Source organism: Pseudomonas sp. W3I7, assembly GCF_030816095.1.
GTDB classification, from domain to species: Bacteria; Pseudomonadota; Gammaproteobacteria; order Pseudomonadales; family Pseudomonadaceae; genus Aquipseudomonas; species Aquipseudomonas salomonii.
This window is the reverse complement of sequence record NZ_JAUSXP010000001.1, coordinates 3,484,329-3,715,014: the sequence shown is the minus strand read 5'-3', so window position 1 is coordinate 3,715,014 and position 230,686 is coordinate 3,484,329. Positions and strand designations below refer to the sequence as shown.

Genomic DNA, 230,686 nt, shown 5'->3' with positions numbered 1-230,686 from the left:
GAAGCGCTAACCCAAAAAACCATCTGCAATCCCTCGCACTGTGTGATCAGGCGAAGGACTTTGCAGAGGTTTTCAGGACAACTCTGTAGAGTTTATCCGGCGTTTACGTGGGAAGTTTCAACGACCTTCGTGCGCTCCCGGCCAATCACCAGGCTGCACAGCGCCGGTAGGAACAGCAGCGTCAACACGGTGCCTACCAGCACCCCGCCAATCAGCACGTAGGCCAGGGACGACCAGAACACCGACAGCGTCAACGGAATAAACGCCAGCGCCGCCGCCAATGCGGTCAGGATCACCGGCCGCGCCCGGCGCACGGTGGCCTCGATAATCGCCTCGCGCACCGCCATGCCATGGTCCTGGTTCTGGCGAATCTGGTCGGTAAAGATCAGCGTGTTGCGCATCAAAATACCGCCAATCCCGATCAGGCCCAGAATCGCGTTAAAGCCGAACGGCTGGTTGAACAGCAGCAAGGTCGGCACCGCGCCAATCAAACCCAGCGGCGCCGTGGCGAAGACCATGAACATCACGCCGAACGAGCGCACCTGGAACATGATCACCGTGAGGGTCAGCAAAATCATGATCGGGAACAGCGCCGCCAGCGCCACGTTGGCCTTGGCGCTTTCTTCCACCGGGCCGCCGATCTCGATCTGGTAACCGGCGGGCAGCTTGGCGATCAGGGGTTGCAGGTCTTTGTACACGGCCATTTCCACGTCGGGCGGTTGCACGCCGTCGATGATGTCGGCGCGCACTTCCACGGTGCTTGCACGGTTGCGCCGCTTGAGGATCGGCTCTTCCATCACCGCCTGGAAGTGCCCGACCTGGGCCAGCGGCACCGAGGTGCCGGCACTGTTGGTGAGGGTCATGTTGTTGAGGTTGCCGAGGTTTTCGCGCTGGTGGCCCTGGGCGCGCGCGACCACCGACACGGTGCGGTTGCCTTCGCGCACTTCGGTGATCGGGTTGCCGCTGAGCAGGGCGTTGAGCTGGGATTTGACCTCGTTGGGCGTGAAGCCCAGCAGGCGCAGGCGGTCCTGGTCCAGCACCAGCCGATAGCCGCTGGTGCGCTCGCCCCAGTCGAGGAACGCGTCCTTGGTCAGCGTGTTGGCCGCCACGACGCGGCGCACGTCTTCGGACACCCCGCGCAGCACATCCAGGTTCGGCCCGGACACACGAAACACCACCGGGAACGGCACCGGCGGGCCAAACAGCAATTGCGTGACGCGCACCCGCGCTGCCGGGAATTCACCGGCGGCAATGCGTTCACGCATGCGCAGTTTCAGCGCGTCACGGGCATGGGAGTCCGGTGTTTGCACAATCAGTTTGGCAAACGCCGGGTCGGGCAGTTCGGGGTTCAGCGACAGGAAAAAGCGTGGCGCACCGCCGCCCACATAGGTGTCGACCAGGCTGGTTTGCGGCTCTTGCAGCAACGCTTTTTCCAGCTGCGCCGCCACCGCTTCGGTGCTTTTGAAGGCGCTGCCGGGCGGCATGTACACCTCAAGAATCAGCTCGGAACGGTCGGAGTTGGGGAAAAACTGCTTCTTCACCACGCCCATGCCCAGCACGCACAGCACAAAAGCACCGACCACCAGGCCAGTGACCAGCCAGCGTTGGCGCACGCAGGTTTCAACCAGGCTGCGCAGTTTCTGGTAATAACGGCCGGCGTAAATCGCGTCATGCCCGCCTGGCACCGGTTTGATCTGCGGCAGCAACTTCACGCCCAGGTACGGCGTGAACACCACGGCCACCAGCCAGGACGAGATCAGCGCAAAACCGACGATCCAGAAGATATTGCCGGCATATTCGCCGGCGCCGGAGCGCGCAAAACCCACCGGCAGAAAGCCGATGATGGTCACCAAGGTGCCGGTGAGCATCGGCGCCGCAGTGGAGCTCCAGGCAAACGTGGCGGCGTGAATCCGGTCAAACCCTTCTTCGAGTTTTACCACCATCATCTCGATGGCGATGATCGCGTCGTCCACCAGCAAACCCAGGGAAATAATCAGCGCGCCCAAGGTAATGCGGTCAAATTCACGCCCGGTGAGCAGCATGATCACAAACACTACGGATAAGGTCAGCGGCACCGCGGCAGCCACCACCAGCCCCACGCGAAAGCCCAGGGCCAACAGGCTGATCACCATCACCACGGCCAGGGCAACAAAGAACTTGAGCATGAATTCATTCACCGCCAGGCTGATGTTTTTCGCCTGGTCGGAGACCTTGGCGAAGTTCACCCCCAGCGGCAGGTCCGCCTGGATTCTGGCTTCCTGGGCCTTGAGGCTTTTGTCCAGTTCCAGGCCGTTCCAGTGTTTCTCCATGATCACGCCCAGCATCAGCGCCGGGTCGCCCTGATGGCGGATGCGGTAGCTGGGCGGGTCTTCATAACCACGGCTCACGGTCGCCACATCGGCAATGCGCAGCACGCGGCCGTTGACTTCCAGCGGTACGTTTTCGATCAGCGCCAGGCTGTCGAAGGCGCCGTCGATGCGGATATAGGCACGCGCGCCGGCGGTTTCGACAAAACCCGACGGCGCCACCGCGTTTTGCGCGGCGAGGGCGGCGAAGATCTGGTCGGGCTTGATGCCCAACGTGGCCAGCCGCTCATAAGAGAACTCGACAAAGATCCGCTGCGCCTGCTCGCCGAGGATATTGACCTTCTTCACGCCCGGCAGGTTGAGCAAGCCCTGGCGCAAGTCTTCGGCCATCTGCACTTGCTGGCGATGGGGCAGGTGTTCGGCTTCCAGCGCATACAGGGCGAAATACACGTCGGAATATTCATCGTTGAAGAACGGCCCGATCACGCCTTTGGGCAGTTTCGCCGCTTCGTCGCTGAGCTTTTTGCGGGTCTGGTAGAACAGGCCCTGGATCTCGCTGGGGCGCGTGGACTCCTTGTAGGTCATGCGCATCGACACGAAACCCGGCTGGGCGATAGTCTCGACGCGGTCGTAGTAGTCCAGTTCCTGCAGGCGTTTTTCCAGGCGGTCGGCGACCTGTTCCTGCATCTCCTGGGCGGTGGCGCCGGGCCAGGCGGCGGTGATGGTCATGACCTTGACGGTAAACGACGGGTCTTCGGCGCGCCCCAGCTTGCCGAACGAGAAGATTCCGGCGGCGAGGATCGCAATGATCAGAAACAGCGTGACGGCGCGGTGCTTGACCGCCAGTTCGGAGAGGTTGATGCCGCGCATGCTCAGTGGTCCTGTTTACGGTTGAGGGCCAGTGTCTGGGCCGGCAGCAGGCGTACCGTGTCGCCGCTGTGCAGCAAGTGCGCGCCAAGGGCGACGACGATCTGGCCGGGCGTTACGCCACTCTCCAGCAGCGCGTCTTCCTGGCCGAGGCTGGCCACGTTGACGGGGGCGAAGCTGACCTTGTCGTCCGCGCCGATCACCCACACGCCGGTGCCTTGCCCCGCATCCTGCAACGCGCCGATGGGCACGCGGGTTTGCTGGGCCTGGCCGTTGCCTTGCAGGCGCACGGTGATGGTGGAGCCGAGGGCAAAACGGTCGACGGCGCCATGCAGCACGTAGCGTGCGCGGTAGGTGCGGGTGGTGGGGTCGGCGCTGGCCGACAGCTCGCGCAGCGTGGCTGTCACGGCCTGGTCCTGTGCGCCGAACGGGAAGGCCAGGGCTTTTTGCGCGGCTTGGTCACGCTGGTTTTCCGGCAGGTTGACGATGGCTTCGCGGGCGCCGTCATGGGCCAGGCGCGCCACGATCTGGCCTTCGGCGACCACTTGGCCGCGATCCACGCGCACATCGGTGATGATGCCGTCGCCGTCGGCCTTGAGCACCGAGTAGGTGCGGCGGTTTTCGATCTGGCTGGCATCCGATTGCGCCGCGGCCAGTTCGGCTTCGGCCACGCGCAGGTTGGTCGCCGACTGGTCGAAGATCTGCCGCGACACAGCGCCGGTACTGGCCAGGCGCTGGTAGCGGTTTTCGTCATCACGGCGCTGGCGCAATTGCGCTTGGGCCGCGTTGACGCGGTTTTTGGCCGAACGCAGGGCCAGTTCGAAGTCGCCGATGTCCAGCACCAATAAGGTGTCACCACGGGCGACGTGCTGGCCGGGGTCGACCTTGCGTTCGATGACTTTACCGCTGACCCGGAAGCCCAAATCGCTTTCGGTGCGCGCCGCGACCACACCGGTGTAGGCGCTTTGCTGGGTGCCGGCGGCTTCTACCTTGGCGGCCAGAACGGGACCCGGCAGGGGCACTTCGGCGGCGGTGTCGGCCTTGCTGTTGCAGCCGCTGAGGATAATCAACAGGCCCAGGGGCGTGAGAAGACGCAGGGGAAGAGGGTGCATGACGGGCTCCAGGGGTGGCCAATGGGTAAAAAATTATGGACATAATTTTTTGCTCATATTATGGTCGAAATATAAATTAATCCAGCCCCCGGATATTCCTTATGTCGAACGCCCCGGCCCCGTCGCGAAGCCTGTTGTTTTTACTGGTGGCGCTCACCGCACTCGGTGAAGTCTCGACCCAATTGCTGATCCCCGGCCTCGGCGCTATCGAGCAGGCACTGGCGGCGCCAGCGGGTTCGGCGTTGCTGGCGTTGTCGGCATTTGTCGCCGCCTTTGGCCTTGGGCAGTTGCTGTTCGGGCCACTGTCGGACCGCATCGGCCGCCGCCCCGTGCTGCTCGGCGGGTTGGCGCTGTATGTGCTGGCGACCCTGTCGATGCTGCTGGTCAGCGACATTCAACAGTTCATTGCCGCCCGCGTGCTGCAAGGCCTGGGCGCCTGCGCCGCGTTGGTGCTGGCGCGCACAGTGGTGCGCGATGTGTGGAAGGTTGAAGCGGGGCCGGCCCTGGCGTTGACCATGATTGGCATGCTCTACGCCATCGTGGTGGCGCCGATGATCGGTGGCCTGCTGATCAAACTGCTGGGCTGGCAAGCGCCGATCGTGCTGGCGCTGGTGATCGGCAGCGTGGTGCTGGTGTTGGCGCTGCTGTTTTTTCGCGAGAGCAATCACTTTCTCGACCCCAAGGCCGGGCATTGGCGCACGCTCGGCGGGCAATACCTGGATTTGCTCAAGGGCCGTCAGTATCGGGCGTACGCGGCGGCGTTGGCCTGCACCTACGGCGCGATGTTCGCGGTGATTGCGGGTTCATCGGCGGTGTTTATCAACTTGCTGGGGTTCAGCAGCCTGGAGTACGGGCTTAATTTTGGCCTGATCGTGTCGATGCTGATCGTGGGTTCTACCTACACCCGGCGCAATATCCTGCGTCTGGGGCCGCAACGCATTGTGTCAATGGGCGTGACGCTGGTGGCCATCGGCGGGATTCTGGCGGTGGTGATTTACGAGCTGTTCGGCCTGTCGGCGCTGGGCCTGGATATTCCGGTGGCATTGGTCACCCTCGGCGGCGGCCTGGTGTTGCCGGGCTCGGTGACGGGCGGGGTGATGCCCAACGCCCATCGTGCGGGGTTGGCGGCGGGGTTGATGGGCTTTTCGCAGATGTTTGGCGCAACGTGCAGTGGGCTGTTGCTGAGCCATTTGCGTGATGGCAGCGCCACGCCGATGATCATGATCCAGGCGAGCTTTGCGGTGTCGGCGTTTGTGGCGTTCTACCTGTTGCGCCAGCGCCAAGCGGTGCTCGCAGCGGCGTAGCCTTGCTTTTATGTGGGAGCGGGCTTGTCGGGTCGCCGCATCGCTGCGATAGCATCACCGCGTTTTTACTGAAAGACCGAGGTGTCTGCATCGCAGGCAAGCCAGCTCCCACAGTTGAACCGTGGTTGAATCAGGCCATGTCGTTCTCCAGATAGAACGCTACGTGCTGTTTTTGCCGTCTAGCGCTGTAAAGGTAGCGGATTTAAGCTGTGTTCATGCACTGCTTTCACGCCTTTGGAGACACACCATGAAAAATATCATCGGTATCTACACCAGCCCTCGCGGCCATTGGGTAGGCGACGGCTTTCCGGTTCGCACGCTGTTTTCCTACGACACCATGGGCAAACACATCAGCCCGTTCCTGTTGCTGGACCACGCCGGGCCGGCTGATTTCACCCCGACTCAAACCCGTCGCGGCGTCGGCCAGCACCCGCATCGCGGCTTCGAGACCGTGACCATCGTCTACAAGGGCGAAGTCGAGCACCGCGATTCCACCGGCGCTGGCGGCACCATCGGCCCTGGCGATGTGCAATGGATGACCGCGGCCAAAGGCATCCTGCATGAGGAGTTCCACTCCGAGGCGTTTGCCCAAAAGGGCGGCGCGCTGGAAATGGTGCAGTTGTGGGTCAACCTGCCCGCCAAGGACAAAATGACCGATGCCGGCTACCAGACCATTCTCGACGGCGATATCCCGGCGCTGCCCCTGGCCGATAACGCCGGCAGCCTGCGCCTGATTGCCGGCGAGTTTGCCGGTACAAAAGGCCCGGCCCGCACCTTCACGCCGATCGACGTGTGGGATGTGCGCCTCAATGCCGGCAAGTCGGTGACCCTCGACCTGCACGCCGGGCGCAATACCGCGCTGGTGGTGCTCAAAGGCACGGTGCAGGTCAATGGCCAGGAACTGGTGCGCGAAGGGCAACTGGCGTTGTTCGAACGCGACGGCGATCAACTCGCGCTCGAGTCCAACAACGACGCGATGTTTCTGTTGCTCAGCGGTGAACCCATCGACGAGCCCATCGTCGGCCACGGGCCGTTCGTGATGAACACCGAGCAAGAGATTCACCAGGCCTTTGCCGACTTCCAGTCCGGCCAGTTCGGCCAGATGCACGCCTGATTCACCCCGGACTATCGCAACCTGTTCACCAGCGATAACGCGTTGACTGGCGGCAAGTAAGCCCAAGACCCAAGCGTTGCCACATACCCCCTGTGTGGAGCGGGCTCTGTGTGGGAGCCCGCTCCCACACAAAACCAGCTCCCACCTTAAGCCCACACACATTTTGTGCTGCGCTATACCCGCTAACTTCAATTCATGCGATCTTCTCGCCACACACCCTGGAGTCGCCTGGATGCCCTCATTTATCGCTGATCACCCGATGCTGTGCGCCGTGGCGCTGATCTTTATCGACATCGCCGTGTGGCGGCTTATTTCCGCCGACCTGGCCAACTGGAAACTGGCCGCGCGCCTGGCGATCTTTGCGGTGTTCAGCGCCGTGCTGTTCAACGACGGCATGAACCCCATGCAACTCGCGCCCTATGGCGACAACACCGCGCTGCACCTGGCGGCCACGGCGTTGCAGATCGGCTGGTGGCTGTTTGCCGCGCGGACCCTCACGGTCTTGCTCGGCACGGTCATGATGAATCGCGTCGGGCACGGCGGGCGCTTGCTGCAAGACCTGCTGGGCGCGGTGATCTTTTTGATCGCGATCATCGCCGCCATGGCCTATGTGCTCGACCTGCCGGTCAAGGGCGTGCTCGCCACCTCCGGCGCGGTGGCGATCATCGTCGGCCTGGCGTTGCAAAGCACCTTGAGCGACGTGTTTTCCGGAATCGTGCTCAACACCACCAAGCCGTATCAGGTGGATGACTGGATCTCCATCGACGGCACCGAGGGGCGCGTCACCGACATCGACTGGCGCGCCACGCGCCTGCAAACCTCCCAGGGCAGCATGGCGGTGATCCCCAACTCCCTGGCGGCCAAGGCCAAGATCATCAACTTCTCACGCCCGGCGGACATGTTCGGCCTGGCGGTCAGCCTGCAAGTCAGCCCGCATGCGCGCCCGCAAACCGTGATCGAAGCGCTGGAGCGTGCGATGCAAGGTTGCCGGCCTTTGCTGGCCAAACCCGCGCCCAGCGTGGCGTTCAAGACCTCCGCCAGTGGCGGCGTGGAATACGAGATCAGCGGGTTCGTGCCGGCCATGGGCCAAAAGCGTGAAGTGCGTAACCAGCTTTACGACCTGGCGTTCCGTCACCTGCAAGCGGCGGGTGTGGGTGTGCTGTCGGCCACCGAAAGCAGCGCGCCACCGCTGATGTCGCCTGCACGGGCGCTGCTGGAGCGTTCGTCGATTTTTTCCACGTTGCGCCAGGAAGAAAAAGACACCTTCAGCCAGAACATGACCCTGCACACCTACCGCGCCGGCGAGATGATCCTGCCGGCCGGGGAGGTCAGCGACCATTTGTTTATCGTCGAGTCCGGCGTGGTTTCGGTGATGTTGATCAAGGGCGGCCACACGTTCGAAGCCGGGCGCATGGGGCCGGGCGAAGTGATTGGCGAGTCGGGGATTTTGTCCGAGCAAGCGGCGTTGGCGGACTTTACCGCCAAGACCTTCTGCACGCTGTATCGCATCGAAAATGAATACCTCAAACCTTGCCTGGACGCGCGCCACGACATCAGCGAGGCGATGAAAGCGCTGCTGGATTTCCGCCTGCACGCCGCGCAAGTCCTGACCCAGGATGCGCCGGTGGTGCCGGTCAAGAAAGGCTTTTTGCAATGGCTGCGTAATCGCGGGTTGTAAGCCCATAGCGCCATATCTTCTGGATGTAACGCGATCTAAATGTGGGAGCGGGCTTGCTCGCGAATACGGTGGGTCAGCCACCTTTGCATCGACTGACACTACGCTTTCGCGAGCAAGCCCGCTCCCACATTCAGACTGAGTTGTTTCAGTTGGAGAGTGCGCACCGGGTTCGGCGCGCACTGCTGGTTGCTCAATGGCTCAAATACACCGGACTATCGGTGGACAGCGAGGCTTTTACCGCGTGGGTCATGTCGGTGATCAGCGCTTCTTCGCGGTCTTCACTCAATGCCTTCAAGGTAATGGCCACCACTTCCTGCGGCGTGCTTTTCGGCGCCTGCACATCCGCCACCATGTCGGTGTCGATATAGGCCGGGTGTACGCCGATCACCAAGGTGTTCTGCTCGCGCAATTCACCGCGCAGGCCATTGGTAAGGCCCCACTGCGCCGACTTGGAGGTGCTGTAGCCGCCGGAGCCGGGCGGGCTCAGCCAGCTCAGTACCGAGAGGATATTGATCAACGCGCCGCCACCGTGCTGGGCCAGGATCGGCGCAAACGCGCGGCTCAGGCGCAAGGTGCCGAAGGTGTTCACCTCAAAGTGCTGCTGCAGGTTTTCGATACTGTCTTCGGCCAGCAACGAACCGTACTTGAGCCAGCCTGCGTTGTTGATCAACACACTCACATCGCCGCACTGCTCGGCGGCGCGCTGCACGCTGGCCGGGTCGGTAATGTCCAGGGCAATCGGCGTGCTGCCGGGGATATCCACACTGGCCGGGTCACGTGCACCGGCATACACCTTGGCCGCACCGGCTGCCAGCAGCGCGGTGACAAACGCTTTGCCCAGGCCACGATTGGCACCGGTAACCAACACCACTTTTCCACGAATATCCATGATGCACTCCAGGCAACGAATTAGGTTTAATAATGAAACCGTTTTTATCTTGAGCCTGTTGGTCCTATAATGCAACCTAATGTTTCAGCATGCCCGGAGGTCCGACGATGAAACGCAAATGCCTGGAAGGCGACTGTTGCCCGGTCGCCCGCGCGCTCGACGTGGTGGGGGATTGGTGGACGCTGTTGATCATCCGCGACGCCTACGCCGGGGTGACGCGCTTCGGTGACTTCCAAAAACACCTGGGCGTGGCGAAAAACATCCTCGCCACGCGCCTCAAGGACATGGTCGAACAAGGCTTGCTGCAAACCAGCGAAGTGGGTGCGCGCAGCGAATATCAACTCACCGACAAAGGCCGCGCACTGATGCCGGTGCTGGTAACCCTGGCGCAATGGGGCGAAACCTTCACGCAGCCGGCCGATGGCGCCACCCACTTGCTGGATGCGCGCTTGCTCAAGCCGCTGCGCAAGGTTGAGATCGTTTCCGAGGATGGCCGGGTGCTGGGCCTGGAAGACATCATCACGCAGATGCCAGCGGCATAACGACTGGGCTATTGTGGCGAGCAGGCTTGCCCTGCGCTGGGTGGCGAAGCCACCCCAATCCAGGCGGCGCGGTGAGTCAGGCAGAAAGAGCTGGGGCTGCTTCGCAGCCTAACGCAGGGCAAGCCTGCTCGCCACAAAGGGTGCATGGCGACCTGAAACGCTCTCGGGCAAAGTCTCCAATACATCAGGGGCATTTTCTTCAATACCACCGCCGTTAAGCCCTTTACCGTGAAGCCATCGTCACTCGGCATCACCAAAAGGAACTGCAATGAGCTTGATCATCTCCATGGCCGCCTTCGCTTTGGCCACGTCCATCACCCCCGGCCCGGTCAATGTGGTGGCGCTCAGTTCGGGCGCACGCTTTGGCTTTGCCGCCAGCCAGAAACACGTGTTCGGCGCCGCCGTGGGCTTTACCTTGCTGCTGGTGCTGATCGGCCTGGGCCTGCATGAAGTGCTGGTGCGCTGGCCGATCCTCACCCAGTTGATCCAGTGGGGCGGGGTCGCGTTTTTGCTGTACATGGCCTGGAAACTCGCGGTCGACGATGGCCGGCTTGACGCCGAAGGCACCGCCACCGCGCCGTCGATGCTCTACGGCGCGATCATGCAATGGCTCAACCCCAAGGCCTGGCTGGCCTGCGTGGCGGGCATGGGGTTGTTCGTGGCCGATGGCGATGCGCGCCAAGTCTGGCTGTTCGCGGGTTTGTACCTGGTGATCTGCTACCTGTCGGTAGCGTGCTGGGCCTACGCCGGCACGTTTTTGCGGCGCTACCTGAACAACCCCCAGGGTGTGCGCCTGTTCAACCGCTCAATGGCCGCGTTGCTGGTGGCCAGTGTGGGTTATTTGCTGATGGCTTGAGCAAGTCGCGGTATTGCCCCGGCGTGGCGGCGAAATGCAGTTTGAAGGTGCGCTGAAAATGCGCCTGGTCGGCGAACCCGGCGGCCAGGGCCACATCGGCGATCAGCTCGCCATTGCGCAATTGCGTGCGGGCAAACTGAATGCGCCGGTTCACCAGAAACGCATGGGGCGTGAGCCCGTAATACTGTTTGAACGCGCGGATCAGGTACGACGGCGACAGCTCGGCCGCCAGGCAAATATCTTCCAGCTTCAAGGCCTCAGTGCAATGCGCGCGGATGTACTCGGCGGCGCGCTCCAGCTTGTGGTTGACCTCACGCAGCGGCGTCAACGACGGGTTCAGGCGCTGCTGCACCTCGGTGAAATAACTCACCAGCGCACTCTCTTTCTGCAGCAGCTCGGCCTGCTCATCCAGCAGCATTGCGTACAGCTCGATCAGGCCGTTATACAAAACAGTGTCGCGGGTATGCGGGGTATTGAACGGCCGATAACCCTGCTCGGTACTGAAACCCAGCTGGTATTGCAGGTCCGTGAGCCACGGTGTGTCGAGGTAAATCATGTGATACGACCAATGCTGGTCGTGGATCGGGTTGCACGCGTGCACATCGCCGGGGTTCATCAACACCACCGTGCCGGCGCTGATCTCGAAGGTCTGCGCGCCATAGTGGTAATAACTGCGCCCGCGGGTGATGGCGCCGATGGAAAAATGCTCGTGGGCGTGACGGGTGTAAGTGACCTTGCGCCCGTCAGCAATGGTGCGCGCCTCGATAAACGGCAAGCGCTCGTCACGCCAGAAGCGTGGCGCGTGCGCGGGGTGAGGCGGGGTGTTCAGCGACATGGCGGTGGCTCCATCCCTTGAGACGAGTGGCGATCATTGCACAGAGCGCCGGGGTCGTCAGCTTCAAAGCTGCTTGGACAAAAACACCCGGCTGCTGCCTTCGGGCTGGCAGGGTATTTCACCCAACCGCACCCACCCCTGTTTCTCGTAAAACCCCGGTGCCTGAAAACTCAGGGTGTACAGCACCGCATGCTGGCAGCCCCGGCGTCGCGCCTCGTCTTCGAAGGCCTGCAGCAACTGGCTGCCCAGGCCCGAACCGCGCAGGGCGTCGGGCAAGTGGAACAGGTCGAGGAAGGCCATGCCCAAGGTGGTTTTGCCCGTGATGCCACCGAGCAGCTGCTGAGTGTCCGGGTCTTTGAGCAACACCATCAACGGCCGACGATCATTGCCGCCGGTGACGGCCTCATTGAACGCGGCAAGGCCATCGCCCAGCAGGCGCTCGGCCTCGGGGTTGGATTGGTCGCTGATTTCAACACGTGGTGGCTGCATCGTGGGAAGCTCCAGAAGGTGAGCCGACCACTGAACATTTGGCCGGGCTTTTGCGGGTTTTCTTTACCTGCCTGGCGGTCGGGGCCGCTGCTGGCGTCTCTCTTTTCGGCACGCGAATGGCGTTGCTGCTTTGGGTCAGCACACAGTAAACCGATGCTTGCGGCCAGTCCTTGCGCTGCTTGTCGACCAGGCTGGTTGGGCACAACAACAGCACATCGCCGAAGGAAAACAGCGGGAACCCTGACACCACGGGCTGGCCGCGCCTTTTTTCGACACTGCCCCACACCTTGCTGTCGAAATCTTCTGCGGCATAGGTTTTTGTCAGCATGAAATTGGCCGATACAGGGTCTCGAACCTTCATGAGTTGCGCTGCCGAGTAAACGATTGCCCCCGGGCTGCCTGGCGACATATTAATAATCGCCAAGCCAATGACCACGATTACCAGCAAGGTTAAAACCACGCGGTTGAACAGATCAGCCTTACTGAAATAGAAAATGATCACCGGCAGCAAGGCGATGCAGGCGGCGAACATTGACAGCGTCATCAACCGCCCGACAGCCTCTGGCGTGTCTTCCCCGGTATACGCCTTGATGATCAGGAGGGCGGGGAATATGGCGGATATCACCGTACTGATCAGCAGCAGAACCACCCCCAGCATGAACCAGCACCTTAGCGGCCAGCTCGCTGTGCGGGGCGGCCCGGCATTGTCTGCGCAGGTGCACACCGCACGCCTGAACGGGGACATCAACAGCGTCCAGCAGACTGTGAAGACCAGCCATATCGCGGTCCAGCCGCCTTTACAGCAGTTACTCAGTGACGGCTCTTGAAAAATCAGCCATAGCAAACCGAGAATGCCGACCACCACAGGCACCAGAATGATGGCTGTGAGCGTGGACTGCAGGGGCGCAGCGTCATTGAACATAGACACCGTAAGCCCGAATAACACCGTCGTGGCTAACAGGATGAGCATGTACGCGGCGAGCAGCCCGATCACGGTGGCGAGCCAGGGAAGCAGGGCTGACTTTGCCTCCAGCGCAGCCGCGATCAGGTCCGGGCGCCCAATCGCAGTGGCATAGGTCGACAGCGTATAAAACCCCAGCAACGCCCCTAGGCCGGTCAAGATGACGCTGAGCGGTGCCCAGAAGGTCAGCAGGCGTTTAAGGTTTTTTTTCAAGGCTTGTTGAAAGGTGAGCGGTGTCGCGCTGGTCACGAGGGGAAGTTCCTTCCATGGTTCAAAAGTGCGGGGTGAGAAGCGTGGCTGGCCGAGTCAATTTGGCAAGCCTGGTAAGACGCAGGGTTAGCTTTATGGGTGGCTACTATAATGCGATTAGCTTCTCATGCCACGCCATCGCGCCATGCCAGTGACAAACACACATCAAACTGTGGGAGCGCTCGAGCCCCGGCGAGGCAGCGAAGGCGGCGGCACAGCCTCCACCAACGCTGGATCAAACCCCCTTAAACATTGCTGCTCCTCAAAGCCGCTGGCGCACCATGTGCATCAGCCGTTCACCCACCTGATCAAATCCTTTGTTCTGCGCCACTACCTGCGCGCCTTCCATCAACAGTGACAGCTCCTGCGCCAATGCCTGCGGCGCTTGCGCGCCCATCTGCTCACACAGCGTAGCGACCCGCGCAAACTGGCGCTGTTTGTGCGCCTCGATCAATTGGCGTGCCGGGTGATCCGACTCAGGAATCTCGGCCAGGCTGTTGGTAAACGGGCAGCCGCGATAACCGGCGCGTTGCAGGTCATCCACGATAAACCCGGTAAAGCCCAGCAACTGCTCGCGCGGCGCGTCGGGGTATTGCTGGGCCAGGCTGTCGAGCGCTTCGCTGTAGCTTTCGGTCAGGCGTTGCAGCCATTCCAGCACCAGCGCGTCTTTGTTTTCGAAATGCCGGTACACCGTCATCTTGGTCGAGGCGGCCAGTGCGGCAATCGCATCCACGCTCACGCGGGTGATGCCCTGCTGCGCAAACAGGCTTTGCGCGGCCTCGACAATACGCTCGCGGGGCGGCAGTTGAGGGGCTTGTTGCACACGCATGCAGAATCTCCGCTTGACAGCGATACCCTTGAGTATCGCATGATACTAATTGGTATCGTGCGATACCGAAGAGTATCCATCATACCCGTTTGGAGCCAACCATGTACCTGTCCGAATACGCTGCCCAGGACGCCACTGGCCTGGCGCGCCTGATTCACGCCAAAGCCGTCAGCGCCGATGAAGTGCGCCGCGCCGCACTGCACGCCATGGCCACCCTCAACCCGCAGATTAATGCCCTGGTGGACACCTGGGACGACGAACCACCCGCAGCGCCCGGCGTCTTTCACGGCGTGCCGATGTTGCTCAAGGACGTGGGCATCAGCGCCGCCGGGCGCCGCAACGAACTGGGCAGCGCCCTGGCCCTGGGCTGCACCGCCGAGGCGGACTCCGAATTGATGACACGCTTTCGCCGCGCCGGCCTGCTGCCGCTGGGCCGCACCACCACGCCGGAATTCGCCACCAGCACCACCACCGAAAGCCGCCTGTGCGGCCCCACGCGCAACCCCTGGCACCTGCAACGCAGCGCCGGTGGCTCCAGCGGTGGTTCGGCCGCTGCCGTGGCGGCCGGGATGGTGCCGGTGGCCCACGCCACTGACGGCGGCGGCTCGATCCGCGTACCGGCGTCACTCTGCGGCCTGTTCGGCCTCAAACCCAGCCGCGGCCGCGTGCCCATGGGGCCGGACGTCGATGAAGTGTGGAGCGGCCTCGCCGTACACGGCGTGCTGACCCGCTCGGTACGCGACAGTGCGGCCATGCTGGACGCCATCCACGGCGCCGCACCGGGCGACCCGTTCCAGATTGCGCCACCGCAGCACAGTTTTGCGGCGCTGTGCCAACGTGAACCCAACGCCCTGCGCATCGCCCTGCAAGCCCGCCCGCTCAATGGGCAGGCGCTGCACCCGGCGGTGCAACAGACCCTGCTGAGCACGGCGCGGCAGTTGGAAACACTCGGCCACCACGTCGAAGAAATACAGCCGGATATCGGCTTGAGCTGGGACGCCTTCGTCGAACTCAACGCGCGCTTCTGGTCCACCAACACCGCCGCCTGGATCGACGCCATCGCCGCCGCCACCGGGCGCGAGGCCAGCGCCCACTACCTGGAACCCGCGACCCTGAGCCTGTATGCATTGGGCAAATCGCTGCACGCCACCGACCTGCTCGGCGCCCTGTGGGAACGCAACCTCGTCGCCCGCCGCATGGGGCAACTGTTCCAGCGCTACGACGTGCTGCTGTCGCCCACATTGCCTGGCTTGGCGCCCGAAATAGGCGACTACAACCAAGGCCAGGAACAGCTCGATGGCCGAGGCTGGATGCAACGGGTGTTTGCCCATTCACCCTTCACCGCGCTGGCCAACGTGACCGGCAGCCCGGCGATGTCCGTGCCCTTGGGCATGCACGATGGTATGCCGCTCGGCATGCAGTTCATGGGCGCGTTTGGTTGTGAAGGGGTGTTGTTGGCGTTAGGCGCGCAATTGGAGCAAGCGGCCCCGTGGGCGGACCGACGGCCCAAAGTGTGGGCCGGCGAAATACACATTAATTAAGGGCCGACACCACCCCCGTGGCGAGCAGGCTTATTGTGGCGAGCAGGCTTGCCCTGCGTTGGGCTGCGCAGCAGCCCCAGTTCTTTCTGCCGGACTCACCGCGCCGTCTGGATTGGGGCGGCTTCGCCACCCAACGCAGGGCAAGCCTGCTCGCCACAGATCGTATACACGCGATACCCTTTTCCTGGGGTGTTGAAGGGCATCATTGCCGAGGCAGTTGCAGCATCAGGCTGGCAAAGTCATTACCATCTCATGCCACGCCATCCCGCCATGCTCCGACGGCGACGGCTGCACATAGCGGTACCCCATGCGCGTGTACAACGGCACATGCTGCTCCTTGCACATCAAATGAATCGTCTGCTTGCCCATCGCCTGCATGCGCTGCACAAACTCAGTCATCAACAGCCGGGAATAACCCTTACCTTGCTGCGCCGGATCAACCACCACCGACATAATCACCACATTCGGCGCCTCGGCCGCATGCCCCACCAACTCCTTGAACGCCTCATCCGACATCACCACCTGATGGGCACAGCCACCATTGATAAACCCTACCACTGCGCCATCCGCCTCCAACATCAAAAAGCCCTCGGGGTACTGCGCAATACGCGTGGCGATCTTCTCCAGCGTCGCGGCTTCGTCGCCTTCATAGGCGCTGGTTTCGATTTCAAAGCAACGCGCGGCGTCGGCGGGCAGGGCGTTGCGGAAGGTGAGGGCGGGCATGGGAGGTTCCTGGGGCATTGAGCGAAGGGCCACATCATAGCGGTGTGCCCAACCCCTCGCCATCTCACGCTAACCCGCTGACAAGCACACCTCAACTGTGGGAGCTCTCGAGCCCCAGCGAGGCAGCGAAGGCGGCTGCGCAGTCGGCATTGATAGGCGGGTAGTCATTTGATCGTAACGACGACCTTACCTTTGGCTCGTCCCTGTTCGACGTATTCAAGAGCCTCTGCCGTTGATTCAAAGGAAAACGTTCGATCAATCACCGGATTGATGATGCCCGCCTCAACCAATGCGCTGATTTGTTGCAATTGGGTACCGTTGGCGCGCATGAACACGAACGTGTACGTGATGCCCTGCTTGCGTGCCCTGCGCCGAATGCCGAGGCTCAGCAGACGCATAACCTGCTGCAATGGCCAGGATAACCCTTGCTCCTGTGCGAACAGCGCAGTGGGCGGCCCTGAGATGGAAATCAGTTGGCCGCCGGGTTTGAGGACCTTCAGTGACTTGTCCAACACATCGGTGCCGAGGCTGTTCAACACCACGTCGTAGCCGTGTAAGACATTTTCGAAATTCTGCTTTTTGTAGTCGATGACCACGTCAGCCCCCAGCGCCTTGACCCATTCGACATTCGCGGTGCTGGTGGTTGTGGCGACAAAGGCACCCAGGTGTTTGGCAAGCTGGATGGCAATGGTGCCGACGCCGCCGGAGCCTGCGTGAATCAACACCTTCTGGCCTTTTTGTAGCCGGGCGGTGTCGACCAGCACTTGCCAGGCAGTCAGTGCCACCAAGGGCAGGGACGCGGCTTGCGCCATGCTGGTATTGGCTGGTTTCAGGGCGATCGCGTTCTCGTCCACGGCAATCCTTTCGGCGAACGTGCCGATCCGTGTTTGCGGCGGGCGAGCGTACACTTCGTCACCTGGTTTGAAACGTGTCACATGCGAGCCGACCGTCACCACTACCCCCGCCAGGTCGTTGCCCAGAATCAGCGGCAACGAGTAGGCCAGGATCAGCTTGAACTCGCCTGTGCTGATCTTCGAATCCAGCACGTTGACACTGCTGGCATGGACCTCGATCAAGACGTCGTGGGCACCCACTTCAGGGGCTGACGCTTCGCCGAGGCGTCCGGGTTGCTTGCCGTAGCGATCAATAAGAAATGCTTTCATCGAGGTGCGGCTCTTGTCGGTTGCAGGGAGGGTAGCCGGTGCGTGGTCAGGCATCGAGGAACGCCTGCGCCTTGGCCACAAAATCAACGTGGTGCTGGAAAATCCCGCCGTGACCGGCATCCTGATAAATCACCAGCTCTGCGTTGGGGATACGCTTGGCCAGTTCAAACGAATTGATGCTGGGCACCATGATATCGGTGTCGCCGTTGACGACCAGCGCGGGTGCCTGCAAGCGTTCGAGGTCTTGCGGCGGCTGTTTGCCCCACGCAGTGATCGCTTTCAACTGGCGCAGGAAAGCACGGGGCGTCGGGCCTTGGTCACGATTGTTCTTGCGGGCTTGCAGGCGCTGCAAATACTGCGCGGCAGATCGACGGCCGTTGGCCGTAGAAGTGAAGAACAGGTAGAACTTCGGATCGCGCAGGGTCAGCAAGCCTTTGAGAATCAATGGCCACGACACTGCGCCAACTTTGCCGATACCGCTGCCGCCGGCCGGCCCGGTGCCGGTCAGAATCAACCGCCGCACCCGATCAGGCGCCTTCAGAGCGATGTCCTGAGCGACGAAGCCGCCGAGGGAGAATCCAAGCACATCAACGGTTTCCAGCCCCAGCGCACGGATCAACTGAATGGCATCGTCGGCCATCTCGCCAACGGTCAGTGGCGCGGTTCCACCCGAGCCGCCGATGCCACGATAGTCAGTGGTAATGACGCGTCGGGTTTGCGCCAGGCCATCGATGATTGCGGGATCGAAGTTATCGAGCACCGCGCCCCAATGGTTGAACATGACAAGGGGCACACCGGTAGTGGGGCCGATATCGCGGTAGGCGAATGGAATACCGTTGACCGTGATCGATTGGTTCGCCGCGTTGATGAACGACGTTGGCGAACCCGAAGGGGGATTTGTCTGGGCTGAATTCATTACCACTCCCGATTTCTGGACGGATTCGATGCAGCGCCTTGCACTTGCATCGAATCCGCCCCAAATGCTCACTGCCTGAAGATCACTCTGGAGTCTGGTAACGCTGAGCCACCGCGGACTGACGGATTTGCCCGATCAGGCCCAGTCGTGCGCCCTGCAGGGCATCCCAACGCTCCGCTTCGTGCAGCGGCGGAATGGTCACGGGTTCGCGACGATCAAAGCCGACGAGAGCGGCATCCACCAGATCGCCCACTTCCATGATTTCACTCAGGGTGTTGATGTCGACGCCGGAGCGATCCCATATTTCCGTACGCGTGGCGGCCGGCAGCACGGCCTGCACGTAGACGCCTTGAGGCGACAGTTCCAGGCTCAAACCCTGGGACAGGAACAGCACAAAGGCCTTGGTCGCACCGTAGACCGTCATGCCGAATTCCGGCGCGAGGCCTACAACCGAACCGATGTTGATAATCGAACCTTCACCGGCCTTGGCCAGGCGTGGAGCGATGGCGCTGGCGAGCCGAACCAGCGCCGTGGTGTTGAGGGCGATCAGTTGCGCCACTTTATCGGTGCTTTGCTCGACAAAATGACCGGACAGTGCAGCGCCGGCGTTATTGACGAGGATCCCGATGTGGGCGTCGTCGCGCAGACGGTTTTCAACCTTGCTCAGGTCGCCGGGTTGAGTCAGGTCCGCCGGGATCACCTCGACGGTGACGTTGTGTTCGCTGCGCAAGCGCGCGGCCAGTGCATCCAGGCGCGCCTGATCGCGGGCAACCACCACCAGATCGTGGCCGCGTTGTGCAAAGCGTTCGGCGTAGACGGCGCCAATCCCGGTGGAGGCGCCAGTGATCAAAACAGTCGGGCGAGTGCTCATGGGGTATCTCTCTTTCAGGATATGAGAAACAGAACGAGCTCAGCGTGCGCTGACGCTCGATTCAGCCAGTGTCGGGTAATCGATGTAGCCTGCCGCGCCGCCGCCATAGAGGGTGGCGGGATTGAACGCGGACAACGGCGCGCCACGTTTCAGGCGTTCCACCAGGTCCGGGTTGCCAATGAAGGGGCGACCGAAGGCGATCAGGTCTGCCTGGTCTTCAGCGAGCCGCGAGGTGGCCAGATCGAGGTCATAGCCGTTGTTGGCGATGTAGGTGTTTTTGAAGCGCTGGCGCAGGGCGGCGAAATCGAAGGGCGCCACGTCACGCGGGCCGCCGGTCGCGCCTTCGACCACATGCAGGTAAACCACGCCGAGGGCGTCGAGTTGTTCTACGACGTAATCGAATTGCGCCTGCGGATCGCTGCTGGATACACCATTGGCCGGCGACACGGGTGACAGGCGTACACCGGTGCGGTCGGCACCGATCTCACTAACCACAGCCTGCGTCACTTCGAGCAACAGACGAGCACGATTTTCAATCGAGCCGCCGTAAGCATCGGTGCGCAGATTGGCGTTGTCCTTGAGGAATTGATCGAGCAGGTAGCCGTTGGCACCGTGAATTTCCACGCCATCGAAGCCAGCGGCGATCGCATTGGCCGCCGCCTGACGGAAGTCGCTGACGACTCCCGGCAGTTCACTGATGTCCAGGGCGCGTGGCTCGGAGACGTCTTCGAAGCGGTTGTTGACGAACACTTTGGTGGCGGCGCGCAGCGCAGAAGGGGCCACGGGGGCAGCGCCGTTTTCCTGCAGGTCGACGTGCGAGACGCGGCCGACATGCCACAGTTGCAGAAAGATTTTCCCTCCCTTGGCATGCACGGCATCAGTCACGGCGCGCCAGCCGTCGATTTGTGCCGGCGTGTAGATTCCCGGGGTGTCTTGGTAACCCTGCCCCTGCCGGGAAATCTGCGTGGCCTCGCTGATCAGCAAGCCGGCGCTGGCGCGCTGGCTGTAATAGGTCGCCGCGAATTCGCTAGGGACCAAGCCTTGACCGGCGCGGTTGCGTGTCAGTGGCGCGAGAACGACGCGGTTTGATAGCGTGAGGCTGCCGAGTAGGTAAGGCGTGAACAGAGTCTGCTTGGTCATCTGATGAATCTTCCGTGCCCGTTGATGAAGATCAGTGGTGCTTGCAATTAGGATGATGATCGAAATCTAAACTGTCAACAATTTTGATTATGGGTGACATCTATGTATCATCCGACTGAGGATTTCCCGGGAAACACGAGGTATTGCAAATGAGAGTAACCAAGGCCCAGGCGCAGGCAAATCGAGAGCACATCGTTGAAACCGCCTCTGAGCTGTTCCGTGAGCGGGGCTTTGACGGCGTCGGCGTTGCTGATCTCATGGCGGCCGCTGGTTTCACTCATGGTGGTTTCTACAAACATTTCGGGTCGAAGGCCGACCTGATGGCCGAAGCCTCGGCGTGCAGTCTGGCCAAATCGCTGACAGCCGCCCAAGCTCTGGATGTTCCGGGCTTCATCAATGTCTACGTGAATAGAGAACATCGCGACGCACGCGGCAGTGGTTGCACGATGGCCGCGCTGTGTGGCGACGCGGCGCGTCAGGCGGACGATGTGAAAGCGACGTTCGCCGAAGGCATAGAGCACACCTTGCAGACGCTGGAAGAGAAATACCCGACAGCAACGGATCCCGAGTCGGGTGAGGGCAGAAAGAAAATAATCGACCTGCTTTCACGTGCCGTCGGCGCGATTATCTTGTCGCGCGCCTGCCCGGATGACTCCGCACTTGCTGATGAAATACTTGAAGTGTGCCGGGCAGAAATGGTTGCTTCATTGCCGGTCGATGCGGTGGAGCCGGTGTAGAGACGGCGCTCATTCAAAGAGTCGCTTCAGTAAAAATGCGATGATTATGCTCGGAGCAGAACGTTAATTTGAGTCCAAAACGATGGGCCGCGAATGACGGGCTTTTGGCCGATTGCTGACTGTAACGAAGGTCAGCAAGCGGCTATCAGCGACATTACCGTTTCTTGCCTTACGCTCACTGCCCGCTGCCAAGCTCATCGGCGTTAACCCTATTTTTAGCTTGCTGAAACGTTTCATCAAGTTTATAAAAATGGCACAACTCCAAGAAAGGCTGTCGCCATGACCCCGCTTAAACTCTTCGTTGCCCTCAGCGCACTGTCCGCTGCCTCCCACGCCATGGCCTGGGATTACGTTCTGCTCGACACCGACAAAGCCGCCCAGAGCTGGCAGATCACCAGCCAGCAACTCGGAATAAAAACCGACAAGCCCTTCAGCGTTACCCTGCGCACCTTGCACGGCGGTCGCCAGGAGGGCGTCAGCATCGTCGACATTGATAACGGCACCATGAAACTCTCGGTAGTGCCGACTCGCGGCATGAACGTCTTGCAGGCCTCGGTCGGCAGTGTGCGCATGGGCTGGGATTCTCCGGTCAAGGAAGTGGTCAATCCGTCCTTCATCGAACTCAATGGTCGTGGTGGTCTGGGCTGGTTGGAAGGTTTCAATGAACTGGTCGCACGCTGCGGCTACGAATGGGTCGGTCACCCCGGCGTCGACAACGGCGAACTGCTGACCCTGCACGGTCGGGCCGCCAACATTCCTGCGAACAAAGTCACGCTGCATATCGATGAAAAACCACCGTACGCCATCACCCTGCGCGGCGAATTGAAAGAGCAGGCGTTCAAGAAGGTCGACTTCTCGGTCGCCACCGAACTGGTGACCGAACCCGGCAGCGTCGTGTTCGCCCTCAACGACACCCTGACCAACAACGGCGACTACCCGAAGGAATACCAGGCGCTGTATCACAGCAACTTCAGCACCCCGTTCCTGGAGCAGGGCGCTCGTTTCGCCGCGCCGGTGAAACAGGTGTCGCCGTTCAACGACAAGGCCAAGGGCGACCTGCCCGACTGGCAAACCTACCGCGCACCGACCAAGGACTACGACGAAACAGTTTACAACGTAGTGCCGTATGCCGATGCCAAGGGCGATACGTTGACCGTGTTGCATAACAAGGCCGGCAGCCTGGGTGTTGCGGTCGGCTTCAATACCCAGACACTGCCGGTGTTTTCCCTGTGGAAAAACACCGATACCCAAGGCCAGGGCTATGTCACGGGGCTGGAGCCAGGGACAAGTTTTTCCTACAACCGCCGTTACCAGCGGCCACTGAACCTGGTACCGACAATTGGGCCCAAGGAACACAAGCAGTTCCGCATCAGCTACAGCTTGTTAGCGGATAAGGTAGCGGTGGATAAGGCCTTGAAGCAGGTGAGCGAGATTCAGGATGGGCGGGAGACTGAAGTGCGGCAGACCCCGTTGGTTGATCTGACCAAGGAGTGACTCCGGCTGGAGCATTGTCGGCCAATATTGCAGCTCCTCGGCCGAAGTGTTCGCGTCTGATTCCGTCGGCTTGTTCAAGGTCCGCCACCGAGCGCGCGACCTTGGGCATTTGATGGGCTGCTCGCAACGATTCGGGCACTGCCCGCTGTAGGCCGAAAGTTGCTTTTCGGGACATACAATCATCAGCACGCATCGGATGGCGAAGCTGAGCCCTCAAAATTACGCCAAACCGGTGACGAGCACACTTCAAACTGTGGGAGCTCTCGAGCCCCAGCGAGGCAGCGAAAGCGGCGGCACAGCCACCAACAAGGCGAGATCAACCCCCCATTTTCAGCCCCACAAAAACCAGAAAACCCGCCAAAGCGGGTTTCCTCACAGCTCACATCACATCAACTCACAGCAGGCACATCAAACCCGCGTCGCTCCATCACCGTAAACACATCCGACACATCCTGGATCATGATCCGCGCGGTATTGGCGACGGTATTAACGTCATGCTCGGCGTAGTCGGACACATTGGAACAGGCCATCAGGTGCAGGTAGGCGAGGGCAGCATTGAGACGCTCGCTGGCGCAGGCGTGCAGCTCGCTGAGCGGGGCGTCGCTGTCGATGAGCAGGACAGGGTATTCGGTTGCGGTTTGGGACATGGGGGTGAAGCGGCGGGGCGGGTGTTGAGTTGTCATGGTAATAGTCCTTAAAAAAGAAAAATTGCCACCTTTTGCTGCGAAACAAACGGGTGGCAGCTGTGCGCGGGTTCGCAGACCGGAGGACTATTACCAGACCCGGCAGACCCGAAGGTCTCCCACGCACAACCGCCATAAAACGAGAGACAGCTGTGAATCGGCTGCGTCGGGTTTGACGGTACTGGTAATAGTTTTTAGGGCTGCGAAACCCTGTCGCTGGCCATGGCTGGCGACGGGGCGAACTATAAGGTGTGGTTAGCCAGGGTGCAACTGAGAGGATGTATCAACCTCAGTCATTAACTTTTCCATCCCTAGGTCAGGAAGATTTGGCTAGGTTCACAGGCCTGCGCAGCCATGCGCGTTCGGCCTGCTCAGTCGTTTGCAGCGGGAGCCCCTAGCAGGGCTACGTGCATAGCTGGTAGAAATTGGTCGACTTGCTTCTAGTGTAACCGGACGCCAATAGCTGAGAGCCGTCGAACGTGAACGGCAGCAAACGGCCAGAAGCTGCCGTTCACTACTCATGAGTCGGTTGAGCTGGCTTCGAACTCTGGACGACCGATCATTGAGTCGTTTACTCACGAAAAGATTTAAAGACTTACCGCCACGGAGTTACAGTACCGTAAGCGCGCCCTGGTAAAGCACCGGACCTGTCGGCTGTCCTGTCGGCGATCCGCCATCGGGTTCAAGACTGACGGCCAAAGTGCTTGACTCACCCATGAGAGCTTTCTGCGCGCTGGCCAACTTAATCTCCCCATCTCCACCTGGCGGTATCACCCCAAGGGACACGGGTTTGCCACTTAGCGGAATAAGCCACATTTGCAGGCTACGACCCTTTTCAACTTTCGCTAACGCCTGCGGTTTGATTCTCAGGTAGTCCTCTCGCGTTTCAATGCTCATCCAAGACTGTGCGTCAGCGCTATACAACGTGGCACCGTAGCGTACATCGTCACGGCTGTAGATAACGCTTAGCGATACTGCTGCTACGAGTGAACATGCTGCGATCGTCATTCGGAGCCAGTTCCAGAGAGGCCGTTTCATAGGCAGCTGCATTGTTTGCGGATCTATGCGAGCCGTAACTTTGCGCCAAACACGATCCGGTACAGGTTGTTCAGGCAGAGCCTCAGTGAGGCTCATGAGGCATTCCTGCCATTGCGCAAGTTCCGCGCGAAGTTCCGAGTCTTTTAGTAAAAGTTGCTCAAAGCGCCGGCGTGCGGTGTGCGGCATCAACCCGATGGCATAGTCGGCGGCAAGTGCGCGACGCATACTTGGAGTTTGGTAGTTCATGACTCAAGGCACCTGCGCAGATGCTCCATGCCCCGGCGTATCCAAGACTTCACCGACCCTAGCGGTGCTGAAAGGTGTTCGGCCAACTCTGAACAGGAGAGTCCCCCAAAGTAGGCAATGGTGATCGACTGGCGTTGCATCCCTTCTAGCTTATCCAGGCACCGATGTAATGTGCTGGCCTCACGGGAACTGTTCAGTTGCTCATGTGCCGAGGGGCTGTCATCGACCAACATCTGCGCGTCGAGATCATTCAGCGGACGGTCGCGATATTTTCGCAATTGGTCGATGGCCTGGTTTCGCGTTATGCTGATCATCCAGGTCATCGGCGCGGACAGGTGGGATTGGTAGCGTGAAGCATTGTTCCAAATGCGCACAAAACTTTCCTGCAGCACCTCTTCAGCGAGATCCGAACGTCCCATGAGCCGCAAAGCCACGCCGTGCAAGCGCGGACTCACGCTACGATACAGCGTTTCAAATGCGCGTCGATCACCCAGGGAGCACTGGGCTAAAAGGTGTTTGAGTTGGTCGATGTCGGCGATTGGAATAGCCTTTCTCCAAACGATTAAGTCGTGAGGTGCTAAATGTCGATTGCAGCCAGAGGTTAGCCCACAGCGCGCTGTTGTTCCATTCACGGGTGGGCTCCTCGGAAAACTCGCCAATCCTGCGGATGGCGACCGGCGATGTCAGTCAACTTTTCGGCATCAGCACCTTATCGATGACCTGTATCACACCGTTCGACTGGTACACGTCATAGGTGGTGATGTCGGCGACGTTACCCTTCTCGTCTTTGATGGTGATGTTGTGCGGGCCATTCATCATTGCCCACAGCTTGCCTCCTGAGACAGTGGTAAGTTCGGCCTTACCGCCACCGGCCTTGATCTTTTCGGCAAGGGTGGCCATGTCCAGTTTGCCGCTCACAACGTGGTAAGTGAGGATCTTGCTGAGGGTTGCCTTGTTTTCCGGCTTCAGCAACGTATCGACGGTTCCGGCGGGCAAAGCAGTAAAGGCTGAATTGACCGGTGCGAACACGGTAAAGGGACCTTTGCCCTTGAGAGTGTCGACTAGACCGGCAGCTTTGACAGCGGCGACCAGGGTCGTGTGATCTGCGGAATTTACTGCGTTATCAACGATGTCCTTGCTCGGCAACATGCTTTGCCCGCCTACCATTACGCTGTCGTGGCTCATCGTCGCTGCCTGTGCCGCGTTGAACACTAAGCCGCTACCTGCCGCCAAGGTCAGGAGGCCGACTATCAATGGCGTTTTGATCGAAATGCTTTTCATCGCGATGATCCTTTATGAGGAGATTCGGCCAGGAAGGTCTGTCCGTGTTTGATATACGTGGCGGCGTTCGGAATGGATGCAATACCTCAGTTTTTTTGTGATCTGGAAATTACGCGATCCAGTGACCACTGCTTCTTAAGCAAGGTGGCCATATTCCAGCTAGAAGGTGTTTTTTGTGCACGGCTGCTTTTGGCCGTTTTCTGCCCCTCGTGACAGGCAGAAATCGGCAAGAAGTGGCCATTCTCCTCAAAATCGGCGGCATCTCGATCTACGCTAAACAAGGCAATAATGCCGTCGTACTTATTAAGCCGCGATCGGCAACAATTCATTTTTTTGCGCCAGCGATCTTGATAAACGCTCTAGCCATCGATGTTCTTCAGTGCCTGAACTAACTAAAAATCATGCTTTTCATCAAATAGTTTGCTCATAAAGCTTTCAGGGTTAGCAAAGTAACTTTTCATAATTAGGTAGTTTTCAGTTTCTGAATATTCCTTCTCTACCAATCCACTATTGGTAAACTCCCAAATTCTGGCGCCCGGGTAAGCAATTAAAATTGGTGAGTGAGTTGCAATTATGAACTGCGAATTTTGTTTTGCGAGTTCCGCTATACGTACCAGCAGAGATAATTGGCGTTGGGGAGATAGCGCAGATTCAGGCTCGTCTAGTAAATACAATCCGTTTCCTCCGAATCGATGTAAAATCAGATCCATAAAAGCCTCCCCATGAGACCTCGTATGAAGATCGTTTCCCCCGTATGAGTCCTTAATAGCTGGCCCGCCAGGTCCGCAATCCAACTTATTCATCTCTGTAATTACATTATAAAAACTTTCTGCGCGATAAAAATAGCCATCTCGAGGTCGCTTTGCTGTGCGTGACAAGCGCAATGCCTTGGACAGTAGGGATTTTTCATCGCTGGAAGAAAACTTGAAATTCTTACTGCCTCCCTCATGATTAAAGCCACATGAAACTGCAATAGCCTCTAAGAGGGTTGACTTACCGCTACCGTTTTCTCCAACGAAAAAATTTATCACGGGATGAAGCTCGATTTTGCTAATTGATTGAATTGAAGGCAAATAGAAGGGGAAATTATTCTCTTCTCTATAGTTCTCTAAGATTTCAATTTTCTTAATGTAAGGCATTAACTTCCTGGCTTTATTTATCTTATTTGATGGTTATAGTTATATGTGTGATACTTAGGGTAATTATAAATAGTCTTTCTGTAGTTTGGCTCTTCTTTATAAGCACTAGATATGTCCGACATAAAAATAAACCATTCTTGGCTCGCGCCGCAGTTGCGGCGCTGTTTCGGCCAAACTTCTAACTTGCAATTTATCGTCTATTGACGGCGTTTGCTCAACGGTCTCCGTATATTTTATTCAATTTCAGATTATGGTTCTTATTGCAGAGTTCGGCTTTAGCGATCCAATCATTGATGCTCCAGTTTTACGCTGCGTTCGGGGAAATTATCGAGTCAGGTGGGCACCAATGCGTTCGGCTAGCATGATAGTAGTAAGATTTGTCGCCACCGATGGGATATCCGGGATGATAGAGGCATCCACAACACGCAGTGCCGCGATACCTCGCACCGCGCCCCAATTGTTGACTACGGCGGCCTTGTCACCGTCCGCGCCCATCGGCACGCTCGACGTGGGGTGCTGATAGCCGGCGACATTGTTTACGATGTTTTGTCGCAAAGCCTTGCCTTCAAGTACGCTGCTACCCGGTGTCATTTCATGGTCAACCAAGTCAGCAAACGGTGCACTGCGGCCAATCTTGCGAGACAGTTCTACAGCTTCGACCATGCGATCCAAGTCATTTTCCTGTTCAAAAAAGTTGTACCGAATGTTCGGCGCAACTCGGGGGTCACGGCTGGTCAAGCGTACGCTACCGTTGGATTTAGGTAATGTGACGGCGCATGCCAACACTATCGCACCGCCGGTAGGGCTTGCCTTTGGGTCGATCAGGTGTGTACCGGAGATATGTAAGTCCAGATCGTCCGGTGCGGCGTGTTGCGAGCGAGTCCAGGCGATAGCGCCGCCGGCTGGGGTCATAGCAATTGCGGAGGTCTTCAGCGCGTAGACGTTGAAGAAAAACGGATGTTCTTGCAACCGTTCACCTACCGGTAGATCAGCGACGGTGGCGATTCCCATCTCGCGAAGATGGCCTTGTGGGCCGATACCGGAGCGCAGCAGGATAGCGGGGCTGCCTATGGCACCGGCCGACAGGATCACTTCGCCGGCTGGAACTATCTCGCCGTCTACTAGCAATACACCTATGGCGCGTTCTCGTTCTATCAGGACGCGGTCGGCTTCAGCGTGGCCGCGGATAGTGAGGTTGGCGCGAGCCCGCACGTCTGCACTCAGGTAAGCCATGCCGGTATTGATTCGGGTGCCGTTGATGACATTCAACGGGTAGGGACCTACGCCGTGCTGACGTGCGCCGTTGAAGTCATCCACGTGCGGCAGTCCAACTGACTCGGCAGCCGCCACGAAAGCACGCATTGAGACAGTATTCTGCGCAGCAGTGCGCTGACGCACTGGAAATGGGCCGGTACGGCCATGCCATGCATCTTCGCCAGTGGGCGTGTTTTCCATCGCTCGGTAGGCGGACAGCACTTCCGGCCAAGCCCAACCTTCGATTCCGCGTCCGGCCCAGCGCGCAAAATCGGCAGGGCGCGCACGCATCGCCACAGCAGCATTGACCGCGGAGCTACCACCGATCACTCGGCCGCGTGGGATGGCTATGTCGTGACCTATCCGAGCTGAGTCGTCACTATGGTAATGCCAGTCGTATTCGGGAGAAGCGGCAACTAGGTCGGCGTTCGTCAGCACTGCTGGATACCGGTCGGGCGCAAAGTCGGGACCTGCGTCGAGCAGCAGCACACTGCGCAGCGGGTCGGCACTGAGACGTGCTGCAAGGACGGCACCGGCAGATCCACCACCGACGATCACCACATCAAACTGCTTGCCAGTCCGAGGCGTCTCTTTAGTTTTACTGGAGCTGCGCGTTGCACCAGAGGCAAACGTAGCAGCGCCTGCCGTCATTGCAACCAGCACTGCCTGTGCTCCCAAAGCTATCGCGCCGCGTCGTGTGATTGTCAAAGTCATAGATTCCAGATCAGGTATCGTTAGTGCCGTCGAGGATGAGAGGCAAGAAACCATGGTAGGAACGCGTACCTGACCCAGCAAGACGGGGTTTCTGGAATCTGTGTCCGGTGGAATGGACGTCGAGAACTCACCCTATCTTCGGCGCCTACCCGCTCGGTAGTGCGGCCGTAGTTGCTGTATTCGGTAAAAAATGTGCTGTATTCGTGGAGAAGCCGCTGAAACGATCTGCCCAGCGTATTAAGGATGGCTTTACAGCAAGAGGATCTTGGGAAACTCCGAAGCCAAGTGATCCAAGAAAACACGTACTGACGGCAGCAATCCTTTGCGGGAAGGTACCAGTGCAGTGATCCTGGCATCGCCAGCTATCCATTCGGGCAGAACTCGATGAAGCTCACCACGCGCAACGGCCGCCCGCGCGATGTAACTCGGCAGGGCCACAATCCCAAGCCCGCTGATGGCTGCATGTTGCAGGCTGAGCATGTCCTCGCTTTGCAGCCGCGGCAGGATGGGCACAGCAATTTCTTCGATCGATAGAGTGACATGGCGCAACCGCCAGTTCATGGGGGCATTAGCTCGCGCAAAGAAAATCGAGGCGTGGTTGCTTAGCTCCGCTGGCGTGGCCGGTGCGCCATGTTCGGCCAGATAGCTTGATCCGGCGAACAGAAACCAGGGCGCGACCCCGAGCATGCGCTGGACAAGATCGGAGTCCGGCAATGGAGCCTCATGCGCCCGGATGGCGACGTCGTAATTTTCGCCAACAATATCGATGGTTCGATCGGCCGCATGAGCGACCATATTGATCTTGGGATAGACACGAAGGAAGTCAGCGATCATGCCCGCCATGGCGAAATTCATGGTCGCGACTCCAGCGGTACACCGGATGGTCCCGACGGGCTCCAACAACCGCTGACGCACTGACATTTCTGCCATCTCTGCTTCTCGCAGCGCGGCCAGCGCGTGCTGGTAAAACTCTTCTCCTGCCTCGGTCATACCGAAGCGACGCGACGTTCGGCTGAGCAAACGCACACCTAATTCGCCCTCCAATTGTTGCATGCGGTGGCTAAGCGTTGACTTGGGCATACCGGTACTTGCAACTGCGGCAGTAAACCCACCGCGATCGACCACATTGACAAAAATAAACAGATCGTTCAGGTCCAGCCGATTCACGTATGGCCCAATCATAGGAAGGCAATTTTTAATCTTGAAGAGTTCCAAGGGTACCGTCTAGAACTATGTGGTTATTTGGCAATGTTTCGCTGGGAAGGAGCGTCCAATGAGCGGGAAGTTGCATCTGGCCAAACCGGCTTGTTGGGGGGAGGCCCAATACCTAACATCCGGTAAATAGCCAAACCCCGGAGCAGAGAATGAAATCAATAAATGGCAAAGTCGTCCTCGTTACTGGTGCCTCATCGGGATTGGGGCGCGAGTTAGTGCATCAACTGCTGGAAAAAGGTGCGCTAGTCGCAGCCACCTTTCGCAAGCAAGAAGAAGTGGATTTCTATAACGGTAAACATGCCGCGCAGGGCATGGGCGTTTTGGTAGACGTGACAGACGATATGGCGGTCAAAACGGGTGTGGCCCAGGTGCTGGCTCACTTTGGCCGTATCGACATTGTCGCTAACTGTGCGGGTGCTGGCACAGTGGGTGCGGTTGAAGAAATGACGGATCGAGAAGCGCGGCGTGTATTCGATCTGAATTTTTTTGGCGGCCTGAACATCATTCGCGCTGTGACCCCTGCGATGCGCAAGCAGCGCAGCGGGCACATCATTCAATTCTCCGCAATCGGTGGCTTCATTGGCTACCCGGGCATGGGCGTGTACTCGGCCGCGAAGGGCGCTACTGACATCCTGGGTGAAGCACTGGCAGGTGAACTTGCACCCTTTAACATCGCCACGACTGTGTTGACCATCGGTGTATTCGAGACCCAATTTGCGGGGCGCTCACTGGCTTACGTCGAGCAAAAAATCGATGACTATGAAGGCACACCCGTCGGTAAGTTCCGTGTAGCTATAGGTGGTCTGCAAGGTAAGCAGCCGAATGTTCCAGGAAAAGGGGCTTTGGCGATTATCAACCTGATGGAGGCGGATCATCCACCCGTACACGCGGCCTTGGGTGCCGATGCGATGGGCGGAATGCGTGCAAAAATGGCCAAAGTTGAGCAGGAACTTGTCCAGTGGCAGGGCAACGCAACCTCTACAGAACGCAGCATCAACGGAATCTGATCATGCGAATGACCAACAAAGTTGTACTGATTACCGGCGCATCGCGCGGGCTCGGATTATCCCTGGCACGTCGTTTTGCCAGAGAGGGGGCTTGCGTTGCGTTGACGTACAACACTGACGCTGCCGCGGCCGACCGAAATGTCGAGGCGCTCGTTGCTGAGGGCGCTCAAGCAATGGCCATCGGGGGAGACATCAGCGACCCGGACGCTGTCAAAGCCATATTCGCGGCAGTGCTGGCTCGATTTGGGCGCATCGATATTGTCGTGGCCAATGCCGGGCGGGAGCTTATCGACACACCGATCACGGAAATCGATAACGCGATGTTCGAGGCTGTCACCAAAACCAATGTGTTTGGCACCTTCTATACGCTTCGCGAAAGTGCGCGCCTTGTTACCGATGGTGGACGCATCATCGTGATTTCGTCCACGACGACGATCGTACCAAACGCAGGCTTCACCGCGTATGCCGGAAGCAAAGCCGCCGGCCGGCTTTACGTTGAATGTCTCGCGCAGGAAATGGGCAAGCGTAACGTCACGGTGAACGGTGTGGTACCGGGGCCGCTACGCGACGCAGGTGTCATCGCTAACCTTCAGGAAAATGACTATCAGGCATTGGCACAGTTGTCGCCATTTGCGCGCTTGGGCTCTGTCGCCGATGTCGAAGGCGCCGTGCTTTTCCTGGCAAGTGACGATGCAGCTTGGATTTCCGGTCATCACCTAGTTGTCAATGGCGCCGCCAAAGTATAGGGCAGACCCGCATGACCAGGCGGTGGGGCAGTCCTCATCCTTCGGCCACCGCTCAACGTCCGTTTACGTGTTCTTTTCAAATTGATTACCCCTTTAAAGCCACTTAAATCAAGGTCCCATCATGTCGCCTAAAAAGATTGCCGTCATTGTCGGCAGCCTGCGCAAAGAATCGTTGAACCGTCTATTTGCTCAAGAAGTAATCGCGCTTGCGCCACCCAGCCTTTTATTAGAAATAGTCGAGATCAATGAACTGAATCTGTTTAACCAAGACTTGGAAGAAAACGGTGAGAGTGCCCCTGAAGCCTGGACTCGTTTTCGCCAGAACATGGCGTCGAAAGATGGAGTACTGTTTTTCACTCCCGAATACAACAGGTCAGTTCCTGGTGTATTGAAGAACGCCATTGATATTGGTTCTCGCCCTTACGGCGAGTCTGTGTGGGCAGGCAAACCCGCAGCTATCGTAAGCGTATCGCCCGGTGCCAGCGGCGGCTTCGGTGCTAACCATCATTTACGTCAGTCTATGGTATTTCTGGACATGCCACTTTTGCAGCAGCCGGAAGCGTATATCGGTGGGGCGACAAGGCTACTGGGGCCAGGCGGAAATTTGAATGACGACGGAACTACTCAGTTCTTGAAAAAATTCATTGACGCCTTTGCTGCATGGGTCGAAATCAATACCGCCAAGTCAACGGGTTTAATCTAGGGTGCTAGAAACTCTCTGCTTTGGCTGATCTAAGGCGTTGTATGAGTCGTCTCAGGTTTCACGTACGGCCTTAGTGTCCGCTAATGGCCGGGAGCTGCGGTACGCAACTGAAAGCTTCCGGCCCAAAAAAGCGGCTCCGAATCGCCGAATGAAGGCTAAGAAACCTGATCACCTATCACTATGATGGGTGCTCCGAAGGTTACATCAGATAGCCGAGTAGCCTCAGCTAATGCCCGTAAAGGGGCAGGCAAATCGAAAAGTGTCAGTGGATTCAGTGGGCGGCATTGCAGCTCATACCCCCTCAAGGCCTGGCGTGAATCGCGATGAACGTCTGACCAGTCGTACGCGAAGAACCCACGTTTGGCAAATTCAACGAAAGCGTTTACGCCAGCCCTGGCAGTGACCCGATCTACATCGGACACCTCCGGCAATGAAAGGACAAATTCTTCGGAGTTTTCGACGGAGGGCATTGCGGAATCAGGAACCGGCCCCGGCCCCCCCGTAGTGAAGAGCGCAACCTGCCCGACGGCGTCGGTGGCGACCCATCCAACATCAAAGTCCTGGAGAACGAAGGGAGCCACCATTTGCACCTACTTTATAAAAAGGGACGAGTTGATTTCCTAACTCTACTTGCCAGCCCAGAGTGTGTAAAAGCGCGTCGGCAAACTCTTAAAGCGGGAAGAAATTCGACGAGTTCATTGCCCCAGCTTTAAACATCCGGTTCTGGCCGATTACTGCCCGCTACGACAGGCAGAAATCGGCCAATAGCGGAAAGTTGGTGACTAGAAAATTCGAAAGCGGAACGAGCCATCGAGACTGCGGCGACTACGCCCTATCTATTCGCCCGGAGTAGCAACCCTGCTTGGCATTGTGAACGTGAATGTAACTAACCCCTGGATCAGCAAACATCCGAGTAACAACAGGTTCTATCGCTATTCCATCTACGACGTCGGCATTGAGCATCATCCCATCATCAGTGAATGCACGAAGTGATAGCAGACGGATTCGCATAGACTCGGGTATCTGATCGACTGCGTCATAAGCTTGCGTAGCCCACTCCCTTATGAAGATCGCATGTGAGGCACGGTATGGCGTCTCGGCTGGCTGAGAGAGATGGTTGAGTAAAAGCACACTCTGACCTAGCTCTGCATCCTTTATTTCGATACGGTCAGGAAAGCCTGGGTTGCTGTCGACCATGTAACGCTTTATCCCGAGAGATGCTAGCTCTTGGTCGGGCAATCCAAACAGTGACTGGAATGGCTCGGGGGAAAGGCCAGTTATACGAAACGCCATGGTTAAACTCCTATTAGTTGGAGTCGTATCAGGCTGGAATTCGTCCAGCACTTACTATCCGTTTCTTGCTGCCTTATTCAAGCTGACCGAGACCGACTGCTTAGGGTCGATTGCTGCCACACGTAGACTGAGTAGATATCAACCCTGACCCTATTCGCCGTCATCGAGCCGCTGGGGTAAGCTTCGCGCCAGAAGCTTCACCCACCAAGGAGAACAAACGGCGATGGGCTTGTTCAGTCGATTGTTCGGCGATCGCTTCACACAACCCCCACCAGATGAACCACGGTTGAGCGATGCCGCGATTATGCGTGAGCTTTATCCATTCGGTGCGCAACTGAGAACGTTCACCCAGGCCCTGTTGGCGCGGCAGCCTGAAAAGGAACGTGCTCGTCTCGTGAGAAGGGTGTCGCGCTATTACAACCTAGGTGAAGACCCGGTCACCGCGTTGGTCAGTGGTCTTTTGGACGCTGAGAAAGGCCAGTTACTCAATAATATGGTTCTCATGGCCGTGGACGTGGACGGCTTCGATGATTTCAAGTACCTGGCACCGAAACTGGTTGAAGCCAGCGGTATTGACCAGATTTATGCCTACACGCTGGAAGAGACGCCAGCACTGATGCAAGTGCTGATCGATTTCGATCAATGGCTGACCGGGTTCGGGAAGCGCTTTCTGCATGTGGATACAGGCGGCGCCGATTATGTGGGTTGCATCATTGAGCAAGATTGCGTCGAAAACCTGATCGAGCTGGCTAAGCAGGCTGGCATCGACGCAGGGCTCGATCCCTATTGAGACAAGTTGGCTGATCGCTATCGGCTACAAGCGGGCATTCGTGTTTTCACGCATGGCCCGACAACGGTTACTTTGCCCATTGCTATTCAATGGTACATACCGGCCACATGGCCACGGTCGACCAAGTAGGCTGCGGTATTACATCCCCTTTCGTAGCTGTTTCGTAACCGTCCGGGCAATACATCCGTCGTTCGTTATTTGAGCTTCCTGATCAAGGTAGCCACCATCAATTCCAGGGTCCGAGTGTAAGCATCAACCCTTTCGTTCAAGGCCGTGATGACAGGGCTCACGTTCCGTATGTAACCGGCTAAAAAGAGCGCATCGATTGACTCAAGCGCATGAATGACCACCGATTCCTCTTTCGCTTCAAGCAGCCTTAACAGTATCTGCAACGCGTGTACATCATTGCAATCGGTGAGCGATTCGGCACATCGGCCCAGCCACACATCAGGCTTCACGCCAATGGCGGATTCAAGTTCGTACCAGTCAGACGCGGTGAATTCAGAGACCTGAGCACCGGCAACATCTATGCCTTCATCCGACCAGTAGTCTTCAGAGCCGCATGAATGCAGAAACAACTCATATTCTTTGAACATCGCTCACCTATCAGAATTTTGAATGCGTCCGGCAAAGTCATCTAGCATAAGTTTGCTGCCTAGGGTTTGTCTGAAAAGTCGCTTTGGCTAAGATGACGTGCTCTGGTTGCTGGGAGGGCCGTTATGGCAGGCCGATATGAAATCTCATCTGCACGTTGGGCGATGATCGAATCCATCGTTCCCCTCCTCAACGCATGGGACGCCCAAGGCGCGATGACCGTCAGATGCTTAACGGTATCTTCTGGATATTGTGCTCGGGCGCCAAATGGCGGGATCTTCCAGAGCGCTTTGGGCCTTGGAAGACTGTTTGTGACCGCTGATGACGGATTGCCCCTGTTGCGGACGGGACGCTTACCCGGTCAGCTCGCGAATTACCCAGAGCCAATGATCGTTTACGTCACAACAGCCCGGGTCAGCTAAATATTAGCAACTGGATCAATCTCGCTCCAGCGCCAACAATGGTCTTTCAGCATGGCCACGCCTACCGACACTTGGCCAATCGGTCACCATTATTCAGAGCTTATTGCGATCAAGCTTTACGGCTCCGTCCGATACCCTGATGCATTCAAACACCCAACCATAGAATGCTACCTACATTTAGGCCCACTACTCCTAAGCGACAAGTCGGCTCCTCGCTGCATCGACTCTATGCAGGCGACTGGCAAACGGCTCATTGCATATGTCGCCGTTGACCTATAAAAGCAGATTGAACAATTATGCGGGATTTTTCCAATAGTACTTGGAGTACTCACGGCATGAACTAGAGTTCGTTAGCGCAATTTATATCGCCGTCAGCCCAGCGCTTGATATCACTTATCTTCGGCGATCTAGCACCGACACTCAAGATGTTCTTTGTTGTGTACAACCTGACCTGTGCTTTGTTCGCATCATGTCTTTCTATTTCAATTAGGGCGTTGTTAATCAACAGTCCTTCCGAAAGGAGCTTTTGATTGATCTCACCTTCACTGCGCTCATCGCTAAACTCGCTTAATACGATGACCGGCTTTCCTGTATATGTCTCATGTTCCAGGCATTGTCTTGCCATTAGTCTTAAGTTTCGATAAGTATCGGAGGGCGTCTTCTCGCTAGTGAAGCTGCCGTCATAAGATGAATGACTACTTTTTAATTCGCTGACGGTTATAGCGCACCCGCTGATTGAGATAGAAAAGAATAGTATAGGCAAGGATAAATATTTCAATTTCAACTCCATTGTTCTGGTATGGGCCCTCCGCCGGGCAGGCATCAAATCATGCTTTTTCAGTCGGAATTGTGTTTTGGAAAATCAACAGTCGCCAGGAGTCCACCCTCTGCAGATGTACTTAGCCATACGTTGCTGTTGTGCTGCAGTGCAACCGCTTTGACTATTGCGAGCCCCAGTCCGCTGCCGCTTTGCATTTGATTGGGCTCGCGAAAAAACCTATCGAAGACTCGCGCCCTTAATTCAAATGGAATGCCAGGGCCTGCATCTGAGACACGTAGCTGAGTAGATTTATCAAGTGATCGCACATCTACCTCAACGCGTCCGCCCTCAGGGCTGTACTTCACGGCATTTTCAATTAAGTTATCAATCAGCGACATAAGGCGTTCCCTGATGCCATTGATCCAGCTTTCACCATCAGAGTAGAATTCAAGTTCAATCCTACGCTCAGCCGCTAGGGGGGCCAGCGCAGCCATTTGCTCTTGTATGAGGGTCGTCAGCGGCACAGCCTCCATAACAGTGTCGATGCTTGCTTCGCTATGCATCAGCAGCAATAACTGATTGACGAGACGCGCAGCACGGCTATTGCTGCGAATAATCCCTGCAAGCAGCTCCTGTTGATTAGTGCTGCTTACATAGGACTGCAAAGCCTCAACATTGATTCGCATTGCAGCCAGGGGAGTACGCAGCTCATGAGCGGCATCTGCAATGAAAACCCGTTCCCTCTCAGAACTTGCTCGCACTCTGGCAAGAAATAGATTAGTCGCGTCCACCATTTGGCGAAGCTCTATCTGCTTTGGTCCTTCTTTTAAGGGGGAGAGATCTTCTAAAGTTCGCAAAGAAATACCATTTATCACCTTGCTCCAAGGGCGCATTGCAATACGGACTGATAGCCATGCGGGAAAAAAAAGAAAAGGAATGCACACCAGCAGCGGCAATATGTAGTATCCACGAGAGTTCAGGTATATGAAGAAGTTCCAGCCTCCGGCAGGGGTAATAAGTGTTACCTCCGCGTCGGAGTTCCCTGATTTGAGAGTACGGCTATTCCAGCTGCGCCCCTCACTCTGAATGCTCTGAATTTCTCCATACCTGCTATTTGTTACTCCTGTCGGAGCACCATCAGATGAATAAATTATCTTTCTATTCTTACGAACAATGAGGCTGATTGACAGTTTGGGATCTTCACCTCCGCCATAACCTTCCTGCAATGCTTCGCTGAACTTTTCCAGCACGGTAGTGAGGTCCTGCGGGCGATCATCCATGCGCTTAACTAATGTAAGAATGGTTTCGTAAGTATTGCTACCCGTGAGCATAGAGGGGCTTCGCAAGTTCTCCCACAAAATGTAGGTCAGAAAAAGACACCAAAGCAGTGTAAGTAGTAGCATCTGGGCGAGTATAATTCGTCTTACAAGCGTTGGAGTTTTCAAGTTGAGCCAAAAATTTCGCATCAACCAATCCCTTTCTGAATTGTAGCGGTATCAATGACATACCCCACACCCCGCACCGTTCGCACATAGCCTTCGCCGATTTTGCGACGCAAATTTCCCATATGCACATCCAGCGGATTACTCATATTTTCTTTCGCGCCGAATAGCCTTTCCTCCAGAAAACGTCGTGTAAGCACGCGGTCAGCGCGCATCATTAAAATTTCAAGCAGGGCGTATTCACTTGCCGTTAAATCAACATTACGTCCACTAACTGTCACGCGACGAGTCGGCATATGAAGAAATAATCCTCGAATTTCTATCACCTCATTTTGAAAACCGTAACTGCGTCGGGCCAGTGCTCTCACCCTAGCCAACAACTCGGCGAGAACAAATGGTTTTACCAGATAGTCGTCTGCACCCGCATCGAGCCCACACAGGCGATCTTGCAGAGTGCCTCTTGCAGTCAGGATGATGACGGGGATCCCCCTGAACTGCTGACGTAAGCATGCTACCAGGCTCATGCCGTCACCGTCGGGCAGTCCGAGGTCGAGTAGCACAAGTTCTGGCACGCAGACATCGAGCTGATGCAACGCATCTACTTTTCGGCGAACCCATATGACATCTAACCCTTGATCTGCAAGTGCGATACGAACGCCATTGCCGAGATCCAGGTCGTCTTCGATTAGGAGAATTTTCACAATAGTTACGTTATCAAAAGTGAATGAAGAACGTCTGAAGAAAAAATATATTAGGAAATCTATTATGATTTGTCTGAAAAGTCTCTTTGGCTAAAATGATGCCCTCTGATTGCCAAGAGGGCCGTCATGACAGGCCGCTATGAAATTTCATCTGAGCGTTGGGCGATGATCGAAGCCATCGTTTCTCCTCCTCAACACATGGGGCGGCCAAGGCGCGATGACCGCCAGATGCTTAACGGAATCTTCTGGATTTTGTGCTCTGGTGCCAAATGGCGAGATCTTCCAGAGCGCTTTGGGCCTTGGAAGACCGTTTACCAGCGTTTCCGACAATGGCGTGACAACGGCACTTTTGAGCAGGTTCTGCGCCATTTACACCTTCGTTTGTGCGAAGATGGCTTTATCGATCTGAATACCTGGATGGTCGATTCGACATCGATTCGAGCTACCCGAGCGGCCAGCGGTGCTGGAAAAAAAGGGGCCCGCAAGAACCGCAACACCACTGCCTAGGCCGTAGCCGAGGCGGATTGACCACCAAAATACATCTCGCCTGCGACAGCCATGGCTTCCCCCTGGCTGTCATGTTGTCGCCCGGTCAAGAAGCCGACTCGCGCTATTTCATGCCGCTACTGGAGCAGATCAGCCTGCCAGGCAGCAAGGGTCGTCCGCGTAAGCGTTGCCGATGTGTACTGGCGGACAAGGGCTATGACAGCCAGATACTGCGTCAGTACTGTGACCGCTACGGCATGCAGCCGATCATTCCCTTGCGCAAGATGCATCGCAAGCCTCGACCAGGCCTGCCTCGACTGTTCGACAGGCCACAATATAAAAAGCGCAACGTGATCGAACGGCTGTTCAGTTGGCTCAAAGAAAAACGTCGGCTCTGTACGCGATACGAAAAACTGGCGAGCAGCTTCAAAGCCATGGTTACACTGGCCTGTATCGAGAAATGCTTGCGGGCTGACTTTTCAGACAAACCCTAGGCGAAACCTCAGGAACTCAGTCCCAAAGATGCTGCATGCTAGGTCTGGTATAACCCCAAACGCGTGGCACCCCATCCTCTAGAGAGAAGGGAAGGTTGTGCTTTCTTAGCGTGGAAAGTAACCAATCGAGTGAGACCGCTCTGAGTTCGATCCACTCAATTTCTGCTACCGGATGGATGTGGTAATGCCATTCTCGATCCCAATCTGTGCAGTAATCGCTTGGAGCTAAGACACTGTGCAATCTGAACTCTGGCTTCATTTGCGGGGTGTTAATCATTGCTTTGATCAGCTCAGCCCATTTGGTGTAGTTCATGACGGGATAAATCATGCCCGCAGTCAGCAGCCTGCGAATTTTCGCTTTTGTAACCTCGTCGAGTTCAGGCAGTTGATGCATAAGATTCGCGTAATTGTATGAAGTGAGTACAGTCTAACCCAACACACCTTCCGCGATTAAACAGGCGCCCACCTGTGTGGCAGCAACTCAGTAATCTCGCTCGCCCGCTACGTCGGTAGGCGTGTAAGAACGTCCTTCAAGTACGCAAACGGATTACGCATTTTCAATTATGTCGCAACCGTAAAACGAAATGCCTGTTCCTGCAGGCCTGCTTCGATCAAACCAGCCAATTGCTGGGCCGCCGCAGTGGGCTCGCCGTCACCGCTGTGCAGCACATAACCAAGACTAGGCACGGCAGGTAAACCAGAAACAACACTAAGATGGCTCGGCAGCCCAATACGGGTACGCAGCGTCACGCCCAACCCCGCAGCGACGGCCGCCCAGATACCCGCCACGCTGGGGCTGGTGAGGGCGATGCGCCAGGGTATTTGCGCGGCGTCCAGCGCCTGGGTGGCGGCGCTGCGGAGTACGCAAGGTGCGTCGAACATTATCAAGGGCAGCGGTGAGTCGTCGGCGGCGGTCGGCAATGGCGTATCGCGCGGCCCGATCCAGTGCATCGGTGTTTCGCCCAGGCGCGTGGCATAGGGCGACATAGGCCCGGTGTCCCAAGTCAGGGCCAGGTCCAGGGCTGCACTTTCGACCAGCGTCAGCAGTTCGGCATTACGGGCGATCCTGACTTCGAGGCTCACCCTCGGGTAAGTCTGTACGAAGCGTCGCAGGATATCGCTCAGGAAATGTTCCCCAAAGTCCTCTTGAAGCCCCAGGCGCAGGGTCCCGGCGGTCTGGCTTTGATGCACGCTGTGGAAAATGCTGTCGTTCAACTCCAGTAACCGGCGGGCATGGCTCAGCAGTGATTCTCCTGTGGGGGTCAAGACCAGCCCGCGACCGGATTTAGCCAGTACCGGCGTGCCTATCTGCTCCTCAAGTTTCTTTAACTGGGCACTCACGGCAGACGTCGACCGACCGAGACGATCCGCAGCTTTGGCAAAGCTGTTGAATTCCACACCCGTGACGAAGGTGCGCAATACATCAAGGTCGAAGGTTGGGCGGCGCATTCAATAGTCCACTAATTCCGGATGGTCGACGCTATTAAATCTGATATTCGGAAGGGTTGCGACTTGATAATTTTCATCCTTCAGATCGGGACATCGGAGGGGAAAACATCATGAATACAGCTATGGCCACTGGGGGAGAGTCCCAGGGCAATTATCCGCAGAAGTTTGCCGAGTTGACCGACAACGTATTGTTCGGCGACATGTGGACGCGTACGCAACTCAAGCCCCGTGAACGCAGTTTGGTGACGGTGGCTGCGCTGGTGGCGATGTACCGTCTTGAGCAACTGCCGTTTCATTTGCAACGAGCGCTGGATAACGGCGTGAGTGCTGACGAACTGGCCGAAGTCATCACCCATCTGGCGTTTTATTCAGGTTGGCCGACGGCCGCTTCGGCGCTGAAGGTGCTGAGCGAACTACAGCTTTGCCTTTCAGAACGCCCGGAGTAACCGCTGATGCCGTTTGCACGAATTTCGCTGCACCGAGGCAAGTCGGCCGAGTATTTACAGGCGTTGTCTCAGGGGTTGCACGACGCCTTGGTCGAGAGCTTCGAAGTGCCGAAGACTGATCGCTTCCAGGTCATTCACCAACATGAGGTCGGCGAGCTGATATTCGATCCCCACTACCTGGGTGGGCCGCGTAGCCATGACTTTGTGCTGATCGCGATTACTGCCGGCCGTGCTCGAAGTGTTACGACCAAACAGCATTTTTACCGTGATCTGGTCGAGAAACTGGGACGGGCGACGGGGCTGAACGCAGAAGATGTGATGGTGGTGATCACCACCACGGCCGGTGATGAGTGGTCGTTTGGGGGAGGGCGGGGCAACTAGGCTTTAAGTAAAACGGGGTCATAACCCCGCTTTTACGCTAGAACGTCGGCAGCCGATCCAACGCACAAGTACGTTTATTTTCGGTTCATCTGCCGTGGGCACGCGCTCGCCCGTATCGACATTGAATATGTCGATGTAACAACGGCTCAACGAGCCCGGGACGTCGACAATCCTCCCTTGATCACATAGCGTGTGCCTGAACCTATGCTCGTCCAGATTGTTGGCGTAATGCCAAGGCCGCTACACCACACACGATCAGTGCGATACAGGACACATAGAACGCATCGCTGTAGGCCATCAGGTACGCCTCACGACGCACGGTATGGGCCAGGCTTTCAAGAACCTGCTGTTGCGCGGGTAACAGTTGGTTGAATAGGAAGTCTTCGCTGTCTGCCATGCTGGCGCGCAGGCGCTCCTGCAAGGGAAAGGAAAACAGCGTAATCGACTCTCCCACCCGCTCTGAGTGAAAGCGCTCGCGCATGGCGACGATTTGCGTCAGCCCTGCAGTACCCACGGCCCCGCCAAGGTTGCGCAGCATGGAAAACAACGCGGATGCGGAACCGGCTTCGGCTTTGGCCAGCCCGGAAACCGCCAGAACAGAAAGCGCCACCATGATCAGCGGCTGTCCGATACCCCGTACCACGGTGGAAGGGATGATCACGTTGGCGGCACTGTCGACGTCCAGGTGCGCGCCAAGGTAGCAGCCCAGCGCCATGATGAAAAAGCCGCTGGCGACCATCAGTTTCGGGCTGAGGCACTTCATCAAGCGCGGCATGAACGGTGCCAGCACCAATTGCACCATGCCGTAGGCGATCAGGCTGACGCCGATTTCCCGGGCGTTGTACCCCTGCAGTTGGGAAAGGTAATTGGGCACCAGGAACACCAGGCCGAAGGTCGCCCCGCCGAAAATGAACATCGCCGCACTGGCCACTCCAAAGTTGTAGCTTTTGAGCAGGCGCAGGTTGATGAAGGAACGGCTGCCGTACAACTGCGACAGCACGAAGTACACCAGGGCGACGCCGGCGATCAGCGACACCCAAACAATGAAATCGGAACCGAACCAGTCCTTGCGACCACCTTCCTCCAGCACGATCTGCAAGCCCCCCAGGCCGACGATCATGGCCAGGATGCCGCCCCAGTCACCATTTTTGAGCAGGCTCAATTGCATGGGCTTGGCATCGATGGACCATGCCACCGCCAGCAACAAGAGAATGCCTGGCGCCAGTTGCAGGTAAAAAATCCAGCGCCACGAATAAGCATCGGTCAACCAGCCACCAATGGATGGCCCGGCGGCCTGGGCAACGCTGTTGGACAAGGCGAACAAGGCCATGCCCATCGCGATCTTGCTGGGCGGGAGCTCGGTGATGATCAGCTGGAATGACAAAGGGATCAGCACCGCGCCGGCGGCACCCTGGATCACCCGAATGATGATCATCACTTCCAGGTTGGGCGCCCAGGAGCAAGCAATGGACGCCACCAGGAACACAAAGGACCCCGCCAGCATCACCCGCCGCAGCGAGAACACCTGGACCAGCCAGGCCGTCAGAGGAATCATCACGATTTCCGCGACCAGGTACGCCGTGGAAATCCACGAGCCCTCCTCGAAGGTCGCCCCCAGGGAACCCTCGATTTCCGGCAGCGCGGCGCTGGTTACATGCACGTTCATACCGGCCATGAAACAGCCGAAAAGCCCGCCGATCACCGCGACCCAGGCGCGAAAGGAGACGGTTTTTTCAACGGACTCAGTCATGGGTCGCGCCCTGGGTGCCGGACCGGGTGTCAACGGTGGTGATCACCGACATGCCAGGCAGAATGGGCCCGCCCTCGTCATGTTCATCGATGACGATCTTCACCGGAAAGCGCTGCACGATCTTGGTGAAGTTGCCGGTGGCGTTATCCGACGGCAACAGCGCGAACACGGCCCCGGAACCTGGCGAAAAGCTCACCACATGGCCCTTGAGCTTGCGTCCCGAATAGCTGTCGACGCTGATATCCACCGGTTGACCGGCGCGCATGTCGCGCAACTGGGTTTCCTTGTAGTTGGCCACCACATAGGCCTGCTGCAGGGGCACCACCGCCAGCAACGGCAAGCCCGGCGCGACGTATTGGCGAATACGCACTTTGCGCTGCCCCACGACCCCGTCGATGGGCGAGCGGATCAAGGTGTCCTCCAGCGCATGAGACGCCAGGCTCAACTGCGCCTCGGCCTGGCTGCGCCGGGCAATCTGTTGTTGGAGCGAGGCTTCGGCCAGCTGGCGTCGGGCAATGGCGACGGTCAACCTGGTTTCCTGTTGACGCTGCATGGCCCTGGCGATTTCCACCGCGGCGTTGGCCTGGGTGTAGCTGGCAGCCGCCGTTTCCAGTCGCTGGGCACTGGCAGCGTGTTCGCGCACCAGGCTCTGGTAGCGGCGCTGGTCAAGGCTCGCGCGGCGCAACTCGGCCGCCACGCTGCGGGTGTGGGCCTCAGCCTGGTTTACCCCGGCCTTTTGCTGGGCGATCAGGCTGTCGGTCACGTGCAGGTTTGCTTGTTGGGCCGCGACCGAGGCCTGGGTTTGCGCCAGTTGTGCACGCGCCTGCGCCAACCGCGCCTGGTAATCGCGGGCCTCGATGCGCACCAGCACATCCCCGGCCTTGACGGGCTGGTCATCCTCCACCAGCACCTGGGCCACATACCCGGAAACCTTCGGGCTGATGGGGATCCAGTCGGTACGCACATAGGCATCATCGGTCTGTTCCAGGTAACGTCCAAGCGTCATCCAGTACACCCCGAACCCTACCGCCGCGATCGACAGCACAACGCATCCCAGCAGGATCAGGTTACGTTTGCGCCGTTGCTTGCGCGCATGCATGAGCTGCTCGTCCTGGACAGCGGTTTTTTCATCGACAGCAATATTCATGGCTGGGTACCGGAAAAATTGACGGAAGTGCGGCGCAGGGCAGCGGTAGCAGAGGCAGAAGACTGCCAACCGCCGCCAAGCGCGCGGAACAGGTCGATCTGGCGCTGCAACAGCTGGCCATCGGCATCGGCGAGCGTGGCCTGCAGGCGGATCAGCTCACGCTCGCTGTCCAGCACGTCGAGAAAGTCGATAGACCCGGCGTCGTAATTGAACTGGGCCAATGTGTAGGCTTGACGACTGCTGACTAGGGCCTGGTTCAACGCGGCGTGGCGCCGGCGCTCGCCGTCGTAGAGCGCAAGCGCCTGGCGTACCTCCTTGAGGGCCTTGAGAACACTGGCTTCGAATTGCGCCACTTGCATGCGCTCCAACGCCCTGGCCTGGTTGACCCGCGCGCGATTGACCCGCCAGTTGGGGAATTGCCAAGTAATCAGCGGCCCGACGCCAAACATCACCGCGCTACTGTCTCCCAACTCATGGGGTGTGTTGGCGGATGAGGACACTGAAGCGCCAAAGGTCACCTTCGGATACAGGTCCGACTGGACGATATCCACTTGCAGCGTGGCCGCTTGCAGCGCTCGCTCGGCCTGACGGATATCGGGGCGGCGCGCGAGTAATTGCCAGCCATCACCCACCGGCAGCTCGGCATTGAGTTGCGGCACGACCTCACAGGTCGCCGCGCCACTGCCTTGTTCCAGGTCCGCCACGCCGGTCAGCATCGCCAGCTCGTACAGGGCAGCTTGCCGGCGTGCTTCCAACATCGGCAGCAGCGCCAGGGTTTCACCCTGTAGCGCCTGCATCCGGGTGTATTCGAGATCGGTCACCACACCGGCCTGACGCTGCCGGTCGATCAACGCCAAGCTGTGCCCGACCACATCCATCGAATGGCGCTGAATCCTGGCGCGTGCGCCCATGGCGCAGGCATTGACATAAGCGCGAGTGGTTTGCGCCACCACCGTGATGCGCAACAAGTCTTCGGCGTCCTGCGCCGCAGCCGCCTGGACCTGAGCCCGCTCGATACTGCGCTGAACCTGGCCCCAGATATCCACCTGATAAGCCAGCTCGAAGCCTGGGTTGAACGCCCACTGTGACGGAGCATGGCTATTCGTGGCTTTGGCCAGGGTCTGATCATCGGCTGTCTTGCCGTACTCGGCGCCCAGTGAGGCCTGGGTCGACGGCCAGCGCCCGGCATCGGCCTGCATGATCCCGGCCAACATCGCCTGCACATGGGACTGAGCTGCCGCCAGGTCGCGGTTATGCATCAATGCCTGCTGCACCAGCGCGTCAAGTTTCGGATCGTTATACAACTGCCACCAATGGTCGGGTAACGCTTGGGCCGAAACACCCGGCGGCAGGCGGCTCAGGGCGTTAAAGCGCTCCGGCTGCGGCTGCACGGGTATATGGGTGACCCAAGAGGAACAACCCGCCAACAAAACGACCGCCACACCCAGGAGTGAAAGACGACCATGCCATGCACAGAAAAAAGGCGGACCCATCGAAAAAACCCAGAATGCCAAGAAGACGCACAGGTTAAGAGAGCGCTGGGCCGCGCATCTCCCGAGTTCCAGACAACCATCGTTTCGATTTGGACAATGTGCCTGTAGACCGCCTTATCGCAGGCGCTCACGGGCCAGGCACGCGCAAAGACCTGGCCCTGCCTGGAGGCGGGGCCATGGACGGTTGGGGGTTGCGCGCTCGACGGGGGTATCAGACCAGGCGGCAGGTGCTCGGGGTGTAGCCCATGGTGCGCTTGAACATTGCAGTAAACGCGCTCGGGCTCTGGTAACCGTGCTCCAATGCCACTTCCAGGATCGATACGCCGCAGGCCAGCCGTTGCATGCTGAGTAGCAGCCGAGTGCGCTTGCGCCACTCCCCGTAACTCATGCCCAACTCTTTCTGGAACAGCCGCGCCAGGGTGCGCGAACTCATATTGAGCTGCACCGCCCAACTCTCCAGTGTCGACTCCTGTGAAGGGTTGTCGATGAACTCGGCACACAGCGACTTGAGCCTTGGCTCATCAGGAATCGGCACATGCGCCAGCACCCGCTGCGCAATGTCGAGCTCCGAGAAAATCAGGTCGACAATCTGCACATGGCGCAACAGAGTGGGTTCAGTGTCATGTTCATCGGCCGCTGCGATGATCAATTCCCGCAGCAACGGCGAAACCTTGAGAACGTGGCATTCCTCCGTCAACGCTCGGTGTGCGCCCGGCGAGATCAACAGAGTGCGCATGCGCACCTCGCCGGTCATGCGGATCTGGTGCTCCACTCCCGAAGGAACCCAGAGCGCATGCCCGGAAGGTACCACCCAAGTGGTCCCGACGACCGATACCAGCATCACGCCGTTAATGGCATACACCAGTTGACCTTCTTCATGCCGATGCGAAGCCACTATGTCACCATGACCATAGTCACCGGCGAGCGCCGCCAATGCGGTGTGCGCAATCATCGCAGGAAGGTACCGCGGTCAGGCAATTGCACGGTACTAAAATGGCGATAGGTGCTGGACGGATCCTTGAGCATCATGACGTTTTCTCCTTTTTTCGACAGTTACGACAATTACGACAGTGCGCAGCCGAAGCTGCCGTTAACGCTCGCTCGCTGGATCAAACACTAAACGAAACAGACAAACACCAATTGCAAAGCGTCTCAAAAAAATCATAATTTACAGCATAAAAACCTAATAATTATGATTTTATTGGTTATTTAACTACTCTCTATGACATTAACTGCAATCAAGGGCGCCAACAAAGCCCGCGCAAAAAGGCGCTTTACGAGCGAGGCCTCGGCCCGACTGTTCAGGAGTTGCCGGACTCGACCCGCACCGCCGCCGACGCCGCCCAAACCTTGGGATGCGAGACGGCCCCAATCGTCAAGTCGCTGATTTTTTCACCAGCGACCAGGTGGGTTACGGCAGGTTATATGACTGCTTCCTTGGCGTCGGCTCAGCACAGCCTCTCGCGCACAGCCCTCAACACCGCTTCGATGTGCCAGGTCTCGACGCCGATGGCGACTGCTTCGCCGGCATCAAACACCAGCTCGATTTGGGTGGCTATGCCTTGTTCGAAAAGCAGTCGCTGCGCGTCTTCAAGAAGCCTGCGTTTACCTGTGAGCCAATGTCGTTTGCCCGTCAGCAACGCAAGGGTTTGCGGGTAGGTACACTGCAGTTTTCGACGCAAATTGACCAGCGCCGCTTTGTCGCTTCGGTCACTTGCCGGGGTCAGTACATACGTGTTGCCCGATGCTGCTTCCAGGTCGTATTTGTCTTGCAGATGTTCATCGACGCTCCAGCTGACGACCGTCTCATGCTCGCCCGTCATGACGTTGATCAAGTGCGCGTTAACACCTACGTAGCAGAACTGCGTCATGCCGTGGATGACGTAATCCTCACTGTTACTGCGAATAACCCAGTAATCACCGTTGGCGGAAAGCTCACATGACTGGATAACAAAACGCTCAGGTTTGCCATCTCTCATGACGCCGTCAAACAGGCCAAGCACGATTTCACAAGCCTGCTCTGCGGTTATCAAGGCGTTGATCTCTGTCACGCTTTGCCCAAGCCAAGCAATGAACGCACCCAGCCTGCCGACTTCCGTTCATAGAAGGGTGCGGTTTGCTTGAGGAAGTAATCGCTAAGGCCTGATTCCCCTTCGTGAACGCGATAGAGGTCAACGGGTTCGCCATCCGGAGCGCTATCCCCGGCAACGTTACCGGCTTCGCGCATGACCCGTTCAATATCACCATCCGCTTCAATACCAATGATCAGATGAGGCTTTTGATCGGACGATGCGTCATGCATCAACGCCAGAAATGCACGCTTTACGTTGCGATGTTTGGCGAGTAATTGCGTGAGCGAGTTGACCATCTTCGACGGATAGTGCGACGGCTGCCCGAGCAGCACATTGGTGTCTTTTTCTACTGTGCGCTGCACCGGCTGTTGGCCGATCCCGTCAGAGAGCAGATGGCGCACTTCCTCCGGGAAAAACTCTTTCCCGTAAGGAGACTTTGGGTTGAGGAAAAGAGCGGTGCCCAAGGTGATTTCAAACAGCGATCTGGCCGGGATCGCTATGTAGGATTCTTGGCTATCTATGGATTTTTGGAGGGTTTGCAACGAAGAAAAAAACGGGATGACAGCGCTGCCGTCAGGTTTTTGCCAATTCGCGATGCTGATGTTGCTACCAGACTCTATGTTCACTTGACCTTCGCCAGTGCCGGCAGTGCCGAGGACGTAGACAGTGGAGTTCAACAGCGTCTTGAAAAAGTCTGGACGATGGGCCGGTTCATCCGCCGCCAGTTTGAGTGATTTTTCGAGGTCGTTTTCTTGCTGGGTATCCATGATGTCCATTGGCAGTTCCATCAAAACAGACAAAAAGTGAGCGGCAAAGAGCGCGCAGTTTTTTACGTCACTGTGAAAACAGGAAGCACAGGAGACTAACAAGTTTGAAGCATACGTAGAGAAACCCGAGGCGGTTTTTCAAGGAGAATTCCTCCGTATCAGCGTTGGATGAAGAAAAACGCAGTTGGCCTCGAACGGCTGCTTCTGGCCGATAGCTGCCTGTCGTGAAGGGCAGCTATCGACCCAAAGCGGACATTCCGTCTATTACAAACCGAGACCAGAACGCCTAGGGCGTGCGTTCGTTAGGACTTTTAGTGGATGGTTCAGTGGCAGGATCTGCGCGATGGCAAATCCGACTTCGAAACAGGTGAAGCCGAGGATCAGAAAACTGGCTCCATGGGCTACCGCGAATAGTTGCCAGACAGTGAACAGTATTCTCGCCAGTGCGTCATATAAACCAATGCTGCGGCTCGGCTGTCGTAGCCGCCAGAGCGACCAGACCACCACCACACTGCCCGGCAGGTTGGCAAATAGCATGGCGGTAATGTCCAGTGTCGGGACTGGTCAGCCCAATGCAAGCACGCCGGATACATTCGCTTGTAATGGAATGACTGGTGGCCGGTGCAAGTTGGATATACCTCACGATCAATGTCATGGAGGAGTTAATCCGATAGAGGTGCTCCCTCATGCAGAAACTCACTCACGAAATCGATGAAGGCTCTGACCTTGGCAGGGGGTAAATGTCGAGATGGATACAGGGCGTAAAGATCAAACTTCTCACCTCTCCAGCCTTGAAGTAATTCAACAAGATGACCTTGGGCGATAAGATCCTTCACCCCGCTGGCTTTGATGCGTGCAATACCTACGCCCGCCAAGCATGCACCTATCAGAGTACCTGATTCATTGACCAATAATCTGCTGGTGGTCTTGACCGGCATCGTCGTTTTTCCCAGTGTGTACTCCCACTCCATAGGCAACCCGGTCATGGTGCTTTTCATCTGAATACAGAAATGGTGAATCAGATCAGAGGGTGTTTTAGGAGACCCGTATTTACTCAAGTAGTCCGGCGAAGCGACAGTGACCGTACTGGTTTCCAGCAATTTGCGTGCGATCAAGGTAGACGACGGTGGTTGGCCGAACCGGATCGCAATGTCGAATCCTTCTCCGACCAGATCACCCAGTTGATCGCGGACGAGGAGTTCAAGGGAGATCTCTGGGTACAGCGTTAAAAACCTGGACAAGTGGGGCGCCATCATCCGACGGGAAAAGTACGTATCGACATTGACTCTCAGTCGGCCCCGCACGGCAGTGGATGCGCCGGAGGTCAAGTTGACCGCATCACCTATCCCTGCCAACAACGGACTGATTTCTCCGTAGAGCATGCGTCCTTCGTCCGTTAGCGTCACTGACCGTGTTGTTCTATCGAACAGTCGTACGCCGATGCTTGTCTCTAGACGTCCAACAGCGCGGCTGATGCCAGAGGGCGACATGCTCAATGCTTCAGCCGCCCGCGCGAAACTGCCACTGTGAACGATAGCGGCCAGGACACTGATGTTTGAAAGCAGGCGACCGTCAAAACTCATCTCGCTATCCACTCGTGCGTAAAGGTCACTAAAGATGTGACTAATTGGGCATTCTGTCAATTATAAAAGGTAGTTACTCTGGCCCTGTCTTCAAATTCAGGTCCTTCTCCATGCCATACGATCTCACTCGCCGGAACATGCTCAAAGGTGCATCAGGTCTTCTGGTTGCTTCAGCCTTTGCGGGGTTGCCCGAGGCCAAGGCGTCCACTCAAACGGTTTGGTCCACACCCAAGCCAGATGCTTCATTCAGGTCCATCGACCAGGCACTTGACGCCGCTGTTCGAAATGGCACGGTGGCGGGTGTCGTAGCAATAGGTGCGACAAAACGAGGCGTGGTGTACGAAAAAGCATACGGCACCGGTAATTTGGAGTCGGGAACGGCGATTTCATCGCAATCGGTGTTCTGGTTGCTGTCGATGACTAAAGCGATCACTGCAACTGCGTGCATGCAGTTGATCGAGCAAGGGAAACTGTCGCTTGACCAACCAGCGAGCGAAATTCTTCCGGAATTAGCGTCACCTCACGTGCTTGAAGGGTTTGACGCATCAGGACAGCCTCGTTTGCGCGCGGCTGCTCGGCCCATCACCGTGCGACACCTTTTGACCCATACCTCTGGATTTACCTACAGCGTATGGAGCGAGGCGTTGGGCGAATATGAAAAAGTTACGGGTATGCCTGATATCGCCACATCCAAAAATGGCGCGTTCACGGCTCCTCTGGAGTTTGATCCGGGAGACCGCTGGGAGTACGGCATCAGTCTGGACTGGGTGGGGAAACTGGTCGAGGCGGTGAGTGGCCAGTCATTGGAGATCTACTTCAAGGAAAACATTTTTTCACCACTGGGCATGACCGATACAGGCTTTCTTATAAGTAGCGCTCAAAAGCAACGGGTTCCCACTCTTCATATGCGCCAGCAGGATGGATCGTTGAAGACGGGCCCGTTCGAGATGCCTCAGCGTCCTGAGTTTTTCAGCGGCGGCGGCGGTTTGTTCAGCACACCTCGAGACTATTTGAAGTTCCTTCAAATGCTCCTGCACGGTGGCGTGTTCAACGGTTCGACCCTTTTGAAACCAGAAACTGTCGCGACGATGTTCCGCAACCATATCGGCGACCTAAACGTCGTCGAGATGAAGTCAGCACAACCTGCCTATTCAGAAAGCTTTAACCAATTTCCTGATACCCCGCACAAATGGGGGCTGTCGTTTGACATCAACAGCCAACCGGGGCCCAACGGGCGAAGTGCGGGTAGCGGGAGTTGGGCCGGGTTGCTTAATTGTTATTTCTGGCTAGACCCGGTCAAGCAGGTGACCGGTGCGATCTTTACCCAGACGCTGCCGTTTTATGACCCAGCAGTAGTAAAGCTTTATGGACAGTTCGAGCATGGGCTTTACGCTGGATTGAATAAGGCTTGATGTACTTCTAACACCTAAGGAAACAGAACTATGTATGTCATCACGGGTATCACCGGAAAAGTCGGCGGCGCAGTGGCACGTGCGCTTCTCAATAATCGCCAAGCTGTTCGCGCGGTAGTAAGAGACCCGGTAAAAGGCGCGTACTGGGGAACTCTGGGGTGTGAAATCGTCATTGCCAATATGGATGATGCCTCGGCACTTACCCGCGCATTTGAGGGCGCGAGTGGTGTTTTCATTCTTCCGCCCTCCGAGTTCGATCCAGCCCCAGGTTTTCCGGAAGCGCGTGCTGTCATTGATGCCGTGTCACAAGCAATCGATGCTGCCAGGCCAGAGAAAGTAGTGTGCATCTCCACCATCGGTGCCCAGGCGGCTCAGATCAATTTGTTGACCCAGCGTACGTTGATGGAAAAGGCGCTGAGCGCACTTCCAGTGCCGGTTACCTTCCTGCGTCCGGGCTGGTTCATGGACAATGCAGCGTTTGATATCACATCAGTTCTTGAGCAAGGCATGATCAACAGTTTTCTTCAGCCGCTTGATAAACAGGTGCCGATGATCGCGTCGGCTGACGTCGGTGAAGTCGCTGCTGGATTGCTCCAAGAGCAATGGACGGGTGCGCAAATAGTCGAACTGGAAGGCCAATGGGTCTCGCCTAACGAGATGGCGAAGGTCTTCGGTGAGATCTTGGGCAAGCCTATTTCCGTGGAAGCGGTCCCACGCGAAAGCTGGGAGCCAATGTTTCGCGACCAAGGTGCTCTCAATCCGTTACCGAGGATGCAGATGCTAGACGGTTTCAATGAAGGGTGGATTGAATTCGAGCGCAGCGCTGATGTTCGGATGAAAGGGAAAACGACGCTTGAAACGGTTCTTAAAGGTCTTCTCTTTCAGTCGAAATAAGCTCACGTGGCTTGCCGTTTATCGGGCACGGCGCGGCGAACGAATTGGGTGGAAGTCAGATGGATTTGGATTTTTCGTTGGTACTATGCGCTGTGCTGGCGGTGACCGGCATTGCGAAGATTCTTGATTTCGCAATCATTGGTAAAAGGCCCGGTATTGAGGCGCCTGCCGTCATATCAGGTGCGGCTAATAACGGGGTCGGCCGTGTTTTAAGTTGGGCAGTGTACGGTGTGCGATTTTTATCCAGTCTGTTTGCAGTCATTCTGGTGGTCTTCATTATCCGGTCGTTCATTGTCGAGCCATTCATGATTCCGTCTGACTCCATGCTGCCGACACTGGAATCGGGCGACTTCATTCTGGTGAACAAGTTTGCTTACGGACTCCATATTCCTGTCATGGGAACAAAAATATTGAGTTATGGCATTCCTGAACGGGGCGACGTCATTGTTTTCCGCTACCCACAGGATCCCCGTATACACTATATAAAACGCATCGTGGGTCTGCCGGGTGACACCGTCGCGTATAGGGATAACCAACTTTTTGTAAATGGCGTGAAGATCGCCATCGATTTGGTGCCTGGCCGGATGGATACGCCAGTGGGTCTATCCGCCAACAGATACAGTGAAACGTTGGGAATTCACCCCCATGATATTTACGTAAATCTAAGAGGCGACCATAACATTTATCCAGTCTGGAAATTTCCTCATATAGAAAACTGCGTATATGGGGCATCAGAGGTCAGCTGTCAGGTTCCCGCAGGCTACTACTTTGGAATGGGTGATAACCGCGACAATAGCGCCGATAGCCGCTATTGGGGATTTGTGCCGAAAGCTAATATCGAAGGCAACGCTTTTGCTGTCTGGCTGAACTTTCGGAAACTTGGAAGAATTGGCCTTATTGATTAATTCGCTACGGTCTTCATCGCTGGATTATATAGATTAAAGGTGATTTGATGAAACGCTTGATCTCTAAAAGTTTGACTATACCCCGTTTAGGTTTTGGTACGTTCCGTATGCCCGGTGACGGCTGCCAAGCGGTAGTCGAAAGTGCTATCGACGTGGGTTATCGGCATATTGATACTGCGGCCATGTACGACAATGAGGAGTCGGTAGGTCGTGCACTAGCCGCATCAGGTATAGCGCGCAGCGAGCTATTTGTTACGACAAAAGTGTGGCACGACCAGCTCGAGCCAACCGCGTTGTTGAAATCATTCGATACGAGCCTGTCAAAGCTTGGGTTGGAATACGTCGATCTTTACATGGTTCATTGGCCTTCGGCATCCATGGACATGGCAGCCCTGATGAAGACCCTCGGCTCTTTGCGTGATAGCGGACGAATTCGGGAACTGGGGGTGTGTAATTTCAATATGCCGATGCTTCGTAGCGCGATCGATGAGTTGGGTGCATCCGTTGCAGCGGTTCAGGTCGAATACCATCCATTCCTTGATCAGACTCGTCTTTTAACCTTCCTAAGGGAAAGAAATATTCCATTGGTCGCGTACGCGCCTCTGGCTCAGGGTAGAGCGGCGACTGATCCGACGTTGATGCAAATAGGCGCTAAGCATGACGTCTCGGCAGCTCAGGTCGCCATCGCGTGGCTACTTGATCAAGACGGTGTGATCGCAATTCCGAAAGCTCAGCGCGCCGAAAGTCAGAAAGCGAACCTGGAAGCCATTGCGGTGAAACTGGACGACGAGGATCGGCAGGCGATCACATCTCTCGCTAAAGATCAGCGCTTTGTCCAGCCTCCGTTTGCGCCTGATTGGGATGCAAAGTGATCCGGTAATTAATCGATTAGGAAAATTATTCAGACGCTTCTATAAATGTCTCTGTATCGATTGCAGCCCGTTGCAATCGACTCGTTCTGTAGGTCCTGGATCGTAGTTTTAGCAAAAGAGGCAACCACAATGAAACTGGATGATTGCATTGCATTGGTCACAGGCGCCATCAGGTACATGAGACGAAAAACAGCATTCCCATACGCCATCCCTTCTAAACGTATATTCGATAGGCGATGAACATGAATCAGTAGCAGACCAGGCTCATACCGCACTATCACGTGTCGATGCGCTCTTGAAGGAAGCAGGGTCGTCATGTGAACACCTGCTGCAAGTGACCATTTGGCTGGCTGACATGGCTGACTTTGAAGCCATGAACGAAGTCTGGGACGCTTGGGTACCAGAAGGACATTCACCAGCACGAGCGTGCGGTGAGAAAAGTTGGCTGTTTCGCGATTGCTGGTCGAATTCCTTGTCAGCGCTGCTAAAGCCTAAAACAGGGCAAAAACTGTAATTATGGCGAGCGATTTACGCTTAACCGCGCTCGTCTGAGCCTACGCAAGCGATGAGCGCGTCAGTCCATAATGTCCGCTCTTGGCCGATAGCCGCCTGTCGCGAAGGGCTGCTATCGGACCCATACCGGACGTTTACACAACCGGTCCAATGATCGCTACGGTTCCAGCCAGTCAGAATAAAGCTGCGGAAAACGCTCTTGCAGCCACTCAATAAACACTTGAACCTGTGGCGCCAGATGCGTCCGGCTTGGGTACAGCAACGACACCAGGCGAGGGGCTGGCCGATAGGACCTTAGAATTTCGACTAAACCGCGACTGTCCAAATGCTCCGCTACGGCGATCCCCGGCGCCTGGATTATTCCGAAACCCGATACGCCGCACTGAACGTACGCATTCGACTCGGTGACGGTGATGCCGGCATTACTGACAAACGCTCGATCCTGACCCTTTACCGAGAAATGCCAAGGTAATGTCCTGTTGCTCTGACCGGACAAGAAGTTGACGCCTCGATGACCGGCCAGGTCGTCGAGTGTCTTTGGTTCGCCATGCTCGCGCAGATATTCGGGCGCAGCGCAGGTGACCATGGTCGCCATCGCGATAGGGCGAGCGATCAACGTTGAATCCGGTAAATCGCCAATACGCAACGCACAGTCAATGCCTTCACCGACCAAATCGACAGCCCGGTCCGTCACGCCAAGAATCATGTTGATACCAGGGTAGGCGCCAGTAAATTCTTTAAGGCTCTTGATGAATTCCATTTGTGCGAAAGCGGTCGGGATATCGATGCGAAGTCGGCCTGCAAGCGTTGCCCCGGAGCGGTCGAACATCGACGTCGCAGCAGAAATACCCGCCAGAATTTCCTGTACCCGCTCATAAAACCGCTCACCCTCGGCGGTGAGTGCCACCTTTCTGGTGGTGCGCTGGAACAGGCGCACGCCCAATGACGCCTCCAACTCCTGGATAGACCGAGTGACCTGAGGTCGCCCGATGTCCAGCGATTCGGCGGCTTTGGTAAAGCTGCCGAGTTCGGCAAGCCTGGCGAACAGTCGCATCGATTGAAGCAATTCCATGACGCTTTCCCATGAGCCCCGGCTGAATAACCCAGTTGAATATGATTGTTGTCCAAGGATAGAACAATCATGTCTTTTTCCACGCATTTATTGCTCGCCCTCAAAAGCCAAAAATGCACGCAAGGCCGAACCGATCCTGGTGGGTGGCCATTGACGTGTATTGGGAGATTCGCAATGAAAGCTTGGTTATTGAAAGATTTCGGCCTCGACAACCTGCAGTTGGGAGAGGTGGCGACCCCGCACCCCAAGGCTGGCGAGTTACTGGTCAAGGTCGGTGCTGTCTCGCTCAACTTTCGCGACAAGGCTATCGTCGACGGCATTTATGAGCCGCACAAGGTGCCCAAACCACTGATCCCGGTGAGCGATGCCTCCGGCACCGTGGTAGCGGTCGGTGATAACGTCACACGTTTTAAAGTCGGTGACCGCGTCAACTCGCACCTTTATTCGCGTTGGCTGGAGGGCGAGCCAGGGCCGAACGAACCCGATTACTGCTTCGGTTCGCCGTTGCCCGGCGGTTTAGCCGAATACATGATCATCCATGAAGACAGCGCCGTCGGCGCACCTGACAACATGAGCGACGAAGAGGCGGCAACGCTTCCGATTGCTGCGCTCACGGCCTGGTATTCGCTGGTGGACTTCGGACACATCCAGCCGGGCCAGACCGTGTTGGTCCAGGGCACTGGAGGTGTGTCCATATTTGCCGTGCAAATCGCAACTGCACTTGGCGCAAAGGTCATTGCGACGTCGAGCAGCGACCAGAATTTGCAAGCCGTGAAGGCGCTGGGGGCCGTGGCGGGTATCAACTACAAAACGACCCCGAACTGGGCGGACGAAGTGCTGAAACTGACCGAAGGCAAGGGCGTGGATCTGCTGCTCGATGTAGCCGGCGGCAGCGGCATCAATCAATCGGTCGCAGCGACCAAGGCGTCAGGGCGTATTGCGCAGATCGGCTTTCTGACAGGGCAAACCGTTGAACTCAATCTGATGCCGCTGATTTTCCGCCAGACGACTATTCGCGGCATCGCCGTGGCGCCACGCTCATCCTTCGACCGCATGAACGCATTCCTCAACGAACACAAGATCCATCCCGTAATCGATCAGGTATACCCGTTCGAGAAAGCGCGGGAAGCTTATGAGCATCTGGCGAGGGGAGCATTTGGAAAGGTGGTGATTAAAATCGCTTGATTAGGTTAAGGCGCCAAAATGGCGCCTTTTTTCGGCTATCGCAGCAGATTCAACTCCGGAGTTGAGCCGGTCCAGGCTCAAGCGTCCACTTTTGGCCGCTAGCCTTCACACATAATTGACGACCCCTCACACCACCGCCGCCACGCTCCTCGACCGCCAAGCAAACCCCACCACCATCAACAACCCCAACCCCGCCATCCCAGCCCCCGCCAGCGAAATCGCCGGATAGCCCCACCCCGCATTAATCACCACACCGCCCAGCGCCGCCCCAATTGCATTGCCAAAATTAAACGCCCCGATATTCACCGCCGACGCCAGGTTAGGCGCGTCCTTGGCCGCCTCCATCACCCGCATCTGCAATGGCGGCACCAAGGCAAAACTGGCCACACCCCATATCAAAATGGCCACCGCCGCCGGCAGCGGCCAACGCATCAGCACGGTGAACGCCAGCAACACCACAATCAGCACGCTCAGCGACACGATCAAGGTGCGGTCTATCGAGCGGTCGGCCGCCTTGCCACCCCACAGGTTGCCGAGTGTCAGGCCCACACCGAACAGTACGAGCATGGCGGTGATGTAGGCAGTGGAGGCGTGGGTTTCGCTGCTGAGGATGGGCGCGATGTAGGTGAAGACGGTGAACATGGCGCCCGAGCCGATGACGGTAAGGGCCAATGCGCCCAGCACCGGGCCGCGGCCCAGTACGCGGATTTCGGCCATTACGCTCACGTGTGGCGGCGCCTTGAGGTTGGGCAGGGCGAACCACAGCGCGGCCATGGCGATGACGCCGAGGCCGGTAATGCCCCAGAAGGCGGTGCGCCAGCCGAACAGTTCGCCGAACCAGGCGGCCAGTGGTACGCCGCCGATGGTCGCGAGGGTGAGGCCCATAAACATCGCGGCCACCGCGCCGGCGCGTTTCTCCGGGGCGACCACGCTGGCGGCGACCACGGAGCCCACGCCAAAGAACGCGCCGTGGTTCAGTGAGGTCACGACTCTGGCGATCATCAGGCTGTAGTAGTCGGTGGCCAGGGCGGACATCAGGTTGCCCAGGGTGAAAATCGCCATCAGCCCGATCAGCAGGTAGCGCCGGGGGATCTTGCCGGTGGTCAGGGTCATCAGTGGCGCGCCGAGCAGTACGCCCATGGCATAAGCACTGACCAACAAGCCTGCTGCGGGAATCGAGACGCCGAGGTCGGCAGCGATGCCCGGCAACATGCCCATGGGGGCGAATTCGGTGACGCCGATGCCAAAGGCACCCATGGCGAGTGCAACGAGAGGTGGATTGATACGCATGGAAAGCTCCTTATCTATGCCGCCAATGCTACGATCCAACGTTTTAAGGCGGTAGATGGCGTTTTTGGCAATCACCTTTGCGTAAGGGGCACAAATGGACTTCAACGGCAGGTCGGGTGAGATGTTGGTGTTCGCCAGCGTGGCGCAGGAAGGCAGCTTATCGGCGGCGGCGCGGGCGTTGGGGCTCACGCCGTCGGCGGTCAGCCGGATCATCGCGCGCGCCGAACAGCGCCTTGGCACGCGGCTGCTGTTGCGCACTACCCGCGCGCTCACCTTTACCGCCGAGGGTGAGGCGTTCCTGCGTGGGGCGCGGCGTATCCTGGCCGACATGGACGAGGTGGAAGAGGCGATTGCCGACCAGGGCGTGCCGAGGGGCCGGTTGCGGGTCAGCGCCGCCCTGGGCCACGGGCGTATGACGATCGTGCCCTTGGTGGCCGCCTTCAGTGCGCGCTACCCGAACATCGTGGTCGACCTGACCCTGGGCGACGAGGTGGTCGATATCCTCGGCGGCCAGGCCGATGTGGCGATACGGTTTGGCCTTCTGCCCGACAGCCCACTGACCGCGCGCAGGCTCGGCGAAACCGGCCAGGTGGTGGTGGCCTCGCCCGAGTACCTGCAACGCCACGGCACCCCGCAGCAACCCGAAGACCTGCTGCGGCACAATTGCCTGCGCTTCAACTTTCGGCGTGCCGAACCCAACTGGCCGTTTATGCGCGACGGCCAGGGGTTTTCCCTCAAGGTCAGCGGCAACATCGAATGCAGCAGTGGTGAAGCGCTGGCACAGCTTGCGCGTGTGGGCGCCGGTATTGCGCGTATCGGTGAGTTCACCGTCAGCGAAGACCTGCGTCGCGGCGAGCTGATACCGCTGCTGCAAGCCTGGAACCCCGGCGACGTTGAGCCGATTCACGCGGTGTTCGTCGGCGGCGCGGCGATGCCGGCGCGGGTGCGCTTGTTTGTGGACTTTTTGCTCGAACATCATCAGCTGTAAGCGTCTGCGTGGGGCCACCGTGAGGCGCGGCAATATGAACCGTTCTCGTGCGCATAATCTGTTGCTGCGGCGGCTTGTAACTGCTTGTATCCTTGCCCGCGAATAAGGGCGAATGGCTGCCGCCGGTGCCCAGGTGTCCACTGTCCGCTGTTACGGAAAACCGTAGGTCCCAAAGGTAGCAATGTGAAGCGTGATACCCACCTGGTTGTGCTTTTGCTGGCTGTTATCGGTTGCTCCCTGGGGTCATTGACGATCTGGAAGGTGTTTGCCTCTCGAGATCGCGCCCTGCAGGAGGTGGACGTCCATGGCCTGAACCTTACCCAGGCGCTGTCGACTTATTCCGAAGGCATCGTGCGCCAAAGTGCGCTGCTGTTGCTCGGGCTGGTTGAGCGTCTGGAAACCGAAGGCAGCGGGCCGGCGCAGATTCAGCGGCTGAGTATCTTGGTCAACCGCCAGCAGCCGCTGATGCCGCAGCTCAGTGGTATCACAATCTACGATAGTCATGGGCACTGGTTGATGTCCTCCAACCGGCCGATTCCTGCGGGCGCCAACAGCACAGACCGTGCCTATTTCATCCATCACCGTGACGATCCTTCCCGCGAGATCTTTATCGGCCCGCCGATTGTGAGTCGGTCGAATCGGGAATGGGTGATGACCATCAGCCGGCGTTTCAATGATTCGCAGGGTGATTTTGCCGGTGTGGTGGCGGTGACCTTAGGCATCGAAAACTTCCTGCGCTTGTTTGGCAAGATCGATGTCGGGCAGGACGGCGCAATTGGCTTGTCGCATACCGACGGTACGTTGCTGGCGCGTTATCCGTTTCGCGAGCAAGACATGGGGCGCAACGTTTCCACGTCGCCCATCTATGCCAAGTACCTGGTTGACCAGTCGGTCGGCACTGCCTCGTTTACCTCCAGCCTGGACGGCGTGGAGCGACTCTACGCGTTCCGCCAGAGCGACCGGCTGCCGCTGATCACCACGGTGGCGCTGGGCAAGCGCGAAGCCCTCGCCGCGTGGCGCACCGAGGCACTGCTGTCGGCGGTGGTGGTGGCGGGGCTGCTGGGGCTTACTGGCCTTATCGGCTGGTTTTTGATCCTGGATATCCGTCGGCGCACCGAGGCGGAAGATCAGTTGCGTGAGACCCAGCAGCAGTTGCTCACCTCCAACGGGCAGCTTGAGTTGCTGGCGATGAAGGATGCCCTCACGGGTCTGGCAAACCGCCGCTGCTTTGATGAGAGCCTCGCCAGGGAGGCGCTGCGCGCCAAGCGGGAGGGCACGACGCTGGCCTTGCTGATGATCGATATCGACTACTTCAAGCGCTTTAACGACGCCTACGGGCATGTGGCGGGGGACGCCTGCCTGCAGACGGTGGGCAGACTCTTCGAGGCGTGCGTAAGGCGGCCGTCAGACCTGGTGGCGCGCTATGGTGGCGAGGAGATGGGCATCATCATGCCGGACACCGACAGTGACGGCGCCGCCGTGGTGGCCCAGCTGATTCTCGATCGGTTGGAGCAAGAGCACATCGTGCACAACACCAGCCCGTTCGAGCGGCTGACAGCAAGCATCGGCATCGCGACGGCCATAGGGGCTCAGCTGGAGGATTTGCAAGGCTTGGTTGAAGTGGCGGATCAGGCGTTGTACAGCGCCAAGGCGGCGGGTCGTAACCAGTGTGTGACGGGAGCCTGGTGATAGGGATTTACGCGGCGTCGATAAAATCTCTGACGGCATTGATCGACTTTACGTTTCCAGATATGTAGCCATCAGAAGCCGATCAACGATCCCCCCGACTTTTAATCGGCAAAAAGCTTGGATCTGCCTGCGATTATGGCCACCACAACCGCGTTCAATCACACGGTTCAGGATTACACCTACAGTCACGCGAGCCACGCTGTGAGCGCAGAGCGCGTAGGTTAAAATCGCTTACATCTAGCCCTAAGTCACTGATTGAATGGCTTTATTTGGGCGCTGTAATCTGCAAGACGACCCAGCAGGATTTTATCCTGCGACGGGTTCTCTCCAGCTATTTACGAGGTGTATTGATGTCTTCGATCAACGGTTTCAGCTCATCCATAAACTTGCCTCAGTTTGACGCAAGGAGCGTCGAAAGCGACAAGCTGAAGAAGGGGGCAGAGCAGTTGGACCCTGGGTTCAACTCAGGTTTCGGTATGCCGGCCGCAGGCAACGGGATTGGCGCCACCGGCGGTAATGAAAAAGTCGGGCATGGCGCAGAAGATCTGGATCCTGGCTTCTACTCAGGTTTCGGTACTCGGGCCGCAGGCAACGGGATTGGCGCCACCGGCGGTAATGAAAAAGTCGGGCATGGCGCAGAAGATCTGGATCCTGGCTTCTACTCAGGTTTCGGTACTCGGGCCGCAGGCAACGGGATTGGCGCCACCGGCGGTAATGAAAAAGTCGGGCATGGCGCAGAAGATCTGGATCCTGGCTTCTACTCAGGTTTCGGTACTCGTGCCGCAGGCAACGGGATTGGCGCCACCGGCGGTAATGAAAAAACTGGGCATGGCGAAAAAGATCTGGATTCTGGGTTCAACGCAGGTTTTTCACGCCAAAGCAGGTTGTCGTAAACCTAATACTGCCCTCATCTGAGTGCCTTTGAAGGTGCCAATACCGCCGTAATCGAGGCGGTATTGGCACACCGTCAGACTGTGGTCCCTGGCCTACGGCGAGGAGCAATCGAGGGGAGGTATCAAACCCCACTCACCAGTTTTCCCCCATCCATGCGGCGCTTGTAAGCACTGTCCCGACTCGCCAACCAGAAATACAACGGCGACGTCACCACCAACCCCACCACCCAGGACAAATCCGCCCCGTTGATGTGCTCGGAAATCGGCCCCACATACAGCGGCGTGTTCATAAACGGAATCTGCACTGCAATCCCGATCGCATACGCCAGCAGCGCCTGTGGGTTGTATTTGCCGTAGATGCCGCCATCCACGCGGAAGATCGAGGCAATGTCGTACTTGCCTTTGTGAATCGCGTAGAAGTCGATCAGGTTGATTGCCGTCCACGGCACCAGCACCACCAGCAGCACCAGCACCATGTCGACGAAATGGCCGATAAAGTCTTTGGAGGCGAACACGGCAGCAATGGCGCAGGCGGCCAGTACCAGCGTGGAGATCACCGCACGGCTTTTGGCGGTGGGGATCCAGCGGTAGGCGAAGGTCTGGATCAGCGTGATGATCGACAGCACGGCGCCGTAGAGGTTGAGGGCGTTGTGGCTGATCACGCTGAGCAAAAACAGCACCAGCATCAGCGGGCCGATGGCACCGGTGGCGAGTTTGACCGCCTCCATGGTGTCCATGCCGACCGGGGTGGCGAGCACGGCGACGGCGCCGAAGATAAAGGCCAGGCTGGAGCCGAGGGCCGAGCCCAGGTAGGTGGTCCAGAAGGTCGACGCCACAGGCACGTCGGCCGGCAGGTAGCGGGAGTAGTCCGACACGTAGGGCGCGAACGCGATCTGCCACAGCGCAGCCAGGGACACAGTTGCCAGCCAGCCAGAGATATTGAAGCTGCCACGGGTCAGAAAATCAGTGGTCTGCACGTGGGTGAAGATGTAGCCGAAGCCCAGCACGATACCGGCGCCGAGCACCCAGGTGCCGATGCGGTTGAGCACGTGGATAAAGCGGTAGCCGATGATGCCGATGATGCCGGAGCCGATGGCGCCGATCACGATGCCCACGGGCACGGGCACGCTGTCGACCACACCGTGCAGGGATTTACCCGCCAGCACGATGTTGGAGGCGAAAAAGCCGATGTACATGACGCCGGCGATCACCACCACCAACAGGGCGCCGAGGGAGCCGAACTGCGCCCGGCTCTGGATCATTTGCGGGATGCCCATTTGCGGGCCCTGGGCCGAGTGCAGCGCCATCAGCACGCCGCCGACCAGGTGGCCCACCAGGATGGCGACGATGCCCCATACCAGGTTCAAGTGGAACAATTGCACACCCAGTGCGCCGGTCACGATCGGCAACGGCGCGATGTTGCCGCCGAACCACAGGGTGAACAGGTCTCTTACCTTTCCATGGCGGTCTTCGGGGGGCACGTATCCGATCGTGTGTTTTTCGATAAGCGGGGCGGAGGATGTTGCAGTGGTGACCATGACGAGCTCCAAGGCAAGGTGAGTACGTTGACGTACTTCGCTGTGCGCAGCCAAGGCGGCGCTTTGTTGTTGGAGTGATCATCAGCAATGGGCGCAGGGAGGTAAATTAGTAAGTTTGTTGCTATAGACCTTAAAAAATATAGCTCACCGGTTTTTTTGCTCCGGTATGTTGCATGGTCTTGAATCAGTGTGAAAAAGCCGATTTTTACGCACTTGTTTGGGGCGAAGTCCCACGTTTCTGGAGGTCCCGATGGCTGCCTATAACCTGCGCCAGCTCAGATATTTTGTCACCACGGCCGAGTGCGGCAGCGTCGCCGAGGCATCGCGCAAGCTGTATATCGCCCAGCCGTCGGTGTCTACCGCGATCAAACAGCTCGAAGACAGTTTTGGCGTGCAGCTGTTTATCCGCCATCACGCCCAGGGCGTTTCACTCACCCCCAGCGGCGCGCGCTTTTATCGCAAGGCGCTGGAGTTGCTGCGGGTGGCCCATGAGTTCGAGCAAAACGCCCTGGCCGACAATGACGTGGTGGCGGGGCAGATCGATATCGGCTGCTTTGAGACGGTGGCGCCCTTGTATTTGCCGCGTTTGATCGCGGGGTTCAAGGCGCTGTGGCCGGGGGTGGAAATCCGCATTCGCGACGGCGAGCAGCAAGAGCTGGTGCAGGCGCTGACGGCCGGCAGCATTGATGTGGCGATGCTGTTTGAGCACGACCTGGGCGGCACCATCGAAACCACGCCGCTGATGCCGCCGCAGCAGCCGTATGCGCTGCTGCCGGCCGATCATCGTTTTGCGCAACAGGCCAAGGTATCGCTGGCGGACCTGGTGCTGGAGCCGATGATTTTGCTGGATGTGCTGCCGAGTCGGACGTACTTCGTGAGCATTTTTGAAGAGCGCGGGTTGACGCCGAATATCGTGTTCAGTTCGCCGTCCATCGAGATGGTGCGCGGCATGGTCGGGCGTGGGTTTGGCTTTTCGATTCTGGTGACCAAGCCGTTTACCGAGTACACCTACGACGGGCAGAAAGTGGTGTGTGTGCCGTTGGCGGAAACGGTCACCGGTTCAGGATTATCCGCCGTCTGGTTACGGCGGGCGCCGTTGACCAAGCCGGTGCAGTTGTTTGTGGATTACTGCCGCGAAGAACTCGCAAGACTCCTTGGCTGAACCTGAAATACCGTCTGATAAACACTGAAAATCACCTGTGGGAGCTGGCTTGCCTGCGATAGCGGTGAGTCAGCTGCAAATGTGCCAACGGATACACCGCCATCGCGGGCAAGCCCGGCTCCCACAGGTTTGGCGGTGTTTGGACTGGAGCACAGGGCAAAAAATGTGGGAGCTGGCTTGCCTGCGATAGCGGTGAGTCAGCTGCAAATGTGCCACCTGATACACCGCCATCGCGGGCAAGCCCGGCTCCCACAGGTTGTGCGGTGTTTGGACTGGAGCACAGGGCAAAAAATGTGGGAGCTGGCTTGCCTGCGATAGCGGTGAGTCAGCTGCAAATGTGCCAACGGATACACCGCCATCGCGGGCAAGCCCGGCTCCCACAGGTTGTGCGGTGTTTGGACTGGAGCACAGGGCAAAAAATGTGGGAGCTGGCTTGCCTGCGATAGCGGTGGGTCAGCTGCAAGTGTGCCAACGGATACACCGCCATCGCGGGCAAGCCCGCTCCCACAGTTGAACTGTGGTGTTTGGTAGAGAGGTGACTCAGGCGCGAATCGAATCGAGCATGCGCGCCAGCATGGCATCACAGCCGGCCAACTGTTCAATACTCACAAACTCATCCGGCTTATGCCCCTGGTCCATGCTCCCCGGCCCGCACACCACCGTGGGAATGCCCACCGCATCAAACAACCCGCCTTCGGTGCCAAACGCCACAGTACCGAAATCCCGCGAGCCACTGAACGCGGTAATCAACTCCGCCGCCTGGCTGCGTTCATCCGTCACCAACCCCGGATACGCTGACAGCTCGGTAAACCGAATCGCGCTGTGTTTACTCACGGCCTGCATGCGCGGCAACACCTGTTGCCTGGCATAAGCCTGCAGCGCCTCAGCCACTTCACCCGGGTCCATCGACGGCAATGCGCGCACTTCAAAATCAAAGCGGCAGTCGGCCGGCACGATATTCAACGCCTTGCCGCCTGTAATCACGCCGGTCTGCACCGTGCTGAACGGCGGATCAAACCGCGGGTCCTGTTGCTCGCGCAGGCGCTGGCCAATGCGCCCCAGCTCGCCAATCAACTCGGCGGCATGCTCAATCGCATTCACGCCATAGGGCGCATACGCCGAATGGCAGGCCTCGCCATGCACATCGCAACGCATCGCCAGCTTGCCCTTATGGCCGAGCACCGGTTTGAGCTCGGTTGGCTCACCGATAATGCACAGCATCGGTTTCACCGGCCGCTGCTCCAGCACCGCGAGCAGCGAGCGCACACCGAGGCAGCCGACTTCTTCGTCGTACGACAGGGCGATATGCACCGGGATACGCAGGTTGGCTTTCACTAAAGCAGGCACCAACGCCAGCACACACGCGATATAACCCTTCATATCCGCCGTGCCGCGGCCAAACAGCTTGCCGTCGCGCTCGGTCAATTCAAATGGCGGCACCGTCCACGGCTGGCCGTCCACCGGCACCACGTCGGTGTGCCCCGACAGCACAATGCCCGGCAATTGCGCCGGGCCGATACTGGCGAACAGGTTGGCCTTGGTGCGTTCCTCGTTGTACACCAACTCGCAAGCCAGGCCGAAGCCTGCGAGGTAATCGCGCACGAATTCGATTAACTGCAAGTTTGACTCGCGACTGGTGGTATCGAACCCCACCAGCGTCTGCAGCAGTTCGCGGCTGCGGCTTATCGCTCGGCTGCAGCTCATCGCTCGTCCCCGGCCACGCCGTAGCCCGGTGAGCGGTCGGGGGCGAGGGCGCGGTCGATGTAGTCCTGCACTTGCGGGCGGTAGGCGTCCCAGAGCTTTTGCAGCTCGGCAATGGGCTGCTCATCGGCCCAGTCCACGCGCAGGTTGATGATCGGCCAAGTCAGTTCGCCCACCACCACCAGCGCGGCGGAATGCACCGGCCCGGCTTCGCCACCGGCGTTGATGGCGGCGTGCATCGCCGCCAGCAAGCGATCGGCAAGTTGGCCTTCGCCGTGTTCGAAGGCGTGCACCATCGCCTCGATCACCACGCGGTCGGCAAGCATATTGCCCGCCGCCACACACTGTTCGCCCGACACGGCATGGTGGGTGCCAAGGGTTTCGCTGCCGCTGAAATGCACGCTGCGGCCCAGGTGATCAATCGCCGTCAGTTGCCGGTATTGGCTGTAGCCGTTGCTGGTCAGGGCTTTGTCGACGGCGGCCGCAGGGTCCAGGCCTTGCTCCAGTAAATCGAGCACGTCGGGGCCGAGGGCCGGCAACGTGATGTTCTGGGTCGACACTGCGCCCACACCGGGCCGCAGCCATGGGCAGCGGGCGCCCACGGCGATGCTCGAGGAGCTGATGGCGATGCCGAGCTGGCCGGTGTCCGCGCAACGGGCGACGATTGAAAAGGTCATGGGCAGCTCCTTATTCGGGGATCACGGCAATCACATCAATTTCCATCAGCCACTGTGGCTGGCCCAGGGCTGACACCACCAGCCCGGTGGAGATCGGGAACACGCCTTTGAGCCACTTGCCGACTTCCTGGTACACCGGCTCACGGTAGCGCGGGTCGATCAGGTAAGTGGTGGTTTTTACAATATGGCTCAGGTCCGAACCGGCCTCTTCGAGCAGTTGCTTGACGTTTTTCATCGCTTGCTCAGCCTGGGCACGCGGGTCGCCAAGGCCAATCAGGTTGCCGTCGAAATCGGTGCCCACCTGGCCGCGCACATACACGGTGTTGCCGGCACGCACGGCCTGGCACAGGTCGTTGTCCAGGCTCTGGTTAGGGTAGGTTTCCTTGGTGTTGAACATGCGGATGCGAGTGTGAGTAGGCATCAAAAAACTCCGAAAAAGTGCTCAGGCAATGACAGGCGATGGGTGTGCAACCGGTGCGGGCTCACGGTATTCAAGGTATTGGCGCTGGATGGCGATGTGGTCGGCCACATACTTGGCGTCATGCCACACGCCCCAGATAAACGACGAGCCCCGGCGCGACTGCCACGGCAAACCCAGGAAGTAGATGCCCGACTCGCTGGCCACACCGCGCTGGTGCTGCGGCTTGCCGGCGGCGTCAAACGCATCGACTTTCAGCCAGCTGTAATTCACGGCAAACCCGGTGGCCCAGATGATGGAAGTGATACCGGCCTTGGCCAGGTCCAGTTCCAGGATCGGGTTTTTGATGCACTCGGCATCCGGGAATACGCGCCGCGCTTCGGGTTCCAGTGGCAGGTCGAGGCCGTTGCGCTCGATGTAGGCGTCCGCCGCATCCAGCAAGGCCAGGTAGTTCTCGTCGCCACGGGCCAGGTTTTCAACCAGGTTGGCTTGGAAGCGCGCGACGTTGCCGTCGAAGGCTTGGGTGAGGCCGACCAGGGTCATGCCTTGCTGGGCCAGCTCACGAAAATCGATGGTCTTGCCGCCGTGGGCGCCGCTCACGGCAATGGTCACGTGCTCACGGCCGGGCTTCATCGCCGCCTGGTCCCACTCGCCCAACACGCCCAGCCACCAGCAGAAATCACGATTGCGATAGGCACGCGGCGGGCGGTCGTGGGCGCCGACCGACAGGTACACCTGGCGCCCGGAACGCTGCAGCTCATCGGCAATTTGCACGCCGGATGAACCGGCGCCCACTACCAGTACGGCGCCGGCGGGCAGTTGTGCGGGGTTGCGGTAGTCGGCGGAGTGGATCTGGTGCAGCGCGCTGTCTTTGGGCGCGATGGCCGGAATCACCGGCTTCTGGAACGGCCCGGTGGCGGCGACCACACGGTTGGCTTCGATCACGCCTTCGCTGGTGTGCACGGTAAAGCCTGGGCGGCCCACGTTGCGCACCACTGAGGTCACGTCCACGCCGGTGCGGATCGGCGCGTTGAACTTGCGGGCATAGGCTTCGAAGTAATCGGCCACGCGCTCTTTTGGCGCAAAACCGTCGGCGGCGACATCATTAAATTCCAGGCCAGGAAAGCGGTCATGCCAGGCCGGGCCGTTGGCGACCAGCGAATCCCAGCGCCCGGTGCGCCAGCGTTCGGCAATACGGCTGCGCTCCAGCACCAGGTGCGGCACGCCTTGCTTGCTCAGGTGCTCGCTCATGGCCACACCGGCCTGACCGGCTCCCACTACCAGCGTGTCTGTTTTTGTTATGGCTTGAGTCATGTGTCTGTCCTTGCGTAATGCAGTTGGATTCAGCTTGGGCATGGCTTCAAGGCTAGGGGGAGGGCGATTTTTAATAAAATATTATTAAGCTTTGGAGTGAGCATAAATATCGGATGCAAGCTCACAGCGGCGACCCGTACACGCTGCTGCAAAGCACCTGGTTTGCGCTGCGACAGCTGAAGCGGTGATCCGCTCGTGTATTCATGGGTGCACGGCGGGTACTGATGCAGGCAAACTTGTGCGCAACTCAGAGGGTTTATCACCATGGTCAACCTCCGCGTCATGCAGGCTGGCGACTACGACGCCGTACTCGAACTGATGCAAAACACCCCCGGCATTTCCCTGCGCGATGCCGACTCCCGCGAGGCCACCGAGCGTTACCTGGCCCGCAACCCGCAAATGAGTTTTGTCGCCCAAGCCCAAGGCCGCGTGATCGCTTGCGTGATGTGCGGCCATGACGGCCGGCGCGGCTACCTGCAACACCTGCTGGTGCTGCCGGACTATCGCCGCCAGGGCATCGCCCAGGCGCTGGTCGAGCGTTGCCTCAATGCGCTTGAGCCACTGGGCATCCACAAATGCCACCTCGACGTGTTCAAGACCAACACCCATGCCGCCGCGTATTGGCAAGGGCAGGGGTGGGCATTACGCACGGATATCGACCGTTATTCATTCACCCGCCCAGGCCATGAAAACGCCTAGAACTCCCCGGAATACTTGACCGCTGCCGCCGCGCGCGAGGGCACTTTCAAACTGCGCAGCAGCGACGACACATGGATGCGCACGGTGAACGGCGAGATCGCCAGGGCCTTGGCGATTTCCTTGTTGGTCTTGCCTTGGGCGATCAGGCGCAGCACTTCCTGCTGGCGCGCGGTGAGGGTGTGGGTGCCCAGTGGCAACAGGCCAGAGGGAGAAAACTTGACCAGCACTTCGCCTTCGCGGATCGCCAACAAGGCCTGGCCGATTTCATCGGGGCTGATGTTCTTGCCGATAAAACCATCGGCGCCCAGGGCCATGACCTGATCGATCAGCGCCGGGTCATCGACCATCGACACCACGATCAAGGTGGTGCGTCGCAGTTGCTGGCGCAGGTCGGCCAGTTGGCTCATGCAAGTAAGGCCGGGGAAGCGCAGGTCGAGGATCAGCGTGTCGATGTCGCCACCTTCGCGGATCAGCGCCTGCACCGCGTCGAGGTCGCCGGCCTCGTGTACCACGGCCTCGGGTAACAGACGCTGCACGGTGCGCAGCATGCCTTCGCGAAACATCGGGTGGTCGTCGGCTATGATGATTCGGCCGGTCATGGTGTGCTCCTTCCTGGGGCATGGGTGTGCGTTGGCATGCTACTTTAGCCTCTGGCGCGTAAAGGATAGACCGAATGCCGCACAAGGACGTCACCCATGAGTCATGAGACCAATTCCGAACTCGACCAGGCCAACCTGCGCATCGTGGTGGCCGCCATCGCCATTGTTTACATTGGCGCGCTGGGCTTTTTGCCGGGCCAGTCGGTCGACACCTACTTGCCGGTGATCCTGTATATCGTCGCGTTCCTGCTGGTCTCCATTGCGTTGCGCCAGGTGATCGCGCGCTGGCCCGGGCATTACCCGGCGCGGCGGATTTTCGGCATGCTCCACGACTACACCGGCACCTCCTTCGGGCTGGTGGTGGGCGGCGAACCGGCGTTGCCACTGTATGCGGTGATGGTGTGGGTCAACCTGGGCAACGGCATGCGCTACGGTTCGCGCTACCTGGCGATTGCCACCGGCCTGGCCTTGCTTGCACTGCTGATCGTGTACCGGCTGACGCCACTGTGGCAGGCGCAGCCGTTTATGGTGCTGATGCTGATGATCACCAGCACGGTGATCCCGGTGTACGCGCATATTTTGCTTGAGCGCACGCGCAAGGCTTCCGAAGAAGCCATCGCCGCCAACCTGGAAAAATCGCGCTTCCTGGCTCAGGCCAGCCACGACCTGCGCCAGCCCATTCACTCCATCGGTCTGTTCACCGCCTGTTTGCGTGAAGCGCAGTTGGGCGAGGCTGAGCAGCGTTTGGTGGACAATATCGACCGCTCGCTGCTCAACGTGTCGCAGCTGTTCCGTTCGATTCTTGACCTTTACACCCTCGACAACGGCAGGCTGTTGCCCAAGTACCAGGTGGTTCACTTGGGCGAATTCCTCGCCGACCTGGTGCGCCAACATGCCGAGGCGGCGCATTGGGCCGGGGTGGAACTGCGCCTGCGCCCGTGTGCGCATTGGGTGCAGGTCGACCCCGCGATGCTGGCGACGATGGTGCAGAACCTGCTCTCCAATTGCTTTAAATACGGCGCACAGCGGCCCGTGCTGATCGGCGTGCGCGTGCGCGACGGCGGCTTGTCGGTGGAGGTGCATGACCAGGGGCGCGGTATTGCCGAGGAGCATCAGGTGAAGGTCTTTGAAGAGTTTTATCGGGTCCGCCAACTGCGCGACAAGGACGTCGAAGGCGTGGGCCTGGGGCTGTCCATCGTCAAGCGCCTGGGGCAATTGATGGGGGTGCAGGTGAGCCTGCGATCACGGGTGGGCCATGGCACCTCCGTGAGCCTGCATGGCCTGGCATTGGCGACAGCGCCACGCCAACCGGCTGCGCGCGACGACGCGCGCCAGGCCGGCCTGCTGACGGGTTTGAAAGTCTGCCTGGTGGAAGATGACCACAACGTGCTGCTGGCCACCCAGGCCTTGCTGGAGCGCTGGGGCTGCGAGGTGCAGGCCGAATCCAGCGGGCAGGGCCTGGCCAGCGACTGCGACATCATCGTCGCCGACTACGACCTGGGCAACCACGCCACCGGCATCGAATGCATCGACGCCCTGCGCCAGCAACGCGGCTGGGCAGTGCCGGCGCTGATCCTCACCGGCCACGACGTGGAGAAAATCCAGGCGGCCTTGCACGACCGCCAGATCGCGATTCTCTCCAAACCGGTGCGGCCTGCAGAGCTGCGCGGCACGCTGCGTGACCTCAGCCAATCGGGGGTTACTGGTTAAACGGCGTCAAGCCATTGCCCCGCGCGCCCTTGGGCTGGCAGTAGGCGGCAGGCTTCATCAGGCCAAAGCTGGCCACGGCAAACATGCCACCGCTGGCACCGCTGGGCACGGAGCAGTTGTAATCGCCGGAGGCGGCGCTGGCGATGTAGTAGGTGGTCATGGAGTCGCTGCGTACATTGGAGATACGCTTGACCGGTTCACCGAGGTTGGTTTCCGACAGCGTCTTGAGATGGTCTTCGCTGGGTTTGACGTTGCTGCAACCGGCGACGCCGATGATCAGGGCGCCGAGCAGGGTGAGACGGGTAACGGGGGCATGCAGGTTCATGATGCTTCTTCCTTGGGATTATTAGGTTTTTCCAACGCGCAATGCACCCTCACGCAACAGGTGTGCGGTGCCGGCGGAACGTTGGAAGTGCCGGGGAATATAGCGCCGCCGGGTAAAGGGGTCGATTAGCACAAGTGTGCTAATGGCACGATGAGGTCATGGACGGAGACAGCAATGCTAGAGATAAAACGCGCCACCCCAGCGGACACCCAAGCGGCGTTCGCCATTCGCCTGTTGGCCATCCGCAGCCAATGCATCGGCGCCTACACCGCCGAGCAAATGGCGCTGCGGACAGAGATCTAACCCACACAGCCGATACCCTGTGGGAGCTGTCGAGCTTTAGCGAGGCTGCGAAAGCGGTGGGTCGGGCAGCTTGTGTTTCGCCAGTGCCGCCGCCTTCGCAGCCTCGCCGGGGCTCGACAGCTCCCACATTGGATCTTTGTTGCTGGGGGGATTTGTGTATGGCGCGACAGCCCTGCGAACGGAGATCTAACCAACACAGCCGATCCCCTGTGGGAGCTGTCGAGCTTTAGCGAGGCTGCGAAAGCGGTGGGTCAGGCAGCTAATATTTCGCCAGTGCCGCCGCCTTCGCAGCCTCGCCGGGGCTCGACAGCTCCCACAGTTGAACTGCTTCGCTGGGGGGATTTGTGTATGGCGCGATAGCCCTGCGAACTGCGATCTAACCAACACAGCCAATCCCCTGTGGGAGCTGTCGAGCTTTAGCGAGGCTGCGAAAGCGGTGGGTCGGGCAGCTTGTGTTTCGCCAGTGCCGCCGCTTTCGCAGCCTCGCTGGGGCTCGACAGCTCCCACATTGGATCTTTGTTGCTGGGGGATATGTGTGTATGGCGCGATGGCCCTGCGAACCGAGATCTAACCAACACAGCCAATCCCCTGTGGGAGCTGTCGAGCTTTAGCGAGGCTGCGAAAGCGGTGGGTCAGGCAGCTAATATTTCGCCAGTGCCGCCGCCTTCGCAGCCTCGCCGGGGCTCGACAGCTCCCACATTGGATCTTTGTTGCTGGGGGGATTTGTGTATGGCGCGATGGCCCTGTGAATTGAGATCTAACCAACACAGCCGATTCCCTGTGGGAGCTGTCGAGCTTTAGCGAGGCTGCGAAAGCGGTGGGTCAGGCAGCTTATGTGTCGCCAGTGCCGCCGCCTTCGCAGCCTCGCTGGGGCTCGACAGCTCCCACAGTTGAACGGTTGCGCTGGTGGGATTTGTGTATGGCGCGATGGCCCTGTGAATTGAGATCTAACCAACACAGCCGATTCCCTGTGGGAGCTGTCGAGCTTTAGCGAGGCTGCGAAAGCGGTGGGTCAGGCAACTTGTGTATCGCCAGTGCCGCCGCCTTCGCAGCCTCGCTGGGGCTCGACAGCTCCCACAGTTGAACTGCTGCGCTGGTGGGATTTGTGTATGGCGCGATGGCCCTGCGGACTGAGACCTAACCAACAAAGCCAATCCCCTGTGGGAGCTGTCGAGCTTCAGCGAGGCTGCGAAAGCGGTGGGGCAGGCAGCTTGTGTATCGCCAGTGCCGCCGCCTTCGCAGCCTCGCTGGGGCTCGACAGCTCCCACAGTTGAACTGCTGCGCTGGTGGGATTTGTGTATGGCGCGATGGCCCTGCGAACTGAGATCTAACCAACACAGCCGATCCCCTGTGGGAGCTGTCGAGCTTTAGCGAGGCTGCGAAAGCGGTGGGTCGGGCAGCTTGTGTTTCGCCAGTGCCGCCGCCTTCGCAGCCTCGCTGGGGCTCGACAGCTCCCACAGTTGAACTGCTGCGCTGGTGGGATTTGTGTATGGCGCGATGGCCCTGCGAACTGAGACCTAACCAACACAGCCGATCCCCTGTGGGAGCTGTCGAGCTTTAGCGAGGCTGCGAAAGCGGTGGGTCAGGCAGCTAATATTTCGCCTGTACCGCCGCCTTCGCAGCCTCGCCGGGGCTCGAGAGCTTCCACCGTTGATTTCATCCGGCGCCGAAGGCTGTGCGCAGTGTTTGAATAACCTGTTCCACGGTGGGACCTTGGATGGACGGCGGCGTGAGGCTCTCGCCAAATTCGCGCCATACGAACAACGTCAGCTCAGCCCCATCGGTCAGCCCTTGGTCCTTTGAGCCAAAACCTTGCAGCACCCGATAGCGCTCATCCCGCCAAAACGCCTGCTCCACCCAGTCATGCACCGGGATGAAGTGAAAGTGCAGCGGGAAGCCCGGCATGTGTCCGTAGCGGCTGATATACAGCCACTTCGGTCGCAGCTGCGTTTCCATCACCCGTTGGGTTCTGGCGAGCAGGCCACCCAACTCGGCCAGCGCAGCCTCGGGCATAGCAGCCAGGGAGTCGATCGGGGCTTTGGCGCCCAGCATCAGGTAGCCCGGCAGCTTTGAGGTCAGATGATGGTTGAGCAACCAGTGCTCGGTTTCATGAAGGATGAAGGCGGGGTCGATCTGCATGCGCATGCGTCCATGAGAGCCGGGCGGGCAGGATAACAAGCATGGGCGGCTGTATTTCACAAAAGCTGGTGATCTGTGTCTGTCGCTGCGTGTGCCAGGGGGATAGTGTCGTGCCACGTTAACTGACGACCGAGCCCCCCATGGAACTGACCGCTGTCCCGTTTGGCACCACCGACTGGTCCACTGTCGAGCCCGAACTTCACCCAGGCATTACCGGCAGTGCCCTGTGGCGTAGCTGCAACTTCGGCACCACCCGCGTGCGCATGGTCGAGTACACCCCCGGTTACCTGGCCGATCACTGGTGTTGGCGCGGGCATATTCTGCTGTGCCTGGAAGGGGAATTGCACACCGAATTGGAAGACGGCCGCCAGTTCACGCTGACGGCCGGGATGAGTTACCAGGTGGGCAATGACATGGAAGGCCATCGCTCATCCACCCACAGTGGCGCGAAGCTGTTTATTGTGGATTGAGGCGCACGATCAGCTTGCCGAAATTGCGTCCCTCCAGCAACCCGATGAACGCTTCAGGTGCCTGGGCCAAGCCGTCGATGATGTCCTCGCGATATTTCAGTTTGCCCTCGGCGATCCACTGCGCAGCTTCCTGCAAGAACCTGTCTTGTTGTTGGTCGACAAATTCGGTCTGGATAAACCCGCGCACCGTCAGGCTCTTGGCGAGGATGTCATGCATCGTCGCCGGCAGTCGGTCGGCCTCTGCGTGCTGGATCGCGCCGTCGTTGTAGTGGGCGATCAGCCCGCACACCGGAACCCGTGCGAAGTCGTTGAGCAGCGGGCGTACCGCGTCCCACACCGGCCCGGCGACGTTTTCGAAGTACACATCAATGCCGTCCGGGCAGGCCTTGGCCAGTTGTTCGGCAAAGTCCGGGGCGTGGTGGTCGATGACCGCATCAAAACCCAGTTCATCCTTCACGAAAGCGCACTTGTCGGCGCCGCCGGCAATCCCCACGGCGCGGGCACCCTGCAGCCTAGCGATCTGGCCGACCACCGAGCCGACTGCGCCACTGGCCGCTGCCACCACGACGGTATCGCCCGGTTTTGGCTTACCGATATTCAGCAGCCCGGCGTAGGCGGTAAACCCCGGCATGCCGAGTACACCGAGAGCCGTGGTGGGATGCGCGATGCTGGGGTCGAGGCGGCGCAAATCCTGGCCGTTGGATAAGGCGAAACGCTGCCAACCGGCGTAGGCCAGCACTGTATCGCCTTCATGCCAATCGCTGTGGCGCGACTGTTTGATGCGCGCGACGGTGCCACCCACCATCACTTCGCCAATGCCCACCGGCTCGGCGTAGGATTTGGCCGCGCTCATGCGCCAGCGCATATAGGGGTCGAGGGACAGGTAGAGATTTTCCAGCAACACTTCGCCGTCGGCGGGCTCGGGGATAGCTGAATGTTCCAGGCGGAAGTCGCTGGTTTTCGGGCGCCCGTCGGGGCGTGCGGCCAAAACGATGCGTGTGTTTTCGATGTGGTTCATGGCGTATCACTCACTGATTGAACAGGCTGAGCAGCGTAGCCATCGGCAAGCTATCAAGGTAGGCTCATAGCAGTTGATTCAGAGTTATGCCAAACATGATATCCGATGCCTTCGAACCGTATTTGCTGCGCACTTTCGTCGCGGTGTGCCACCACGGCAGCCTGAGTGGCGCCGCCCTGCAGGCGGGCAGGGCGCAATCGGCCCTGAGTGCGCAGATTCGCCGTCTGGAGGAGGTGCTTGGGCAACGCCTGCTGCGCCGCACCGGGCGTGGCGTGGTGCCCACCACCGAGGGCGAGTTGTTGCTCAGCTACGCCACACGCATCCTGGCCCTGGGTGAAGCGGTCGCCACACGCCTTAAGGAGCGTACGGTGATCGGCACTGTGCGCGTGGGCTTGTCCGAAGACGTGGCGGTCACTACCTTGCCGGCGGCGTTGGGCCGTTTGCGCCGCACCTGCCCGCATATGCACATGGATATCACCGTGGATCACGGCGATGCGTTAGCGCAGCGCTGGCACGACGGCCTGCTGGATGTGGCCATCGGCGTCAGCTCGGTATTCGCCGCCGACCCGGTGCGCACCTGGAATGTGCCGCTTTATTGGGTGTGCGCGATTGACGATGAAGTCGATCCGGCGCTGCCTCTGGACGTGATTGTGTACGCCGAGCCTTGCGCATGGCGGCGCTTGATGTTCGACGCATTACTGGCGGCGGGTCGCGACTTTCGTGTGACAGTCACCAGCCCGAACGTCGGCGTAATCAGCGCGGCTGTCGAAAACGGTCTGGGCGTTGCGCTGTTGCCCGCCGACAATATCAACCCGCACACCATGCGCGTGATTGCGCTGGCACCCGCTGGCAACGCCACATTGAGCGTCAACTACGGGTTGTTCGCAGTGCCGCGCCAGACCGAAAGCATCCGTGCCACGGTCGAATTGCTCAGCGAGGGGTTTCATTTGATGACGCAACCGAGGGTGAAGGGTCTCAGCCTTTGCGATACAGCGCCCCCAACTCGCGCGCCAGCCCAATAAAATTCTGCAACGGCGCCGACGGATTAAACGTGCGCCGCACCAAAGTAATCGGCGCCAGCAGCTTGGGCCTGGCGTCTTTGATTCGGCAATACACCACGCTGTCACGGTGCACATCGCGCATCGACGCGGGCACCACGGAGATGCCTTCACCCGCCGCTACCAGGCTGACGTTGGTCAGCATGCGTTCCACTTCAAAGGCGATTTTGGGTTCGAAACCGGCGTTCTGGCAAGCGGTGATCAGGTTGGCGTACATGCCCGGCGCGCCGGGGCGGCGTACCAGGATAAAACGTTCGTCCTTGAGGGCAATGAGTGGGATGGCGCTGCCGGCGGCGTCCAGCAACGGATGGCCGGTGGGCAGGACCAGCAGCATTTCTTCGTTGAGCAGGCGGTGGAAGCTCAGGCTTTGATGGGTGCTGACCGGGGCGCGCAGGATGCCGACGTCGATGCGTTTTTCGATGGCGTTTTCGGTCAATTCCCGGGCGCTGCCTTCATTGATCGAAAGCTCTACGGCCGGGTAGCGCTCGCGGTAGGCGCGGATGATGCGTGGGATCAGCGCGTGGGCGGCGGCCGAACTGGTGAACCCGATGGCCAGGGTGCCTTCGATGCCCTGGGCCACGCGAGAGGCCTTGACTGCGCCATGCTCGACACGCGCCAGAATGGCTTGGGCTTCTTCAAGAAACACCCGGCCGCCGGCCGTCAGGTCCACGCCCTTGGGGTGGCGTTTGAACAACTCGAACCCCAGCTCCTGCTCCAGGGCGCGAATCTGCTGGCTCAGGGGCGGTTGTTGCATGTTCAGGCGTGCGGCGGCGCGGGTGAAATGTCGTTCTTCGGCCACCATGATGAAATAGCGTAAATGGCGTAGTTCCATGGTGGCCTATCCCGTGACAAGACGCAGTGGTGGGCGGCCGCAAGCGGCCCGGCCGTCAATATGCCCAAAGCCTGCGACCACCACAATCCGTTCAGCGTTTGCTGTCGGCCAGCTTATCGAAGGCCTGGTCGAGATGGGTTTCGGCGCCTTTGAGCTTTTCACGCCGCTCGTTGAGCCACTGCTGATCAGCCTGCAGCGTCTTGCGCGCCTCCACCAGCATGCGCTTGACCTCTTGCGGCTGCGGGCCGCCGGTGCCCTTGCGGGTCTGCACCATGTTGGTGGGCGACAGCGCCGCTCTAAAACCCGCTTCATCCAGCGGCAGGGTGTTGGGCGTCCATTTGTACTTGTCCGCCGCCTGGCTATACAGCTTCTGCGCGTCGGCATAGGCGAAGGTCTTCGGCGTGGCGCCGTTGCTGCGCGCTTGGGTAACGATCAGCGAGGCAAAGCTGTGGCCGATGCGGAACGGCACTTTGTACTGGCGCTCCAGCGTGTCGGCCAGCTCCATCGAGGTGGTCCATTCCGACTCCAGTTCTTCGAGCGCGCGCTGCGGGTTGATCTGCAGCGCGTCGAGCACCGCGTCGAGGCTGTGGAACATTTCCTGGGTCGAGCGGAACACGCCCAGCGAGTCGAAGGCGAACTTGTAGTCGGTCATGCCGGTGGTGACGTTATGCGCGCGCAAGGTCACGGCCTGGGCCAGCCCCACCACGTCCGAGGCACTCTCACGTGCCCGCATCAGCAAGCCCGGGTTGCGCTTTTGCGGCATGGCGCTGCTGGTGTAGGTGGCTTCCTCATCGAGCAACAGCCAGGGGCGGATCTGATGGTACTGGGTGTGGATATCGCCAATCATCGCGCCCACACGGATGGCGGACGAAGACGCCATATTGGCCGCTTCGATGGGAATGTCATAGGTCGAGACCTGGCTGGAATCCAGCGAGTTTTCGCGCACGCCATCAAAACCCAGCAGTTCGGCCAGGCGCTCACGGTTCAGCGGGTACGCCGAGTTCGCCAGCACGGCGGTGCCCATCGGGCTCTGGTTCAAGCGCGTGTACAGCTCGCGGATGCGCTGGCCGTCGCGGTCGAAAGCGGCTTCAAACGCCAGCAGGTAATGCGCATAGCTGATGGGCATGGCCTGCACGCCGTTGGTGTAGGCGGGCACCAGGGTGTCGACGTTTTTGTCGGCAATGTTCAGCAAGCGCTGGCGCGTGGCGTTGAGCGCTTCGCTGTAGGCCAGCACCTGGCTGCGCAGGGCGGCCAGGCGGTAGGTGGCAAGCATGTCCTGGCGGCTGCGGCCGGAGTGGATCAAGGAGGCTTCGGGACCGATCTTGTCGGTCATGATTTTTTCCAGTTGCAGCACATCGCTGGGGCGCGTGCCGCCGGGCTGCTCGGCCTGGGCGATGGCGTAGCGCACACCGCCGGCGATCTTCTGGCCCATCTCGGGTTTGACGATGCCTGCTTCGGTGAGCATCACGATCGAGGCTTTGTTGATGCGGTTGAGCCAGGCGAACTGGGTCTGGGTGTGGTCGCCCTTGGCTTTGTGCTCGGTTTGCGAGCTGTCGGGCGTGGCGCCGACCTTGGCCGCCTGGGCCGCGCATTGTTCGGTGGTGGTGCAGGGCAACTCGCCGGTGTTGGCGGCATAGGCGCTGAGGCTGTTGCACAGGGCAAAGGTCACGGCGAGGGAAAGCAGGCTTTTCACCGCACGTTGGGGAGATGTGTTGTTCACGGGGGCACCTGATTTATTGTTGGCATTATGGGCCGTCGTTGCGGCGCAATCAGGCTAGCGGGTGTGCGGGTAGATTGAAAATATATAGAAAGTGTTGATGGCAGAGGTTTTGGATATGGCTGATGGTGCTTGCCAGATCAAGGTCAGAAGCAGATTCGTGCGCGCCGCGAACTGCTTTCTGTGGGAGCTGGCTTGCCTGCGATGGCATCAACGCGGTCTACCTGACACACCGAGGTGTTTGCATCGCAGCGGTGCGACGATTCGACAAGCCAGCTCCCACCTTCATCAGCGGTTCTCAGTGCATCTTGCTGTGGTCCATGTCACCCATGTCGGTCAGCGCGCGGGCCGGGGCTTTGACTTCAATCGTCTGCTTCTCGCCCTTGGCGTTTTCCATGGTCAAGGTCAGCGGCACCACGTCGCCTTGCTTGATCTGGCCGGTGAGGCCCATGAGCATCACGTGGTAGCCCTCCGGGTCGAGCTTGATCGCTTTGCCGGCAGGCAGGGCCACCGAATCCACCGGGCCCATGCGCATCACGTCGTCCTTCATGCTCATCTCATGAATCTGCACGTCCTTGGCCACAGGCGACTTCACGCTCAGCAGTTTGCTGTCGCTGTCGGCGGTGACGGTCATGAACGCGCCGCTGGAGGTCTGGCCCGCCACGGTTGCGCGTACCCACGCGTCGCTGACCTGTACCTGAGCGCTGGCGTGCGCCGCGAGGCCCAGCAGGGTGAGGCCGAATGTCAGGCGCTTGAGGGTTTGAACGGCAGTCATTAGCAGACCTCCATGACGGTGAGCAGGTCTTCTGCGCACTCTTTAGCGGTAAGGGATGCCGACAGGCCCAGGCGCAGGTTGCCACGGGTGTCGAACACGAAACTGGTGGAGGTGTGGGACAGGGTGTAGGTGTCTCCGGCCGGGATCTTTTCATAAAAGATGCCGAACTCCTTGGCGGCCACGGCGATTTCTTCCGGGGTGCCGTACAGCGCTTCGAAGCTGGGGTCGAAGGCCTTGACGTAGCGGTCGAGCAATTCGGGCGTGTCGCGCTCGGGGTCGAGGGTGATAAACACCACCTGCATGATCTTGCCATCGCGGCCCATCAGCTTCTTGGCCTGGGCGGCGCGGGCGAGGGTGGTGGGGCATACGGCCGGGCATTGGGTGAAGCCGAAGAACACCACCGGCATCAGGCCACGGTACGAGCTCAGGGTGACGGTTTCGCCGTCGGTGTTCTTGAGCTTGAAGGTGCGGCCCATGATCTTGTCACTGAGGTCCTTGCCGTACTTGAAGTTCAGCTTGGGGCTGTAGTCACAGCCGCCCAGCAGGCTGCCCAGGCCCAGCAGGCCCATACCGGTCAGCACTTTGCGGCGGGTGAATAACGTACTCATCAACTGTGCATCCTGTGAAACGCCTGCATTGCTCTGGATCGACAGTTCAGGCTTTGAAAAGGAGTAATGATGCGGGCGCACAGTCTACCAACCCCGGCCAGCCCACGTAATCTGCGACGTTCTGCCACAGGGGCGCGTGGCGCTTCATCCTTTTGCGGCTTCGGTGGTAGAGTCGCCGCCATGAAATTGAGCCACCCCGACCGTTCACTGATCGCCTGGGCCCTGTACTTCTGCGTGCTGATGAACCTGTTCGTCTGCGGTTTGGGGCATGGGCAGATGATGGGCCTGCAGCTCAATGGTATCGGCGGGGCGTTCTGTTCGGTGGACGGCAGCCAGGCGCCGCTTTCCGACAAAGGGTTGGCAAATACGGCCTCCAGCAACATCTCGAACTACTTTGCCTGCCCGGTGTGCGCGGCCGTGACCGTGGCCATCGTGTTCATGATCGGCCTGGCCTGGCTGCTCGGCCTTGGGCAAACCCCACGCCCGGCCCATGAACGGCGCAACAAAGCCCCACCCCGCTATTCGTGGCCGTCGGCCAACCCTCGCGCTTCCCCCACTTTCTGACGTGTGCCTTGGGCTTCCTGTGATCAGGAGGCGTTCTATCGTCACGACTGTGAGTACGTTTCATGAACCCACCATTGCCAGCAGGCGCCAGCCGCCTGGTCAGCAAGGCATCCCGGCGTTTGCACGCCGACCCCTTGCGCCCTGAATACCCCAGCAACTCGCGCTGCTTCGTGCACCTGGATGCGCGCCTGCTGCCGTATTGGCACACCTTGTTCGATATCTGCCCGGCGCTGCTCAAACTCGACCCGCCAGAGGGCCTGAACCTGTTCCGCAGCTTCATGACCTGGGCCTATCGCAACCAGGTCGCCCAGGATTGGACCTACCACCTGAATGTGTGCCGCTGGCTGTTGGCGTCTTCGTATCGGGCGCGCATCGATGAGGAACCGATCGAGGCCTTTATGGCGGCCGCGGCGGCACGTTGGATCAGTGCCGATAAAAGCCAGGCCCAAGGCGTGGTCCTGGCCTGGCGAAATGCAAGGGTATTCGACTGGAAGGGCGACGTCTTGACGGGCCTTGAGCATCAGCTACTGCCCAACCCGTCAGGCGACTTTGCCTGGTGCCCGCTGGCCAAAAACGGTTTCAGCGGCTGGTTGCCGGTGCCGTAAGACCCTAAGAGCGTCCCAAAATCTCGTAGGAAACGGCCTGATGTTTCGTGCGGGCATCCTCATCAATTCTATTTTTTTGCCGGGAATGCCATCTTTACGGTCTATGTAATGCACAGACTAATAAGAGGCTGAGATGACGAAAACTTCTGATGAGATGCCCCATTCCTTCTGCGCGAGCGACCGCTACGATCCGGTCAGCCGGGCCTTGCATTGGCTGATGGCAATCGTGTTTACCTGGAGTTATTGCTCGGCGGTTGTCCACTATTTGTCCTCCGATTCCGCGCTGGACAAGTGGCTATGGCCGTATCACAAATCGGCGGGCCTGCTGTTGCTGGTGCTGCTGATACTGCGAGCCGGCTGGAACCTGCTGAACCGGCACAACCGCCCGCCGAGTATCAACCGTGCGGCGGCTGTCGGGCATGCTGTGCTGTATGCGCTGATGTTCCTGATCCCCTTTATCGGGCTGGTACGCCAGTACGGCTCCGGTCGTGAGTTTTCGGCGTTTGGCATGCCGATAATGGCGGGGTTCGAGGGCGAAAAAATCCAGTGGATGATTGACCTGGGGCGCGACTTTCATAGTTTGCTGGGCTGGACAATGCTGGTGTTGATTGTGGGGCATATCGGCATGGTGATCGTGCATTACCTGTGCGGTAACCCACAGGTGTTGCGACGCATGGCAGGAGGCGCCCGTCGGTTATGGCGCTAGATCAACGGTCTTTTTTGGGGGCTTTTTTCTGGGTTTTCTTCCCGCCTTGCTGCTGAGTTGACGAGCCGCTGGAGGAGGTCTTTTCCTTCGGCGGCGTTTGAGCTTTTTTGTTGCTGTCCGACGGAGTGCTGGGGTAGGTGCCCGGAGGCAGGGCCGAGCCGGGTATGGCATCGCCAAAGGCTGCGTAGGCGGGGGTTGCCAACCATCCGGTCAGGCAAATGACTAACACGATCCTGTAGGAAATACCGGTCTTCATCACGAGAATCCTTTTCCATGCTGCACCTGTCAAAAGCGTCCCTTCCTTTGAAGCCAAAGGGGGCATTAATTGGGAGTGCAGGGGATCAGGCAAAGTTTGGATTTTTTTTCGCCGCCACGACGAAAGGCCATGCACCGATAATTTTAATGAACCCTCACGCCGATCCCTTGACCTAATGCATACGACCTCAGGAGGTGATGCATGCAAATAGACTATATCTGGATCGTGCTGGCGGTGATTTTGCTGGTGTTGGAACTCTGGGCGATCAACATCGTGTTGCGCAGCACCGGCGGCTGGGAGACCAAGGGGTTGTGGTTGATCATTCTGATTTTTGTGCCGCTGTTCGGGCTGATTGCCTGGGCCATGTTCGGGCCAAAACGTGAGATGGCCCAGCACCATAAATAACTAGCACCGTAAATAGCACCGTAAACACTGAACACACGCCACACAGCAAACAGGCGCCCACGGGCGCCTGTTTGCATTCAAGCCTGCCCGTTAACCTGCGACCGCCTTGGCAATCGCCTCGTTGAACGCCGGCAAGTCATCCGGTGTGCGCGAGGTGATCAAGGTCCAGCCATTGGCCTTGCACTCCTTGACCTGGGCATCCACCACGCCGGCAGCGCCGGCGTTTTCCAGGTCGATGCGCACGCTCTTGTACGCGGTGAGCGTCTTGCCCTTGATCACGCCGGCATCGATCAGCGTCCATGGCCCGTGGCAGATGGCGGCGACGGTTTTGCCCGCCTTGACGAAGTCGTTGATCAGCTTCAGCGCAGCCGCGTCCTGGCGCAGGGTGTCGGCATTCACGGTGCCACCGGGAATCACCAGCGCGTCGAAGTCGCTGCTCAGCACCTGCGACAGCTTGACCTCGGATTCCACGGTCTGGTCCTTCTCGGTGTCGCCGACGAACGTCTGCACGGTGCCGCCTTCGCTGGAACCGTGTGTCACCGTCGCGCCATAGCCACGCAGTGCTTGCAGAGGCTTGAGCAGCTCGTCGCGCTCGATGCCGGTGTTGGAGGTGATGATGAGGATGTTCTTGCCGTTGAGTTGTGAGCTCATGGTCGAGTCTCTCCTGCTGGATGGATTAATCATGCTGTGTGGGAGAGTGGATCGAACGTGGGCGGCAAAGGTTTAAATTAATTTGGACTTTTTTCGTGGATGGTTTTCGAGAAAGCCCGGCTTGCAAAAATCCTGAACTATCGAAAAGCGCCGGCCTCTGCTGCATAGGTGCCTGCTGCTTTTTGCGGGCGTTCAATAGCCAGGAGATTGACCATGACCGACCCCAAGACTGTCGACAAAACCCCGGAACCCATCAGCTCTGAAGACGCCCAGAAAGGTCGTCAACAACCTGCCAAGGGGCAGACGCTGGAACAGCCCAACCCGAAGACCAAAACCGTGGACAAGGTGCTCACGCCCACCTCGATCAAGGACACCGAACGCCAGACTGACGCCATCAACGAGCAGGCCGCCAAGGCCGAGCGCAAGCTGGGCCACTGAGCATGGCCCGGTCGATCACGGCGGCTGAACTGGGGATTGAACTGGCGCCCGACGATGACGCCAGCCTGTTCAAATGGTTTATCGCCAGCTTCCTGATGGGCAAGCGTATTCAGTCGCCCATCGCCGCACAGGCTTATAAGGTGATCGTGGAGGAGGAGGGCCGCGACACTGCACGCAAGTTGCAACATTGCACGTCGCGTGAACTGGTTTCGATGCTCGGGCGTGCCCATTACGTGCGTTACGACGAAAGCACGGCGCAGCGTCTGCTCGACCTCAGTGCTAAGTTGAATGCCGAGTACGCGGGCAAGATCAGCCATATCCGCAGCGTCAGCCCTGACCGCCAGGCATTCGAAAAGCGCCTGGCCGAATTCGACGGCGTGGGCCCCAAGACCGTTGAAATTTTCATGCGTGACGCGGCCAAGGTCCTGTTTTGATAGCGCCGCTCTACGTGGGCTGTGCCGGCTGGAGTTTGCCGCGTGCGCACTGGCCGGACTTTACGGGCGAGGGCACGCATTTACAGCGCTATGCATCGCGTTTCAATGCGGTGGAAATCAACAGCTCCTTTTACCGGCCGCACCAGCCCAACACCTACAAGCGCTGGGCGCAATCGGTGCCGCCGGCGTTTCGGTTTTCGGTCAAGGCGCCCAAGGTCATCACCCATGAACTGCACTTGCAGCACTGTGAGACGGCCCTGGACGAGTTCCTTGAGCAGTGCTTGCACCTGGGTGAAAAACTCGGTTGCCTGCTGATTCAATTGCCGCCTTCGCTGCGTTATGAACCCAGCGTGGCGTTGGCTTTTTTCAGCGCATTGCGCCAGCGGTTTGCCGGTGCGGTGGTGCTTGAACCACGGCACGCCAGTTGGCTTGAGGCGCAGGCGCTGCTGGTGGACCTGCAGATAGGCCGCGTGACTGCCGACCCAGCGGTGCTCGATGCCGGCGCAGGTTGGCAGGGCGTGCAGTACTGGCGCCTGCATGGCTCGCCGCGTATCTACCACAGCGCCTATGGCCCGCAACGGTTGCAGGCGCTGGCGGAACAGCTGCGTCAATGTGCCGAATCAGGCCTGCCTGCCTGGTGCATCTTCGACAACACCGCCAGCGGCCACGCCGTGACCGATGGCTTGTTGCTACTCGACCTCTACCCGCAGCACTTCCAACCCTAACTGCTCATACGCCTCGACATGGGGCACATGCCACTCGGTAATCAGCGTATGAATGCGGTTACACGGCGCCACCACAAAGGGCTCCACTGCGCCGAGCTTGTCCGCCAGGGTCACGGCCACCACGTGGGAGGCGCTGTCGAGCAAGGCTTGCTTGACCGCCACTTCATCGAAATGCAGCGAGCTGATGCCCACTTGCGGGTGCAGCGCGCATACGCCGGTAAACAGCAAATCGGCCTTGATGCTTTGGATCAGGCGCACGGCCTCCTGGCCGCTGGTGGACAAGGTGGCGGGGTTGAGTTGGCCGCCGGCGAGAATCACCTTGACCTCGGGATGATCGGCCAAGGCGATGGCGATCATCGGCGATGGGGTGACGACGGTCAGGCGGATCGAACGTGGCAAAGATTGGGCAATCTGCAGCGTGGTCGAGCCGGAATCGAACAGCACGATCTGGCCGTCCTGCACCCGGTCGGCGGCCAGTCGGGCAAGGTGACGCTTGATCTCGTTGGTTTCGCCGACGCGGGTGAAAAAGTCTTTGCCGGTGTCTTTGGGCCTGGGCAGCGCGCCGCCGTGCACGCGTTGCAGCAGGCCGGCGGCGGCGAGTTCGCCGAGGTCGCGGCGGATGGTGTCCTGGGACACGGCAAAGTGTTCGACCAATTCGGATGCGGTGACTTTGCCGTCACGTTCCAGCAGCAGCAAAATCTTCTGTTTGCGCAACGAGGGCAGGTCAATGGCTTGGTGAGTGTTATGCATGTTTATGCGTCTTTTTGCGGTTTTGTGCGAGATTAGTCGCCCGCCACTGCAAACGCAATGGCTGGCTGCCAAGCCGATGGGCGGTTACTCTCCAGGCTCAGTTCAGGGAGAGGTGACCTAGATGCCGTTGATCACAACCATCGAAGATTTACGCAGGCTCGCGCAAAAACGTGTCCCACGGATGTTCTACGATTACGCCGACTCCGGCTCCTGGACTGAAAGCACCTACCGCGCCAATCAAAGCGATTTCGCGCGCATCCAGTTTCGCCAACGGGTGGCGCGCAATATCGATGAGCGTTCAATCCGCGCCACTATGATCGGCCAGGACATGGCCATGCCCGTGGCCCTGGCGCCCACCGGGCTGGCGGGCATGCAGCATGCCGACGGCGAGATCCTCACCGCCCGCGCCGCCGCCGCGTTCGGCCTGCGTTATACCTTGTCGACCATGAGCATTTGTTCGCTGGAAGACATTGCCGCCCACGTTGGCAAACCGTTCTGGTTCCAGTTGTATGTGATGCGTGATCGCGCGTTTATGCAGCGGTTGATCGAGCGCGCCAAGGCTGCCGGTGTGGACGCGCTGGTGCTGACCCTGGATTTGCAGATCCTGGGCCAACGCCACAAGGACTTGATCAACGGCTTGTCGGCGCCGCCCAAGCTGACCGTGCCGAATATCCTCAATATGCTGACCAAGCCACGTTGGGTAGCAGGCATGCTCGGCACCAAGCGCCATGGCTTCGGCAATATCGTCGGGCATGTCAAAGGTGTGGCCGATATCACTTCGCTGTCATCCTGGATCGGCCAGCAATTCGACCCGCGCCTGAGCTGGGACGATGTGGAATGGATCAAGCAATGCTGGGGCGGCAAGCTGATTATCAAGGGCATCCTGGATGTGGAAGACGCGCGGCTGGCCGCCAATTGCGGTGCGGATGCGCTGGTGGTGAGCAACCACGGTGGCCGCCAGCTCGATGGCGCACCGTCGAGCATCAGCCAATTGGCGGCGATTGCAGAGGCTGTGGGCGAGCAGATTGAAGTGTGGCTTGATGGCGGCATTCGCTCCGGCCAGGACGTGCTCAAGGCCATGGCACTCGGCGCCAAAGGCACCATGATCGGCCGCGCGCATTTGTATGGGTTGGGCGCGCTGGGTGAAGTCGGTGTGACCAAGGCCCTTGACATCATCGCCCGCGAGTTGGATGTGTCGATGGCACTGTGTGGCTATAACGATATACGCGATGTGAATCGCGAGATTTTGCTGCCGGGTAGCTTTCCCACAGGGGTTTGCTGAGCAAAAAAATCGTAAAAAAGTAAAAAGAGTTGTCCACGAAAACCGTGGGTATCTCTGTGGATAACTTTGCGAAGGCCCGGCAGGGTTGGCGATTTAACCTTCGGTTAATATTTGATCAGAATTGGTTTTGGGCCAGTATGGGCAGGGTTGGCGCTTGACAGCCAAGCGCGAACCCAGTGCCGAAAAGTGCGGTTACGACTCGCCGTCTCGACCTGTGGAGTGCGTGGCGATGGTTGCTGGCTTCTTCGCCTGCAGCAGTTTTTCCAATGCCTGGCCATAACTGCGACCTGCCAGGCTCATGCTGTTGTTATGGGTGGCGCCGGGTACGAGCAACAACCGCTTGGGTTCCTGGGCGGCTTCAAACAACTGCTGGCTGAAACGCGGTGGCACGTACTGGTCGGCCAGGCCGTGTACCACCAGCAACGGCATGTGCACATCGGCAATCTTGTCGATGGAATCGAATTTCTGCGACAGCAGCCAACGCACCGGCAACGAGGTATTGGCCACGGCGGTGGCCGCATCCCCCAGGGAAGTAAAGGTGGATTCGATCACCAGCCCGCGCACCGGCACAGGCGTTTGCCTGCTCAGCTCAGCGGCGAGGTCGATGGCCACTGCGCCGCCCAGCGAATGCCCATAGAGCAGGCGTTTGGCGGGGTCAGGCTGCAATACCTGGAAACGTTCCCAGGCAATGCGCGCGTCCTCATACACACTGGTTTCCGACGGCAAATCACCGTGGCTCTGGCCAAACCCGCGATAGTCGATGGCCAGCACCGAGAAGCCCAGCGCGTGCAGCTGTTCAATGCGAAACAACTGCCCGGTGAGGTTCCAGCGCACGCCGTGCAGGTAGAGGATGGCCGGCGCATCCTTGTGGTCGGCCGGGTACCACCAGCCGTGCAGGTTCTGCCCCGATTTGAAACTGGCCGGCTTGATATCGAATTCCTGCACCGCCTTGGGCAGGCCGGTGTACCAGCCGGCGGTGCCCGGCTCGATGCGAAACACCAGCTCGCGCTCCTTGTGTTGCAGCACGGCGCACCCCACCGGCAGGCCGACAATCAGGATGGCCATGCACAGCAGGGGAAACCAGCGCAGGCCCAGGCGGGACAGAAAACGAGCGGACATGAAGGTTCCAGAACAAAGGCGAAGCAGGCGTTTTACCAGATGGCGTGGGCAGGCAGGCATTAATTCGACGGCCGTAGACGGGGATTGCTTGCAAAGTGTTGCAGCCTTGAACAACTCCTGCTCGGGTTGTTAGGGTGGGCGGCCGAACAGGAGAGCACAGACATGGATTTTACCGGCAAAACGGCAATCATCACCGGCGGCGCGCGCGGGCTGGGTCTCAGTTATGCACGGGCGCTCGCCCAAGGCGGCGCGCAGGTGGTGATCAGTGATATCGGCGCCGACAAGCTGGGCGCCGGCACCGATGCGTCGGTGGTGCACGCGGCGTCCGCAGCTTTGCAGACCGAAGGGCTGGCGGTACTCGGGCATGGCGGCGACCTGTCTACGGACGAGGGTTGCCGACAACTGATCAGCTTCACCCTCAAGGCTTACGGCCAGCTCGATATCCTGATCCATAACGCCGGCTGGGTCGGTTACCAGAACATCGCCGACCTCGACGCCGCGTTCCTCCAGCGCGCCATGGACATCAACCTCTACGCGCCGCTCTGGCTGTGCAAGCACGCCTGGCCACACCTGCTGCGCTCGGCGGCGCCGCGCATCATCCTGACCACCTCTGACCGCGCCATGTACGTGCAATACGAGCAAACCGGGCTGGTGGCCTACAGCGCCGGCAAGATGGCGCAATTGGGCATCATGAACGCACTGAGCCATGAAGGCGCCGAGGCCGGTATCAAGGTCAACGCGATCTCGCCGGTGGCCAAGACGCGCATGTGGGGCGTGACCGACGAACCGGATGAACTCAAGCCTGAGTGGGTGACGCCGGGCGTAGTGTTCCTGGCCTCTGAGCAGTGCCAGGACACCGGCTATATCCTGCGCGCCAGCAATGGTCAATTCACCGCCACGCGCTTTACGGAAAACCCCGGAGTGGAGTACCCGCGCAATCTCGCACGCATCAAGGCGGCCAATGCGCAAGAGGTCGCCGCCGCGTGGTCGCGTATCAAGCAGCCGCTGGCTCAGGCCGGCGTGCCCCGTTGAACCCGGTTGCGTCCCTGCGTCCTTGGGGGGCGAGTGTGCCGTCAGCGGGCCGCTTGACGCTGACATTGCTGGCGCGACATGCTCCCGGCTTCTATGAGCAAAGGCCCGACCATGGACAACAGCCCTATTCGCATCACCGCTGAAGAAACCCTTTCAGACAGCTGGTACAACTTGAAAAAGTACAGCTTCGACCTGCGTCGCCAGGATGGCAGCTGGCAGGCCCAGACCCGTGAGGTGTATGACCGGGGCAATGGCGCGACCATTTTGTTGTACAACCGTGGGCAGCGCACGGTGCTGTTGATCCGGCAGTTTCGCATGCCTACGTTTGTCAACGATTACCCCGGCTACTTGATCGAAACGGCTGCCGGGTTGCTGGACAATGCTAGCCCTGAAGAACGTATTCGCCTGGAGGCTGAGGAAGAGACCGGGTATCGCGTGGGTCATGTGGAAAAAATCTATGCGGCGTTTATGAGTCCGGGGTCGGTGACTGAGCGGATTCACTTTTTTATCGGTGAGTATACGCAGGCGGATCAGATTGGTACGGGGGGCGGGCTGGAGGAGGAGGGTGAGGATATCGAAGTGCTGGAGCTGGGGTTTGAGCAGGCGTTGGCGATGGTGCGCAGTGGGGAGATTGTTGATGGCAAGACCATCATGCTGTTGCAGCATCTGGAATTGCGGATGCTTAAAGAGGGTTGGTGATTGAGTACATATCCGTTGCTGCGGTAACGGCGGCCTATGGTTCCGCTCTTACAGCGGGTCACTTTTGGCAAACGCCCCAAAAGTAACCAAAAGGTCTGTGCCCCACCACTCGGCACCTCGCTCTGGCTCGGTGCGCCCTCACTCCGGCTTGAATCCGTGGGCCGCCGCGCTGGGCCATCCTTGGCCCAGCGCGGCTAACCCGGCGTCCTGCCGGGTTACCCACGGATTCAAGCCTGCGTTCGGCCATCGTGGTTAACGGGGCGCCTCAGATCAAAAGCAAGATCAAAAGCAGAGCACGGCGGCCTGAAAGCCGACCTGAGTGGTTGAAGCAAAAGCCAGATCAAGTGCAAAGCAACAGCCTGTCTACCTGATGCAACACAGTCTAAATGTGGGAGCGGGCTTGCTCGCGAAGGCGGTGTGCCAGTCAATTCATCTGTCACTGACCCACCGCATTCGCGAGCAAGCCCGCTCCCACAGTTGACCGCATACAGTTCTGGATATGAGGTCGGCTGCGGATTTGCATCCACTGAAGAACTGCTTTTCTGTGGGAGCTGGCTTGCCTGCGATGCAGACACCTCGGTGTGTCAGGTACACCGAGTTGATGCCATCGCAGCGGTGCGACGGTTCGACAAGCCAGCTCCCACCTTTGACCGAGTATGGCTTTGCTGTTGCTGTTGCTGTTGCTGTTGCTGTTGCTGTTGCTGTTGCTGTTGCTGTTGCTGTTGCTGTTGCTGTTGCTGTGGCCCTTACATCCTTTTCGATGACGAAGTCAGCGGTCTTTTGATCTGCGCTTTTGATCTTGATCTTGATCTGAAATCGCCCCGTCAAACACGATGGCCGGAATCTGACAGTGATTTGGGGGGTAAACCGGCAGGGATGCCGGTTTAGCCGCCCCGCGCCATGGATGGCGCGTGGCGGCGGCCCCCCAAATCACTGTCGGATTGCGGGCATGCCGAGCCACAGCGAGGCACCGAGTGTTGGGGCGAGGACCTTTTGGTGGACTTGTTCCCTCGCAGCGGACGCCAAGAAGCGATATTTTAATCGCAACCTTGGAGGCACCTATGTCACAACAACCCCGCCGCAGTTACACCGATGATTTCAAAGCTCAGGCAGTGACACTCGCTGAAAGCATTGGTCGAGGAGAAGCAGCCCGACAGTTGGATATCTCGGTCAAAACCCTAGGTAATTGGCTGGACGCCGCACGCAACGGGCGTCCTCTCAGTTCTCCCGCCCGGCATCCGGTTTCTGACCTGGAAAGCGAGCTGGCCCGGCTTCGAGCTGAAAATGCCACGCTTAAAATGGAACGGGAAATCCTAAAAAAAGCGACGGCGTTCTTTGCCAGAGAGTCCAACTGAGATACGCCTTTGTCGCCCGTGAACGGATTCGCTTTCCAGTCAGGTTGTTATGTCGAGTGATGGAAGTCTCGGTGTCGGGCTTTCACGGCTATTTGAAACGCCGGCAACGTCCTGATCCAGACGCTGAGATTCGCCTGGAAATTCGTGCGATTCATCATGCCAGTCGCGGCACTTATGGGCGCCCGCGGATGGTCAAGGCACTTCATAACCGGTCTTTTTCAGTTGGGCATAAGCGAGTGGCCCGGTTGATGCGAGAAGAAATGTTGCGAGGGAAAATCAAGGCTCGGTTCAAACACTCGATGGATAATCGGTATATCCAGCCAATTTCCGACAACGTGTTGAAACGACGTTTTTCTGTGACAAGCCCAACTCCCGCGTGGGTGGGCGATATCACCTATATTTCGACGCGTCAGGGGTGGCTATATTTGGCCGTAGTGCTGAGCATCCAAACACGCCAGGTACTCGGTTACAGCCTGTCGGAACGGATGCCTGAGGGTCTAGTGCAGCAGGCTTTTTTGAACGCCTGGACGAATACACCAGTTGATCAGGGTGTAATTTTTCACTCTGATAGAGGTCGGCAATACACGGGCAGCGGTTTTCGCAGCATGATCTTGGACAGGGGTTTTGTGCAAAGCATGAGCCGTAAGGGCAACTGCTGGGATAACGCTGTAGCAGAGAGCTTTTTTGCCACACTCAAGAAGGAAGAAGCTACCGGTGTGTATCCCAGCAAAGCACAGGCTCACGCATCTATCGCGAGCTACATCCATGGTTTTTACAACCCGACACGGCTGCACTCGGCGCTGGGATACAGCTCACCTAATGACTACGCAAAGCAACTGAAGCAAACTGCTTAACGCTCGCTTTATGGCGTACGTTTTGAGGGAGCAAGTCCATGGTTACTTTTGCGTCCTTGCAAAAGTGACCCGCTGTAAGAGCGGAACCATAAGCCGCCGTTACCGCAGCAACGGATATGTACTCAGCAACCCCGCGACAACCCCAACCCCATCCCGACTACCGGCTATTGTCAGAAATTTCCCACAAGAGTACAAATGTACTCCATGACAACCCTGACCCCCCGCCGTACCGCCATCCTGACCTTTATCCGCGACCGCATCGCGCAACAAGGCCAGCCTCCAAGCCTCGCCGAGATCGCCGAGGCGTTCGGTTTTGCCTCGCGCAGCGTCGCACGCAAACATGTGGTCGCCTTGACCGAAGCCGGCTTTATCGAGGTCAACCCCAACCAGGCCCGTGGCATCCGGCTGCTCAACCAGCCGGCGCGTCCTGAGTGGCTGGACGTGCCGGTACTCGGCCGTGTTGCCGCCGGTCTGCCCATCGGCGCCGATGCCGAAGTGCACAACCGTCTGCAACTGGACCCTGCCACTTTCGCCAAAACCCCGGATTACCTGCTGCGTGTGCAGGGCGATTCGATGATCGAAGACGGCATCCTCGACGGTGACCTGGTGGGCGTACGCCGCAGCGTCGAAGCCTTGAACGGGCAGATTGTGGTGGCGCGCCTGGACGGCGAAGTCACCATCAAACGCTTTGAGCGCCACGGCGAGCAGGTGCGCCTGCTGCCGCGCAACCCCGCGTATCAACCGATTGTGGTCGGGCCGGATCAGGACCTGGCCATCGAAGGGGTGTTTTGCGGCCTGGTGAGGCAAGGTTGATGGGCGCCGTCGTTGCTCTGGACACGCTGTTCAATGGCGGCCGCGTCTGGAAAGGCCGGCCCGCCGCGCCACCCGCCAGCGTGCACCCCACTGGGCTGGCGGCGCTGGACGCGGTGTTGCCCACTGGCGGCTGGCCGGAGTCGGCGCTGAGTGAAATCCTGATGGCAAAGGAGGGCGTTGGCGAGCTGCAATTGGTGTTGCCCACCCTGGCACGCTTATCAACGGCGGGCGAGCGCATTGTGCTGGTGGCGCCGCCTTACACGCCGTATCCCCACGCCTGGCAGAATGCCGGGGTGGATCTGCGTCAGCTTTCGGTGATCCAGGCCGAGGCGCATGACGTGTTGTGGGCGGTGGAGCAGTGCCTGCGTTCCGGCAGTTGCGGCGCGGTGTTGTGCTGGCCGCGCAAGGCCGATGACCGTGCCTTGCGGCGCTTGCAGGTGGCGGCCGAGACCGGCCAGACCCTGGCGTTTGCCTGGCGCGCTTTGAGCGAGGCGGTCAATTCATCGCCCGCCGCTTTGCGCCTGGCCGTCGAGGCAAAACCTGCGCAAGTGCGGGTGCTCAAGTGCCGGGGCGGCTTGGCCCACCCGGCGCCGATTGCACTGGCGGGGCACTGAGGTTGCCATGCGCTGGGTGTGTATTGTCTTCCCGCAATTGGCGCTGGACGGGGTGCAGCGTGTGCACCCCGAGCCGGACCAACCCTTGGTACTGCTGGCCGGCACGCCGCAGCGTCGCGTGCTGCAAACCGTCAATGCCGCTGCCCGGGCCTTGGGGCTGCGACCAGGTCAATCGCTGACGGCCGCGCATGCCCTGGCCAAAACCTTTGCCAGCGCCGAATACGACCCTGCCGAAATCGAGCGCTGGCAGCAGTTCCTCGCCGCCTGGGCCTACCGTTTCAGCTCCCAGGTCAGCGTGTATTACCCGCGTGCGTTGCTGTTTGAGATCGAGTCGAGCCTGGGCCTGTTCGGGCCGTGGCCGCAGTTCGAGGCGCGCTTGCGCCAGGAGTTGAGCGAATTGGGTTTTCGCCACCGTATCGTCGCCGCGCCCAACCCGGCGGCGGCGCGGGTGCTGGCGAATATCTATGATGGCCTGGCGATCGGTGAGGACGCCTTGCAGCAGGCGCTGGCGCCACTGCCCATCGACCGCGCCGGCCTTGACCCGCAGGCGGCCACGGCCTTGTCACGTATGGGCTTGCGCACTTTGGCCCAGGTGCAGGCGTTGCCTCGGCATACCCTGGCGCGGCGCTTTGACGCCGGCTTGCTCAAGCACCTGGATGCCCTGAGCGGGCAGCGCCCACTGGCCCTGGCGTTTTACCAGCCGCCGGATCAGTTCGATGTGCGCATCGAGCTGAATTTCGACGTGCAATCCCATCAGGCGTTGTTGTTCCCGTTACGGCGCCTGACCGGTGACTTGTCCGCCTTTCTCTGTGGACGCGACAGTGGCGTGCAGCGCTTTGACTTGCACCTGGAACACGCCCAGGCGCCCGACAGCGTGATCAAGGTCGGCCTGCTCAGCGCCGAGCGTGAACCGTCGATGCTGTTCGAGCTGGCCCGTGGCCGCCTGGAACAAGTGCAAGTCACCTCACCGGTGCGCGGTTTTCGCCTGGTGGCCCAGGACCTGCCGGTGTTTGTGCCGCAACGCCAGGACCTGTTCGACGATCGCCCACAACAAACCTTGCCTTGGGAGCAACTGCGCGAACGCCTGCGCGCACGGCTTGGCGATGAGGCCGTACAAAGCCTGCGCTTTCACGCCGACCACCGCCCCGAATTTGCCTGGCAAGCGGCCGCCGACCCTCGCGCGTGCCCGACTTTGAACAAGGTGCAGCGCCCCGGCTGGTTGCTGGCTGAACCGACCTTGCTGGCCGAGCAGGGCGTGCAGATCCTGATGGGGCCGGAACGTATCGAATCCGGCTGGTGGGACGGCGCCGATATCCGCCGCGACTATTACCTGATCCGCACCCGTGCCGGCCAGCAAGGCTGGGCCTATCGTTGTGTGGGGCAAAACGACGGGCTGTGGCTGCAAGGCTGGTTCGCATGAGCTACGCCGAGCTGCATTGCCTGTCCAATTTCAGTTTCCAGCGCGGCGCGTCCAGTGCGCTGGAGTTGTTCGAACGTGCCAAGCGCCAAGGCTACAGCGCCCTGGCGATCACCGACGAATGCACCTTGGCGGGCATCGTGCGGGCCTGGCAGGCGGCGAAGGCGGTGGATTTGCCGCTGATTATCGGCAGCGAGATGCGCATCGAAAACGGCCCGAAACTGGTGTTGTTGGTCGAAGACCTCAGCGGCTATCAACACCTGTGCCGGCTGATTACCCTGGCTCGTCGCCGCGCCGAAAAAGGCCGTTACCGCCTGCTGCACGCCGACTTCGAACAACCGATGCCCGGCCTGCTGGCGCTGTGGGTGGCCGAAGACAGCGACACCCAGGCCACCCTCCAATGGCTGCAACACACCTTCGCCGAACGCCTGTGGCTGGCGGTGCACCTGCACTGCGGCCAGGACGATGCGCGCCATTTGCAACAGCGCCTGGCCCTGGCCGCCAGCTTGCAGATCCCGGCGGTGGCTTGCGGCGATGTACACATGCACGCGCGGGGTCGCCGCGCCTTGCAAGACACCATGACCGCGATCCGCCATCACGTGCCGGTGGCCGAAGCCGGCACGCGCCTGCACCCCAATGGCGAGCGGCATTTACGCAGCCTCGAGGCGTTGGCCGCGCTGTACCCACAAGCCTTGCGCGACGAAACCCTGGCCATCGCGAAACGTTGCACCTTTGACCTCAGCCAGCTGCGCTATCACTACCCACGCGAGCTGGTGCCCGCCGGCCATGATGCGCAATCCTGGCTGCGCGCGGTGACTGAAGAAGGCATTGCCCAACGCTGGCCACACGGTGTCGACGCCAAGACCTTGCAGCAGATCAACAAGGAATTGGGCTTGATCAGCGAACTGGGCTACGAAAGCTACTTTTTGACGGTGCACGACATCGTGCGCTTTGCCCGCAGCCGTTCAATCCTGTGCCAGGGCCGGGGTTCGGCGGCCAACTCGGCGGTGTGTTTTGCCTTGGGCATCACCGAAATCGACCCGAGCCTGACGAGCATGCTGTTCGAGCGTTTCCTGTCCAAGGAGCGCAATGAACCGCCGGATATCGACGTGGACTTCGAACATGAACGCCGTGAAGAGGTGCTGCAGTATGTGTTCCAACGCTACGGCCGCACCCGTGCGGCGTTGACGGCGGTGGTCAGCAGTTATCACGCGTCCGGCGCGGTGCGTGATGTGGCCAAGGCCCTCGGTTTGCCACCGGACCAGATCAACGCGCTGGCCGACTGTTGCGGACGCTGGAGTGAAGATGCGCCGCCGCTGGAACGCCTGCGCGAAGGCGGCTTCGACCCGCAAAGCCCGATCCTGCGGCGCGTGCTGACATTGACTCAACAACTGATCGGCTTCCCCCGGCACTTGTCCCAGCACCCTGGCGGCTTTGTGATTTCCGAATACCCGCTGGACACCCTGGTGCCGGTGGAAAATGCCGCCATGGCCGAGCGCACCATTATCCAGTGGGACAAGGACGACCTCGACGCCGTCGGCCTGCTCAAAGTGGATATCCTCGCGTTGGGCATGCTCAGCGCGATCCGCCGCTGCTTCGACTTGCTGCGCCGCCATCGCAACCGCGATCTGGCGTTGGCGACGATTCCCAAGGAAGACCCGGCAACCTACGCAATGATCAGCAAGGCCGACACCATCGGCGTGTTCCAGATCGAGTCGCGGGCACAGATGTCGATGCTGCCCAGGCTCAAACCGAAGAATTTCTACGACCTGGTGATTGAGGTGGCGATTGTGCGGCCTGGGCCGATCCAGGGCGGCATGGTGCATCCGTACCTGCGGCGCCGGAATAACGAAGAGCCCACCACTTATCCATCGCCGGAACTTGAGGCGGTGCTGAAGCGCACCTTGGGCGTGCCGCTGTTCCAGGAACAGGTGATGCAGATCGCCATGGTCGCCGCCGACTATGGCCCAGGCGAAGCCGACCAGTTGCGCCGCTCCATGGCCGCCTGGAAACGCCATGGCGGCCTCGAACCGCATCAGCAGCGCTTGCGCACCGGCATGCTCAAGAACGGCTACAGCGAGGAGTTTGCCGCGCACATCTTCGAGCAGATCAAAGGCTTTGGCAGCTATGGTTTCCCCGAGTCCCACGCCGCCAGTTTTGCCTTGCTGACCTACGCCAGTTGCTGGCTCAAGTGCCATGAACCGGCGGCGTTCGCCTGTGCCTTGATCAACAGCTGGCCCATGGGCTTCTACAGCCCGGACCAGATCCTGCAGGATGCGCGGCGCCATCGCTTGCAGATCCGCCCGGTGGATGTGCTGGCCAGTGATTGGGATTGCAGCCTGGAGCCTGTCGACGGCCAGCAACCGGCGATTCGCATGGGCTTGCGCATGATCTCGGGGTTTCGTGAGGAGGATGGGCGGCGCATCGAGGCGGCGCGCCAGCGTCGTGTGTTCAGCGACATTGCCGACCTGGACGACCGCGCCGGCCTGGATGCGCGGGCCCAGGCGTTGCTGGCGGATGCCGGAGCCTTGCGTGCGTTGGCGGGCAACCGGCACAGGGCTCGCTGGGAAGTGGCGGGCGTGCATAAACAGTTGGGGTTGTTCGCGGGCCTGCCGAGCCCCGACGAAGCGGCGGTGCAATTGCCGGCGCCGACGGTTGGCGAAGACCTGCAGGCCGACTACGCCACGGTTGGCACCACCCTGGGCCCGCATCCGCTGGCGTTGCTGCGTGATGAGTTGCGCAAACGCCGCTGCCGCAGCTCTTTGGAGCTGATGGCGGTGGAGCATGGGCGCAATGTTAGCGTCGCCGGTCTGGTGACCGGGCGTCAGCGCCCTGGCACCGCCAGTGGCGTGACCTTTGTGACGTTGGAGGATGAATTCGGCAACCTCAATGTGGTGGTGTGGCGCGACCTGGCAGAACGCCAGCGCCCAGCATTAGTGGGTTCGCGGTTGCTCAAAGTCGACGGGCGCTGGGAGGCGGTGGGTGAGGTGCGGCACCTGATCGCCGGGCGTCTTACCGACCTGACGCCACTGCTGGAAGGCATCCATGTGCGCAGCCGGGATTTTCATTGAGGGCAGTGGTTTTTGCCGCCATTACCTCCTAACTTATAACAAGTGAAACCATCTGCCGCTGACGCGCTCCAAAACGTTGCAAATACCCTCTCTTTGCACAGAGCCAACCGATGCAATTTTTATCCAACCCCTATGGCTGTGAAGGCTGGTCCGGTGAAATGGCCCAGCGTATCCGTGCTTTCGATTGGTCCGCCACGGATCTTGGCCCGATTGACACCTGGAGTGCCAGCCTGGCCTGCAACGTGCAAATGATGCTGGCCTCGCCCGTGCCGATGGTGATGCTGTGGGGGCGGGCGGGCTACATGATCTACAACGACAGCTATTCGGTGTTTGCCGGCGGCCGGCATCCGTACTTGCTCGGCACGCCGGTGGAGCTGGGCTGGCCGGAGGTGGCCGAGTTCAATCGCCACGTGGTCGACACCTGCCTGGCGGGCGGCACCTTGACGTTTAACAACAAAGACCTGGTGTTGTTGCGTAATGGCAAGCCGGAAACCGTCTGGCTGGACCTCTATTACAGCCCCGTCGCCGGGGACAATCAGCAGCCGGCCGGGGTGTTGGCGATTGTGGTAGAAACCACCGAGCATGTGCATTCCGAGCGCCTGCGCCAGGAACTCACCCATAACCTGGAGCAACGCGTCGCCGCCGAAGTGCAAGCGCGTTCCGCCGCCGAAGACCAGTTGCGCCAATCCCAGAAGCTTGAAGCCATCGGCGGCCTGACCGGCGGCGTGGCCCATGACTTCAATAACCTGCTGCAAGTGATCGCCGGCAACCTGCACCTGCTGGCCCGCAACGAGCCGGACAACCCCCAGGTGCAGCGTCGGGTCACGGCGGCCATCGCGGCGGTGGAGCGCGGCGCCAAGCTGTCCTCGCAACTGTTGGCGTTTGCGCGTCGCCAGCCGTTGTCGCCGGCGGTGTACAACCCACAACGTATCTACGCCGGTTTAGGCGAACTGCTGCAACGGGCGTTGGGTGAGACCATTCATATCGACGTGCAACTGCCCCAGGATTCCTGGTGCATCAATGTCGACCGCAACCAATTGGAAAACGCGCTGCTCAACCTGGCGATCAATGCCCGTGATGCCATGCAAGGCGAGGGCGTGATTCGCATCAGTGGGGAAAACATCATCCTCAACCCGGGCGATTGCATCGGTAAAAGCATCAAACCCGGTGAATACGTGCGTTTGGCGGTGACCGACACCGGTGTCGGCATGCCCCAGGAGGTGCTCAAGCGTGCGTTCGAGCCGTTCTTCACCACCAAGCGCGAAGGGCACGGCACCGGCCTGGGCTTGAGCATGGTGTTTGGTTTTGTGCGCCAAAGCGGCGGGCATGTGGAGGTGTGGAGCGAGGAGGGCAAAGGCTCGGTGGTGCAGATGTATTTCCCCCACAGCCTGGAACCCGAATGTGGTGAGGTCGACACCGAGCAGGCGACTCACAGCGGCGGCCAGGAAACCATCCTGGTGGTGGAGGACAACGAAGGCGTGCGCCTGACCGTGGTCGAGTTGCTGCAGCAATCGGGCTACACCGTACTGACCGCCGAAGACGGCGACCGGGCCATGCAGGCCCTGCAAAACGACGTGCGCCCGGACCTGATCTTTACTGACGTTGTAATGCCCGGCCGGGTCAAAAGCACCGACCTGGCCGACTGGGCCCGCGTGCAGCACCCGCCGGTGGCGGTGCTGTTCACTTCCGGCCACACCCGCGACATTCTTTCCAGCACGCATTTGCTGAGCCCTGACATTCATCTGCTGAGCAAGCCCTACAGCCCCGAAGCCCTCACGCAACGGGTGCGCAGCGTGCTCACCGCCAGACAAGGTTGCCCATGACGTCACAGCGCGACATCCCCCCGATCACTGCCCAGCGCCCAGGCTTTGTGCGTGTGCGCGGCGCCCGCGAACACAACCTGCGTAACGTCGATGTGGACATTCCCCGGGATGCCCTGGTGGTGTTTACCGGCGTATCGGGTTCGGGCAAATCATCCCTGGCGTTTTCCACGGTGTATGCCGAGGCTCAGCGCCGTTATTTTGAATCGGTGGCGCCCTATGCGCGGCGCCTGATTGACCAGGTCGGCGTGCCCGATGTGGATGCTATCGAAGGCTTGCCACCGGCCGTGGCCCTGCAACAGCAGCGTGGTACGCCGAGTGCGCGCTCGTCGGTGGGCAGCGTCACCACCTTGTCGAGCCTGATCCGCATGCTGTATTCGCGTGCCGGCAGCTATCCGCCGGGGCAGGCGATGCTGTATGCCGAGGACTTTTCACCGAACCTGCCCCAGGGTGCTTGCCCGCACTGCCACGGTTTGGGCCGCGTGTATGAGGTGACCGAGGCGCTGATGGTGCCCGATCCGTCCTTGACCATTCGCCAGCGTGCGGTGGCGTCCTGGCCCTTGGCGTGGCAGGGGCAGAACCTGCGCGACATCCTTGTGACCCTGGGCTATGACGTGGACATTCCGTGGCGCGACCTGCCGAAAAAGCAGCGCGACTGGATTCTGTTTACCGAAGAAACCCCGACCGTGCCGGTTTACGCAGGCTTCACCCCGCAGCAGACTCGCGATGCGCTGAAACGCAAGCTCGAGCCGAGCTACCAGGGCACGTTCAGTGGCGCGCGGCGCTATATCCTGCACACCTTCAGCCACACCCAAAGTGCACTGATGAAAAAGCGCGTGTCGCAGTTCATGCAAGGCAGCGCCTGCCCGGCGTGTGAGGGCAAGCGCTTGAACAAGGCGGCGCTGTCGGTGAAGTTTGCCGGGGTAGACATCGGCGCGCTGTCGCAGCTGTCGCTGGCGCAGTTGGCCGAGCTGCTGCGTCCGGTGGCGGCGGGGCAGGACACGATGAAACTGTCGGTGGAAAAACGCCTGGCGGCCCAGCGTATCGCCCAGGACTTGCTGGAGCGGGTCAGCACCCTCACCGAGCTGGGCCTGGGCTATCTGTCCCTGGAGCGCAGCACGCCCACATTGTCGTCCGGGGAATTGCAGCGCCTGCGCCTGGCCACCCAATTGGGTTCGCAATTGTTCGGCGTGATCTATGTGCTGGACGAGCCCTCGGCGGGCCTGCACCCGGCAGATGGCGAAGCATTGTTTACTGCACTTGAGCGTTTGAAAGCCGCCGGCAATTCGTTGTTTGTGGTGGAACATGACCTGGAAACCATGCGCCGCGCCGACTGGCTGATCGACGTGGGCCCGGCTGCCGGTGAGCACGGCGGGCAAGTGCTGTACAGCGGTCCGCCCGCCGGGTTGGCGGATGTGCAGGCGTCGCAGACGCGCGAGTATTTGTTCGCCGAGCGGCGCGCTTGCAGCACGACGCGACGTGAGCCGTCCGGGTGGCTGAAGCTTGAGGGCGTGACGCGTAATAATCTCAAGGACCTGAGCGTGGAATTCCCGCTGGGTTGCTTTACGGCGGTGACGGGTATTTCCGGTTCGGGCAAATCCAGCCTGGTCAGCCAGGCGCTGTTGGAACTGGTGGGCACGGGCTTGGGCCGCGTGCTGGAACGCGACGAAGAACCGAGCCTTGAAGACGATGCCCCGCAAAGCAGTGGCGGGCGGATCAGCAGCGGTTTGGAACAGATTCGACGTTTGGTGCAGGTGGACCAGAAGCCCATCGGCCGCACGCCGCGCTCCAATCTGGCGACTTACACCGGGTTGTTCGATAACGTGCGCAAATTGTTTGCGGCAACGCCGGCGGCCAGGAAGCGTCATTTCGATGCCGGGCAGTTCTCGTTCAACGTCGCCAAGGGCCGTTGCCCCCATTGCGAGGGGGAAGGGTTTGTCAGTGTCGAGTTGCTGTTTATGCCCAGTGTGTATGCGCCGTGCCCGACGTGTCATGGGGCGCGTTATAACCCTGAGACGTTGGCGATCAAGTGGCAAGGCTTGAACATCGCTCAGGTGCTGGGGTTGACGGTGGAGCAGGCGGTCGAGGTGTTTGCCGAGCAGCCTGGGGTGTTGCGTGCGTTGCAAGTGTTGCGGGATATCGGTTTGGGGTATCTGCGTCTGGGGCAGCCGGCGACCGAGCTGTCCGGCGGTGAGGCGCAGCGGATCAAGTTGGCGACCGAGTTGCAACGTAATGCCAGAGGCGCGACGTTGTATGTGTTGGATGAGCCGACTACGGGTTTGCATCCACGGGATGTGGACCGTTTGCTGAGTCAGCTTAATCATCTGGTGGACGCGGGGCACACGGTGGTTGTGGTGGAGCATGAGATGCGCGTGGTGGCCCAGGGGGATTGGGTGATTGATATTGGGCCGGGGGCTGGGGATTTGGGCGGGAAGGTGGTGGCTCGTGGTTCGCCGCAGAAGGTCGCCAAAAGCAAGGCCAGCCGTACTGCACCGTTTCTGGCGCGGGAGTTGGTGTAAGTTTCAACGCCGATTAATTGTGGGAGCTGGCTTGTCTGCTGTGGCGGTCTTTTGGTGGTGTACATATCCGTTGCTGCGGTAACGGCTGATTATGGTTCCGCTCTTACAGCGGGTCACTTTTGGCAAACGCCCCAAAAGTAACCAAAAGGTCTTCGCCCCACCACTCGGCACCTCGCTCTGGCTCGGTGTGCCCTCACTCCGGCTTGAATCCGTGGGCCGCCGCGATGGGCCATCCCTGGCCCAGCGCGGCTAACCCGGCGTCCTGCCGGGTTACCCACGGATTCAAGCCTGCGTTCGGCCAGCGTGGTTGACGGGGCGCCTCAGATCAAAAGCAAGATCAAAAGCAGAGCACGGCGGCCTGAAAGCCGACCTGAGTGGTTGAAGCAAAAGCCAGATCAAGTGCAAAGCAACAGCCTATCTACCTGATGCAACTCGGTCTAAATGTGGGAGCGGGCTTGCTCGCGAATGCAGTGGGTCAGTCAATTCATCTGTAACTGACCCACCGCATTCGCGAGCAAGCCCGCTCCCACAGTTGACCGCATGTGGTTTTGAAAATGAGGTCGACTGCGGATTTGCATGCACTGAAGAGCTGCTTTTCTGTGGGAGCTGGCTTGCCTGCGATGCAGACACCTCGGTGTGTCAGGTACACCCAGGTGATGCCATCGCAGGCAAGCCAGCTCCCACCTTTGACCGAGTATGGCTCTGCTGTTGCTGTTGCTGTTGCTGTTGCTGTTGCTCTGGCCCTTACATCCTTTTCGATGACGAAGTCAGCGGTCTTTTGATCTGCGCTTTTGATCTTGATCTTGATCTGAAATCGCCCCGTCAAACACGATGGCCGGAATCTGACAGGGATTTGGGGGGTAAACCGGCAGGGATGCCGGTTTAGCCGCCCCGCGCCATGGATGGCGCGTGGCGGCGGCCCCCCAAATCACTGGCGGATTGCGGGCATGCCGAGCCACAGCGAGGCACCGAGTGTTGGGGCGAAGACTTTTTGGTTACTTTTGTGTCTTTACAAAAGTGACCCGCTGTAAGAGCGGAACCATAAGCCGCCGTTACCTAAATAACGGATATGCCCTCTCAACGCCCAGCCAGTCGAATCTGCTCCTTGGCCTGCTTCACCACATTCTCCACCGTAAACCCAAACTTCTCCTGCAACTTGGCCAACGGTGCCGACGCGCCAAAGCTGTTCATTACCACTTTAGCGCCAGTCTGCCCGACATAGCGGTCCCAACCCAGGGGCCCAGCCTGTTCCACCACCACGCGGGCTTTTACCGCTGGCGGCAAGACGCTGTCGCGGTACGCCTGATCCTGGTCTTCAAACAATTCCCAGCTGGGCATCGACACAACTTGAGCAGCAATGCCTTCAGCTTGCAACTGCTCATAAGCCGCCACCGCCAGGCTCACTTCACTGCCCGTCGCCAACAGCAGCACCTGAGGTTTATCAGCGCCCGCCAACACATAAGCGCCTTTGGCCGCCCCAGACGCCGCCGCATATTTTGTGCGATCCAAGGTCGGCAACGCCTGGCGCGACAACACCACGCAGCTCGGCCGATGGGTTTGCGCCAGGGCCACCTTCCACAGTTCCAGCGTTTCGTTGGCATCGCCCGGGCGCAGGGTCAGCAACCCTGGCGTGGCGCGCAGTTGTGTCAGGTGTTCGATGGGCTGGTGCGTCGGGCCGTCTTCACCCACGCCAATCGAGTCATGGGTAAACACAAACACCACCGGCAATTCCATGATTGCCGCCAGGCGAATCGGCGGTTTCATGTAATCGCTGAACACCAGGAAGGTCGAGGTGTACGGCCGCAGGTAGGACAACGCCATGCCGTTGGCAATCGCGCCCATGGCGTGTTCGCGGATGCCGAAGTGCAGGTTGCGCCCGCTGTAGTCATCGGCACTGAAACGCCCGGCGCCGTCGAAGGTGAGGTTGGTCTTGGTCGAGGGCGACAGGTCCGCCGAGCCGCCCAGCAGCCAGGGGATTTGTTGCGCGAAGGCATTCAGCACCTCGCCGCCGGCGGCGCGGCTGGCCACGCCCTTGGCGTCGGTGTCGAAGTGGGGCAATTCGTCCTGCCAGTGCTCCGGCATTTCGCCGGCGCGCATGCGGTTCAATTCATCGGCCAGTTTCGGTTCGTACTGCTCCAGCTGCGCCAAGTGTTGCTGCCAGGTTTCATACAGCGGCTGGCTGCGTTCCAGCAGCGCATCGCGCAGCACCGTGCGGGCGTCGTCGGGCACCAGGAAGCTGGAATCCTGCGGCCAGCCGTAGGCCTCTTTGGTCAGGCGGATTTCTTCGTCGCCCAATGGCTCGCCATGGGCGGCGGCGGTGTTGTGTTTGTGCGGTGAGCCGTAGCCGATCACGCTGTCGACCACAATCAGGGTCGGCGCGCCGGTGTTGGCCTGGAAGGTTTCCAACGCTGCGCTCAGGGCTTGCAGGTCGTTGGCATCGGTGACGTGCAAGGTGTGCCAGCCATAGGCCTGGAAGCGCTTGATCACGTCTTCGCTGAATGCCAGCTCGGTGTGGCCTTCGATGCTGATGGTGTTGTTGTCGTAGATCCAGCACAGGTTATCGAGCTTCAAGTGCCCGGCCATCGACGCCGCTTCGCTGCTGATGCCTTCCATCATGTCGCCATCACCGCACAGGGTGTTGACGTTGTAGTCGAACAGCACCTGGCCGTCGCGGTTAAAGCGCTTGCCCAGCCAGCGCTCGGCCATGGCCATGCCGACGCTGTTGGCGCAGCCCTGGCCCAGCGGGCCGGTGGTGGTTTCCACGCCGGTAGTCATGCGGTACTCGGGGTGGCCGGGGGTTTTGGAGCTCATCTGCCGGAATTGCTTGATGTCGTCCAGGCTGATCGCCGGCTGGCCGGAGCGCTTGCCGTGGGCATCAATCTCAACCACCCCGGCCAGGTGCAGCAGCGAATACAACAGCATCGAGGCGTGCCCCACCGACAACACAAAACGGTCGCGGTTAGGCCAATCCGGGTGTTCGGGGTGGTAACGCAGGAAGCGGCTCCACAGCGTGTAGCCCACCGGTGCCAGGCCCATGGGCGTGCCGGGGTGGCCGGAGTTGGCCTTTTGCACGGCGTCCATGGCCAGGGTACGAATGGTGTTGATGCATTGGGTGTCGACAGCAGTGGCAGCGTGAGTCATGAAACCGTTCTCCCTCGGGTGGCGATCTACAGTGGAGGGCAGGGCACGGCAAAGGTTTGATCCCATCGTGCGCATTACGACGAACGGGGCCGCCTTGACCCAGGACATGACAAGACCCCTTGGAATGGGCTAGTTTCAAGGCGTAGGCCATTGATCAACTTGCGGAGGTATTCCATGCCAGTGAAACACGACCTGTATCAGGATTTGGGTTTGAGCAAGGAAGTTGTTCACGAACGCAGGAAAAGCGATGACCGGTTGAATTCGCTGCTCGAACAATACGACGCCGCCGATAAACAGGTGCTCGCGTTCGAGTCCTCAGGTGGGGCCGACGAGGAATTGGAGAAGTTGAAGAAGAAACGATTGTTGGTCAAAGACATGGTTGTGGAGCAACTTGCTCCTACAACGGGACGGTAATATTTGTTCAGAATTGTCTGAGCGACAGCCGGCGTTTCACTGCTTATGATGCCGGCCGTCCACCCGGCTCTGGGGACTGTCGCGGCGCAAGGATTGCGCTGCTGAGCCGGGCGGGCATCCTATCTCATGCACGCAGCGCCTGGATGCATTCATCCATGGAGCGCTGCTGCGTCTCGGCATACAGCTTCAATTCATCAATCGTCCGACGGCCCAGTGCCTGCTCGAATTGAGCCTGGTTCGAATGGGCTGCGTAGTGACTTTGCGCGGCATCACCCAGGTTCGACTGGAAAATCCCCGCCGCACTCACCGGCAGAAAATCCTCATACACCAAAGGCTCCACCGCCACGTGCCCGGCCGCCATCAAGGCCTCCAACGTTTGCGGCTGACCAGCCTGGCCGCGCGCCGCCAAGCCTTGCTCGGTGACGAAGTAGCGGAAATACGCCAGGCCCTGTTCACGCATCTGCGCGTGGTTATCGGGGAAGGCCTGGAAGTGTTGCGCCATCAATTCGACGTAACGTGCCGCGTTGCCCTCATTCGGGAAGGCGCCCAGTTCGTCGCGCGCCGCGTTCAGCAACCGGTCGTACAGGGCGCGACCCTTTGGCGTCAACGCCACGCCGCGTTGTTCTATTTCGCCGAAACGCGCGCTGTGGCTGCCTTTTGCGTCGGTAAACGCGATGGGCTCGTCGAGCGCCTTGAAGCTGGTCTGACGCAGCAGGATAGGGCACTGGCGACGTGGCGGGCCCTCGATCACGGCTTTGGGCGTGATGCCTTTGCCGGGCATCGCGGCCTGTACCTGGTCGATGTCCAGGGTACGCGGCGTCAGGTGATTAATGTGTGGGCCTTTGAACGCCACCACGTCGGCGATCAGGCGATGCTGGTCGCTCAATTGCTGGTATTGGGCGCCGGTCACGGTGGCGGTGTGGTGCCAGCGAAAGGTTTCCAGAGCCTCGCGGATAAACACTTGGGCATCCGCGGCGTTTAGGCCGCCGTCGCGTTCGGCTTGCTCGATCAGCGCCAAGGCGCCAGGGGTGAAAATCGAGCGTTTGGCCAAGGCGCTTTCGGCAAAGGCGCGCAGCTCGAGGTTTTCGATCAATTCCAGGCGTAGCAGGGACGTAAAGACGCGGAACGGGCTGGCCTGCAGCGCCTGTTCATGCACGGCGCGAAAGGCCGTGGAATGCACCGGCACACCGGCGGGTGTGAGGTCGTAATAGCCCACCGGCTGCATGCCCATCACCGCAAACAAACGGCCGATAGTGGCCAGCTCATGGGCGGTGCCCAGGCGGATGGCGCCGTGGCGCTCCATGGCCAGGCGATCCATTTCACCGGTGCGTTGCAAGTGTTTGGCCAGGCCGGAATCACTCTCCAGCACCCGCGTATTGGTCTCGGCCACCAACTCCATCAGCGCGCCGTAAAGCGGAACTTCATCTCGGTACATGTCGGACATGGCCCTGGAAAAGTCTTTGCGAATCTCGTCGGGGCTGACATACGCGGCGCCTGGCATAGAAAAATTCCTGAACACGGTGGTGAGGGTGCGGCCTTTCTCTGGATTCTGTTGGGCTTTAAGGGGGCTGGCAAACGAAGAATCCTCAGGACTTCATTCTGCAAATGAATGAAATGACGCAAATATGACAAAAATCAGCGCCAGGAAAATTTCATTTTCGCGGCTACTTTCCTAACTAATTCTTCACGAGGCGCGCCCCGGTCCTCATGAAACAATCGTTACGTTTGTAGGGATGAAAACGCCGTTTGCACACAACGCACATAAAAAAATGTTTAGGGGCCGTTACACATGAAAATTTCTACACTGGCGTTATCCATCACCGCAGCGTTGCTCGCGCAACACGCGTGCGCTGATGACTTCGGGCTCGGTTCTCTGGGCACGGGCACAGGTCACAGCGGTTTTCTTGAAGACAGCCATGCGGCTATCAGTTCGCGGACCATGTACTACAGCGCCGACAACCGTTCGGGCACCAACAACGATCTGCGCGAAGCCGCGACCTTGCTGCGCTTTGACTACAAATCCGGTTACACCCAAGGCACCCTTGGCGTCGGTTTCGACGTGATGGCGTTCGGCGCCTTGCGTCTGGACGGTGGCGACGGCCACGCCGCAGGCCCGGGCCTGGCGGGTAACGGCAACAGCTTTTTCCCGACCAAAAACAACGGCACCGAACCCGCCGACAGTTTCGGTCGCGCTGCGGGTAACGTGAAATTCCGCATTTCCCAGACCGAGCTGCACGTCGGTGGCGGTTTGGCCCCGGTGTTGCCTATCCTGGTCTCCAACGACAGCCGTGTGGCGCCGCAGACCTTTGACGGCGGCATCCTGACCTCCAATGACATCCCCAACGTGACCTTCACCGGTGGTGAGCTCAACCGTGCCGAAGGCCGTGCTTCCAGCAACGCCACGGGCTTGAGCGTTGCCGGCGGTACCCGCGACAGCGACAGCTTCAAGTTCGGCGGTGTGGACTACAAACCGTTTGGCTCGTCCGACAACGCCATCGCTAAAAACCTGACGTTGCAGTACTACTATGCCGACCTGCAGGACTTCTACAAACAGAACTACTTCGGCCTGGTTCACGTGCTGCCATTGGGCAACGACCAGTCGTTCAAGACTGACCTGCGTTACTTCGACAGCACCAGCGACGGCAAAAACGGTGACGCCGGCTACCAGTTCAACAACAACGGCGGCTACGCCAAGCACGCCGGCGAAGTGGACAACAAAACCTACAGCGCCGCGTTCACCTACCAGTTGGGCGGCAGCAGCTTGATGCTCGGTCACATCGGTGTGAGCGATGACGGCGGCTTCGTCTGGGTCAACCAGGGCAGCATCGCTGATCCAAACGCACAAGGCGCGGGCGGCAGCGACTTCTACCTGTTCACCGACGCCGTGGTGGGCCAGTTCTCCCGCGCGGGCGAGCAGGTTAATTTTGGCCAGTACTCCTATGACTTCAAGGCCTTTGTACCGGGCTTGAAAGCCTCCGTGGCGTACCTGGACGGCACGGGCATCAAGTCCAAAGTGGCCGGTGGGTCGGACCAGAAAGAAAACGAAACCGACTTCCGCCTCGATTACGTGGTGCAGCAAGGCCCGCTCAAAGGCTTCGGCACCACCTTCCGTACCGGTACCTACAAAGGTCACAACACCGGCACGGCGGACCAGGACCAGACGCGCCTGATCTTCAACTACACCTACGCGATCTTCTAAGCTCGCGCCGCCACACACGGAGGCCGCCTGAACAGCGGCCTCTTTTTTTTGCACGCGCGAACACGACTTCATGTGCATCCGCGCACGGATGGGTTTTACACTGCCCCCACTGTGTCAGTGATGGAGGACCCAATGACGGCCACGCCCGCAACCAACATCCTTGCAACTATTGAAGGCCAGCGCCTGGCCGCCCAAGACGCCGAGCAATGGCGCGAGTGGGGCCCGTATTTAAGTGAACGCCAATGGGGCACAGTGCGCGAAGACTACAGCGCCGATGGCGATGCCTGGGCCTACTTCCCCCACGAACACGCCCGCAGCCGCGCCTACCGTTGGGGCGAGGACGGCCTGGCGGGTTTCAGCGACAAGGCGCAGCGCTGGTGCCTGGGTTTGGCGTTGTGGAACGAGCGTGACAGCATCCTCAAGGAGCGCCTGTTCGGCCTCAACAACGCCGAGGGCAACCACGGCGAAGACGTCAAGGAGCTGTACTTTTTTGTCGACGGCGTGCCCAGCCATGCCTATATGCGCATGCTCTACAAATACCCGCATGCGGCGTTCCCCTATGCCGACCTGCTCGCCGAAAACGCCCGCCGTGGGCTTGAGGATGCCGAGTACGAAGTGCTCGACACCGGCGTATTCGAAGACAACCGCTACTGTGATGTAACGGTCGAATACGCCAAGCATCAGCCCGACGATATTTTCATGCGCGTCACCGTACACAACCGTGCAGACCAGCCGACGCGCGTGCAAGTGCTGCCCCAACTGTGGGCGCGCAATGACTGGAGCTGGACCTTGGACGCGCCCAAGCCGCAGTTGCGCCTGGACGGTGAACGGGTGCTGGCCCGGCATCATGAGCTGACCGACCGCCACCTCAGCGCCTGGGGCCAGGACGGCCTGGAGTGGCTGTTCTGCGAAAACGAAAGCAACTTCCCCAAGCTCGATGGGCAACCGGCGCCGGGGCCGTTCAAGGATGGCATCAACGACTACGTGGTGGGCGGCGCAGACTCGGCAATTCGCCGCGACACGGGCACCAAGGTCGCCGCGCGTTTCAGCCTTGAACTGGCGGGCCAGGAGAGCAAGACCCTGTACCTGCGGTTTGCGCCGGTGGACGCACCCGAGGTCAATGCACGCAAGCTGTTCGAACTGCGCCGCCAAGAGGCGGACGACTTCTACGCCGCCCTGCAGCAAGGCATTGCCGATGCTGACGCGCGCAATGTACAGCGCCAGGCCCTGGCCGGGTTGCTGTGGTCCAAGCAGCTCTACTACTTTGATGTAAACCAGTGGCTCGACGGCGACCCGGCCCAACCCGCGCCGCCGCCCGAGCGCCTGCACATCCGCAATACCCATTGGCGGCACCTGTCGAACTTCGACATTTTGTCCATGCCCGACACCTGGGAATACCCGTGGTACGCCTCCTGGGACCAGGGCTTTCAGGCCGTGGCGATGGCGCTGATTGATCCGGGGTATGCCAAGCAACAGTTGTTATTGCTGGTTAAAGATCGCTTTATGCACCCCAATGGCCAGCTGCCGGCGTATGAATGGCGTTTCGACGACGCCAACCCGCCGGTACACGCCTGGGCCAGTTGGCGCGTGTATCAGCAGGACAAGGCGCTGACCGGCGTGGGCGACATGGACTTTCTCGAGCGGATTTTCCACAAGCTGCTGCTGAATTTTTCCTGGTGGGTCAACCGCAAGGACGCCGAGGGCCGCAACCTGTTCCAGGGCGGTTTTCTGGGCCTGGACAACATCGCCTTGTTCGACCGCTCGGCCACCTTGCCGCCCGGCTACCAGCTGGATCAGGCCGACGGCACCGCGTGGGTCGCGGCGTATGCCCTGGACCTGATGCGCATCGGCCTGGAGCTGGCCAAGCGCAATGGGGTGTACGTGGATATCGCGGTGAAGTTCTTTGAGCACTTCCTGTACATCGCCGGTGCGATCAACCGCGTCGACGACAGCGCCGAGGGCTTGTGGGATGAGCAGGACCAGTTCTTCTACGATGTGCTGCACCGCCCGGACGGCCAGAACGAGCCGGTGCGCCTGCGCTCCATCGTCGGCCTGATGCCATTGTTTGCCGTGTTGGTGCTGGAGCAGCGCGAGCACGAAGGGCTGCAAGGCTTGCGTGAACGCCTGCTGGGGTTTATGAAACACCGGCCGGACCTGGCCAAGCTGGTGTCGCGCTGGAACGAACCGGGGCAGGGCAACCGCCTGTTGCTCGCCTTGCTGCGCGGCGAGCGCACCAAAGACCTGCTGCGGCGCATGCTCGATGACCAGGAGTTTTTGTCGACGTTTGGCGTGCGCTCGTTATCCAAGGCCTTTGCCGAACAGCCGCTGGCGCTGAAGATGAACGGCGACACCCTGTGCGCGCGCTACCAGCCCGGCGAGTCCGACTCACGTTTGTACGGCGGCAACTCCAATTGGCGCGGGCCGTTGTGGATGCCGGTGAACTACATGCTGATCGAATCGCTGCGCGAGTTTCACCGCTACTACGCGGATAATTTCTCGGTGGAGTACCCCACGGGCAGCGGTTATCTGGCGTCCCTTGAGGAAGTGGCCGACAGCCTCAGCCAACGCCTCACGCGCTTGTTTCTACGCGATGAAAATGGCCTGCGCCCGTCGATGGCAGGCTATGCGCAATTGGAAGCGGACCCGGCCAGTCGCGATCTGGTGTTGTTCCATGAGTATTTTCATGGCGAAACCGGGCGTGGCCTGGGGGCGTCGCATCAGACCGGGTGGAGTGCGTTGGTGGCGTTGTTGCTGCAGCCGAAAAGCTAAGCCGCACCACTGCTCTGCTTTTCTGTGGGAGCTGGCTTGCCTGCGATGGTGTCGGCACTGCCTGCATCAATGTTGTCGGGTCCACCGCTATCGCAGCATGGGTATCTACACAATGTTAACGGGTTGACCAGGGGGGGCGGTCGGGCGCGGGGGGCATATCCGTTGCTGCGGTAACGGCGGCTTATGGTTCCGCTCTTACAGCGGGTCACTTTTGCAAGGACGCAAAAGTAACCAAAAGGTCCTCGCCCCAACACTCGGTGCCTCGCTATGGCTCGGCATGCCCGCAATCCGCCAGTGATTTGGGGGGCCGCCGCCACGCGCCATCCATGGCGCGGGGCGGCTAAACCGGCATCCCTGCCGGTTTACCCCCCCAAATCCCTGTCAGATTCCGGCCATCGTGTTTGACGGGGCGATTTCAGATCAAGATCAAGATCAAAAGCGCAGATCAAAAGACCGCTGACTTCGTCATCGAAAAGGATGTAAGGGCCAGAGCAACAGCAACAGCAACAGCAACAGCAACAGCAACAGCAACAGCAACAGCAGAGCCATACTCGGTCAACTGTGGGAGCTGGCTTGCCTGCGATGGCCTCAACTTGTTGTACCTGACACACCGAGGTGCCTGCATCGCAGGCAAGCCAGCTCCCACAGAAAAGCAGCTCTTCAGTGCATGCAAATCCACAGCCGACCTCATATTCAAAACTGCATGCGGTCAACTGTGGGAGCGGGCTTGCTCGCGAATGCGGTGGATCAGTCAATCCATCTGTCACTGACCCACCGCATTCGCGAGCAAGCCCGCTCCCACATTTAGACTGTGTTGCATCAGGTAGATAGGCTGTTGCTTTGCACTTGATCTGGCTTTTGCTTCAACCACTCAGGTCGGCTACTAGGCCGCCGTGCTCTGCTTTTGATCTTGCTTTTGATCTGAGGCGCCCCGTCAACCACGCTGGCCGAACGCAGGCTTGAATCCGTGGGTAACCCGGCAGGACGCCGGGTTAGCCGCGCTGGGCCAAGGATGGCCCATCGCGGCGGCCCACGGATTCAAGCCGGAGTGAGGGCACACCGAGCATTAGCGAGGTGCCGAGTGGTGGGGCACAGACCTTTTGGTTACTTTTGGGGCGTTTGCCAAAAGTGACCCGCTGTAAGAGCGGAACCATAAGCCGCCGTGACCTAAATAACGGATATGTACACCGAAACACCGCCACAGCAGGCAAGCCAGCTCCCACATTAAAACTGCATTGCTTGCGAAATGGCAGGCAAAAAATCCCGCCACCAAAAGGCTTGATTCAGGTAGATTCGCCGGCCTTACCTTTACAAGGATGTAGATCATGGCAACCCCCGCCATCGTTTCAAGCCCTGCCAACCTGCTGGGCGCATTGCTGGTCAGCGCCGGTGCGTTGCTCGCCTGCCTGCCTGTTGGCAGCGCCGGTGCGCAGGAGCTGAGGGCTATGTGCCTGGCATGCGATGTCGGCTTTGCGACCGATGCGACTAAATGGGTCAAGAACGGCATGTACCGTCTTGACGCAGTGACGCTGACGGATGATGAAAAGGAGATGGGTGCAGAAGCTGACGAGAAACGCACAATGACCCGGATCAAACCTTTGGTTCTGGGCATTGATGAAAATGATGCGTTGGTTCAGGCAAGCATAGACGCAATCGATGCCATGGGTAATTCCGGACGCGATAGCACTGTGTTGGAGCAGCAGTGGCCCGACCTCACTCGTCGTGCGCGGTACGCGTACAGTCTTTTTATGGCTGAAGATCAACCCGTGGACTTCTATAAAGTCTATGTGCGGGTAGGTCGCAATCAATACAGGGTGACGGTTGGTCGGGACGTGGAGAGCGGCGAATTCAAGATGAGACCGGGCCATTGGCGGTTCCTCAATGAATACGGCAACCCGGGTTCGCCAGAAGAAGTGGCGCAGTTTAAAAAAGTCGAAGCCGCTGCTGGGCGTTGATAACGAGGCTTGGGCCAGAAATGAAAAATCCCGCCGGAAGGCGGGATTTTTTTGAGCGCGGCGTTATCAGGCCGGGAACAGCTCGCTCAGTTTCATGGCCAGCATCATGTCGCCTTCGGTGCGCAGTTTGCCGCTCATGAAGGCCTGCATGCCGTCGGTATCGCCGCTGACGATGCCTTCCATGGTTTCGCCGTCGGTCACCAGGGTAACCTGGGCGTCAGGGTTTTCGCCTTCCAGCAGTTCACAGGTGTTGTTTTTCACCACCAGCGAGAAGTTCTGGGTGTCGTCGATACGGAAACCGAACACCAGGTCCAGGCCGTCGGCAGCGGCCGGGTTGAATTTGGCTTTCATTGCTTCTACAGCTTTGGCTACGTCAGTCATGGTTTCGATCCTTTAAGGTAGAGTCCAGTGACCTTGGGGTCACGGTTGGCCGCAATTCATCGGAACGTGATGAGCTGCGGCGCCTTCAACAGTTGCAAGTGGGTATGACTGTTGAAGGAAGCCAGTGCCACCTCGCGACCACGGAATTTCAGCTGGTTGAGCGAGGTGTTAACAATTTGCCAGTTCAGTTCGAAGGCCTGCTCGGCAGGCATTCGGGTCATCAGGTGGAGCAGGGCGGTAATGGTGCCGCCGGAAGTAAACACGGCGATCTTGTCGCTGTTGTCGGCCGCTTCCAGAATGCGTTGCAAGCCACCCTGCACACGCTCCACGAAGCCCAGCCAGCTTTCCAGCCCGGGCGGGTCGTAGGTGCCGGCCAGCCAGCGCTCGATGATCAGGGCGAAAATGCGCTGGAACTCACTGCGGTTTTGCGCCGCGTTGCGCAGGATATCCACGGCGTGGGGCTCGGTGCTCAGCAGGTCGGGGAGCAGGGCGCGGATGATCGCTTCGCCGTCGAACTCGTTGAAGGCCGTGTCGATTTCCAGCGTTGGGGCTGGCAGGCCGAGGGCGCGGTATTGATCGAACGCGGCGGTGGCGGTGTGTTGCTGGCGACGCAGGTCGCCCGAGACACAACGGTCGAACGTGAGGCCCAGGTCGGCCAGGTGGCGACCGAGTACCTGTGCTTGCTCCACGCCGACGGGCGACAGGACGTCATAGTCGTCTGCACCGAAGGAGGCCTGGCCATGTCGAATCAGATAGATGCTGCCCACGTCCGTTTTCCCGGTACGTTGAAAGTCTGGCGAGGTTATGAGGATGGCAGGGAGCTGTCAATGAAAAAACATACGCTTGTTTTAAAAGCGCGTTAGAGGCCGACTGCCGGCGGTTTGAGCACTGGTCCGAAGGCGGTGCCGTCGGTATGCTGGGGCCATCCGCGCCTGGCGCCGTGCTTTTTTAAGGAGACATATGGATTTTTTGGCCGAATACGCGAGCTTTCTGGCGAAGACCGTCACCCTGGTGGTCGCTATTCTGGTGGTACTGATCAGTTTCGCCGCGCTGCGCAGCAAGGGGCGGCGCAAATCCGCCGGCCAATTGCAGGTCAGCAAGCTCAATGATTTCTACAAAGGCCTGCGTGAACGCCTCGAATCGAGCCTGCTCGACAAGGACCAGCTCAAGGCCCTGCGCAAGTCCGAAAGCAAGACCGAAAAGAAGAACAGCAAGAAGAAGCCCGAGGCCAAGCCACGGGTGTTTGTGCTCGATTTTGACGGCGACATCAAGGCCTCGGCCACCGAGAGCCTGCGTCATGAAATCACCGCGCTGTTGAGCCTGGCCACGCCGAAAGACGAAGTGGTGCTGCGCCTGGAAAGCGGCGGCGGCATGGTGCACAGCTATGGCCTGGCCTCGTCGCAGCTGGCGCGTATCCGTCAGGCCGGCGTGCCGCTGACCGTGTGCATCGACAAGGTTGCGGCCAGCGGCGGCTACATGATGGCGTGCATTGGCGAGAAGATCATCAGCGCCCCCTTTGCCATCCTCGGCTCCATTGGCGTGGTGGCGCAACTGCCCAACGTCAACCGCCTGCTGAAAAAGCACGACATCGACTTTGAAGTGCTGACCGCCGGTGAATACAAACGCACCCTCACCGTGTTTGGCGAAAACACCGAGAAGGGCCGGGAGAAGTTCCAGGAAGACCTGGACATCACCCATCAGTTGTTCAAGAACTTTGTGTCGCGCTATCGCCCGCAGCTGGCAATCGATGACGTCGCGACCGGAGAAGTGTGGCTGGGTGTTGCAGCGCTCGATAAACAACTGGTTGACGAACTGCAAACCAGTGACGAATACCTGGCGGCCAAGGCCAAGACGGCCGAGGTGTTCCACCTGCACTACGCCGAGCGTAAAAGCCTGCAAGAACGCGTAGGCCTGGCGGCCAGCGGCTCGGTGGACCGCGTGTTGCTGACCTGGTGGAGCCGGTTGACCCAGCAGCGGTTCTGGTAACCCACATCTGAAGACCCAGGTGATCCATGTGGGAGCGGGCTTGCCCGCGATGGCGGTGGCATAGGCAACATAGTTGTCGGCTGATACACCGTAATCGCGGGCAAGCCCGCTCCCACATTTAGTTTTGCGCCAGGGCGGGAATCGGCTTTCGCATCAGCGTTCCCACCACCAACGCCCCCAGCAAACCCAACAACCCCGCCACCCACAACACCCCGCTGAACCCACCCACAAACGCCTGCCGCGCCAGCGGCTGCACCAGCGCCCGCGCCGGTTCCGGCAACAAAGCCATGGCTGCCGGCATATCCCCGGCCACTACCCTCGATGCAATCCCCGCCGCTTGCGCCTGCCATTGCACGTCGATACTCGCGCTGAGCAGTTGCTCGCTATGGCTGCTGAGCAACGCCCCATACACGCCGATGGCCAACATGATCGCGCTGAAACGCATGGTGGTACTCATGCCCGACGCCATACCCGCACGGTCACGAGGCACGCAGGCCATGATGTTTTTCTGCGTGTCGCCATTGAGCAGGCCCGCACCGGCGCCAGTCACGGCAATCGCCAGCGCGAAGGGCAGATAACCGCCCGCATTCACCGCCCAGGCGCTTAACAGGTTGCCGCAGCCCACCAGCGTCAAACCGGTTGCCATCATCGTCGCTGGCGCAAAACGCCCGGCCAGCCGTGCGCCGATGCGTGGGCAAATCAGCATGGTCAAGGCAAATGGCAACATGCCCAGGCCTGAGGCGACAGCGGAGAAACCCAACCCGTTTTGTAGATAAAACGGCAGCAACGTCATCATCACCTGAGCGCACCCGGCGTAGGCAAACATCCCCAGCAGCGCGCCGATAAAACGCGGGTGCCGGAACAGTTGCAAGTCGACCATGGGCCGCTGTTGCACGCGTTCGACCAGCACAAACACCCCCAGCAACACTGCGCCGCCGATCAAGCGCGCATAGGTCAGCGGGCTGTCCCAGCCGATGCGATTGGCCTCGATCAAACCCCAGATCAGGCACAGCAAGCTGGCACTGAAGGCCAGGCTGCCCCACGGGTCCAGGCGTGCCGATTGAGTGTCGCGTGATTCGGGAATCGCCCGCAGCGCCAACGCCATCAACCCCAGGCCCACGGGCAGGTTGAGGTAGAAGATCCAGCGCCAGCCCAGGTACTGGGTGATCACGCCGCCCAGTGTCGGCGCGGCGGTCATCGCCACGCCCATGCACGCGCCCCAGAATGCCCAGGCTTTGGCGCGCTCGACTTCATCGTGAAAGGTGTGGCCGATGGAGGCCAGGGCCGAGGTCAGCAGCAAGGCTGCGCCGACGCCTTTGACCGCGCGGGCAATGTCCAGGAACAACGCATTCGGTGCAGCGCCGCAGCCCAGTGAGGCGAGAATAAAAATGCTCAAGCCCCAGATCAGCGACCGCTTGCGGCCAAAGCGGTCGGCGATGCTGCCGGCGGGCAGCAATAACGCGGCGAACGCCAGCATGTAGGCGCTGACCACCCACTCGATATCGGCGAAGTTCGCGCCCAGGTCGCGCGCAATGCTCGGCAGGGTGACGGCGACGATATTGGTGTCGAGCACGATCAGCGAGCAGACGCCGGAGGCGGTCAGCAGGGTGAGGCCCGGGCTGACCCGGCTCATGGCTTGATTGCCTTACAGGTAATATGGAAAAGACAGTTGACGTGCATCGCTAGGGCTCTCTAGTTTTGGAGTACGTTGAGCTTATCTCCGGCCATGCTCTGTTTTATTAGCTGGAACCCTGCACTTCATTACCTTTGAGCTAATGCAAAAATGGAAATCCGCCATTTCCGCTACTTCCTCGCCGTCGCCAGGCAGCGCAATTTCACCCGCGCGGCTGAGCAACTGGGCATCGCGCCGCCGACCTTGAGTCGCCAGATCCAGGACATGGAAGCCACGCTGGGCACGCGCCTGTTTATCCGTCAGCAACGGGAAGTCAGCCTCACCGAAGCCGGCGCCGCGTTGTTGATTGAGGCCGAAGCCACCGTGCGCCAGTTCGAGTTCGCCCAACGCAACGCCCAGCGTGCCGGGCGGGGAGACATCGGGCATATCGAACTGGGCTATGTGGCGTCAGCGGTGTATTCGGGGCTGCTGCAAAAGCAGACGCAGGCGTTCAGCCAGGCGTTTCCCGATGTGAGCGTGAATGTGCGCGAATGCGCCATGGCGTCCTTGCCTGGCGCGGTGGCCGACGGGCGTTATGACATCGGCTATATCCGCTCGCCCATGACCTTGCCCAACGGCGTGGAGGCGGTGCGCCTGGACAGCGAAGGCTTTGTGTTGGCGCTGCCTCAGGATTCCTGGCTGCTGGGGCTTAAGGTCATCGGCTGCGAGCACCTGAAAAACGAGACGTTTATATTGCCGGAACAAATCAACGGCACCTTGCAGGTGGCGGCGCAAGGTGGTTTCGCCCCGCGCCTGGGGCCGCAGCCGGGCGGGCTGGTCGCGGTGGTGGCGCTGGTGTCGTTAGGGCAGGGCGTGGCGGTGGTGCCGGCGTCGATGGTCGGGCATGTGAGTTTGCCGGGCGTGGTGTACCGCACGATTCATCAGGATGATGCAGCGTCTTCGTGGCTGTCGCTGATTCACCGGCGCTTTGAAATAGCGCCGGCGGTGGCGCGGTATATCCAGCAGGTCAAGCAGTCAGCCGTGGCTGCACGGAATCGGCCAGGCGCGTAAGTATCAGGCAGCACGACACCGCCCCGGCATCCAGTACCCCCAGCGAGCGCTCGCCCAGGCGGCTGGCGCGGCCGATTTTGGCGATCAGGTCTTTGGTCGAATCACGCCCCTGTGACGCCGCGGTTTTCATCGCCTCCAGCGCATCACTAAAGGACGCGCCACCGGCCTGCGCACGCTCAAAGGCTTCAACCGCCGGGATCAGCGTGTCCATCAGGCACTTGTCGCCCACGCCCGCTTCGGTGATGTCCTGCAACGAGGTCAAACCGCCGCGCAACAGGTGGGCAAAGGTTGCCGCGTCGATCGCTTCGCTGCTGCGCACTTCGTCGGCCATGCCGATAAACAGGCTGCCATACAGCGGCCCCATGGAACCGCCGATGCCTTCCATCAGGCTCAAGGTCAGTTCATCCAGGGCTTCGGCCAAGGTCAGTTGGCGGCCTTCGAGGCTGCGCCCGCAATGGGCAAAGCCCTTGGCCATGTTGATGCCGTGGTCGCCGTCGCCAATGGCGCCGTCGATTTCACTGAGGTAGTCACGGTTGGCCACGATCACGCTGACCAGGTCGGCGACAATCGCGCTGCCGTCGCGGGTGGAAAAATGCTGGCTCATGGTTCACTCCGCCTGGGTCATGCCGATGGAGCGGCAGGGTTGGTCGATCAGGGTTTTAAGCTCGGCGTCGAGGCCGAGCAGGGTCAGGGTCACGCCCATCATTTCCAGGGAGGTGAAGTAGTTGCCGACGTAGCAACGGTGAATCTTCAAACCCTTGGCCTTGAGTTGGTGTTCGACCTCGGCGTAGAACACATACAGTTCCATCACCGGTGTGGCGCCGAGGCCCGAGACCAGCACCACCACGCTGTCGTCCTGGCTGAAATCGCGGTCGGCCAGGATCGGCGCGAGCATGCGCTCGGCCATGGCGGCGGCCGGTTCGATGGCGATCACTTCAATGCCCGGTTCGCCGTGATGGCCGATGCCCAGTTCCATCTGGCCGTCGGGAATCTGGAAGTTCGGCTTGCCCACGGCGGCGATGGTGCAGGGCGTGAGGCCGATGCCGATGGAGCGGCAGTTATCCACGGTTTTCTGCGCGACGCGAATTACCCCATCCAGATCGTAATGCTGGGCGGCCGCAGCGCCGCCGATCTTCCACATGAAGATTTCGCCGGCCACGCCACGGCGCTTGGCGATATCGGCCTTGGGCGCGGAAGCCACGTCGTCATTGGCGACCACGGTGCGGATGCGCATGTCTTTGCTGGCGGCCATTTTCATTGCCAGCTTCACGTTCATGTTGTCGCCAGCGTAGTTGCCGTACAGGCAGGCCACGCCCGCGCCATGGTCGGCGGCGCGGAAGGCGTCGAAGAAGCTCTTGGCGGTGGGCGAGGAGAAAATCTCGCCGACGGCCACGGCGTCCACCAGGCCCGGGCCGACGTAGCCGAGGAAGGCCGGCTCATGGCCGGAGCCGCCGCCGGTGACAATGCCGACACGGCCGTCTGCCGAGGGCCTGGCCTTGGTGATGACCCGTGGGTTGGTTTCGAATTGGCGCAGCTCGGGGTGCGCGACCAGGATGCCGCGCAGCATGTCCTCGACCACTTGGTCCGGATCGTTGATGACTCGATTCATAACGCGGGTTCCTGTTCTTGTTCTTGAAGGGCAACAACAATCCCCTGTGGGAGCGGGCTTGCTCGCGAAAGCGGTGGTTCAGTTGATACCTGTGTTGACTGGCACGCCGTCTTCGCGAGCAAGCCCGCTCCCACATTTGGGGATGTAGTGTTCTTAAGGTTCGAGGACTACCTTGAGCGACTTGTCCCCGCGCTCCATCACCGCAAACGCTTCCTTGAAGTCCGCCAACGCGAACTTGTGAGTCACCACGTCGCGCATGTCGATCTTGCGGTTGCCGATAAAGTCGATGGCGCGCGGGTACATGTACGGTCCCAGGTGCGAGCCCAAAATATCCAATTCCTTGCGGTCGCCGATGATCGACCAATCTACCGTGGCCTCGTCATTGAACACGCTGAATTCGACGAAACGCCCCAGCTTGCGCAGCATCGCCAGGCCCTGGTTTACCGCCTTGTGGTGCCCGGTGGCTTCGATATAAATGTCGCAACCATAGCCGTCGGTGATCGCGCGGATCTTGGCCATCACGTCGACTTCCGCCGGGTTCCACACCTCGTCGGCGCCCATGCGCAGGGCGAGGGCGGCGCGTTCGGGTTTCATGTCCAGCACGATGAGTTTTTTCGGGTTGCGCAGGCGCACCGCACCGATAATGCCCAGGCCCAGGGTGCCGGCACCGGCGACCACCACCACGTCGTCATGGTCGACATTCGCGCGTTCGGCCGCGTGCAGCGAGCAGGCCAGCGGCTCGATCAGAATGGCTTCATCCGGGGCGATGGATTCCGGCACTTTGTGGATGATGCCTTCCTTGGTGAAGATCATGTACTGGGCCATGGCGCCCTGCACATTGTTCTGGAAGCCATACAGGTCGTGCTTCTGGCACATCCAGTACTGGCCGTGGTTGCAGAAACGGCAGCCCCAGCACGGCACGATCTGCTCGGAGATCACTCGATCACCCACCGCCACGCCCCGTTTTTCTGCACCTGGGCCGAGGGCGACCACCCGGCAGACGAACTCATGCCCCGGAATCATCGGCGGCTTCACATAACGCGGTTGCTCGGCATCGCCCCAGAACGACGGCGCGCCGCGATAGGTCTTGATGTCACCCATGCAGATGCCGCACAGCTCGACTTTGGTGAGAATCTCGTCGGGGCCGGGCGTGGGCACGTCGACGGTTTCCAGGCGATAGTCTTCCGGGCCATGGCAGACCACGGCCTGCATGGTTTTCGGAATGACCGGGGAGAGGTGTTCAGGTGTGCGTTCGGTGACGGTGGACATGACAAAAACCTCACGACAAAAGATGAATTACTGAATGCTGTAGCCGCCATCGATCACCATGTTGGCGCCGGTGATCATCTGCGCGGCGTCGCTGAGCAGGTACAGCGCCAGCCCGGCGATTTCTTCCGGCTGGGCAAAGCGGCCGGCCGGGATCTGCAATTTGGCTTTTTCACCCACTTCACCGGCCCAGGCTTTTTTGCCCAGGGCGGTCTCGACGATGGTCGGGGAGATGGCGTTGACGTTGATCTGTGGCGCCCACTCCATGGCCAGCACTTTGGTCATGCCGACGATGGCCGCCTTGCTCGCGCAGTAGGCGACGTGACGGTCCAGGCCAATCACGGCGGCCTGGGAGGCCAGGTTGACGATGCGCCCGCCGCCCTGCGCCAGCATGTGTCTGGCGCAGGCCTGGGCCACAAAGAAGCTGGCCTTGAGGTTAATGTCCAGGGTGGTGTCCCAGGCGCTTTCGCTGACGTCGACGGCCTTGTCCAGTAACACCACGCCGGCGCTGTTGATCAGGTAATCCAGGCGCTGGAAGTGTTCGAATACGTTGTCGATGGTGCGCTGTATCTGGCCGATCTCGCCGAGGTCGACGGCAATCCCCAAATGCCCGTCGCCCAGGCCGGCCGCGACTTGCACCACCGCCGGGTCGCGGTCGAGCAAGGCCACGCGCGCGCCGCGTTCCACCAGCAGGTGGGCGCAGGCCAGGCCAATGCCGGCGGCGCCGCCGGTGATCACCGCGCAACGGCCGGTGAGGTCGAAGGCTTGGTTCCAGAATCCAGACATGAATGACTCCCTCTGAAGAGCGATGAAGATCCAATGTGGGAGCGGGCTTGTGTGGGAGCTGGCTTGCCTGCGATGGCATCAACCGTATGTAACTGACACACCGAGGTGTCTGCATCGCAGGCAAGCCAGCTCCCACACAAGCCAGCTCCACACTTGACCTTGTTTCAAGGTGAGAACTACTTGCCGCCACTGACCTGCTGGTACAGCGCATCCGCGTTCGCATTGGTCACCGGCACCCACGGCAGGATGTAATTCCTGGCGGTGCCATCGCCCCATTTAACGTCTTTGCCGTAGCGCTCCCAGATCACCGACTGCGGCTTGTAGTCCTTGCCCGCCAGGGCACGCAACGCCACATCCAGCGCGCCTTGGGATTGGGCCTGGGCGTCTTGCAGGAAGGTGGTGACTTCGTCTTTTTTTGCCGCCTGAATCGCGTCCGGCATGCCGTCGATAGACGTCACCGGCACGTCCTTGGACGTCAGCCCGTGGGACTTCAGTGCCTGCACGGCGCCGAGGGCCATGTCGTCGTTTTGCGCGATCACGCCGTTGATGCCTTTGGGGTGCGCGTTCAGCCAGTCCTCGGTGAGGGTCAGGGCCTGGGCGCGGTCCCAGTTGGCGGTCTTTTTCTCGATGATCTTGATGTCCGGGTGCTTGCTCAGCACTTCCAGCTCGCCTTTTTCCCGGTCGATCTGCGCCGACTGGCCAATCGGGCCCTGGATGATCACCACGTTACCTTTGCCATTGAGCTTGTCGACCATGGCCTGGGCCTGCAGGCGGCCGCCTTCTACGTCGTCGTTGCCCACATAAGGCACGGAGGCATCGGCTACTTTCGTATTGGAGGCGATGACCACTACGTCGTTGCTCATGGCGGCTTTCACAGTACCGACCCCGGCCTTGGTGTCGATGGGCACGAACAGGATGGCGTCGTAGCGCTGGGTCACCATGTTTTCGATCTGGTTGTTCTGGGTCAGGGCATCGTAGTTGCCGTCGAACACGGTCAGTTGCACGGTGCCGTCCTTGACCGCCGGGTGTTCCTTGAGCTCGCGGACCCAGTTCTGCATGAACTGGCCCTTGAGGCCGTAGACGGCCGCGCCGATCTTGTAGGTCTTGCCATCGGCGGCAAAGGCAATGCTGCTGGCGAGCAGAGTGAGGGTCGCCGCGGCGGCCAAAGTGGTACCAAGTTTCATGAGTAGAACTCCGGTTATTGTTGTGGGTCGTTCTCTAGCGTTTTTTCTTGCGCCACACGTCGATCAGTACTGCGAACACGATGATCAGGCCCTTGGCGACCTGCTGGTAATAGGAGGACACGCCGAGCAGGTTCAGCCCGTTGTTGATCACGCCGATCAGCAGCGCACCAAACAGCGTGCCGACAATGCTGCCGGTGCCGCCCGACAGGCTGGTGCCGCCGATCACCACGGCGGCAATCGCGTCCAGCTCATAGGAAACCCCGGCCTGGGGCAGGGCGGAGGTGGTGCGTGCCGACAGCACTACGCCGGCCAACCCGGCGAGCAAACCCGAGACCACGTACACCGAAAACATCACCTTGCGCACGCCGATACCCGAGGTGCGCGCGCTCTTTTCATTGCCGCCCACCGCGTACACGTAGCGCCCGTAAGTGGTGTAGCGCAGCACCATCCAGAAGATCAGCGCGACCACGGCGAAGATCACGATGGGCACGCCAATCGGGCCGATCTTGCCGATGCCCAGCGCCAGGTAGGCGTCGGGCAGGTCGGTGATCGGGCTGCCGTCGTTGAGGATGAAGGTCATGCCGCGCGCAATGCTGAGCATGCCGAGGGTGGCCACGAACGGCGGGATCGACAGGTTGGCAACCATAAAACCGTTGACCACGCCAAGCATCGCGCCGGCAAACATCCCCGCGCTCACCGCCGCGAGCAGGCCGTAGCCCTGGGTTGCGACCATGGCGCTGCACAACCCGGCAAAGGCCAGGATCGAGCCCACCGACAGGTCGATGCCTTTGGTGAGGATCACGTAGGTCATGCCCACGGCCAGGATGCCGTTGATCGAGGTCTGGCGCAGGATGTCCATCCAGTTGCGCCAGGTCATGAAGTATTCGCTGGAAAACGCCATCACCACGCACAGCAGGATAAACACCAGCGGCAGGCCGAAGCGGTCTAGGGACAAGCGCAGGCGATTACGCGGCGCGGTGGTCATGGGCGGTGCGATGGTTTTGGCATTCATGAGGCAAGACTCAACAAGGCTTCCTGGGAAAGGGCGGTGTCGGTGCAGATGGTCACCAGCCGGCCGCCCTTGAACACGGCGATGCGATCACTCAAGTGCAGCAGTTCCGGGGCTTCGGATGACACCACGATGGCAGCGCCACCGGCGCGTACGAACTGGTCGAGCAGGTGGTAGATCTCCTGCTTGGCGCCTTCATCGATGCCGCGGGTCGGCTCGTCGCAGAGCAGGCACACCGGCTCGGTCGACAGGCATTTGGCGAGCACGACTTTCTGTTGGTTGCCGCCGCTCATGGAGGCCACCGGCAATTCCAGGGAGCTGGTCTTGATTTGCAGGCGCTTGACCATGTCTTCGGCCAGCTGGGTTTCTTTGCGCGCATTGATCAGCGACCAACTCGACAGGCGCTTGTAAGCCGACAGCGCAATGTTGGACAGAATGCTGCCGGTGAGCACCAGGCCGCTGTCTTTGCGGTCTTCGGTGACCAGCGACATGCCGGCGTTGATCGTGGCTTTGGGCAGGCCGATGGGCATGGGCTTGCCTTGCAGGGTCACACTGCCGGAGTCCGCGACGGTCAGCCCATAAATGCAGTTGAGAAACTCGCTGCGCCCCGAACCCATCAGCCCATAAATGCCGAGGATCTCGCCCTGGCGCAGTTGCAGGCTGATGTCGTGGAACTCGCCATTACGGCTCAGGTTGTCGACTTGCAGGCAGGTGCTGGCGGCGCATTCGCGGCCGACCTTGTGGTCGATGCGTGTCAGCTCCTGGCCGACAATCCCGCGCACCAAATGGTTGCGGTCGATATCGGCCATGCGCCCGCTTTCTACAAAGGCGCCGTCGCGGAAGATGCTGTAGTCGTCGGCGATTTGCGCCAGCTCGCTCAAGCGGTGCGACACATAGACGATGCCGGCGCCGCGCGCGGTGAGGCGGCGGATGGCCTTGAACAGGGTTTGCGCTTCGCGCTCGCCGATCGCCGAAGTCGGCTCGTCCATAATCATCACCTGGCAGTCATGGCTGAACGCCTTGGCGATTTCCACCAGTTGGATCTGCGCCACGCTCAGGCGGTGCATGGGGCTGGTGGCATCGACCTCGAACTCCAGGCTTTCGAGCAGCTCGCGGGTGCGGCGGTTGAGGGTCTTGCTGTCGACAATGCAACCGGCGCGGCGTGGTTCGCGGCCCAGCCAGATGTTTTCGGCGACGGTCATATAAGGGATGGGCTCCAGCTCTTGGGTGATCATCGCGATCCCCGCCGCCAGCGCTTCACTTGGGCGGTTGAACTGTACGGGCGTGCCGTTGAGCAGGATGGTCCCGGCGTCACGCTGGGTGATGCCCATCAGGATGCTCAGGAAGGTCGACTTGCCGGCGCCATTGCCGCCGCACAACGCATGCACGCTGCCGGCCCGCAGAGAAAGGCGCCCGTCACGCAGGGCAGGCACCCCGGCGTAGGCCTTGGCGACGTGTTCAGCCTGGAGCAGTAATGGCGTGGCCATCGGCGTGTCCTCGTGCTGTGAATTCTTATTAGGTCGCACAGTCATGTTTTGCTGTGATCATATGTGTACCAAATGAAATTCTGATCAGTCAATCGCTTTCATTAAAAAGTTATAAATACGCCTGTTTGCGCAAAGTACGCCTGTTTAGACGGCTTTGACTGGGAGGTCAGCTAAAACTCCCTTGACAGAAAGGGCGGAATACCCGAGAAATAACTGAGCGAAATTTCATTGAATGATCATATGATCAGTCTAAGCACCTAAACGGCAGCGGAGCCAGACGCCATGAACACACCTTTCCCGGTGGCTATCGGATGCGATGAAGCGGGTTTTGAGCTCAAAGAGCTGTTAAAGCGCCATATCGAGGCGCTGGGTTACCCGGTGACCGACTTCGGCACCCATTCCACCGCGCCGGTGCTGTACCCGGACATCGCGCTGGCAGTGGCCACCGCCATCAATGCCGGGCAGCAACGCCTCGGGGTGCTGGTGTGTGGCACCGGGATTGGCATGGCTATCTCGGCCAATAAAGTGCTGGGTATTCGTGCGGCCCAGGCCCACGACACCTACTCGGCGGAGCGCGCCCGCAAGAGCAACGACGCGCAAATCCTCTCTATTGGTGCGCGGGTCATCGGCGCCGAGCTGGCTAAAAGCATCGTCAAATCGTTTCTGGAGTCGGAGTTCGAGGCCGCGCGTTCCGGGGCCAAGGTGGAGCGTATCAATGCGATCGAGCGCGATGGGCATCAGTAGTGGACGGGACGGGGCAAGAGTCGGGAGAATGGGTTTTTGACGCCGAAACGGAAGCCCGTCCCCATGAGTGACAGTACCCAGCGCATCGCCAGCGATATCGATCAGATGACCGAAGTGGCGATGCTCTATTACCTTGAGAACGTCACTCAGGAGGCGATTGCCAAGCGCTTCGACCTGTCGCGGGCCAAAGTCAGCCGCTTGCTCAAACGTGCGCGCGATGAAGGGATTGTCGAGGTGCGGGTGTTGCAGCACCCGGCAATGAACAACGAGCTGGAGCGCGCGCTGGTGGAGCGCTTCAAGCTCGACCGCGCGTTGATCGCGGTCGACCACAGCGAACCCGACACCCAGCGCTCGGCCGTCGCCAGCCTGGTGGCCAATTACCTGAACAAAACCTTGAGCGACGGCATGATCGTCGCTGTCGGCATGGGCCGTAACGTCGGCGCGGTGGCCGACAACGTGTTTTTGCCGGTGACGCGCAACTGCACATTTGTCTGTGCAATCGGCGGTTCGCTCAAGGCGGGCGAATACATGAACCCTGACCATATCTGCCGACGCCTGGCCCTGCGTTTTGGTGGCGAGAGTGAAAGTCTGTATGCGCCGGCACTGGTGGCCAACCCGGAATTGCGTGGCGTGCTGATCAACAATGACACCGTGCGCTCAACCCTTGATCGCGCGCGGCGCGCAGACATTGCGCTGATCGGCATTGGTGACATGAGCGAGAACAGCAACATGGTGCGCATGGGCTGGTTCTCGCCCCAGGAAATCGCCCAGGCGCGGCTGTCCGGCACGGTGGGCGACATGATGGGGTATGACTTTATCGACATTCATGGGCAGCCGGCGGTCAACGCGCTTCAAGGACGGGTGATCGGGCTGACCGTGCAGGAGTTGTTTCGCATTCCGGATGTGGTGGCGATTGCCAGTGAGAACACCAAGGCGGCAGCGACCTTGGGTGCGTTGCGCTCGGGGGTGATCAATACGTTGGCGACCACAGTGACGAATGCGCACACGATTCTGGCGCTGGATGATGCGACGCGTAAATCCTGATCAGCGTTGACCCGCAATGTGAAGCTCCCACAGAAAAGCAGCGCTTCAGTGCATGCAAATCCACAGCCGACCTCATATTCAAAACTGCATGCGGTCAACTGTGGGAGCGGGCTTGCTCGTGAATGCAGTGTGTCAGTCAATTCATCTGTCACTGACCCACCGCATTCGCGAGCAAGCCCGCTCCCACATTGCTTTTGTGTACGCTTGAAATACAGATCTTGTAATAGTTTTGCAGTGTGGGAAATTTGAGTTTCGATTGTACGATTCAAGTCCTTTTCTCACTGCAGGACTTGCATGAACACCCTCTCGGAGCCTCCCAGTCGTCTTTCCTCAAGACATTCGCTGTCGCCGTTCCTGCTGAAGCACCCCGTATTCCGACTGCTAACCTTGTCCCGGTCCACTGACCGCGCCTTGCCGTGCCCGGCATTCTGAAATCACTTACGAGACTTTTATAAATGGAATGGTTAGCGGATCCAACGGCCTGGCTCGGCCTGTTGACCTTGATTGTGCTGGAACTGGTGCTGGGTATCGACAACCTGGTGTTTATCGCGATTTTGGCGGACAAGTTGCCACCGGAGCAGCGCGACCGTGCGCGGTTGATCGGGCTGTCCCTGGCATTGCTGATGCGCCTGGGCTTGCTGGCAAGTATTTCGTGGATGGTGACGCTCACCCAGCCCCTGTTTGAAGTGTTCGGCAAAGGCTTCTCCGGGCGTGACCTGATCATGCTGTTCGGTGGTGTGTTCCTGCTGTTCAAAGCCACCATGGAATTGCATGAACGCCTTGAGGGGCATGTGGCGCAACGCACCGGCAATACCACTTACGCGATGTTCTGGCCGATCGTCGCGCAGATCGTGGTGCTCGACGCGGTGTTCTCCCTGGATGCGGTGGTGACGGCCGTGGGCATGGTCGATGAGCTGGCGGTGATGATGATCGCCGTGGTCTTCTCCATCGGCCTGATGATCGTGGCGAGCAAGCCGCTGACGCGTTTCGTCAACTCGCACCCGACCGTGATCATGCTGTGCCTGAGCTTCTTGATGATGATCGGCCTGGTGCTGACCGCCGAAGGCTTGGGCTTCCATGTGCCTAAAGGCTACCTGTATGCGGCCATGGGTTTCTCGATTGTGGTGGAGTTGTTCAACCAGCTGGCCCGCGCCCGTCGCAAGAAGTCGGCGCAAGGCACCTTGCCGGTGCGCCAGCGTACCGCCCATGCGGTGATGCGTTTGCTCGGTGGCCGCAGTTTGGCGGTGGGAGGGTGTGGATGATGACGTGGCTGACCTGCTGGGCGAGCCGGATGCCGGCCAGGGCCCGCTGTTTGATCGGCGTGAGCGCGTGATGATCAGCGGTGTATTGCAATTGGCCGAGCGGCCGATCCGGACCTTGATGACGCCACGGGCCAAGGTCGACTGTATTGATCTGGCGGACGACGCCGACACCATCCGGCAAAAACTGATGCACTCGTCCTATTCGCGCCTGCCGTTGATCCGCAACGGTGCGGTGGATGAGCCATTGGGTTTTGTGCACAAAAAAGAACTGCTCAAGGAATACCTGGCCGGTAACGAGCCGAACCTTGAGCACCTGGCGCGCCGGGCGATCAACTTGCTGGAGAGTTTTTCGATCCTTAACGCCCTGGAGCAAATGCGCCAGGAGTCGACCCATATTGCGTTCGTGATCAACGAATTCGGTGACTTCATGGGCGTGTTGAGCATGACCGACATTCTCGAATCCATCGCGGGTGAATTGCCCGATGCCAGCGAAATCGAAGGGCCGGATATTGTCGAAGAGGGCGAGGGATTTCGCGTCAATGGCGCCTTGAACCTCAACCTGGTGTGCCAGCGCACCGGCTTCAAGGCTGCCGCCACCCAGGACTATCAAACCCTGGCGGGGTTGGTGATGAGCCTGCTCGACCGCCTGCCCGTGGTGGGGGATAGCCTGGAGCATGAGGGCTGGCGCCTCACCGTGCTGGCGGTTGAAGAGCGCCGTGTTACACAGGTGTTGCTTGAGCCGGTGGTTGCCCAGGAAAGGGGTGTCGCAGGCTCATAGCAATAGATAAGCCGGAAGTTCGGGAAGCGGTGCGCCGTTTACAAAGTGTGCGAAAATTCCCGCCAGGTACTCTTCTTGATCTTCCGGAAAACCAATTCCCAGGAACTTTCCGGCCTCCTTGCCATTTTGGTACACCACCAGGGTAGGTGTACCGATATCTCCTAATGCCTCGATTTTTGGGGTCTGTCTCGTATCCAGAACCATGCTTTTGACTGAGTCGGTGTGGTTTGCGGCAATATTCTCAAACCGCTTATTGGCGCCCAGGCACGCTTCGCAGTACTCGGACACAAACAGCACGAAAACCATTGGATGTTGGTTCACTAACGACCAATATTCGTCAGGGTGATCGATAACAGTATTTGCCAAGCCCATGGCGATCTCCTTGTGTGCCCATCGAAATGCTGCTGTTGGGTACGCTAAATCGGGAGATCACCGGCGTCTACTGTCAACCTTCACAGGTAGACACGCTCACGCATCCTTGTCCCGCTCCACGCGTTCGCGGGCCTTGCGCGCCTGGCTCGCGCATTTCCTGTATTCCTCATTGTCCCTGGAAGCCTTGGCCCGGCGATAGCCGTGGTGGTTCTGGCTGGTGTAGTCAGTACCGAAGGCTTCCTTGAGCTTTTGCAGTTCCTCCTTGCAGTCGTGCCGATCGTTGGCGGCCGAAGCGTTGCCGGCAGCCAGCAATGAAAGCAAAAGCAGAGCGAGACTGAGCTTCATGGGGCAGGGCGTCCTTGTTGGTGTGGATGTGCAAAGGCTAGTCCAGTGTGAGGATTTATCCATGGCGCACGCGCACTGCAAGGGGGCGCGGTAACACCGTTGTGGCGCACTCAATTGGGGCCTGTCACCGGTGTGTGGGGCCTTGAGTAGCAAGCCGATTCGAAATGCTGGCGTAGCGCCGCATCATGGGCCGTCAACTATCTATCTGATTTAAAACGAATATATCCCTGTCATGTTTTTCTGTTACTGCGTGTGGCACACTTTCTGCTGTCTATTCCGTTGTTACATACTAAGTTCCGGTATAGCGGAATACACAACTCCTGGAGTGCTTGTCATGCATCACCGACCTTCCGTGTTTAAAGCGTGTGTTTTTCTCTTCGCCGCATCGGCTTCCCTCGCAAGCGTTGTGCACGCGGCGGACAGCAAGCTCGATGATGTGCTCAAACGTGGGCATCTCATCGTGGGTACAGGCAGTACCAATGCGCCGTGGCACTTCCAGGGAGCGGATGGCAAGTTGCAGGGTTTTGATATCGACATCGGCCGTATCGTGGCTAAAGGGTTGTTCAACGACCCAAGCAAGGTTGAGTTTGTGGTGCAGTCGTCCGACGCACGTATTCCCAACCTGCTGACCGACAAGGTCGACATGAGCTGCCAGTTCATCACCGTCACCGCCAGCCGTGCACAGCAGGTTGCCTTTACCCTGCCGTACTACCGCGAAGGCGTGGGCCTGTTGCTGCCGAACAACAGCAAATACAAAGAAATCGAAGACCTGCAGGCGGCTGGCGATGGCGTGACCGTGGCCGTGCTGCAAAACGTGTATGCCGAAGAATTGGTGCACCAGGCCCTGCCAAAAGCCAAGGTCGACCAGTACGACAGTGTCGACCTGATGTACCAGGCCGTGAACTCCGGCCGTGCCGATGCCGCCGCCACCGACCAGTCCTCGGTCAAGTACCTGATGGTGCAAAACCCGGGGCGCTACCGCAGCCCGACCTACGCCTGGAGCCCGCAAACCTATGCGTGCGCGGTCAAGCGTGGCGATCAGGACTGGCTGAACTTCGTCAACACCGCGCTGCATGAAGCCATGACCGGCGTGGAGTTCCCAACCTACAAAGCCTCGTTCAAACAATGGTTCGGTGTGGATTTGCCAGAACCTGCGATCGGTTTCCCGGTTGAGTTCAAGTAAATCGTAAATCCTGGGGCGTCGCTGACGGCGCCCCGATCAGGTACTGCCGACCATGAACTATCAGTTGAACTTTGCCGCCGTGTGGCGTGATTTCCCCAGCTTGCTGGCGGGGCTCGGCCTGGGCCTTGAACTGGCCTTGCTGTCGATCGCCATCGGTTGCGTGATTGGCCTGATGATGGCGTTTGCGATGCTGTCCAAACACCGGGCGTTGCGAATCTTCGCCTCGGTGTATGTGACGGTGATCCGCAATACGCCGATCCTCGTGCTGATCCTGTTGATTTACTTTGCCTTGCCCACACTTGGGATTCGGCTCGACAAGATCCCCTCGTTCATCATCACCCTATCGCTGTATGCCGGTGCTTACCTGACCGAAGTGTTCCGCGCAGGGCTGTTGAATATCCCCAAGGGCTTGCGTGAAGCCGGCTTGGCCATCGGTTTGGGCGAGTGGCGGATCCGCGCCTACATCACCGTGCCGGTGATGCTGCGCAACGTATTGCCGGCGCTGTCGAACAACTTTATTTCGCTGTTCAAGGACACGTCGCTGGCGGCCGCGATTGCGGTGCCGGAGCTGACCTATTACGCCCGCAAGATCAACGTCGAAAGCTACCGGGTGATTGAAACCTGGATGGTCACGACCGTGCTCTATGTGGCGGCCTGTTACCTCATTGCCATGCTGCTCCGTTACCTGGAACAGCGTCTGGCGATCCGTCGTTAAGGAGGGTTTGCATGTACGAGTCCCCAAGCTGGCTGCATGAATTGTGGATCGCCCGAGATACCCTCTGGGCGGGGTTTCAAACCAGTATTTATTGCTCGGTGCTGGCGATTATCTTTGGCACGCTGATCGGCATTTTTGCCGGGTTGATCCTCACCTACGGCAAGTTCTGGATGCGCGCGCCGTTTCGTCTGTACGTCGACCTGGTGCGCGGCACGCCGGTGTTTGTGCTGGTGCTGGCGTGTTTCTACATGCTGCCGGCGCTGGGTTGGCAGATCAGCGCGTTCCAGGCCGGTGCGGTCGGGTTGACGCTGTTCTGCGGCTCCCACGTAGCGGAAATCGTGCGTGGTGCGCTGCAAGCCATTCCCCGTGGGCAACTGGAAGCGGGCCGGGCGATTGGCCTGACATTCAAACAGTCACTGACCTACGTGCTGTTGCCCCAGGCGTTGCGCCAGATCCTGCCGACCTGGGTCAATTCCTCCACCGAAATCGTCAAGGCCTCGACCTTGCTCTCGGTGATCGGCGTGGCCGAATTGCTGCTCAGCACCCAGCAAGTCATCGCACGTACCTTCATGACCCTGGAGTTCTACCTGTTCGCCGGGTTTCTGTTCTTTGTCATCAACTACGCCATCGAGTTATTCGGGCGCTACATTGAAAAGCGGGTGGCCTTGCCATGAACCAACCTCACACCAACCAACCGCTGCTGAACATTCGTGGCCTGCGCAAACAATATGGCCAGGTCGAGGTGCTCAAGGGCGTCGACCTGTCCATGCAGCGCGGCAACGTGGTGACATTGATCGGCTCCAGCGGCTCGGGCAAGACCACCTTGCTGCGTTGCGTCAACCTGCTCGAAGAGTTCCAGGGCGGGCAGATCAGCCTGGACGGCGAGTCCATCGGCTACAGCGAAATCGCCGGCAAGCGCGTGCGTCACCCCGAACGGGTGATTGCCCAACACCGCGCAATGACTGGCATGGCCTTCCAGCAATTCAACCTGTTTCCGCATCTCACCGCGTTGCAAAACGTCACCCTCGGCCTGCTCAAGGTCAAGAAGATGGGCAAGGACGAGGCCGTGGCCCTGGCCGAAAAATGGCTGGACCGCGTGGGCCTGTTGGAGCGGCGCAATCACTTCCCCGGTCAACTTTCCGGTGGCCAGCAACAGCGCGTGGCGATTGCCCGCGCCATTGCCATGAACCCCAGCCTGATGCTGTTTGATGAAGTCACCTCGGCCCTCGACCCGGAATTGGTCGGGGAGGTGCTCAGTGTGATCAAGGGTCTGGCGGAAGAGGGCATGACCATGTTGCTGGTCACCCACGAAATGCGGTTTGCCTATGAAGTGTCGGACAAGATCGTCTTCATGAACCAGGGCCGCATCGAAGAGCAGGGCGCGCCGAAGGAGATCTTCGAACGCCCGCAATCGCCGCGCCTGGCGGAATTTTTGAAGAACATTCGTTTTTAATCAGGAGCAATTTTTATGAGCATTACTCGTTACGGCGCCGGCAGCACCGCCGGTGGTGGCCAGCCGCGTCCTTTCGCCCGTGCCGTGGAAGCCGACGGCTGGCTCTACGTGTCGGGCCAGGTACCGGCGGTGGACGGTGAAATCATCACCGGCGGCATCATCGAGCAAACCCGCCAGACCATGCGCAACGTGGTGGCGATTCTGGAAGAGGCCGGTTACGAACTCAAAGATGTGGTGCGCGTCGGCGTCTGGCTGGAAGACCCACGGGACTTCTGGAGTTTCAACAAGGTTTTCGGCGAGTACTTCACCCCCGAACACGCCCCGGCACGCGCCTGTGTGCAGGCCAACATGATGGTGGACTGCAAGGTCGAGATCGATTGCGTGGCCTACAAGAAGAAGTAAAGATGGCTGCCTTGTAGAGCACGCTGTCGTGGCGAGGGAGCTTGCTCCCGCTGGGCTGCGAAGCGGCCCCAAAAAAAGGGAGCGCTGCGCACTCCAGCGGGAGCAAGCTCCCTCGCCACAGGATTTTCACTCGCTTTTAGACTTTGACCGGACCGACGACTGCCATGACCGAAGACACCATCAAACGCCGCGCCAAAGGATTGGACCGTGCATTCGATATCCTCGATTTTCTCAAGGAGATCGGCCAGCCCCTGCGCCCGAATGATATTGCCAGCGGCATCGGCAGCCCAAAATCCACGGTCTATGAACTGGTTGCGTCATTGCTGGAACGGCGCATTCTGGAGACGGTGGGCAAGGACGGTCACGTCTACCTCGGCCGCCAGCTGTACTTTCTCGGCCAAGCGCACCTGCGCCATTTCGACCTGACCCGCGAGGCCGACCACGCCTTGCAGGAGATCGTCAGCCAGACCCACGAAACCGCGCAGATGTGCCTGCTCAACGGGCGTAAATACACGGTGGCGCTGATGCGCGAAGGCGAGCGGCATTTTCGAATTTCCTCGGACATCGGCGAAAACGCGCCAATCCCCTGGACCGCTTCCGGGCGCTTGCTGCTAGGGCACTTGAGCGACCAGCAGATCATCGACCTGATCGACCACGACGACTTCATCCTGCCGGACGGCCAGCGCCTGCCACTGGAGACCTTCCTGGCACAAATTCGTCAGGCTACCCTCGATGGGTTTTTCTCCTTCGACAGTGTGGCCGACACCTTCACCCATTGCTTTGCCGCCCCGGTGCGGGACGCGCAGGGCATCAGCATCGCGACCTTGTGCATCGTTGCACCGCGCGCCGATGCGATCAAAAACTACAACGACTATCGCCGGGTGTTGATCGACAGCGCCAATAACCTGGCCCGGCGTATCAACGAATAGGAGTACTTCATGTCTGCCCTCAATGCCGTTGAAAAAGGCGCCGCCGCCGTCGGTGCCCACCTGGTGCGCGACGTCAGCCTGCCGGCCCTGGTGCTGCACCGTGACGCGCTGGAACACAACATCCGCTGGATGCAGGCATTTGTCAGCAACAGCGGTGCGCAGCTCGCGCCCCATGGCAAAACCAGCATGATGCCGGCGTTGTTTCAGCGTCAGATCGAGGCGGGCGCCTGGGGCATCACCCTGGCCAATGCCGTGCAGACTCGTGCCGCCTATGCCGGCGGCGTGCGCCGCGTACTGATGGCCAACCAGCTGGTCGGCGCGCCGAACATGGCGCTGATCGCCGACCTGCTGGCGGACCCGGATTTTGACTTCCACTGCATGGTCGATCACCCGGACAACGTCGCGGACTTGGGCCTGTTCTTCGCCGCCCGTGGCCTGCGCCTGAACGTGATGATCGAATACGGCGTGGTCGGCGGCCGTTGCGGGTGCCGCAGCGAGCTGGAAGTGCGCGAGCTGGCCAAGGCGATCAAAGCCCAACCGGCCCTGGCCCTGACCGGTATTGAAGGCTACGAAGGTGTGATCCACGGCGAACACGCCGTCAGCGGCATCCGTGAGTTCGCCGCCAGCCTGGTACGCCTGGCCGTGGACCTGCAAAACAATGGCGCGTTCGATTTGCCCAAGCCGATCATCACCGCCTCGGGTTCGGCCTGGTACGACCTGATCGCCGAGTCGTTTGAAGCGCAAAACGCCGCCGGCCGCTTCCTCAGTGTGTTGCGCCCCGGCAGCTATGTGGCCCACGACCATGGCATCTACAAAGAGGCGCAATGCTGCGTGCTCGACCGTCGCAGCGACCTCAACGAAGGCCTGCGCCCGGCCCTGGAGGTCTGGGCACACGTGCAATCGATGCCCGAGCCTGGCTTTGCGGTAGTTGCCCTGGGCAAGCGCGATGTGGCCTACGACGCCGGCTTGCCGGTGCCGCTCAAGCGCTACAAGGCCGGGATTGTGCCGGCCGAAGGCGATGATGTGACCGCGTGCACAGTCACGGCGGTGATGGACCAGCATGCGTTCATGACGGTGGCGCCGGGGGTTGAGTTGCGTATCGGCGACATCATCTCCTTTGGTACTTCGCACCCGTGCCTGACCTTTGACAAGTGGCAGGTGGGCTGCCTGGTGGATGAGCAGTTGCAGGTGATCGAATCCTTGCATACCTGCTTCTAGACCGCGTCGTGGCCATCGCAGGCAAGCCAGCTCCCACATTTGACCGAGTTCCCACAGTTGAAATGCATGCCAACTGTGGAAGCTGGCTTGCCTGCGATGCGGCCCTCCAGAACACCGAGAGACCCAAGGCATGAACACAAACCCTCGCATCGCCCTGATCGGCGAATGCATGATCGAACTGCAACACCGCGCCGATGGCAGCCTGCAACAGAGCTTCGGCGGCGACACCTTGAACGCGGCGGTGTACCTGCGCCGCGAGTTGGGCGCCGTCGGCACGGTCGACTACGTGACCGCCCTGGGCGATGACAGTTTCAGCGATGCCATGTGCCAGCAATGGACCGCCGAAGGCCTCGGCCTGGGCATGGTCCAGCGCCTGCCCGGGCGTCTACCGGGGTTGTACTGCATTCAGACGGATGCCAATGGCGAGCGCAAATTCCTCTACTGGCGCAACGAAGCGGCCGTGCGCGACTGCTTCACCACACCGGCAGCCGCGCCGATCCTGGCGGCGTTGCCGGACTACGACGTGGTGTATTTGAGCGGCATCACCCTGGCGGTACTGGGTGAGGTCGGGCGTGAGCGCTTGCTGCAAACCCTGATCGAAACGCGCCGGCGCGGTGGCAAGGTGGTATTCGACAACAACTATCGCCCGCGCCTGTGGGCGAGTGTCGACGCGGCGCGCGCGGCGTATCACCAGGTGCTGGCCGAGGTGGATATGGCCTTGCTGACCGAGGATGACGAGCGCGCATTGTTTGGTTATGCCGACAGCGAGCAGGTGTTCGCGGCGTACCCGGCGATTGCAGAAGTGCTGCTCAAGCGTGGCGCGGATGCGTGTTTGATCCGCTGTGATGGCGAGCGCTTTGCGGTGCCGGCGCTGAAGGTCGAGAAGGTGGTGGACACCACGGCGGCGGGGGATTCGTTCAGTGCGGCGTATTTGGCCAGTCGGCTCACGGGCGGCTCGCCTGAACAGGCGGCGTTGGCTGGGCATCGGTTGGCGAGCCGGGTGATTCAGGTGCCGGGGGCTTTGATTGCGCGGTGAATGGCCGCCTGCGGCGGTTCGCAGGCAAGCCAGCTCCCACATTTGACTGCATTCTTCCAGTTGAAATGCGCTCAAGTGTGGGAGCTGGCTTGCCTGCGATGGCTGCCCTGAGCCAACCCCTCAGTCGCGGTAAAACACCTGCACCAGGTGATAGCCGAACTTGCTCTTGATCGGCCCGTGCACCACCTTCACCGGCTTCTTGAAGATCACCGCATCAATCGCCCCCACCATCTGCCCAGGCCGCACTTCACCCAAATCACCGCCGCGCTTGCCGGACGGGCAGGTGGAGTACTTTTTGGCCAGCACATCAAACGCTTCGCCCTTGGCAATGCGCTGCTTGAGCTGTTCGGCTTCTTCACTGGTTTTCACCAGAATATGACGGGCTTGGGCTTTCATAACGTTCTACCAGGTGTGCGACGGCGCGCGATTATGCCTGAACTCATTCGTCAACGTTGATCATGCTGCGGATTTTAGTCGCCAGCAGGTCAATGGAAAACGGCTTGGCCACCATGTCCATGCCGTCCTCCAGGAAGCCCTGGCGCTCGGCAGCTTGTTCGGCGTATCCGGTCATGAACAATACGCGCAGGCCCGGCCGGTGCTGACGGGCGATTTCCGCCAACTGTCGGCCGTTCATGCCCGGCAGGCCGACATCGGTGACCAGCAGGTCCACGCGCAGGTCCGACTCCAGCAGCGGCAGCGCGGTGCGCGCATCTGCCGCCTGATGGGCGGTGTAGCCCAGTTCACCGAGCACGTTGACCACCAGCATGCGCACCGCCGGGTCATCCTCGACCACCACCACCGCTTCACCGGCGAGTGCCAGCGGCGCTTCGCCCAAGTGCGGCGGCAAGCTGCTTTCCAATGCGGTGCCATGCAGGCGCGGCAAGTACAGGCGCACGCAGGTGCCCTGGCCGGGTTCGCTTTGAATGGTCACATGGCCGCCGGATTGCTGGGCAAAGCCGTAGATCATTGACAACCCCAGGCCGGTGCCCTGGCCGATGGGCTTGGTGGTGAAGAACGGGTCGAACGCCTTGGCAAGAATCTTCGGCGCCATGCCGGTGCCGTTGTCGCAGACGCCGAGCATCACGTAGTCGCCGGCCTTGACCGGCTCCAGGGTGGTGATATCGGTGCCGTCCAGGTAACTGTTGGCGGTTTCGATGCGCAACTCACCGCCGTCGGGCATCGCGTCGCGGGCGTTGATCACCAGGTTGAGCAAGGCGTTTTCCAGCTGGCTGGCATCGGTGTTGACCGGCCAGATATCCTTGCCCAGTTGCACCTTGAGCTCGATATGTGCGCCTTTGGTGCGGCGGAACAAATCCTCCAGGGACGCCACCAGCTCGTTCGGGTCCAGTGGCCGGCGGTCCAGCGACTGCCTGCGGGAGAACGCCAGCAGCCGGTGGGTGAGGGCTGCCGCACGATGGGCGGACGACACCGCCGCGTCGGTAAAGCGGCCGATTTCGTCGCTGCGCCCGGCGGCGATATAGCGCTGCATCAAGTCCAGGCTGCCGATAATGCCGGTGAGCATATTGTTGAAGTCATGGGCGATGCCTCCCGTGAGCTGGCCGACCGCTTCCATTTTTTGTGCATGGCGCAGTGCGTCTTCGGCGCGCTCACGCTCGAACATCTCGTTTTGCAGGCGCTGGTTGGCCTCGGCCAGCGCCTGGGTGCGCTGGGCCACGCGTTCTTCAAGGTTTTCGTTGAGGTGGCGCAGGGCTTCTTCGGTGAGTTTGCGTTCGGTTTCATCGATCACAAAAATGTAGAAACCATTCACCGAGCCGTCATTGCTGAAGCGCGGCAAGTATTTCATCAGCGCATGGCGCGGTCGGCCGTCGCGGTGCGGGGTGATGGTCATGAAGCTGCAGGCCTTGCCGCGCAGTGCGGCGTCGATCTTGTCCACGCGCCCGGCATACACCTCGTCGCCCAGTACTTCGCGGATGCTCTTGCCGTACAGCTCCTGGGGCGTCATGCCGTACCACTCCAGGTAGGCGCTGTTGTTGAGACGAAAGCGCTGCTCGTGGTCGACATAGCCGATCAGCACCGGCATGGCGTTGATGATCAGTTGCAGCTCGGTCTGGCTTTGGCGCAGCGCCTGTTCGGTCTGCTTGCGCTCGGTCAGGTCCAGCGCGGCCCCCAGGAACCGCGCCGGGCGGCCTTGATGGTCCTTGTAGCAGCGGCCGCGGGCAAACACCCAGCGCACCTGGCCGTCGGCTTGCAGCAGGCGGTATTCCTCGGCGTATTCGGTGCCGAAGGTGATGCAATGCTTGATGCTGCGCGCGACCATGCCGCGGTCTTCGGGGTGAACGCCGTGCAGGTAGTCGCTGATCGGCAGCAGGCCGGCGTCTTGCGGGTCGACACCGTGCAAGTGGGCAAAGTGGGCGTCGGCGATAAAGCGGTCTTCGCCGATATCCCAGTCCCACGTGCCCACCGCATCGGTTGCCGCCAGTGCCAGTTGCAGGCGCTGTTCGCTGTTGTGCTGGGCCTTGAGGCTGTCTTCGGAGCGCTGTTGCAGTTCGAGGGTTTTGCTGCGCCGCTCATTGGTCTCGATGGCGGTGACCAGGATCCCGGCCACGCTGCCGCCTTCGTCGCGCACCGGGCTGTAGGTGAGGTCTAGCCAGATTTCGGTGTCGCGGTTATTGCGTTGCAGCACAAAGCGCTGCTCGCTGAAGGTGCGCACCTGGCCGTCGAGCACCGCGTCGTAAATCGGCGCAGTAAAACTTTCAAGCTCCGGCCAGGTGTCATGGGCCGGTCGGCCCAGCGCCTCGGGATGTTTGTTGCCCGCGAGCAGCGCGAAGCTGTCGTTGTAAAGCTGGGTGAGCTGGCTGCCCCACAACAGCAGCATCGGCATCGGTGAATGGACGACGATATCGACGGCTGTGCGCAGGCTCTGCGGCCAGTCACCGGCCTCACCGAGCGGGCTTTGCGCCCAGTCCAGCCGCGCAATCAATGCGGCGGCTTCGCTACCGGTGGATGTTCCATTCATGTAAAAGCCCTGCACCTGACACTTTGAAATACGACCACAGCCGATTATCCCGCGGGACGGGAACGGCTGACTACCCCTCGAAAAATAGCATGCATTGAGGGTTTGTCTTCATTTGCGTGCGTCAGAGCTGAAACCTTTCATCCGTCCGCCAGTTCAGGCCGGTTGCGAAACTGTTCCAGTGCCTGCGGGTTTGCCAGGGCATCGGTGTTTTTGACCGGCTCACCATGCACCACATTGCGCACCGCCAGTTCGACGATCTTGCCGCTGATAGTGCGTGGTATGTCGCTGACCGCGAGGATCTTCGCCGGGACATGGCGCGGCGTGGTGTTGGCGCGGATAACCTGGCGAATCTGCTGCTCCAGGGCGTCATCCAGCGTGATGCCGTCATTGAGCCGCACAAACAGCACCACCCGCACATCGTCCTGCCAGCGTTGGCCGATGGCCAGGCTTTCCAGCACCTGCGGGACTTTTTCCACCTGGCGATAAATCTCTGCCGTGCCGATGCGCACACCGCCGGGGTTGAGCACCGCGTCGGAGCGCCCGTGAATCAGCAGGCTGCCATTGGCGCGCTGCTCGGCATAGTCGCCCTGGGCCCACACGCCGGGAAACTGGCTGAAATACGAGGCGCGCAGTTTTTGCTGGTCGGGGTCATTCCACAGGCCAATCGGCATGGCCGGAAAATGCCGGGTACACACCAGCTCGCCTTTTTCCCCGATCAGCGGCCGGCCCTGGTCATCCCACACTTCGATGGCCATGGCCAGGCTCTTGCACTGCATTTCGCCGCGCCGCACCGGCAGCACCGGGTTGCCGATCACAAAGCAGGAGACGATATCGGTGCCGCCCGACATTGACGACAGGCACAGCTCGGCCTTGATCTCGCGGTACACATAGTCATAACTCTGCGGCGACAGCGGCGAGCCGGTTGAAATCAGGCCTTTGAGGCTGCCCAAATCGTGGCTCAGGCGCGGTTGCAGGCCGGCCTTTTCCAGGGTGGCGAGAAACTTGGGGCTGGTGCCGAACACACTGATTTTTTCCGCGTCGATCAGGTCGATCAGCCGCTCGGGGCCGGGGTGAAACGGCGAGCCGTCATACAGTACCGCCGTGGCACCCAGGGCCAGCACCGACACCAGCCAGTTCCACATCATCCAGCCACAGGTGGTGTAGTAGAACAGGCAGTCTTCGCGGGACAGGTCGGCGTGCAGGCCGTGCTCCTTGAGGTGGGTGAGCAGCACGCCGCCGGTGCCGTGGATGATGCACTTGGGCACGCCGGTGGTGCCGCTGGAATAGAGGATATACAGCGGATGATCGAACGGCACCGGGACAAATTCAGGCTCGCCGCCGGGTTGGTAGAAGTCGTTCCACAGTGCGACCCTGGCGTGGGTGCGATAGTCCTCGCTGCGCGCCTGTGGCCGGGCATACGGCACGATGATCAACTGTTCCAGGGACGGCAGGCGTTCGAGGATTTCATTGAGTTTGGCGCTTTGGTCGATGGCCTTGCCGGCATAGCGGTAGCCCGCGCAGGTGATCAACACCTTGGGCTCTATCTGGCCGAAACGGTCGATCACGCCTTGGGTGCCGAAGTCCGGCGAGGAACACGACCAGATCGCGCCCAGGCTGGTGGTGGCAAGCATGCCGACCAGGGTTTGCCAGGTGTTGGGCATGCACGCGGCCACGCGGTCGCCCCGGGTGACACCGGCCGCCCGCAAGCTACGCTGCAAGCCTGCGACATGCTCGGCCAGTTCGGCATAGGTCAGCTGTTCGCGCTGGCCGTCTTCACTGACCGCCACCACCGCCGGGTGAGCGTCCCGACGGCGCAGCAGGTGTTCGGCAAAGTTCAGGGTCGCGCCGGGGAACCACTCGGCGCTGGGCATTGCCGCGCCTTCGATCAGCGGGGTGCTGGGCGGGCTGCGAAACTGCACGTCGAAAAAGGCGACGATCGCCTGCCAGAAGTCGGCGCGCTGGTCGATGCTCCATTGGTGCAGGGCGGGGTAGTCACCCAGCTGCAGGCTGTAGCGTTGGTTGATGAAACGCCGGAACTGGTCCATTCGCGTGTGGGCGATGCGTTCAGGGGAGGGTTGCCAGAGGATCTCGGACATGGGGAAGTCTCTTGTTTTTGTACAAAACCTCCAGCCAACACAGGTCGAAACTGTGGGAGCTGGCTTGCCTGCGATAGCGGTGGGTCAGTAACCAATGAGCTAACTGACCCACCGCTATCGCAGGCAAGCCAGCTCCCACATGTGCTCTTCAGTGCCTGATTTACTGGGCCAGCCAGCCGCCATCGATATTCCACGCGGCGCCGCGCACTTGGGCGCCCGCCTCACTGCACAAGAACAACACCAACTCACCCAGCTGCGGCGGCGTCACAAATTCCAGCGACGGCTGTTTTTCCGCGAGCAAATCATGCTGGGCCTGCTGCGGATCAATGCCCTTGGCCGCGCGATCATCAATCTGCTTTTGCACCAGCGGCGTCAGCACCCAGCCGGGGCAGATGGCGTTGCAAGTGACGTTACCGGTGGCGGTCTCCAGGCCCACCACTTTGGTTAATCCGATGACACCGTGTTTGGCCGCCACATAGGCGGCCTTGCCCACCGAGCCGACCAAGCCATGCACCGACGCGATATTGACGATGCGCCCCCAGCCCTTGGCCTTCATGCCCGGCAAACTCAAACGCGTGCTGTGGAACACCGACGACAGGTTGATCGCGATGATCGAATCCCAGCGCTCCACTGGGAAGTCTTCCACGGCCGCCACGTGCTGAATGCCGGCGTTGTTGACCAGAATGTCGACGCCGCCAAACTCGCGCTCGGCGTAGGCAAACATGTCGGCAATTTGCGCCGGGTCGCTGACGTCGGCCGGGTGATGCCCGACCTTGCCGCCAAACGCCTGCACCTGGGCGATCACCGCGCTGGCATCGCCAAAACCGTTGAGGATCAGGTTGGCACCGGCCTTGGCCAGGCTCAGCGCGATGCCCAAACCGATGCCGCTGGTGGAGCCGGTAACCAGGGCGGTCTTGCCATTCAAAGTCGTCATGAAAACCTCACACAATGCCGGTGGCGTAGAAAGTACCGATCACCACGAACACCGCGAGGGTCTTGATGATCGTGATGCCGAAAATGTCCTTGTAGGCTTCGCGGTGGGTCAGCCCGGTGACCGCCAGCAGGGTGATCACCGCGCCGTTGTGGGGCAGGGTGTCCATGCCGCCGCTGGCCATGGCCGCGACCCGGTGCAGCACTTCAAGAGGGATATTGGCCGCATGGGCCGCCGAAATAAAGCTCTCCGACATGGCCGCCAGGGCAATGCTCATGCCGCCTGACGCGGAGCCGGTAATACCGGCCAGCAGGGTCACGGTAATCGCTTCGTTGACCAGCGGGTTGGGGATGCCCTTGAGCCAGTCCGCCAGCACCAGAAAGCCTGGCAGCGAGGCGATCACCGCGCCAAAGCCGTATTCCGAGGCGGTGTTCATGGCCGCCAGCAGCGCGCCGCTGACTGCGCTTTTACTGCCTTCGGCGAGCTTGCTTTTGATCGCCGACCAGCCGAACACCAGCACCATGACGATGCCCACCAGCAACGCCGCCTGCACCGCCCAAATCGCCGTGAGCTTGGCGATGTCGGTGGTCACTGGCGTGCTCATGCCCGGCAGGCTGAGGCTGTGGGTCTTGCCGTACCACTGCGGGATCCAGTGGGTGAACAGCAGGTTCATCACGCCCACCAGAATCAGCGGCGACAGCGCGACCCACGGGTTGGGCAACGCCAGGTTGTCGGCGGTTTCCGGCTCGTTGCGCAGCTCGGTGCCATAACCTTCACCGGCGCGTTGTGCCTTGTTGCGCTGGCGCGCCAGGTAGAGCATGCCGGTGCAGAACACGAAGACCGTGCCGATCAAGCCCAGCCACGGCGCCGCCCAGGCGGTGGTGTTGAAGAAGGTGCTGGGGATGATGTTCTGGATCTGCGGCGTGCCGGGCAGGGCGTCCATGGTGAACGAAAACGCACCGAGGGCGATGGTTGCCGGGATCAGGCGCTTGGGAATGTTGCTCTGGCGGAACATCTCCGCCGCAAACGGGTACACCGCAAACACCACCACAAACAGCGACACGCCGCCGTAGGTGAGCAGGGCGCAGACCAGCACAATCACCAGCATCGCCTGGCGCGTGCCGAGCAAGCGGATGGCAGCGGCCACGATCGAGCGCGAAAAGCCGGACAGTTCAATCAGCTTGCCAAACACCGCGCCGAGCAGGAACACCGGGAAATACAGTTTGATAAAGCCGACCATTTTCTCCATGAACACCCCGGTAAACGCAGGGGCGACGGCGGACGGGTCGGTGAGCAGCACGGCGCCGAGGGCGGCGATGGGGGCAAACAGGATCACGCTGTAGCCACGGTAGGCGGCCAGCATCAGCAGCGCGAGGGCTGCCAGGGCAATGATCACACTCATGGTGTGTCTCCAGATCGAATTGTTATTTTTGTGGGGTAGTGCGTTGGAGAGGGGCTATAGCGAGATGTGTGCCAATTAGCTAAGTAATTGAAATATATGAATATTATTCATGTTTAAAACCGGCGCGTTGAAAAATATCTCAGTTAAGAGACAAGTACACATCCAATGTGGGAGCGGGCTTGCTCGCGAAAGCGGTGGTTCAGCCAATAAATTTATGGCTGAAACACCGCTTTCGCGAGCAAGCCCGCTCCCACATTAGATTGTCTTTATACCGAGATTTGTGTCTCTTTATTGAGATTGCACAGTACCCAATGCCACCATTTTTTTGTACAGGGTCGATCTGCCCAGCCCCAACCGCTTGGCCGCTTCCACCACATTGCCTTCACAGGCCTTGAGTGCCGCCGCAATCACCTGCCGATCAAACCGCTCCCGCGCTGCCGAAAATGTCTCGCCCTCGACTGATTCCACCGCTCCACGCGCCACCGGACTGAACGTGCCGATCGCCGCGCGAATCTCTTCGGCATCCAGCACCAGGTCATCACTCAACAACGCCGCGCGTTCCAGCACGTTGCGCAGTTCACGGATATTCCCCGGCCACGCGTGCTGCGCCAGCAACGCCAGGGCTTCGCGGTCAAGCTCATGCTGGCTGCGCAGTTCTTCAAGAATCGCCTCGCTCAACGCCGGAATATCTTCGAGGCGCTCACGCAACGGCGGCACCTGGATCGGCAGTACGTTCAGTCGGTAATACAAGTCCGCCCGGAATTCGCCGCGCTTGATCGCCGCTTCCAGGTCCATGGACGTGGCGGCGATCACCCGCACATCGCTGTGCACCATTTCGTTGGAGCCCACCGGCTCGTATTCCTTTTCCTGCAACACGCGCAGCAGTTTGCTTTGCAGCGGCAGTGGCATGTCGCCGATTTCATCGAGGAACAGCGTGCCGCCCTGGGCGATCTGCAACTTGCCGGGGCGGCCCTTGCGGTCGGCGCCGGTGAAGGCGCCCGGCGCGGTGCCGAAGAACTCGGCTTCGAGCAGGTCGCCGGGAATGGCCGCGCTGTTGATGCTGACAAACGCTTTATGGGCGCGCATGGATGCACCGTGGATGGCCTGGGCCAGCAACTCTTTACCGGTGCCGGTTTCGCCCAGCAGCAACACCGGCGACTCCGCGCTCGCACTGCGCCGCGCCCGGCGTTTGACTTCCAGGCTGGCGGCGCTGGTGCCGATAAAATGCGCGAAGTTGTATTTGCTCTGGCGTGAACGCAACAGTGAGCGGGTGGAGGCCAGTTCCTGCTGCATGCTCAGGTAGCGCTCGATCAGCGGCGACAAGTTGCGCAGCTCATCAAACAGCGCAAATCCGATCGCGCCGATCACCGCGCCTGCGTCATCGTGGATCGGCAGGCGCATCACCACCAACGGGCCTTTGGGCGTGTCCTGGATATCCAGCAGAATCGGCTGGTCGTTGCGCACCACCTGGCGTAGCAGGCTGTTGGATATCACCTGCTCGCACGGTTGGCCGATGGCTTCATCGGCGCTTTTAAGGCCGAAACGCTTGGCATAGCGCTCGTTCATCCACACGATATTCGCGTCGCGATCGACAATCACCGTGCCTTCGCTGGACTGCTCGATGATCTCGAACAGCGACTGGATGGCCAGGCCGCGAACCTGCTGGTAGTCCTTGAGGCTGTCGCTGATGTTCATATTTATGCCGTCAACACCAATGGAGGGTGGAGTCGCGATCCTGTGGGAGCGGGCTTGCTCGCGAAAGCGGTGTATCAGTGCCGGATGTATTGGCTGACACGCCGCCTTCGTGAGCAAGCCCGCTCCCACAGGGGAGAGAGGGCTCCTACAAGGGAATGTGCGCCGCCGCCAGCAGCTCTTTGGTGTAAGGATGTTGCGGCGCATCGAACACCACATGGCTCGCGCCGCGCTCCACCACCTTGCCGTCCTTGATCACGATCATGTCATGGGCCATGGCCCGTACCACCGCCAGGTCGTGGCTGATAAACAGGTAGGTCAGGCCGTATTTTTTCTGCAGTTCCCGCAACAGCGCCACCACTTGTTTCTGCACGGTGCGGTCGAGGGCCGAGGTGGGTTCATCCAGCAGCATCAGCGCCGGCTTGAGCACCAGGGCGCGGGCGATGGCGATGCGTTGGCGCTGGCCGCCGGAAAATTCATGCGGGTAACGGTGGCGGCTTTCGGGGTCGAGCCCCACATCCTTGAGCACCTGGATCACTTGCGCATCACGCTCGGCCAGGCTGCAGGGCGCATGCACTTCCAGGCCCTCGCTGATGATCTGCTGCACCGACATGCGCGGGCTGAGGCTGCCGAACGGGTCCTGAAACACCACCTGCATCTGTTTGCGCCACGGGCGCATCTGCTGGTTGTTCAGCGGGTCGAGGGCTTCACCCTGAAAACGGATGCTGCCGGTGGAATCGAGCAAGCGCAGGATCGCCTGGCCGAGGGTGGATTTGCCCGAGCCGGACTCGCCGACAATCCCCAGGGTCTTGCCACGCTGAACGCTAAGGCTGATGCCGTCGACTGCGCGCAACCAGGTTTTGCGCCTGAACAGCCCGCCGCCGAGGGGGAATTGCACGCTCAGGTCGTCGACCTGCAACACCGTTTCGCGTTCATCACTGCACAGCGCATCACCGGCCGGCTCGGCATCCAGCAGCAGGCGGCTGTAGGGATGTTGCGGCGCGGTGAACAGCGTCTCGCAGTCGGCTTGCTCGACAATCTCCCCGGCGCGCATTACGCACACGCGCTGGGCAATGCTGCGCACCAGGTTGAGGTCATGGCTGATCAGCAGCAGCGACATGCCCAGGCGCTGCTGCAAGGACTTGAGCAGCAGCAGGATTTTGCGCTGCACGGTCACGTCCAGCGCGGTGGTGGGCTCGTCGGCAATCAGCAGCTCCGGCTCGCAGGCCAGGGCCATGGCGATCATCACCCGCTGGCGCTGGCCGCCGGAGAGTTGATGCGGGTAAGCCTTGAGGCGCTCCTGGGGTTTCTGGATGCCCACCAGTTCGAGCAATTCCAGAATACGCGCCTGTGCCGCCTTGCCGCCCAGGCCCTTGTGCAGCAACAGGGTTTCGCCGATCTGTTTTTCGATGCTGTGCAGCGGGTTGAGCGAGGTCATCGGCTCCTGGAAAATCATCGCAATACGGTTGCCGCGCAGCTTTTGCAAGGTGGCCGCCGGGGCGCCGATCAGCTCCTGGCCGCGATACTTCACCGAGCCGGTGGTGTGCGTGCCGGCCTCGGGCAGCAATTGCAGAATCGAGTGGGCGGTGACCGACTTGCCCGAGCCCGACTCGCCGACCAATGCCAGGCATTCGCCAGGGCGTACGTCCAGGCACAGTTTGCTCACCACGGTCTGGCCGTTGAAGGCGACGCTGAGGTCGCGGATCTCGATCAGGTTCATACGCAATTACTCATGAGCGTGGGTCGAAGGCATCACGCAATGCCTCGCCGATAAAGACCAGCAGCGACAGGATCAGCGCCAAGGTGAAAAACGCCGTCAGGCCCAGCCAGGGCGCTTGCAGGTTCTGCTTGCCCTGGGCGATCAACTCGCCCAGGGATGCACTGCCGGCGGGCATGCCGAAACCGAGAAAATCCAGGGCGCTCAAGGTCGAAATCGCCCCGGTCAGGATAAACGGCAGGTAGCTCAAGGTGGCGGTCATGGCATTGGGCAGGATATGCCGGCGAATGATCTTGCCGTCGCCCAGGCCCAGGGCGCGTGCGGCCTTGACGTATTCCAGGTTGCGCCCGCGCAGGAACTCGGCGCGCACCACGTCCACCAGGGCCAGCCAGGAAAACAGCGCCATGATCCCCAACAGCCACCAGAAATTCGGCTCGACAAAACCCGATAAGATGATCAACAGGTACAGCACCGGCAACCCCGACCACACTTCCAGAATGCGCTGGCCGAGCAGGTCGACCCAGCCGCCGTAGTAACCCTGCAAGGCGCCGGCGGCAATGCCGATGGCGGCGCTGATGGCCGTGAGCGCCAGGGCAAACAGGATCGACACCCGTGCGCCAAAGATCACGCGCGCCAGCACATCGCGGGATTGATCGTCAGTGCCCAGCCAGTTCACCGTCGAGGGCGGGCTGGGGGCAGGGCGGGTCAGTTCGTAGTTGGGCGTGTCGTCGCTGAACGGGATCGGCGGGAACAGCATCCAGCCGCCGTCCTGCTTGATCAGCTTTTGCACGTAGTCACTGCGGTAGTCGGCCTGGAACGGCAACTGGCCGCCGAACTGCTGCTCGGTGTAGCGCTTGAACACCGGGAAATACAGCTCGTTCTTGAAGCTCAGCACCAGGGGTTTGTCATTGGCGATCAACTCGCCGCCCAGGGTCAGGATAAACAGGCCGATAAACAGCCACAGTGACCACCAGCCGCGACGGTTCTTCTTGAAACGCTCGAAACGTCGACGGGCCACCGGAGACAGGTTAAGCATCAGGCGTTCCTCGCGGCGAAGTCGATACGCGGGTCCACCAGGGTGTAGCAGAGGTCACCGATGAGTTTTATCAAGAGGCCGAACAGGGTGAAGATAAACAACGAGCCGAACACTACCGGGTAGTCGCGAGACACGGCGGCTTCGTAGCTCATGCGGCCCAGGCCATCGAGGGAAAAGATCACCTCGATCAGCAGGGAACCGGCAAAAAACACGCTGATAAATGCCTGGGGAATCCCCGAGATCACCAGCAGCATGGCGTTGCGAAACACATGGCCGTAGAGCACACGGCGTTCACTCAAACCTTTGGCGCGAGCGGTGACCACGTACTGGCGCGTGATTTCATTGAGGAATGAGTTTTTGGTCAGGATGGTCAGCGTGGCGAAACCGCCGATCACCAACGCGCTGACAGGCAACACCAGGTGCCAGAAATAGTCGGCAATTTTACCGATTGTGCTGAGTTCGTCGAAGTTCTCCGAGACCAGCCCACGCACCGGGAACCAGTTCAGCGAGGTGCCACCGGCGAACAGCACGATCAGGAACATCGCAAACAGGAAGGCCGGCATGGCATAACCGATGACAATCGCGGTGCTGCTCCATACGTCAAAACTGCTGCCGTGGCGCACCGCCTTGCGAATCCCCAAGGGGATCGATACCAGGTAGGTGATCAAGGTGGCCCATAAGCCGAGGGAAATGGTCACCGGCATTTTTTCCAGGATCAGGTCGATCACGCTTTTGCCGCGAAAGAAGCTGTTGCCGAAATCCAGCTGGGCGTAGTTCTTGAGCATCAGCCACAGGCGTTCCGGCGCGGGCTTGTCGAAACCGTATTGTTTTTCGATGTCCTTGATCAATTTGGGGTCCAGGCCACGGCTGGCGCGCGAGCCGTTGACAGCTTCGCCGCCACCACCGCCGATGCCGCCGCCACCGATGCCTTGCAGGTGCGCGATGGCTTGTTCGACCGGGCCGCCGGGCGCGGCCTGCACGATCACGAAGTTGACCAGCAGGATGATCACCAGCGTGGGGATGATCAGCAGCAGGCGCCGCACGATATAGGCAAACATCAGCGCGTTCCTCCGCGTTTTTTCAACTCGGCGTTCATCTGTTCATTGGTCAGTGGTGTGGGGCTGATTTCCCACCAGGTTTCCAGCGCTTCGTCGTTTTTGGCCTCGATGGCCGGGCGACCGAAACGGTTCCACCAGGCAGCGGAGGTGCCGGGCGGGTAATAGTTGGGGATCCACAGGTAGTTCCATTGCAGCACGCGGTCCAGGGCATGGGCGTACGTGAGCATCTGCGCCTGGGTGTTGGCTTTGACCAGCCCGCTGATCAGGCTGTCGACGGCGGGGTCTTTAAGCACCATGTAGTTGTTCGCGCCAGGGTCGTAGGCGGCCTGCGAGCCGAAGTAGTTGTACAGCTCCATGCCCGGCGAGGTGGTAACCGGGAAGCCGATGACGATCATGTCGTAGTCGCGGGCCATGATGCGGTTGACGTACTGGGACGAGTCGATGCGGCGGATATTGAGGGTGATGCCGATCTGCGCCAGGTTGCGCTTGTACGGCAGCAACAGGCGTTCCAGGCCGGCCTGGGCATTGAGGAAGGTAAATTCCAGTGGTTCGCCGTCGGCGTTGACCAGCTTGTCACCTTTGGGTGTCCAGCCGGCGGCTTCGAGCAGTGCCAGGGCTTGCAGCTGTTTGTCACGGATCATGCCGCTGCCGTCGGTAACCGGCGCCTTGAACACTTGAGTGAACACTTCATCGGGCACCTGGCCGCGCAGTGGCTCAAGAATCGCCAGTTCTTCCTGGGTCGGCAGTTGGCTGGCGGCCAGCGGGCTGTTGGAGAAAAAGCTCTGCTGGCGGATGTACATATTGCGCATCATCTGCCGGTTGGCCCATTCGAAGTCCCACAGCATCGCCAGCGCCTGGCGCACGCGGCGGTCCTTGAACATCGGCTTTTGCACGTTGAACACATAGCCCTGGGCCGGTTGCGGCATCTCCTTGGCCAGGTGCGCACGTTGCAGGCGGCCATCGTCGAGGGCCGGGCCGTTGTAGCCGATGGAGTAGCCGGTGGCGGAAAACTCGCGGTTGAAGTCATAGGCGCCGCCGCGCAGCACCTGGCGGGCCACCTCGGTGTCGCCGAAGTACTCCAGGCTCAGGTGGTCGAAGTTGTACAGGCCACGGCTGACGGGCAAGTCCTTGCCCCACCAGTCGGGGTCGCGGGTGAAGGTGATGGTGCTGCCGGAGTCGATCTTGCTGATTTTATACGGGCCGCTGCCCAGCGGCGCTTCGTAGCCGCCACCGTTGGCGAAGTCGCGGGTTTTCCACCAGTGCTCGGGGAACACCGGCAGGGTGGCGATATCCAGCGGCAGGGTGCGGTTTTCATTGCTGGAAAAGTCGAAGCGCACTTGGCGCTCGCCTTCGACTTCGACGTATTTGACGTCGGCGAACAGCGTGCGAAAGCGCAGGCTGCCTTGGGTCATCAGCAGGTCGAAGCTGTAGCGCACGTCTTCGGCGGTGATCGGCGTGCCATCGGCGAAACGTGCCTTGGGGTTGAGGTAGAAGCGCAACGACAGGCCGTCGTCGGCGCGTTCCATTTTTTCGGCGACCAGGCCGTAAACCGTGTAGGGCTCATCCAGGGAGCGCTGGGCCAGTGGGGCGTAGAGCCAGCCGTCGACCTGGGAGACGCCGATGCCTTTGTCGATATACGGCAGCACGTGGTCAAACCGCCCGATCTCGATGGCCGAGCGTCGCAGGCTGCCGCCTTTGGGCGCGCTGGGGTTGGCGTAGTCGAAATGGGTGAAGCCGGTGGGGTACTTGGCCGGCTCGCCGTAGACCGTGAGGTAGGTTTGCGGGGCCGCGATCACGGCGGTGCTGGCCAGTAGCAGGGCCAGGGTGGAGCTGAAGAGTTTTGTGGAAAAAACCAATCGCATTATCAGCCTTGAGCGCCGGGTAAACAGTAATAGGGATTTGTACGTTAACGGCTTATGGGTTGCCAGTCACTTGATGCACAACGGCCCACCAAAAGGCGGGCCGTTGTTTATAGCATCAGCGCGGACGGGATCAGTCCTGGCGGCTGGTGACTTCCAGCAGGTGGTAGCCGAACTGGGTTTTTACCGGGCCTTGCACGGTGTTGACGGGGGCGCTGAAGACGACGGTGTCGAATTCCTTGACCATCTGGCCAGGGCCGAACGAGCCCAGGTCACCGCCTTGACGGCTGGATGGGCAGCTGGAGTTGGCTTTGGCGATTTCTGCGAAATCGGCGCCGCCTTCGATCTGGGCCTTGAGTTCGTTGCACTTGTCTTCGGTGGAAACGAGGATGTGACGGGCGGTGGCTTTGGCCATGGGGGTAACTCCTTGAAGTAAAAAGGGTGAGCCTACCGGATTCAGGTGGTTTTTTGTTGGCAAAGTTCCATCTTGTGGTGGGGTGATTGAGTACATATCCATTGCTGCGGTAACGGCGGCCTATGGTTCCGCTCTTACAGCGGGTCACTTTTGGCAAACGCCCCAAAAGTAACCAAAAGGTCTTCGCCCCACCACTCGGCACCTCGCTAATGCTCGGTGTGCCCTCACTCCGGCTTGAATCCGTGGGCCGCCGCGATGGGCCATCCTTGGCCCAGCGCGGCTAACCCGGCGTCCTGCCGGGTTACCCACGGATTCAAGCCTGCGTTCGGCCAGCGTGGTTGACGGGGCGCCTCAGATCAAAAGCAAGATCAAAAGCAGAGCACGGCGGCCTGAAAGCCGACCTGAGTGGTTGAATCAAAAGCCAGATCAAATGCAAAGCGACAGCCTATCTACCTGATGCAACACAGTCTAAATGTGGGAGCGGGCTTGCTCGCGAATGCAGTGGGTCAGTGACAGATGAATTGACTGACACACTGCATTCGCGAGCAAGCCCGCTCCCACAGTTGATCGCATGCAGTTTTGAATATGAGGTCGGCTGCGGATTTGCATGCACTGAAGAGCTGCTTTTCTGTGGGAGCTGGCTTGCCTGCGATGCAGACACCTCGGTGTGTCAGGTACACCGAGGTGATGCCATCGCAGGCAAGCCAGCTCCCACCTTTGACCGAGTATGGCTTTGCTGTTGCTGTTGCTGTTGCTGTTGCTGTTGCTGTTGCTGTTGCTGTTGCTGTTGCTGTTGCTGTTGCTGTTGCTGTGGCCCTTACATCCTTTTCGATGACGAAGTCAGCGGTCTTTTGATCTGCGCTTTTGATCTTGATCTTGATCTTGATCTGAAATCGCCCCGTCAAACACGATGGCCGGAATTCGACAGTGATTTGGGGGGTAAACCGGCAGGGATGCCGGTTTAGCCGCCCCGCGCCATGGATGGCGCGTGGCGGCGGCCCCCCAAATCAGTGTCGGATTGCGGGCATGCCGAGCCACAGCGAGGCACCGAGTGTTGGGGCGAGGACTTTTTGCTTACTTTTTGGTCCCTCAAAAAGTGAGCCGCTGTAAGAGCGGAACCATAGGCCGCCGTTACCTAAATAACGGATATGCACACGATCAAACCACAACAGCGGGCACCAAAAACGCCGCTTCCAACAACTGCCGCGTATAAGCATGCTGCGGATCTGCAAAGATCCCCGCCGCGTCGCCCTGTTCCACCACTTGCCCTTGCTTGACCACCATCAACTGGTGACTCAACGCCTTCACCACCGCCAAATCATGGCTGATAAACAGGTAGGTCAGGTTGTATTTGGCCTGCAAGCCCCGCAGCAACTCCACCACTTGCCGCTGCACCGTGCGGTCGAGCGCGGATGTCGGTTCATCGAGCAGTATCAAGCGGGGCTTGAGCACCAAGGCACGGGCGATGGCGATGCGTTGCCGTTGCCCGCCGGAAAACTCATGGGGGTAACGATGCCGCGACTCCGGGTCCAAACCCACTTCCTTGAGCGCCGCAATAATCGCCAGTTCCTGCTCGGCCGGCGTGCCCATCTTGTGGATACGCAAGCCTTCGCCAACAATCTCGCTCACACACATGCGCGGGCTCAAGCTGCCGAACGGGTCTTGAAACACCACCTGCATCTCCCGCCGCAGCGGGCGCACCTGTTGCTGAGTCAGGCGGTCAAGTTGCTGGCCTTCAAAGCGAATCCCGCCTTTGCTGGCGATCAAGCGCAAAATCGCCAGGCCCAGGGTGGATTTGCCCGAGCCGCTTTCACCGACGATGCCCAGCGTCTGGCCCTGGGGCAGGCTGAAGTTGATGCCGTCCACCGCCTTGACGTAATCGACGGTGTTGCGCAAAAAGCCCTTTTTGATCGGAAACCAGACCTTCAGGTCGTCGACTTCCAAGAGGGGCGGCCCGACCTCGTTACTGGCTGGCCCACCGCTGGGTTCCGCCGCCAACAGTTCCTGGGTGTAGGGGTGCTGGGGCGACTGAAACAGCGTCTCGCAATCAGCCTGTTCAACGATGCAACCCTGCTGCATCACACACACGCGGTGGGCAATGCGCCGCACCAGGTTCAGGTCATGGCTGATCAGCAGCAATGCCATGCCCAGCCGGGCCTGCAGCTCTTTGAGCAGTTCCAGGATCTTCAATTGCACAGTGACGTCGAGGGCCGTGGTCGGCTCGTCGGCGATCAGCAGTTCGGGCTCGTTGGCCAGGGCCATGGCGATCATCACCCGCTGGCGCTGGCCGCCGGACAGTTCGTGGGGCAGGGCCTTGAGGCGCTTGTGCGGCTCGGGGATGCCCACCAGTTCGAGCAGTTCCAGGGTGCGTCGGGTCGCGACTTTGCCGGTGAGGCCTTTGTGCAGGCCGAGCACTTCGTTGATCTGCTTTTCGATCGAATGCAGCGGGTTCAGCGAGGTCATTGGCTCCTGAAAGATCATCGCAATGCGGTTGCCGCGAATATGCCGGATGGTTTTCTCTTTGAGGGTCAGCAGATCATGCCCGGAATAGCTGATGGTGCCGGCCGGGTGCCGCGCCAGCGGGTAGGGCAGCAGGCGCAGGATCGAGTGGGCGGTCACCGATTTGCCCGAGCCGCTTTCGCCGACCAGCGCCAGGGTTTCGCCGCGTTTGATATCGAAGCTGATGTGGTTGACCACGCGGTGGTGATGCTCGCCGGTGACGAACTCGACGCAGAGGTCGCGGACTTCGATCAGATTGTCCTGGTTCATCTCATTTCCTCGGGTCGAAGGCATCGCGAGCGGACTCGCCGATAAACACCAGCAAACTCAACATGATCGCCAGCACGGCAAAGGCACTCATGCCCAGCCACGGCGCTTGCAGGTTGGATTTGCCCTGGGCCACCAGTTCGCCCAGGGACGGCGAACCGGCTGGCAGGCCAAAGCCGAGAAAATCCAGGGCGGTGAGGGTGCCGATGGCGCCGGTAAGGATGAACGGCATGAATGTCATGGTCGAGACCATCGCATTGGGCAGGATATGCCGGAACATGATCGCGCCGTTCTGCATGCCCAGCGCTCGGGCTGCACGCACGTATTCCAGGTTGCGCCCGCGCAGGAACTCGGCGCGCACCACGTCCACCAGGCTCATCCACGAAAACAGCAACATGATGCCCAGCAGCCACCAGAAGTTGGGCTGCACAAAGCTGGCGAGGATGATCAGCAGGTACAGCACCGGCAGACCCGACCAGATCTCCAGGAAACGCTGGCCGGCCAGGTCGACCCAGCCGCCGTAGAAGCCCTGCAAGGCGCCGGCGATGACGCCGATGATCGAGCTGAGCACGGTCAGCGTCAGGGCAAACAGCACCGACACACGGAAGCCGTAGATCACTCGCGCCAGCACATCGCGGCCCTGGTCGTCCGTGCCCAGCAGGTTCACCGAAGACGGCGGCGCTGGCGCAGGCACTTTCAGGTCGTAGTTGATGCTCTGGTAGCTGAACGGGATGGGCGCCCACAGCGTCCAGGCATCCTTGGCCTTGAGCAGTTCCTGGATATACGGGCTCTTGTAGTTGGCTTCCAGCGGGAATTCGCCGCCGAAGGTGGTCTCCGGGTAGCGTTTAAGCGCCGGGAAATACCAGCCACCGTCAAAGTGCACGGCCAGCGGTTTGTCGTTGGCGATCAACTCGGCGCCCAGGCTGAGCACGAACAGAATCAGGAACAGCCACAGCGACCACCAGCCACGCTTGTTGGCCTTGAAGCGCTCGAACCGGCGGCGATTGAGGGGGGACAGGTTCATCTCAATGCTCCCGGCTGGCGAAGTCGATGCGCGGATCGACCAGGGTGTAAGTGAGGTCGCCGATCAGTTTCACGATCAGCCCCAGCAGGGTGAAGATAAACAACGTGCCGAACACCACCGGGTAATCGCGGTTGATTGCCGCTTCAAAGCTCATCAGGCCCAGGCCGTCGAGGGAAAAGATCACCTCGACCAGCAGCGAGCCGGTGAAGAAGATCCCGATAAACGCCGAGGGGAAACCGGCGATCACCAGCAGCATGGCGTTACGAAACACATGGCCGTAAAGCACGCGGTGGTTGGTCAGGCCCTTGGCTTTGGCGGTGACCACGTACTGTTTGTTGATTTCGTCGAGGAAGCTGTTTTTGGTCAGCAGGGTCATGGTTGCGAAGTTGCCGATCACCAACGCCGTGACGGGCAGGGCCAGGTGCCAGAAATAATCGAGGATCTTGCCGCCTAAGCTCAGTTCCTCGAAGTTGTTGGAGGTCAGCCCGCGCAAGGGGAACCAGTCCAGGTAACTGCCGCCGGCAAACACCACGATCAGCAGGATCGCGAACAAAAACGCCGGGATGGCATAGCCGACGATGATCGCCGAGCTGGTCCACACGTCAAAGTGGCTGCCGTGCCGCGTGGCCTTGGCGATGCCCAGCGGGATCGACACCAGGTACATGATCAGCGTGCTCCATAACCCGAGGGAGATGGACACCGGCATTTTTTCCTTGATCAGGTCGATGACCTTGGCGTCGCGAAAGAAGCTGTCGCCAAAATCCAGGCGTGCATAGTTCTTGACCATGATCCACAAGCGTTCCGGCGCCGACTTGTCGAAGCCGTACATCTTTTCGATTTCCTTGATCAGCGCCGGGTCCAGGCCCTGGGCGCCGCGGTAGCTGGAACCGGCCACCGAGACCTCGGCGCCGCCACCGGCAATGCGGCTGGTGGCGCCGTCGAACCCTTCGAGTTTGGCGATCATCTGCTCCACCGGGCCACCGGGGGCGGCCTGGATGATGATGAAGTTGATCAGCAGGATCCCGAACAGTGTGGGGATGATCAGCAACAGGCGGCGAACAATATAGGCCAGCATTTAATCGCCTCCGCTCGCCGTATCGGCGCTCTGGACAGTGTCGACGGCAGGTTTGACTTCAGGTTTGGCCCACCAGGTGGCCGTGCCGACGTCGTAACGTGGCGGGACTTTGGGGTGGCCCAAGTGATCCCAGTACGCCACGCGGTAAGTCTTGATGTGCCAGTTGGGAATCACGTAGTAGCCAAACTGCAAGACCCGATCCAGCGCCTTGGCATGGTCGACCAGGCTTTGGCGCGAGTCGGCGTTGATCAGTTCTTCGACGAGTTGGTCGACCACCGGGTCCTTGAGGCCCATGTAGTTGCGGCTGCCGGATTTGTCGGCGGCGGCGGACGACCAGAATTCGCGCTGCTCGTTACCCGGCGAGGTGGACTGCGGGAAGCTGCCTACCAGCATGTCGAAGTCCCGTGAACGCAGGCGGTTGATGTATTGGGAAACGTCAACGCGGCGGATTACCAGGTTGATCCCAAGGTCTGCCAGGTTGCGCTTGAAGGGCAGCAGTACCCGTTCGAAATCGGTCTGGGTCAACAGAAACTCGATGTTTACCGGCTTGCCGGTGGTGTCGACCATCTTGTCGTCGACGATCTTCCAGCCCGCCTCCTGCAACAGCTGGTAAGCCTCGCGCTGCTGGGTGCGGATCATGCCGCTGCCGTCGGTTTTGGCCGGCTCGAAGGCTTGGGTAAAGACTTCGGCGGGGAGCTTGTCGCGAAACGGCGCCAGGATGGCGGTTTCCGCCGGGCCGGGCAGGCCGGTGGCGGCCATCTCGGAGTTTTCGAAGTAACTGCGGGTGCGGGTGTAGGCACCATTGAACAGCTGTTTGTTGCTCCACTCGAAATCCAGCAGCAGGCTGATGGCCTTGCGTACCCGCACATCCTGGAACATCGGTTTGCGCGTATTGAACACAAACCCTTGCATGCCGGTGGGGTTGCCGTTGGGGATTTCTTCCTTGATCAACCGGCCCTGGGCCACGGCCGGAATGTTGTAGGCGTTGGCCCAGTTCTTGGCGCTGAATTCCAGCCAGTAGTCGAACTGCCCGGCTTTCAAGGCTTCCAGGGCCACGGTGCTGTCACGGTAGTAGTCGGTGATGCGGTTATCGAAGTTGTAGAACCCCTTGGCCACCGGTAAATCCTTGGCCCAGTAATCCTTGACCCGCTCATAGCGCACCATGCGCCCCGGTTTGACCTCGGCGACCTTGTACGGGCCACTGCCCAGCGGTATTTCCAGGTTGCCCTTGGCAAAGTCGCGCGTTGCCCACCAATGCTTGGGCAATACCGGCAGTTGGCCGAGGATCAGCGGTAATTCACGGTTATTGGTGCGCTTGAACTTGAACAGCACACGCAGCGGGTCTTCGGCGACCACTTCGTCGACATCGGCGTAGTAGTTGCGGTAGAGCGGCGAACCGTCCTTGATCAGCGCCTGGAAGGTGAATACCACGTCTTCGGCACGGATCGGGTGGCCATCATGAAAGCGTGCTTCGGGGCGCAGGTAGAAGCGCACCCAACTGTTATCCGGCGCCTTTTCGATCTTGCCGGCCACCAGGCCGTACTCGGTGACGGGCTCGTCGAGGCTTTGCATGGCCAGGGTGTCGTAGATCAGCGGCAGGTTGTCTGCGGGCACGCCCTTGCTGATGTAGGGGTTGAGGCTGTCGAAGCCACCCATGCTCGATTCACGGAAGGTGCCGCCCTTGGGCGCGTCGGGGTTTACGTAGTCGAAATGCTTGAAGTCGGCGGGGTACTTGGGTGGCTCGCTGTACAGGGTCAACGCATGTTGCGGCGCGGCGTTGGCCGCGCCGCACGCTAACAGCGCGCCAAACAGGGCGGTGCGCAAAGTCATCATTGGGCTTTCTCCGCAGCTTTCAGCCACCATGCACTCAAACCCAGGCTATAGGGCGGCGTGGTGACAAAGGCGAACCGGTTGCGGTACGCCAAGCGATGATAGTTGAGGTACCAGTTGGGAATACTGTAGTGCTGCCACAGCAGCACCCGGTCGAGGGCGCGGCCGGCGGCCAATTGTTCTTCGCGGGTCTGCGCGGCCAGCAGTTGGTCGAGCAGGTGGTCGACCACCGGGTTGGCGATGCCGGCGTAGTTTTTGCTGCCCTTGATGGCCGCCTGGCTGGAGTGGAAGTACTGCCACTGCTCAAGGCCGGGGCTCAAGGTCTGGTTGAGGGTGATCAGGACCATGTCGTAGTCGAACTGATCCAGGCGCTGCTTGTATTGCGCCCGGTCAACGGTGCGCAGGCGGGCGTCGATGCCGATGCTTTTGAGGTTCTCGACGTAGGGCTGCAGGATGCGTTCAAGGTTCGGGTTGACCAGCAGGATCTCGAAGCGCAGCGGTTGGCCCTTGGTGTCGAGCAGGCGCTGGTCGGAGAGTTTCCAGCCGGCTTCGCCGAGCAACCCCAGGGCGCGGCGCATGGTTTCGCGCGGAATGCCCCGCCCGTCGGTCTGCGGCAGGCTGAAGGCTTGGGTGAACAGGTTGGGCGGCAACTGGTCGCGGTAGGGCGAGAGCATCAGCCATTCATGCCCCACCGGCACACCCGTCGCAGAAAACTCGCTGTTGGGGTAATAACTCAGCGTGCGTTTATAGGCGTTGCTGAACAGGGTGCGGTTGGTCCACTCAAAATCGAACATCAGCCCCAGCGCCTCACGCACTTTGGTCTGGCTGAAGATCGGCCGCCGCGTGTTCATGAACAGGCCCTGGCTCTGGGTCGGGATCTGGTGGGCGATCTGCGCCTTGATCACGTCGCCGCGGTTGACCGCCGGAAAGTTGTAGCCGGTGGCCCAGTTCTTGGCCTGGTGTTCGATATAGATATCGAATTCACCCGCCTTGAAGGCTTCGAAGGCCACGTCGCTGTCGCGGTAGAACTCCACTTCGACCTTGTCGTAGTTGTAGAAGCCCTGGTTGACCGGCAGGTCTTTGCCCCAGTAATCCTTGACCCGCTCGAACACCAGTTGGCGGCCTGGGGTGACTTTGGTGATGCGATACGGCCCGCTGCCCAAGGGCGGCTCGAAGGTGGTGGCCTTGAAATCGCGGGTCTTCCAGTAATGCTGGGGCAGTACCGGCAGTTCACCCAGACGCAGGATCAGCAGTGGGTTGCCGGCACGCTTGAACACAAAACGGATGCGATGGCGGTTCAGGATGTCGACCCGTGCGACTTCCTGCAGGTTGGTGCGGTACTGCGGGTGGCCTTCGGTAAGCAGGGTGCGATAGGAAAACGCCACGTCATAAGCGGTGATCGGCTTGCCATCATGGAAACGCGCTTCGGGGCGCAGGTTGAACACCACCCAACTGCGGTCCTCGCTGTACTCCACCGATTGGGCAATCAGCCCGTAGCTGGAGGTGGGCTCGTCACCGGACGGCGCGTACTGGCCGGTGCCGACCATCAGCGGCTCGTTCAGCTCGTTCACGCCGTATTGCAGGAAGTTGGGCGTGGAAACCGGGCTGGTGCCCTTGAAGGTGTAGGGGTTGAGGGTATCGAAGGTGCCAAATGCCATGACCCGCAAGGTCCCACCTTTGGGCGCTGCAGGGTTTACCCAATCGAAGTGGGTGAATTTTGCCGGGTACTTGAGTGTGCCGAACTGCGTGTAACCGTGGCTCTCGGTAATCGTCGCGTTCGCAGCAAAGCTCAAGGCCAGACTTATTAGTAGAAGGAGGGGACGCTTCAAGTCAGAGATCCGATCCAGGCGGCTTGGGCTTTATGATCGGTACAGTAACAGCTTGTTCCGGTTGGAAAAAGGCCGTTGAAAAGCCCTGGGTTCAGGGTTGGGAAAGTATCGAATTGGGTGAAGATCAAATGTGGGAGCTGGCTTGCCTGCGATGGCATCAACTCGGTGTGCCTGACACACCGAGGTGTCTGCATCGCAGGCAAGCCAGCTCCCACATAAGCCAGTCCCCGCGGGACTTTATCTAGGTCCCGAAACCACCAGCATCTGCCCCGGCTTCAACGCCTGGCCAGTACGCGGGTTCCAACGCTTGAGATGTTGCATCTCAACATTGAAGCGCTTGGCGACGATATACAGCGAGTCGCCTTTCTTGACCTTGTACTGCACCGGCTTCTTGCTGCTGGCCACCAGTTTGCGGGTGTCCTGCATCACCAGGGTCTGGCCGACCTTGAGGGCCTGGCCGTTGAGCTTGTTCCAGCGCTGCAGGTCATGCACATCGACCTTGTTCGCCTTGGCGATCAGCGTGAGGTTGTCGCCACTGCGTACCTTGTAGTTGCGTGTACGCCCGGCCACCCGTGTGCTCTCAACTTCGTCGAACACCTGCTTTTTAGGACGCATCGCCAGCAATTCTTCCGGCTTCATCGTCGAAAGGGTGCTGGTGAGCAACTGCGCCTTGGAGCTGGGCACGAGCAAATGCTGCGGGCCGTCCAGGGTGGTGCGTTGTTTCAGGGCCGGGTTGAGCTGGAACAGTTCGTCTTCGTCGATCTCGGCCAGCGCGGCAACCCGGGACAGGTCCATGCTTTGCTTGACTTCAACCACTTCGAAGTACGGCGTGTTGGCAATCGGGCTCAGGTTGACGCCGTAGGCCTCGGGGGCCAGCACCACTTGGGACAGCGCCAGGAACTTGGGCACGTAGTCCTTGGTTTCCTGGGGCAGGGGCAGGTTCCAGTAGTCGGTAGGCAGGCCGAGCTTTTCGTTGCGCTCGATCGCCCGGCTGACCGTGCCTTCGCCGGCGTTGTAGGCCGCCAGGGCCAACAGCCAGTCGCCGTTGAACATGTCATGCAGACGCGTCAGATAGTCCAGGGCGGCGGTGGTGGAGGCGGTGATATCGCGGCGGCCGTCGTAGGCGCGGGTCTGGCGCAGGTTGAAGTAGCGCCCGGTGGAGGGGATGAACTGCCACAAGCCGACCGCATCGCTGCGCGAATAGGCCATCGGGTTGTAGGCACTTTCGATCACTGGCAGCAGCGCCAGCTCCAGGGGCATGTTGCGTTCTTCAAGGCGTTCGACGATGTAATGAATGTAGAGACTGCCGCGTTCTCCGGCGTTCTCTAAAAAGGACGGGTTACTGGCGAACCACAAGCGTTGTTGCTCGATGCGCGGGTTCACACCCAGGCCGTCCTGCAATTGAAAGCCCCGGCGCATGCGTTCCCAGACATCCTGGGGCACTTCGGGGCTAGGCTTCTCTGAGAGCCAAATAGGTTTTTGCTTGATCTTGGCAGCAAGATTCGGTTTGGGTTGCACGGTGGATTGTGCAGCGAAATTTGTCGATTGGCAGCCCGCCAGAGTCGCGGAAACGGCCACCGCCACGGCTTGAGCCAGGCGGGTCAATGCGTCTGAAGAAATGGATTTACGAATAGATGACGACATTGGCTGGAAGTAAGTTCCGGGCAAAAATGTCGGGCGATTCTAGAAAGCGCTTTGGTTCCGGTCAACCATTCAGAAATTCCGTATCAGATTGCATCCGCTTAGAACTTATCTTTCCAAGCCCTCAAGCTAGCAAACACCTCGGCCCCAGTGCGGTTGTCGCGACCATTCCGTTCGTCCGCTTTTTGTTTAACGGATGTTTCGGCGGTACGCAAAAAAGGGTTAGTACGTTTTTCCAGGGCCAGGTTGGACGGCAGTGTCATCTCGCCACGGGCGCGCAATTGCTTGACGCTTTCGACGCGTTCGGCAATATCGGCATTGTCCGGTTCCACGGCTTGGGCAAACTTGAGGTTACTTTGCGTGTACTCGTGGGTGCAGTACACCAGTGTGTCGGCGGGCAGTGCGGCCAGGCGCTCCAGTGAGGTGTGCATCTGTTCCGGGGTGCCTTCGAACAGGCGCCCGCAACCGGCGGCAAACAGGGTGTCGCCACAAAACAGCACGCCCTGATGGTAATAGGCGATATGGCCGAGGGTATGGCCGGGCACACTATAAACGTCGAAGTCCCAGCCGAGTGCGCTGATGCGCTCATTATCGTGCAGGGCCACGTCGCGCGCCGGGATCTTCTCGTTCGCCGGGCCGTAAACCTTGGCGTCAGTGACCTGTTTGAGCTGTTCGACGCCGCCGACATGATCATGGTGGTGGTGGGTGATCAGGATGTCGCTGAGCCTGTACCCCGGGTTTTGCTTGAGCCAGGCCAGCACCGGCGCGGCATCGCCGGGGTCGACCACGGCGCAGCGTTGGGTATCAGGGTCTTGTAACAACCAGATGTAGTTATCGGTGAAGGCGGGCAGGGCACTGATCTGTATCATTCTTCGATTCGCCAAGCTGAACACATTGGTGCATCTTAGAACGTCTAGGCGAATTGGAGAATGCAATGACTGATAAAGCGTTCGCCCAGGCCGATCCTGAATGGCTGGCCCTGATCAGCGCAGCCCGTGATTGGCTGTCCGGGCCGATCGGGCAATTTTTGCTGGATGAAGAGCGGCGCATGCTCGAAGACGAGCTGGGCCGGTTCTTTGGTGGCTACCTGGTGCACTACGGCCCGTCGGCCCAGACCCCGCCCGCTGCGCCGCAGGTGCAACGCAATGTGCGCCTAGGCGCGCCGTTGCCTGGCGTCGAAATTGTGTGCGAGGAACAGGCCTGGCCGCTGAGCGAACATGCCGCCGACGTGGTGGTGCTGCAGCATGGCCTGGATTTCTGCCTGTCGCCCCACGGTTTGCTGCGCGAGGCTGCCAGCAGCGTGCGCCCAGGTGGCCATTTGCTGATCATCGGCATCAACCCCTGGAGCAGTTGGGGCCTGCGCCATGTGTTCGCCCATGACGGCCTGCGCCAGGCGCGCTGCATCGCGCCGTCGCGGGTGGGCGACTGGTTGAACCTGCTGGGCTTCGCGCTGGAGAAACGCCGCTTCGGGTGCTATCGTCCGCCGCTTGCGTCTGCCAAGTGGCAAGCTCGTCTGGCCGGCTGGGAACGCCGGGCGGGTGCCTGGCAACTGTCGGGCGGCGGCTTCTATTTATTGGTGGCGCGCAAGATCGTGGTCGGGCTGCGGCCGGTGCGCCAGGTCGCGCGTCAGCCCATTGGCAAGCTGGTGCCGATGCCGATGGCCAAGGTCAACCGCAAGCAAAGCGAACCGTAAAACCCTTTTTCTGATTGAAGACCGAGCAACTGATGACCGATACCGTAGAACTCTTCACCGATGGCGCCTGCAAGGGCAACCCTGGCCCCGGCGGCTGGGGCGCGTTGCTGGTGTGCAAAGGCGTGGAGAAGGAACTGTGGGGCGGCGAAGCCAACACCACCAACAACCGCATGGAGCTGATGGGCGCCATTCGCGGCCTGGAAGAACTCAAGCGTCGCTGTGACGTGCTGTTGGTGACCGACTCGCAATACGTGATGAAGGGCATCAACGAGTGGATGGTCAACTGGAAGAAGCGCGGCTGGAAAACCGCGGCCAAGGAGCCGGTAAAGAATGCCGACCTGTGGCAACTGCTCGATGAGCAATGCAATCGCCATAACATCACCTGGAAATGGGTACGCGGGCATATCGGCCACCCTGGCAACGAGCGCGCCGACCAGTTGGCCAATCGTGGCGTGGATGAAGTGCGGGGCTACAAACAGAGCTGAGCCGGCTGACGTGTTAACATCGCGCCCCTTGATTCACACCACACTGCACACCACCGTTGAGAGCTGAACCCTGATGGCCATCCGATCTGTTGTACTCGATACCGAAACCACCGGCATGCCGGTGACCGATGGTCACCGGATCATTGAAATCGGCTGTGTCGAATTGATGGGTCGCCGTCTCACCGGGCGTCACTTTCACGTCTACCTGCAACCGGATCGTGACAGTGACGAGGGCGCGATTGGCGTCCACGGTATCACTGATGAATTCCTCAAGGGCAAGCCGCGCTTCGCTGAAGTGGCGGACGAGTTTTTTGAGTTCATCAACGGCGCTCAACTGATCATCCATAACGCGGCGTTCGACGTCGGCTTCATCAATAACGAGTTTGCCCTGATGGGGCAGACCGAGCGTGCGGATATCTCCCGTCACTGTTCGATCCTCGATACCTTGATGATGGCCCGTGAGCGTCACCCCGGCCAGCGCAACAGCCTGGATGCCTTGTGCAAACGTTATGGCGTCGACAACTCCGGCCGTGAACTGCACGGCGCCTTGCTCGACTCCGAGATTCTTGCCGACGTTTACCTGACCATGACCGGCGGGCAGACCAGCCTGTCCTTGGCCGGTAACGCTTCCGATGGCAGCGGCTCGGCGGAAGGTTCGGGCAACCGGCCTTCGGAAATCCGTCGTTTGGCGGCGGATCGCAAGCCGACCGCCATCATCCGTGCCAGCGAGCAGGACCTGGCCGAGCATGCGGCGCGCCTGGAAGCGATCGCCAAGTCGGCGGGTGCGCCGGCGTTGTGGTCGCAACTGACTCAGCAATAATCACCGCTGATCGCAATTAAACAATGTGGGAGCTGGCTTGCCTGCGATGGCATCAACTGGGTGTGCCTGATGTACCGAGGTGTCTGCATCGCAGCGGTGCGACGATTCGACAAGCCAGCTCCCACAGAAAAGCAGCGCTTCAGTGCATGCAAATTTGCAGCCGACCTCATATTCAGAACTGTATGCGGTCAACTGTGGGAGCGGGCTTGCTCGCGAATGCGGTGGGTCAGTTACAGATGAATTGACTGGCACACCGTCTTCGCGAGCAAGCCCGCTCCCACATTTAGACTGTGTTGAGTCAGGTAGATATGCTGTTGCTTTGCACTTGATCTGGCTTTTGATTCAACCACTCAGGTCGGCTTTCAGGCTGCCGTGCTCTGCTTTTGATCTTGCTTTTGATTTGAGGCGCCCCGTCAACCACGCTGGCCGAACGCAGGCTTGAATCCGTGGGTAACCCGGCAGGACGCCGGGTTAGCCGCGCTGGGCCAAGGATGGCCCATCGCGGCGGCCCACGGATTCAAGCCGGAGTGCGGGCACACCGAGCCTAGGCGAGGTGCCGAGTGGTGGGGCACAGACCTTTTGGTTACTTTTGGGGCGTTTGCCAAAAGTGACCCGCTGTAAGAGCGGAACCATAGGCCGCCGTTACCGCAGCAACGGATATGTACACCCACAAACCGCCATCGCAGGCAAGCCAGCTCCCACAGTAGATTTGCGTCGCCAGTTAAATCTTCATTCGCCACATCCACTCCCAGCTTCTACCCTGAGTGCATAGCCCTCAGGACTCCAAGCACTCATGTACAAAGACCTGAAGTTCCCTGTTCTTATCGTGCACCGTGACATCAAGGCCGACACCGTTGCCGGTGATCGGGTTCGAGGCATCGCCCACGAGCTGGAACAAGAGGGCTTCAGCATATTTTCTGCGGTGGATTACGCCGAAGGCCGCTTGGTGGCCTCTACCCATCATGGCTTGGCGTGCATGTTGATCGCCGCCGAGGGCGCTGGCGAAAACACCCACCTGCTGCAAAACATGGTCGAGTTGATTCGCCTGGCGCGGGTGAGGGCGCCCAACCTGCCGATCTTTGCCCTGGGCGAGCAGGTCACCCTGGAAAACGCGCCGGCCGACGCCATGAGCGAGCTCAACCAACTGCGCGGCATTCTGTACCTGTTCGAAGACACCGTGCCATTTCTGGCCCGACAGGTCGCACGCGCCGCACGCGCCTACCTTGATGGTTTGTTGCCGCCGTTCTTCAAAGCGCTGGTGCAGCACACGGCCGACTCCAACTATTCCTGGCACACCCCCGGCCATGGCGGCGGCGTGGCGTATCGCAAAAGCCCGGTGGGCCAGGCGTTTCACCAATTCTTCGGTGAAAACACCCTGCGTTCGGACCTGTCCGTGTCGGTGCCGGAACTGGGGTCGCTGCTCGATCACACCGGGCCATTGGCCGAAGCCGAGGCCCGTGCGGCGCGTAACTTTGGTGCCGATCACACGTTCTTCGTGATCAACGGCACCTCGACTGCCAACAAGATCGTCTGGCACTCCATGGTGGCACGCGACGACTTGGTGTTGGTGGATCGAAACTGCCACAAGTCAGTGCTGCATTCGATCATCATGACCGGCGCCATCCCGTTGTATTTGTGCCCGGAGCGCAACGAGCTGGGGATTATCGGCCCGATCCCGTTAAGCGAATTCAGCCCCGAATCGATCCGCGCCAAAATCGACGCCAGCCCCTTGACCCGTGGCCGGCCGGCGAAAGTGAAGCTGGCGGTGGTCACCAACTCCACCTACGACGGCCTGTGCTACAACGCCGAGCTGATCAAGCAGCAATTAGGCAACAGTGTCGAGGTGTTGCACTTCGACGAGGCCTGGTACGCCTACGCGGCCTTCCACGAATTCTTCGCCGGGCGTTATGGCATGGGCACTTCGCGCACCCCGGACAGCCCGCTGGTGTTCACCACCCACTCGACCCACAAATTGCTCGCGGCCTTCAGCCAGGCTTCGATGATTCATGTGCAGGATGGCGGCGCGCGCCAGCTGGACCGCGACCGCTTCAACGAAGCCTTCATGATGCACATCTCCACGTCCCCGCAATACAGCATCATCGCCTCGCTGGACGTGGCCTCGGCGATGATGGAAGGCCCGGCCGGGCGCTCGCTGCTGCAGGAGATGTTCGACGAAGCCCTGAGCTTTCGCCGTGCCTTGGCCAACTTGCGCCAGCATATTGCAGTCGAAGACTGGTGGTTCTCGATCTGGCAGCCGCCGTCGGTGGCCGGCATCGACCGCGTCGCCACGGCGGATTGGCTGTTGCACCCGCAGGACGACTGGCACGGCTTTGGCGATGTGGCCGAAGACTACGTGTTGCTGGACCCGATCAAAGTCACCCTGGTAATGCCCGGCCTTAACGCCGGCGGCGCCTTGAGCGACTGCGGGATTCCCGCCGCAGTGGTCAGCAAGTTCCTCTGGGAGCGCGGGCTGGTGGTGGAAAAGACCGGTTTGTATTCCTTCCTCGTGTTGTTTTCCATGGGCATCACCAAGGGCAAATGGAGCACCTTGCTCACCGAATTGCTGGAGTTCAAGCGCAACTACGACGCCAATGCCAGCCTGGCCAGCTGTTTGCCCTCGGTGTTCAAAGAGGGCCCGGCGCGCTATCAAGGCCTGGGTTTGCGTGACCTGTGCGACCAGTTGCATAGTTGTTACCGCAGCAACGCCACGGCCAAACACCTCAAGCGGAGGTACACGGTGCTGCCGGACATTGCGATGAAACCGGCCGATGCCTACGACCATCTGGTCAGGGGGGAAGTCGAAGCCGTTTCCATTGATGCCTTGCCAGGACGCATCGCAGCCGTGATGCTGGTGCCTTATCCACCGGGCATTCCGTTGATCATGCCGGGCGAGCGCTTTACCGAATCAACCCGTTCAATCATCGACTACCTGGCATTTGCCCGCACGTTCGATAATAGTTTCCCCGGTTTTGTCGCTGATGTGCATGGGTTGCAGCACGAAGATGACGGCAGTGGTCGTTGTTACACCGTCGATTGCATCAAGGGTTAAGGATGTTTATGCAAGCTGTAATGAACCCGAAGTATCCCGGGCTCAGCGTTCGAGTCGCCGATGAGGGCTTTGACGCCTATGTGTGGGGCAATGACTTCAGCTTTGAGGTCGGCGCCTACGGCGTGCCGGAGATGGGCAAGCGTGTCGACCAATGGGCGGTGGAGCGCATCCTGCCGTACCGCAAGTGTTATGGCATCGACCCGGAAGAATTCGCCAGTTTTCGCGATGTCCCCGACAGCGCGATTTTTATGGCGTATTTGGATGATCGCGCGGTGGGGCACATTGTGGTCAGCACCAACTGGAACGGTTTTGCCCATGTCGACGAACTGGCGGTGGCCTTGCCGGCGCGGCGCCATGGCGTGGCCAAGGCGTTGCTGGATGTCGCGCAGTTCTGGGCGCGCAAGAAAAACCTGCCGGGCATGATGCTTGAAACCCAGAACAACAACCTCGGTGCCTGCCGCCTGTATGAGCGGTGCGGGTATGTGATAGGCGGGATCGACCAATTGCGCTATCGCGGGATTGATCCGCAAACCCGTGAAGTGGCGATTTTCTGGTATCGGTTGTTCACCTTTGAATCGAACTCGGCCTGATCGCGGCTGACTGCCCAGCTTCAGGCCGAGTTGAGGTGTTGCCGCCTAGGTCATGAATCAATCCAGGAGTGTTCGGCGCCGATGTCGATCTGCAGTTGGGTACGGAACTGGCTGTAGTGCTTTTTGGCCTCATCCACGCTCTGTTTCAGCCCTTCCGGCGCCGTCAGGCCTTGATTGGCATAGTACTGGCGCGTATCACTTTCCAGGTTGAACGCCTCGCCCTGCGGAAACCTGCTGTCGGCCTGTTGCATTTTTTTGTTGTTCAGGCCATCGAACCCCGCATAGTAAATGTCCGGTCGCTTGGCTTTCAGTACATCGTCAAACAACGTTGGGCCGACGGTTTCAAAGACCTTGCCTTCGTACTCCAGGAAGTCTGAGGTGTAGGCAAATCCGCCGGTGGTATTTCTGGAAAGGGTTGGCCGATTGGTCTCGAAGTACGCTTTGTTTTTAGTGAAGCGCCGGTTCATCTCGGCGATCATCTCAGTCACCACTGGGTTATCCGGTTGCGTGGCGAAGTTACTGGTATTGAAGAAGGGTTTGAAATCGGTCACGCGGTGGGCGACCGGGGCGGCTGACTAACATATCCGAGTCGCCGGCGTTCAAGCCAGCCGAACCCAAAGTGCCTCTTATCGTGTCATCGGTGTCCAGGTAAATACCTCCATATTTATTCATCAACGGGTAGCGCGTGACATCCGAAGTGGCGGCGAGGTTTTTGCCTTGTCCCTGGCGGAAATAGGTGTACAGCTCGGAGTTTTTCAGCGGCTCGAAAAAGGCGTCTTCATGCAGGTTCATGACCGTGATGCCGGAGGCGTTGTTTTCCAGTTTGAGCTTGATGGCCTGGAATGTCTGCGCATCGTCGGCGTCCACATGCACGATGGATTTGAACCCCGGCATTTTCTCGGCATTGTTCGCGATATTCTTCGCCAGCTTGTCCGGTATCTCGCCGCCGGCCCAGAAATAATGAATGTCCTTGGGGATCGGCCGGATATTCTTCGGCATCTGCAATATGGCCGGCGGCGTGATTTCGATAAACCTGAAGTTGTGCTCGGCAATGTGCTTCTTGGCATTTATATATTCTTGCAGTGGGCCTCGTTGCCACTTGTTCTTCGCGGTTCTCCAGAAGTATTCGGTGGCGGTGCCGTTACCCGTGCCTGAGCCGGCCCTCCAGGCGCCCACTTGGGTGTCAAAGGTGGTGACATAGTTCATCCCCTGGTAGTTGATGGTGTAGGGGTAGGGGCTGTCGGTGTGTATTTTTATATCGTCCACCGGTACGACGTAGGTGGTGTCGTTGAGTTTCCACGGCGATGGAGGGCTGCCGCCGAATAAACGAGTGGCGGTGGCGGAAGGTTCCCAACCGGCGTTGCCCAGGTCTTTGACGGGAATGGTGTTGCGGGCGGCACTGGGGTGTTGGATGACTCGCTGGCCGTCTTTGATTTTCGACGCGTAGAACGCGTTGTCGATTTTTATATATTCTTTGTTGTTCGGGCCTACATAGATATTGTTCTGCAGCCCCGTCACCCGCAACTGCTCGGGGGCGACGTTGACCTTGTAATCAAGCAGCGACGGGGGTGTCAAGAGCTTTGACTTCGCCTCCGAGCGTCGCCACCGTGGGCTGAAAATGGTCCAGCGGAGCGCCATAAGGCTGTTGTTTGATCACGTCGTAGGCATGCCAATGACCGTTACGGAATACGGCGCCCGCTTCCACGCGTTGATCAGCAACCTTGTAGGTGCCGATGGCAGCCAGGCCATGTTGCGTACCGGCTGCTTTGAGCGCGTCGTAACTGCCATTGGCGCCCTTGAGGACGCTGACGGCCTTGCGTGCCTTGGACAGCGTCCAGCGGCTGATACCCTTGAGCAAGTCGCCCGCGCCATCGAGCGGGTTGAGTGCCTGGATCGCGACGGTCCCGAGGAATCGGGCCGCCCTCGCCACGCCCTTGACACCGGACACGCCTTTGGCAAATACCCTGCCTGCCTGTGCGACCTTGCCGGCGCCCAGGGTCACTAGGCCAACCACGTCCGTGGCAAGATCAAACAGACCGTCGCCGATCTTGCCCTGCATGAAATTGACGATCGCCGACCTCAAGGGAATCATGTTGAGGAAAAGCTCGCGGAGCCTCTTGTTATCCGCCGCGTCCTTGTCGTAAGAGGTCATCCCTCTGGCATAGTTGCGCAGGTCCTCGCTTTGCAGATCAAGGGCATTGACGACCAACTTGGCGATGTAGGCGCTACGTTCGCTATCAAAAACACGCGGTGTGTCCGAGGTCGTGGGTTTTTTTTCAGGGGCCTGTGTGGCGTGCTCGTCCGCGAAGGGGTTGAACTCTTCGAGTTTGGAGAGCAGGTTGGCGTCTCTGCGTTCGAGCTCTTTGTAGGGCGGCGTGTACTTTTTGAGCAGATCATTGTGTTTTGAAACAGTGCCGGCGAGCGTATCGATGCGATAAAGGTTGACCTGCTTGTCACGCGTGATCTTTACATCCAGCGTATGGTCTTTTCGGTAGAGGGTCTTATTCCAGAAATCGTTTTCTATCTTGTATTGGTTGGTACGGAAAAATTCGAGTTGGCCATATTCAAAGTTCTTTCGGTCCTCCGGCGGCAAGGTTGAGATGAGGTACTGGGTCAAGCCTGCGTGACCTTTTTCCTGCGCCTCTATTGCCTGCTTGTAATTCTCGGCAAAGGGCTCTGCAACCGACAGTTTGCCGCCTGCGCTGGCTATGCAAAACGCTTCGATCGGTATCCGTTTGTCATCGGTGAGCCAATGTTCTTTGTCCCCATGATTGACCTTTTCACCCCGCATCACGACGTCCAGCATTGAATGTTTGCCGGGGGAACGGCCGGGCCTTCCTGGGGACAACGTGGCTTTCGTGAGGCACTTGGACCTGAATACGTCGTCTGCGATACCCGGAAATTCACTTTTGAGCAGGGCCATCCCCATCTCTTCGCACATGGGGATGGGCGTTGCGAGCGCGGTGGAGGTCGCTTGCAAGGCGCTCTGTTGGGCCATGAACGTGCTCTGTACGGCCAGCATTTGTGTTTCAGTCGGTACCGGGTCGGCCTTCAACAGCTCATTGGCCACTCCCCAGTTGCGTAATGCTTCGCGCTGGATGGCGTGTGTGAGCGCTGCACCGATGTCGAGGTCTTCGGCGGCGGCGATCACTTGGGCATACGTCATCGTGAGCACGCAGCCAGGGGATTGCGCTTCCAGCTTGGCCGCGGCAATCGCCAGCTGCGCCCAGGGGATACTGCCGTATGTCACGCCGGGCGGGATGTCCTTGACCAGGCAATGCGGTGCGGTGCGCGCCAGCAACACTCGGGCGGCAAGGTCCGCCGAGGGCGCGGTGGCCAGTCCTTGGGTCACCAGGTATTGGCTCAAACCGTCGATTATCGCGGGCGCTGATTTCCCCCAGAATGCCCGTTGGTTCAGGTCAAATTCGGCCACGTTAGTGCGCGTCGGCTCGCTTGTGATGGTTGAGTCCAGGCCCAGGTGAATCGCTGCCAGCAGGTAATCATTGATGCTGCTGGTGGTGGCAATGCCGCCCAATTTTGTTTGTATGGCCCGGCCCAGGGCTTGTGCGTTGGCCGAACCGAGCAATGTCTCCACTGCGTTGCTGGTTTGTTTCAGATCAGCGTTGGACAGGTTGGCCGCTGACAGCAGGTAGCCGAGCACGCCTTTTTTTTTGTCGGCCAATGGCAGTCCGGGCACAGTTGCGTGGGGCGCATTCAACAGGTCGATGATGGTTTGTTTTTGCTGGGCGTTCAGAGGTATCGGCCAGGCCAGTGCACCGCTGAAATTGCCCAGAGGGTGGGAATGGGCCTGTTTTACGGCGACTTGGTACAACGCGAGCAAGTCGTCCAGGGTTTTGGGGGGAGTCAAGCCGCTGCCGCTGAGGAACACTTCAAGTTTGACCAGGCTGGTGGGGGTCAGCTTGTGTTTGCGGTAGTAGCTGGAGTCTTCACACACCGATATTGAGACAGTGTTCAGGTGCGAGGCCAGTGTTGCCTCCAGTTGGCTTTTTTGCTCGCTGGACATATCGCCGTGGGAAGCTTGTTCCAGTGACTCAAGGACCTTGTGCAGGGCCTGGCTCAACGTTTGCCAGTTATGCCGTTCGGCAAAGGCATTGTTCAGGGCTGTCGGGTTGTCGAATTCGTCAGCGTCGCTGTCGTTGGCTGGCTCGGCTGGCTGAGCTGTCAGGGGGCGGGGTGAGTGTTCCGGCGCGAGGCTGGCCGGTGCAAAGAGAGGGGTATAAGCGGGTGCAAGAGGGATCGCAGTCATGAGTTAACCTGTCCGTAGTTTTAAGAGAGCGTCCAGCACAACGCGCTTGGGGCGCTGTGTGCGTCGTTGGGTGGGACAAAACTCGGACAGAGTTCCCGCCTGACTGTCAGGGATTGTTTCGACGACAAGGCGGGTAAAGAGGGCGCGCAGATGAGGGTCAGGAGGCCCGTGGAGGCGGCGTTTGGCCAGCCAGCAAGGCCTCGGCCTTCTGTGCGACGATTTCCATCAGTGCGTTCAACGCTGGTGTGGGTTCAGCGTCCTTGAGCGTCAACGCATAAAGGACTACGGGAACAGGTGGCGATAACGGACACGCATCCAGCCCGGCGTCCCGCGCGCCAAACGCGGTGAACGGGTCGACAATGGCCAGCCCTTCGCCAGCTTCCACCATGCTGCGCATCATCTGGTAGGTCTGCACCCGCGTTTGCACCACCGGCAGCGGGCGCAGGGCTTGCAGTTTAGCGTCCAACAGACGGCTTAGCGGGTCGTGGCCTTCCAACCCGATCATCGACTGCCCGGCCAGGTCCTGCAGCGCAATGTACTTTTGCTTGGGTTTGAGCCAACCCTGGGGCGCGAGCAGTTGCAACTTGCCCTGGGCCAGTACGGTGCTTTGGATTTGCGGGTGTTGCGGATCATGCAGGCTCAGGCCCACATCGGCTTCATGCAACAGCAGGCTCCTGACAATCTCCCGCGTCGGCTGGCTCGACAGGTTGCACGGCGTGTCCTGAAAGCGCCGGCGCAGCAGCGCCAGGCTTTGCGGCAAGAGTTGATTGGCCAGGGGCGGCGTGCACAGCGTGCGCAAGGTCGGGGCGTGATGGTGTTTGAGGCGGCTGGCCAGGCGCTGCACCGGCTCCAGCGCCTCATAGAGGTGGGCGATTTCAGCCTGCAACTCAAGGGTTTCGCGCGTGGCTTGCAAACGCCCGCGCACGCTGGCAAACAGCATGAAGCCCAGTTGCTGCTCGGCCTCCTTGAGGGTTGCGTCCACATCGCCCACGGAGAGTTGCAACCACTCGGCGGCCAAGCCTGGGGTTCCGGTCTGCAAAATGGCCTGAATCACTTCGATATGACGTAAACGCATCGCCGGAGTCTATGTTCAGTGTGGTGGGGTTTCAATGGCTGGGTAAAAAAGAGCACAGGCCTGGGTGAGTGTTGGCTACCGTCAGTGTGTATGTCACTGTCACGGGCAGGTTATACAAAGAATGTATCAATCGAGGGAAAGGGGGAGTCTCATCATGCCGGCAAGTCTTATAACCGCAAAAATACCCTCCCAGCGTGGCTTTACGCGCTGGGCGGTGCTGGTGGTGCTGGTCATCATTGGCTTGTTGGCCCTGGCGCTGGGGCCACGCCTGTTCGGGGACGTGACGCTGGCAGAGATCGCTGCCGCCAAGGCTCAGGTGGCTGAGCTGGGCAAGGCTGTCGAGCAGTTCCATCAGGACACTGGTCGCTACCCTACGGATGAGGAGGGCCTGGAGGTGTTGACCGCGCAATCTGCGCCGTCGGCCAACGGCAAAGGCCCCTATGTCAAGGAAGAGCTATTGACCGACCCCTGGGGCATCGCCTATCAGTACCACTACCCGGCGACCCAGCCCAACACCGCCTTCGATCTGTTTTCATTCGGCAAGGACCGGACCCTCGGCGGCGTCGGCGATAACAAGGATATTACTTACGGCGACCACTGAATCACCTGGCATTCCCCATCGACCCGATTAGAATGACGCAGCTGATCATCAACGACCAATGCCGCTCGCACGGCACTTAAAACAACAACAGGTCTGGTCTCACATGCCTCTACCCTCGACGTTTTTCGGGGTAAGGGCCAAACAACTGCTGGTCTTGGTGACCATTGGTTGCGTGGCTGCTTATCTCCTCAATAATCAAGACGAACGCACCCCGGAAAACCACGCCCTTGAGGCGTTTATCCGTTCCCAGGAACAGGTGAGCGAGCAGGTGGGGGCGGTGCTGGAGATTGCGCTGGTCAGGCAGGTGGTGGCGCATCCCGCTTACGGCACGCCGGGCTACAAGCGTTCGCTGTATGCCGTTGAAGGCGAGCGGGGACGGTTGCTGGTAACGCTCAAGCAACTGGACGGCGAGCAGGACGTGGAGGTGACGCAGATGCGCCGCCCGTGATCCCCCCGGCCCAGTCAACGCCAGTAATGGCCAGGACTGAGCAGGTCGATAAGGCGGGATCTTATGAAGCGAGGACGGTTTGCGATTCGCGGGTGATGATGGTCCCCGACTGGATCAATTTGAATTCATCGCCTTCCAATTTTTCTACACGGTCGCCAATGGCCAGCTTGTAGGTGGTGGTAGGCGGCGAGCCAGCCTGGCCGTCCTGCGCCGGGTTGGATTCCTGGAACTCATGCACGGAATACACGCGTCCTTCCGCGTCTCTGGCATGGAACTGTCCGACAAGTACTGCAGCCATCTGTTTAGAACCTCTGGAGATAAACACTCGATTTGCGGTTCTGTAGACCGTCATGGAGCGGGGTAGTTTACCTATGGAAAAAAAATACTATTCTTTGATGTTTTCCGACGTTTCCTACGCTGGTGGGTGCGTGGCAAACGGCGTTGAGATTATCAAAACTCACTGGTGAAGCTGTCGTGAAGTCTCTATAACTACAAGCTCCTTTAGTCAGACGTCGGGAAAACCTCATGAGCAAGGTCTACACGATTGCCGTCCTGGTTGGCAGCCTTAGAAAAGACTCGATCAACCGTAAGGTCGCGTTGGCACTGGCCGAACTGGCCCCCGCCAATCTCAAGTTGAGCATTGTGGAAATTGGCGATTTGCCGCTCTACAACGAGGACATCGACGGTGCATCACCGCCGGCAGCCTACAGTACTTTCCGTCAGCAAGTACGTTCATCCGACGCGGTGTTGTTTGTAACCCCGGAATACAACCGTTCCGTGCCCGCCCCGTTGAAGAATGCCATTGACGTTGGGTCGCGTCCTTATGGGCAAAGTGCCTATGGGGGTAAGCCTGGGGCGATCATCAGTGTGTCGCCGGGGGCCATTGGTGGGTTTGGTGCCAACCACCATCTGCGCCAGTCGCTGGTGTTTCTGGATGTGCCTTGCATGCAGCAGCCCGAGGCGTACCTGGGCGGGGCGGGGAGTGTGTTTGATGAGGCGGGTCAGGTGTCGGAGAAGACCCGGCCGTTTTTGCAGGCGTTTATTGATGGGTATGGTAAGTGGGTTGAGAAACAGTTGGGCTGATGGGGGTAGGGCGTGGTGGTTGGGGGCATATCCGTTGCTGCGGTAACGGCGGCCTATGGTTCCGCTCTTACAGCGGGTCACTTTTGGCAAACGCCCCAAAAGTAACCAAAAGGTCTGTGCCCCACCACTTGGCACCTCGCTAATGCTCGGTGTGCCCTCACTCCGGCTTGAATCCGTGGGCCGCCGCGATGGGCCATCCTTGGCCCAGCGCGGCTAACCCGGCGTCCTGCCGGGTTACCCACGGATTCAAGCCTGCGTTCGGCCATCGTGGTTGACGGGGCGCCTCAGATCAAAATCAAGATCAAAAGCAGAGCACGGCGGCCTGAAAGCCGACCTGAGTGGTTGAAGCAAAAGCCAGATCAAGTGCAAAGCAAAAGCCTCTCTACCTGATGCAACGCGGTCTAAATGTGGGAGCGGGCTCATGCAGTTTCGAATATGAGGTCGGCTGCGGATTTGCATCCACTGAAGAACTGCTTTTCTGTGGGAGCTGGCTTGCCTGCGATGCAGACACCTCGGTGTGTCAGGTGCACCGAGTTGATGCTATCGCAGGCAAGCCAGCTCCCACCTTTGACCGAGTATGGCTCTGCTGTTGCTGTTGCTGTTGCTGTTGCTGTTGCTGTTGCTGTTGCTGTTGCTCTTACATCCTTTTCGATGACGAAGTCAGCGGTCTTTTGATCTGCGCTTTTGATCTTGATCTTGATCTTGATCTTGATCTGAAATCGCCCCGTCAAACACGATGGCCGGAATCCGACAGTGATTTGGGGGGTAAACCGGCAGGGATGCCGGTTTAGCCGCCCCGCGCCATGGATGGCGCGTGGCGGCGGCCCCCCAAATCAGTGTCGGATTGCGGGCATGCCGAGCCACAGCGAGGCACCGAGTGTTGGGGCGAGGACCTTTTGGTTACTTTTGCGTCCTTGCAAAAGTGACCCGCTGTAAGAGCGGAACCATAAGCCGCCGTTACCTAAATAACGGATATACACTCAGCAGATCCTAACCCCCAATCGATCAGCAAGCTTAAGCGCCACCCCCGCGCATACACATTCACCGCAATCTTGTTGTGCAGCAAGCCCCGCACCCCATGCTCCGGGCTGAACTCAAACAGCACGTCCTTCTGCGACACCACGTCGATAAAGTGCTTGAGCTTGTAGGGAGTCGCGAAATTCCACAACGACACCGAGAACACCAGCACATCCGCCCGATGCAGGTGAGCCGCCAGGGCTTTGAGTGTCTCCCAGGCGGCGCTTTGTTCTGCGCTTAATGGCGTACCCGCAATACCCGCGTATTTGGCGTCCATCACCGGCCCGGCAAACTCCGGCAAGTCCAGCGCCCATAAATCCAGGGCCACTACTTGGGTGTCCGGGGCGTTCTGCTGGTAGCGGGCGATAAACTGGCGAGCGATTTCCAGCGACGCGGAGCGCTGTTTGCGCGGCGAACATTCGATGTGCAGGAGCGTGGTCATGGTGGGGCCTCAGCCAGGTTTGGCGCTGTGGCGTGAGCCATTAGTCTGGGCCTGGCCCGGGCAGCCGCTGGTGGCCTTGCCGAACCCGTTGCCACCGGCCTTGTTCCCTGCGCCATGCCCGTACCGCGAGGCGGCGCTGACCCGTCTGGCCCAGGCCGGCATCGCCCAGCGCAGCGCGCCGGAAGCGGACCCGCGCCTGGTTGAGATAATCACCCAGGTGGTGGTCCGCTACGGCGCTGTTCGTCGCCACTGAGGCTCAGCGCAACCAGTTGGTGCGCGCCAGTTCGATCACTTCATCGCCACGCCCGCTCATCACCGCCTTGAGCATGTACAGGCTGAACCCCTTGGCCTGTTCCAGCTTGATGGTCGGCGGCATCACCAGTTCCTGGGTAGCGGTGACCACGTCCACCAGCACCGGGCCGTCATGGGCCAGGGCGCGGCGCAAGGCCGGTTCCAGGTCTTCGGACTGCTCCACGCGAATGCCGAGGATGCCCATGGCGTTGGACATGGCGGCAAAGTCCGGGTTTTTCAGCTCGGTACCGGTGTCCAGGTAACCGGCGGCCTTCATCTCCATGGCGACAAACCCGAGTGACGAGTTATCAAACACGATGACCTTCACCGGCAATTTCAACTGCGCCAGCGAGATGAAGTCGCCCATCAACATGGCAAAGCCGCCGTCGCCGGACATCGAGATTACCTGGCGCCCGGGGAACGCGGCCTGCGCGCCAATGGCCTGGGGCATGGCATTGGCCATCGAGCCGTGGTTGAACGAACCGATCAGGCGACGTTTGCCGTTCATCTTCAAATAGCGTGCAGCCCAGACGGTGGGCGAGCCGACGTCGGCGGTGAAGATCGCATCGTCGTCGGCCAGCTCACTGAGCAAGCGCGCCACGTACTGCGGGTGAATGGGGCGGTCGGCCTTCGATGGCTGCGCCAGGTCATCCAGACCTTGGCGGGCTTTCTCATAGTGCTTGAGCGAGGTGTCGAGGAAGCTGCGGTCGGTCTTGCGGGTCAGGTGTGGCAACAGCGCGTCGATGGTTTCGCTCACATCGGCAGCGATGCCCAGGTCCAGGGTGGCGCGACGGCCCAGCGCCTGCGGGTTGCGGTCGACCTGAATGATCTTGGCATCGGTCGGGTAGAACTGGCGATACGGGAAGTCGGTGCCGAGCATGATCAGGGTGTCGCAGTTGAGCATCGCGTGGTAACCGGAGCTGAAGCCGATCAGGCCGGTCATGCCCACATCAAACGGGTTGTCCCACTCCACATGCTCCTTGCCGCGCAAGGCATGCACCACTGGCGCGCCCAGGGCATCGGCCAGGGCGACCACCTGGTCGTGAGCGCCGGCGCAGCCGCTGCCGCACAACAGGGTGACTTTCTCGCTGCTGTGCAGGATCTCGCTGAGGCGCTGCAGGTCTTGTTCCGCCGGCAAGGTGCGCGGCGCGTGCAGGGCCGGCCAGGGCTTGAGTTTGTCTTCCACTTCCAGCAGCGAGATATCGCCTGGGATCACCACCACCGCCACGCCACGGTTGAGGATCGCCGAGCGCATGGCGCGGTGCAGCACCTGGGGCATCTGCGCCGGGTTGGTGACCAGCTCGATAAAGTGGCTGCACTCTTTGAACAGTTCCTGCGGATGGGTTTCCTGAAAGTAGTTCAGGCCGATCTCGGAGGAGGGGATTTGCGCGGCGATGGCCAATACCGGCACATGGTTGCGATGGCAGTCGAACAGGCCATTGATCAAATGCAGGTTGCCCGGCCCGCAGCTGCCGGCACACACCGTCAACTCGCCGGTGGCAGCGGCCTCGGCGCCGGCGGCGAAGGCGGCCACTTCTTCGTGGCGCACGTGCATCCACTCGATGCTGTCCATGGTGCGCAGGGCGTCGGTCAGGCCATTGAGGCTGTCGCCGGTCAGGCCCCAGATGCGCTTGATGCCCGCCTGTTCAAGGGTGGTCGCCAACTGCTGGGCCAGGTTGATTTTCGCCATGAAGAACTCCAATCGTCAGTGAGGTTAAAGGCTGCTGATCAGTAGAGGACAGTTTGAACACGACGGATGTTCACCCTTAAATGTGAAGATTGCGTCATGGGGCCGACTAAACGCCGCCCATAAAAAAACCCTGGCAAGCCAGGGTTTTTCACAGCAGCAGGCTTAGCGGCGCCGGAACAGCGGCAACGGTTCATCCGTGGCGGCCTGGTAGGTCACCGAGAAATCCTTGAGGCTTTCCAGCGCTTCATACGGGTCTTTGTCGGCGCGCAAGGCGAAGGCATCGAACCCACAACGGCGCAGGTAGAACAGCTGGTCGCGCAGCACATCGCCAATCGCGCGCAATTCGCCCTTGTAACCATAACGGTCACGCAGCAGGCGCGCGTTGGAGTAGTTGCGGCCATCGGTGAAGGCCGGGAAGTTCAGGGCGATGACCTGGAAGTGCTGCACGTCGTCGCCGATCTCTTCGGCTTCCTCGTCGGCGTCCAGCCACACACCCAGGCCGCCGTCGCGGGCCTTGAGGGCGTGCCCGTGTTCGCGCCACAGGGCCAGCGGCACAATCAGGTCGTCGCAGTTGGAAATGCCGTCGAAGCTCGCGTCCTTGGGCAACAGGTGCCAGGTTTCGTCGAGGACTTCGTTGTTCTTAATGATTCGCTGCATAGACGCGCTCCTTGAACAGGTCGATGCCAATGCGCTGATAGGTGTCGATGAAACGCTCATCTTCGGTGCGCTGTTCGATGTACACGTCGATCAGCTTGCCGATCACCTCGGGCATGGCTTCCTGGGCGAAGGACGGGCCAAGGATCTTGCCCAGGCTCGCATCGCGGCTGGCGCTGCCACCCAGGGACACTTGGTAGAATTCTTCGCCTTTCTTGTCCACGCCCAGGATGCCGATGTGGCCGACGTGGTGGTGACCACAGGCGTTCATGCAACCGGAGATGTTCAGGTCCAGCTCGCCGATGTCGAACAGGTAGTCCAGGTCGTCGAAACGGCGCTGGATGGATTCGGCAATCGGGATCGACTTGGCGTTGGCCAGGGAGCAGAAGTCGCCGCCCGGGCAGCAGATGATGTCGGTCAACAGGCCAATGTTCGGCGTGGCAAAACCGCCTTCGCGCAGCTCGCCCCACAGGGTGAACAGTTGGCTCTGCTCGACGTCCGCAAGAATGATGTTCTGCTCGTGGGAGGTGCGCAGTTGACCGAAGCTGTAGCGCTCGGCCAGGTCGGCGACGGCGTCCAGCTGTTTGTCGGTGATATCGCCCGGTGCAACACCGGTAGGCTTGAGCGACAGGGTCACGGCAACGTAGCCCGGCTTTTTGTGCGCCAGGGTGTTGCGCGTGCGCCAGCGGGCAAAGCCAGGGTGCTGCTGGTCGAGGGCAGCCAGTTCGGCGTCCTGATTGCTCAGGGCTTTGTACTCAGGGTCGACGAAGTGCTTGGCCACGCGGTGCACTTCGGCTTCGGTCAGGGTGGTCTGGCCGCCGCGCAGGTGTTCCATCTCGGCGTCGACTTTCTGGGCAAATACCTCAGGGGTCAGCGCCTTGACCAGGATCTTGATCCGGGCCTTGTATTTGTTGTCACGACGGCCATAGCGGTTATAGACCCGCAGGATGGCGTCGAGGTAGCTCAACAGGTCCTGCCACGGCAGGAACTCGTTGATGAAGGCGCCGACCACCGGCGTACGGCCCAATCCACCACCCACCAGCACGCGGAAACCCAGCTCACCGGCAGCGTTGTACACCGGCTCAAGGCCAATATCGTGCACTTCGATGGCCGCGCGGTCCGAGGTCGAGCCATTGATGGCGATCTTGAACTTGCGCGGCAGGTAGGCGAATTCCGGGTGGAAGGTGGTCCACTGGCGCACGATTTCGCACCACGGGCGTGGGTCGATCAACTCATCGGCAGCGACGCCGGCAAACTGGTCGGTGGTCACGTTGCGCAGGCAGTTACCGCTGGTCTGAATGGCGTGCATTTGCACAGTCGCCAGCTCAGCGAGGATGTCCGGCACGTCTTCCAGCGCCGGCCAGTTGAACTGTACATTCTGGCGGGTACTGATGTGGGCGTAGCCTTTGTCGAAGTCGCGGGCAATCTTGGCCATCATGCGCGTCTGGCGCGAGGTCAGCTGGCCATACGGCACGGCCACCCGCAGCATCGGCGCAAAGCGCTGAACATAAAGGCCATTTTGCAGGCGCAGAGGGCGGAACTCTTCTTCGCTCAGTTCACCTGCTAGGTAGCGTCGGGTCTGATCACGGAACTGCTTGACGCGGTCCTCGATGATGCGCTGATCGTATTCGTCGTATACGTACATATAGGTCCTGTTCTCGGCAAATCTGCGCGCACGGCCGCGCACTCCCAACGGAGCCGGCGCACGATACCAGTTTGCGTATATGCGCAAAAGTGATGTTTGGGTATATGTAAATAACCAAACTGACTAATGAGAACCGTTATCGCCATACCCACATTTGTCATACGGGCAATCATGATCTTTACTGTGGTCGAGTCTTAGTGCCGTCACCTATAAAACCGACAAGAGGCGATGCAATGAGCAATTCCACTAAAACCCGTAAACCTGACAGTACCGTGGACGCCTGGGCCATTCTGTTCCTGATCATCCTGGTGGTCGGAACGGCCGTGTTCTGGGTCAGCCACCAGTAACAAAGAGCGTTGATTGAGCGTCGATTGGCTGTCGCATTGCCACTATCCTGGCGATCATTTTTCCAGGCTCGAACAACCCTGTTGAAGGTTCTGACTGCGTGTGTGTGGTTAGCAGGATCGACGTGCGGGGCCATGGCCCAGGCCGCTTCGGTGCTGTTTCTCAACCCAGGCTCGCCACGGAAACCTTCTGGGTCAGCTATGCGCAATTCATGCAGGCCGCCGCCAAGGACCACGGCCTGGATTTGCGCGTGCGTTATTGCGAGCGCAACGCGTGGATCGATTCCCCACAGGCCCAGCAGTTGCAGGCGTCGACATGGCCGGGAGACTTTCGTGCCCTGTCGGCCGTGGGCAAACCGGCCTCCTGCCGCTACCCGTTCAGCCTGCGACTGCTGCTGCGTCAGACCCCGGCCAGGTGCAGTACCAGCTTGACGATGCCGAATAAGGTCAAGGCAAATACCGCCGTGAAGAGCACCCCCAGGATGACAAAGTGGCTGGGCTTGCCGTGGCTGAAATCGCGGGCGCGGTTCTTGCCGCTTTGTACACCAAAGGCCGCCGCCATGACGCTGTGGAGCATCTGCCAGAAGGTCGGCGGCTTATTGTTGGTTGGATCGTTCATAAAACCCTCGTGTGCATGGCTGTCCTCAAGAGCATAGCCAATCTGCCGGTGAGGGCTGCCCTCACTAGTTATTCACCACCGCCCAAGGGTTGAGCGGTGATGTCCTGTCACCCCCATTCAACGGAGTGACACCATGTCTGAATTACCTACCCAAGCCAGTGCTGATACGCGACCGGCGGCCACCCAGAGTATCCATGGGGATTTCCTCGAAAAGGCCGTACCCCGGTGGCTGGTCGACGCGACGCCTGCCCGCAGGTCGGCGCTTAAACACAGCACAACACCCTTGCCGTCGGCCTATAAAACGCTTTCGACTGCACAGCGCCGGGCCCTCGACGCGAGCGTTAAAGCCTGCGCGATCGCCCAGGTCCGGTTGGACACCACCATGGCGACGTTCCAGGACATCGAGGCATTCGCCAGGCCGTTGCTGCTCAACGCGTTGAAAGACCAGTACCAGGTGAAAGCGGATGTCGACGCCACATTGCTGTGCCTGCGGCGAACGCTGGCAATCAGTGTGCTGGATATCGAAATCGACTCGTTCGAGTTCCTGAAACTGTCGATGCTGCAGGCGTGCTTGCATAACTTTGAAGCCTGGGAGTGCGAGCCGAATGCCTACCACTCATCCTCAGGTTTTATGGTGCCGACCAAAACCGCCGGCACCTTCGAGCCCATAACCATCAACCTAAGCGTCAGCCAGTTCATGACCTTGTGTCGCAGCCTGGATATAGGGGCTCAGTATCAAACCTACCTGGCCTCTTTTTTTGCGCCGGTCGACGCAAGCCCTGAACCGCCACTTCGTCAACATTTCATGGCCAGCCAGAAGGCAACCATGAGGGCTGCCGCCGAGCACGCCTTGGCGATTGGGGATATCGAGCCTGCGGATCACGCCATGATTGTGTCAGTTATCAACGGCAACCTTTATCCCACCCTTGGCAACGAGCGTGTATGGCTGCTCGATATGAGCCTGATGAAAAAAAGACTGACCGGCTGCGTCTATTTTGCAATCGGTGACCCGTACGGCGACGAGCTGATTCTGTACATCCCCCATGACCCGGCGCACCCGCTCAAACGCTACACCAGGCAGCAGTTGCGCGACGAGTTCAAGCGCCTGTTCACCGCACGTGAAGGCATGGCGGCTGACGATCCTGCACCGACGGCCTATCAGCGGTTTTTCAGCCAATTCGTACCCTATGATCAGCGGCCTTACTATTTCAGCCAATTCACACAGAAGTCCGACGATTCCCCAAGCGGCCCGTTGAGTTCGCCTTGGCGAAAATTTGTGGAGTTCGTGTTTGGCATGACGCCGATTACACGCATCAAGGAACTGCCACCTGAACAACCCGCGAAGATGGAGCCGGTCAGCGACCCTTATCTTGCGCCCGGCAGCCTGATGCCTTACCGCGGCACAGGCACCTTTTCCGGGCTCCTGGACCTTTGGCCGTACCTGTATGAAAAGTACCGTGACAAGCTCCTCGCCGACGCCCGTGCCCATGCCGTACCGACCGCCCAGGTAGATGCCAAGGCACGGGAGGCTAAACTTGCGCACCTGTTTGAAGTTGGCATGCTGGTGCTCAACGCAGCCTCGATGTTTGTGCCCGTGCTGGGTGAAGTCATGATGGCGGTGATGGTCGAGCAATTGCTGGCCGAGACCGTGCAAGGTTCGATCGAGTGGGCCGAGGGCGACAAGCGCGCGGCCAGGGATCACCTGATTGATGTGGCGCAGAACCTGGCGCAGATTGCGGTTATGACCGGTGTTGGAGCGGCGGTGAGCAAATTCAGGGCGGTCAAGGCGCAGCCGGTGCTCGAAAACCTCAGCCCCGTCACATTGCCCAATGGCGAAACGCGTTTGTGGAAACCGGACCTGACCGGCTACGAGAGCCCCGTTACGTTGGATGCCAATGCAGTGCCCAACGCCGAGGGGCAATACCGGCTCGGTGGCAGGACTTATATTCGTCTGGGTGATCAGGTCTACGAGCAAGTGTTTGATGAGTCGATCAAGTGCTGGCGGATCAAGCATCCGACCCAGGCCGAGGTTTATCAACCCATTCTTCAAAGCAATGGACGGGGCGCCTGGCGCCATACCCTGGAGCGGCCTGCCGAGTGGGATCGTCTTACCCTGCTGCGACGCATGGGCCACGAAACCGACGCTTTTACCGATACCGAGCTGCTCAAGGTGGCGGATGTCAGCGGGGTCAGCGACAGCGCCCTGCGCAAGATGCACATGGACCTCGCGCTGGCGCCGCCTGAGCTGCTGGATGCCATGCGCTTGTTCAAGGCCGATGCCGGCGCAGGGCAGGTGATAGAGCAGTTGCGGGGCAGCCAGCCGATCGACGAGCGATACCTGTTTGCACTGCCGCTGGTGGTCGAAATGCCGCGGTGGCCGAAGACCCGGGTGCTTGAGGTGTTCAAGGGCCCAGCGCTCGCTGGGGAGTCGATAACCTACGGTGCCGGCCGCGTGCCCCGGGGCGGCGTTGCACAAGCGTCGATCCAGATTTCCCGTGCTGATGTGCTGGATGGACGATTGCCCGCGGTTATCCTGACCGCATTGGATGAGTCGCAGGTGACCAGCCTGCTGGGCGGCGAGGGCGCGCGGGTGCCGGACGCGAGGGTGCAAGAGTTTGGCAAGCAAATTGCCGATTATGCCCAGACTCGCAAGCCGGCGATTTTCGACAGCCTTTACGCCGGTACCGAACCGCTGGACAGCCAGGTCAGGCGGCTGCAACGCAGTTGCCCAGGCCTTAGCGAAGCCGCAGCCCGGGAGACACTGGCCCACGCGTCCCCGGATGACCTCAAGCGGCTGGAGGCGACGCACAAGGTGCCTTTGAACCTGCAAGAGGAGGCACGCTGGTATGCGTTACAAGGTCGCCAGACCCGTGCGTATGCAGGGTTGCGCAGCGAAACCATGGCCAGCGCAGACAGCCGCCGGCTTGCGCTTCATACCCTGGAAAAACTGCCGGGGTGGCCCGACACCTTACGTCTGGAGGTGCGCGAAGGCAGCTACAGCGGCACACTGCTGGACAGCATCGGCAGTCGCACGGCACGGGATACCCGCTATGTGGTGAAAAAAGGTCCGCGGTTTCAGGCGTTCGATGCGCGTGGCGAGGCACTCAACAGTATGCCCACAGAGGGCGATAATTTTTATGCCTCGCTGATGCATGCCATGCCCGACAACGCGCGTCAGGGGCTGGGTGTGCCGCAGGTCAGCCAGAGCGCGCAACTGCGAGAGAAACTCATCACCTTTGCCGACCTTTACCGCAGTCAAGCGCCCCACTGGCTGGCGCCGCAAAGCAGTACGTTCAAGCCACCGGCACGAATCAACGAGCGGATCGTGGGGTATTACGCCAGTGGGCGAGCTGCCGGCCAGACGCTGAGTCTTGAGGCGCGAGCGCAAACGCTCTACGGCCTGAGCGATGTCCAAGCCAGCGATTACATTTTGCAGCTCCAGGCGCAGGGCAAGAGCAACAAGGCAATCTTCAACCATCTGCAGAACCGCGAACACGATTATGGCGAGTTGGTGAAGACGCTCGACGAGTGGGTCCAGGCCTCGCGTGACGGAGCCACCGGCCATCACACCAACAATAAATCATTGGTCGCCAGCCAGCTCAAGGAGGCCTGGCGCAGGGAACCGTTAGCAGGAACTGTAGACAACGCTGCTCGCTTGCATATCAACGTCGATGAACATCTGCCGCCATTGACGGTTGATTTCGCGCATATTCATGAGTTGGCGGTGGTTGGACGCAAAATAGGCGATGCCGAAGTCGAGGCCTTTTTAACGCGGTTTCCCAATGTACAAACCCTGTCTGTTGGCGACAGCCCCCGATTGTGGCGGCTGGTTGAGAGGGGCGACGGATCGTCGCTGACAACGCTGCCCCTGGCAGTGACGCAGATGGCGCGCCTCAGAAGCCTGAGGCTTGGCATCTCGGTCAATCAACTGGCGCCGGAGTTCTTCTCGAGGCTCAGTAGCCTGACTTCGCTGGAAGCGCTGCATATTGATTACCGTGGCCTTTCCCCGAACGCCCTCAATGGCCTTGACCTGTCTGCGCTGGTGCAGTTGAGACAGCTGCAAATCGAGGCGCCTGGTGGTCTGTCGCGATGGCCGGCGAATGTCGAGAACCTTCCCAACCTGGAACGTCTCGATTTGCGCCACACCGCGATCAGTGAGCTGCCCGCCACGCTGTACAGTGGGCATGAAAAGCTGTGGGCGGGGCTGTCGATGGACTGGTCAAGGTTCCCACGTGAACCCTTTAAGCGTGCCTATGACTATGTCAGAACCTATAAGGGTGAGCGCGGGCACCTGGTGGACCTGCACCAGATGGTCAGCGAGTACGCTAAAGGTAAATTGAGATCGCTGAAAGTGGATTACAACCTGGCCAACTCCCTGCATCAGGAAATACTCAAGAGCGCGCCAACTCCCGAAGCGCGGTTTGCGGTTATTGAGCAGATCAGCGACCAATACGCCGATGTCTTTGCGCCGTTTTACGCTGCACAAGAGGATCCGGTGAGCGGGTACTGGTCACGTTCCACGCAATGGCGGGGAGGGCCGAATGAACAAGTGATCAGCGAACTTGAAGCCAATTGGTGGCGAGCGATTGGCGAACGTTATGGCATAGCGGGCGATGCATCGGTGTTTGAGTTGCAGGCCCCGGTATTTGTAATGGACGCCCTGTCGCAGGTGCACGGCGTGGACTTGCCCGAGTTACCTGCTGCCAGTTTCGCCCATGTGCGCACACTGCGCCTGCAGTGGCCGGTAGCATCCATCGAGCAGGCGCGAGGGTTTATTCGCGCCTTCAGCGAGACGCGAAGCCTTGAGCTCAACGGGCTTGGCTTGACTGAGATACCCATAGGCACAGGCGATCTTCCCGCCTTGACCCGGCTTGACCTGTCCCACAACAGCTTGGCCATGCCGACGCTGCAAGCGCAACTCAATGATCTGCCTGGCCTGGAGGTGCTGGATTTGAGCCATAACAGTCACCCGCTCACCGAGGTGGATGTCAGCGCCCTGACCCAGCTGCGCGCGCTCAACGTGCGCCAGACAGGACTCAACGCCTGGCCGGCCGGTGCCGAGGGCCTGCCGGATCTGGAGTGGCTGGACTTGCGAGACAATCAATTGGCGAGCTTACCGCTGACGGTGCTGGCCGATGATGCCGCATTGATGAAGACCAACTTGACGGGGAACCGCCTCAACGCAGCCAGCCAGGCCGCGCTGGATTCGGCGCGTCAGCGGGTTGAGGTTACACAGGGCTTGCCCTCTGGGGCATTGGCTCGGTTTGAACAACAGCGTGTGCCGGCCGTCTTCCCCCCGCAGGAAAGTGGCCTGACGATGAGGCGTCATCTGTTGCCAATGCCCCAGCAGATCGCAGTAGCCGAAGGCGCCGCGGGTTTTGTCAAGCGCTTGCAGCAACTGTCGCCGTTGGTGACCGACGAAAAAGCGTTGTTGTGGTTCGAACAATTGCGTAGCGGTGGGATGAGCGATCCACACATAGACACGCTGTTGACCACCTGGCATCAGGAATATGTCGGTCTGACTCGCCAGCTCAACGGCTGGCTGTACACCCGTGAATTAACTGGCCCGGACGTAAGCCTGATGGCTGAGGAGCGCCAGTCTGTGGCACTGAAGATCATCGAATGCTGGCAGGCCGGCGTGTCGGCCGACGCCGGCTATGAACTGAGCCTGCACGGCTTGCGCGTTGACAATCTGCCTGAACTGACGGTGCAGTTCAGCCATGTTCACACGCTGAATTTAACCGCAGTGGGGTTCTCGGCATCGGGGGCCGAAGGCTTTCTCAATAGCTTCCCCGAGGTGCGCAAGCTGATTTTGAGTGGTAATGAGCTGTCGGTCGTGCCCGAGGCGGTGGGGCGCATGGCCCAGCTTGAGGCGCTGGATTTAAACACTAATGCCATCGCCGACCCCGAGCCTTTGTATCGATTGTCGATTGGCGCACACCTGCGTCGCCTGGACCTGGGCAAAAACCGCCTGGTTGAGTTCAGCGCACAGACCTTCAATCGGCTTGAACGCTTGAACCTGAGTTACAACCGCCTTGAGCAGTGGCCCAGCGGCACGTTGGCCTTGCCCAACCTGACAACCTTGGACCTCTGTGGCAATTACATTGTTGATTTACCTTCCGGTTTGTTTAATGGCCGTCATGACGCGTTGGTGAGTGGCACGGATCTGGCCGATAACGAACCGCTATCACGCGACAGTCTTGAACGGATGAGAGTTTATGGCCTTACCCACAACGGGCCGGTGATGGGATGGGATCAGTCAGAAATTGCAGGCTGGATTCGAGGGTTTGAACATACTTCCGATGAGGCTCAATCCAGCAGTGACAGCGACGAAAGCGCCGATGTACCTCTGGAGAATATTGTTGATCCCAGCCGCGATTCGGGAGAGACGGTGCTGTCGTCCTGGCTGACGCACTCACCTCAAGGTTTGGCCGCACCCCGGCGGCAGATGTGGCAGCAATTGGCCCAGGAGCCGCTGCATGAGTGTTTTTTCCATTTGCTCGAACGCCTGCGCGATACCGATGAGTTCCGGTTCCAACCGGTCGATCTTACCCGGCGGGTGTGGGAGGTGATTGAAAGCGCCGTCGGCAGTAGCGAGATGCGAGAGTCGTTATTCGCGGCCTCGGCCACCCATGGCACCTGTATCGACGGGCGTATTCTCACCTTCAGCTCGTTGGAAGTGATGGTGCTCGTCGAGCGTGTGCTGTGTGACGTGCCGACCCGTTCCCTGAAGGTCAGGGGCCAGCGTTTACTGGCGCTGTCCCGGCAATTATTTCGCTTGGAGCAGGTTGATACCCTTGCCATGCGCAATGCCGCAGGCAGGGACGAGGCTGAGGTACGCCTGGAATATCGGCTCGGTTTGACCCGTGGCTGGCCGGACGGGCTGGAGCTGCCGGGGCAACCCTCGCGTATGGCGTTTGGTACCCCGATCAGTGGGGCCGTCTTGACCAGCGCCCGCGAGCAGGTGCTGGCGGCGCAAGCGTCTGATGCGTTCTATGAACGCCTGATTCGCCATGACTACTGGAACCAGTACCTGGAAGAGCGCTATCCCGATGAGTTCCAGCAACTTCAGCGCGACGCTGACGCGGCCCATGAGGCGGTCGAGGACGAGTATGCGGACAGGGAGGAGGGCACTGACAGTCAACAGCGCTACGAGGCGGCCATGAATCAACTGCAATTTGACCGAGAAAGCGCCCGGGTGAAATTGCGGCTTGAACTGTCCCGCCAGGAGGTGCACGAATTGTCGGCGGACAGTGTTGTGGCGGCGCCGGGCAGGCCAACGTCGCCGCAGCCGGGGCCCTCGACACGCCAGTAAGCCAGACAGCCGCAGCCCATAGGATTACGCCCACGCCCTGGGAGCGTGGGCGTAATCAAAGCAAAACCTCGCTTACACTTCCAGGCCGAGAAACAGTTTCTGATCCAGCGGCGCGCCGATCACGGCCTTGTCCAGATTGATCACGGCGCGGTTATCCGCCTTGGCCTGCTCCATCAGTTCCTTGCGCGTAAATAGGCGCTCGGCCGGGGTCTTCAGGTGGCCGAAGTCAGGCTTCGAAGCCGGCGACTCAGCGGACGGGTAATGAAAGTGCGCGTACCACAGGTCGGTATCCTCCGGCCGTTTTCCGGATTGGATTTTACGTTTGTCGCGTATGGCATATTCGGTGAGAAAGTCTCCGGCCTTCAGGCGCCAGCGTTTTTTCACCAAGTGGATGCTGACAAATTCATGGGTGTGTAAAAAGTCGACCTTGGCGGCTTTGGGACGTTGCAGCAGATAGCCTTCGCCGCACAGTTGATAAGCCTGCGCAGTGGCCTCTGTTGCCGCCTCCTCGTAGCTCTTGCGCAGTGCAATGGCGGGTTCATCCGTGGCGTTTTTGAGCTCCTCGGCAAGCGCTGTGAATTTCGCTGCATGTTGAGTCAGCATCACCTCCCAGTCATTGGGGTTGATTTCTTCCCGTCGGGTGGCGTCCAGGAGTTTGCGCTGTTGGAAGCGAATGCTGGCGTCGATACCGGGGCGCTGGTTTTTGAGGGCCTGGCCATCTGCTCGGATTCTTTTTAATGAGCGTGCCGCCGGAGTGGGTGCCGTTCTCGGCTCACTCGGGGGCGCGACGATTGCCCAGTCGCCCTCGCGACTTTGGTAAGTGTTAACCACTTCTCCAGTCAGCGTATCGGTGATATCGACGTAACTGACCGGCTCATCGGGCTTGCTTGGGCGTAAGTCGCCGATCAGGCTTCTTTGATCAACGGTTTTGATGACGCGTCGGGTTGCCGGTTTTGGGCGTTTGCTCCTGTCGCGGGCGGGGCGGGCGGCAAGCTTTTGTTCAACCAGGATCAAGTTGGCCAGTTGTGCCTCAAGCTCTCTACGGGCCTGCCTGAGTTGATCAAGAAAGGGCTGCCGGTATTGTTCCCGCAGCAGGGCGCACTGCACGTCGGTCAGCGAGACAACGGCGTTCTCCAGTTGGGTATAGTGCTGGAGCACATCCTTGAGCACGTCGATCTGTTCGGTCTCGGTGTAGCCGGCAGTGGTGCGCATTTCCGTATGGGCGTTGACCGTGGCATAGATCTGACGGTCAGCGACGGTATCAAGGTAGGGGCGCTCTTCGGGTTTATCGGCGTCAAGCGCGCGGTTGATGAGCATCTCAGCCAGGGATAACAGGATGTGTTGCTTTATGACGATAGGGGAGATGGGCTGATTGACTGGAACCTCTCTGAGCATGCTTTCACGCAGTGCCGGGCTGGCGCGCTGCACAATGGCGTCACACTTTTCTGCAGTTTCGAGCAGTTGATTCAATGTTTCCAGTCGTTGTGCTGCGGCGCTCATGTACTCATCGTAGGCGTCAGTAATGTCACGCGGCAGCTCGGTGTCGATACGCCTGAGCAGTTCACTAAAGTTTTCGCCGCGTTGGGTGTGCAACGTGTGGGAGATTTTTTGATGCAAGTCTGCGTAGTTCAACACCCAGTATTTGTAAATGTTTAACGTAGCGTTGTCTCGTGCGGTCTTGTATTGCGGTTCTGTCCTGTCCAAGTCCATCAATTCGCCGGCCATGACTTCGGTTTTCAGCAGCCCGGTTATAAACGCCTGGGTGTTTGTGCGGTAGTTGTCTACGGCAATCTCCCACTGGGTCATGGCGTGGGCCGTGGAGCGCTGTCTTTGCGCATGGCGCTCAGCGATTCGGGGGCGCAACACAGGCAATAATTCGGGGTTGTTAAGCCTTTCCCAATCCTCTCTGAGCGCCTGTCTTTGCTCAGCCAGCCGGATGCGTGCTGCCTTTACCGCTTCGCTGAAGGGTCGGGTCTGGTCCGCGACACGTTTCATTTCCCGGGTATGAATTTCCAGCAATGGAGTCAGTTGCTCCAATCGCTGTTTCTTACGGTCTACCAACTCGGCCACCCTTTGTCTGGGCATGCCACCTTCCAGCCGGGCATGGCGGTCCAGGCGCCAGTGCCCCTGGCCATCGCTGAGCAACCTGAAACCGGGACGCTGCGGGTGTTGCGGATGCACCAGGTAGACCTCGTTGAAACCCGGCACCACGCTGACCTGGAACAACAGACCGCCGACGCTGGCGTGCCAGGTCCCGTCAATGCGGTACAACCCTTTGAGCGCACCGCTGAGCTGCGCGGGCGGCAAGGTTTCGGGCCACGGCACCTGCACCTCCAGTAACGCCTTGAGCAGCTTGGCGCCGGCCTGCGGGCTGGCAATCGAGCGGCTGAAATCCAGGGCCGTGTGGCCGGTGGCGGGGGGCTCGCCGGGCAACGCCACGGCGCCATGGTGCACCTGCGGTGCCGCTTGCGCGGGTGGCTGTCCTGCCGTGCGGCGCCAGGCTTCCAGTTGCAGCGCATGCTCCTGCGCAGTGGGCGGTGACAAGGGCTTGGTGGGCTGGTCGTTGGGGGCGGCGGCGTGCAGCAGCACCATCGCGGTGTTGATCAAAAGGTCAATCAACGCCAATTCGCGAGTGGTTGGGTCATTGCTGTCCAGGCCTGCCAGGTCCTGTTCCAGGCTACTGACCAGCACCACGAGCCAGCCGACCAGCATGGCCGGGCCCCGCACCAGCGGCAACAGCAGGGTATTGAACAGCAGCCACGCACCCTCCATCACAACGGCCCAGCGGCTTTCGTAATTGGACACCGACTCGCGGTCCGCCAGGTCGACCAAGGCTCGCGCCGTACTGCCAAACAGATGATTGAGCAGTTGACCATTGACTTGCGATTGCAGCCATTCGCCCGCGCCTTCATCGACGGCGAGCGTCGCAGGTGCTGGTTTTTCAGGGATGCTGAATTCATCCCCAGGCAGGAAGCGAATGATGTGAGGTTCCTTGATGCCACCATGGTCATAGATGGGACGGGCCTTGTCGCTCAGCCACGCCAGCACCGTGTCTTGCAGCGCACCGGGCGCGGCCAGCGCATCAAGCAAGGCCTGGCGGGTCGGGTACTCATGCAGGGCGTCGGCATACAGCGGCTGGTACAGCAGGTGCGGGCCGACACTCGTATCACGCGGTTCGATAATGAACGCGTTGTTGACTTCATCCGGCGCGGCGCCAGGTTTGCGGCACAGGGCCAATGGACGCAGGACAATTTCCTGTTGGTCGACGATCCTGTCCGAGGGCATCTGGCCCATCAAGGCCTTCACATAGCGGTAACCGGTGACGGTAACGCCATGCTGCCCGCGGATCTTGTATTCGAGTGCCTGCATCGGCAACTTGACCTTGAGTTCGCGGGTAAACAGGGTTTCCCGTCGTCGTGCGTCAGCCGTGTCGGACAACAAGGTGTCTTTGATTGTTTGTGGGTAGGTGGCGCCTATGTCGACGCGCTGGATCAGCCCGGTACTGCCCAGCAGGTAGTCTTCGTCCAGCCAGGTCGGTAGCGCCTGGGAGCCTTTGGCTGAGAGTGTCAGTGTGCCTTTAGGCTTGCCGGCGAGGTTCTTCAGCGCCAGCTCCGTCAGCGACATGCGCACATGTTCGATAATGCCGGCGCCACCTGGGTAACCGGCGGCCACGGCAAAGTCCAGAACCACTTCGTCAGGGTCGAAATCGCCATGATCGGCTTGCATCTGCTTGCGCAATGCGGCGCGGCTGAAATCGTGGATGTTTTCAATGCCTTCATTGAATGTGCGGCCCTGGTTGTGTTGCAGCACCTGTGCCATATCCTGCAGGTGGCGGTGGTAGGCAAAACGGTCGGCGGCACTGGCTTGCGCAAGCCATGGCGGCAGTTGCTCATTGACCTTCTGCAAGGTCGGTGCAGCGGCTGTCGGCACTTGGGTAAACAGCAGCGCCGGATCAGTGAGTTTTTCCAGGCGTCGCCCAAGGGTTACTTCATCCTGGCCCTGAAACTTCAACGTCGCCAGATCTTCCAGTTGTTGATTGAGGACCAGCCCGGCCTGTTGCTCGAACACATTGCCGCCCGGCTCGTTGCGCCGCCACGTAAGGCTGTCGAACTGGAAACGCGCCTGCATCCTGGTTCCCCAGGCAGCGCCGAAATCATCGAGGCTGTCAAACGCCTGGATATCCCCGGCCACGCTGTACAGCAGCACCTGTTTGTCGCGTATCAGCAGCAGGTCAGGGGTTAGCAGGCTGACGGTCTGGCCGGCCTTGGCGAACGTGGTTTCAATCAAATAAACAAAGGTGGTGGGTGAGGATTGGGGCAGGCGCTCGGCTTGCACCGGCCACGTGGCGACGACCCTGAGCATGTCCCGCTGGGTCGCGTTCAAGTTCGATTGGCTGGCGGCTATTGCCGTCATCCGGCCGTTGAGAAAGTCGCCCAGCCACTGCCAGCGACTGCTGCCATGGCTGTCGGTTTCGCTCCAGTAGTCAGCCAGCGCCGCCTGGAAATACAGGTGAATCGATTCGGGCAGGGCATCGATGATGTTCGCAATTACCCGCATGTCGATAAGGGGCGGGGTATCAGGCTTGAGGATTTGGGGGATCTGTTGCGTCAGGTAGTACGCCAGTTCGCGTTTTGGCCGCAGGTCGAGCAGCTGTGGGTTGAGCACATGGGCGATGGCAACTTCCATCAACGATCGGAAGGTGTACACCCCGTTGGGGTGTGGGATGGCCAGTTTGACCGTAGCCAAATCCAGCTTGAGCGATGGATAGCGCTCCAGGATACGGCTGCGCAGGGCATTGAATACCACGGAGTACAAGGCCGGGCGCGTAGCGAACTGCGCATGGATGGCCTGGGCGGGTAGCTGGCTCAGAGCGGTGGGGGAACTCGGGGTGGGCATGATGAAATCCTTTTGCCTGTTATGGGAAGCGACAGGAAATCGAATGTGGTGACCGCGCGGGCGGTACAGGAATACCACCGCCGGCGACCCGCCCCGAACGCGCACGAGGTCATATATGCACCGCCTGGCGCCCTGGGCGCCGTGATGTGCTGTCAGTCCATTTCAAAGGAGTGACACGATGGACGATTCCTCCCAGGCTTCCTCGCCGGCCCTGCCAGCAAACGACGCACCTGAGCCAATAAAAAAACTCGCCGCCACGCAAAGCCTGCACGGTGATTTCCTGGAGCGCAGCAGTCCGCAATGGCTGATCGACGCGACGCCGGCCCGCAAGCATGCGCTCAAGGACGCCAGCACGGGCATGCCGGCGTGGCTTGCGAATGCTACGCCTGAACAGCGCAACGAGGTGACCGGCCGTTTCCTCGCCAACTTCACCACCCAGACGCAACTGGACCGCACGATGGCCACCTTCCAGGACATCGACGACTTCGCCCGGCCCTTGCTGCTCAACGCCCTGAAGGATCAGTACCGACTGGACCTCGATGTCGACAAAACGCTGTTGTGCCTGCGCCGCCCGCTGGCGGTGGGGATTGCCGAAGTCGAGGCGGGGGATTTCGAGTTTTTGAAACTGTCCCTGCTGGAGGCGGCCTTGCACAACTTCGAGGCCTACGAGTGCAAGGAGGGCGCTTACCACAAGACCTCCGGGTTCATGCAAGCCACCGGCAGCTCCGGCACCTACCACTCGGTGGCGATCAACCTGAAGGTCAGCCAGTTTTTGACGCTGTGTCGAAACCTTGATATCGGTGCCAAATACCAGACCTACCTGCAAGCGTTTTTTTACCCCGAAGATGCCAGCGCGCAAGTCACCCTGCGAGACCAGTTCATCGCCAATCAGAAGGCCGCCGTCAGGGCTGCCGCCGAACAGGCACTGTTGACCGGGGATATCGAGCCGGCCGATCACCGGATGCTGCTGTCGGTGATCGAGGGTGAAATTCATCCCTGGATGGGCGACAAACAGGTCTGGTTCAGAACCCTGGGCCTGATGCGGTTGCGCATGACCGGTTGCATGGTGTTCTCGATCTGCAAGAAATACAGCTACCCGGACGAGCTGATCATTTATGTGCCCCAGGACCCGGAGCATCCGCTCAAGCGCTACCGCTGGCGGCAAATGCAGGCTGAGTTCAAGCGCCTGTTCACCGCCCGCGACCCGGCCAAGGCCAATGATTCCTCGCCGACGCCGTACCAGCAGTTCTTCAGTCGCTTCGTGCCCTACGACAAGCGGCCCTATTACTTCAGCCAGTTCACCCGGAAAGCCGCCGACTCACCTACCGATATCTGGCGTTCGCCGTGGAAGAAGTTGCTGGATTTCACCACGCCGCACTTCATCACCGGCATCAAGGAGTTACCGCCCGAGGCGCCTGCCAGGCTTGAACCCAACCCCGACCCGTTCCTTGACCCCTCGACGCGCACGCGGCGTGGCAAAGGGATCTGGGCGGCGAACATCGACCCCTGGCAGTACTTCTACGAGCAACACCGCGAGCAGGTGATCGCCGATGCCCGCGCCCATGCCGTGCCGACTGCCGACGTGGATGCCAAGGCACGTGACGCCAAGCTGGCGCACCTGCTGGAAATCGGCATGCTGGGGTTGAACATGGTGTCGATGTTCGTGCCGGTGCTGGGCGAAGTCATGATGGGCGTGATGGCTGGGCAGTTGCTCTACGAAACCCTGGAAGGCGCGATTGAGTGGGGCGAAGGCGACCGTCAGGCGGCCAAGGCACACTTGATTGATGTGGCCGAGAACCTGGCGCAGATCGCGGTGATGGCCGGTGTGGGGGCGGGCGTCAGCCGCTGGCAAGCGGCCAAGGCCGAACCGGTGATCGAAGCGCTGAGCGAGGTCACGCGGCCCGATGGCCAGGTTCGACTATGGAGGCCAAGCCTTAGCCGTTATGAGCACCCGGTGACCCTGGACCGCGCCGCATACCCTAACGCCCTGGGGCAGTACGTTAAAGAGGGCAAGACCTATATTCGCCAAGGCACCCAGGTCTACGAGCAATACTTCGATGCGCAGGTGCAGAAATGGCGGATCAAGCATCCGACTGACACCGAGGCTTACCAACCGCTGCTTGAACACAACGGTCACGGCGCCTGGCGGCATACCCTGGAGCGCCCGCTGGAGTGGGATCGGCTGACGCTGTTGCGGCGCATGGGGCATGAAACCGAGGCGTTCACTGATCAGGAGTTGATCAAGATCGCAGATGTCAGCGGCGTCAGCGACAATACGCTGCGCAAGATGCATATGGATCACACGGTTGCGCCTCCCGAGCTTGCGGATGCGATGCGCCTGTTCAAGGCGGATGCAGACGCGGCGCGGGTGATCGAGCAACTGGAGGGCACCCGTGGGATAGATGACCTGTATTTGTATGCGCTGCCGTTGATCGTGGAGATGCCCGGATGGCCACTGGGGCGCGTGCTGGAAGTGTTCGAAGGCGCTGGTGCCTTTGGCCGGTCAGTCAAATATGGTGTTCGTCGCTCGCCCAAGGGCGTTGGCGCTAAACCGACGATCAAGGTGGGCCGCAACGACATTCTCGGCGGTGAGGTGACCGCGCGCATTCTGTCGGCGCTGGACGAGTCGGAAGTGATGCAGTTGTTCGGTACACAAGCGCCCCGGAGTCCCGACGCAAGAAACCGCGCGTTCATCCGTAAGCTTGCTGATTATGCGCGCCAGCGCCGGCCGGCGATTTTCGACAGCATCTACGCGGGGACTGAACCGTTGGACAAGCGTATTCGGCTGCTGCAACGCACCTGCCCGGGGCTCAGCAAGACAGCGGCGCAAACCGTGCTCGACCACGCCGGTGGTGATGAGCTTGAACGGCTGGTCAGCACCTCGCGGGTACCTTTGAACATGCTCGAAGAAGCGCGGTGGTATGCGCGGCAAGGGCGCGTGGCACGTGCCTATGCCGGGCTGCGCAGCGAGGTGATTGCGCCGGCCGACAGCAGGCGGTTGGCGCTGCATACCCTGGAGACACTCCCCGGCTGGCCGCAAACGTTGCGCCTGGAAGTGCGCAGCACCAACATCCAAGGCGAGCTGCTTGACAGTATTGGTGCGCCCGCCGCGCCGCAGAAAAAATACCTGGTCAAACACGGCCCCAGCTATCAGGCGTTCGATGAGCGCGGGGAAGCGCTTAACAGCCTGGCGCTGGAGGGCGACAACTTCTATGCCTCGGTGATGCATGCCTTGCCCGATGAGGCGCGCCAGAGCCTGGGGGTGCCACAGGTCAGCCAGCACCCGGCCTTGCAACGCAAACTCATCGAGCAAGCCGATGCATATCGCCTGGAGGCCTCGGCATGGCTTGCGCCGAAAACGCCCTGGTTCAAGGCGCCGGTGCGCATCAATGACACGCTGGTGGGCTATCAGGCCAGTGGACGAGGACCGAGTGTGAGCCCGCTGCTGGCTCATCAGATGCGCAGAATCTATCCGGATCTGGATGACGTACAGATCAATGCACTTTTCCTTGAGTGGGTACGGGCGGGGAACGATGCCCGGGCGATCGTCAGCAAGTTGAAAGCGTTGTTTGAAGAACGCCAGGCGCTGCATGACGTGCTCAATCATTGGGTCAATCGTTCGTCGGTGGCCAATCGTCAGAGCAATTTCATCGCCGGGGAAGCGCTCAAGCGAAGCTGGGGCCGTTCCTGTCTGGCCGGGAAAGTACCGAGTGCCGATGCCTTGGCATTGACCCTCAATGAACCGTTGCCGCCACTGGCGGCGAACTTTTCATATGTGCGTGAGTTATCGGTCATCGGCACGGCCCTGCATGACACCAATATCGATGGGTTTCTGAGCCAGTTTCCTGCTCTCGAAAAACTGACCTTACGGGCACCCTACATCCCCGCCGTAGAGTCCACGCAGGCCAGCCCGAGGTTGACCCGTGTGCCCCAGGTGTTGGCGCAGTTCAAAGGGCTCAAGCATCTGGCAGTCAGCTTCGATGCACATCGCTTGAGCGCGCAGTTGTCGCCACAACTGGCGGCACTGGCCGGCCTTGAACACCTGGAGATCGGCTATTTAGCCTACGACGGCCAAGTGCTCAACGGCCTGGATTTAAGCCCCCTGCAGGGCTTGAAACGCTTGAAGATCGTCGCGCCCAACGTGCCAATGCAATGGCCTGCCTATGTGCAGAAACTGCCGCTTCTGGAGCGGCTGGACCTGGCCCAGACCACTATTGCGACGCTGCCTGCCGAGCTCTATACCGGTTACGAGCGGTTGTGGAGTGGCTTGTCGCTGGACTGGTCGATGTTCAGCTATGAAGACTTCAAGCCTGCCTACGAGCACGTCAAGAACTATGCAGGGGTGTTCGGGCCACACCTGGCGAGCCTGGACGAGATGGTCAGAGGGTTTGGGCGCGGCGAATTGGGCCTGCTGATGGGCGAAGCGCATAGGGGGCGGCGCATGACTGACATGATCATGGGCCTGTGGAACACGCCACAAACGCGGATGAATGCCGTGCAAGCATTGCGTGAAGAATACCTCGGTATTTTCAAGCAGTTCTACGAACCCGCTGTGGTCCCTGGGTTCAGGGTGCGCTTTGCGCGGGCGCGCTGGAAGAGCGGGCATAATGCAAGCATCCTGGCGTTGCTGGAAAAAAACTGGCGCGGGGCGGTTTGCCAACGCTATGGCCTGCCGACCGATATCGACATTTCGATGTTTGAACTGCCGGATCCGCACTTGTCATCGACCGATCCCTTGGTCATGGAAAAAATCCGCGAATTGCCGGTGTTGCCGGCCGGCACCTTTTTCCATGTGAAAACCTTGACGGTGAAGTGGTTGCAGAATGTACCTGCCGAGCAGATGCAGGGCTTCTTCCAGGCGTTCGCCGGTGTGCGAAGCCTTGAACTGCGCTTCGGTCACCTCACCGACGTGCCGATCAATGCGGACATCCTGCCGGAGTTGACGCACCTGGACTTGTCCGATAACCAGATCGTAATGACCCCGGCAGTGCAGGCTCAATTGAATGGGTTGAACCGGCTACACGTGTTGAGCCTGCAATATAACCAATTGGGCACCCTCGACGTCAGCGCGCTGAGCCACCTGACGGCGCTGAACCTGCGCGGCTCGATGCTGCGCGAATGGCCACAGGGTGCTGAACACCTTGAGCATTTGTCTTGCCTGGACTTGCGTGACAACCCATTGACGAGCCTTGCGCCCCTTGCCTCTGACGAGTCGGATGTGTTGATGCGCACTGAGTTGGCAGGCAACCCGCTGAGCGCCGCAGGCGCGACATTACTCGATGCGGCGCGGCGCCGGATCGAGGCGGCCAAGGGCTTGCCTGAGGGGGCGCTGAGTCGGTTTGCGCTGGATCAGGAACCCTTGGTGTTTCCTCCCAAACAGACGTCAGCGTCCATAGCCCACTTCTTGTTGCCCTTGCCGCTGGACAGTGGGGGCTTTGCCGGCGTTCCGGAAAATGCCATAAGGGCGTTAAGCCCGCGCTTGACGCAAGAGCAAGCCATGGCCCGGGTTGGGCAACTGCGCGAGAGTGGCCTGAGCGCCACGCAAATCGAGACACAGGTCGCCCAGTGGCACCAGACTCACGACGTGCTGACGCGTGAGTTGAATGGTTGGTTGTTTACCCGCCAGGCGCGCTTTAGCAGCGATGGTCTCGACAGTCTGAAGCGACAAGCCCCGGCCAAGGCGATCCGCGAATCCTGGGTGAAAGCGGTGGTAGAAGGGCGCCCGGGTGCCGAGGTCGAGACCTTGGACCTGCAGATGACGCAGCCTGGCGACCTGCCCGCGCTCAGCGTGGCATTTTCCCATGTGCGCAGCCTCAACCTGACGGCGGTCAAGCTGACGGCCGAGGGCAGCAACGGGTTTTTAGCCGCCTTTTCGCAATTGAACCGGTTGATCCTCAGTGGCAACGACCTGACCGCGCTGCCCGAAGCCGTCCAACGCATGGAGCAGCTTGAACGTCTGGAACTGACCGCTAACGCCTTCACGCAGGTGCCGTCGTTGCCTGCTCAACTGCGCAGTGAACGTTTGCGTTGGCTGGACTTGAGCCACAACAACCTGCAGGCCTTTGATATGCGGGACTTCAGTCGCCTGGAGAGCTTGGATTTGAGCTACAACGACGTCCAGAGCTGGCCCGACGGCGCGTTGGAGTCTGAGCACCTGGCCCGGCTGAACCTGAGCGGTAATGCACTGGAATCTTTCCCGCTGACGCTGCTCGGTGGCGCACACGACCGCTTGGTATCGGGTACCGACCTGTCCGATAACCATAACCTGGCCGCGCCAGCGCTTGAACACATGCGTAACTACGCCAGGGAGCACCAGGTCGATAGGGTCATGGGCTTTTCGCGAGCGGAACTCGACCGCGCCCATCGCCGCAATTTTGAAGGGTCTGACCCTGAATCGGCCCCGGATACCGACTCCGATCCTGATTCGGGCTCCAGCTCTGACGACGATGACAGTGATCCGGACGCCGGCTACCTGCCGGCAGAGAGCATTGAAAACCCCCTGCAAAATACCGCGCAGCTGGCACTTGATCCCTGGCTGGCCAATACCTCTACGGCATTGGCGACACAACGAGCGGCGATGTGGAAACAACTGGCGCAGGCGCAAGATCATGATCGGTTTTTCCACCTCATTTCGCTGTTGCGCCTGACCTCGGAATTCAACCTCAACCGCCCGAGCCTCACGCAACGGGTTTGGGACGTTATCGCGGGGGCCGTCGAAAATGCCGAGCTGCGCGGCACCCTGTTCATCGAAGCTGAAACCCACGGCACCTGTATCGATGGCCGCATCCTTACGTTCAGCGAGATGGAAGTGCGGGTGTTCGAGTACCGCGCCTTGCGCGATATTCCACAGCAACGGCTCGACCTCAGGGGCCGGGCGCTGCTGAACCTGTCGAGGCAGTTGTTCCGGTTGAGCAGGGCCGATCAACTGGCCGAGGCCGCCGCAGTCGGCCTGGACCGGGCCGAGGTGCGCTTGAGTTACCGGATCGGCTTGACCCGCAACTGGCCCGATGGCCTGGAACTGCCCGGGCAGCCGGCCTACATGGCGTTCGCGAGCCCGATCAGTGGCGAGCTACAGGCACAGTTACGCGCACAGATCCTGGCCGCTGAACAGACCGATGCGTTTGTCGAAACCCTGATTCAACGTGAGTACTGGTTGCGTTACCTGGATGAGCGTTACGCCGAACAGTTCGAGGCCCTTGAGGACGAGTTGGCACGCCGTTATGAAGCCTTGGAAGACGCGCACAGCGATCGGGGCGATGCCCAGAGCATGGCACGCTACAACGAAGCCATAGGCCAGTTGGAAATCGAACGCGCCGCCGCCCGCACCCAGAAACGCATGGAGCTGTCCCGGGCAGAGATACAACGGTTAGCGGGCACGCAACCGCCCGCACCGTCGTCACCCCAGCCCGGCCCGTCCTGGCGCCCCTGAGTCGCAGCCCTGAGCGCGCCGAGCCTGGTGGTCGGGGTTTGGCTCAGTTGTCATACCCCAGGTTCGGCGCCAACCAGCGCTCGGTCACGCTGAGCGCTTGGCCTTTGCGTGCGGTGTAGCTGGCGACCTGGTCCTTGTCGACCTTGCCCACGGCAAAGTACTGCGCCTGGGGATGGGCGAAGTACCAGCCGCTGACTGCCGCCGCGGGGAACATGGCGTAGTGCTCGGTGAGAAATACACCACTGCGCCCGGCGTGCATTTCACGGGCTTCAGGGTCCAGCAGTTGAAACAGTTGGGCTTTCTCGGTGTGATCCGGGCATGCCGGGTAGCCCGGGGCAGGGCGGATGCCGCTGTATTGCTCTTTGATCAGCGCCTCGTTATCCAGCTGTTCGTCCTGGGCGTAGCCCCAGTGTTCCTTACGCACCTGCTGGTGCAGCCATTCGGCGCAGGCTTCGGCCAAACGGTCGGCCAGGGCCTTGACCATGATCGAGTTGTAGTCGTCGCCAGCGTCCTGATACGCCTTGGCGACTTCTTCGGCGCCGATACCTGCGGTGGTGATGAAACCGCCGATGTAGTCGGTTATGCCGCTGTCCTTGGGCGCCACGAAGTCGGCCAGGGAGAAGTTGGGCTTGCCGTCGGTCTTGATGATCTGCTGGCGCAGGTGATGCAGTTTGGCAATCGGCTGGCCGTCGTCACCGTAGACTTCCAGGTCATCGTCCTGCACCTGGTTGCTCGGCCAGAAACCGAACACGGCGCGGGCGCTGATGAGCTTTTCGTCGATCAGCTTGTTGAGCATTTCCTGGGCATCGGCGTACAGCGCAGTGGCGGCTTCACCGACCACCTCGTCTTCAAGGATGCGCGGGAACTTGCCGGCCAGGTCCCAGGAAATAAAGAACGGCGTCCAGTCGATGTATTCGGCCAGCACCCTGAGATCGATATTGTCCAGCACCCTGGCGCCAGTAAACGTCGGCTTGACCGGCGTGTAGCTGCTCCAGTCGAACTGCGGCTTCTTGGCGATGGCGGCCGGGTAGCTCAGGCGCTCAGTGCGGGCACTGCGGTTTGAGGTGCGCTCGCGCACGTCGATGTATTCCAGGCGGGTCTTTTCGACGAATCCGGCCTTCAACTCCTTGGACAGCAGCTGCGTGGCCACACCCACTGCGCGCGAGGCGTCGGTGACGTAGATCACCGCGTCATTGCTGTACTTGGGCTCGATCTTCACCGCCGTGTGCGCCTTGGAGGTGGTGGCGCCACCGATCATCAAGGGCAGGTGGAAGTCCTGGCGCTGCATCTCGCGGGCCACGTGCACCATTTCATCCAATGACGGTGTGATCAGCCCGGACAGGCCGATGATGTCGCACTTCTGTTCCTTGGCCACTTGCAGGATTTTTTCCGCAGGCACCATCACGCCCAGGTCCACGATGTCATAGCCGTTGCAACCGAGCACCACACCGACGATGTTCTTGCCGATGTCGTGCACGTCGCCCTTCACCGTGGCCATCAGGATCTTGCCCTTGGCTTCCGGCTTGTCGCCTTTTTCCAGTTCGATGAACGGGATCAAGTGGGCCACTGCCTGCTTCATTACACGGGCGGATTTGACCACCTGAGGCAGGAACATTTTACCGGCGCCAAACAGGTCGCCAACGATGTTCATGCCCGACATCAGCGGGCCTTCGATCACTTCGATCGGGCGTGCGAACGACTGCCGCGATTCTTCGGTGTCTTCGACGATATGGGTGGTGATGCCCTTGACCAGCGCGTGTTCCAGACGCTTGTTGACGTCCCAGCCACGCCATTCTTCGGTCTCGGCTTCCTTGACGCTGCCGTCGCCCTTGTACTTGTCGGCGATGGCGAGGAGGGCGTCGGTGCCTTCCGGCGTGCGGTTAAGCACCACGTCTTCCACTGCGTCACGCAGCTCGGCCGGGATCTGGTCGTAGATCTCCAGTTGGCCGGCGTTGACGATACCCATGGTCAGGCCGTTGCGGATCGCATACAGCAGGAACACCGAGTGGATCGCCTCACGCACCGGGTTGTTGCCACGGAACGAGAACGACACGTTGGACACGCCACCCGAGGTCAGCGCATACGGCAGTTCGTCGCGGATATAGGCGCAGGCGTTGATAAAATCGACAGCGTAGTTGTTGTGCTCTTCGATACCGGTGGCGACCGCGAAGATGTTCGGGTCGAAGATGATGTCTTCCGGCGGGAAGCCCACTTCATTGACCAGGATGTCGTAGGAGCGCTTGCAGATTTCTTTCTTGCGCGCCTCGGTGTCGGCCTGGCCGGCTTCGTCGAACGCCATCACCACCACCGCCGCGCCATAACGCTTGCACAGTTTGGCGTGGTGAATGAACTGCTCGACGCCTTCCTTCATGCTGATCGAGTTGACGATGCCCTTGCCCTGGATGCACTTGAGGCCGGCTTCGATCACTTCCCACTTGGAGGAGTCGATCATGATCGGCACACGGGAGATGTCCGGCTCGCCGGCAATCAGATTGAGGAAGGTGACCATGGCCTTCTTCGAATCCAACATGCCTTCATCCATGTTGATATCGATCACCTGGGCGCCGGCTTCCACCTGCTGCAGGGCGACTTCCAGGGCTTCGGTGTAGTTGTCTTCACGGATCAGGCGGGCGAACTTGGCGGAACCGGTGATGTTGGTACGCTCGCCGACGTTGACGAACAACGAGCTGCGATCAATGGTGAACGGCTCCAGGCCCGACAGGCGGCAAGCCTTGGGAATGTCCGGGATTACGCGTGGCGCGTAACCGGCCACGGCCTTGGCGATGGCCTCAATGTGGCCCGGCGTGGTGCCGCAGCAACCGCCGACGATGTTGAGGAACCCGCTCTGGGCAAACTCTTCGATGACCTTGGCGGTTTGTGACGGCAGCTCGTCGTACTCGCCGAACTCGTTGGGCAGGCCGGCGTTGGGGTGCGCCGACACGTGGGTGTTGGCCTTGTTCGACAGTTCTTCCAGGTACGGGCGCAGTTCGCTGGCGCCCAAGGCGCAGTTGAGGCCCACCGAAATCGGCTTGGCGTGCGCCACCGAGTTCCAGAACGCTTCGGTGGTCTGGCCCGACAGGGTACGGCCGGAAGCGTCGGTGATGGTGCCGGAGATCATGATCGGCAGTTCAGTATTCAGTTCTTCGAACACACCTTGCACGGCGAAGATCGCGGCTTTGGCGTTGAGCGTGTCAAAGATGGTCTCGATCAGGATCAGGTCGGCGCCGCCTTCGATCAGGCCTTTGGTGGCCTCGGTGTAGTTTTCCACCAGTTCATCGAAGGTCACGTTGCGGTAGCCGGGGTTGTTCACGTCCGGCGACAGCGAGCAGGTGCGGCTGGTCGGGCCGAGCACGCCGGCAACAAAACGCGGCTTGGCCGGGTTCTCCAGGGTCTTGGCATCGGCGACCTTGCGCGCCAGGCGGGCGCCTTCGACGTTGAGTTCATAGGCCAGTTCTTCCATGCCGTAATCGGCCATGGAGATACGCGTGGCGTTGAAGGTGTTGGTTTCCAGAATGTCGGCGCCGGCATCCAGGTAGGCCTTTTCGATGCCGCCGATCACGTCCGGGCGGGTGAGAATCAGCAGGTCGTTATTGCCTTTGACGTCACTGGGCCAGTCAGCAAAGCGTTTGCCGCGATAATCCTGCTCTTCGAGCTTGTAGCTCTGGATCATCGTGCCCATACCGCCATCGAGGATCAGGATACGGTCCTTGAGGGCTTGATGAAGGGCTTGCAGACGAACGCTACGGTCGGACATGGGGCTACTCTGGTCAGGCATTTCGGAGGGCGTGAATCATAGCAAACCTGTGCCGATTTAGAGCATGTCGTGGTTTTGCATGAATATCGTTCATGTTGGGGTGGGCCTTGGCCCGGTAGACTCTCCGGCACTTATTAGCGCACGCATTGAATCGGGACCGGATACATGTCACTTCGCCTACTCACCAGCGCCGTCCTGGCGCTGGTCGCCTGCATTGCACAGGCCAACGGACCCGCCCCGGCGATTTCCTATACCCGCGACATCCAGCCGATCTTCACCGAAAAGTGCGTGGCCTGCCATGCCTGCTACGACTCCGCGTGCCAATTGAACCTGGGCAGCGCCGAGGGCGCGGCCCGTGGTGCGAGCAAAACCCCGGTGTATGACGGCGAGCGCAGCCAGGCCACACCGACCACGCGTTTGTTCTACGACGCGTTCGGTAAGCAGGCCTGGCAGCAAAAAGGCTTCTATTCGGTACTCGACGCCCAAGGCAGCCAGGCCGCGTTGATGGCGCGCATGCTGGAACTTGGGCATAACGCACCGCTGCAACCCAACGCCAAGTTACCCGACGAGATCGTGTTGGGCCTCAACCGCCAAAACATGTGTGCCATGCCCGGCGAGTTCAACGCCTATGCCGGCAGCCATCCCAAGGAAGGCATGCCCTTGGCGGTCACCGGCCTCACCGACCAGCAATACCAGACCTTGCAGCGCTGGCTCGCCTCCGGTGCACCGATTGATGAACAAGGCCTGGCGCCGAGTGCCAGGGAAGCCTTGCAAGTGCAACAGTGGGAGCACCTGTTCAACCAGCCCGGCGCTCGCGAAAGCCTGGTGGCTCGCTGGTTGTACGAGCATTTGTACCTGGCGCATATCTACTTTGAAAACGGCGAGCCGGGGCATTTCTTCCAGTGGGTGCGTTCGCGCACGCCCAGTGGCCAGCCCATCGACCTGATCGCCACCCGTCGCCCCAATGATGACCCCGGTACCCAGGTGTATTACCGCCTGTGGCCGGTGCAGGGCGTGATCGTGCATAAAACCCACATCACTTACCCATTCAGTGCGGCGAAAATGCTGCGTATCAAAGACCTGTTCTATTCCGGCGACTGGCAGGTGAGTGCCTTGCCGGGCTATGGCCCTGGTCGCCGTGCCAACCCGTTCGAGACCTTCGAAGCCATCCCGGCCAAGGCGCGCTACCAGTTCATGCTCGATAACGCCGAGTATTTTGTGCGCACCTTTATTCGCGGGCCGGTCTGCCGTGGGCAGATCGCCACGGATGTGATCCGCGACAACTTCTGGACCCTGTTCCAGGACCCGGACCATGACCTGTACATCACCGATGCACGCTATCGCGGCCAGGCCACGCCGCTGCTGGCGATGCCGGGGCAGAACGATGACGTGGGCAGCGTGCTCAGCCTGTGGCTGGCCTATCGCGACAAGCGCAACCAGTACGAAGCCTTGCGCCGAGACAGCTACGCGGACGTGCCGCCGCCGAGTTGGTCGACCTTGTGGGCGGGGAATGACAATGCCTTGCTGACGATTTTCCGGCATTTCGACAGTGCTGCGGTGACCAAAGGCTTGATTGGCGAAGTGCCGCAGACGATGTGGTTGTTCGACTATCCGCTGCTGGAGCGCACCTATTACCAGTTGGCGGTGAATTTCGATGTGTTCGGCAATGTGTCGCACCAGGCCCAGACCCGGCTGTATTTTGACCTGATCCGCAACGGCGCCGAGCAGAACTTCCTGCGCCTGATGCCGGCCGATACCCGCGATGACTTTATGGACGATTGGTACCAGAACAGCGGCAAGCTCAAGCTGTGGCTGGACTACGAGGCGATTGACGACGACAAGCCAAGCGGCTTGCATCTGGATGAAAAACACCCGAAACGTGACTTTGCCAACCAGTTACTGACGCGTTACGGCGACTTGAATGCCAGCCCGGATCCGATCAACCGCTGCACGGGCGCTTACTGCTCGCGCGAGGGTATCGACCCAGCGTTGCAGGACGCGGAGCAGGCATTGAGCCAGCTGACATCACGCCCGGCGGCGGGGCTCAAGGTGATTGATCAGTTACCTGAGGCAACCATGCTGCGTATCGAGACCGCCAGCGGCAAGCGCGTGGTTTACAGCCTGCTGCGTAACCGCGCGCACAGCAATGTGGCGTTCCTGCTGGGCGAGGCTTATCGCTATCAGCCGGGGTTGGATACGGTGACGATCTATCCGGGTGTGCTTAGCAGCTATCCGAACTTCATCTTCAACATCCCGGCGCAGGAAGTGCCGGCATTTGTGACGGAAATGGAAAACGCCAAGGACGCCAGGCGGTTCGAGAAGATTGTTGATCGGTGGGGTGTGCGGCGCAGTCATCCGCTGTTCTGGCACTACTTTCACGACCTGTCGCAGTACATCCGCGAGACGACGCCGGTGGAAGAAGGTGTGCTGGATATGAATCGCTATGAAAATCTTTGATGCGGTGGTTGGGTCTTTTCCGACAAAATTACTCGGACTTTGTACCTGCGTAATATTTTGGCGTAAACTGCCGGCAAGCCTGTGAGGAGTTTCCATGACTGCCATAACCATTACCGACGCCGCCCACGATTACCTGGCTGACCTGCTGTCCAAGCAGAACACCCCAGGCATTGGCATCCGCGTCTTTATTACCCAGCCCGGCACCCAGTACGCCGAGACTTGCATCGCCTACTGCAAGCCTGGGGAAGAGAAACCTGAAGACACCGCCCTGGGGCTTAAAAGCTTCACCGCGTACATCGACAACTTCAGCGAAGCCTTCCTCGACGACGCCGTGGTCGACTACGCCACCGATCGCATGGGCGGCCAGTTGACCATCAAGGCGCCCAACGCCAAGGTGCCGAACGTCAACGCCGACAGCCCGGTCAACGAGCGCATCAACTACTACCTGCAAACCGAGATCAACCCGGGGCTTGCCAGCCACGGCGGTCAGGTCAGCTTGATCGATGTGGTCGAAGACGGTATTGCCGTGCTCAAGTTCGGCGGCGGCTGCCAAGGCTGCGGCCAGGCGGACGTGACCTTGCGTGAGGGCATCGAGCGCACCTTGCTCGAACGTATCCCGGAGCTCAAGGGCGTACGTGACGTGACCGACCACACGCAGAAAGAAAACGCCTACTACTGAGTAAGGTGTTCACTGCGAATAAAAAAACGGCGCCCCGTGAGCGCCGTTTTTTTATGCTTAAAATTCAGTGTCTTACGCGATTTATCTAACAAGAAATATTAACTGTGGGAGCGGGCTTGCTCGCGAATGCGCTGGGTCAGTTAAAGTTGTGCTGACTGACCCACTGCATTCGCGAGCAAGCCCGCTCCCACAGTTTGACCGCGTTTCTTCAGGGGCGGTAAAGGTGAGCATGCCCCGCCCGATACAGCGAAGACTCGCTGAAACCATCACTGGCCAACACCCGGCCCACCACAATCAACGCCGTCCGCCGAAACCCTTTGGCCGCCACCTTCGCGGCAATATCCGCCAACGTGCCCACCACCCAATCCTGATCCGGCCACGTCGCGCGGTGCACCACGGCAATCGGGCAGTCCGCGCCGTAGTGCGGCAGCAGTTCGGCGACGATCTTCTGCAGATGGTTGACCCCCAGGTGAATCGCCATCGTTGTGCCGTGTTGCGCCAAGCTGTCGAACGCCTCACCGGCCGGCATGCTGGTTTTATCGGCATAACGGGTCAGGATCACACTCTGGGCGATGTCCGGCAACGTCAGCTCTGTCTCCAGCAACGCTGCGCACGCCGACACCGCCGTCACCCCAGGGATGATCTGGAAGGGGATGCCCAACTCACGCAAATAACGGATCTGCTCGCCAATCGCGCCATACAGGCTCGGGTCGCCGGAGTGTACGCGGGCCACATCCTGGCCGTTGGCGTGGGCTGTCTTGATCAGCTCAATGATCTGCTCCAGGTGCAATTGGGCGCTGTTGACCACCTGTTCGGCCTGATGACCTTGCAGTACCGCCGCCGGCACCAGGGAGCCGGCGTAGATGATCACCGGGCAACTGCGGATCAGCCGCTGGCCCTTGACGGTGATCAATTCCGGGTCGCCGGGGCCTGCGCCGATAAAGTAGACGGTCATGGGAGTTCCTGTTGAAAAACGGGCGAGCATGAAAGTTGCTCATGATCGAGGAGCGCAATTATCGGGATTTCAGTCGGCGCACGCCAATGCAAACGTCGCCTGGGCGGTTTTTTTGCGCGTGATCAACAGGCGAGCGGGGCGTTGGGACAGCTGTTCAGCCAGGGCCAGGGCCGCGCTTTCGGCGATGCCGTAGCAACCGGTATGCGCAAATGCGACGGCTGACTTGTGGCTCAAGCGGTCTTCATAACCGGCCAATTGTTCTGCACTGAAACACTGCAAGGGCAGTTCCAGCAACCGGGCCAGGGCCAGCAGGCCGGGTTCAGCCTGTTTGTGATCAATGCTCGCCAACGCGGTGATGCGTTGGCGATCAATGCCGCCGTCGGCGAGGGCTGCGTCAAGCAGGCCAAGCAGGGTGTGAACATCACAGCCACGCTGGCAACCCAGGCCGACCACCAGCGTCATGCCGAGTATTGGCCGTCGCGGTTGCGGCGAAACAGCCACGCGCTGATCCAGCCCAAGGCCAGCCAGAAGGCGACGTTGGTCAGTTGCGAGGCGATCTTGAACTGCGCTTCCAGGGCTTCGGGTGCCAGCATCGAATGCACTTGCGGTTGTGGCGCGCCGATCACGTGGGGCACGGCCAGGATCGCCACGCCCAGCACCTTGAGCAGCCAGCTACGCCCAAACACCAGCAGTGCGATACCCGCAGCGGTAGAGGCCGCGGTGCCGATCCACCAGATCTGCCGTTGCGCCAGGTCGGCGGCAGCCGTGCCCGGCAACTCCGGCGGCAAGCCCAGGGTCGGCGCCAGTACAAACGTCGCATAGCCGGCCAAACCCCAGAGCAACCCTTGAGCCGTGCGGGTCGGCGCGCGCAAGGTATAGAGACCGGCAAGCATCAGCGCGAAACCCACCGCGACCACCAGGTTGCCACCGGTGGTCGACAGCACACGCTGCCAGCCATTTTCCGGCTCCCAGGCTTCGGCGTCGTGGGTGTGGGCTGCGGCCCCGGCGGTGTGTTCGTGCGCGACTTCGGCAACCGGGGCCTTTTCAAAGGTTTCCGCCTGCAAAATCAGCGGGGCGACCCAGAAACTTTGCAGCAGGGTCAGCAACAGGGCGGCCAGCAGGCCGGTGAAACCTGCGGTTTGAGCAATACGCTTGATCATGTCGGCAGGTCTCAGTGGCACGGGAACGCGGCGCTGTGGCGGGTATCGTGGGCGGCGTTGTGCACCGCTTCGATATGCGAGAAACCGGCGAAGTACACCAGGCATGCGCCGAGGATCGACGCGCCGATGGCGGCGCCCAGGCGTTGGCTCAAGGTGGCGGTGCTGCTGGCGGTGTGCGAAGTGCTGCTGATGATCGACATGGCGCGTCCCTTCAGGGGTTCAGGGTGACGCAGGCGCATGAAAACCCCGCGAGCCAGGCACGCAGGGTTCAAACAGCGCCCGCCCACCGCGGGTTTGTTATCTGATTTTTTCGGGCCGGTCTCCGGGCTTGCGAGGGGCGCTCTTGGGAAAAGAGCTGGGCCGTATCAAGCATCTCCTTCCCATGCACAGGCACAGTGGATTTGACGCTTCGCTCGCTTACCGTTGCGGGGGCAGCACCGGACTCGTCATCACGCTATGACTCACCGGTTTCCCGTTTCACCCTGTGAAGGGCACCCGAAACAAGATGTGTAGGAAAGCATGGGCGGGTGATAGGCGTCAAATAGTGGTTGGCGCCTCTCGAAGTTCGGGTGCCACCGTCAACCCGTTGGGCAAATCAATCAGTCTGGGTAATGAAATTCGGGCGAGCTGTGAGTGCGTGTGTACTCAACGTTGCGCTGATCGAAGCGCTGGTCTTGTTTGCCTGAGAACCCCAGAAAGCCCACGCCAATATCCAAGCGGTCAAGCAACTCTTTGCGTTTGAGCAGTTCCTGAGCGACTCCCCTTGCTTGGGGACTGAATGTGTTGGCGCTTGGCAGTTCACCGGCGGCTTCGCGTAACTCAGTGAAATTCACATATTTGTCGCCTGCGCCGTACTCATTGAAGTTTTTGCCGACCAGGGCTATCAGCGCCCGGTCACTCAGGAGGTGGAATTCACCGGTCTCAGTCGCGAGATCGTCTCGGCTGATCTGACCATTTTTACCGCTGTTGAGGTCCAGCTGCTCGAACAGGTCTTTGCGCTTCAATACTTCCTGAGCAATTTCGATCTGACTTTGTGTTGGGCGCACTCCGTGCAGCGGTAGTCCATCTGCTACTCGCTGAAGGGACTCTTTGGTAATGGTCTCGGTAAAACGCGGATCGCTCATGGCATCAAAATAGGTTTGGAGTGCTTGCGCCAGTTCCCGGGGCTGGAGTTGGTCAACAGGCTTTGTCCACCCTGCAGTCGTTGGCGCTGCTTGCTGGTTAAGGGAAGGGACGGGCAAGTGTGAATTAACATACGGGGGGATTGAGAGCGTCATGGTTATCTCCATTGTGTGATGAGGTCTTTTTATATATGTCCAATTCGTTAAATGCGTTCCCGGAGCATTCCGTTTATATATTTGGATTTGTTTCATCGCGCCTCACGGCGAGCGCCCCGGTCCCTTTATCAATCAACATTGACCCGCTTCCCCGCACTGCGTAGCCTTGCACCTTCGAGGTTCTTCGGCCCACGCCGAAGCTAAGAAGGGAACGCGGTCCAAGCCGCGGCTGCCCCCGCAACTGTGAAGGGTTCAGCTGACTGCCACGCCACTGCCATAACGGCGGGAAGGCGCAGCCAGCGCGAGTCACCCGACTCGCAAGCCCCAAGCCAGGAGACCTGCCTCGCAACTGATTTTCTACTTAACCGGGCGGGGTGATCCGGTGACGAAATCCGCTGCTGCGCGCCGTCGCAGGGCCATCGTCCCGTATGCCCGCCCCAAAGGGCATCCGATGAAAACACTGGCCAAACCAACTTCCCGTCACCATCGTTACCGGCTTCCTCGGCTCGGGTAAAACCACCTTGCTGCGCCATATGCTCGACAACGCCCAAGGCCGTCGCATTGCGGTGATCGTCAATGAGTTCGGCGAGTTGGGCATCGACGGTGAAATCCTCAAGCAGTGCTCCATCGGTTGCACCGAAGAAGAGGCCAACGGCCGCGTTTACGAACTGGCCAACGGCTGCCTGTGCTGCACCGTGCAGGAAGAATTCTTCCCGGTGATGCGCGAGCTGGTGGCTCGTCGCGGCGACCTCGACCATATCCTTATCGAAACCTCGGGCCTGGCCCTGCCAAAACCGCTGGTGCAAGCCTTCCAGTGGCCGGAAATCCGCAGCGCCTGCACGGTTGACGCAGTCATCACCGTGGTCGACAGCCCGGCCGTGGCCGCCGGCACTTTCGCCGCTTTCCCGGACCAGGTTGACGCCCAGCGCAAACTCGACCCGAACCTGGACCACGAATCGCCGCTGCACGAGTTGTTCGCCGACCAACTGGCCAGCGCCGACCTGGTGATCCTCAACAAATCCGACCTGATCAGCGCCGAAGACCTGGCCCGCGTGCGCCTGGAAGTCGCCGAGGAACTGCCACCGGCGGTGAAAATCGTCGAAGCCAGCAGCGGTCGCTTGCCGTTGGACGTGCTGATCGGCCTGGGCGCCGGTTCCGAAGAACACATCGACGGCCGCCACAGCCACCACGATCATCACCATGACGGTGAAGACGATCATGACCACGATCACGATGCATTCGACTCCATCTCCATCGACCTGCCGCAAGCCGACGAAGCGCTGCTGCTCGACGCCCTGACCCAGTTGGTGGTGCAGCACGGCATCCTGCGCGTCAAAGGCTTTGCGGCGATCCCGAACAAGCCGATGCGCCTGCTGATCCAGGGTGTGGGCACGCGTTTCGACAAGCATTTCGACCGCGCCTGGGGCGCCGACGAAGCGCGCATCACTCGCCTGGTGCTGATCGGCCAGGCGCTGGACGCGGCGGGCCTCGAAGCGCAATTGCGCGCAGCGCTCAGCGTTTAACCCATGCACCTGCTCAGGACTCAGCCGGGTGGTTTCGTTTCGGACGACAATATTGCCGACTTGGGCCAAACCCCCGCCGAGCTGGTGATCCTGTGCAGCGGTGATTCCAGCCTGGCACTGTTGGCCGAGGCCGGCCAGCAGTTGCCCGACGACTACCCCAGCTTTCGCCTGGCCAACCCCATGCAGGTGCAAAACCACGCCTCGGTCGACCTCTACGTCGACGAGGTGCTGCGCCACGCCAAGGTCATCCTGATTTCGCTGCACGGTGGCATCGGTTATTGGCGTTACGGCATTGAGCGTCTGGTGGAATTGGCCGAGCGCGGCGTGCAGTTGATTCTGGTGCCGGGCGACGATCGCCCCGACCCGGAGCTCAGCGGCTTAAGCACCGTGGGCATGGCTGAGCGCGACCGCCTCTGGCACTTTCTGCGCCAGGGCGGTTTGGGCAATGCGCTGGATTTTTATCGTTGCCTGGCCAGCAGCCACCTGGGCCGCGACTACACCTGGGCCGAGCCGCGAACCCTGGCGCGCACGGCGATTTATCACCCGCATAAACCCCACCCACGGCTGAACGACTGGCAGGCCGATTGGCACGCCGACTGGCCGGTGGCGGCGGTGTTGTTCTACCGCTCGCACTTGCAGGCGGCCAATACCGGTTTTATCGACGTGTTCTGCCAACGCTTGCAGGCGGCGGGTCTTAACCCGTTGCCGATGGCGGTGGCCAGTTTGAAAGAGCCCGGCTGCCTGACGGTGGTCGAGGACCTGCTCGATGAAGTGCAGGCGGCGGTGATCTTGAACACCACCGGCTTTGCCCAATCCAGCCCGGAAGCCCCACACCTGCGGCCGTTTCGCCGCAACATCCCGGTGATCCAGGCGATCTGCGCCCAGGACAACCAGCCCGGCTGGGAGGCCAGTGAACAGGGCCTTGGCCCGCGTGACCTGGCCATGCACATCGCCTTGCCGGAGCTGGACGGGCGCATTATCAGCCGTCCCATCAGCTTTAAAGACTTAGCCTGGCGCAGCGAGCGCAGCCAATCCGATGTGGTGTGCTACCGCGCAGCGCCCGAGCGCATGGATTTTGTCGCTGAACTGGCGCGGCGTTGGGTGGAACTGGCGCGAGTGCCGAATGCCGATAAACGCATCGCGCTGATTCTGGCCAATTACCCGACCCGCGACGGCCGCATCGGCAATGGCGTCGGCCTGGACACGCCGGCGGCGGCACTGAATATCCTGCGGGCGCTGCAAGCCGAAGGTTACCCGGTACCGAGTGAGTTGCCCGCCAGCGGCACGGCCTTGATCCATGAGTTGCTTGGCGGCGTCACCAACGACCTCGACAGCCTCGACCTGCGCCCGTGCCATCAAAGCCTGGGCCTGGACGACTACGAGGCGATGTTCCAGCGCTTGCCCGACCCCAATCGCCTGGCGGTGCTGGAACGCTGGGGCGCGCCGCACACCGACCCGATGTGCCGCGACGGGCGCATGATGATCGCCGGACTGCGCCTGGGCCTGACCTTTGTCGGCATTCAGCCGGCACGCGGTTATCAGGTGGACCACAGCGCGGTGTACCACGACCCCGACCTGGTGCCACCCCATGGCTACCTGGCGTTCTACTTCTGGTTGCGCCACACCTACGGCGCCCATGCCGTGATCCATGTGGGCAAGCATGGCAACCTTGAATGGCTGCCGGGCAAGGGGGTCGGGCTGTCGCAACAGTGCTGGCCGGATGCGCTGCTCGGGCCATTGCCGAATATCTACCCGTTTATTGTCAATGACCCAGGCGAGGGCGCCCAGGCCAAGCGCCGCACCCAGGCGGTGATCATCGACCACTTGATGCCGCCGCTGACCCGCGCCGAAACCTACGGCCCGCTGCGTAACCTGGAGCTCTTGGCAGACGAATATTACGAAGCGCAGTTGCTCGACCCACGCCGCGCCCTCGAGCTGCAAAAAGACATTCTCAAGCTGGTACGCGAAACCCGTATCGACCAGGAACTTGAGCTGGACAACGACGCCGACGCGGCAGTCTGGCTGCCGCGCCTGGACACCTACCTGTGTGACTTGAAGGAGTCGCAGATCCGCGACGGCCTGCATATCTTTGGCGAGTCGCCCGAAGGCCGCCTGCGCATCGACACCTTGCTGGCCTTGCTGCGTATTCCCCGTGGCGATGGACGTGGCCCGCAATCGAGCCTGCTACGGGTGTTGGCCAAAGCCTTCGACCTGGGTTTCGACCCACTCGATTGTGCCCTGTCCGAGCCCTGGACCGGGCGCCGGCCCGAGGTGTTGCAGAAGATCGACGCGCAGCTGTGGCGCACCGCCGGTGACACCCGTGAACGTCTGGAGCTGTTTGCCGCGCGGCTGATCGAGCAAGCACTGGAAGGGCCGCTGGAACAGCTTGAAGAGCCCGGCTGGGAGGACGTCAAGTCAGTCATCGAGAGCCTGCGCATTGTTGTCGCGCCGCGCCTGGACGCCTGCGGCCCCGCCGAAATGCGCGGCTTGCTGGATGCGCTCAGTGGTCGTTTCGTACCCGCTGGCCCCAGCGGCGCACCAAGTCGCGGGCGCCTCGACGTGCTGCCCACCGGGCGTAATTTCTTCAGCGTGGATGTGCGCAACCTGCCCACCACCACGGCCTGGCGCATCGGTTTTCAATCCGCCAACCTGATCCTTGAGCGGCACTTGCAAGACCATGGCGACCATTTGCGCCAGCTCGGTCTCTCTGTCTGGGGCACCGCCACCATGCGCACCGGCGGCGATGATATCGCCCAGGCCATGGCGCTGATGGGCGTGCGCCCGGTATGGGCCACGGGCAGCCAGCGCGTGGATGACTTTGAAATCCTGCCGATCAGCCTGTTGGATCGCCCACGGGTGGATGTGACGTTGCGCGTGTCCGGGTTCTTCCGCGATGCCTTTGCCAACCTGATCCGCCTGTTCGACGCGGCGGTGCAGGCGGTGGCGGCGCTGGATGAGCCGGACGACATGAACCCGCTGGCGGCCAAGGTGCGCAGTGAGCGTGAAGCGTTGCTCAAGTCGGGCCTGGACGAAGCGGCGGCTGCGAAGCAGGCGGGCTGGCGCATCTTTGGCGCCAAACCCGGTGCCTATGGCGCGGGCGTACAGGGCGCGATTGATGGTCGACTGTGGCAAAGCCGCGAAGACTTGGCCGAGGTCTACCTGAACTGGGGCGGCTACGCCTATGGGGGTGCCGATGAAGGCACCGCTGCCCGCGAACAATTCGCCCAGCGCTTGAGCCAGGTACAGGCGGTTTTGCACAACCAGGACAACCGCGAACACGACCTGCTCGATTCCAACGATTACTACCAATTCCAGGGTGGCATGCTCGCCGCCGTGGAAACCCTGAGTGGCGACAAGGCCGCCAGCTACCATGGCGACCACAGCCAGCCGGACTTGCCGAAGATCCGCACCTTGAAGGAAGAGCTCAACCGGGTGATCCGCTCCCGTGCCGCCAACCCCAAGTGGATCGACGGCGTGAAACGCCACGGTTATAAAGGCGCATTCGAGATGGCGGCCACGGTAGACAATTTGTTCGCATTCGACGCCACCACTGCGCTGATCGACGATCACCAATACGCCTTGCTTGCCGACGCTTACCTGCTCGACGCCGACACCCGCGCCTTTGTGCAGCAGCACAACCCGGCGGCACTGCGCGACATGACCGAGCGCATGCTCGAAGCCCAGCAGCGCGGCCTGTGGCAGGAGCCGGGCGCGTACCGCGAGGCGTTGGAAAACCTGTTGCTGGACATAGAAGAAGACAGCTGATGACCGATATCCCCCATTTCCCGCTGTCCGCCGTGGTCGGCGCCGATGAGCTGAAACTGGCGCTGTGCCTGACCGCCATCGACCCGAAAATCGGCGGCGTGCTGATCGAAGGCCCACGCGGCATGGCCAAATCCACACTGGCGCGTGGCCTTGCGGACCTGCTCGCCAGTGGCCAGTTCGTCACCCTGCCATTGGGCGCCACCGAAGAGCGCCTGGTCGGCACCCTGGACCTGGATGCCGCGCTGGGCGAAGGCCGCGCGCAGTTTTCTCCCGGTGTATTGGCCAAGGCCGATGGCGGCGTGTTGTATGTCGATGAAGTCAACTTGCTGCCTGATCATCTGGTTGACCTGCTGCTGGATGTGGCTGCCAGCGGCACCAACCTGATCGAACGCGATGGTATCTCCCATCGCCATTCGGCGCGTTTTGTGCTGATCGGCACCATGAACCCGGAGGAGGGTGAGTTGCGCCCGCAACTGCTCGACCGCTTCGGCTTCAATGTGGCGCTCGGCGGGCAGACCTTGCCCAGCGAGCGTGGGCAAATCATCCGGCGCCGCCTGGATTTCGACAGCGACCCGACGGCGTTCTGCAGCCAGTGGGCCGAACCACAGGCGGCGCTGCGTGAGCGTTGCACCCAGGCGCGCCAGCGGCTCGACAGCATTGCACTGGATGACCAGGCCTTGGCGCAGATCACCGAGCGTTGTTTTGCCGCCGGTGTCGATGGCCTGCGCGCCGACCTGGTCTGGTTGCGCGGCGCCCGCGCCCATGCTGCCTGGCGCGGCGCGGCTGCCATCGCCGAGGAAGATATCGAAGCGGTGGCCGAGTTCGCCTTGCGTCATCGCCGCCAACCGCAGTCGCCGTCGACAAGCCCGCCCGATCAAGGCCAGGCCGCAAAACCGTCTGACCCGTCACCCGGTCAGGGCCAGTGGGGCGATATGCCCGCGCCGGCATTGCCCACGGGCGCCCGCCGCGAAGTACCCGCCTGGCCAAAAAAGCCCTAGGCATTCGCCCTCGACCTGACGCGGGGGCGGATGCCCGGCCCAAGGCAGGGCGACTGGAACACGGCAGGCACGGCAAGGCGCGCAGCGCCCAGCGTGGCGCGATCAATTGGCCGGGCACCTTGCTCGGTGGCCGCCCGCAGTGCCGTGAGGATCTGCTCTATCACCTGCGCAGCCGCGCGAGCCATGAGCTGTGGCTGGTGATTGTCGATGCCTCGGCGTCCACCCGCCGCCATGGCGCGCTGAGCGACGCCAAAGGCCTGCTCGCCCAACTGTTTGATGACGCCTACCGGCAGCGGGCGCGCCTGGCGTTATTGAGCGCCAGCGGGCACGCGCCTGAATGGCAGGTGCAAGGGCTCAAGGCCGCCAAAGGCTTGACCCGCTGGTTGGCGCAGCTGGGCGCCGGTGGCGGCACGCCGTTGCTGGCGGCGTTGTCTGAAGCCGGCCAATGGCTGCAAGCGCGCCGCCAGCGTTACCCGGCCGAGCAGCAACGGCTGCTGGTGATTACCGATGGGCGGCTCAAGGCTATCGCCGGGTTGCCTGTGCTCGATTGCCCTGGATTGCTGGTGGATATCGAGCGCGGCCCGATCAGGCTAGGCCGCGCGAAGCAGCTGGCGCTTGAGCTGCAACTGGACTATCGGCCTATCGATAGCCTGTAGGCTTAATAAAACTGAACCTTGCCTGATTCCCGCTTGTCCCCGCTTCCCATGTCACCCCCTGCCTGCCAAATCCCTTAATTTTCCAAGCCTGCCGGAAGCCTCTCCAGGCCCCCGGCTGCGCCCGCGATTTTTTCCTGGCGCCCAGCACACCCGCTTCAAACGGCAGCTGAATACGGACGTTCTCAACCGTGACTTATCAGGCAGGTTATCCCATGCAGTTCAGTGAATTATTGGCAGCGATTTCCACCCATGCGATCCGTCTTCAATTGGAAGAAGGCGACCTGATTATCCTCGGCGATGACCAAGCCCTGGATGACGCACTATGGGATCAACTGATCGCGCACAAACCCCAACTGCTTGCCTTTGTGGCTGAACACGGTGGTGACTGGCTAAGCCCGGCCTACCGCATTACCCCGGACATGCTGGCGCTGGTCGCGCTCGATCAGCCGGCCATCGACCGTATCGTCGCCACCATCCCCGGTGGCGCGGCGAATGTGCAGGATATCTACCCGCTGGCGCCGCTGCAGGAAGGCATGCTCTACCACCATCTTTCGGCGCAGCAGGGCGACCCCTACGTGCTGCATGCGCAATTTGTGTTCGACAGCCGTGCGCGCCTGGATGCGTTTGCCCAGGCGCTGCAGTGGGTGATCGACCGCCACGATATCCTGCGCACGTCCATGGCCTGGGAGCGTCTGGACGAACCGTTGCAAGTGGTGTGGCGCACGGCGACCCTGGCCTGCGAAGAAGCGCATTTTGCCGACGGCGACCGCCTGGCCCAGTTGCTCGCCCGCTATGACGCCCGCAGCTACCGCATGGCCCTGGGCCAGGCACCGTTGCTGCGCCTGGTGTACGCCAATGACCCGGCCAACCAGCGCGTGGTGGCGATGCTGTTGTTCCACCACACCATCCTCGACCACACCGCGCTGGATGTGGTGCGTCATGAAATCCAGCTCTACCTGGCCGGTGAGCAAGCCCGGGCGGCCGAGCCAGTGGCGTTTCGCAGCTACATCGCCCAGGTGCGCCATGGCGTCAGCGAACAGGCGCATGAGGCGTTCTTTCGCGACATGCTGGCGGATATCGATGCGCCGACCTTGCCCTTCGGCCTGCAGGATGTGCAAGGCGACGGGCACGGCATCGATGAAGTACGGGGGCCCGTCGACAGCGCCTTGAGCCGCCGCCTGCGCAGCCTGGCACGGCCGTTGGGCGTCAGCGTGGCAAGCATCATGCACCTGGCCCTGGCGCGCGTGCTGGGCGTGGTGTCCGGGCGCGATGCCGTGGTGTTCGGCACCGTGATGCTTGGCCGCATGGGCGCCGGCGAGGGCGGTGAACGCGCGCTGGGTATGTTTATCAACACTTTGCCGTTGCGCGTGGACGTGGGCGAGCAGGGCGTGCGCGCCGGGGTCAAGGCTACTCACGAGCGGTTGACCGCCTTGCTCAATCACGAGCACGCGTCCCTGGCGCTGGCTCAGCGTTGCAGCGGGGTGGCGGCGCCGACGCCGCTGTTCAGTGCGATGCTCAACTACCGGCACAGCGCCGCCACCGACGTGGCCGCGGTGATCGAGGTAGCCGAAGGCATCCAGGTATTGGGCGCCGAAGAGCGCACCAACTACCCGTTGACGGTCAACGTCGACGACCTGGGTGAAAACTTTGCGCTGACGGTAATGGTCGATGCGTCCATCGGCGCGCAACGCGTCGCCGGCTACCTGCACACGGCCCTGCACAGCCTGGCCGAGGCCCTGGAACAGCGACCGGATATGCCGCTCTGCGGCCTGAATATCCTGCCTGACACCGAGCGTCACCATCTGCTGCACCGCCTCAACCAAAGCCCCGCGCACTACAACGACACTGCCCTGATCCACGCGCAAGTCGAAGCCCACGCCGCCGCTCAACCCAATGCCATCGCCCTGCGTTTCGACACCCAGCGCATCACCTACCGCCAACTCAACGAACGCGCCAACCAGGTCGCCCACCGCCTGCTGGCCCAGGGCATTCGTCCCGATGATCGCGTGGCCATCTGTGTGGAGCGCGGGCCGGACATGATCATCGGCCTGCTCGGCATCCTCAAGGCCGGCGCCGGTTATGTGCCCATCGACCCGGCTTACCCGCTGGAGCGCATCGCCTATACCCTGGCCGATAGCGCGCCAGTGGCGGTGTTGGTGCAAGCCGACACGCAGCATCTGGTCGGTGATTTGACCCGCATCGACCTCAACAGCCTGCGCGCAGAATCCATCGTCAACCCGCGCGTTGCGCTCAGCCCGGCCCACCTCGCCTATGTGATCTACACCTCCGGCTCCACTGGCCTGCCCAAGGGTGTAATGATCGAACACCGCCAGGTGGCGCGGCTGTTCACCGCCACCGAGCATTGGTTTGGCTTTAACGCCAACGATGTGTGGGCGCTGTTCCATTCCTTCGCGTTCGACTTCTCGGTCTGGGAAATCTGGGGCGCACTGATGCACGGCGGCCAGTTGCTGATCGTGCCGCAACTGGTCAGCCGCTCGCCGGATGAGTGCTACGCGCTGATCTGCGACGCGGGTGTGAGCATCCTCAACCAGACGCCCAGTGCGTTTCGCCAGTTGATCGCGGCCCAGAGCGCCCAGGCGCATTCCCTGCGCCAGGTGATTTTCGGCGGTGAAGCCCTGGAGCCGGGCATGCTCAAGCCGTGGTACGCCCGCGCCATCAACGCCGGCACCCAATTGGTCAACATGTATGGCATCACCGAAACCACCGTGCACGTGACCTACCGCGCCCTGGAAGCGGCCGATGCGCAGTTGGTCGGCGTCAGCCCGATTGGCGTGCGCATTCCCGACCTGCAGTTGTATGTGCTGGATGCGCGTCGTGAGCCGCTGCCGATCGGTGTGGTCGGCGAGTTGTATGTCGGCGGCGCGGGTGTGGCGCGCGGTTACCTCAACCGAGACGAACTGAATGCCGAACGTTTCCTGGCCGACCCGGCCACCGGTCTGCGCATGTACAAAACCGGTGACCTCGGCCGCCTGCTGGCCGATGGCAGCGTCGACTACCTGGGCCGTAACGATGACCAGGTGAAGATCCGTGGTTTCCGCATTGAGTTAGGCGAAATCGAAGCCACGCTGGCCAGCGCCGACGGCGTGCGCGACGCGGTGGTTATCGCCCGTGAAGACGAACCCGGTGACAAACGCCTGGTGGCCTACGTGATCGCCGAGCGCGAACTCGGCGCCGCCGAACTGCGTGACCATCTGCTGCTGAGCCTGGCCGAATACATGGTGCCCAGCGCCTTCGTGCGGCTGGACCAATTCCCGCTGACCACCAACGGCAAGCTCGACCGCAAAGCCTTGCCCGCGCCGGATGCCGACGCCTTGGCGCGGCGAGACTACGCCGCTCCGCAAGGCGCTGTGGAAAGCACCCTCGCCGGTATCTGGCAGTCGCTGTTGAAGCTCGACAAGGTGGGGCGCGACGACAACTTCTTCGAGCTGGGCGGCCACTCGCTGCTGGCGGTCAAGCTGATCGAACGCATGCGCCAAGTGGAGTTGAGCTGCGACGTGCGCGTGCTGTTCGGCCAACCCACTTTGCGCGCACTCGCTGCGGCAGTGGGCGGGCAGCAGGAAGTGCAGGTGCCGGCGAATGTGATCACGGCGAGCAGCGCACACATCAGCCCCGACATGCTGCCACTGGTGACACTGGACCAGGCGGCCATCGACCACATCCTCCAGCACGTGCCCGGTGGCATCGCCAACCTGCAGGATATCTACGGCCTGGCGCCGTTGCAGGCCGGCATTCTGTATCACCATCTGGCAACCACCGAGGGCGACCCCTACGTGTTGCAGGTGCAATTGAGTTTTGCCGACCAAGCCGCGGTGGACGCGTTTACCCGCGCCTTGCACAGCGTGATCGAGCGCAACGACATCCTGCGCACCGGTATTCTGTGGGAAGGCCTGGATGAGCCGGTGCAAGTGGTGTTGCGCAAGGCGCAGCTGCAGGTTGAGCGCCTCGACGTGCCGGCTGATGATGCGCTGGCACAGTTGCAGCAACGCTTTGACCCACGCCATTTTCGCCTCGACCTGAGCCGTGCGTCGCTGATGCATTTCGGTTACGCGCAACAACAGGATGGTTTCGTCGGCATCCTGCTGCTGCACCATATCCTGCTCGACCACACCGCCCTGCAGGTGTTGGTGGAAGAGATGAGCGCCAGCCTGGCCGGCCACAGCGCACAGCTGCCGCCGGCGGTGCAATACCGCAATTACGTGGCCCAGGCGCGTCTGGGCGTGACCCAGGCGCAACACGAAGCCTTCTTCAGCGACATGCTCGGCGATATCGACGAACCCACGCTGGCGTTCGGTTTGCAGGATGTGAATGGCGACGGCAGTGGCATCGTTGAGGCGCATTTGCCGCTGGCCCCGGCACTCGGCCAAGGCCTGCGCGAGCAAGCGCGGCAACTGGGCGTCAGCAGCGCCAGCCTGGTGCACCTGGCCTGGGCGCAGGTGCTGGCCCAGGTCTCCGGCCAGCAGGAGGTGGTGTTCGGCACCGTGCTGCTGGGGCGCATGCAAGGCGGCGAGGGCGCTGACCGGGCGCTGGGCATGTTCATCAACACCTTGCCGCTGCGCGTCAGCCTGGGCGCCACCAGCGTGCAGGCCGGCGTGCGCGCCACCCATGCGCGCCTGGCGCAGTTGCTTGGGCACGAGCACGCCTCGCTGTCCCTGGCCCAGCGTTGCAGCGGTGTGCCGGGTTCGTTGCCGCTGTTCAGCACCTTGCTCAACTATCGTCACAGTGCCCCAGACGAAGCACCGGGAGACAGCCCGTTTGCCGCGCACGGTATCGAGATTCTCAGTTCCCAGGAACGCAGCAACTACCCCTTGGTGCTCAACGTCGATGACCTCGGCACAGGTTTTGCGCTGACCGTACAAGGCGTGGCCAGCGTGGATGTGCAGCGCGTGGGCGACTATATGCTCACCGCGCTCAGCCACCTGGTGACTGCGCTGCAACAAGCGCCGACTACCGCGTTGCAGGCGGTGTCGATTTTGCCGGCGGCCGAGCGCCACCAGCTGTTGGTCGAGTTCAACGCCACCGCCCGCCAATACCCGTCGCAGCTCACGGTGCACCAGCTGTTCGAAGCTCAGGCACTGGCGCGTCCCGAAGCGGTGGCGGCGGTACATGGCGGGTTGTCCTTGAGCTACCGCGACTTCAACCGCCGCGCCAACCGCCTGGCCCATCACCTGATCAACCAGGGCGTACAACCGGGTGACAGCGTGGCGATTGCGCTGCCGCGCTCTCTGGAGCTACTGGTGAGCCAGCTGGCGATCCTCAAGTGCGCGGCGGTGTATGTGCCGCTGGACGTCAACGCGCCGCTCGAGCGCCAGGCCTTTATGGTGCAGGACAGCGGGGCGCGGCATGTGCTCCATACCCTGGCCGACCTCAACCTGGACAGCCTGTCGCCGCGCAACCCGGAGCTTGCGCAGACTGCGGACGAAGTGGCGTACATCATGTACACCTCCGGCTCCACCGGCGCGCCCAAAGGTGTGCAAGTGCCGCACCGCGCTGTCTCGCGCCTGGTGCTCAACAACGGGTATGCCGACTTCAACGAGCGCGAGCGCGTGGCCTTTGCCTCCAACCCGGCGTTCGACGCCAGCACCCTGGATGTGTGGGCACCGTTGCTCAATGGCGGTTGCGTGGTGGTGGTCGAACACGCGGTGCTGCTGTCCCAGGGCGCTTTTGCCGAGCTGTTGCAGGCACAGGCCGTCAGTGTGTTGTGGATGACGGCGGGCTTGTTTCATCAATACGCCGACGCCTTGCTGCCGGTGCTGCGCCAGTTGCGCTACCTGATCGTCGGCGGCGACGTGCTCGACCCGCTGGTGATCGGCCGCGTGCTCAAGCACGGCAAGCCGCAACACCTGTTGAACGGCTACGGGCCGACCGAAGCCACCACCTTCTCGACCACGTTCGAGATCACCACACCGGGCGCGGGCGCCGTGCCGATCGGCCGGCCCATCGCGAATGCCCAGGCCTATGTGCTGGATGCGCGCCAGCAGCCGCTGCCGCTGGGTGTGGTCGGCGAGCTGTACATCGGCGGTGCAGGCGTGGCCAAGGGTTACTTGAACCAGCCGCAACTGACGGCCGAAAAATTCATTCCCAACCCGTTCGGCGAAGGCCTGTTGTACCGCACCGGCGACCTCGCCAGTTGGCAGGCCGACGGCACCTTGCTGTACCAGGGGCGCAATGACTTGCAGGTGAAGATCCGTGGTTTCCGCATCGAGCCCGGCGAAATCGAAACCTGCCTGGCGGCCTTCCCGGGCGTGCGCGACGCAGTGGTACTGGCCCGCGAAGACGAGCCCGGCGACAAACGCCTGGTGGCGTACTACACCGCCACGGCACCCTTGCCGATCGAAGCCCTGCGCGCCCATCTGCAAGGCCAGTTGCCGGATTACATGGTGCCGTCGGCCTATGTGTGGCTGGAGCTGTTGCCGCTTACCGCCAATGGCAAGCTGGACCGCAAAGGCCTGCCGGCCCCGGATCAAAGTGCGCTGCTCAGCCGTGGCTACGAAGCCCCGGAAGGTGAAGTGGAAACCCTGCTGGCGCAGATCTGGCAGGACGTGCTCAAGCTCGAACGCGTCGGGCGCCATGATCATTTCTTTGAATTGGGCGGGCATTCGTTGCTGGCGGTCAGCCTGATCGAGCGCATGCGTCAGGTCGGCCTGAGCGCGGATGTACGCGTGCTGTTCAGCCAGCCAAGCCTGGCGGCACTCGCGGCGGCAGTCGGCAGTGGGCGTGAAATTGTGGTGCCGGCTAATGGCATTGCGCCGGGCAGCACGCAGATCACGCCGTCGATGCTGACCCTGGTGCAGCTTGACCAAACGGCCATCGAGCGCATCGTCGCCCATGTGCCCGGTGGTGCGGCCAATGTGCAGGATATCTACCCTCTGGCGCCGTTGCAGGAAGGCATTCTCTATCACCATATCAGCGCCGAACAGGGCGACCCGTATTTGCTGCAATCGCGCATGGCGTTCGACAGCCTGGCGCGTTTGCACGGCTTTATGGGCGCGCTGCAACAGGTGGTGGCGCGGCATGACATCCTGCGCACCGGCGTGGTCTGGGAAGGCTTGGACAGCCCGGTGCAAGTGGTCTGGCGCGACGCGCAACTGAGTGTGCAGGAGGTGATCCTGGACCCGGCCGAGGGCGGCATCATCGAGCAGTTGCATGCACGTTTTGATGCCCGTCATTACCGCCTGGACATTACCCAGGCGCCGCTGCTGCGCATGGTTTACGCCCAGGACCCGGCGAATAACCGAGTCGCGGCTATCCTGCTGTTCCACCATTTGGCGCTGGACCACACGGCCATGGAAGTGGTGGGCCAGGAGATGCGGGCGTTCCTGTTCAACCAGGCGGACGCGCTGCCCGTGGCGGCGCCGTTTCGCAACTATGTGGCCCAGGCACGCCTGGGCGTGAGCGTGGCCGAGCACGAGCAGTTCTTCAGCGCGATGCTCGCCGACGTGGACGAGCCGACCTTGCCGTTCGGCGTGCAGGACGTGCAGGGCGATGGCCGCGATATCGAAGAGGCCGAGCAACACCTGGACGCGGCGCTGGCCATGCGCGTGCGTGAGCAGGCGCGGCAACTGGGCGTGAGTGCGGCGAGCCTGATGCACCTGGCCTGGGCGCAGGTGCTGGGGCTGGTGTCCGGGCGCGATGATGTGGTGTTCGGCACTGTATTGATGGGCCGTATGCAAGCGGGTGAGGGCGCCGACCGGGCGCTGGGCATGTTTATCAACACCTTGCCGCTGCGGGTGAATGTCGCGGCGGGTGCCGCCGTGGCGGTCAAGGCCACCCATTCACGGTTGAGCGCCTTGCTGGGGCACGAACACGCGTCCCTGGCGCTGGCCCAGCGTTGCAGCGGCGTGCCGACCAGCGTGCCGCTGTTCAGCGCCTTGCTCAATTTCCGCCACAGCCGCCCCGACGAAATGGCCCGCGATGGCCACGGTATCTGGGAAGGCGTGCAACTGCTGGGCGGTGAAGAGCGCAGCAACTACCCGCTGACCTTGAGCGTGGATGATTTTGGCGCAGGCTTTGGCCTCAGTGTGCTGGCGCTGCCGCAGATCGGCGCCCAGCGCCTGTGCGGCTATATGCATAACGCCGTGGAGCAACTGGTCGAGGCCTTGGAAAACGCCGCCGATACCGCGCTCAACCGCCTGCCGATACTGCCCTCGGCCGAACGCGACACCCTGCTGCGCGAATTCAACGCAACGGCTGCGGATTTCCCCACCGGGCACACCCTGCACGGTGCCTTTGAAGCCCAGGTCGAGCGCCAGCCCCACGCGATTGCGCTGCAGCAGGGCGCGCTGTCGCTGACCTACCAGCAGCTTAATCAGCGCGCCAACCGACTGGCCCATCACCTGCTCACCCTCGGCGTACAGCCGGACGACCGCGTAGCGATCTGTTGCCGTCGTGGCCCGCAGATGCTGATCGGGCTGCTGGGCATTCTCAAGGCCGGCGCCGGTTATGTGCCAGTCGACCCGGCTTACCCTGCCGAGCGCATTGCGTATCTGTTGCAGGACAGCGCGCCGGTGGCCGTGCTGGCCGAGTCCAGTACTCAAGCGTTGCTGGGCACGTCTGCCACGGTGGACCTGCTGGGCGAAAGCTGGCAGCACCACGCCGTCAGCAATCCCCAGCTCGCAGCGCTGACCCCGGCGCACCTGGCCTACGTCATCTACACCTCCGGCTCCACCGGCCAAC

181 protein-coding genes, 8 pseudogenes and 2 riboswitches (1 of these 191 running past the window's edge) are annotated in these 230,686 nt (G+C 60.2%); of the genes and pseudogenes, 85 read left to right on the top strand and 104 right to left on the bottom strand.

What is annotated here, in order from left to right:
- Positions 1-92: 92 nt before the first annotated feature.
- Both QF043_RS17055 and QF043_RS17050 read right to left on the bottom strand, forming a co-directional pair.
- Positions 93-3,176, bottom strand: a complete 3,084-nt coding sequence (locus tag QF043_RS17055; protein WP_307419457.1) for an efflux RND transporter permease subunit — start codon at positions 3,174-3,176, stop codon at positions 93-95.
- A 2-nt stretch (positions 3,177-3,178) separates the two neighbouring features.
- Positions 3,179-4,285, bottom strand: a complete 1,107-nt coding sequence (locus tag QF043_RS17050) for an efflux RND transporter periplasmic adaptor subunit (RefSeq protein ID WP_307419456.1) — start codon at positions 4,283-4,285, stop codon at positions 3,179-3,181.
- 101 nt (positions 4,286-4,386) lie between these two features.
- On the opposite strand from QF043_RS17050, the gene QF043_RS17045 reads away from it, so the two are divergent.
- The 3 genes from QF043_RS17045 to QF043_RS17035 all read left to right on the top strand — a co-directional run bounded on the left by QF043_RS17045 (position 4,387) and on the right by QF043_RS17035 (position 8,381).
- Positions 4,387-5,589, top strand: a complete 1,203-nt coding sequence (locus tag QF043_RS17045; RefSeq protein ID WP_307419455.1) for a multidrug effflux MFS transporter — start codon at positions 4,387-4,389, stop codon at positions 5,587-5,589.
- A gap of 247 nt (positions 5,590-5,836) precedes the next feature.
- A complete protein-coding gene (locus QF043_RS17040; protein WP_307419454.1) occupies positions 5,837-6,703 on the top strand; it encodes a pirin family protein in 867 nt (288 codons plus the stop codon).
- A gap of 232 nt (positions 6,704-6,935) precedes the next feature.
- Entirely contained in the window at positions 6,936-8,381 is a 1,446-nt protein-coding gene (locus QF043_RS17035; protein WP_305459355.1) for a mechanosensitive ion channel domain-containing protein, read from the top strand.
- A 190-nt stretch (positions 8,382-8,571) separates the two neighbouring features.
- Here the strand turns inward: QF043_RS17035 and QF043_RS17030 are convergent, their stop codons facing one another.
- On the bottom strand, positions 8,572-9,270 hold the full coding sequence (locus tag QF043_RS17030) for an SDR family oxidoreductase (protein WP_307419452.1): 699 nt from the start codon (positions 9,268-9,270) through the stop codon (positions 8,572-8,574).
- 107 nt (positions 9,271-9,377) lie between these two features.
- Between QF043_RS17030 and QF043_RS17025 the strand changes: the two genes are divergently transcribed.
- Together QF043_RS17025 and QF043_RS17020 are read left to right on the top strand one after the other, a co-directional pair.
- A complete protein-coding gene (locus tag QF043_RS17025) occupies positions 9,378-9,812 on the top strand; it encodes a helix-turn-helix domain-containing protein (protein WP_138453489.1) in 435 nt (144 codons plus the stop codon).
- A 268-nt stretch (positions 9,813-10,080) separates the two neighbouring features.
- A complete protein-coding gene (locus tag QF043_RS17020) occupies positions 10,081-10,668 on the top strand; it encodes a LysE family translocator (protein WP_307419451.1) in 588 nt (195 codons plus the stop codon).
- Here QF043_RS17020 and QF043_RS17015 read toward each other — a convergent pair.
- The 4 genes from QF043_RS17015 to QF043_RS17000 form a co-directional block, all read right to left on the bottom strand.
- The gene (locus QF043_RS17015; RefSeq protein ID WP_307419449.1) at positions 10,610-11,503 is read right to left on the bottom strand and encodes an AraC family transcriptional regulator; all 894 of its coding nucleotides are present in this window, start codon (positions 11,501-11,503) and stop codon (positions 10,610-10,612) included. The genes QF043_RS17020 and QF043_RS17015 overlap by 59 nt on opposite strands.
- A 63-nt stretch (positions 11,504-11,566) precedes the next feature.
- On the bottom strand, positions 11,567-11,992 hold the full coding sequence (locus tag QF043_RS17010; RefSeq protein WP_307419448.1) for a GNAT family N-acetyltransferase: 426 nt from the start codon (positions 11,990-11,992) through the stop codon (positions 11,567-11,569).
- Positions 11,973-13,202 (bottom strand): hypothetical protein, encoded by a 1,230-nt coding sequence (locus QF043_RS17005; RefSeq protein WP_307419447.1) that lies wholly within the window; start codon positions 13,200-13,202, stop codon positions 11,973-11,975. The genes QF043_RS17010 and QF043_RS17005 overlap by 20 nt, the downstream gene beginning before the upstream one ends.
- Before the next feature lie 262 nt (positions 13,203-13,464).
- A complete protein-coding gene (locus QF043_RS17000) occupies positions 13,465-14,031 on the bottom strand; it encodes a TetR/AcrR family transcriptional regulator (RefSeq protein ID WP_307419446.1) in 567 nt (188 codons plus the stop codon).
- Between the two features lie 101 nt (positions 14,032-14,132).
- On the opposite strand from QF043_RS17000, the gene QF043_RS16995 reads away from it, so the two are divergent.
- Positions 14,133-15,572: an amidase gene (locus QF043_RS16995; RefSeq protein WP_307419445.1), complete on the top strand. Its 1,440-nt coding sequence runs from the start codon at positions 14,133-14,135 to the stop codon at positions 15,570-15,572.
- Between the two features lie 225 nt (positions 15,573-15,797).
- On the opposite strand, the gene QF043_RS16990 is transcribed toward QF043_RS16995, so the two are convergent.
- The 5 genes from QF043_RS16990 to QF043_RS16970 form a co-directional block, all read right to left on the bottom strand.
- Positions 15,798-16,295 (bottom strand): GNAT family N-acetyltransferase, encoded by a 498-nt coding sequence (locus tag QF043_RS16990; protein ID WP_307419444.1) that lies wholly within the window; start codon positions 16,293-16,295, stop codon positions 15,798-15,800.
- A 164-nt stretch (positions 16,296-16,459) separates the two neighbouring features.
- Positions 16,460-17,458 (bottom strand): NADP-dependent oxidoreductase, encoded by a 999-nt coding sequence (locus tag QF043_RS16985; protein ID WP_307421422.1) that lies wholly within the window; start codon positions 17,456-17,458, stop codon positions 16,460-16,462.
- Between the two features lie 46 nt (positions 17,459-17,504).
- Entirely contained in the window at positions 17,505-18,374 is an 870-nt protein-coding gene (locus QF043_RS16980) for an alpha/beta fold hydrolase (RefSeq protein WP_122725935.1), read from the bottom strand.
- A gap of 82 nt (positions 18,375-18,456) precedes the next feature.
- Positions 18,457-19,245, bottom strand: coding sequence for an SDR family oxidoreductase (locus QF043_RS16975; RefSeq protein ID WP_307419443.1), 789 nt, complete (start codon positions 19,243-19,245; stop codon positions 18,457-18,459).
- A gap of 39 nt (positions 19,246-19,284) precedes the next feature.
- Positions 19,285-20,385 (bottom strand): alkene reductase, encoded by a 1,101-nt coding sequence (locus QF043_RS16970; RefSeq protein WP_307419442.1) that lies wholly within the window; start codon positions 20,383-20,385, stop codon positions 19,285-19,287.
- 149 nt (positions 20,386-20,534) lie between these two features.
- On the opposite strand from QF043_RS16970, the gene QF043_RS16965 reads away from it, so the two are divergent.
- Together QF043_RS16965 and QF043_RS16960 are read left to right on the top strand one after the other, a co-directional pair.
- Complete coding sequence (locus QF043_RS16965) at positions 20,535-21,122, top strand: TetR/AcrR family transcriptional regulator (protein WP_307419441.1); 588 nt, start codon at positions 20,535-20,537, stop codon at positions 21,120-21,122.
- A gap of 279 nt (positions 21,123-21,401) precedes the next feature.
- Entirely contained in the window at positions 21,402-22,616 is a 1,215-nt protein-coding gene (locus QF043_RS16960; RefSeq protein ID WP_307419440.1) for an aldose 1-epimerase family protein, read from the top strand.
- A 9-nt stretch (positions 22,617-22,625) separates the two neighbouring features.
- Here QF043_RS16960 and QF043_RS30800 read toward each other — a convergent pair.
- From QF043_RS30800 to QF043_RS16925, 8 genes and pseudogenes are all read right to left on the bottom strand, one after another.
- Positions 22,626-22,746, bottom strand: a pseudogene (locus tag QF043_RS30800) (hypothetical protein); the annotation flags it as partial.
- 259 nt (positions 22,747-23,005) lie between these two features.
- Positions 23,006-23,299 carry a hypothetical protein gene (locus QF043_RS16955; protein WP_056859523.1) on the bottom strand — a complete coding sequence of 98 codons (294 nt, stop codon included), beginning with the start codon at positions 23,297-23,299 and terminating at the stop codon, positions 23,006-23,008.
- 609 nt (positions 23,300-23,908) lie between these two features.
- Positions 23,909-24,583, bottom strand: a complete 675-nt coding sequence (locus tag QF043_RS16950; RefSeq protein ID WP_012724508.1) for an anti-sigma factor domain-containing protein — start codon at positions 24,581-24,583, stop codon at positions 23,909-23,911.
- Positions 24,580-25,215: a sigma-70 family RNA polymerase sigma factor gene (locus QF043_RS16945; RefSeq protein ID WP_043205415.1), complete on the bottom strand. Its 636-nt coding sequence runs from the start codon at positions 25,213-25,215 to the stop codon at positions 24,580-24,582. The genes QF043_RS16950 and QF043_RS16945 overlap by 4 nt, the downstream gene beginning before the upstream one ends.
- Before the next feature lie 55 nt (positions 25,216-25,270).
- Positions 25,271-25,864: a fasciclin domain-containing protein gene (locus QF043_RS16940; RefSeq protein ID WP_012724510.1), complete on the bottom strand. Its 594-nt coding sequence runs from the start codon at positions 25,862-25,864 to the stop codon at positions 25,271-25,273.
- A 392-nt stretch (positions 25,865-26,256) separates the two neighbouring features.
- Complete coding sequence (locus tag QF043_RS16935) at positions 26,257-27,003, bottom strand: AAA family ATPase (RefSeq protein ID WP_307419439.1); 747 nt, start codon at positions 27,001-27,003, stop codon at positions 26,257-26,259.
- A gap of 324 nt (positions 27,004-27,327) precedes the next feature.
- The gene (locus QF043_RS16930) at positions 27,328-28,971 is read right to left on the bottom strand and encodes a GMC family oxidoreductase (protein ID WP_307419438.1); all 1,644 of its coding nucleotides are present in this window, start codon (positions 28,969-28,971) and stop codon (positions 27,328-27,330) included.
- Positions 28,972-29,220: 249 nt separating this feature from the next.
- Complete coding sequence (locus tag QF043_RS16925; RefSeq protein WP_307419437.1) at positions 29,221-30,186, bottom strand: LysR substrate-binding domain-containing protein; 966 nt, start codon at positions 30,184-30,186, stop codon at positions 29,221-29,223.
- Positions 30,187-30,335: 149 nt separating this feature from the next.
- Here QF043_RS16925 and QF043_RS16920 point away from each other — a divergent pair, with 149 nt between their 5' ends.
- From QF043_RS16920 to QF043_RS16910, 3 genes are all read left to right on the top strand, one after another.
- Positions 30,336-31,193, top strand: a complete 858-nt coding sequence (locus QF043_RS16920) for an SDR family NAD(P)-dependent oxidoreductase (protein ID WP_307419436.1) — start codon at positions 30,336-30,338, stop codon at positions 31,191-31,193.
- Between the two features lie 2 nt (positions 31,194-31,195).
- Positions 31,196-31,939 (top strand): SDR family NAD(P)-dependent oxidoreductase, encoded by a 744-nt coding sequence (locus tag QF043_RS16915; protein ID WP_065931242.1) that lies wholly within the window; start codon positions 31,196-31,198, stop codon positions 31,937-31,939.
- A gap of 121 nt (positions 31,940-32,060) precedes the next feature.
- Positions 32,061-32,642 carry an NADPH-dependent FMN reductase gene (locus QF043_RS16910; RefSeq protein ID WP_307419434.1) on the top strand — a complete coding sequence of 194 codons (582 nt, stop codon included), beginning with the start codon at positions 32,061-32,063 and terminating at the stop codon, positions 32,640-32,642.
- Between the two features lie 825 nt (positions 32,643-33,467).
- Here QF043_RS16910 and QF043_RS16905 read toward each other — a convergent pair.
- Entirely contained in the window at positions 33,468-33,839 is a 372-nt protein-coding gene (locus QF043_RS16905; protein WP_225927072.1) for a DUF1203 domain-containing protein, read from the bottom strand.
- Positions 33,840-34,158: 319 nt separating this feature from the next.
- Between QF043_RS16905 and QF043_RS16900 the strand changes: the two genes are divergently transcribed.
- Entirely contained in the window at positions 34,159-34,725 is a 567-nt protein-coding gene (locus QF043_RS16900; RefSeq protein ID WP_056859525.1) for a hypothetical protein, read from the top strand.
- Positions 34,726-34,919: 194 nt separating this feature from the next.
- Here the strand turns inward: QF043_RS16900 and QF043_RS16895 are convergent, their stop codons facing one another.
- Complete coding sequence (locus tag QF043_RS16895; protein ID WP_056859526.1) at positions 34,920-35,321, bottom strand: hypothetical protein; 402 nt, start codon at positions 35,319-35,321, stop codon at positions 34,920-34,922.
- Positions 35,322-35,444: 123 nt separating this feature from the next.
- Here QF043_RS16895 and QF043_RS16890 point away from each other — a divergent pair.
- Positions 35,445-35,638: pseudogene (locus QF043_RS16890) on the top strand (transposase); the annotation flags it as partial.
- A 443-nt stretch (positions 35,639-36,081) separates the two neighbouring features.
- Here the strand turns inward: QF043_RS16890 and QF043_RS16885 are convergent.
- The 3 genes from QF043_RS16885 to QF043_RS16875 are packed head-to-tail and all read right to left on the bottom strand — an operon-like array spanning position 36,082 to position 38,644.
- Positions 36,082-36,519: a hypothetical protein gene (locus tag QF043_RS16885; RefSeq protein WP_206665934.1), complete on the bottom strand. Its 438-nt coding sequence runs from the start codon at positions 36,517-36,519 to the stop codon at positions 36,082-36,084.
- 59 nt (positions 36,520-36,578) lie between these two features.
- The gene (locus QF043_RS16880) at positions 36,579-37,967 is read right to left on the bottom strand and encodes a HAMP domain-containing sensor histidine kinase (protein WP_003174437.1); all 1,389 of its coding nucleotides are present in this window, start codon (positions 37,965-37,967) and stop codon (positions 36,579-36,581) included.
- Positions 37,967-38,644 (bottom strand): response regulator, encoded by a 678-nt coding sequence (locus tag QF043_RS16875; RefSeq protein ID WP_017530590.1) that lies wholly within the window; start codon positions 38,642-38,644, stop codon positions 37,967-37,969. Before QF043_RS16875 ends, QF043_RS16880 begins: the two co-directional genes overlap by 1 nt.
- 126 nt (positions 38,645-38,770) lie before the next feature.
- Between QF043_RS16875 and QF043_RS16870 the strand changes: the two genes are divergently transcribed.
- Positions 38,771-39,624 (top strand): IS5 family transposase gene (locus QF043_RS16870; protein WP_085986890.1). Its coding sequence is split into 2 segments (ribosomal slippage): positions 38,771-39,119 and positions 39,119-39,624, totalling 855 coding nucleotides; the frame shifts between segments, so codons are not numbered across the junction.
- Positions 39,625-39,640: 16 nt separating this feature from the next.
- Here QF043_RS16870 and QF043_RS16865 read toward each other — a convergent pair.
- The gene (locus QF043_RS16865; RefSeq protein WP_056859527.1) at positions 39,641-40,018 is read right to left on the bottom strand and encodes a DUF6678 family protein; all 378 of its coding nucleotides are present in this window, start codon (positions 40,016-40,018) and stop codon (positions 39,641-39,643) included.
- A 167-nt stretch (positions 40,019-40,185) separates the two neighbouring features.
- The gene (locus QF043_RS16860; protein ID WP_307419433.1) at positions 40,186-41,073 is read right to left on the bottom strand and encodes a LysR substrate-binding domain-containing protein; all 888 of its coding nucleotides are present in this window, start codon (positions 41,071-41,073) and stop codon (positions 40,186-40,188) included.
- A gap of 110 nt (positions 41,074-41,183) precedes the next feature.
- On the opposite strand from QF043_RS16860, the gene QF043_RS16855 reads away from it, so the two are divergent.
- Both QF043_RS16855 and QF043_RS16850 read left to right on the top strand, forming a co-directional pair.
- Positions 41,184-41,519, top strand: coding sequence for a carboxymuconolactone decarboxylase family protein (locus QF043_RS16855; protein ID WP_307419432.1), 336 nt, complete (start codon positions 41,184-41,186; stop codon positions 41,517-41,519).
- A gap of 6 nt (positions 41,520-41,525) precedes the next feature.
- Positions 41,526-41,900, top strand: a complete 375-nt coding sequence (locus tag QF043_RS16850; RefSeq protein WP_058421966.1) for a tautomerase family protein — start codon at positions 41,526-41,528, stop codon at positions 41,898-41,900.
- A 202-nt stretch (positions 41,901-42,102) separates the two neighbouring features.
- Here the strand turns inward: QF043_RS16850 and QF043_RS16845 are convergent, their stop codons facing one another.
- From QF043_RS16845 to QF043_RS16810, 8 genes are all read right to left on the bottom strand, one after another.
- Complete coding sequence (locus QF043_RS16845) at positions 42,103-43,650, bottom strand: MDR family MFS transporter (RefSeq protein ID WP_307419431.1); 1,548 nt, start codon at positions 43,648-43,650, stop codon at positions 42,103-42,105.
- On the bottom strand, positions 43,643-44,797 hold the full coding sequence (locus QF043_RS16840; RefSeq protein WP_307419430.1) for an HlyD family secretion protein: 1,155 nt from the start codon (positions 44,795-44,797) through the stop codon (positions 43,643-43,645). Before QF043_RS16840 ends, QF043_RS16845 begins: the two co-directional genes overlap by 8 nt.
- A complete protein-coding gene (locus QF043_RS16835; RefSeq protein WP_307419429.1) occupies positions 44,794-46,290 on the bottom strand; it encodes a TolC family protein in 1,497 nt (498 codons plus the stop codon). The genes QF043_RS16840 and QF043_RS16835 overlap by 4 nt, the downstream gene beginning before the upstream one ends.
- A gap of 211 nt (positions 46,291-46,501) precedes the next feature.
- A complete protein-coding gene (locus QF043_RS16830; protein ID WP_307419428.1) occupies positions 46,502-47,242 on the bottom strand; it encodes a helix-turn-helix transcriptional regulator in 741 nt (246 codons plus the stop codon).
- Between the two features lie 496 nt (positions 47,243-47,738).
- Positions 47,739-48,341, bottom strand: coding sequence for a hypothetical protein (locus tag QF043_RS16825; RefSeq protein ID WP_307419427.1), 603 nt, complete (start codon positions 48,339-48,341; stop codon positions 47,739-47,741).
- Positions 48,338-49,138, bottom strand: coding sequence for an enhanced serine sensitivity protein SseB (sseB, locus tag QF043_RS16820; RefSeq protein WP_307419426.1), 801 nt, complete (start codon positions 49,136-49,138; stop codon positions 48,338-48,340). Before sseB ends, QF043_RS16825 begins: the two co-directional genes overlap by 4 nt.
- A gap of 255 nt (positions 49,139-49,393) precedes the next feature.
- Complete coding sequence (locus tag QF043_RS16815) at positions 49,394-49,666, bottom strand: hypothetical protein (protein ID WP_307419425.1); 273 nt, start codon at positions 49,664-49,666, stop codon at positions 49,394-49,396.
- Positions 49,667-49,791: 125 nt separating this feature from the next.
- Complete coding sequence (locus tag QF043_RS16810) at positions 49,792-50,712, bottom strand: LysR family transcriptional regulator (RefSeq protein WP_307419424.1); 921 nt, start codon at positions 50,710-50,712, stop codon at positions 49,792-49,794.
- Positions 50,713-50,822: 110 nt separating this feature from the next.
- Between QF043_RS16810 and QF043_RS16805 the strand changes: the two genes are divergently transcribed.
- The 5 genes from QF043_RS16805 (at position 50,823) to QF043_RS16785 (ending at position 55,309) form a co-directional block, all read left to right on the top strand.
- A complete protein-coding gene (locus QF043_RS16805) occupies positions 50,823-52,124 on the top strand; it encodes a serine hydrolase (protein ID WP_307419423.1) in 1,302 nt (433 codons plus the stop codon).
- A gap of 30 nt (positions 52,125-52,154) precedes the next feature.
- Positions 52,155-53,018, top strand: coding sequence for an NmrA family NAD(P)-binding protein (locus tag QF043_RS16800; RefSeq protein WP_307419422.1), 864 nt, complete (start codon positions 52,155-52,157; stop codon positions 53,016-53,018).
- Positions 53,019-53,077: 59 nt separating this feature from the next.
- Positions 53,078-53,923, top strand: coding sequence for a signal peptidase I (gene lepB / locus QF043_RS16795; protein WP_307419421.1), 846 nt, complete (start codon positions 53,078-53,080; stop codon positions 53,921-53,923).
- 47 nt (positions 53,924-53,970) lie between these two features.
- A complete protein-coding gene (locus QF043_RS16790; protein ID WP_307419420.1) occupies positions 53,971-54,795 on the top strand; it encodes an aldo/keto reductase in 825 nt (274 codons plus the stop codon).
- Between the two features lie 295 nt (positions 54,796-55,090).
- On the top strand, positions 55,091-55,309 hold the full coding sequence (locus tag QF043_RS16785; protein ID WP_373460703.1) for a Rid family hydrolase: 219 nt from the start codon (positions 55,091-55,093) through the stop codon (positions 55,307-55,309).
- A 156-nt stretch (positions 55,310-55,465) separates the two neighbouring features.
- On the opposite strand, the gene QF043_RS16780 is transcribed toward QF043_RS16785, so the two are convergent.
- Positions 55,466-56,380: a LysR family transcriptional regulator gene (locus QF043_RS16780; protein ID WP_307419419.1), complete on the bottom strand. Its 915-nt coding sequence runs from the start codon at positions 56,378-56,380 to the stop codon at positions 55,466-55,468.
- 174 nt (positions 56,381-56,554) lie between these two features.
- On the opposite strand from QF043_RS16780, the gene QF043_RS16775 reads away from it, so the two are divergent.
- Complete coding sequence (locus QF043_RS16775; RefSeq protein ID WP_307419418.1) at positions 56,555-57,565, top strand: NAD(P)-dependent alcohol dehydrogenase; 1,011 nt, start codon at positions 56,555-56,557, stop codon at positions 57,563-57,565.
- Between the two features lie 126 nt (positions 57,566-57,691).
- On the opposite strand, the gene QF043_RS16770 is transcribed toward QF043_RS16775, so the two are convergent.
- Positions 57,692-58,855, bottom strand: coding sequence for an MFS transporter (locus QF043_RS16770; protein WP_307419417.1), 1,164 nt, complete (start codon positions 58,853-58,855; stop codon positions 57,692-57,694).
- A gap of 94 nt (positions 58,856-58,949) precedes the next feature.
- Between QF043_RS16770 and QF043_RS16765 the strand changes: the two genes are divergently transcribed.
- The 3 genes from QF043_RS16765 (at position 58,950) to QF043_RS16755 (ending at position 62,425) form a co-directional block, all read left to right on the top strand.
- Positions 58,950-59,843 carry a LysR family transcriptional regulator gene (locus QF043_RS16765; RefSeq protein ID WP_307419416.1) on the top strand — a complete coding sequence of 298 codons (894 nt, stop codon included), beginning with the start codon at positions 58,950-58,952 and terminating at the stop codon, positions 59,841-59,843.
- A 183-nt stretch (positions 59,844-60,026) separates the two neighbouring features.
- Positions 60,027-61,532 carry a sensor domain-containing diguanylate cyclase gene (locus QF043_RS16760; RefSeq protein ID WP_307419415.1) on the top strand — a complete coding sequence of 502 codons (1,506 nt, stop codon included), beginning with the start codon at positions 60,027-60,029 and terminating at the stop codon, positions 61,530-61,532.
- A gap of 350 nt (positions 61,533-61,882) precedes the next feature.
- Entirely contained in the window at positions 61,883-62,425 is a 543-nt protein-coding gene (locus QF043_RS16755) for a hypothetical protein (protein ID WP_307419414.1), read from the top strand.
- A gap of 122 nt (positions 62,426-62,547) precedes the next feature.
- On the opposite strand, the gene QF043_RS16750 is transcribed toward QF043_RS16755, so the two are convergent.
- Complete coding sequence (locus tag QF043_RS16750) at positions 62,548-63,963, bottom strand: cytosine permease (RefSeq protein ID WP_307419413.1); 1,416 nt, start codon at positions 63,961-63,963, stop codon at positions 62,548-62,550.
- A gap of 250 nt (positions 63,964-64,213) precedes the next feature.
- On the opposite strand from QF043_RS16750, the gene QF043_RS16745 reads away from it, so the two are divergent.
- Complete coding sequence (locus QF043_RS16745; RefSeq protein ID WP_010171799.1) at positions 64,214-65,125, top strand: LysR substrate-binding domain-containing protein; 912 nt, start codon at positions 64,214-64,216, stop codon at positions 65,123-65,125.
- Positions 65,126-65,665: 540 nt separating this feature from the next.
- Here the strand turns inward: QF043_RS16745 and argE are convergent.
- From argE to QF043_RS16725, 4 genes are read right to left on the bottom strand one after another with little or no spacing between them, the layout of a single operon-like run.
- A complete protein-coding gene (gene argE, locus QF043_RS16740) occupies positions 65,666-66,811 on the bottom strand; it encodes an acetylornithine deacetylase (protein ID WP_307421419.1) in 1,146 nt (381 codons plus the stop codon).
- Positions 66,812-66,825: 14 nt separating this feature from the next.
- Positions 66,826-67,503: a DUF1028 domain-containing protein gene (locus tag QF043_RS16735; RefSeq protein WP_307419412.1), complete on the bottom strand. Its 678-nt coding sequence runs from the start codon at positions 67,501-67,503 to the stop codon at positions 66,826-66,828.
- Between the two features lie 10 nt (positions 67,504-67,513).
- Positions 67,514-67,924, bottom strand: coding sequence for a RidA family protein (locus tag QF043_RS16730; protein WP_003207327.1), 411 nt, complete (start codon positions 67,922-67,924; stop codon positions 67,514-67,516).
- A 21-nt stretch (positions 67,925-67,945) separates the two neighbouring features.
- Complete coding sequence (locus QF043_RS16725; protein WP_373460702.1) at positions 67,946-69,277, bottom strand: flavin-containing monooxygenase; 1,332 nt, start codon at positions 69,275-69,277, stop codon at positions 67,946-67,948.
- A 222-nt stretch (positions 69,278-69,499) separates the two neighbouring features.
- Here QF043_RS16725 and QF043_RS16720 point away from each other — a divergent pair, with 222 nt between their 5' ends.
- Positions 69,500-69,934, top strand: a complete 435-nt coding sequence (locus tag QF043_RS16720) for a GNAT family N-acetyltransferase (RefSeq protein WP_307419409.1) — start codon at positions 69,500-69,502, stop codon at positions 69,932-69,934.
- On the opposite strand, the gene QF043_RS16715 is transcribed toward QF043_RS16720, so the two are convergent.
- Positions 69,931-70,533 carry a response regulator transcription factor gene (locus QF043_RS16715; RefSeq protein WP_177023839.1) on the bottom strand — a complete coding sequence of 201 codons (603 nt, stop codon included), beginning with the start codon at positions 70,531-70,533 and terminating at the stop codon, positions 69,931-69,933. The genes QF043_RS16720 and QF043_RS16715 overlap by 4 nt on opposite strands.
- Positions 70,534-70,629: 96 nt before the next feature.
- Between QF043_RS16715 and QF043_RS16710 the strand changes: the two genes are divergently transcribed.
- On the top strand, positions 70,630-72,243 hold the full coding sequence (locus tag QF043_RS16710) for a hybrid sensor histidine kinase/response regulator (RefSeq protein ID WP_307419408.1): 1,614 nt from the start codon (positions 70,630-70,632) through the stop codon (positions 72,241-72,243).
- On the opposite strand, the gene QF043_RS16705 is transcribed toward QF043_RS16710, so the two are convergent.
- Positions 72,233-72,568, bottom strand: a complete 336-nt coding sequence (locus QF043_RS16705; RefSeq protein ID WP_017134555.1) for a hypothetical protein — start codon at positions 72,566-72,568, stop codon at positions 72,233-72,235. The two genes, QF043_RS16710 and QF043_RS16705, sit on opposite strands and share 11 nt — an antisense overlap.
- Before the next feature lie 174 nt (positions 72,569-72,742).
- On the opposite strand from QF043_RS16705, the pseudogene QF043_RS16700 reads away from it, so the two are divergent.
- Positions 72,743-72,862 (top strand): annotated as a pseudogene (locus QF043_RS16700) (GNAT family N-acetyltransferase); the annotation flags it as partial.
- A gap of 1,665 nt (positions 72,863-74,527) precedes the next feature.
- On the opposite strand, the gene QF043_RS16695 reads toward QF043_RS16700, so the two are convergent.
- Positions 74,528-75,010: an HIT family protein gene (locus QF043_RS16695; protein WP_307421418.1), complete on the bottom strand. Its 483-nt coding sequence runs from the start codon at positions 75,008-75,010 to the stop codon at positions 74,528-74,530.
- A 140-nt stretch (positions 75,011-75,150) separates the two neighbouring features.
- Here QF043_RS16695 and QF043_RS16690 point away from each other — a divergent pair, with 140 nt between their 5' ends.
- Positions 75,151-75,480 (top strand): DHCW motif cupin fold protein, encoded by a 330-nt coding sequence (locus QF043_RS16690; RefSeq protein WP_307419407.1) that lies wholly within the window; start codon positions 75,151-75,153, stop codon positions 75,478-75,480.
- Here the strand turns inward: QF043_RS16690 and QF043_RS16685 are convergent.
- Positions 75,467-76,498 (bottom strand): NADP-dependent oxidoreductase, encoded by a 1,032-nt coding sequence (locus tag QF043_RS16685; protein ID WP_307419406.1) that lies wholly within the window; start codon positions 76,496-76,498, stop codon positions 75,467-75,469. The two genes, QF043_RS16690 and QF043_RS16685, sit on opposite strands and share 14 nt — an antisense overlap.
- An 86-nt stretch (positions 76,499-76,584) precedes the next feature.
- On the opposite strand from QF043_RS16685, the gene QF043_RS16680 reads away from it, so the two are divergent.
- Positions 76,585-77,520 (top strand): LysR family transcriptional regulator, encoded by a 936-nt coding sequence (locus QF043_RS16680; RefSeq protein ID WP_307419405.1) that lies wholly within the window; start codon positions 76,585-76,587, stop codon positions 77,518-77,520.
- Here the strand turns inward: QF043_RS16680 and QF043_RS16675 are convergent.
- The 4 genes from QF043_RS16675 to QF043_RS16660 all read right to left on the bottom strand — a co-directional run bounded on the left by QF043_RS16675 (position 77,474) and on the right by QF043_RS16660 (position 81,488).
- The gene (locus QF043_RS16675; protein WP_307419404.1) at positions 77,474-78,388 is read right to left on the bottom strand and encodes a LysR substrate-binding domain-containing protein; all 915 of its coding nucleotides are present in this window, start codon (positions 78,386-78,388) and stop codon (positions 77,474-77,476) included. The two genes, QF043_RS16680 and QF043_RS16675, sit on opposite strands and share 47 nt — an antisense overlap.
- 91 nt (positions 78,389-78,479) lie before the next feature.
- The gene (locus QF043_RS16670) at positions 78,480-80,108 is read right to left on the bottom strand and encodes an argininosuccinate lyase (RefSeq protein ID WP_307419403.1); all 1,629 of its coding nucleotides are present in this window, start codon (positions 80,106-80,108) and stop codon (positions 78,480-78,482) included.
- Positions 80,109-80,403: 295 nt separating this feature from the next.
- Positions 80,404-80,880, bottom strand: coding sequence for a copper chaperone PCu(A)C (locus QF043_RS16665; protein ID WP_307419402.1), 477 nt, complete (start codon positions 80,878-80,880; stop codon positions 80,404-80,406).
- Positions 80,880-81,488: an SCO family protein gene (locus QF043_RS16660; protein WP_017134494.1), complete on the bottom strand. Its 609-nt coding sequence runs from the start codon at positions 81,486-81,488 to the stop codon at positions 80,880-80,882. The genes QF043_RS16665 and QF043_RS16660 overlap by 1 nt, the downstream gene beginning before the upstream one ends.
- Before the next feature lie 180 nt (positions 81,489-81,668).
- On the opposite strand from QF043_RS16660, the gene QF043_RS16655 reads away from it, so the two are divergent.
- From QF043_RS16655 to QF043_RS16645, 3 genes are all read left to right on the top strand, one after another.
- Complete coding sequence (locus tag QF043_RS16655) at positions 81,669-82,052, top strand: DUF2946 domain-containing protein (protein ID WP_307419401.1); 384 nt, start codon at positions 81,669-81,671, stop codon at positions 82,050-82,052.
- A 62-nt stretch (positions 82,053-82,114) separates the two neighbouring features.
- Positions 82,115-82,657: a putative natural product biosynthesis protein gene (locus QF043_RS16650; RefSeq protein ID WP_307419400.1), complete on the top strand. Its 543-nt coding sequence runs from the start codon at positions 82,115-82,117 to the stop codon at positions 82,655-82,657.
- Positions 82,658-82,790: 133 nt separating this feature from the next.
- On the top strand, positions 82,791-83,363 hold the full coding sequence (locus QF043_RS16645) for a cytochrome b (RefSeq protein ID WP_307419399.1): 573 nt from the start codon (positions 82,791-82,793) through the stop codon (positions 83,361-83,363).
- A gap of 1 nt (position 83,364) precedes the next feature.
- On the opposite strand, the gene QF043_RS16640 is transcribed toward QF043_RS16645, so the two are convergent.
- Complete coding sequence (locus QF043_RS16640; RefSeq protein WP_307419398.1) at positions 83,365-83,619, bottom strand: hypothetical protein; 255 nt, start codon at positions 83,617-83,619, stop codon at positions 83,365-83,367.
- Positions 83,620-83,820: 201 nt separating this feature from the next.
- On the opposite strand from QF043_RS16640, the gene QF043_RS16635 reads away from it, so the two are divergent.
- Complete coding sequence (locus QF043_RS16635; RefSeq protein WP_138815709.1) at positions 83,821-84,024, top strand: hypothetical protein; 204 nt, start codon at positions 83,821-83,823, stop codon at positions 84,022-84,024.
- A 90-nt stretch (positions 84,025-84,114) separates the two neighbouring features.
- On the opposite strand, the gene QF043_RS16630 is transcribed toward QF043_RS16635, so the two are convergent.
- Complete coding sequence (locus tag QF043_RS16630) at positions 84,115-84,675, bottom strand: type 1 glutamine amidotransferase domain-containing protein (protein WP_307419397.1); 561 nt, start codon at positions 84,673-84,675, stop codon at positions 84,115-84,117.
- Between the two features lie 213 nt (positions 84,676-84,888).
- On the opposite strand from QF043_RS16630, the gene QF043_RS16625 reads away from it, so the two are divergent.
- From QF043_RS16625 to QF043_RS16615, 3 genes are read left to right on the top strand one after another with little or no spacing between them, the layout of a single operon-like run.
- Complete coding sequence (locus tag QF043_RS16625; RefSeq protein ID WP_056859557.1) at positions 84,889-85,113, top strand: hypothetical protein; 225 nt, start codon at positions 84,889-84,891, stop codon at positions 85,111-85,113.
- Positions 85,114-85,115: 2 nt separating this feature from the next.
- On the top strand, positions 85,116-85,547 hold the full coding sequence (locus tag QF043_RS16620; protein ID WP_307419396.1) for a DNA methylase: 432 nt from the start codon (positions 85,116-85,118) through the stop codon (positions 85,545-85,547).
- Entirely contained in the window at positions 85,544-86,272 is a 729-nt protein-coding gene (locus QF043_RS16615; protein WP_307419395.1) for a DUF72 domain-containing protein, read from the top strand. The genes QF043_RS16620 and QF043_RS16615 overlap by 4 nt, the downstream gene beginning before the upstream one ends.
- Here the strand turns inward: QF043_RS16615 and QF043_RS16610 are convergent.
- Positions 86,237-87,022, bottom strand: a complete 786-nt coding sequence (locus tag QF043_RS16610) for a DeoR/GlpR family DNA-binding transcription regulator (protein ID WP_307419394.1) — start codon at positions 87,020-87,022, stop codon at positions 86,237-86,239. The two genes, QF043_RS16615 and QF043_RS16610, sit on opposite strands and share 36 nt — an antisense overlap.
- A gap of 121 nt (positions 87,023-87,143) precedes the next feature.
- On the opposite strand from QF043_RS16610, the gene QF043_RS16605 reads away from it, so the two are divergent.
- Positions 87,144-88,304: an alpha-hydroxy acid oxidase gene (locus tag QF043_RS16605; protein ID WP_307419393.1), complete on the top strand. Its 1,161-nt coding sequence runs from the start codon at positions 87,144-87,146 to the stop codon at positions 88,302-88,304.
- 192 nt (positions 88,305-88,496) lie between these two features.
- Here the strand turns inward: QF043_RS16605 and QF043_RS16600 are convergent, their stop codons facing one another.
- Positions 88,497-89,423, bottom strand: a complete 927-nt coding sequence (locus QF043_RS16600) for an alpha/beta hydrolase (RefSeq protein WP_307419392.1) — start codon at positions 89,421-89,423, stop codon at positions 88,497-88,499.
- Positions 89,424-89,585: 162 nt separating this feature from the next.
- Between QF043_RS16600 and QF043_RS16595 the strand changes: the two genes are divergently transcribed.
- The 10 genes from QF043_RS16595 (at position 89,586) to uvrA (ending at position 103,617) form a co-directional block, all read left to right on the top strand.
- Positions 89,586-90,455, top strand: a complete 870-nt coding sequence (locus QF043_RS16595; RefSeq protein WP_307419391.1) for an SDR family NAD(P)-dependent oxidoreductase — start codon at positions 89,586-89,588, stop codon at positions 90,453-90,455.
- A 111-nt stretch (positions 90,456-90,566) separates the two neighbouring features.
- Positions 90,567-91,154, top strand: coding sequence for an NUDIX domain-containing protein (locus QF043_RS16590; RefSeq protein ID WP_307419389.1), 588 nt, complete (start codon positions 90,567-90,569; stop codon positions 91,152-91,154).
- A 1,061-nt stretch (positions 91,155-92,215) separates the two neighbouring features.
- Positions 92,216-92,509 (top strand): transposase, encoded by a 294-nt coding sequence (locus tag QF043_RS16585; RefSeq protein ID WP_307418407.1) that lies wholly within the window; start codon positions 92,216-92,218, stop codon positions 92,507-92,509.
- Positions 92,506-93,363 (top strand): IS3 family transposase, encoded by an 858-nt coding sequence (locus tag QF043_RS16580; RefSeq protein ID WP_307421355.1) that lies wholly within the window; start codon positions 92,506-92,508, stop codon positions 93,361-93,363. Before QF043_RS16585 ends, QF043_RS16580 begins: the two co-directional genes overlap by 4 nt.
- A 195-nt stretch (positions 93,364-93,558) precedes the next feature.
- Positions 93,559-94,176, top strand: a complete 618-nt coding sequence (lexA, locus tag QF043_RS16575; protein ID WP_058422526.1) for a transcriptional repressor LexA — start codon at positions 93,559-93,561, stop codon at positions 94,174-94,176.
- Positions 94,176-94,790 carry a translesion DNA synthesis-associated protein ImuA gene (imuA, locus tag QF043_RS16570; RefSeq protein ID WP_069788458.1) on the top strand — a complete coding sequence of 205 codons (615 nt, stop codon included), beginning with the start codon at positions 94,176-94,178 and terminating at the stop codon, positions 94,788-94,790. Before lexA ends, imuA begins: the two co-directional genes overlap by 1 nt.
- Positions 94,791-94,797: 7 nt before the next feature.
- Positions 94,798-96,210, top strand: coding sequence for a DNA polymerase Y family protein (locus QF043_RS16565; protein WP_307419388.1), 1,413 nt, complete (start codon positions 94,798-94,800; stop codon positions 96,208-96,210).
- Complete coding sequence (locus QF043_RS16560; RefSeq protein ID WP_307419387.1) at positions 96,207-99,278, top strand: error-prone DNA polymerase; 3,072 nt, start codon at positions 96,207-96,209, stop codon at positions 99,276-99,278. Before QF043_RS16565 ends, QF043_RS16560 begins: the two co-directional genes overlap by 4 nt.
- A gap of 110 nt (positions 99,279-99,388) precedes the next feature.
- Entirely contained in the window at positions 99,389-101,101 is a 1,713-nt protein-coding gene (locus QF043_RS16555) for an ATP-binding protein (RefSeq protein WP_307419386.1), read from the top strand.
- Positions 101,098-103,617, top strand: a complete 2,520-nt coding sequence (gene uvrA / locus QF043_RS16550; protein ID WP_307419385.1) for an excinuclease ABC subunit UvrA — start codon at positions 101,098-101,100, stop codon at positions 103,615-103,617. The genes QF043_RS16555 and uvrA overlap by 4 nt, the downstream gene beginning before the upstream one ends.
- 1,077 nt (positions 103,618-104,694) lie before the next feature.
- On the opposite strand, the gene tkt is transcribed toward uvrA, so the two are convergent.
- The gene (tkt, locus tag QF043_RS16545) at positions 104,695-106,758 is read right to left on the bottom strand and encodes a transketolase (RefSeq protein ID WP_307419384.1); all 2,064 of its coding nucleotides are present in this window, start codon (positions 106,756-106,758) and stop codon (positions 104,695-104,697) included.
- Between the two features lie 174 nt (positions 106,759-106,932).
- On the opposite strand from tkt, the gene QF043_RS16540 reads away from it, so the two are divergent.
- On the top strand, positions 106,933-107,172 hold the full coding sequence (locus QF043_RS16540; protein WP_307419383.1) for a DUF465 domain-containing protein: 240 nt from the start codon (positions 106,933-106,935) through the stop codon (positions 107,170-107,172).
- Between the two features lie 124 nt (positions 107,173-107,296).
- Here the strand turns inward: QF043_RS16540 and QF043_RS16535 are convergent, their stop codons facing one another.
- Complete coding sequence (locus tag QF043_RS16535) at positions 107,297-108,673, bottom strand: VOC family protein (protein ID WP_307419381.1); 1,377 nt, start codon at positions 108,671-108,673, stop codon at positions 107,297-107,299.
- Between the two features lie 288 nt (positions 108,674-108,961).
- Between QF043_RS16535 and QF043_RS16530 the strand changes: the two genes are divergently transcribed.
- From QF043_RS16530 to QF043_RS16520, 3 genes are all read left to right on the top strand, one after another.
- Positions 108,962-110,371, top strand: coding sequence for an OprD family outer membrane porin (locus tag QF043_RS16530; protein WP_307419380.1), 1,410 nt, complete (start codon positions 108,962-108,964; stop codon positions 110,369-110,371).
- A 132-nt stretch (positions 110,372-110,503) separates the two neighbouring features.
- On the top strand, positions 110,504-113,140 hold the full coding sequence (locus QF043_RS16525) for a glucosidase (protein ID WP_307419379.1): 2,637 nt from the start codon (positions 110,504-110,506) through the stop codon (positions 113,138-113,140).
- Positions 113,141-114,465: 1,325 nt separating this feature from the next.
- The gene (locus QF043_RS16520) at positions 114,466-115,095 is read left to right on the top strand and encodes a hypothetical protein (protein WP_307419378.1); all 630 of its coding nucleotides are present in this window, start codon (positions 114,466-114,468) and stop codon (positions 115,093-115,095) included.
- Positions 115,096-115,161: 66 nt separating this feature from the next.
- Here QF043_RS16520 and QF043_RS16515 read toward each other — a convergent pair whose 3' ends face one another.
- Together QF043_RS16515 and QF043_RS16510 are read right to left on the bottom strand one after the other, a co-directional pair.
- Positions 115,162-115,476, bottom strand: coding sequence for an SCP2 sterol-binding domain-containing protein (locus QF043_RS16515; protein ID WP_016969749.1), 315 nt, complete (start codon positions 115,474-115,476; stop codon positions 115,162-115,164).
- 56 nt (positions 115,477-115,532) lie between these two features.
- On the bottom strand, positions 115,533-116,243 hold the full coding sequence (locus QF043_RS16510; protein WP_307419377.1) for a histidine phosphatase family protein: 711 nt from the start codon (positions 116,241-116,243) through the stop codon (positions 115,533-115,535).
- A 193-nt stretch (positions 116,244-116,436) separates the two neighbouring features.
- Between QF043_RS16510 and sohB the strand changes: the two genes are divergently transcribed.
- Positions 116,437-117,462 carry a protease SohB gene (gene sohB / locus QF043_RS16505; RefSeq protein ID WP_307419376.1) on the top strand — a complete coding sequence of 342 codons (1,026 nt, stop codon included), beginning with the start codon at positions 116,437-116,439 and terminating at the stop codon, positions 117,460-117,462.
- Between the two features lie 118 nt (positions 117,463-117,580).
- Here sohB and QF043_RS16500 read toward each other — a convergent pair whose 3' ends face one another.
- Complete coding sequence (locus QF043_RS16500) at positions 117,581-119,095, bottom strand: MFS transporter (protein ID WP_307419375.1); 1,515 nt, start codon at positions 119,093-119,095, stop codon at positions 117,581-117,583.
- Between the two features lie 150 nt (positions 119,096-119,245).
- Between QF043_RS16500 and QF043_RS16495 the strand changes: the two genes are divergently transcribed.
- Complete coding sequence (locus tag QF043_RS16495; protein ID WP_307419374.1) at positions 119,246-120,145, top strand: LysR family transcriptional regulator; 900 nt, start codon at positions 119,246-119,248, stop codon at positions 120,143-120,145.
- Here the strand turns inward: QF043_RS16495 and dhaL are convergent.
- From dhaL to QF043_RS16460, 7 genes are all read right to left on the bottom strand, one after another.
- Complete coding sequence (gene dhaL / locus QF043_RS16490) at positions 120,102-120,749, bottom strand: dihydroxyacetone kinase subunit DhaL (RefSeq protein WP_307419373.1); 648 nt, start codon at positions 120,747-120,749, stop codon at positions 120,102-120,104. The genes QF043_RS16495 and dhaL overlap by 44 nt on opposite strands.
- 3 nt (positions 120,750-120,752) lie before the next feature.
- Positions 120,753-121,754: a dihydroxyacetone kinase subunit DhaK gene (locus tag QF043_RS16485; protein WP_307419372.1), complete on the bottom strand. Its 1,002-nt coding sequence runs from the start codon at positions 121,752-121,754 to the stop codon at positions 120,753-120,755.
- Positions 121,755-121,907: 153 nt separating this feature from the next.
- The gene (locus tag QF043_RS16480; RefSeq protein WP_307419371.1) at positions 121,908-123,023 is read right to left on the bottom strand and encodes an alcohol dehydrogenase catalytic domain-containing protein; all 1,116 of its coding nucleotides are present in this window, start codon (positions 123,021-123,023) and stop codon (positions 121,908-121,910) included.
- A 27-nt stretch (positions 123,024-123,050) separates the two neighbouring features.
- Positions 123,051-123,806 carry an SDR family oxidoreductase gene (locus QF043_RS16475; RefSeq protein ID WP_307419370.1) on the bottom strand — a complete coding sequence of 252 codons (756 nt, stop codon included), beginning with the start codon at positions 123,804-123,806 and terminating at the stop codon, positions 123,051-123,053.
- Positions 123,807-123,982: 176 nt separating this feature from the next.
- On the bottom strand, positions 123,983-124,990 hold the full coding sequence (locus QF043_RS16470; protein ID WP_307419369.1) for a substrate-binding domain-containing protein: 1,008 nt from the start codon (positions 124,988-124,990) through the stop codon (positions 123,983-123,985).
- A 34-nt stretch (positions 124,991-125,024) separates the two neighbouring features.
- Entirely contained in the window at positions 125,025-126,002 is a 978-nt protein-coding gene (locus QF043_RS16465) for an ABC transporter permease (protein ID WP_017135922.1), read from the bottom strand.
- A complete protein-coding gene (locus QF043_RS16460; RefSeq protein WP_307419368.1) occupies positions 125,999-127,486 on the bottom strand; it encodes a sugar ABC transporter ATP-binding protein in 1,488 nt (495 codons plus the stop codon). The genes QF043_RS16465 and QF043_RS16460 overlap by 4 nt, the downstream gene beginning before the upstream one ends.
- A 282-nt stretch (positions 127,487-127,768) precedes the next feature.
- On the opposite strand from QF043_RS16460, the gene rpiB reads away from it, so the two are divergent.
- From rpiB to QF043_RS16445, 3 genes and pseudogenes are all read left to right on the top strand, one after another.
- Entirely contained in the window at positions 127,769-128,230 is a 462-nt protein-coding gene (gene rpiB / locus QF043_RS16455; RefSeq protein WP_016969738.1) for a ribose 5-phosphate isomerase B, read from the top strand.
- Between the two features lie 63 nt (positions 128,231-128,293).
- The gene (locus tag QF043_RS16450) at positions 128,294-129,274 is read left to right on the top strand and encodes a sugar-binding transcriptional regulator (protein ID WP_307419367.1); all 981 of its coding nucleotides are present in this window, start codon (positions 128,294-128,296) and stop codon (positions 129,272-129,274) included.
- 455 nt (positions 129,275-129,729) lie between these two features.
- Positions 129,730-131,314, top strand: a pseudogene (locus QF043_RS16445) (transporter associated domain-containing protein).
- Here QF043_RS16445 and QF043_RS16440 read toward each other — a convergent pair.
- Together QF043_RS16440 and QF043_RS16435 are read right to left on the bottom strand one after the other, a co-directional pair.
- Positions 131,309-131,686 carry a co-chaperone YbbN gene (locus QF043_RS16440; protein ID WP_307419366.1) on the bottom strand — a complete coding sequence of 126 codons (378 nt, stop codon included), beginning with the start codon at positions 131,684-131,686 and terminating at the stop codon, positions 131,309-131,311. The pseudogene QF043_RS16445 and the gene QF043_RS16440 overlap by 6 nt on opposite strands.
- Positions 131,687-131,782: 96 nt before the next feature.
- Positions 131,783-132,031 (bottom strand): hypothetical protein, encoded by a 249-nt coding sequence (locus QF043_RS16435; protein WP_307419365.1) that lies wholly within the window; start codon positions 132,029-132,031, stop codon positions 131,783-131,785.
- 334 nt (positions 132,032-132,365) lie between these two features.
- On the opposite strand from QF043_RS16435, the gene QF043_RS16430 reads away from it, so the two are divergent.
- The 8 genes from QF043_RS16430 to QF043_RS16395 all read left to right on the top strand — a co-directional run bounded on the left by QF043_RS16430 (position 132,366) and on the right by QF043_RS16395 (position 138,967).
- Positions 132,366-133,214, top strand: a complete 849-nt coding sequence (locus QF043_RS16430; RefSeq protein ID WP_065929539.1) for a transporter substrate-binding domain-containing protein — start codon at positions 132,366-132,368, stop codon at positions 133,212-133,214.
- A 52-nt stretch (positions 133,215-133,266) separates the two neighbouring features.
- Positions 133,267-133,929, top strand: a complete 663-nt coding sequence (locus QF043_RS16425; RefSeq protein WP_307419363.1) for an amino acid ABC transporter permease — start codon at positions 133,267-133,269, stop codon at positions 133,927-133,929.
- 11 nt (positions 133,930-133,940) lie between these two features.
- The gene (locus tag QF043_RS16420) at positions 133,941-134,603 is read left to right on the top strand and encodes an amino acid ABC transporter permease (protein ID WP_056859509.1); all 663 of its coding nucleotides are present in this window, start codon (positions 133,941-133,943) and stop codon (positions 134,601-134,603) included.
- Positions 134,600-135,382: an amino acid ABC transporter ATP-binding protein gene (locus QF043_RS16415; RefSeq protein WP_307419362.1), complete on the top strand. Its 783-nt coding sequence runs from the start codon at positions 134,600-134,602 to the stop codon at positions 135,380-135,382. Before QF043_RS16420 ends, QF043_RS16415 begins: the two co-directional genes overlap by 4 nt.
- A gap of 15 nt (positions 135,383-135,397) precedes the next feature.
- Positions 135,398-135,784: a RidA family protein gene (locus tag QF043_RS16410; protein WP_016976584.1), complete on the top strand. Its 387-nt coding sequence runs from the start codon at positions 135,398-135,400 to the stop codon at positions 135,782-135,784.
- A 164-nt stretch (positions 135,785-135,948) separates the two neighbouring features.
- On the top strand, positions 135,949-136,713 hold the full coding sequence (locus QF043_RS16405; protein ID WP_056859507.1) for an IclR family transcriptional regulator: 765 nt from the start codon (positions 135,949-135,951) through the stop codon (positions 136,711-136,713).
- A 9-nt stretch (positions 136,714-136,722) separates the two neighbouring features.
- On the top strand, positions 136,723-137,931 hold the full coding sequence (locus QF043_RS16400) for an amino acid deaminase (protein ID WP_307419361.1): 1,209 nt from the start codon (positions 136,723-136,725) through the stop codon (positions 137,929-137,931).
- A 130-nt stretch (positions 137,932-138,061) separates the two neighbouring features.
- Positions 138,062-138,967, top strand: a complete 906-nt coding sequence (locus QF043_RS16395; RefSeq protein WP_307419360.1) for a sugar kinase — start codon at positions 138,062-138,064, stop codon at positions 138,965-138,967.
- 120 nt (positions 138,968-139,087) lie between these two features.
- Here QF043_RS16395 and QF043_RS16390 read toward each other — a convergent pair whose 3' ends face one another.
- The 18 genes from QF043_RS16390 to gloB all read right to left on the bottom strand — a co-directional run bounded on the left by QF043_RS16390 (position 139,088) and on the right by gloB (position 165,184).
- Positions 139,088-139,363: a peptidylprolyl isomerase gene (locus QF043_RS16390; RefSeq protein WP_003174397.1), complete on the bottom strand. Its 276-nt coding sequence runs from the start codon at positions 139,361-139,363 to the stop codon at positions 139,088-139,090.
- Positions 139,364-139,406: 43 nt separating this feature from the next.
- The gene (locus QF043_RS16385) at positions 139,407-141,944 is read right to left on the bottom strand and encodes a PAS domain-containing sensor histidine kinase (protein WP_307419359.1); all 2,538 of its coding nucleotides are present in this window, start codon (positions 141,942-141,944) and stop codon (positions 139,407-139,409) included.
- Between the two features lie 137 nt (positions 141,945-142,081).
- Positions 142,082-144,040 (bottom strand): acetoacetate--CoA ligase, encoded by a 1,959-nt coding sequence (locus QF043_RS16380; protein WP_307419358.1) that lies wholly within the window; start codon positions 144,038-144,040, stop codon positions 142,082-142,084.
- A gap of 160 nt (positions 144,041-144,200) precedes the next feature.
- Positions 144,201-144,974, bottom strand: coding sequence for a 3-hydroxybutyrate dehydrogenase (hbdH, locus tag QF043_RS16375; protein ID WP_056859502.1), 774 nt, complete (start codon positions 144,972-144,974; stop codon positions 144,201-144,203).
- A gap of 7 nt (positions 144,975-144,981) precedes the next feature.
- On the bottom strand, positions 144,982-146,373 hold the full coding sequence (locus QF043_RS16370) for a GntP family permease (RefSeq protein ID WP_058421914.1): 1,392 nt from the start codon (positions 146,371-146,373) through the stop codon (positions 144,982-144,984).
- A gap of 288 nt (positions 146,374-146,661) precedes the next feature.
- On the bottom strand, positions 146,662-148,068 hold the full coding sequence (locus tag QF043_RS16365) for a sigma-54-dependent Fis family transcriptional regulator (protein ID WP_307419357.1): 1,407 nt from the start codon (positions 148,066-148,068) through the stop codon (positions 146,662-146,664).
- Between the two features lie 145 nt (positions 148,069-148,213).
- Positions 148,214-149,785, bottom strand: a complete 1,572-nt coding sequence (locus QF043_RS16360) for an ABC transporter ATP-binding protein (protein ID WP_307419356.1) — start codon at positions 149,783-149,785, stop codon at positions 148,214-148,216.
- A 10-nt stretch (positions 149,786-149,795) separates the two neighbouring features.
- Positions 149,796-150,818, bottom strand: coding sequence for an ABC transporter permease (locus QF043_RS16355; RefSeq protein WP_056859498.1), 1,023 nt, complete (start codon positions 150,816-150,818; stop codon positions 149,796-149,798).
- On the bottom strand, positions 150,818-151,876 hold the full coding sequence (locus QF043_RS16350) for a microcin C ABC transporter permease YejB (RefSeq protein ID WP_069788428.1): 1,059 nt from the start codon (positions 151,874-151,876) through the stop codon (positions 150,818-150,820). Before QF043_RS16350 ends, QF043_RS16355 begins: the two co-directional genes overlap by 1 nt.
- Positions 151,876-153,738 carry an extracellular solute-binding protein gene (locus tag QF043_RS16345; RefSeq protein ID WP_307419354.1) on the bottom strand — a complete coding sequence of 621 codons (1,863 nt, stop codon included), beginning with the start codon at positions 153,736-153,738 and terminating at the stop codon, positions 151,876-151,878. The genes QF043_RS16350 and QF043_RS16345 overlap by 1 nt, the downstream gene beginning before the upstream one ends.
- A gap of 130 nt (positions 153,739-153,868) precedes the next feature.
- On the bottom strand, positions 153,869-154,150 hold the full coding sequence (locus QF043_RS16340; RefSeq protein ID WP_005788801.1) for a peptidylprolyl isomerase: 282 nt from the start codon (positions 154,148-154,150) through the stop codon (positions 153,869-153,871).
- A gap of 1,158 nt (positions 154,151-155,308) precedes the next feature.
- The gene (locus QF043_RS16335; protein ID WP_307419353.1) at positions 155,309-156,919 is read right to left on the bottom strand and encodes an ABC transporter ATP-binding protein; all 1,611 of its coding nucleotides are present in this window, start codon (positions 156,917-156,919) and stop codon (positions 155,309-155,311) included.
- Position 156,920: 1 nt separating this feature from the next.
- Positions 156,921-157,940 carry an ABC transporter permease gene (locus QF043_RS16330; protein ID WP_016972786.1) on the bottom strand — a complete coding sequence of 340 codons (1,020 nt, stop codon included), beginning with the start codon at positions 157,938-157,940 and terminating at the stop codon, positions 156,921-156,923.
- A 1-nt stretch (position 157,941) separates the two neighbouring features.
- On the bottom strand, positions 157,942-159,015 hold the full coding sequence (locus QF043_RS16325) for a microcin C ABC transporter permease YejB (RefSeq protein WP_017136937.1): 1,074 nt from the start codon (positions 159,013-159,015) through the stop codon (positions 157,942-157,944).
- Positions 159,016-160,848, bottom strand: coding sequence for an extracellular solute-binding protein (locus tag QF043_RS16320; protein ID WP_307419351.1), 1,833 nt, complete (start codon positions 160,846-160,848; stop codon positions 159,016-159,018).
- Entirely contained in the window at positions 160,845-162,674 is a 1,830-nt protein-coding gene (locus QF043_RS16315) for an extracellular solute-binding protein (RefSeq protein ID WP_307419350.1), read from the bottom strand. The genes QF043_RS16320 and QF043_RS16315 overlap by 4 nt, the downstream gene beginning before the upstream one ends.
- A 237-nt stretch (positions 162,675-162,911) precedes the next feature.
- Complete coding sequence (locus QF043_RS16310) at positions 162,912-164,318, bottom strand: transglycosylase SLT domain-containing protein (protein ID WP_056859491.1); 1,407 nt, start codon at positions 164,316-164,318, stop codon at positions 162,912-162,914.
- A gap of 98 nt (positions 164,319-164,416) precedes the next feature.
- Positions 164,417-165,184, bottom strand: coding sequence for a hydroxyacylglutathione hydrolase (gene gloB, locus QF043_RS16305; RefSeq protein WP_307419349.1), 768 nt, complete (start codon positions 165,182-165,184; stop codon positions 164,417-164,419).
- 65 nt (positions 165,185-165,249) lie between these two features.
- Between gloB and QF043_RS16300 the strand changes: the two genes are divergently transcribed.
- The 5 genes from QF043_RS16300 (at position 165,250) to QF043_RS16280 (ending at position 170,952) form a co-directional block, all read left to right on the top strand.
- Positions 165,250-166,008: a class I SAM-dependent methyltransferase gene (locus tag QF043_RS16300; protein ID WP_307419348.1), complete on the top strand. Its 759-nt coding sequence runs from the start codon at positions 165,250-165,252 to the stop codon at positions 166,006-166,008.
- A 32-nt stretch (positions 166,009-166,040) separates the two neighbouring features.
- The gene (gene rnhA / locus QF043_RS16295; protein WP_003207474.1) at positions 166,041-166,493 is read left to right on the top strand and encodes a ribonuclease HI; all 453 of its coding nucleotides are present in this window, start codon (positions 166,041-166,043) and stop codon (positions 166,491-166,493) included.
- Between the two features lie 79 nt (positions 166,494-166,572).
- The gene (gene dnaQ, locus QF043_RS16290) at positions 166,573-167,313 is read left to right on the top strand and encodes a DNA polymerase III subunit epsilon (protein WP_307421416.1); all 741 of its coding nucleotides are present in this window, start codon (positions 166,573-166,575) and stop codon (positions 167,311-167,313) included.
- A 793-nt stretch (positions 167,314-168,106) separates the two neighbouring features.
- Complete coding sequence (locus tag QF043_RS16285; RefSeq protein ID WP_307419347.1) at positions 168,107-170,362, top strand: arginine/lysine/ornithine decarboxylase; 2,256 nt, start codon at positions 168,107-168,109, stop codon at positions 170,360-170,362.
- 8 nt (positions 170,363-170,370) lie between these two features.
- Positions 170,371-170,952 (top strand): GNAT family N-acetyltransferase, encoded by a 582-nt coding sequence (locus tag QF043_RS16280; RefSeq protein WP_307419346.1) that lies wholly within the window; start codon positions 170,371-170,373, stop codon positions 170,950-170,952.
- A gap of 50 nt (positions 170,953-171,002) precedes the next feature.
- On the opposite strand, the gene QF043_RS16275 is transcribed toward QF043_RS16280, so the two are convergent.
- The 4 genes from QF043_RS16275 to QF043_RS16260 all read right to left on the bottom strand — a co-directional run bounded on the left by QF043_RS16275 (position 171,003) and on the right by QF043_RS16260 (position 176,294).
- Positions 171,003-171,431 carry a hypothetical protein gene (locus QF043_RS16275; protein ID WP_307419345.1) on the bottom strand — a complete coding sequence of 143 codons (429 nt, stop codon included), beginning with the start codon at positions 171,429-171,431 and terminating at the stop codon, positions 171,003-171,005.
- Positions 171,432-171,468: 37 nt separating this feature from the next.
- Entirely contained in the window at positions 171,469-172,527 is a 1,059-nt protein-coding gene (locus tag QF043_RS16270) for a glycosyltransferase (RefSeq protein WP_307419344.1), read from the bottom strand.
- On the bottom strand, positions 172,505-175,219 hold the full coding sequence (locus tag QF043_RS16265) for a hypothetical protein (RefSeq protein ID WP_307419343.1): 2,715 nt from the start codon (positions 175,217-175,219) through the stop codon (positions 172,505-172,507). Before QF043_RS16265 ends, QF043_RS16270 begins: the two co-directional genes overlap by 23 nt.
- 157 nt (positions 175,220-175,376) lie before the next feature.
- Positions 175,377-176,294, bottom strand: coding sequence for a LysR substrate-binding domain-containing protein (locus QF043_RS16260; RefSeq protein WP_307419342.1), 918 nt, complete (start codon positions 176,292-176,294; stop codon positions 175,377-175,379).
- Between the two features lie 154 nt (positions 176,295-176,448).
- On the opposite strand from QF043_RS16260, the gene gspG reads away from it, so the two are divergent.
- Together gspG and QF043_RS16250 are read left to right on the top strand one after the other, a co-directional pair.
- On the top strand, positions 176,449-176,895 hold the full coding sequence (gene gspG, locus QF043_RS16255) for a type II secretion system major pseudopilin GspG (RefSeq protein WP_307419341.1): 447 nt from the start codon (positions 176,449-176,451) through the stop codon (positions 176,893-176,895).
- Between the two features lie 103 nt (positions 176,896-176,998).
- Positions 176,999-177,343: a hypothetical protein gene (locus QF043_RS16250; protein ID WP_307419339.1), complete on the top strand. Its 345-nt coding sequence runs from the start codon at positions 176,999-177,001 to the stop codon at positions 177,341-177,343.
- A gap of 61 nt (positions 177,344-177,404) precedes the next feature.
- On the opposite strand, the gene QF043_RS16245 is transcribed toward QF043_RS16250, so the two are convergent.
- Positions 177,405-177,641, bottom strand: coding sequence for a hypothetical protein (locus QF043_RS16245; protein ID WP_307419338.1), 237 nt, complete (start codon positions 177,639-177,641; stop codon positions 177,405-177,407).
- 227 nt (positions 177,642-177,868) lie between these two features.
- On the opposite strand from QF043_RS16245, the gene QF043_RS16240 reads away from it, so the two are divergent.
- On the top strand, positions 177,869-178,426 hold the full coding sequence (locus QF043_RS16240; protein WP_307419337.1) for an NADPH-dependent FMN reductase: 558 nt from the start codon (positions 177,869-177,871) through the stop codon (positions 178,424-178,426).
- A 419-nt stretch (positions 178,427-178,845) separates the two neighbouring features.
- Here the strand turns inward: QF043_RS16240 and QF043_RS16235 are convergent, their stop codons facing one another.
- Positions 178,846-179,157 carry a hypothetical protein gene (locus QF043_RS16235; RefSeq protein WP_307419336.1) on the bottom strand — a complete coding sequence of 104 codons (312 nt, stop codon included), beginning with the start codon at positions 179,155-179,157 and terminating at the stop codon, positions 178,846-178,848.
- Positions 179,158-179,450: 293 nt separating this feature from the next.
- A pseudogene (locus QF043_RS16230) lies at positions 179,451-179,885 on the bottom strand (FMN-dependent NADH-azoreductase); the annotation flags it as partial.
- Positions 179,886-179,895: 10 nt separating this feature from the next.
- Between QF043_RS16230 and QF043_RS16225 the strand changes: the two are divergent.
- A pseudogene (locus tag QF043_RS16225) lies at positions 179,896-180,138 on the top strand (LysR family transcriptional regulator); the annotation flags it as partial.
- 3 nt (positions 180,139-180,141) lie between these two features.
- Here QF043_RS16225 and poxB read toward each other — a convergent pair.
- The 3 genes from poxB to QF043_RS16210 all read right to left on the bottom strand — a co-directional run bounded on the left by poxB (position 180,142) and on the right by QF043_RS16210 (position 184,165).
- Entirely contained in the window at positions 180,142-181,866 is a 1,725-nt protein-coding gene (gene poxB / locus QF043_RS16220) for a ubiquinone-dependent pyruvate dehydrogenase (RefSeq protein WP_307419335.1), read from the bottom strand.
- Positions 181,867-182,028: 162 nt separating this feature from the next.
- Positions 182,029-182,523, bottom strand: coding sequence for a DUF934 domain-containing protein (locus tag QF043_RS16215; RefSeq protein WP_017136920.1), 495 nt, complete (start codon positions 182,521-182,523; stop codon positions 182,029-182,031).
- Positions 182,507-184,165, bottom strand: a complete 1,659-nt coding sequence (locus tag QF043_RS16210) for a nitrite/sulfite reductase (protein WP_003190712.1) — start codon at positions 184,163-184,165, stop codon at positions 182,507-182,509. Before QF043_RS16210 ends, QF043_RS16215 begins: the two co-directional genes overlap by 17 nt.
- Before the next feature lie 425 nt (positions 184,166-184,590).
- On the opposite strand from QF043_RS16210, the pseudogene QF043_RS16205 reads away from it, so the two are divergent.
- Positions 184,591-184,811 (top strand): annotated as a pseudogene (locus QF043_RS16205) (LacI family transcriptional regulator); the annotation flags it as partial.
- A 98-nt stretch (positions 184,812-184,909) separates the two neighbouring features.
- Here the strand turns inward: QF043_RS16205 and QF043_RS16200 are convergent.
- Positions 184,910-185,128: a DUF2970 domain-containing protein gene (locus QF043_RS16200; protein ID WP_307419333.1), complete on the bottom strand. Its 219-nt coding sequence runs from the start codon at positions 185,126-185,128 to the stop codon at positions 184,910-184,912.
- A gap of 133 nt (positions 185,129-185,261) precedes the next feature.
- Here QF043_RS16200 and QF043_RS16195 point away from each other — a divergent pair, with 133 nt between their 5' ends.
- The gene (locus QF043_RS16195) at positions 185,262-192,443 is read left to right on the top strand and encodes an NEL-type E3 ubiquitin ligase domain-containing protein (protein ID WP_307419332.1); all 7,182 of its coding nucleotides are present in this window, start codon (positions 185,262-185,264) and stop codon (positions 192,441-192,443) included.
- Positions 192,444-192,515: 72 nt separating this feature from the next.
- On the opposite strand, the gene QF043_RS16190 is transcribed toward QF043_RS16195, so the two are convergent.
- Positions 192,516-197,339 carry a dermonecrotic toxin domain-containing protein gene (locus QF043_RS16190; protein WP_307419331.1) on the bottom strand — a complete coding sequence of 1,608 codons (4,824 nt, stop codon included), beginning with the start codon at positions 197,337-197,339 and terminating at the stop codon, positions 192,516-192,518.
- Positions 197,340-197,517: 178 nt separating this feature from the next.
- On the opposite strand from QF043_RS16190, the gene QF043_RS16185 reads away from it, so the two are divergent.
- A complete protein-coding gene (locus QF043_RS16185; RefSeq protein ID WP_307419329.1) occupies positions 197,518-204,768 on the top strand; it encodes an NEL-type E3 ubiquitin ligase domain-containing protein in 7,251 nt (2,416 codons plus the stop codon).
- Positions 204,769-204,811: 43 nt separating this feature from the next.
- Here QF043_RS16185 and metH read toward each other — a convergent pair whose 3' ends face one another.
- Positions 204,812-208,522, bottom strand: coding sequence for a methionine synthase (gene metH, locus QF043_RS16180; RefSeq protein ID WP_307419328.1), 3,711 nt, complete (start codon positions 208,520-208,522; stop codon positions 204,812-204,814).
- A 165-nt stretch (positions 208,523-208,687) separates the two neighbouring features.
- Between metH and QF043_RS16175 the strand changes: the two genes are divergently transcribed.
- The gene (locus tag QF043_RS16175) at positions 208,688-210,979 is read left to right on the top strand and encodes a fatty acid cis/trans isomerase (protein ID WP_307419327.1); all 2,292 of its coding nucleotides are present in this window, start codon (positions 208,688-208,690) and stop codon (positions 210,977-210,979) included.
- 94 nt (positions 210,980-211,073) lie between these two features.
- A complete protein-coding gene (gene nfuA / locus QF043_RS16170; RefSeq protein WP_017136914.1) occupies positions 211,074-211,658 on the top strand; it encodes a Fe-S biogenesis protein NfuA in 585 nt (194 codons plus the stop codon).
- Between the two features lie 208 nt (positions 211,659-211,866).
- Here nfuA and cobM read toward each other — a convergent pair whose 3' ends face one another.
- From cobM to QF043_RS16145, 5 genes are all read right to left on the bottom strand, one after another.
- Positions 211,867-212,613, bottom strand: coding sequence for a precorrin-4 C(11)-methyltransferase (cobM, locus tag QF043_RS16165; protein WP_307419325.1), 747 nt, complete (start codon positions 212,611-212,613; stop codon positions 211,867-211,869).
- A 69-nt stretch (positions 212,614-212,682) separates the two neighbouring features.
- Complete coding sequence (locus QF043_RS16160) at positions 212,683-213,075, bottom strand: cobalamin biosynthesis protein (protein ID WP_305459496.1); 393 nt, start codon at positions 213,073-213,075, stop codon at positions 212,683-212,685.
- Positions 213,072-213,773 (bottom strand): CbtA family protein, encoded by a 702-nt coding sequence (locus QF043_RS16155; RefSeq protein ID WP_307419324.1) that lies wholly within the window; start codon positions 213,771-213,773, stop codon positions 213,072-213,074. The genes QF043_RS16160 and QF043_RS16155 overlap by 4 nt, the downstream gene beginning before the upstream one ends.
- A gap of 11 nt (positions 213,774-213,784) precedes the next feature.
- Positions 213,785-213,973 carry a CbtB-domain containing protein gene (locus tag QF043_RS16150; RefSeq protein WP_056859468.1) on the bottom strand — a complete coding sequence of 63 codons (189 nt, stop codon included), beginning with the start codon at positions 213,971-213,973 and terminating at the stop codon, positions 213,785-213,787.
- A 95-nt stretch (positions 213,974-214,068) separates the two neighbouring features.
- Positions 214,069-214,287: riboswitch (cobalamin riboswitch) on the bottom strand.
- Positions 214,288-214,372: 85 nt separating this feature from the next.
- Positions 214,373-215,050, bottom strand: coding sequence for a hypothetical protein (locus QF043_RS16145; protein WP_307419323.1), 678 nt, complete (start codon positions 215,048-215,050; stop codon positions 214,373-214,375).
- A gap of 160 nt (positions 215,051-215,210) precedes the next feature.
- Positions 215,211-215,411, top strand: a riboswitch (cobalamin riboswitch).
- 109 nt (positions 215,412-215,520) lie between these two features.
- Here QF043_RS16145 and cobW point away from each other — a divergent pair.
- The 5 genes and pseudogenes from cobW to QF043_RS16120 form a co-directional block, all read left to right on the top strand.
- Positions 215,521-216,573, top strand: a pseudogene (cobW, locus tag QF043_RS16140) (cobalamin biosynthesis protein CobW); the annotation flags it as partial.
- 3 nt (positions 216,574-216,576) lie between these two features.
- Positions 216,577-220,338 (top strand): cobaltochelatase subunit CobN, encoded by a 3,762-nt coding sequence (gene cobN, locus QF043_RS16135; RefSeq protein WP_307419322.1) that lies wholly within the window; start codon positions 216,577-216,579, stop codon positions 220,336-220,338.
- Positions 220,338-221,336, top strand: coding sequence for an ATP-binding protein (locus QF043_RS16130; protein ID WP_307419321.1), 999 nt, complete (start codon positions 220,338-220,340; stop codon positions 221,334-221,336). The genes cobN and QF043_RS16130 overlap by 1 nt, the downstream gene beginning before the upstream one ends.
- A 53-nt stretch (positions 221,337-221,389) precedes the next feature.
- The gene (locus tag QF043_RS16125) at positions 221,390-221,992 is read left to right on the top strand and encodes a VWA domain-containing protein (RefSeq protein WP_307421414.1); all 603 of its coding nucleotides are present in this window, start codon (positions 221,390-221,392) and stop codon (positions 221,990-221,992) included.
- 212 nt (positions 221,993-222,204) lie between these two features.
- On the top strand, positions 222,205-230,686 hold the 5' portion of the coding sequence (locus tag QF043_RS16120; RefSeq protein ID WP_307419319.1) for a non-ribosomal peptide synthetase. It continues 4,424 nt past the right edge of the window; only the first 8,482 of its 12,906 coding nucleotides appear in the window; it begins with the start codon at positions 222,205-222,207; its stop codon lies beyond the right edge, outside the window.

Bases quoted from the DNA above. Each gene is read 5' to 3' on its own strand.
- QF043_RS17055 (WP_307419457.1), bottom strand. From the start codon at position 3,176: ATGCGCGGCATCAACCTCTCCGAACTGGCGGTCAAGCACCGCGCCGTC.
- QF043_RS17050 (WP_307419456.1), bottom strand. From the start codon at position 4,285: ATGCACCCTCTTCCCCTGCGTCTTCTCACGCCCCTGGGCCTGTTGATT.
- QF043_RS17045 (WP_307419455.1), top strand. From the start codon at position 4,387: ATGTCGAACGCCCCGGCCCCGTCGCGAAGCCTGTTGTTTTTACTGGTG.
- QF043_RS17040 (WP_307419454.1), top strand. From the start codon at position 5,837: ATGAAAAATATCATCGGTATCTACACCAGCCCTCGCGGCCATTGGGTA.
- QF043_RS17035 (WP_305459355.1), top strand. From the start codon at position 6,936: ATGCCCTCATTTATCGCTGATCACCCGATGCTGTGCGCCGTGGCGCTG.
- QF043_RS17030 (WP_307419452.1), bottom strand. From the start codon at position 9,270: ATGGATATTCGTGGAAAAGTGGTGTTGGTTACCGGTGCCAATCGTGGC.
- QF043_RS17025 (WP_138453489.1), top strand. From the start codon at position 9,378: ATGAAACGCAAATGCCTGGAAGGCGACTGTTGCCCGGTCGCCCGCGCG.
- QF043_RS17020 (WP_307419451.1), top strand. From the start codon at position 10,081: ATGAGCTTGATCATCTCCATGGCCGCCTTCGCTTTGGCCACGTCCATC.
- QF043_RS17015 (WP_307419449.1), bottom strand. From the start codon at position 11,503: ATGTCGCTGAACACCCCGCCTCACCCCGCGCACGCGCCACGCTTCTGG.
- QF043_RS17010 (WP_307419448.1), bottom strand. From the start codon at position 11,992: ATGCAGCCACCACGTGTTGAAATCAGCGACCAATCCAACCCCGAGGCC.
- QF043_RS17000 (WP_307419446.1), bottom strand. From the start codon at position 14,031: ATGCGTGTGCAACAAGCCCCTCAACTGCCGCCCCGCGAGCGTATTGTC.
- QF043_RS16995 (WP_307419445.1), top strand. From the start codon at position 14,133: ATGTACCTGTCCGAATACGCTGCCCAGGACGCCACTGGCCTGGCGCGC.
- QF043_RS16990 (WP_307419444.1), bottom strand. From the start codon at position 16,295: ATGCCCGCCCTCACCTTCCGCAACGCCCTGCCCGCCGACGCCGCGCGT.
- QF043_RS16985 (WP_307421422.1), bottom strand. From the start codon at position 17,458: ATGAAAGCATTTCTTATTGATCGCTACGGCAAGCAACCCGGACGCCTC.
- QF043_RS16980 (WP_122725935.1), bottom strand. From the start codon at position 18,374: ATGAATTCAGCCCAGACAAATCCCCCTTCGGGTTCGCCAACGTCGTTC.
- QF043_RS16975 (WP_307419443.1), bottom strand. From the start codon at position 19,245: ATGAGCACTCGCCCGACTGTTTTGATCACTGGCGCCTCCACCGGGATT.
- QF043_RS16970 (WP_307419442.1), bottom strand. From the start codon at position 20,385: ATGACCAAGCAGACTCTGTTCACGCCTTACCTACTCGGCAGCCTCACG.
- QF043_RS16965 (WP_307419441.1), top strand. From the start codon at position 20,535: ATGAGAGTAACCAAGGCCCAGGCGCAGGCAAATCGAGAGCACATCGTT.
- QF043_RS16960 (WP_307419440.1), top strand. From the start codon at position 21,402: ATGACCCCGCTTAAACTCTTCGTTGCCCTCAGCGCACTGTCCGCTGCC.
- QF043_RS16955 (WP_056859523.1), bottom strand. From the start codon at position 23,299: ATGACAACTCAACACCCGCCCCGCCGCTTCACCCCCATGTCCCAAACC.
- QF043_RS16950 (WP_012724508.1), bottom strand. From the start codon at position 24,583: ATGAACTACCAAACTCCAAGTATGCGTCGCGCACTTGCCGCCGACTAT.
- QF043_RS16940 (WP_012724510.1), bottom strand. From the start codon at position 25,864: ATGAAAAGCATTTCGATCAAAACGCCATTGATAGTCGGCCTCCTGACC.
- QF043_RS16935 (WP_307419439.1), bottom strand. From the start codon at position 27,003: ATGCCTTACATTAAGAAAATTGAAATCTTAGAGAACTATAGAGAAGAG.
- QF043_RS16930 (WP_307419438.1), bottom strand. From the start codon at position 28,971: ATGACTTTGACAATCACACGACGCGGCGCGATAGCTTTGGGAGCACAG.
- QF043_RS16920 (WP_307419436.1), top strand. From the start codon at position 30,336: ATGAAATCAATAAATGGCAAAGTCGTCCTCGTTACTGGTGCCTCATCG.
- QF043_RS16915 (WP_065931242.1), top strand. From the start codon at position 31,196: ATGCGAATGACCAACAAAGTTGTACTGATTACCGGCGCATCGCGCGGG.
- QF043_RS16910 (WP_307419434.1), top strand. From the start codon at position 32,061: ATGTCGCCTAAAAAGATTGCCGTCATTGTCGGCAGCCTGCGCAAAGAA.
- QF043_RS16905 (WP_225927072.1), bottom strand. From the start codon at position 33,839: ATGGTCGACAGCAACCCAGGCTTTCCTGACCGTATCGAAATAAAGGAT.
- QF043_RS16900 (WP_056859525.1), top strand. From the start codon at position 34,159: ATGGGCTTGTTCAGTCGATTGTTCGGCGATCGCTTCACACAACCCCCA.
- QF043_RS16895 (WP_056859526.1), bottom strand. From the start codon at position 35,321: ATGTTCAAAGAATATGAGTTGTTTCTGCATTCATGCGGCTCTGAAGAC.
- QF043_RS16880 (WP_003174437.1), bottom strand. From the start codon at position 37,967: ATGCGAAATTTTTGGCTCAACTTGAAAACTCCAACGCTTGTAAGACGA.
- QF043_RS16865 (WP_056859527.1), bottom strand. From the start codon at position 40,018: ATGCATCAACTGCCTGAACTCGACGAGGTTACAAAAGCGAAAATTCGC.
- QF043_RS16860 (WP_307419433.1), bottom strand. From the start codon at position 41,073: ATGCGCCGCCCAACCTTCGACCTTGATGTATTGCGCACCTTCGTCACG.
- QF043_RS16855 (WP_307419432.1), top strand. From the start codon at position 41,184: ATGAATACAGCTATGGCCACTGGGGGAGAGTCCCAGGGCAATTATCCG.
- QF043_RS16850 (WP_058421966.1), top strand. From the start codon at position 41,526: ATGCCGTTTGCACGAATTTCGCTGCACCGAGGCAAGTCGGCCGAGTAT.
- QF043_RS16845 (WP_307419431.1), bottom strand. From the start codon at position 43,650: ATGACTGAGTCCGTTGAAAAAACCGTCTCCTTTCGCGCCTGGGTCGCG.
- QF043_RS16840 (WP_307419430.1), bottom strand. From the start codon at position 44,797: ATGAATATTGCTGTCGATGAAAAAACCGCTGTCCAGGACGAGCAGCTC.
- QF043_RS16835 (WP_307419429.1), bottom strand. From the start codon at position 46,290: ATGGGTCCGCCTTTTTTCTGTGCATGGCATGGTCGTCTTTCACTCCTG.
- QF043_RS16830 (WP_307419428.1), bottom strand. From the start codon at position 47,242: ATGATTGCGCACACCGCATTGGCGGCGCTCGCCGGTGACTATGGTCAT.
- sseB (WP_307419426.1), bottom strand. From the start codon at position 49,138: ATGGACATCATGGATACCCAGCAAGAAAACGACCTCGAAAAATCACTC.
- QF043_RS16815 (WP_307419425.1), bottom strand. From the start codon at position 49,666: ATGCTATTTGCCAACCTGCCGGGCAGTGTGGTGGTGGTCTGGTCGCTC.
- QF043_RS16810 (WP_307419424.1), bottom strand. From the start codon at position 50,712: ATGAGTTTTGACGGTCGCCTGCTTTCAAACATCAGTGTCCTGGCCGCT.
- QF043_RS16805 (WP_307419423.1), top strand. From the start codon at position 50,823: ATGCCATACGATCTCACTCGCCGGAACATGCTCAAAGGTGCATCAGGT.
- QF043_RS16800 (WP_307419422.1), top strand. From the start codon at position 52,155: ATGTATGTCATCACGGGTATCACCGGAAAAGTCGGCGGCGCAGTGGCA.
- lepB (WP_307419421.1), top strand. From the start codon at position 53,078: ATGGATTTGGATTTTTCGTTGGTACTATGCGCTGTGCTGGCGGTGACC.
- QF043_RS16790 (WP_307419420.1), top strand. From the start codon at position 53,971: ATGAAACGCTTGATCTCTAAAAGTTTGACTATACCCCGTTTAGGTTTT.
- QF043_RS16780 (WP_307419419.1), bottom strand. From the start codon at position 56,380: ATGGAATTGCTTCAATCGATGCGACTGTTCGCCAGGCTTGCCGAACTC.
- QF043_RS16775 (WP_307419418.1), top strand. From the start codon at position 56,555: ATGAAAGCTTGGTTATTGAAAGATTTCGGCCTCGACAACCTGCAGTTG.
- QF043_RS16770 (WP_307419417.1), bottom strand. From the start codon at position 58,855: ATGCGTATCAATCCACCTCTCGTTGCACTCGCCATGGGTGCCTTTGGC.
- QF043_RS16765 (WP_307419416.1), top strand. From the start codon at position 58,950: ATGGACTTCAACGGCAGGTCGGGTGAGATGTTGGTGTTCGCCAGCGTG.
- QF043_RS16755 (WP_307419414.1), top strand. From the start codon at position 61,883: ATGTCTTCGATCAACGGTTTCAGCTCATCCATAAACTTGCCTCAGTTT.
- QF043_RS16750 (WP_307419413.1), bottom strand. From the start codon at position 63,963: ATGGTCACCACTGCAACATCCTCCGCCCCGCTTATCGAAAAACACACG.
- QF043_RS16745 (WP_010171799.1), top strand. From the start codon at position 64,214: ATGGCTGCCTATAACCTGCGCCAGCTCAGATATTTTGTCACCACGGCC.
- QF043_RS16735 (WP_307419412.1), bottom strand. From the start codon at position 67,503: ATGACCTTTTCAATCGTCGCCCGTTGCGCGGACACCGGCCAGCTCGGC.
- QF043_RS16730 (WP_003207327.1), bottom strand. From the start codon at position 67,924: ATGCCTACTCACACTCGCATCCGCATGTTCAACACCAAGGAAACCTAC.
- QF043_RS16725 (WP_373460702.1), bottom strand. From the start codon at position 69,277: ATGCCCAAGCTGAATCCAACTGCATTACGCAAGGACAGACACATGACT.
- QF043_RS16720 (WP_307419409.1), top strand. From the start codon at position 69,500: ATGGTCAACCTCCGCGTCATGCAGGCTGGCGACTACGACGCCGTACTC.
- QF043_RS16715 (WP_177023839.1), bottom strand. From the start codon at position 70,533: ATGACCGGCCGAATCATCATAGCCGACGACCACCCGATGTTTCGCGAA.
- QF043_RS16710 (WP_307419408.1), top strand. From the start codon at position 70,630: ATGAGTCATGAGACCAATTCCGAACTCGACCAGGCCAACCTGCGCATC.
- QF043_RS16705 (WP_017134555.1), bottom strand. From the start codon at position 72,568: ATGAACCTGCATGCCCCCGTTACCCGTCTCACCCTGCTCGGCGCCCTG.
- QF043_RS16695 (WP_307421418.1), bottom strand. From the start codon at position 75,010: ATGCAGATCGACCCCGCCTTCATCCTTCATGAAACCGAGCACTGGTTG.
- QF043_RS16690 (WP_307419407.1), top strand. From the start codon at position 75,151: ATGGAACTGACCGCTGTCCCGTTTGGCACCACCGACTGGTCCACTGTC.
- QF043_RS16685 (WP_307419406.1), bottom strand. From the start codon at position 76,498: ATGAACCACATCGAAAACACACGCATCGTTTTGGCCGCACGCCCCGAC.
- QF043_RS16680 (WP_307419405.1), top strand. From the start codon at position 76,585: ATGCCAAACATGATATCCGATGCCTTCGAACCGTATTTGCTGCGCACT.
- QF043_RS16675 (WP_307419404.1), bottom strand. From the start codon at position 78,388: ATGGAACTACGCCATTTACGCTATTTCATCATGGTGGCCGAAGAACGA.
- QF043_RS16665 (WP_307419402.1), bottom strand. From the start codon at position 80,880: ATGACTGCCGTTCAAACCCTCAAGCGCCTGACATTCGGCCTCACCCTG.
- QF043_RS16660 (WP_017134494.1), bottom strand. From the start codon at position 81,488: ATGAGTACGTTATTCACCCGCCGCAAAGTGCTGACCGGTATGGGCCTG.
- QF043_RS16655 (WP_307419401.1), top strand. From the start codon at position 81,669: ATGAAATTGAGCCACCCCGACCGTTCACTGATCGCCTGGGCCCTGTAC.
- QF043_RS16650 (WP_307419400.1), top strand. From the start codon at position 82,115: ATGAACCCACCATTGCCAGCAGGCGCCAGCCGCCTGGTCAGCAAGGCA.
- QF043_RS16645 (WP_307419399.1), top strand. From the start codon at position 82,791: ATGACGAAAACTTCTGATGAGATGCCCCATTCCTTCTGCGCGAGCGAC.
- QF043_RS16640 (WP_307419398.1), bottom strand. From the start codon at position 83,619: ATGAAGACCGGTATTTCCTACAGGATCGTGTTAGTCATTTGCCTGACC.
- QF043_RS16635 (WP_138815709.1), top strand. From the start codon at position 83,821: ATGCAAATAGACTATATCTGGATCGTGCTGGCGGTGATTTTGCTGGTG.
- QF043_RS16630 (WP_307419397.1), bottom strand. From the start codon at position 84,675: ATGAGCTCACAACTCAACGGCAAGAACATCCTCATCATCACCTCCAAC.
- QF043_RS16625 (WP_056859557.1), top strand. From the start codon at position 84,889: ATGACCGACCCCAAGACTGTCGACAAAACCCCGGAACCCATCAGCTCT.
- QF043_RS16620 (WP_307419396.1), top strand. From the start codon at position 85,116: ATGGCCCGGTCGATCACGGCGGCTGAACTGGGGATTGAACTGGCGCCC.
- QF043_RS16610 (WP_307419394.1), bottom strand. From the start codon at position 87,022: ATGCATAACACTCACCAAGCCATTGACCTGCCCTCGTTGCGCAAACAG.
- QF043_RS16605 (WP_307419393.1), top strand. From the start codon at position 87,144: ATGCCGTTGATCACAACCATCGAAGATTTACGCAGGCTCGCGCAAAAA.
- QF043_RS16600 (WP_307419392.1), bottom strand. From the start codon at position 89,423: ATGTCCGCTCGTTTTCTGTCCCGCCTGGGCCTGCGCTGGTTTCCCCTG.
- QF043_RS16595 (WP_307419391.1), top strand. From the start codon at position 89,586: ATGGATTTTACCGGCAAAACGGCAATCATCACCGGCGGCGCGCGCGGG.
- QF043_RS16590 (WP_307419389.1), top strand. From the start codon at position 90,567: ATGGACAACAGCCCTATTCGCATCACCGCTGAAGAAACCCTTTCAGAC.
- QF043_RS16585 (WP_307418407.1), top strand. From the start codon at position 92,216: ATGTCACAACAACCCCGCCGCAGTTACACCGATGATTTCAAAGCTCAG.
- lexA (WP_058422526.1), top strand. From the start codon at position 93,559: ATGTACTCCATGACAACCCTGACCCCCCGCCGTACCGCCATCCTGACC.
- imuA (WP_069788458.1), top strand. From the start codon at position 94,176: ATGGGCGCCGTCGTTGCTCTGGACACGCTGTTCAATGGCGGCCGCGTC.
- QF043_RS16565 (WP_307419388.1), top strand. From the start codon at position 94,798: ATGCGCTGGGTGTGTATTGTCTTCCCGCAATTGGCGCTGGACGGGGTG.
- QF043_RS16560 (WP_307419387.1), top strand. From the start codon at position 96,207: ATGAGCTACGCCGAGCTGCATTGCCTGTCCAATTTCAGTTTCCAGCGC.
- QF043_RS16555 (WP_307419386.1), top strand. From the start codon at position 99,389: ATGCAATTTTTATCCAACCCCTATGGCTGTGAAGGCTGGTCCGGTGAA.
- uvrA (WP_307419385.1), top strand. From the start codon at position 101,098: ATGACGTCACAGCGCGACATCCCCCCGATCACTGCCCAGCGCCCAGGC.
- tkt (WP_307419384.1), bottom strand. From the start codon at position 106,758: ATGACTCACGCTGCCACTGCTGTCGACACCCAATGCATCAACACCATT.
- QF043_RS16540 (WP_307419383.1), top strand. From the start codon at position 106,933: ATGCCAGTGAAACACGACCTGTATCAGGATTTGGGTTTGAGCAAGGAA.
- QF043_RS16535 (WP_307419381.1), bottom strand. From the start codon at position 108,673: ATGCCAGGCGCCGCGTATGTCAGCCCCGACGAGATTCGCAAAGACTTT.
- QF043_RS16530 (WP_307419380.1), top strand. From the start codon at position 108,962: ATGAAAATTTCTACACTGGCGTTATCCATCACCGCAGCGTTGCTCGCG.
- QF043_RS16525 (WP_307419379.1), top strand. From the start codon at position 110,504: ATGACGGCCACGCCCGCAACCAACATCCTTGCAACTATTGAAGGCCAG.
- QF043_RS16520 (WP_307419378.1), top strand. From the start codon at position 114,466: ATGGCAACCCCCGCCATCGTTTCAAGCCCTGCCAACCTGCTGGGCGCA.
- QF043_RS16515 (WP_016969749.1), bottom strand. From the start codon at position 115,476: ATGACTGACGTAGCCAAAGCTGTAGAAGCAATGAAAGCCAAATTCAAC.
- sohB (WP_307419376.1), top strand. From the start codon at position 116,437: ATGGATTTTTTGGCCGAATACGCGAGCTTTCTGGCGAAGACCGTCACC.
- QF043_RS16500 (WP_307419375.1), bottom strand. From the start codon at position 119,095: ATGAGCCGGGTCAGCCCGGGCCTCACCCTGCTGACCGCCTCCGGCGTC.
- QF043_RS16495 (WP_307419374.1), top strand. From the start codon at position 119,246: ATGGAAATCCGCCATTTCCGCTACTTCCTCGCCGTCGCCAGGCAGCGC.
- dhaL (WP_307419373.1), bottom strand. From the start codon at position 120,749: ATGAGCCAGCATTTTTCCACCCGCGACGGCAGCGCGATTGTCGCCGAC.
- QF043_RS16485 (WP_307419372.1), bottom strand. From the start codon at position 121,754: ATGAATCGAGTCATCAACGATCCGGACCAAGTGGTCGAGGACATGCTG.
- QF043_RS16480 (WP_307419371.1), bottom strand. From the start codon at position 123,023: ATGTCCACCGTCACCGAACGCACACCTGAACACCTCTCCCCGGTCATT.
- QF043_RS16475 (WP_307419370.1), bottom strand. From the start codon at position 123,806: ATGTCTGGATTCTGGAACCAAGCCTTCGACCTCACCGGCCGTTGCGCG.
- QF043_RS16470 (WP_307419369.1), bottom strand. From the start codon at position 124,990: ATGAAACTTGGTACCACTTTGGCCGCCGCGGCGACCCTCACTCTGCTC.
- QF043_RS16465 (WP_017135922.1), bottom strand. From the start codon at position 126,002: ATGAATGCCAAAACCATCGCACCGCCCATGACCACCGCGCCGCGTAAT.
- QF043_RS16460 (WP_307419368.1), bottom strand. From the start codon at position 127,486: ATGGCCACGCCATTACTGCTCCAGGCTGAACACGTCGCCAAGGCCTAC.
- rpiB (WP_016969738.1), top strand. From the start codon at position 127,769: ATGAACACACCTTTCCCGGTGGCTATCGGATGCGATGAAGCGGGTTTT.
- QF043_RS16450 (WP_307419367.1), top strand. From the start codon at position 128,294: ATGAGTGACAGTACCCAGCGCATCGCCAGCGATATCGATCAGATGACC.
- QF043_RS16440 (WP_307419366.1), bottom strand. From the start codon at position 131,686: ATGGGCTTGGCAAATACTGTTATCGATCACCCTGACGAATATTGGTCG.
- QF043_RS16435 (WP_307419365.1), bottom strand. From the start codon at position 132,031: ATGAAGCTCAGTCTCGCTCTGCTTTTGCTTTCATTGCTGGCTGCCGGC.
- QF043_RS16430 (WP_065929539.1), top strand. From the start codon at position 132,366: ATGCATCACCGACCTTCCGTGTTTAAAGCGTGTGTTTTTCTCTTCGCC.
- QF043_RS16425 (WP_307419363.1), top strand. From the start codon at position 133,267: ATGAACTATCAGTTGAACTTTGCCGCCGTGTGGCGTGATTTCCCCAGC.
- QF043_RS16420 (WP_056859509.1), top strand. From the start codon at position 133,941: ATGTACGAGTCCCCAAGCTGGCTGCATGAATTGTGGATCGCCCGAGAT.
- QF043_RS16415 (WP_307419362.1), top strand. From the start codon at position 134,600: ATGAACCAACCTCACACCAACCAACCGCTGCTGAACATTCGTGGCCTG.
- QF043_RS16410 (WP_016976584.1), top strand. From the start codon at position 135,398: ATGAGCATTACTCGTTACGGCGCCGGCAGCACCGCCGGTGGTGGCCAG.
- QF043_RS16405 (WP_056859507.1), top strand. From the start codon at position 135,949: ATGACCGAAGACACCATCAAACGCCGCGCCAAAGGATTGGACCGTGCA.
- QF043_RS16400 (WP_307419361.1), top strand. From the start codon at position 136,723: ATGTCTGCCCTCAATGCCGTTGAAAAAGGCGCCGCCGCCGTCGGTGCC.
- QF043_RS16395 (WP_307419360.1), top strand. From the start codon at position 138,062: ATGAACACAAACCCTCGCATCGCCCTGATCGGCGAATGCATGATCGAA.
- QF043_RS16390 (WP_003174397.1), bottom strand. From the start codon at position 139,363: ATGAAAGCCCAAGCCCGTCATATTCTGGTGAAAACCAGTGAAGAAGCC.
- QF043_RS16385 (WP_307419359.1), bottom strand. From the start codon at position 141,944: ATGAATGGAACATCCACCGGTAGCGAAGCCGCCGCATTGATTGCGCGG.
- QF043_RS16380 (WP_307419358.1), bottom strand. From the start codon at position 144,040: ATGTCCGAGATCCTCTGGCAACCCTCCCCTGAACGCATCGCCCACACG.
- hbdH (WP_056859502.1), bottom strand. From the start codon at position 144,974: ATGACGACTTTGAATGGCAAGACCGCCCTGGTTACCGGCTCCACCAGC.
- QF043_RS16370 (WP_058421914.1), bottom strand. From the start codon at position 146,373: ATGAGTGTGATCATTGCCCTGGCAGCCCTCGCGCTGCTGATGCTGGCC.
- QF043_RS16365 (WP_307419357.1), bottom strand. From the start codon at position 148,068: ATGAACATCAGCGACAGCCTCAAGGACTACCAGCAGGTTCGCGGCCTG.
- QF043_RS16360 (WP_307419356.1), bottom strand. From the start codon at position 149,785: ATGAACCTGATCGAGATCCGCGACCTCAGCGTCGCCTTCAACGGCCAG.
- QF043_RS16355 (WP_056859498.1), bottom strand. From the start codon at position 150,818: ATGCTTAACCTGTCTCCGGTGGCCCGTCGACGTTTCGAGCGTTTCAAG.
- QF043_RS16350 (WP_069788428.1), bottom strand. From the start codon at position 151,876: ATGTTTGCCTATATCGTGCGGCGCCTGCTGCTGATCATCCCCACGCTG.
- QF043_RS16345 (WP_307419354.1), bottom strand. From the start codon at position 153,738: ATGCGATTGGTTTTTTCCACAAAACTCTTCAGCTCCACCCTGGCCCTG.
- QF043_RS16340 (WP_005788801.1), bottom strand. From the start codon at position 154,150: ATGGCCAAAGCCACCGCCCGTCACATCCTCGTTTCCACCGAAGACAAG.
- QF043_RS16335 (WP_307419353.1), bottom strand. From the start codon at position 156,919: ATGAACCAGGACAATCTGATCGAAGTCCGCGACCTCTGCGTCGAGTTC.
- QF043_RS16330 (WP_016972786.1), bottom strand. From the start codon at position 157,940: ATGAACCTGTCCCCCCTCAATCGCCGCCGGTTCGAGCGCTTCAAGGCC.
- QF043_RS16325 (WP_017136937.1), bottom strand. From the start codon at position 159,015: ATGCTGGCCTATATTGTTCGCCGCCTGTTGCTGATCATCCCCACACTG.
- QF043_RS16320 (WP_307419351.1), bottom strand. From the start codon at position 160,848: ATGATGACTTTGCGCACCGCCCTGTTTGGCGCGCTGTTAGCGTGCGGC.
- QF043_RS16310 (WP_056859491.1), bottom strand. From the start codon at position 164,318: ATGTCGTCATCTATTCGTAAATCCATTTCTTCAGACGCATTGACCCGC.
- gloB (WP_307419349.1), bottom strand. From the start codon at position 165,184: ATGATACAGATCAGTGCCCTGCCCGCCTTCACCGATAACTACATCTGG.
- QF043_RS16300 (WP_307419348.1), top strand. From the start codon at position 165,250: ATGACTGATAAAGCGTTCGCCCAGGCCGATCCTGAATGGCTGGCCCTG.
- rnhA (WP_003207474.1), top strand. From the start codon at position 166,041: ATGACCGATACCGTAGAACTCTTCACCGATGGCGCCTGCAAGGGCAAC.
- QF043_RS16285 (WP_307419347.1), top strand. From the start codon at position 168,107: ATGTACAAAGACCTGAAGTTCCCTGTTCTTATCGTGCACCGTGACATC.
- QF043_RS16280 (WP_307419346.1), top strand. From the start codon at position 170,371: ATGCAAGCTGTAATGAACCCGAAGTATCCCGGGCTCAGCGTTCGAGTC.
- QF043_RS16275 (WP_307419345.1), bottom strand. From the start codon at position 171,431: ATGATCGCCGAGATGAACCGGCGCTTCACTAAAAACAAAGCGTACTTC.
- QF043_RS16265 (WP_307419343.1), bottom strand. From the start codon at position 175,219: ATGACTGCGATCCCTCTTGCACCCGCTTATACCCCTCTCTTTGCACCG.
- QF043_RS16260 (WP_307419342.1), bottom strand. From the start codon at position 176,294: ATGCGTTTACGTCATATCGAAGTGATTCAGGCCATTTTGCAGACCGGA.
- gspG (WP_307419341.1), top strand. From the start codon at position 176,449: ATGCCGGCAAGTCTTATAACCGCAAAAATACCCTCCCAGCGTGGCTTT.
- QF043_RS16250 (WP_307419339.1), top strand. From the start codon at position 176,999: ATGCCTCTACCCTCGACGTTTTTCGGGGTAAGGGCCAAACAACTGCTG.
- QF043_RS16245 (WP_307419338.1), bottom strand. From the start codon at position 177,641: ATGGCTGCAGTACTTGTCGGACAGTTCCATGCCAGAGACGCGGAAGGA.
- QF043_RS16240 (WP_307419337.1), top strand. From the start codon at position 177,869: ATGAGCAAGGTCTACACGATTGCCGTCCTGGTTGGCAGCCTTAGAAAA.
- poxB (WP_307419335.1), bottom strand. From the start codon at position 181,866: ATGGCGAAAATCAACCTGGCCCAGCAGTTGGCGACCACCCTTGAACAG.
- QF043_RS16215 (WP_017136920.1), bottom strand. From the start codon at position 182,523: ATGCAGCGAATCATTAAGAACAACGAAGTCCTCGACGAAACCTGGCAC.
- QF043_RS16210 (WP_003190712.1), bottom strand. From the start codon at position 184,165: ATGTACGTATACGACGAATACGATCAGCGCATCATCGAGGACCGCGTC.
- QF043_RS16200 (WP_307419333.1), bottom strand. From the start codon at position 185,128: ATGAACGATCCAACCAACAATAAGCCGCCGACCTTCTGGCAGATGCTC.
- QF043_RS16195 (WP_307419332.1), top strand. From the start codon at position 185,262: ATGTCTGAATTACCTACCCAAGCCAGTGCTGATACGCGACCGGCGGCC.
- QF043_RS16190 (WP_307419331.1), bottom strand. From the start codon at position 197,339: ATGCCCACCCCGAGTTCCCCCACCGCTCTGAGCCAGCTACCCGCCCAG.
- QF043_RS16185 (WP_307419329.1), top strand. From the start codon at position 197,518: ATGGACGATTCCTCCCAGGCTTCCTCGCCGGCCCTGCCAGCAAACGAC.
- metH (WP_307419328.1), bottom strand. From the start codon at position 208,522: ATGTCCGACCGTAGCGTTCGTCTGCAAGCCCTTCATCAAGCCCTCAAG.
- QF043_RS16175 (WP_307419327.1), top strand. From the start codon at position 208,688: ATGTCACTTCGCCTACTCACCAGCGCCGTCCTGGCGCTGGTCGCCTGC.
- nfuA (WP_017136914.1), top strand. From the start codon at position 211,074: ATGACTGCCATAACCATTACCGACGCCGCCCACGATTACCTGGCTGAC.
- cobM (WP_307419325.1), bottom strand. From the start codon at position 212,613: ATGACCGTCTACTTTATCGGCGCAGGCCCCGGCGACCCGGAATTGATC.
- QF043_RS16160 (WP_305459496.1), bottom strand. From the start codon at position 213,075: ATGACGCTGGTGGTCGGCCTGGGTTGCCAGCGTGGCTGTGATGTTCAC.
- QF043_RS16155 (WP_307419324.1), bottom strand. From the start codon at position 213,773: ATGATCAAGCGTATTGCTCAAACCGCAGGTTTCACCGGCCTGCTGGCC.
- QF043_RS16150 (WP_056859468.1), bottom strand. From the start codon at position 213,973: ATGTCGATCATCAGCAGCACTTCGCACACCGCCAGCAGCACCGCCACC.
- QF043_RS16145 (WP_307419323.1), bottom strand. From the start codon at position 215,050: ATGACGCTCTCAATCCCCCCGTATGTTAATTCACACTTGCCCGTCCCT.
- cobN (WP_307419322.1), top strand. From the start codon at position 216,577: ATGCACCTGCTCAGGACTCAGCCGGGTGGTTTCGTTTCGGACGACAAT.
- QF043_RS16130 (WP_307419321.1), top strand. From the start codon at position 220,338: ATGACCGATATCCCCCATTTCCCGCTGTCCGCCGTGGTCGGCGCCGAT.